Below are 230,686 nucleotides of genomic sequence, written 5' to 3'. Positions count from 1 at the left end.
CGACGAGATCAACCGCGCGCCGGCCAAGGTGCAGTCGGCGTTGCTGGAAGCCATGGGCGAGCGCCAGGTCACCGTCGGCCGGCATACCTATGCGCTGCCGAAGCTGTTCCTGGTGATGGCCACGCAGAACCCGATCGAGCAGGAAGGCACGTTCCCGCTGCCGGAAGCGCAGCTGGACCGGTTCCTGATGCACGTGCGGATCGGCTATCCGGAGGCCGCCGCCGAGGCCGAGATCCTGCGCCTGGCGCGCGAGCGTGCGCGCGAAACCCTGGACCATGGCGAGGCGCCGCCGCCGCGGATGCCGCTGGACGACGTGTTCGCCGCGCGGCGCGCGGTGCTGTCGCTGCACATGGCGCCGCCGCTGGAGCGCTATCTGATCGAACTGGTGCTGGCCTCGCGCGATGCCAGCGGCTACGACCCGGCACTGGCGCGGCGCATCGCCTGGGGCGCGAGCCCGCGCGGCTCGATCGCGCTGGAGCGCTGCGCGCGCGCGCGCGCCTGGTTGGCGGGACGCGATTTCGTCACCCCGGACGACGTACGTGCGGTGGCGCCGGACGTGTTGCGCCATCGCGTGCTGCCCAGCTACGAGGCCACGGCCGAGGGCTGGGATGGCGATCGTCTGGTCGCCGCGCTGCTGGACAAGGTGCCGCCGCCTTGAGCGAGCGGCAGCGCCAATCCGGGCGGCCGCAGCGCCGCAGCACGCCGGTACACCGCGCCGCCGTGCGGCCAGCGCGCGGCAGCGTGGCGCAGGCGAGGTAAGCGACGATGGCGGTGCAGGTGATGCCTCCGCAGACGCCACGCGCCGACGCCGCGACCGGCGCGGACGGCGTGCGGCCGACCCTGGCCGAGCTGGTGGCGCTGCGCGCGACGGTGGCGCGGGTGCCACCGCCGCGGCGCGGCCGCCATGGCCTCAGCGGCAGTGCGCCGGCGGCGCTGCGTGGTCGCGGCATGGAGTACGCCGAGTCGCGCGAATACGTGGCCGGCGACGATGTCCGCCATATCGACTGGCGGCTCACCGCGCGCAGCGGGCGCACCCATACCAAGCTGTTCCAGGCCGAGCGCGAGCGACTCAGCCTGATCGTGGCCGATACCGCGCCGACGCTGTATTTCGGCACCCGCGTGCGCTTCAAGTCGGTGCAGGCGGCGCGTGCGGGGGCGGTGGCGGCGTGGACCGCACAGCGCCAGGGCGACCGCCTGGCCGCCTTGCGCGGCAGCCGCAGCGAGGCGCCGGTACCGCCGGCGGCCGGGCCGCGCGGCGCCTTGCGCGTGCTCGACGCGCTGGCGCGCTGGTACGCGCAGCCGCCGCAGGACGATGCCGGCCTCGGCGTGGCGCTGGAACACGCGGCCAAGCTGCTGCGGCCGGGCTCGCGGCTGGTGGTGCTGGCCGATCCGGCCAGCGCGAATGCGATTCCGGCGGCGCGCTGGGCCGGGCTGGCGCTGCACAACGACGTGGTGCTGCTGCTGTTGGCCGACGCGCTGGAACTGCAGCCGCCGCGGGCGGCGCTGCCGTTCTGGGCCGGCGGCCGCCGGGTGGAAATCGATTTGCAGGCGGCCAGCGCGCAACAGCGCTGGCACGAACAATTCGTCGCGCCGCTGGAAACCCTGGCGGCCGAACTGCCCGGCCGCGGCGTGCAGGTGCGCGTGCTGCGCAGCGACGCGGCCAGCGAATCCTGGCTGCTGCCGGTGCCCGGCGGGAGCGCGCCGCGATGACGCCGCAACAACTGCCGCTGCGCGACGTGCATCTGCCGCCGGCGCCGCCGTGGTGGCCGCCGGCGGCAGGCTGGTTGCTGCTTGGCGCAGCGGTGGTGTTGGCGCTGGGCATCGCGCTCGGCCTGTGGGCCTGGCGGCGCGCGCGGCGGCACCGCTGGCAGCGCCAGTTCGATGCGGCGCTCGCCACCGGCGCCGCGCCGGCGCAAGTGGCCGCCGTGTCGGAGCTGCTGCGCCGCGCGGCGCGGCGGCGCGACCCGGGCGCCGCCGCGTTGCAGGGCGAGCCATGGCTGCGCTTCCTGGACGGCGGCAAGCGCCAGGACTTCTCTGCGGGACCGGGCCGCGTGCTGCTCGATGGCGGCTATCGGCGCGAACTGGATCATGCGCAACTGCAAGCGCTGCTGCCGCTGGCGCGGCGCCGCTTCCTCGAGCTGATGGGCGGGCGTCGCGCGTGATGGCGATGAGCATGCTTTCGCTGCACTGGCAAAACCTCAGCGATCTGCTTGCCGGGTTCGCCTGGCCGTGGATGTGGCTGGCGATGCCGTTGCCGCTGCTGGCGCGCCTGCTGCTGCCGGCACAGCGCGGCAGCGCGCCGGCCTTGCGCGTGCCGTATGGCGCCCAGTTGCAGGCGGTGGCGGCTGCGCCCGCGCGCGGCGGTCTGTGGCGGGTCGGCCTGTGGCTGACATGGCTGGCCTGGTTCTGCCTGTGCGGTGCGGCGGCGCGGCCGCTGCAACTGGGCGAGCCGATCTCGCCGCCGCAGCAGGCGCGGCAACTGATGCTGGCGGTGGACCTGTCCGGCAGCATGAGCGAGCCGGACATGACCCTGGGCGGGCGCGTGGTGGATCGGTTGACCGCGGCCAAGGCGGTGCTGGCCGACTTCCTCGACCGCCGCGACGGCGACCGTATCGGCCTGCTGGTGTTCGGCCAGCAGGCGTATGCGCTGACCCCGCTGACCGCCGATCTGGCGACGGTGCGCGATCAGTTGCGCGACAGCGTGGTCGGCCTGGCCGGACGCGAGACCGCGCTCGGCGACGCGATCGCGCTGTCGGTCAAGCGCCTGCGCGAGCAGCCGCAGGGCGACCGGGTGCTGATCGTGCTGACCGATGGCGTCAACACCGCCGGCGTGCTGGAACCGATCAAGGCGGCGGAGCTGGCCAAGGCCGAACACGTGCGCGTCTACACCATCGCCTTCGGCGGCGCCGGCGGCTATTCGCTGTTCGGCTTGCCGATGCCCGGTGGCGGCGGCGACGACCAGGTCGACGAGGACACCTTGCGCAAGATCGCGCAGGACACCGGCGGCCGTTTCTTCCGCGCCCGCGATACCGACCAGCTGGTGTCGATCTATGCGGAACTGGAGCGCCTGGAACCGGTGCGTTCGGCCGGCCCGGCGGTGCGCCCGCGGATCGAGCGCTATGCGTGGCCGCTGGGCGCGGCGCTGCTGCTGGGACTGATCGCCTTCGTGTGGCCCTGGAGGCGGCAATGAACGCGGTGCTCGGTTTCCTGGAGGCGTTGCATCTGCTGCGTCCGCAGTGGCTGTGGGCGTTGTCGTTGCTGCCGTTGCTGGGTTGGAGCTGGCTGCGCCGGCGCCGGCGCAGCAATGTGTGGCGACACAATGTGGACGCGCATCTGCTGCCGCATCTGCTGGCGAAGGAGGATGGCCGCCAATCGCTGTCCGGGTTGTGGCTGGCCGCGCTCGGCTACGTGCTTGCGGTCGTGGCGCTGTCCGGGCCGAGCTGGCGCCAGGAACAGCAGCCGCTGTGGCAGTCGCGCACGCCGCTGGTGATCGCGCTGGATCTGTCGCCGCGGATCGAGGCCGGCGACCTGCCGCCGTCGCGCCTGCTGCAGGCGCGCGCCAAGCTGGCGACGCTGCTGCGCGAGCGTGCCGGCGGCGAAGTCGCGTTGCTGGCCTACGCCGGCGAACCCTACACCGTCGCGCCGCTGACCGACGACGCGGCCAACGTCGCCCTGTTCCTGGATGCGCTGTCGCCGCAGGTGATGCCGGCGCCTGGGCAGCGCACCGACCTGGCGATCGATTGGGCGGCACAGCTGCTGCGCCAGGCCGGTTTCACCCGCGGCGACATCCTGTTGCTCAGCGACCAGGCCGACGCGCAGGCGCAGCAGGCCGCGTCGCGCGCGGCCGGGCAGGGCTACCGGGTGTCGGCGCTGGGATTGGGAACCACGCAGGGTGCGGCCTATCGCGATGGCCAGGGCGGCGTCGGCCACGCGCAACTGGATCCGGGCTCGCTGCAAGCGCTGGCGAGCGCCGGCAACGGCCGCTACGCCGCGCTGACGCCCACCGATGCCGATCTGCGCGAGCTGGGCGTGCTGCAACCGGCGCAGCAGCAGGACGCGACGGCCGCCGGCGAGCACAGTGGACGGGTCTGGGTGGATCAGGGCTATTGGCTGCTGCCGGCGCTGTTGCTGCTGGCGCTGTTCGCGTTCCGCCGCCGCGGTGGCGCTGCGTTGCTGCTGGTGTTGCTGCTGCCGTTGGCGATGCCGCTGCCGGCGCGTGCGGCGGCGGCCGAGGCGGTCGGCGGCGATTGGTGGCGGCGTGCCGACCAGGTGCGCCAGCAGCGTCTGGACGCGGGCGTGCAGTCCTATCGCAAGGGCGATTTCGCCGCCGCGCAACAGCAGTTCGAGGGCATCGACAGCGACCAGGGCTGGTACAACCTGGGCAATGCCTTGGCCCGCCAGGGCCGCTACGACGAGGCGATCGACGCCTACGACAAGGCGTTGCGGCAGCATCCGCAGATGGCCGATGCGATCGCCAACCGCGCCGCGGTCGATGCCGCGCGCAAGCGCCAGTCCGGGCAGAACGACTCCGGGCAGAACAAGCCGGGACAGCAGGGCAAGGACCAATCGCAGCAGAACCAAAAGGGCCAGCCGCAGCCGGGCGCCGGCGGCGCGCCCAAGGGCCAGGACCCGTCGCAGGCCAAGGCGCCGTCGCCCGCGGATGCGCAAGGCCAGCCGGGACAGAAGAAGGCGCAGTCGCAGGCGGGGTCCAAGGACAAGGATGCGCCGCCGCCGGGGCCGCCAAAGCCGGGCGATGCGCAGGCACAGCAGCAGGCCGACGCGGCGCAGCGCCAGCAGATGCAGCAGGCGATGGCGCAGCAGGGCGCGGCAGGCAAGGAGGCGGCCGCACGCGCCGCCGCGGCCGCCGCGGAAACCCCGCAGCAGCGCGAACAGCGCCAGGCGGTGGAGGCGTGGCTGCGGCGGGTACCGGACGATCCGGGCAACCTGCTGCGCGCCAAATTCAAGCTCGAACACGAACGCAGGCAGCGGGAAGGACCATGATCGAACGCAAGCAACGCCGCTGGCGCCGGGACGCGTCCGCCACGCGGATGCGGTCGGCGATGCTGACCCTGTGGGCGGGGCTGCTGCTGGCCGCGCTGGCGCTGCCGGCCGCGGCCGCCACCCGCGCCTGGCTGGACCGCGACAGCATCGGCGCCGGCGAGAGCGTCACTCTCAACATCGAGACCGACCAGGGCCTGGCGGCGCCGGAGTACGCGCCGCTGCGCGCGCAGTTCGCGCTCAGCGACGAGGTCAACAGCCGGCAGATGCAGATGGTCAACGGCCAGGTCACGGCCAAGTCGCTGTTCGGCGTGGCGCTGACCCCGCGCGACACCGGCACGCTCGACATCCCGTCGTTGCGCGTGGGCAACGAGCGCACCGCGCCGCTGCGGCTGCAGGTCGCCGCGGCCGCGCCGGCGCCGGCCGGCAGCACCCGCGCCGGCGATCCGGCGCAACTCGGCAACGCCGACGTGTTCGTGCAGACCGTGGCCGACGACGCGCAGCCGTATGTGCAGCAGAGCGTGGGCGTGGTGGTGCGGCTGTACCTGGGCGTGCCGCTGACCTCGGGCGAACTGGACCTGGATCCGCCGGCCGGCGCCGCGCTGCAGCGCATCGGCGACGATGTCCAGAGCCGGCGCGAGATCGACGGACGCATGTTCACCATCGTCGAGCGCCGCTACCTGCTGGTGCCCGAGCGCAGCGGGCCGTTGTCGCTGCCCGGCGCGCGCTTCCGCGGCCGCGGCCCCAGCGGCTTCTTCGACGATTATTTCGGCCGCGGCGGCGACCTCAGCGCGCGCAGTGCGGCGCAGACCCTGCAGGTGCGCGCGCAACCGGCCAATGCGCCGCAGCCGTGGCTGCCGCTGCACGACCTGCGCCTGCGCTACACCGCCACGCCGCAACGTGCGGTGGTGGGCGAGGCGGCCGACATCGTGGTCGAGGCCAGCGCGCGCGGCGCCACTCAGGCGCAGTTTCCGGAACTGCCGACGCCGAGCGTCGATGGCGCGCAGGTGTTCGCCGAGCCGCCGCAGTTCGACGAGACGTTCGTCGACGGCAGCCCGCAACTGAAGATCACCCGGCGCTACTCGATCGTGCCGCAAACCGCGGGGCCGTTGCGGGTCAGCGGGCTGCGCGTGCCGTGGTGGGACGTGGCGGCCGGCAGCGCGCGCGAGGCCAGCTTGCCCGATCTGGACCTGCAGGTGCTGCCCGGGCGTGCCGCACCCGTCGCGCCGGCCGCGCCGGCCAGCGCAGCGGTGCCGCGCGTGGACGCGGCGCCGGCCGGCAACGCGGTGACGCCGACCCACGCGGTGTCCGGGTGGGTCGGGTCGTTGCCGCTGTGGATGGCGCTTGCCGCGCTGTTCGCGCTGTTGTGGCTGGCGACGCTGGTCTGGGCCTGGCGCCGCAGCCGCGGTGCGCGTGCACCGGCCGGCGCCCACGCTGCGCCGGCTGCGGCGGGCGCTGCGCCACGCGCCCGCTACGGCCTGCCCGACCTGCGCAAGGCGCTGGATGCCGGCGGCCTGGACGAGGTCGCGGCGATCCTGTGCGCGCAGGCCGGCGTCGCCGATCTCGATGCGCTGCTGACCCGCCTGGACGATCCGGCGCAACGCGAGGCGGTGCTGCGCCTGCAACGCGCGCGTTGGGGCGGTGCCGGCGATGTGCCTGGCGCGCGCGCCGCGCTGCGCCAGGCGTTCTGGGCCGGGCCGCGCTGGCGCGACGCGCCGCGCAAGCACGGCAAGGACGAGCTGCCGCCGCTGTATCCGCGCGACGCGTAAGCAGCGTCGGCGCGGGCCTGGGCGACGCGGCCCGCAGCGCACTCGCCAGGTGGCGCGGGCTTGCGGCCCGCCGGTGCGGGTTTGTTAAGCTCGGGGTTCCCTTCTGCAAGGCGCACACCATGACCGACACCCCCGTGAAGGCCAAGACCGGCATGCCTTTGCATTGGAAAATGGCGATCGGCTTCGCTGTCGGGCTGGTGTTCGGTCTGGCCGTGCACATGAGCGTGGGCGGCGATGCGGCCTGGGTGCAGGCGCTGACCACCTACCTGACCACGCCGTTGTCCAAGCTGTTCCTCAGCCTGATCTTCATGCTGATCGTGCCGTTGCTGTTCTCGGCGCTGGTGATGGGCATTTCCGAGATGGGCGACATCCGCGCGCTGGGCCGGATCGGCTGGAAGACGCTCGGCTATACGGTGGTGCTGTCGGGCATTGCGGTGCTGCTCGGGCTGGTGCTGGTCAACGTGCTCAAGCCGGGCATCGGCGTGGACCACGCACTGGCGCAGCAACTGCTGCAGCAGAACGCGGAGCGCGCCGCGCAGATCGTCGACCAGAGCAAGCAACAGCCGCGCGGCATGGACATGCTGCTGGCGATCGTGCCCGACAACGTGGTCGCCGCCGCCTCCAGCAACGGCGCGATCCTGTCGCTGATGTTCTTCGCGGTGATGTTCGGCGTGGGCATGGTGCTCAGCGACGATGCCAAGGTGGCGACGCTGCGGCGCGGCATCGAGGGCATCTTCGAGATCTCGATGACCCTGATCGGGCTGGTGATCCGCCTGGCGCCGTACGCGGTGGCCTGCTTCATGTTCAACCTGGCGGCGCTGTTCGGCTTCGAACTGCTGATCCGGCTCGGCGCCTACGTCGGCGTGGTGGTGCTGGCGCTGGGCCTGCACATGGTGGTGACCTACGGGCTGGCGGTGAAGTTGGCCGGGCGCTCGCCGCTGGCGTTCTTCCGCGCCACCCGCGAGGCCACGGTGATGGCGTTCTCCACCGCTTCCAGCAACGCCACCTTGCCCACCGCCCTGCGCGTGGCCGACGAGATGGGCCTGCCGAGCAAGGTGTCGCGCTTCGTGCTGACCGTCGGCGCCACCGCCAACCAGAACGGCACCGCGCTGTTCGAGGGCGTCACCGTGATCTTCCTGGCCCAGTTCTTCGGCGTGGAGCTGAGCATCGCGCAGCAGTTCATGGTGATGCTGGTGTGCATCCTCGGCGGCATCGGCACCGCCGGCGTGCCGTCCGGCTCGCTGCCGGTGGTGGCGCTGATCTGCGCGATGGTCGGGGTGGACCCGGTCGGCATCGGCATGATCCTGGGCGTCAACCATTTCCTGGACATGTGCCGCACGGCGCTGAACGTGACCGGCGACCTGGCGCTGACCACCCTGGTGGCGAAGGGCGAGGGGGACGCCGCCGCGCCACGGGCGGCCGCGGTCGGCTGATCGGCCGGTCGCGGCGGCGTTCCAGGCCACCGCCGCCGCGGGTCCAGGTCCGGTGACTGTCCTGCGCCCCGGGCTGTGGGACAATGGTGGACCCGACGCCCCCGCGCCCGCTCCCGGTCCAATAGAACCCACATGACGACGCCTACCCGCCGCCAGCTCGCCAATGCGATCCGCTTCCTCGCCGCCGATGCGGTCGAGGCCGCCAAGTCCGGCCATCCCGGCATGCCGATGGGCATGGCCGACATCGCCGAAGTGCTGTGGAACGACTTCCTCAGCCACAACCCGAACAATCCGAAGTGGTTCAACCGCGACCGCTTCGTGCTCTCCAACGGCCACGGCTCGATGCTGCAGTACGCGCTGCTGCACCTGTCCGGCTACGACCTGCCGCTGGACGAGCTCAAGCGCTTCCGCCAGCTGCACAGCAAGACCGCCGGCCACCCCGAGCGCAGCGAGACCCCCGGAGTGGAGACCACCACCGGTCCGCTCGGCCAGGGCTTCGCCAACGCGGTCGGTTTCGCGCTGGCCGAGAAGCTGCTGGCGCAGCGCTACAACCGCCCCGAGCACCAGATCGTCGACCACCGCACCTGGGTGTTCATGGGCGACGGCTGCATGATGGAAGGCATCTCCCACGAAGCCGCCTCGCTGGCCGGCACCTGGGGCCTGGGCAAGCTGGTCGCGTTCTGGGACAACAACCATATCTCCATCGACGGCAACACCGCCGGCTGGTTCAGCGACGACACCCCGGCGCGGTTCGAGGCCTATGGCTGGCACGTGCTGCGCGATGTCGACGGGCAGGATGCCGACGCGATCAAGGCCGCGATCGAGGCCGCCATCGGCGAGAGCGACAAGCCGACCCTGATCTGCTGCCGCACCACCATCGGCTTCGGTGCGCCGAGCAAGGCCGGCAAGGAATCCTCGCACGGCGCGCCGCTGGGCAAGGACGAGCTGGAAGGCGCGCGCAAGGCGCTGCAGTGGCCGTACGGCCCGTTCGAGATCCCGCAGGAGATCTACGACGGCTGGCGCGCCGGTGGCGCCGGCACGCTGCGCCAGGCCGAGTGGGAGCAGGCGTTCGACAAGTACGCCAAGCAGTTCCCGGCCGAGGCCGCGGAGCTGACCCGCCGCTCGCATGGCGAGCTGCCGGAGGACTTCATCGCCCAGGCCGATGCCTACATCGCCAAGCAGGCGAGCGAGGCGCAGACCATCGCCTCGCGCAAGGCCTCGCAGATGGCGATCGAAGCCTTCGCGCCGCTGCTGCCGGAACTGGTCGGCGGCTCGGCCGACCTGGCGCATTCCAACCTGACCCTGTGGAAGGCCAGCAAGTCGGTCGCCACCGACGACCCGAACGCCAACTACGTGTACTACGGCGTGCGCGAGTTCGGCATGACCGCGATCGCCAATGGGCTTGCGCTGCATGGCGGCTTCATCCCGTTCGACGCCACCTTCCTGGTGTTCAGCGACTACGCGCGCAACGGCGTGCGCATGAGCGCGTTGAACCCGGCGCATGCGATCCACGTGTACACCCACGATTCGATCGGTCTGGGCGAGGACGGCCCGACCCATCAGCCGGTGGAACACCTGGCTTCGTTGCGCTACATCCCCAACAACGACGTGTGGCGCCCGTGCGACACGGTCGAATCGGCGGTGAGCTGGAAGGCCGCGATCACCCGCCAGGACGGCCCGAGCTGCCTGGTGTTCAGTCGCCAGAACCTGCCGTTCCAGGTGCGCAGCGACGCGCAGATCAAGCAGATCGAACGCGGCGGCTACGTGCTGGCCGATGCCGAGGGCGGCGCGCCGGACGTGATCCTGATCGGCACCGGTTCGGAAGTGGGCCTGGCCGTGGACGCGAAGAAGGTGCTGGATGCCGCGGGCCTGAAGACCCGCGTGGTGTCGATGCCGTCGACCGACGTGTTCGACCGCCAGGATGCGGCCTATCGCGAATCGGTGCTGCCGAACGCGGTGCGCAAGCGGGTGGCGGTGGAGGCCGGCGTCACCGGTTTCTGGCGCAAGTACGTGGGCCTGGACGGTGCGGTGGTCGGCATCGACACCTTCGGCGCCTCGGCACCGGCCGACGAGCTGTACAAGTACTTCGAGATCACCGCCGAGCACGTGGTCGCGGCGGCGAAGGCGTTGTAACGCAGCGTCTTCCGCGGCAACGAGAAAGGCCGGCGCAAGCCGGCCTTTTTCTTGCGTGCACTGTTGCGCAATTCAGGCGCGTCTCCTGTAGGAGCGGCTTCAGCCGCGACGGGCTTTACGGATGCAGCCTGTCGCGGCTGGAGCCGCTCCTACAGGGGCGTTATCGGCCTGAATTGGACTGTGCGCCACGCATTGCGGTCAGCGCGTGGGCCGTGTTTCAGCCGCGCTTGCGCGGCTTGCCGCGCGTCGGCTTCTTGCCGACATCCGCGCCGGGTTTCTGCTGCGTCGCGAGCACGTCATCGTCGTGCATCTGCTGCAGCCACGACAACGCGTCGACGTAGGCGAGGAAATGCTGCAGATAGCCCGGCGACAGGGTGCGCATCAGCGCCAGCGCGCGATGCACCAGCACGCCGGAGTTCAACGGGCCGGCATCGGCAGGGGCCTGCTGCAGCGATTGCCGCAGCTGGCTGCGGCTGCGCAGCTCGGTCCACAGTCTGCGCGCATCATCGAGTGCGGGCAGTTGCTGTGCAGGCTGCGGCGGCATGGCGTTTGCCGTGTCGTTCGCGTCATGCGCGGCGCCGCCGGCGAACCGCTGCAGCAGTTCGCCGAGCGGGCTGCGCGCGGTCGCAGTCGCAGTCGCAGTCGCAGTCGCGGTCGCGGGAGGCGCGGTATCGGTATCGGCGATGGCCGCGCCGTCGTCGGTATCGGTTTCGGCATCGGCAGTTGTCGCAGCCGGCATCCTGGCCAGGTCCGCGGCATAGGCGTCGAGCAGCGCGGACAGCTTCTGCTCCAGCAGGCGCCGCGCTTGGCCATGATGCGCATCGACGCGCCGCGCCAGCGCTTCGATGAAGCGGAAGCGCAGCGGATCCAGGCGCTCGGCCTGCCGCTGCCGCCATGCGCCGAGCAATTCGCTCGCGGGTGTCGCGTTATCGCGCATGCGGTTTCGCGGCAGACGTGGACAGCTTCGGCAGCGGCGCCATTTCCACGCGCCGGTTGCTGGCGCGTCCGGCTTCGTCGGTGTTCGGGCTGACCGGTTGCTGCGCGCCGAACGCGGCGGCGAACACCGCATCGGCCGGCACGCCTTCGTCGATCAGCGCACGGGTCACGGTCAGCGCGCGCTGCGCCGACAGTTCCCAGTTGTCGGCGAACTGGCGATTGCTGTCGCGCACCTGGCGGTCGTCGGTGAAACCGCTGACCATCAGGATCTCGTCGCGCGCCTTCAGGTAACCGGCCAGCGGCGCGGCCAGGCTCTTCAGCACTTCGCGTCCTTCGGGCTGCAGTTGATCGGAATTGAGTGCGAACAGCACGCTGCCGCGGATGCCGATGCGGCCATCGACCAGGGTCACCCGGCCTGCCGCCAGCGGCGCGGCCAGCGCCTGTTCCAGGGTCTTGCGTTGCCGCGCCTCGGCCTGCCGCTGCCGGACTTCCTCGTCCAATTTGTGCGACAGCTGCAGCTGCACGCCGATCACGCCGATCAGGATCAGCACGAACGCGCCCAGCAACACCGACATCAGGTCGCCGAACACGGCCCAGATCGGCGCGCCGGCGTCGGCTTCGATCTCGAGCTCGTCGCTCATGCCGCTTCGGCTCCGTCATGCGCCGGCTTGGCCGACAGCTGGCGCAGTTCCTCGATGATCTGCTTCTGCGACAGCATGCTCAGGTCGATGACTTCGCGCGCCTGGGCCACGTAGTAGGCCAGTTGCTCGTCGCTGCGCGCGAGCGACTTGTCCAGCGCCTGTTCGATGCCCTGCAGGCGCTCCAGCAGCGCCGCGTTCGAGTGGCCGAACGCCTCCACCGCGCCGCCGAACGCATCGCCCAGGCTCGCCACTTCGGTGGCGCCGACCGCGACCTGCGCGGCGACCGATTCGAGCTTGCCGGTCTCGGCTTCGATGTGGTCGGTGAAGCGGGTGCCGACCCGTTCGAGCAGATCCGCCGAGGTGGTGACCAGGGCGTCCACCGCGGTGCGTTGCTCGGTGGAGGCGTGGTTCACCGCGTCGAGCAAGGTGTGCAGCGTGTCCAGCAGGCGGCTGCGCTCTTCCAGCATCGCGGTGTCGCGGACCATGCTCTCGGAGAGTTTCTGGCGCAGCTCGGCGACGACATCGGCGGCGGCCTTCGGCGCTTCCGACGCGGTCTGCACCAGGCGCGAGATCTCGGCGATGGTCTCGCTGGCATGCGCCTGGGTCTGCGCCGCGATCGTGCCTGCGGTGCGTTCGAGGGTGGCGCAGATGTCCTGCTGGCGCTGCGCGATGCGCTCGCCGTTGCGTTCCCACTCCGCGTTCAAGGCGGCGACCATCGCGGCGAACGTGTCGGTCCACGTGGCCAGCCGCGCCTGGTCGCGTGCCTGCAGTGCGTCCTGCAACTGCGCATGCGATTGCTGCATGGCGTCGACCAGCGCCGCCGCGCGTTGTTCCAGCGCCGCTGCGGCCGCGTCCAGCGCCTGCGCGTTGCGCTCGGCCAGGGCGGCGTTGACGTCTTCCTGGCGCGACAGCGCATCGCTCCAGGCCTGCTTGGCGCCGTCTGCGGTGGCGTCGAGGCGTGCCGAGATCGCGTCCAGCGCCTGTGCGTTGCGCGCCGCCAGCTGTTCGTTGATCGCTTCCTGGCGCGACAGCGCATCGCTCCAGGCCTGCTTGGCGCCATCGGCGGTGGCGTCGAGGCGTACCGAGATCGCATCCAGCGCCTGTGCGTTGCGCGCCGCCAATTGCGCGTTGATCTCTTGCTGGCGCGACAGCGCATCGTTCCAGGCCTGCTTGGCGCCATCCGCCGTGGCGTCCAGACGCGCCGACACGGCATCCAGCACGCCGTTCGAGCGCGTCGCGAAGCTGTCGCCGAAGCCGTCCAGCGCGCTGCGCAGATCCTGGACCAGCGCCTGGTTGGTGTCGCGCGGGCCGGCCAGCGCGGCATCCCACGCCTGTGCGGCGCGCGCGGCGGCGGTCTCGAAGCCGCTGGCCAGGCTGTCCAGCTGGCGCTGCACGGCTTGGCCGACGTGCTCGTGCAGCGTGGCGGTTTCGCGCGCCAGGCCGTCCAGGGTGGCCTGCACCACCGGCTGCAGCGCCGCGCCGAGCGCGCGCGCATTCCCCGCGACGCCGGCCTGCAGCGACTGCTCCACCGCGCCGGCCAGGCGCGTGTAGGCGGCCTCGGTCCTGGCGTGGAAGGCGTCCTGACTGCCTGCGAGGCGTTCGCCGCTGGCGGCGCCCTGTTGCTCGATACCGGTCGCCATCGCCTGCAGCCGGTCGATCAATGCCGGCATCAGTTCCGTCTGCCGCTGCAACAGCTTGAACGCTTCGCTGCGCTGGAACGCCTGCGAATGGACGTGCAGCGTGGTCGCGGTGGCCAGGTCGAGCCCTTGCACCGCCTGCAGCCGCTCGCGCCGGCACAGCGCGGCGAGCAGGCCGAGCATCGCCGAACTGGCCACGCCGGCGATGGAGGTGCCGAACGCGAAGCCCAGGCCCTTGACCGGTGCGGCCAGCGAGTCGCGGATGGCCTGCAGGTCGGTCGCGCTTTCCAGCGCCAGGCCGGTACCGCGCAGGGTCGCCATCATGCCCAGGAAGGTGCCGAGCATGCCCAGCAGGACCAGCAGGCCAACCAGGTACGGGGTCAGTCCCGGTGCCGGCAAGGCGACGCGCTCGCCCTCGATGCGCAGGCGCACCGCATTGCGCAGGCTCGGATCCAGGCGTTGCAGCCAGCCGCCCAGGTCGGACTGCGCCGCGTCCGCGTCGGCCACGGCGTGGACCAGCGTGGCCGTGGCCTGCCGGTAGCGGTACAGCTCCAGCGCGCCGGCCACGTAGCACGCGCCGATCAGCAGCGCGAAGCCGACGCCCAGCGGATTGGTGCCGAGATAGCCCACGCCGATCCAGCACACGGCGGCGAGGCCGGCCAGGAACACGACGGAATTGAAGAAGTTCTTGAACATGAGGTCTCGGTCAGCGGGGGCGCAGCGCTGCGAGCAGCGCGTCGATGGGGTGGAAGCGGACATCCAGCTCGGCGCGCAGCACGCTGCGCATGTCCTGGCGGAACACGTCCAGCCAGGCGTTGGCGGTCGGTGCCTGAGCGGTGTCCGCCGTGTGCGTGTCGGCCGCCGCGGTGGGCTCGGTCTCGCGCAGGCGTTCGAAATGCTGTTGCAGCAGCGCCGGCACGGCAGCCAGCAGGGTCTGTTCGCGCGGACTCAGGGTCAGCTCCATGACCGCATCCACCTCCGCCAGCCGCGCCATGTCGGCCGACGTCCGCGCCAGCGTGTCGCGCAGCTGGCCGCGCAGGCGGCCGGTCGCGGTCAGCATCGTCCGCTGCAGCGACAGGTAGCGCTGGCGGAACGGCGCGTAGTCGAGCGGCGCGTTCGCGTCTGCGGCATGGCCAGGCCGGGGGCCTTGCTTGCCGGCGTCCGCGGCGGTGTCGCTGGAAATCGCCTCCTCCAGCGCGCGGCGCACGCGTGCGCACTCGTGCGCGTCGACGCCCTCGAATGGCGCGTCGGCGTCGATCGCGGGCAGCCTGCCGTCCAGCGCCCTGGACACGGCCACGGCGCGCGTCCAGTCGATCCATTGGCCGAGCCGGTCGGCCAGCGCGGGGCTGGACGGCGCGATGTCGGCGTCGGTGAGACGTGCGAGGAGGCGAATGAACGCCGGGCCCGGGACAGGCGGCCGTGGAAGAGCTTTCGCCATTGCTTCTGGGTAAAACCGGGAATTTTACACGCGAATGACATGGCGGGCCGGCCGGCAACCCCGGCGGCGGCCCGAAAGCCGCCCCGTCGGTCCGGTGCGGTTCAAGCTGCCGTTGCCGGGTTGCCGCCAGCCCTGGCACGCCTTGGCCTGGCGGGGCGGGGCTGAGGCCCGCGGGTCAAGGCATCGAGCCGTCGGCAGGTCCAGGCACGATGCGGAGGCGCCTGCGATCGCGCAGCCTCCCGAGACGCAGCGTCGGGCCGCGCCTGCGCCTACAGGCGCTGCTCGCCGCGCAGCAGCGGATACGGATTGAGCGATTCGCCCTTCCACCACTGCTTTTCCGGGCCCAGCCGGTGGATCTCGAAATGCAGGTGCGGCGCGCCGGGATCGGCATTGCCGGTGCTGCCGACATAGCCGAGCACCTGGCCGCGGCGGAGCGTCTGTTTTTCCGCCAGTCCATCCGCGTAGCGCTGCAGGTGCGCGTAGTAGTAGGCGTAGCGGCCGCTGGGTTCGAACTGGTACACGGTGAGGCCGCCGCGCTCGCTGTCGAACAGCTTTTCCACGCTGCCGTCGGCCACCGCCAGCACCGGCGTGCCGGCCGGCGCCAGGATGTCGATCGCGTCGTGGCGCCGGCCCTGGCTGCGCGCGTCGGTGAAGGTGTCCTGCAACTGGTCGCGACGCACGCCTTGTACGGGGATCAGCAGGTCGTCGGAAGCGTTCGCCGGCGCGGCCGCGGCAGGCGGCGCCGTCGGCGGGGTGTCCATCGCTATTGGCAAAGGCGCCGGCGCGGTCGCCTCACGCTGTGCCGGTGCCGCTGCTGGCGCTGTGGCAGGGGACATCGCGGGCGTGGCCGCTGCGTCGCCGGCCGCGGCTGCGCTGGGGCGCACCTGTACGCCGGCGCGCAGCACCCAGTAGCCGAGCGCTACCGCCATTACCAGCGCCGCCAGGCTGAGCAGGGTCTTCATCCGCTCACTCCTGCATGGTCACCGGCACCGACGCGTTCACCGCGGCGGCCACGGTCAGCGCGTCCCAGTTGGTCAGGCGCACGCAGCCATGCGATTGCGCCTTGCCGACCCGCGCCGGATCCGGCGTGCCGTGCAGGCCGTAGTGGTCCTTGGACAGGTCAATCCACACCTCGCCGACCGGATTGTTCGGGCCTGCGGCCAGCGTGGCCTTCTTGTCCGACTTGTCGGCGTCCCAGAACAGCTTGGGGTTGTAGTGGAAGGTCGGCTGCCGCACCACGCCCTTGATCTTCCAGTCGCCGATCGGCAGCGGATCGTGCTCGCTGCCGGTGGAGGCGGGGAACTGGGCCAGGATCGCGCCGCCGGCGTCGAGCAGGCGCACGGTGGAATCGGACTTGTCGACCACCAGCTTGGCCGCCTTCGGCAGCGCCGCGGTGCCGAGCACGTTCGGCACCTGCACGCTGGCGCCAGCCTGGCTGAAGTCGATCGACGGGTTGAGCGCGCGCAACAGCGCAGGCGCGGCGTGGAAGCGTTCGCCCAGGCGCTCTTCCACCGATTCGTAGCCCAGCGCCGGCAGCTTGGCTTTCTCCGCGGTGTCCGTTGGGATCTTCGGGAATGGACCTGCGACGTCCTCGGCGGTGAGCGTGTAGGCGACCAGCGCCGGCGCGGCATCCTGCGCCAGCGCCTGCCAGGTGGCGTCGTCGAGCTCGCCGTTCGCGGTCAGTCCGCGCGCCTGCTGGAAGCCGGAGACGGCGCGGCGCTGGTTGGAGCCCGGCTGGCCGTCGATCTCGCCCGGGGAGAAGTGCGCGCGATCCAGCAGCACTTGTGCGCGCAGCGGCGAACGCTCGCCGCTGTCCGGGGCTGCGGTGGAGGCCGCGGCCTTGGCTGGCGGCTGCGCCGATGCAGTGCCGACGGCGCTCGCGAACAGCACGGCGAGGCAGGCGAGTGGAAGCGATAGGCGGGACATCGGCGACTCCGGCATGAATTGCAGCCACCATGCCTAAGCGCCGCGACTAGCCAGCGTGAAATGTCTGGCTGCCGGCTGACCGCAGCGCGACCGGCACTGCCGGGACGCGCATCCGTCTCGCCTTCAAGAACCGAGCCCCGACGCCTCCGGCGCGCTTCGCCGGAGGCAGGCCGCGCTCAGTAGGTGTAGCCCACCGTCAGCATGTACACTCGGCCCGTCTCGACATAGGCGCCGTCGGCACCCGGATCGTAGGCCATGTAGCGCCTGGACTTGCCCTGGGTCTCGTAGAAGGTGGCCGCATTGAGCAGGTTCTTGGCCGACACGCCGACGTCGATGCCGTGCGGCAGGTGGTAGGTGGCATTCAAGTCCAGCGACTTCACCGGCTGCAGGTAGTAGTTGAGCCGGTCGCTGGTCAGGCCGAGTAGTTGCAGGCCGGTGTAGTTGTAGCTCAGGTCCGCACGCAGCTTCGTGTCGTCGTAGAACAGGTCCAGGTTGTAGATGCGTTCCGGCGCGCGCGGCAACCAGGTCGTTTCCGGTTGATCCGGGCGCTTGCTGTCCGCTTCGCTGTGCTGCAGCGTGAGGTTGGCGGTGGCGCCGAAATTGCCCCAGATGCCGGGCAGGTCCTGCAGGCGTTTGCTGGCCGCCAGTTCCACGCCGTAGAGCTTGGCGGTGCCGCCGTTCTGCGGCATGGTCACCGGCACGCCGTTCTCGAACGTGGTGCCGGTAGGCACCAGGCCGCCGAGCGTGTTGTCGTTGCTGGTGGCCGACTGCGAGGTGTAGACGAAGCCGGTGATGCGCTTGTAGTAGGTCGCCGCGCTGAGCACGCCGCCGTGATGGTCGTAGAACTCCGCGGACAGGTCGGCGTTGTCGGCCTTGCTCGGATTGAGGTCGGGATTGGGCTTGGAAATGCCGATGACCGTGTTGTTGGGGTCGATGGTGTAGACCGTTTCGCCAGAAATCAGGCCGAAGGCCGGGCGGCTGAAGCTGCGCCGCAGCGAGGCGCGATAGACGGTGAGATCGTCGGGGCGATAGTTGAGGCTGATCCCCGGCAGCACTTCGCCATAGGTGCGTCCGTTGCCGACGAACCGGCCATTGATGCCGTCGCCGCTGGATTGCCAGGAATCGGCCGAGTAGCGGGTCAGCTCGTAGCGCACGCCAGGCAGCACGGTCACCTCGCCGACGTGCAGCGTGGCCATCGCGTAGCCGGAATAGATCGCCTCGGTGCTGGAGGTGGTGTTGGCGTTGTAGTCGTTGGCGGTATAGACGCCGGCGCCCTTGGGATCGTCGATGTACTTGTAGGGCACGGCCTGCGCCAGCATCCAGTTGCGGTCCAGGATCTTGAACGGGCCGGCATAGTGGCCATCGAAGGCGCCGTAGGTCACCCGCCCCGGGATCGCGCTCAGCGGCGGGCCGCCGGCGGTGGGGAAGGCGTAGTTGGGGCCGCCGAAGTAAGGGCCGTTGGAGACGAAGTTGCCGTCCTTGTGGAAGAACGGATGGTCGTAGGCGCCGCGGTCGGCATGGTCGGCCGACAGCCCGACCTTGACGCTGTCCAGCACGCTGTCGTCCACGCGGTAGGTGATGTCGGTGTGCGCATTGACGCGGTTGTCGTGGCTGCCTGCGTCATGGCCCTGCACCTTCCACAGCAAGGCAGAATCCAGGTTGTAGAAATAGTTCTTCAGCGCGTCGGAGCTGGGACCGATGCTCGGATAGGTCGGGTCGCTGAGGTCGAAGGCGAAGCTGCCGGGGGTGAAACCGTACAGGCTGGCCGAGACGTAGTCCGGCCGGCTGCGGGTGCCGCGGCCGAACGAGCTGCCGTAGTCGAACTGCAGGCGGTCCAGCGTGGTCTTGCCGCCCACTTGCAGCGTCGCCAGCTTCTCGCCGATGTCGTGCGTGTTGAAGTAGCCGCCGCGCACGGCCGTGGGCTGGTTCAGATAGGTTTCCAGGCGCGCGCTGGACTGGTCCTGCTGCCCGGTGACACGGTAGCTGCCGTAGAGGGCGCGGGCGTACAGCGCGCTGTGCTCGCCCTGCCAGTCGAGCGCGAGGTTGCCGCCGTAGCGTTCGATCTGGCTGGTGTAGACGCTGTACTTGTAGCGGGTGCTGACCAGGGGGCCCACATCGTGCAGATCGGTGGCATTGGCCTGCGCCGGATCGGCCGGAACGTATTTGCTGTTGGGCGCGGGCGCCTGCGCCATGTTGTTGTTCTTGCCGTAATAGGCGGACGCGTAGAGGCCGAAGGCCTGGTTGTCGCCGAACTTCCAGGCCAGTTCCTGCTGCAGCGTGCCGCCCTTGTCCTTGCCGCCGAGGTCCGAGGCGAGCGCGTTGAACTGGCCCTGCGTGGTGGTCTTGCCGTAGAAATCGCCGTTGAAGTCGAACGCGCTGGGCGTGCGCATGTCGATCGCACCACCGATCGCATCGCCGGGCATGTCGGGGGTCGGCGCCTTGGACACCTGCACCGACTGGATGCCGAACGGCGCCAGCATGTTCAACGAGATCGCGCGGGTCGAGGAGTCGGTTTCGGGCATGCCGAAGCCGTTGAGGGTGTAGGCGTTGTAGCTGGCGTCCATGCCGCGGATGCTGACGTAGGCGTTCTCGCCGGTGGTGGCCTGGCCCAGGTGCATGTCGCTGTAGGCCGACAATCCCGGCATGTGCGCGAGCACGTCGGCGATGCCGGCCGAGGGAATGGCGTCGATCTGCTCCTTGTCCATCACGCTGTTGACGCTGTTGGACAGGCGTTGTTCGTTGATCGAACCGGGCGCGGGCGCCTGGTCGGCCTGCACGTTGACCGAATCCAGCGTGGTGGGGGTGCGTGGGCTCGCGTCCTCCGCGAATGCGGGTGCGCAGAACGTCAGGGCGATGCTGATGGCGTAGGTCAGGCGGCTGATGGAACGGGTGGACTGCATGTAGAGAACTCGCGGTTGGTGAGCTTGGGTACCCTGGCCCCGGCGATGCGGGCGCAGGCGATTGCATCGCCCATGCGTTCCATTGCGACAGGTGTGTGGAGGTGGTGCGGTACGAAACGGTGCGAGCGCTGCCGATTCAATGCGTCAGATCGACGCCGTCGCAGCGCGCGTTCGGGAATTGCGGATTGCAGCGGGCGGCCGCGTCGCCATCGAAGCGCACCACGTAGCCGGAAGCGGCCGCTTCGTGAGTGGGGAAATCGGTGCTGAGCAGCTGTGCGCCGCTGGCGAGCATGCCGTCGCGGCGCGTGGTGTCGTTGCGCGCCGGTTCTTTCAGGTCCGCATCGGTGCGCGTGCGCACCAGATATCCGGCTTTCACCAGGCGCGCGATCTCTTCCGCGCTGCCGTCGTTGCGTTCGGTGAAGGCGGCGTCGGCTTCGCCCGCAACGGCATTGGTGAAGCACACCCGGCCGCGCAGCGAAGGGTGGCCAGGCAGATAGCTGCTGCCGGCCGAACGTTGGTCGAGCAGGAACACGACCTTGCCGCGCGTCTCGGCCAAGGCTGGCCAGCCACGGGCGAGGATGGCGGCATTGAGCGTGGGCGCATCGCCACGCACCTGGTCCGGGCTCAGATACTCGCCGGGCGCGAACACCGAGCGCAGCTCCGCATCCAGCGCATCCATCGCGGCGCCATCGAACGGTTCGGGCTGCACGGTGGGAAAGCCGAGCTGCAGCGGCGATTGCTTGGTTTCGAGCAGGATGAAGATCGGAAGATGCCCCGGGTGTCGCCTGGACCAGGCGCGTACGTCCTGCAGGCAGGCGACCAGTGGCTGGCAGGTGCTGCGCTGGTCCAGGTCCTGCACATGCATGACCTTGATTCCAGGCTTCTCCATCACGCCAGCGGGAGCGATGGCCGGGGCTGGCGGCAGTCCGGCCTTGGCGATCTGTTCCACGATCGCCGGGTGCGCATAGCGGCCACCCTTGGCATCGGCATAGAGATCCAGTTCGATCTGCCTGACGCCATCGTCGAGCTGTTGCGCCAATGGCGGATGGCGGTAGTCCAGCATCGCGAACGATGCCGGGTCCATCCGTTTCCAGAACGTGGCTTCGCTGGGCGCGAAACCGGCGTGGTAGCTGTTGTGGCTGCCGATGTACTGCAGTTCGTTGAGCTTGGGTGCGGCGTGCAGCGCGAGCGGGACGATCGTCAACAGGCCGAGCAGGACGCCTTCGATACGTTTGCGAGATTGGGAACTCGCGGCTGGCGGTGCGGTGAAACAGACCGATTTCAGCGCCTGCAGTACGGATGAAAAGGGGCGCATGCGGCAAAGCCGGAAAACAAGACCCCGCTATCATCGGCCGCCAGCTTGACGCGCATCTTTCCATCTTGTTGCCACACGGCGTCATGCATTGCGACAGTTCGCCATGCGTAAGGCCGCTGCCGCAGTTGCGATGGCGCCGCTCGATCGGCGCGCGTGCCATCCGTGGCAAGCGATCGCCGCAAGATCCGCCTCGCGCGTGCTGTGTGCTGCGCGACAACGCGAGCGCGTTGCAGCGCCTGCACGCCTCGCTCAGTAGGTGTAGCCCAGCGTCAGCATGTACACCCGCCCGGTCTCGACGTAGGCGCCGTCTGCGCCGGGATCGTAGGCCAGGTAGCGCTTGGACTTGCCCTGGGTTTCGTAGAACGTGGCTTCGTCGAGCAGGTTCTTGACCGACACGCCGACGTCGATGCCGTGCGGCAGGTGGTAGGTGGCGTTCAAGTCCAGCGACTTCACCGGCTGCAGGTAGTAGTTGAGCCGGTCGCTGGTCAGGCCGAGCAGCTGCAGGCCGGTGTAGTTGTAGCTCAGGTCGGCGCGCAGTTGCGCGTCGTCGTAGAACAGGCCCAGGTTGTAGATGCGCTCCGGTGCGCGCGGCAACCAGGTGTTCTCCGGCTGGTCGGCGCGCTTGCTGTCGGCCGAGCTGTGCTGCAGGGTCAGGTTGGCAGTGGCGCCGAAATTGCCCCAGATGCCAGGCAGATCCTGCAGGCGCTTGCTCAACGCCAGTTCCACGCCGTAGAGCTTGGCGGTGCCGCCGTTCTGCGGCATGGTCACCGGCACGCCGTTTTCCAACGTGGTGCCGGTAGGGACCAGGCCGCCGAGGGTGTTGTCGTTGCTGGTGGACGATTGCGAGGTGTAGACGAAGCCGGTGATGCGCTTGTAGTAGGTCGAGGCGCTGAGCACGCCGCCGTGCGCGTCGTAGAACTCCGCGGACAGATCGGCGTTGTCGGCCTTGCTCGGGTTCAGATCCGGATTGGGTTTGGAAATGCCCAGCAGCTTGCCGCTGGTGTCATCGATCGAGTACACCGTCTCGCCGGAAATCAGGCCAAAGGCCGGACGGCTGAAACTGCGCCGCAGCGAGGCGCGATAGACGGTGAGATCGTCCGGGCGATAGTTGAGGCTGATCCCCGGCAGCACTTCGCCATAGGTGCGGCCGGTGCCGACGAAGCGGCCGGTGGCATCGTCGCCGTTGGATTGCCAGGAATCGGCCGAGTAGCGGGTCAGTTCGTAGCGCACGCCAGGCAGCACGGTCACCTCGCCAAGGTGCAGCGTGGCCATCGCATAGCCGGAATAGATCGCTTCGGTACTGGAGGTGGTGTTGGCGTTGTAGTCGTTGGCGGTGTAGACGCCTGCGCCGTTGGGATCGTCGACGTACTTGTAGGGCACGGCCTGCGCCAGCACCCAGTTGCGGTCCACGATCTTGAGCGGACCGGCGAACCTGCCGTCGAAGCCGCCGTTGACGATCTTGCCGGGCAACGCGGACAGGGTGGGGCCGCCGGCCGCATAGAACGGATAGTCGGGGCCGCCGAAGTAGGGGCCGCCGTAGACGAAGTTGTTGTCGTTGTGGAAGAACGCGTGATCGTAGGCGCTGCGCTCGGAATGGTCGGCGGACAGCCCGACTTTGACGCTCTCCAGCACGCTGTCGTCCACGCGGTAGGCGATGTCGACATGCGCGTTGGCGCGGTTGTCGTGGCTGCCGGCGTCGTGGCCCTGCACTTTCCAGAAGTGTGGCGTGTCCAGGTCGTAGAAATAGCGTTTCAGCGCGTCGGAGCTGGGCGCCAGGTTCGGATAGGTGGGGTCGCTGAGGTCGAACGCGTAGTTGCCGGCGGTCAGCGCATACATGCTCGCTTCGACGTAGTCCGGACGGTTGCGGGTGCCGCGGCCGAACGAGGTGCCGTAGTCGAACTGCAGCTTGTCGAGCGTGGTCTTGCCGCCGAGTTGCAGCGTCGCCAGCTTTTCCTCGATGTCGCGCGTGTTGAAGTATTCGCCGCGTACCGCGATCGGCGCGCCGCCGCTGCTCGCCGATGCGGCGCCGGCCTGATCCTGTTGTCCAGTGACGTTGTAGGCGCCATAGATCGCGCGGGCGTACAGTGTGCTGTGCTCGCCCTGCCAATCGAGCGCGAGGTTGCCGCCGTAGCGTTCGATCTGGTTGGTATAGAGGCTGTACTTGTACTGCGTGTTGACCAGCGGGCCGACAGCGCGCAGGTCGGTGGCATCGGCCTGCGCCGGATCGACCGGGGTGTAGGGGGTGTTGGGCGAGGTGGCCTGCGCCAGGGTGTTCGACTTGCCGTAGTAGCCGGAGAGGTAGAGGCCGAACGCCTGGTGGTCGCCAAATTTCCAGGCCAGTTCCTGCTGCAGCGTGCCGCCCTTGTCCTTCGTGCCCAGGTCCGAGGCCAGTGCGCTCAGCTTGCCCTGCGCGGTGGTCTTGGCATAGAAATCGCGGTCGAAGTCGAATGCGCTGGGCGTGCGCATGTCGATCGCGCCGCCGATCGCATCGCCGGGCATGTCGGGGGTCGGCGCCTTGGACACCTGCACCGACTGGATGCCGAACGGTGCCAGCATGTTCAACGAGATCGCGCGCGTCGACGAATCGGTTTCGGGCATGCCGAAGCCGTTGAGGGTGTAGGCGTTGTAGCTGGCGTCCATACCGCGGATGCTGACGTAGGCGTTCTCGCCGGTGGCGGCCTGGCCCAGGTGCATGTCGCTGTAGGCCGACAGTCCCGGCATGTGCGCGAGCACGTCGGCGATGCCGGCCGAGGGAATGGCGTCGATCTGCTCCTTGTCCATCACGCTGTTGACGCTGTTGGACAGGCGCTGTTCGTTGATCGACCCCGGCGCCGGGGTCTGGTCCGCTTCCACATTGACCGACGCCAGGGTCTTGGGATTCTGGTCCGGGGTGTCCGCAAATGCCGGCGCGGACAGCGCCAGTACGATGGAGCAGGCCAAGCGGCTGATCGTGTGGGTGCGCTGCATGTCGGTGGCTCGGGTGGGGGTCTGGGTGGATCGGTCGGACCCGATCGCGCGCACGCGTCCAGCGGCGATCGCCATCGCGATCACGCGTGCGTTGCGCAACGGCCGCCGTGGTTAGTGCGTCAGGTCGTAGCCGGCGCAGTGCGCCGCCGGGAATTGGGGGTTGCAGCGCGCCGCCGCGTCGCCGGCGAAGCGCAGCACATAGCCGGAGGCGGCCGGCTCGTGGTCCGGATAATCGGTACTGAGCAATTGCGCGCCGCTGGCCAGCATGCTGTCGCGGCGTGTGGTGTCGCCGCGCGCCGGCTCCTTCAGGTCCGCATCGGTGCGCGTACGCACCAGATATCCCGCCTTCACCAGGCGCGCGATCTCTTCCGCGCTGCCGTCGTTGCGCTCGGCGAAGGCCGCATCGGCTTCGCCCGGAATGGCGTTGGTGAAGCACACGCGGCCGCGCAGCGAAGGATGGCCGGGCAGGTAATGCCGGCCCACCGAATGCTGGTCGAGCAGGAACACGATCTTGCCGCGCGCTTCGGACAGGGACGGCCAGCCGTGCGCAAGAATCGCGGCGTTGAGCGTGGGCGCCGTGCCGCGCACCTGGTCCGGACTCAGATACTCGTCGGGCCGGAAGACCGAGCGGATTTCCGCATCCAGCGCATCCATCGCGGCGGCGTCGAAGGGTTCGGGCTGCACGGTCGGGAACGCCAACTGCAACGACGACTCCTCGGTTTCCAGCAGCACGAACACCGGCAGATGGCCCGGATGCTGTGTGGACCACGCGCGTACTTCCAGCAGGCAGGCGACCAGCGGCTGGCAGGTGCTGCGCTGGTCCAGGTCCTGCACGTGCATGACCTTGAATCCCGGCGTTTCCATCACCCCGGGCGCGGCGATGGCCGGCGCCGGCGGCAGGCCGGCCTTGGCGATCTGCCCGACGATCGCCGGGTGCGCATAGCGGCCACCCTTGGCATCCGCATAGATGTCCAGTTCGATCTGCCTGACGCCGTCGTCGAATTGCTGCGTCAGCGGCGGATGGCGGTAATCCAGCGTCGCGAACACGGCCGGATCGGTGCGTTTCCAGAGTTCGGCTTCGCTGGGCGCGAAGCCGGCGTGGTAGCTGTTGTGGCTGCCGATGTATTGCAGCTCGTTGAGCCGCGGTGCGGCGTGCAACGCGAGCGGCGCGAGCGCCAACAGACCAAGCAGTGCACGTTTGATACGTTCGATACATTTGGCCCGGGCGCCACGCGCCGCAAAGCGACAGGCCCTATCCGGTGTCGGATCGGCGGATGAACGGAGGTGCATGCGGCAAGACCGAAGAACAAGATGTGATGATCATCCCGATGCAGCTTGACGCAATGCTTTCCGTCTTGTTGCCGCGCCGCGTCACACGTTGCCATGTTCACCCTCTGCATGGCCCGCTGCGCCGCGCTGACGCAACGGGCGGGATGCGTTGTCGGCTAGCGCGAGGCGCCAGGCGGCAGAGGAGCGTTCACGGCGGCATCCTTGCCGAACGCCTGCAGCATCACGTCCGGGCGATTGGTGGTGATGTAGTCCACGCCCAGGTTGTACAGCAGGCGTGCGGTGTCGGCATCGTCCACGGTCCACGCACCGAGTCGCAGATGGTCGTGGCGTGCCTGGGCCAGGTCGGCGGCGGTGATGTCGGCATAGTTGATGTCCCAGATGGTTCCGCCTTCGTCGCGGACCGCCTCGCCGACCGAGCGTCCGCCCAGTCCGTCCAGGCCGCTCATCTGCTGCATCACGCTGTGCGCGTCCTTGTTGGTCAGCGCACGCGCGTCGTCGCGGGCGAGCGCACGCTTGACGTCCTGGCTCAGGAACACCAGCCGGATCGCCGGGTCGAGGCGGTGGATCGCGCGCAGCACGTTCCAGTCGAAGCACAGCACATAGGTGCGCTGCTTGAAGTCGTTCTTGTTCAGCGCCTGGACCACCCCGCGGGCCAGCACCTCGGGGCCGGCGCTCAAGCCGGGAACGATCGGCAAGGATTTTATTTCCAGGAACAACTGGGTCGTGTCGTCGTGGCCGCGGATCAGCGCGATCAGCTGATCGAGCGTGGGCACGCGCTCGCCATCGACCGCCACCAGCGCGGAATGCTCCTTGGCGTAGGCCGAACCTGGGCGTGCGCGGCCGATGTCGTAGCGTTCGATCTGCGCATAGGTCATGGCCGACAGCGGGGTCTTGGGTGCATTCCATTGGCCGTCGCCGTCGCGTGCGACATCCGGATTCAGGAAGAAATCGTGGTTGATGACCCACACGCCGTCCAGGGTCAGGTGCACGTCGGTCTCCAGCGCGTCCGCGCCCAGTTCCAGCGCTTCGCGAAACGACGACAAGGTGTTTTCGGGGCGAATCCCCGCCGCGCCGCGATGGCCGACAATGGCCGGGCGTCCGGGACGGTCGTAGCTGCCGCTGTAGGAATCGGGACCATTGGCTTGCGTGCCGGCGAAGGCGGGTAGGCAGTTGCACGACAACAGGGAAAGCAACACAGCGAGCGATCGGAATCCGCGCATGAACGAGGTGCCTTTGGTCTTTGGGGGGAGATGGGCGAAGTGCTGCCCCCGTCCGGCATCCGGTCGCCATCCGGCACGCCAGCGAACGCGCAACGAAACATCGCGCCGCGCGGCCGGCATGCCGATGGAGCGGCCGTTGTGGTGGACGGGCGTTGGTTGCCGCGTCCTGCGGGCGAGGCCACCTTACGCAGTGGATGTGGCGATGCGGTGACCTCGGCGATGGCCGAGGTGTGCGGCAGTGATGCCGGCTTCGTCGCCTCGCGGCGGCGCGATGTTCAGTGCGGCCTGGTCTGCTGCAAGGCGTAGGCCAGCAGGCGCGCCTCCATGCGCTCGCCGATGCCGCGCGGCGCATCCAGCGCCATGCGTTGCAGGCTGGCCGGATCGCCGGGGTCGCGCGACAGCAGCGCGCGCGCCACGGTGGCCAGCTTCGTGCCGGTGCTGGCGGTGTTGCGCTTGAGCCAGGTGAGCGCGCGCAGCAGGCGCTGTTCGACCTCGGTGAAGTCGCTGCCCAGCGGATAGTCGGGCAGGGTGCCGTCGGCGCGGAACGGGGCCAGCGCGGCGCGCACGCGTTCGGCGCGGTTGCGCTGCCAGTGCGGTCGCGCGAGGACGTCGGCGCACAGCTTGCCGGCCTGTTTGGCCTCGGCCAGCAGCGCAGGCTGGAACGCCGCATCGGCGATGCCGATCATGCCGACGATGCAGTCTTCGTCGGTCAGGCCGCGCAGGTCGGCGATGCCGTACTCGTTGAGATAGATGTCGCGCAGGTGGCGCGGAATCGTGGTGTGGCCATAGTTCCAGCGCACGTTGGAGTGCAGCGCGGGCGCCTCGCCGCGGACGGCGCGGAACATCAGCACGCTGCGCGCGTCGTCCAGCGCGTGCGCCATCGCCACGAAGTTGTATTGGCCGCCGACGCCGGACACCACGCGGCCGTCGTCCAGCGCGTCGGAGACTGCCGCGCCCAGCACGGTGGCCATCATGCACGAGTTGAAGAAGCGCGCCTCGCGCCGCTGCAGGCGGCGCAGGCGCTCGTCGCCGTACAGCTGGTTGATCGCACTGATCCGGTGCATGCCGATGCCGGCGCGCGCCTCCGGCGCCATCTCGCGCAGCCAGGCGTAGAACTCGGGCGAGCCGAGGTAGAACGCACCCTGCAGGTATTCGCCGTCGCGCTGCAGCCGCGCCTGGTCGTCGGCATCGGCGCTGCCGTCGGCCACGCGTTGCATCAGCTCCGCATCGTCCAGCACCTTGCGCCGGATCACGCCGCACTGGACCAACTGGCGGAAGCCTTCGTTGAGCATTTCGCTGCAGCCGAACAGGCCGATCGAGAACGGCGCGAGCCCGCCGCATTCCTGGACCGCGGGGTGCGTTGCCAGTTCCGGATCCAGCGCCGCAAGCACCTGCCGGTAGCGCGCGTTGTCGGTGTGGCGCAATACCAGCGCGTGGCACAGCGCATCGGCCAGGGTGCCGATGCCGATCTGCAGCGTGCCGCCGTCGCGCACCAGCGCGCTCGCATACAGGCCGATGGCATAGTCGGCGTCGGCCACAGGCTGCCGCGGCAGTCCGAACAGGCGCGGATACGGACCCGGCGGGTTCACCACCACGTCGAAGAACGACGGCTCCACCGCCGCGCTGCCGCCGATCCACGGCAGCTGCGGATCCACCTCGGCGACCAGCAGCGGCCGCGGCAGGCCGCGCCGGCGCACTGCGTCCAGCGTGTCCTGGGTGATGTCGTTGTTGCAGGAGAACGACAGGCGGGTGCCGTCGGGGTCGCGCGCCACCTTCTGCACGATCAGGTTGGGCGCGCGCTGCGCCACCGCATCGGCCGCATGGGTGTAGTTGAGGCTGGTGTAGTTGCGCTGCGCCTGCGTCGAGCGCAGCAGCGCGCCGGACTGCATGTAGAACTCTTCCACCTGGATATGCGCCGGCAGCGCATCGCGCTGCAGGGCCTGCACGTACTTGAGCTGCGGGAAGTCGTCGCCGAAATGGCGCTGCACGAACGGGCGCAGGAAGCGGCCTTCCAGTCCGCCGCCGGGCGCCGGCGGGTTCAGCGACAGCGCGGTGTAGAGCTGCATCGGCCGCTGCGGATCGGCGGCGACCCGGTCGTACAGCGCGTTGAGCAGGCGGTGCGGCTTGCCGATGCCCAGCGGCGCGCCGATGCGCAGTGGGCCGGGGATGCGCTGCAGGATCAGCTCGGCAGCGGCGTCGAGGTCTTCGAGGGAGTCGGTCATCGGCATAGCTTAGGCGAGCGCCGCGATCGCGTGCTTCCGCGGTTGGCGAAAGCGCTTGACAATGGATTCGATTACCCATGTAATCGTTAAAAATTACAGGCGTAAACGATATGTCGATCAGCGATGCCGAAGCCGTGGTGATGGAGGTGCTGTGGGACCGCAGCCCGCTCGGTGCGGAGGAGGTGTTCGCGGCCCTGTCCGGGCATGGCGGCTGGGCCGAACCCACGGTCAAGACCTTGCTCAATCGGCTGCTCAACAAGGGCGCGATCCGCGCCGAAAAACAAGGCCGCCGTTATCTGTATTCGCCGCTGCTGCAACGCGAGCAGTGGGTGCAGCAACAGAGCGAAGGCCTGCTCGAACGCCTGTTCGGCGGCCGCGTCGCGCCGCTGGTGGCGCACTTCAGCGAACGCGGCAAGCTCAGCGACGCCGATATCGCCGAACTCAAACGACTGATCCAGGAGCTGGACGATGAGCGTTGATACCTTCGTAGCGGGAATGTGGGCCACGGCGCTGTCGGGCAGCGCGGCGATCCTGTTGGTGTTGGCGCTGCGTGCGCCATTGCGGCGCGCGTTCGGTGCCGGCGTCGCCTACGCGGCATGGGGGATGGTGCCGTTGGCCATGCTCGCCGTGTTGCTGCCTGGCGATGTGCGTCCGGCGCTGCCGACGGCGTTGGCGATGCCGCAGGTCTGGGTGAGTGCGCCGCAGGGAGCGGCGGAAACCGCGGGTGCGCTGCCGATCGCAGGCAACTGGGTCGCGTTGTGGGTGGTTGCGCTGTGGTTGCTGGGCGCAACGACGATGGCGGTCGTTCTGTGGCTGCAGCAGCGGCGTTACCGGCGCAGCCTGGGGCGGCTGTCGCCCGGCGCCGATGGGGTCCTGTACGCGCAGCACGCCCAGCACGGTCCGCTGGTGCTCGGCGCCTGGCGCCCGCGGGTGGTGCTGCCGATGGATTTCGCGCAGCGCTATCCGTCTGCGCAGGCGCAACTGGTGCTGGCCCACGAGCGCATGCATATCGCCCGCGGCGACACCCGCCACAACCTGTTGCTGGCCGCCTTGCGCTGTGCGTACTGGTTCAACCCCTTGCTGCACTGGGCCGCGGCGCGGTTCCGCTTCGACCAGGAGCTGGCCTGCGATGCGGCGGTACTGGTGCGGCACCCGGCCTCGCGGCGCAGCTACGCCGAGGCGATGTTGCAGACCCAGCTGGATGCGATCGCGTTGCCGGTCGGCTGCCACTGGCAGGCGGGGCAGACCTTGCGGCAGCGGATCGGGATGCTGCAGCGGCCGGCCGTGAGCGGCTGGCGGCGGCGGGCGGGCATCGCCGTGGTGGCGATGGCGACGCTGTGCGGCGGCGGCGCGGCATGGGCGTTGCAACCGCTGCCGGCGTCCGCGTTGGCGGGAAGCGGCAGTGCGCCCTCGCTGGCGGATACGCAAGCGCCGGATGCAGGCGCGCGGGCGGGGACCGCTTCCGCGGTAGGCGCGGCGCCGGCCAAAGCTGAAACGCGCCCGCCAATGCTGCTCGCGTCGGCAGCCGAGGCTGCGACCACATCCGCCAAGCATGCGGCCACACCGGCCAAACCGCTGGCCATGCCGCCACCGGCCTATCCGCGCGACGCCCTGGACGAGGGCGCCTCGGGAAAACTGTCGCTGTTGGTGAGCGTGGATGCCGCCGGCACCGTCAGCGATGTGCAGTTGCTTGGTCGTGGCACCGGCAACGCCGCGCTGGACCAGGCGGCGATTGCCGCCGCCAGGCAGTGGCGCTTCGTTCCGGCGCAGAAGCAGGGACGGCCGGTCGCGTCGCGGCTGCAGATACCGGTCAACTTCGAATCCGGAAGGGAGCCTGTGGATGCGCCATCTGGGGTCCCCAATGCATCGGACTACCGCTGGTATCTGGTGGATACGGAAGCGGATGATGCGCCTGAGCAAACCTGCGACGTTGTCTCTGTCGTCGAGCAAAGGCCGACCCGGCGCGTGTATTGCGGCATGTCCATCAAGACGGCCAAGCGATGAGCCTGCACAGGATCTGCCTGGCCAGCGCGTGCCTGTGCCTGGCCAGCTGCGCCAGCCAGCCGCAGCGCGAGCAGACCCAGCGGCTGGATTCCGTGGACCAGCGTCTGCTGGCGCCACGCGGCGATGGTGCCCCGGGTGGGGCCATCACCGCCTACACGATGCAGCCGCAGCAGGTGTTCCGCATGCCGCAACCACTGGACGCGCCGACGCCACAACTGCCGGCCGATTCGCCACGGCGCACGCTGGCGCCGACCACGGTGTGCGTGCGCGTGATCCTGTCCGCGCAAGGCGCGGTGCAGCGCAGCGAGCCCTTGCGCGACCGCGAGGAATGCAGTGCCGGCGCGCTGGCGGACAACGCCGATCTGCTGCAGGCGGTACAGCAGGAGGTCGCGCGCTGGCGCTTCGTGCCCGCGGCGATCTGCACCTATGCCGATCCGGCGCAGCGGCCGGCAGTGGAGGGACGCTGCGACGATGCCGTGTCGGTGGAGGAGGTGCCGGTGACGCTGGCCTACGCGTTCACCTTCGAGGTGCGCGAGGGCAAGGCCAGCGTGCAGGCAGGGCGCGTGGGCGGTCGCGGTGCGCGTTGAGTGCGTGAGCAGATGCCGAACCGTGACAGGAAGGTCTTGCTCGCATGGTTGCGGGTCGCTGAAGTGATTCGGTCGGTGTCTGACCATCGATTGCGATACGCGTTGCCGGTAGAGCCTGTCGCGGCTGAAGCCGCTCCTACAAGGGCAGCGTCTTGAGAGAGATGCCCCATGTGGGCGGCGGCAGGATCGCCGCCGCGCTACAGCATCTCCGGCTTGAACAGGCGCCGCCGCGAGACTTCCGCGCCGGACAGCATGAACTTGCCGTCGCCGCGGTAGTGCAGGGTCCTGGGCAGTTTCGGCGACGTGGCGACATGCGCCTTGACCACTTCCCAGACGAACAGGTTGTGCCTGGCGATCTGGCGGCCGTCGTGCAGGCGGCACTCGAAGCTGGCATAGCACTCGGCGATCGACGGCGCATCGACGTGCGTGCCGGCCACCGCGGTCAGGCCGAAGTGCGCGAACTTGTCGAGCTGCGCGCCGCTGCTGTTGCCGATGCCGACCACGGTGTCGAGCAGGTCCGCGGTCGGCAGGTTGATCGTGCATTGCTTGCTGCGCCGAACCAGTTCGAAGCTATGGTTGGCGCTGGAGATGCAGCAGGCGATCAGCGACGGCGAGAACTCCAGCACCATGTGCCAGCCCATGCTCATGATGTCGCGCTGCCCTTTCCACGCCGAGCCGACCAGCACCACCGGGCCGGGTTCCAGGAACCGGCGCACCTGGTCGAGCGGGAAATCGTGCTTGCGGTAGCGGCGCATGGCGGCGGCCTGGCTTCGTTGCGATGGCGCACAGTCTGGCCATCGGCGGTGAACGCGGCGTCGGCGCGCTACTCCAGCCGATGGATCGCGTCGGCGATGCGTTCCACTTCCTCGGCCTGGTGGCTGACGTACAGCATCGGCAGGCGCACCTCGTCGCGCACGCGCTGCAGGTACGGGATCAGTTCGCCGCGGCGTTGCGCGTCCAGCGCGGACAGCGGTTCGTCGAACAGCAGGATCGCCGGTTGCGACAGCAGCGCGCGGCCGATCGCCACGCGTTGCGCCTCGCCGCCGGACAGATTGCCCGGGCGCCGCGCCAGCAGCGGCGCGATGCCGAGCAGCTCCACCACCGCCTCGAAGCCGAAGCGCTCGGCCTGGCCACGACCGTGGCGGCCGTAGCCGAGGTTGCGGCGCACGTCCATGTGCGGGAACAGCCGCGCGTCCTGGAACACGTAGCCGATGCGACGGCGGTGGGTGGGCACGTCGATGCCGGCGGCGCTGTCGTAGAGCACGCGGTCGTCGATGACGATGCGTCCGCTGCGCGGCCGCAGCACGCCGGCGATGGCGTTGAGCATGCTGGTCTTGCCGGCGCCGGACGGGCCGACCAGCGCGACCACCCGCGCCGTTTCCTCGACCTGCAAGCGGCGCTGGAAGCGGCCGCGCTGCACTTCGATATCGATGCTCAGCATCGGCGCACGCTCGCATCCTGCGGCAAGCGCGGCGCGACGTGGAGACGTGCCGCGGACCGACCGCGTGCAGCGGCGGGGAGCCGACTCACGCGTCCGCCTCCGGCCCGCGCTGGCGCCGCACCAGCCATTCGGACAGCAGCAGCGCGGTCAGCGAGATCGCCAGGGCCACCGCCGCCAGCCGCCAGATGCCCGATTCGCCGCCGGGCACCTGCAGCAGGCCGTAGATCGCCGACGACAGGGTCTGGGTTTCCCCGGGAATGTTCGACACGAAGGTGATGGTGGCGCCGAATTCGCCCAGCGCCTTGGCGAAGGCGAGCGCGGTGCCGGCGACCAGCCCCGGCCAGGCCAGCGGCAGGGTGATGCTGAAGAACACCCGCCATGGCCCGGCGCCGAGCGTGGCCGCGGCGGCCTCGAGGCGGCGGTCGGTGGATTCCAGCGCCAGGCGGATCGCGCGCACCATCAGCGGGAATCCCATGACTGCGCTGGCCAGTGCCGCGCCGGTCCAGCGGAATGCGAACTGCACGCCCAGGTGGTCCAGCAGCCACGCGCCGACCGGTCCCTGCGTGCCGAGCACGATCAGCAGTACATAGCCGGTGACCACCGGCGGCATCACCAGCGGCAGATGCAGCAACGCATCCAGCAGCGCCTTGCCGGGGAAGCGGCGCCGCGCCAGCAGCCAGCCGCAGGCCACGCCGAACGGCAGGCTGCCCAGGGCCGCGACCAGTGCGACCTTGACGCTGAGCGCGATCGCGGTGAGCTCTTGCGGCGTGAATGCGAACAACGGCAATGGCTCAGCGCGCGAGCGAGAAACCGCGGCGCTGGAAGATCGCCTGCGCCGGCGCGGTCCCCAGCCAGCGCACGAAGTCGGCCGCGGCGGGATTCTTGCCAGCGCGCAATGCCGCCACCGGATACACGATCGGCGCATGGCTGTCGGCCGGGAACACCGCCACCACCCGCACCTTCGGTTCGGCCTTGGCGTCGGAGTCGTAGACGATGCCCAGCGGCGCCTCGCCGCGCGCGACCAGCATCAGCGCGCTGCGCACGCTTTCCGATTCGGCCAGGCGCGCCTGCACGCCGTCCCACTGGCCGAGTTTCTGCAGCGCGGCGCGCGCGTATTTGCCGGCCGGCACGCTGCTGGTCTGGCCGACCGCGAGGCGGCCCTGCGCACCGAGCGCGGCGGCGAGCGTGCCGGGTCTGCGCAGATCGACCTTGGCGGCGCTCGCCACCGGCGCGACCAGCACCAGCGTGTTGCCGAGCAGGTTGCGGCGCTGCGCCGGATCCACCAACCGGCGCTGCTGCAGATAGTCCATCCACTCCAGGTCGGCGGAGAAGAACACGTCCGCCGGCGCGCCCTGTTCCACCTGCCGCGCCAGCGCCGAGCTGGCCGCGTACGACACCTGCACCGGCGTACCGCTGGACTGCTGGTAGGCGGCCGCTGCCTCGTCCAGCGATTCCTTCAGGCTGGCGGCGGCGAACACGGTCAGCGGTGCCTGTGCCCAGGCCGGTGGCACGGCCAGGGCGACGACGAGCGAGAGCAGGCACAGCAGGCGGAGTAGCGAACGGGACATGGAGGCGCTCCGGGAATCAGGGGGACGGGCGGCGATCGGCTTGGCCTGGCGCGCACGGCGCGCAGGCCGTCGCCAGCGCAATGCGATCGTGCGGGGCATGCCCGCATCCTACCGCCTTCACTGCGGCGCGGCGTGCAGGTCGTCGGTGCGGCCGGCCTGGATGTTGGCGCGTACCGACGGCTGCATCAGCCGCGGCTGCGCCAAGGTCGCGTCGCGCGCGCGCCGCAACGCGACGAACTCGGCTTCGCCGACGCCGTCGCGCACATGGATGTTGTCGCGGCGCTGCGCGCCGATGCTGGTTTCGCAGGCGACCGCGCGGCCGCCTGCGCCGTAGTCGTGGCAGACGAACACGCGGGTGGCGGCCGGCAGTGCGTAGAGCGCTTGGATCGAGCGGAACAGCGTGGCCGCGTCGCCGCCGGGGAAATCGCAGCGTGCCGTGCCGCTGTCCGGCATGAACAGCGAATCGCCTGGAAACAAGGCGTCGCCGATCAGGTAGGCGATGCTGTCGTCGGTATGTCCGGGCACCGCGATCACCTGCGCCTGCAGCGCACCGATCGCGAAACGCTCGCCGTCGGCGAACAGGTGGTCGAAGCCGCAGCACCCGTCGCCGGCGTCCTCGGCCAGGCCGAACTGCGGCGCGAAACGCGCGCGCACCGCGCGGATGCCGGCGCCGATCGCCAGCGTCGCCTGCGGCCAGCGTCGCTTGAACCACTGCGCCGCGGAGACGTGGTCGGCATGGGCGTGGGTTTCCAGGATCCAGCGCAGTTGCAGGCCGCGCGCGGACAGCAGCTCGGCCAGGCCCTGCACCGGCGCGTCGCGCAGCGTGGCGGTGTCCGCATCGAAGTCCAGCACCGGATCGATCACCGCGGCGTCGTGGCCGTCTTCGACCAGATAGCTCCAGGTGCCGGAACCGGCGTGGTGGAAGGGGTGGACGTGGGGAACCTGGCTCATGGGCCTGCCTTGGCGGGAGAGGAAGGGCCGACGCTGCAATAGATGCCGTGCAAGGTATCGAGGATGCGCTGCGCCGGGCCGGGGACCAGCGAATAATAGATGGTCTGCCCGTCGCGGCGGGTCTGCACCAGGCCGTCCTCGCGCAGCACCGCCAGGTGCTGCGACAGCGCCGATTGGCTCAGGTCCAGGCGCGTGTTGAGTTCGCCCACCGAGTGTTCGTGGTCCACCAGCAGGCACAGCAACAGCAGCCGCTTCTCGTTGCCGAGCGCCTTCAGCAGGCGCGCGGCCTCGCCGGCATGCGCACGCATCGCCGCAGGATCCATCGCGGGTTGCAGACGGCGGGCCATCGGACTCAGAAGGCGACCGGCAGGCCGGCCGCGGTCCAGCCGAGGAAGCCGCCGTTCAACGAGCGCACCGCGCTGTAGCCGAGGTGCTGCAGGCTCAGCGCGGCCAGCGTGGAGCGGCCGCCGCTGGCGCAGTACAGCAGGATCGGCTGGTCGCGCCGGGCCAGCGCCGGGTCGGTGTCGAGACGGAATTCGAGGATGCCGCGCGGAATGTTGATCGCGTTGGGCAGGTGGCCGACGGCGAACTCGCCGGGTTCGCGCACGTCGATGATCCATTCGCCGGGCAGCGGCGTGGCGGCGGCGTCGGTATCGACCTCGTGGATCTGCGGGCGTGCCCTGTCGACCAGGGCTTGTGCGGAGGAATGGGGCATTGGGGGGCTCCGGTGGATGAACGGCGCTCATAATATCAGTTGACTCTAATATAAGAAAATTCTAATTTATCTCGCAGCCAGCGACGGTTCGCTGGCACCGACCGGGTTCCGTCGAACCCTCGTCCTGGAGCCGCCGCGTGAAGCCGTTTGCCCTCTCGATCGCGCTGGCCGCGAGCCTGTCGCTCGCGGCGTGCCGCCACGAATCCGCCTCGGCGGTGCCGCCGCCGCTGCCCGCGCTGCAGACCGACCCGGTGGCGTTCGCCGATCCCGCCGCGCGCGCCTGGGACGGCGTGGTCGCCGCGGTGGAGCATGCCGACCTGTCGGCGCAGACCGACGGGCGGGTGCTCGAAGTGCGCGTGGACGTCAACGATCGCGTCGCCGCCGGCCAGGTGCTGCTGCGGCTCAGCGCGGTGGAGCAGCGCGCCAGCGTGGACAGCGCACAGGCGCAGTTGCGTTCGGCCGCGGCCAGCGCCGACGAGGCCGAGGCCAGCTACCGCCGCTACGCCGCGCTGGCCGGCGCGCAGTACGTGTCGCGTGCGCAACTGGACCAGGCCCGGGCCACCCGCGATGCCGCGGTCGCGGCGCGCCAGTCCGCCGCCGCGCAACTGGCGCAGGCGCGGCAGCCGGCAGACTACACGGTGATCCGCGCGCCGTTCGCCGGCGTGGTCAGCGCACGCCAGGTGCAGCCGGGCGAAGCGGTGGCGACCGGCCAGGCCCTGCTGTCGCTGTACGCGCCTGGCGCGCAGCGCATCGACGTGCAGGTGCCGCAGTCCGACGCCGCGGCGATCCGCGCCGCGCCGCGCGCGCAGGTGCGGCTGGACGATGGCCGCGCGCTGACGGTGCCGCAGGTGGTGGTGTTCCCCACCGCCGATCCGAACAGCCACAGCGTGACGGTGCGCGTGCCGTTGCCCGCGCTGGCGCCGGCACCGGCGCCGGGGACGACCGCCAAGGTCGCGTTCGCCGTCCCCGACGCTGGCGCCGACGCGGCCACGGCCACGCTGTGGATCCCGCGCGCGGCGTTGCTGCAGCGTGGCGAACTCAGCGCGGCCTATGTGCTCGCCGCCGGCACGCTGAGCCTGCGCCAGCTGCGCGTGGGCCGGCAGGATGCGCAGCGGGTCGAGGTACTGGCTGGCTTGCAGGCCGGCGAGCGCGTGGCGCGCGATCCGGTCGCCGCCGGACAGGCGCTGGCCGCGCAGCGGCGCGCGTTGGCGGAGCGCTGAGATGGCGGCGCGACTGGGCGTGTCCGGGCGTCTGGCAGCGGCGTTCCAGGCCAATCCGCTGACCCCGTTGCTGGCGCTGCTGGGCCTGCTGCTGGGCCTGGCCGCGGTGGCGATCACCCCGCGCGAGGAAGAGCCGCAGATCGACGTGACCATGGCCACCGTGTCGGTGGCCTTCGCCGGCGCCGATGCGCGCGAAGTGGAGCAATTGCTGAGCACGCCGCTGGAGCAGAAGCTGGCCGAGATCGAAGGGGTCAAGCACGTGACCTCGGTCAGCCGCCCGGGGCAGGCGCTGCTGACCGTCGAGTTCCAGGTCGGGGTGCCGCGCCAGGCGGCGCTGGTGCGCCTGTACAACCAGGTCTATTCGAACCTGGATGCCTTGCCGCAGGGCATGGGCGTGGGCACGCCGCTGATCAAGCCCAAGGGCATCGACGACGTGCCGGTGATGGCGGTGACGTTGTGGAGCGACGATCCGCAGCGCAGCGCGGTGGACCTGGGCGAGGTCGCGCACACCCTGGAAAGCGAACTCAAGCGCATCCCCGGCACGCGCGACATCTACAGCATCGGCGCGCCGCAGCGGGTATTGACGCTGACCCTGGATCCGGCGCGTCTGGCCGCCTACGGCCTGACCGTGTCCGACCTGAGCCAGTCGCTGCAGGCGGCCAATGCGGTGCGCCAGCTCGGCGAGCGCATCGGTGGCGGTCGCGCGGTCCCGGTCGCCGCCGGCACCTTCCTGGCCGATGCCGACACGGTGGCGGGGCTGGTGATCGGCGTGCACGACGGCCAGCCGCTGCATCTGCGCGACGTGGCGCAGGTGCGCGCCGGCGCCGACCTGCCGAGCAGCTATGTCTGGTACGGCGCGCCGGCGGCCCGCGGCGGTCCGGCGCAGGGCCGCGCGCCGGCGGTGACCCTCGCCATCGCCAAGCAGCCCGGCAGCGATGCCGCCGCGATCACCCGCGCGGTCGCCGCGCGCCTGCGGCAGCTGCGCAGCGAGACGATCCCGCAAGGCGTGCACGCCGAGGTGACCCGCGACTACGGCGCCAGCGCCGACGCCAAGGCCGCCAAGCTGATCCACAAGCTGGTGTTCGCGACCGGCTCGGTGGTGCTGCTGGTGCTGTTCGCGCTGGGCTGGCGCGAGGCCGTCGTGGTCGGCAGCGCGGTGGTGCTGACCCTGGCGCTGACCCTGTTCGCGTCGTGGGCGATGGGCTTTACCCTCAACCGGGTCTCGCTGTTCGCGCTGATCTTCTCGATCGGCATCCTGGTCGACGACGCCATCGTGGTGGTGGAGAACATCCACCGGCACATGCGCGCCGGCGGCAAGACCCTGCGCGAGGCGATCCCGCCGGCGGTGGACGAGGTCGGCGGGCCGACCATCCTCGCCACCTTCACCGTGATCGCGGCGCTGATGCCGATGGCCTTCGTCAGCGGGCTGATGGGGCCGTACATGCGGCCGATCCCGATCAACGCCTCGGTCGGCATGCTGCTGTCGCTGGCGATCGCGCTGATCGTGACCCCGTGGTTGTCGCTGAAGCTGCTGGCGCGGCATGTGCCGGCGCCAGCCGCTGCCGACGGCGCCACGCCATCTGCATCGCCGCGCCTGCAGCGCTTCTTCTCGAAACTGCTGCACCCCTTCCTCGCCCCCGAGCGCGGCGCGCGGCGGCGCGGCTGGCTGCTCGCCGGCATCGCCGCGCTGCTGGTGCTGGCGGTGTCGCTGGTCGGGTTGCAATGGGTGGTGATGAAGATGCTGCCGTTCGACGACAAGTCCGAATTGCAGATCGTGGTCGATCTGCCCGAAGGCAGTACCCTGCAGGACACCGATGCGCTGCTGGTCGAACTGTCCGGCGTGCTCGACCGCACCCCGGACGTGCACGACTACCAGGGCTATGCCGGTACTTCGGCGCCGGTCAATTTCAACGGCCTGGTGCGTCAGTACTACCTGCGCAGCGGCAACAACGTCGGCGACCTGCAGGTGAACCTGGTCGACAAGCAGCTGCGCACGCGGCAAAGCCACGCCATTGCGCGCGCGCTGCGTCCGGCATTGGCGGCGATCGCGCGCCGCCATGGCGCGGCGCTGAAGGTGGTGGAGGTGCCGCCGGGCCCGCCGGTGCTGGCGCCGCTGGTGGCCGAGGTGTACGGCCCGGACTACGCGCGCAGCCGCCAGCTGGCGCTGGCATTGGAGCGGCGCTTCCTGCGCACGCCGAACGTGGTCGATGTGGATACCAGCGTGGAAAGCGCGGCGACGCGCGAGGTGCTCGTGGTCGATCGGGTGCGCGCGGCGCGGCTGGGCGTGACCCAGTCGGCGATCGCCGATGCGCTGGCGGCGTCGGTGCAGGGCGTGGACGCGACCTGGCTGCACGATGGCGCTTCCAAGTACCCACAACCGGTGCGGCTGCGCCTGGCCGCGGCCGCCCAGGCCGGCGTCGCGCGCATGCTGGCGCTGCATGTGCGCGGCGGCGACGGCCAGCTGGTGCCGTTGTCGGAACTGGTCGCGGTGCAGCGGCTGCCGTGGGACGGTGCGATCTGGCACAAGGACCTGCGGCCGGTGGTGTACGTCACCGGCGACGAGGCCGGGCGCCTGGACAGCCCGCTGTACGGCATGTTCGACCTGGTCGGGCAGCTGCGCCGACAGCGCGTCGGCGGGCAGGCAGTGGCGCAGTCCTTCATCGCGCAACCTCTCGATAGCGGCGACTTCGCGGTCAAGTGGGATGGCGAGTGGCAGATCACCTACGAGACCTTCCGCGACATGGGCATCGCCTACGCGGTCGGCCTGCTGCTGATCTATCTGCTGGTGGTGGCGCAGTTCCGCAGCTATCTGGTGCCGCTGGTGATCATGGCGCCGATCCCGCTGACGGTGATCGGGGTGCTGCCGGGGCACGCCTTGCTCGGCGCGCAGTTCACCGCCACCAGCATGATCGGCATGATCGCGCTGGCCGGCATCATCGTGCGCAACTCGATCCTGCTGGTGGACTTCATCCGCCAGGCCTTGGCGCAGGGCCGCAGTGCCGAGCAAGCAGTGGTCGAGGCCTGCGCGGTGCGCGCGCCGCCGATCGTGCTGACCGGGCTGGCGGCGATGCTGGGCGCCTTCTTCATCCTCGACGATCCGATCTTCAACGGCCTGGCGGTGGCGCTGATCTTCGGCATCCTGATCAGTACCGCGCTGACCCTGCTGGTGATCCCGCTGCTGTACTACCCATTGGCGCGCCGCGCTGCCAAGCCGGCGTGAGCGAGATGCGCATGCGCGTCCACGCGGTCTTTCCGGCGCCGGCGTAGAGTCGGCATTCCCCCTGTCTGCGTCACTGGAGACCTGCATGAGGAGTTCTGCATGACCATCGGCGATCCGATCCGCGTCACCCTCGAACAGGAGGCGGATTTCGCGTTCCGCATCCAGTTCGACGAAACCGATCTGGCGCCGTGGCTGGGCGACGAGACCGCGCCGCTGGGCCACGAGCGCGGGCCCAACCCTTCGCGCATCCTGTTGGCCAGCATCGCCAACTGCCTGGCGGCGAGCTTGCTGTTCGCGCTGCGCAAGTTTAAGAACGATCCGGTCGGGGTGGTCGCGCACATCACCGCCACGCCGATGCGCAACGCGGAAGGGTTCTGGCGCATTCCGCAGGCATCGGTGGAACTGCAACTGCCCGATGGCAACCAGGACTACGCGCAGCTGCAGCGCATCCTCGACCAGTTCGAACAGTTCTGCGTGGTCACCCAGAGCGTGCGCCAGGGCATCGACGTGCAGGTCACGGTCAAAGACGCGCACGGCAATGTGTTGCTCGGCGACAAGAGCATCGAGGCCGGCGCGTGAGCGATCCGCTGCAGATCGCCTGCCCGCACTGCCAGGCGCTGAACCGGGTGCCGGGCGAACGCCTGGCGGCGGCACCGCAATGCGGGCGTTGCCATCGTGCGCTGTTCGTCGGCGCGCCGGTGGCGTTGACCGCGGACACCTTCGCCACCCATGCCGAGCGCAGCGACATTCCGCTGCTGGTGGACTTCTGGGCGCCGTGGTGCGGCCCGTGCCGGACCATGGCACCGCAGTTCGAGGCCGCCGCCGTACACCTGGAACCGCGCATGCGCCTGGGCAAGCTGGACACCGAGGCGCAGCCGGCGCTGGCGGGGCGCTTCGGCATCCGCAGCATTCCGACCCTGGCCTTGCTGCGGCATGGCCGCGAGTTGGCGCGGCACAGCGGTGCGATCGGTGTTGCCGAGATCGTGCGCTGGGCGCAAGGGCATGCCGGCTAGGTCCGGCCCCCGCGCGATCCCGCAGCATTCCTGTATTCCTGTAGGAGCGGCTTCAGCCGCGACAGGATCCATCGGGAAGGCCTGTCGCGGCTGAAGCCGCTCCTACAAAAAGCAGGGGCCGCGCGCTACTTCCCCAGCGCAGCGTTCAGCGTCGCCGCCAGATCCGCGCCGGCCTGGCGCAATTGCGCTTCGGCGACCGGGCGCCAGGTGGTCACGTAGTCCGCCGGCAGCTTGGCGCCCGGCGGGTAGAAGCCCGGGCGCAGCATGATCCGGCACGAGGCTTCGGCCCAGGCCGCGGCCGGCGGCGGCAACGCGCTGCCGGCCGGCGAGGGGGCCGGCAGCGGTTGCGCCTGCAACTGCGCCAGGTAGTGCGCCTCGTCCAGGCCGCGGCTGCGCAGCAGGCCGCTGTCCCACAGCGAATGCAGGTTGCTGCCCTTGCCCTCGAACTGGATCTGGAACGTGTTGGCGCCCTTGTCGTGGGCGTAGCCGGCGTGCAGCGGCTGCTGGATGTCGCCGGCGAAATGCACCACGAACTTCAGCGCCTGGGTCCGTGCCGCCTGCGGCTGGCTGCGATCGGCGAGAATCGCGGCCTGGCGGCGCAGCGCCTCGACCGCGCAGTTGCCGTCGGGACAATCGCGGGTTTCCTCGTAGTGGCACTGCTCTTCGCCGAGGTTGACGTAGTGCCAGGGGCCGGTGCGCTTGCCCATGTCCGGGTCGCTTTCGCGCAATTGGTCGGCCCAGTTGGCGACGCCGGCCAGGGTCGGCTCGGGTTCGCCCCGCAGCAACTGCTGCACCTGCGCGCGGGCCTGCGGGGTGAGCTGGGCATCGGCGAGATCGGCGACCAGGCGATGGCCCAGCGGGCCCCAGGCGAAGGCGGCGGACGGCGCGGCGGCCAGTGCCGCGGCGAGCGCGGCGGAAACGAAGAGAGAGGATTTCATGCGCGGATTCTAGCCGGCGCCGATGACGTTGCCATGGCCGCGTCATCGCGCCGTTGCGCAACCGCTAAGCCTCGCTCGTGTGGACGCGGCTGCGGGTCCTGCGGATCAGAAATACAGCAGGTAGGCCAGGCCGTAGGTGATGGGGTCGAGCTTGGCCTTGCCGAGCGTGCCGCTGTCCACTTCCACGTCGCTGCGCATGCTGGTCCAGCGCGCGTCCACGCGCAGCGCGCTGCGCTCGCCGATGGCGAAGTCCACGCCGGCATGGACGGCCGGGCCAACGCTGTCCTTGAACTTGACGTCGTCGCGGGAGAACGCGCCCTTGCCGTCGGCGCCCAGGAAGGTGGTGTAGTTGAGGCCCACGCCGACGAACGGGGAGATGTCGCCGTTGCCGTTGAAGTGGTACTGCAGCGAGAGCGTCGGCGACAGCGCCCAGGCGCTGCCGATATCGCCGCCCTGTTCCAGGCCGATCTTCTGCTGCCCGACCAGGGTCTGGATCTCCACGCCGAGGTTGCCGCGGAAGAAGTATTCGTAGCTGAACGAGAGCGCCGGTGCGGTGTCGGCGCTGAAGCGCTGCTCGCTGCCGCTCAGGGTGCCGTTGGAGGACCCGGGCACCATGCCGTGGATGCCGTAGCTGGTGGTGAAGTGGCCGGCCGACTGCGCCGCGGCGGGCAGGGCGATGGCGGCAAGGGCGGCGACGGCGAGACGGCGGAACAGGCGTGGCTTCATTGGGGACCCCGGTGACGGCGAATGGGCGGATGCGAATCCCAGTGTCGGCCCGGCGGCGACCGATCCACATCCTTGTGGAGCGTAGTCTGCCAGAGAAGCGCGGCGCCCGCGCAGCCTCAGAACTTCATCACATAGGCCAGGCCGTACACCAGCGGATCGATGTTCGCGGTGCCCATGCTGGCGCCGTTGACCTTGACCTTGCTGTCGATGTCGGCCCAGCGCAGGTCCACCCGCAGCGCGGACTTGTCGGTGAGCGCGACGTCCACGCCGACGTGCGCGGCCAGGCCCCAGGAATCCTCCAGCTTGAGCTTGGTGCCGGCCAGTGCGCCGGTGGTGTCCTCGCTGAAGAAGGTGGTGTAGTTGATGCCGGCGCCGACGAACGGGGACACCTTGCCGGCGCTGTTGAAGTGGTACTGCAGCGAGACCACCGGCGGCAGCTGCTTGGTGCTGCCGACCTTGCCGACGCCCTTGACGTCGATATCGTGCTTGAACGGCAGCGCGGCCAGCACCTCGATGCCCAGGTCCTGGTGCACGAAGTACTCGAAGGTGACGGTCGGCTTGATGTCGCTGCCGATGCTCAGCGGCAGGGTACCGCCGGCCAGCTTGCCGTTGTCGGACTTCGGGTTGACCTGGTGGGCGCCGATGCCCACGGTCCAGTCGCCCTGCGACTGCGCCAGCGCCGGCAGGGCGCACAGCGCGAGGGCGGCCGCCAGGCCGGACAGCAGGAGAGGGGAGGTCTTGCGCATGATGGGTGTCTCGTTTGGGTGTGGGCGCAGTGTCCTGCCGGCGTCGCCGCGCCGCCTTGATCCTGATCAAACGCGTCGAAAGCGCGTGCCGGGCGCGATGCGGCCGGCCTGATAGAATGCTCGCCCCCTTCCATCCGCCGCGTCTGGCGCGGCCGCAGGAGCTACTGAAATGGCAATCAAGGTTGGCATCAACGGTTTCGGTCGCATCGGACGCAATGTGCTGCGCTCGGCGGTACAGAATTTCGGCAGCGACATCGAGATCGTCGCCATCAACGACCTGCTCGAGCCCGACTACCTGGCGTACATGCTGCAGTACGATTCGGTGCACGGCCGCTTCGACGGCGAGGTGTCGGTCGACGGCAATCACCTGGTGGTCAACGGCAAGAAGATCCGCCTGACCCAGGAGCGCGATCCGGCGGCGCTGAAGTGGGACGAGGTCGGCGCCGGGGTGGTGATCGAATCCACCGGCCTGTTCCTGACCAAGGACACCGCGCAGAAGCACATCGACGCCGGCGCCAAGAAGGTGATCCTGTCGGCCCCGTCCAAGGACGACACGCCGATGTTCGTGTACGGCGTCAACCACGCCACCTATGCCGGCCAGGCGATCGTCTCCAACGCCAGCTGCACCACCAACTGCCTGGCGCCGCTGGCCAAGGTGATCAACGACAAGTGGGGCATCAAGCGTGGCCTGATGACGACCGTGCACGCCGCCACCGCCACCCAGAAGACCGTGGACGGCCCCAGCAACAAGGACTGGCGCGGCGGCCGCGGCATCCTGGAGAACATCATTCCGTCCAGCACCGGCGCGGCCAAGGCCGTGGGCGTGGTGATCCCGGAGTTGAACAAGAAGCTGACCGGCATGAGCTTCCGCGTGCCGACCTCGGACGTGTCGGTGGTCGACCTGACCGTGGAGCTGGAAAAGCCGGCGACCTACGCCGAGATCTGCGCCGAAGTGAAGGCGCAGAGCGAAGGCGCGCTGAAGGGCATCCTCGGCTACACCGAGGACAAGGTGGTGGCCACCGACTTCCGCGGCGACGCGCGCACCTCGATCTTCGACGCCGACGCCGGCATCGCCCTGGACAGCACCTTCGTCAAGCTGGTGTCCTGGTACGACAACGAGTGGGGCTATTCCAACAAGTGCCTGGAAATGGTCAAGGTGGTGGCGAAGTAAGCTGCGCCGCAACGTCCAGCCGTCATCCGAAACGCACGATTTCGCCGGAAATTTCGGCAATGCAATGCTAGTGGTGGCGTCCGGCGTTGTGCTGTAGCTCTAACGCAAAAAGGAGCGAAAAATGCGCTCCTTTTTGTTTGTCCTATGCTGAAAGAACGTTCGATCAGGACATCGCCTGCCGGTAGCGCCGGAGCGTGGCGACACACTCGTGCGCCACGCGGCGTTCGCCTGGCTACAGTGCGTTTTTGGACTCGTTGCTCTCGCTCTGGTCGTAGTCGGTGACCACGCCTTTGGAGTCGAATTCGATCGACAGCGAGTAGTCCTTGACGTTGCGCGCGCCGACGCCATGTTTCTGCGCTTCATTCACCGCGGCGCCAGTGTAGGCGCCAGGCAGCATCGACCTGAATACTCCGGTCACCGTCTTGCGGGCTTTTTCGCCATGCGATTCACCGGGGTTGTAACGCCACCTGTTTTCGTACCCGCCATTCTTCGCGGAAGTTTTGTAGACATAGGTCGGCTCGCCATAGATGGCACGCACTTCTTCTCTGGTTGTCTTGCCCAGAACCAGATTCTTCTTCACCGCCTCGGTGGTGTAGAGGCTCGGATCGTCTACCTTTTCGGCGAACGCCGGAGCAGCGAAGGAAGTGGCCAGCAGGGCCGAGATGCAAAGCGTGCGAAAGGGTTTCATGGTCATGTCCGTTTACCTTGTGATTGCGCCTGATTTGCAGATTGCATCTGTACCACGCCGACATGTCGCGCAGTCTGTGCGCATCGGCGATTCGTACATGAGCTTAGGCATGCCGAAACGGCACCGTCAACATGATGGCTCGTCTGGTCAGCCTCTTTCACGCTGGCAGGCACCCCCCGTTGGGTGCCAAGTTCATCGGCATGATGCGGTGAAGAGGGGGCAAAAACAGCCGGGATGGGGGCGATCTGTGATGTGTTGCGCTTTCTCGTTGGTTTGTCGAGAGCGCAGCCCGACAGGCGAAGTCCCTCGAATCGACTTCGTCAATCGGCATAGGTCCGCGTGCATGCGCAGCGAACGCACGGCCCTGCCTGGCCGCGTTCGCCGATGCGGACGCTCTGCATCGCCTGCAGGCCTGCGCCTACAGCGCCTGCAGAATCAGCGATTGCAGCCGGTGCGGTAGGTTTCGTATGAAACAGGTGACCGACCTGATTGGCGAACGCACCGACCAGGGTTCTTACGTCATCGGTCCGGTAAGGCCTTCATTCCGTTCTTCTAGGGCGGCGACCGCTACCGCTACGAGCTGACCTACCAGGGCCAGGGCCGCCTGGTGTTCGTTGGCAAGTCGATGGGCGGCGGCGGCGGCCTGATCGGGATCATCCACAACAAGAACGACAGCGGCTACCGCGAATAGGCGGTCGCAGCGGCAGAGCCCGGGCCGCATCGCGCGCCCCGGCTTTTTTTGCTTGCGAAACGGCGGTCGTGCGCGAATGGATGTGGCTGCCGCCGCGCGGCAAGCCTGCGCCGGCGTCGCGTCGCACTACCGCGATCGCGTTCCGCTGCGCTTGCCTGCCGCCGGGGCCGTGTCCAGCGCCGCGAGCAGGTTGGCGCGGCACGCCGCGAGGATCTCGTCCGCCAGCGGCGAATCGTCCGGACAGGCCCGGGACATGACGATCGCGCCGAGCGCGTGCGCCAGCATGTCCAGGCGCGCGGCGCGCGCATCGGCGGGGCTGGCGCCGGTCGCCGCAGCATCTTCGCGCTCCAGGGCCGCCAGCATGGCTTCGACGCCGTCCGCGAATGCGGACCGGACCGTCTCCGGCTCGCGTGCGGCGTCGCCGCCCAGCGCGGCCATGGTGCAGCCCACCGCGCGGGCATCGCGGTGCTCGCGCGAGACGTAGCGGCGGACGAATTCCGGCGGATCGATCCCGTCCACCAGCGCCACGGTCTGCGCGATCCCGCACGCCGTCGCCTCCGCCATCAGGTCCGCCTTGGACGGAAAGTGCTTGTAGAAGCCGCCGTGGGTGAAACCGGCGGCGGCCATCAGATCGGCGACGCCGATGCCTTCGTAGCCGCGCTCGCGAAACAGTGCGGACGCGGTTTCGACGATGTGCGCCCGGTTCGCCTGCGCCTGCGCCTTGCTGACCTTCATCGCGTGTGTCCTCCGGCGGTGCTGTTCCTGGCGCAAGGATACATTGATGTTGTTCATCATCAAAATGTTGACAGGTAAGATTACGACCATCATCATTGAGTGGCTTTCTTCCATTGCCTACTTCCACGGGCGTCCCCCGGCGGTTGAGCAGCCCCTCCACACCACGGGCCACGTCATCGTGGCCGCAGTTCCCTTTCCATCCGAAGAGACCACGCGCATGAGCACCACTTCCACCGTCCTCATCACCGGCGCCTCCAGCGGCATCGGCGCCGTCTACGCGCAGCGCTTCGCCCAGCGCGGCCACGACCTGGTCCTGGTCGCACGCGACAACGCCCGCCTGGACGCGTTGGCCGCACGCCTGCGCGAGGAACACAAGGTCGCGGTCGACGTGCTGCAGGCCGACCTGACCGCACAGGCCGACCTGGCCAAGGTCGAAGCGCGGCTGCGCGACGACGCGCGCATCGGCATCCTGATCAACAACGCCGGCATGGCCCAATCCGGCGGCTTCGCCGAGCAGACGGCGGACGGCGTCGAACGCCTGCTGGCGCTCAACACCACCGCACCGACGCGGCTGGCGCTGGCGATCGCGCCGCGGCTGGCGCAGTCCGGCAGCGGCGCGATCGTCAACATCGGCTCGGTGGTCGGCCTGGCGCCGGAATTCGGCATGACCGTGTACGGCGCGAGCAAGGCCTTCGTGCTGTTCCTGTCGCAGGGCATGAGCCTGGAACTGGCGCCCAAGGGCGTGTACGTGCAGGCGGTGCTTCCGGCGGCCACCCGCACCGAGATCTGGGAGCGTGCGGGCATCGACGTCAACACGCTGGCCGAGGTGATGGACGTGGAAGAGCTGGTCGATGCGGCGCTGATCGGCTTCGATCGCCGCGAGTTGGTGAGCATCCCGCCGCTGCACGACGCCGACCGCTGGGACGCGCTGGACGGCGCCCGGCAAGCGCTGCTGGGCAGCATCCGGCAGGCCAATGCCGCGCAACGCTACCGGCCGGCGGCCTGAAGCCTGCAGTCCCGCACCTGCCGCGATCGAGGCGATCATCATGCAAACGCAACGCGATAGCTGGGTGCTGATCACCGGCGCATCGAGTGGATTCGGCGAGGAGTTCGCCAGGCAGTACGCGGCGCGCGGCCACCGGCTGATCCTGGTCGCGCGGCGCCTGGACCGGCTCGATGCGCTGGCGCAGGCGTTGCGGCAGCGGCACGGTGTCGAGGTCCTCGTCGAGCAGGTCGATCTGTCGCAGATCGCGGCCGTGCGCCGGCTCCACGCCGGCCTGCACGCGCGCGGCATCGAGGTCGAGGTGCTGGTCAACAATGCCGGGCACGGCCTGCAGGGGCCGTTCCTGGATGGCGACCTGGAGCCGGCGCTGTCGATGATCCAGCTGGACATCGCCAGCCTGACCGCGATGACCCATCTGTTCGGCCAGGACATGCGCCGGCGCCGGCGCGGCAAGATCCTGCAGGTGGCCAGCCTGCTGGCCTACCAGGGCGTGGAGAACTTCGCGGTGTATTCGGCCGCGAAGGCCTACGTGCTGCGCCTGGGCGAGGCGCTGCATCGCGAGTTCGCGCGCGATGGCGTCACCGTCACCACGCTGTGCCCGGGGCTGACCGACACCGGATTCGCGCGTGTCGCCCAGCAGCGGATCACGCCCCAGTTGAATGCGTTGATGATGCAGACCCCGCCGGTGGTGCGGGCCGGCATGCGCGCGCTGGATGCCGGCCGCATCAGCGTGGTGCCCGGACTGATCAACAGGTTGAACGCGGTCTTCATGTGGGCGACGCCGCGCTGGATCCACCAGGCCGTGCTGTCCCGCATCCTCAACCGGTGAGCGCCATGCGGCTGGGTTTCCGCTCGCTGTCGGTCCTGGCCTCGCTGCTGTTCCTGGCGATCGCCTGCACCTGGATGTTCTCGCCGGACGCGATGCTGGCGAACTGGGGCATCGGCGCTTCGCCGTCGGCCGAGCTGATGGCGCGACGCGGGGCCGCGCTGTATGCGGGCCTGGGCGTGATGTTGTTCATGGCGCGCGGCGCGGCGCCATCGCCGGCGCGTTCGGCGCTGGTGGCAGGCTTCGTTACCGCCTGTTCGTTGCTGGCGGCGCTGGGCGTCGGAGAACTGGCCAGCGGGCACGCGGGCCGCGGGATCCTGGTCGCGGTCGTGCTCGAAACCGTGTTCGTCCTTGCGTTCGTTTTCGTCGGGGGAAAATCATGAAGGCGTTCTTCATCGAAGGCTATGGCAACAAGCATCCAGGCCGGATCGGCGAGCTGCCCGAACCGGAGGTGCGCGACGACGAGGTGCTGGTCGAGGTGCACGCCGCCGGCGTCAATCTGCTCGACGCGAAGATCCGCAAGGGCGAGTTCAAGCTGATCCTGCCGTACCGCTTTCCGCTGGTGCTGGGCAACGACGTGGCTGGCGTGGTGCTGCGGGTCGGGGCCGGCGTGCGCCGCTTCAAGCCGGGCGACGCGGTGTATGCGCGTCCCGACCAGACGCGCATCGGCAGCTTCGCCGAACGCATCGCGGTCAGGGAAAGCGCGCTGGCATTGAAGCCTGCCAACCTCGGCATGGAGGAGGCCGCCTCGGTTCCGCTGGTCGCGCTGACCGCGTGGCAGGCCCTGGTGGAGATGGCGCGGCTGCAGAAGGGACAGAAGGTGCTGATCCATGCCGGCTCCGGCGGCGTCGGCAGCATCGCCATCCAGCTCGCCAAGCACCTCGGCGCCTTCGTCGCGACCACCACCGGCACCGGCAACGTCGCTTGGGTGAAGGCGCTGGGCGCCGACCTCGTCATCGACTACCGCACGCAGGACTTCGAGACCGTCGTGCACGGCTACGACGTGGTGCTGCACAGCCTGGGCAGCGACGTGCTGGAGAAATCCCTGCGCGTGCTGAAGCCCGGCGGCCAGCTCATTTCCATCTCCGGCCCGCCGGACCCGGACTTCGCCGTGCGACAAGGCCTGGCGTGGCCGTTGCGGCAGGCGATCCGTCTGCTGAGCGGCGGCATCCGCAGCAAGGCCAGGCGGCACGGGGTCGGCTACGCCTTCCTGTTCATGACCGCCAACGGCGACCAGTTGCGCGAGATCGGCGCGTTGATCGAGGCCGGCAGCATCAGGCCGGTGATGGATCGGGTGTTCCCGTTGGAGGCGACCGCGCAGGCCCTGGCCTACGTCGAGAGCGGACGTGCCAAGGGCAAGGTGGTGATCAGGGTCGGACAGCGCTGAGCGTTGGCCGACCCGCGCGCGGCGCGCTACAGCGCCTGCAGAATCAGCGAATGCCAGCCGGTGCGATAGGTTTCGTAGCCGGGCGAGGCTGCGTGCGCGATGCAGTGCGGGCGCCCGTCGAGGTCGCTCAGCACGGCGCCGCGCGGTTGCTTGAACAGCGCGTCGCGGCCCTGGAATTCGATCCGCTCCTGCAGCATGCGCCCGGCCGAATCGGCCAGCACCTGGCCGCGCTGGTCGACGATGCAGACCCGGCTGCGGCCCCATTCCTGTTCCGACAGCGGCGTGCGCTGGACCACCGTCTGCGCCAGCGCGTCCCAGCGGAACACGATGCCGAGCACGCCCAGCACGCGGCCGTCGACGCGACCGCCGTCGCGCACCGTGCACGAGTACACCAGCACGCGTTCGCCATCGGCCAGGGTGCTGGCGTGCACGTCCTGGAAGCCGAATTCCTCGCCGCTGCGGGTACGCGTGGCGTCTTCGAACCAGGCCTGCCCGGACACGTCGCTGCCGGCCGAGGCGTACTGCTGCGGCCGGCCGTTGGCGAGGATGCGGCCGTCGGTGCCGGCCAGCACCAGGTCGAAGTAGACGGTGTACGAATCCAGGATCTGGCCCATGCGCCGCGACGCGTAGGCGAGTGCGTCGTCGCCGCGGCCAGGGCGCGCGGCAGCGACGATGGCCGCATCGGTCGCCCACCAGCGCACGTCGCAGCTGCGTTCGTAGAGGTTGCGGTCGATCAGGTCGATGTTGCTCAGCGCCAGTTCGCTCAGGCGCGTGCGGCGCACGTCGTCTTCCAGCCGCTGCAGGGTGTGGCGCATGTCGGCGCTGGTGCTGGCGGCGACCTTGTCCAGGTCCTGGGTGGCGTCGGCGACGCGCCGCGACAGCACGTCCATTTCCTGCGCGATGACGCTGAAGCCGCGCCCGGCCTGGCCGATCCGTGCCGATTCGATGCGGGCATTCATCGAGATCACGTGGGTGGTGCGGTTGATCTCGTCGATGCGCTGCAACGAACGGCGCAGCTGCCCGAGCAGTTGGTCGGACAGGCCGACCACGGAGCGGATATGGTCGTCGATTCCCGCTTCTGCGGGCTTGGCTGGCAGGTTCATTGGTGCTGTCGGTGGGAGGGGAGGGAACAGCGGACGCAACGTGGGATAAGGGAGGTAGCGGCCGAGAATGCACCGGCTTTAGCGCCGATTCCGTCGGCCTGCATTGCCGGGATGCGTTGCCGCGCCTGGGTTGCGCCGCCGCGGGCGCGGCCGCGGCGAGGCCGAACTCGTCTACCATCTGCCCCAGGACCGGCGCCGCCGGACCATTGGTACGCCGCCCAGCGCCGTGCCGGCTTGGGCATGGAGTCCGGATGGAAGCGTTGATCGTGTTGGTGGTGATGGCGGTATTGGCGGTGCCGATCCTGATGATCGTGATGCTGGTGGCGCTGGCGGGCGTGCGCCGGCGCGTGGCGGCGCTGGAACTGCAGCTGGCGCACCTGCACGGCGCGGCGCCGCAGGCGCACGCCGCAGCCCGATTCGACGCGGCCGACGATGTCGATGACACCGATGCCGACTTCGAGAACGATGGCGAGCGCGATGCGCGGTTCGCCGACGGCGGTGTTGCCGAGGAACGTCCGTCCGCCGTGGCCGCCTTTGTCGCTTCGGTAGCGCCCACGCCGCCGCCGCTTCCGCCGCCGTTCCTCGCGCCGAGCGCCGCGGCGCGCGAGGCCGCGGACACCGCAGCCGCGCCACTGCCGCCGGCACCGCGCGGTCCGGATCCGATCGAGCGGCTGCTGGCCGGCACCAAGCGCTGGTTCACCGAAGGCAACGTGCCGGTCAAGATCGGCATGCTGGTGCTGCTGGCCGGCGTCGCCGCGCTGCTGAAGTACGCCGGCGACCAGGGTTGGCTGCGCATGCCGATCCAGCTGCGCTATGCCGGCATCGCCGCCGCGGCGTTGGCCGGCCTGGGCTTCGGCTGGCGCCAGCGCGAACGCAAGCGCAGCTTCGCGCTGGCGTTGCAGGGCGGCGCGATCGGTGTGTTGCTGCTGACGGTGTTCGCCGCGTTCAAGCTGTCCGGGCTGATTCCGGCCAGCGCCGCGTTCGCGCTGAGCATCGTGCTGGTGGCCAGCATGTGCGTGCTGGCGGTCGTGCAGGAATCGCGCACGCTGGCGGTATTGGCCACGCTGGCCGGGTTCCTGGCGCCGATCTGGCTGTCCACCGGCAGCGGCAACCATGTCGGGCTGTTCTCCTATTACGCGGTGTTGAACGCGGCGGTGTTCGCGATCGCCTGGTATCGGCCGTGGCGGGTGCTCAACCTGCTCGGGTTCGGCTTCACCTTCGGCATCGGCACGCTGTGGGGCGTGCTGCAATACCAGCCGGCGAAGTTCGCCAGCACCGAGCCGTTCCTGCTGCTGTTCTTCGCCTTCTACCTGCTGATCCCGATCCTGTACGCGCGGCGCCAGCCGGCCACGCGCGGCAACCTGATCGACGGCAGCCTGGTGTTCGGCACGCCGCTGGTGGCGTTCTCGCTGCAGGCCGGGCTGCTGCGCGGCGAAGGCCTGCCGCTGGCGCTGTGCGCGCTGGGCCTGGCGGCGGTGTATGCGCTGCTGGCCGCGGCGCTGATCCGGCGCGAACGCTTCGCGGTGCTCGGCCAGGCCTATGCGCTGCTGGCGGTGGGCTTCGCCACGCTGGCGGTGCCGCTGGCGCTGTCCGCGCGCGCCACCGCCAGCATCTTCGCGCTGGAAGGCGCGGCGCTAGTGTGGCTGGGACTGCGCCAGCAGCGCTGGCTGCCGCAGTTCACCGGCGCCGGCCTGCAATTGGCCGCGGCGATCGGCTTCGTGCTGGGGCTGGACATGGCCTGGCACGACGCCCAGGCGGTGGCCAATGCCACCTTCATGAGCGGTGCGCTGCTGGCCCTGGCCGGCCTCGCCAGCGCCTGGAGCTATCGCCGTGCCGGCGCCGACACCCCGGCCTTGGCCTATTACCTGTGGGGCCTGGCGTGGTGGTGCGGCATTGGCATTGCCGAGATCGAACGCTTCGTCGCGGCCGCGGCGCAGGCCGACCTGCTGCTGGCGTTCGTCGCGCTCAGCGGCTGGCTGGCCGCCGAGGCGCAGCGCCGTTGGCCGGCGCGCGCGCTGGCCGCGACCACGCTCGGTGGGCTGCTGCTCGCGTTGCCGCTGGCGGTGCTGCAGGCGGACGCGCACGGCCAGCCGTTCGCCGGGCATGGCGCCTGGGCCTGGACCCTGTTCGCGGTGCTCGGCGTGCGCAGCCTGATCTGCCTGCGTGGCAGCGGCGGCTGGGTGGCGCGGGCGGCGCAATTCGCCTGGTGGCTGGTGTGGCCGTCGGTGCTGTCCTTGCTCGGCCTCTGGCTGGCGCAGCGCTTCGCCCTGGCCGAGGGCTGGCAGTGGGCGTTGCTGCTGGCGCCATGGCTGGCCGCGGCGGCGTTGTCGCTGCTGCGCTGGCCGTGGCTGGCCGCACCGCTGGGGGCGGACTTCGACCGTTGCCGCACGGCGCTGCAGGGCAGCTATTTCGGCCTGCTCGGCCTGGCCTGGCTGTGGACGCTGTGCGTGCCCGGCGCCAGTGCGCCGCTGCCGTGGGTGCCGCTGCTCAATCCGCTGGAACTGAGCCAGTTGCTGGCGGTGGCGATGGCCGCGCGCTGGCTGTGGTCGGCGACCGCGCCGGCCCTGTTGCGGGCGCAGCGTCTGCAACTGCTGGCCGCTGCCGGATTCCTGTGGGTCACCAGCGTGACCCTGCATGCGGTGCACTACTGGGCGCCGGTGCCGTGGGCGTCGCTGTTGTCCGCCGGCGTGGCGCAGACCAGCCTGACCGTGGTGTGGAGCGTGCTCGGCGTGCTCGGCTGGGTGCTCGGCTCGCGCCGCGGCCAGCGCGGCCTGTGGCTGGCCGGCGCGCTGCTGATGGCGGTGGTACTGGGCAAGCTGCTGCTGGTGGATCGCGGCAACCTCGGCAACGTCGCCGGCATCGCCTCGTTCATCGCCTACGGCCTGCTGTGCACCGTGGTCGGCTATTTCGCGCCGGCACCGCCGCGCGCCACCGAACCGGCCGAGGAGGCCCATCCATGAAACGCCTGATCTTTCCGGCTGTGCTGCTGGCGTTGCTGCCGGTGGCGGCCTCCGCTGCCAGCCAGCGCGACGACTACGTGCAGCAATGGCCGCTGACCCTGCAGGATCCGGCCGCCGGCGCCTACCGCGTGCAACTCGACGATGCGGTGTACCGCAGCGCGCACCTCGCCTCGCTGGGCGACGTGGAAGTGTTCAACGCGGCCGGCGACCCGCTGCCGGCGGCCCTGTTCGCGGCCGAACTGGCCGAGACCACGCCGCGCCGGCAGCCGCTGCCCTGGTTCCCGCTGCCGGCCGTGGCCGGTGGCGGCGCGGACAACCTGGAGCTGATCGCCGAGCGCGATACCGACGGCAGCGTGCGCCGCATCCGCACCCGCATTGCCAGCAGCGCCACGGCCAGTGCCGAAGCGGGTTGGTTGATCGATGCCAGCGCGCTGCGCGAGCCGTTGCGCGCGCTGTCGCTGCAGTGGGCCGCCGATGCGCAGCCGCGGCAGGCGCGCTACCGGGTCGAGGCCAGCGACGATCTGCGCGACTGGGAACTGCTGGTGCCGGAGGCGACCCTGGTCGACCTGGCCAACCAGGGCAAGCGCCTGCAGCAATTGCGCATCGCCATCGATCGCCAGGTGCGCTACCTGCGGCTGCTGCCGCTGTCGTCGCCGCCGCTGCCGACACTGACCGGGGTGGAAGCCGAACTGGCGCCGGCGCCCGTCGCCGCCGACTGGCACTGGCAGCAACTGGACGCGCTGCACGCCGATCCGGCGCAGCACAGCTTCGACTTCGTATCGCCCGGCCGCTATCCGGTCGCGCAGCTCGACATCGCGCTGCCCGGCAACAGCGCGATCGAATGGCGCGTGCAGAGCCGCGACAGCGCCGAGGCGCCGTGGCAGGACCGGGCCGGGCCGTGGGTGGCCTACCAGGTCGGCACCGGCGCCAGCCGCTCGCCGCCGCAGGCGCTGACCCAGCCGGTGCGCGACCGCTACTGGCGGCTGCTGGCCACGCAGGATCCGGGCCGGCAGCGGCCGGCGCTGCGCCTGGGCTACCAGCCGGAAACGCTGATCTTCCTGGCCCAGGGCACGCCGCCCTATGCGCTGGCCGCCGGTAGCGCGCGCACCCAGCGCGCTGCCGCGCCGTTGGCGACCACCTTGCAGGCCCTGCGTGCGCAACGCGGCCCGCAATGGACGCCGGCCACCGCCACGCTCGGCGCGGCGGTGCCGCTGGCCGGCGCCGCCGCGCTGCAGGCGCCGGCCACGCCGCGCGACTGGAAGACCTGGCTGCTGTGGGCGCTGCTGGTCGGCGGCGCGCTGATCGTGGTCGGTTTCGCCTTCAGCCTGTTGCGCAAGCCGGCCGCGCCCGGCGCGGGCTGATCGGTTCGGCACCGCCACGCCACGCGCCTGTCGCGGCGTGGCGACCGCCGTGCGCGCGTGGTTTTGCCCGCGCCTCGGCGCCGCGGCCGCATGCCGCGCGATGTCTCGATTTGCCGCTGCGCGGCCGACGCCGGACAATGCCCGCCTCGGCACCGCCCGCGCGCGCTGGCGCCAGCGTGCCTAAAGCGGACGTTCCGATCGCCGCGCCTATGCTGCGCACCGCCTCCTCCTTCCTCAGCAACCCCACGATAGCGAGCAACCGACAATGCCCATCCTGCGAATGACCGATCTCGACCTGTCCGGCAAGCGTGTGCTGATCCGGCAAGACCTCAACGTGCCGATCGACGACAACGGCCAGATCACGTCCGAGCAGCGCATCCTGGCCTCGGTGCCGACGCTGCGCCACGCGCTGGAGCAGGGCGCGGCGGTGATGGTGACCTCGCACCTGGGCCGGCCGAAGGAAGGCGTGTGGACCCAGGCCGATTCGCTGGCGCCGGTCGCCGCGCGGCTGACCGCGCTGCTCGGCACCGAGGTGCCGCTGCTGCGCGACTGGGTCGACGGCGTGGAGGTGCAGCCGGGCCAGATCGTGCTGCTGGAGAATTGCCGCATGAACGTCGGCGAGGGCAAGGACGACGAGGCGCTGGCGAAGAAGTACGCGGCGCTGTGCGACGTGTTCGTGATGGATGCGTTCGGCACCGCGCACCGCGCCCAGGCGTCCACCCACGGCGTGATCAGGTTCGCCCCGGTGGCGGCCGGCGGCCCGCTGCTGATGGCCGAGCTGGACGCGCTGGCCAAGGCGCTGGAGCACCCGGCCAAGCCGCTGCTGGCGATCGTCGCCGGCAGCAAGGTCTCGACCAAGCTGGAGCTGCTGTCGAACCTGGTCAACAAGGTCGAGCAGCTGATCGTCGGCGGCGGCATTGCCAACACCTTCATCGCCGCGGCCGGCTATCCGGTCGGCAAGTCGCTGTGCGAGCCGGACCTGCTCGACACCGCGCGCAAGATCGTCGCCGACGCCAATGCCCGCGGCGCGGCGATCCCGCTGCCCACCGACGTGGTGGTGGCCAAGCAGTTCCTGCCCGACGCCGAGGCGACGGTGAAGGCGCTGGCCGACGTCGCCGACGACGACCTGATCCTGGACATCGGCCCGCAGACCGCCGCGCACTACGCCGACCTGATCGCCAAGGCCGGCACCGTGGTCTGGAACGGCCCGGTCGGGGTGTTCGAGTTCGACGCGTTCGGGCATGGCACCGAAACCCTGGCGCGCGCCATCGCCGCCTCGCCGGCGTTCTCCATCGCCGGCGGCGGCGACACCCTGGCCGCGGTCGACAAGTACGGCATCGCCGAGCAGGTGAGCTACATCTCCACCGGCGGCGGCGCGTTCCTGGAATTCCTGGAAGGCAAGACCCTGCCGGCGGTGGCGGCGCTGCAGGCGCGCGGCGCGTGAGCGCGAATACCCTGTTCTTCGACCTGGACGGCACCCTGGTCGATTCGGAGGCCGGCATCGTCGGCAGCATCCGCCACGCGTTCGCCGAACTCGGGCGCCCGGCGCCCGAGCCGCAGCAACTGCGCGCCTGGATCGGGCCGCCGTTGCGCGACAGCTTCAACGACTACTTCCACGGCGATCCGCCGCTGGTCGAGCAGGCGCTGTCCCTGTACCGCAAGCGCTACGACGCGCACGGCTGGCGCGAGCACACCGTGTTCCCGGCGATCGGCGCGGCGGTCGCGGCGCTGGCCGCGGCCGGCCATCGCTTCGCGGTGGTGACCTCGAAGAACGAGCGCTTCGCCCGGCGCATCGTCGAGACGCTGCCGTTCGCCGCGCACTTCGAGGAGATCGTCGGCGCCAGCGACGACGGCCAGCGCCGCTTCAAGCCGGACCTGATCGCCGAAGCCCTGCGGCGGCTGTCGCTGCAGCCGGCGCAGTGCGTGATGATCGGCGATCGGCGCATGGACATCGAAGGCGCCAACCATCACGGCATGCGCAGTATCGGCGTGCTGTGGGGCTTCGGCGATGCAGCGGAGCTGCGTCAGGCCGGCGCCAGCGCGTTGGCCGAGGTGCCGGCGCAGTTGCCGGGTTTGGCAGCTTGACAGCGGGGATTGGGGAGTTGGGAGTGGGGATTCGTAAAAGCGGTGCCGCTGCGGCACTCGCGCATTTCCTCCAGTCCCGGTTCCAGATGCGATGACCGGCCTGCGTCGCGTGCGCCGGTCGTAGCGCCAGGCCACCGCGTGGCGTGTCTGTCCGGGTGTTGGCGGCTTCGTCCGGCAGGGCCGGGAGCAGCGCAGGAGTGCTGAGTCCGGGCTTGCCCGGCGTGGCCCGCGCCGCCGGCTGGGCACGGGCGAGGCGGCGCCGGCGCGGCCTCGAGTCCGCATACTGTCCCGCACTGTCTGCAAGACATGCATGAATCCGCAGCCGCCTATGCCGATTCGCCATCCTGCGGTAGCGGCGCCTGTGCTAGTTTTGACGGCTTTTCCAGGGAACGACGTCTCATGATCGAACGCCAGCGCCGCACCAAGATTCTCGCCACCCTCGGCCCGGCCACGGATCCGCCCGGCGTGCTCGAGGACCTGTTCCGCGCCGGCGTCAACGTCGTGCGCCTGAATTTCTCCCACGGCGACCCGTCCGGCCAGGCCAAGCGGGCCGCCGAAGTGCGCGCCGCCGCGCAGCGCGTGGGCAGCGAAGTGGGCATCCTCGCCGACCTGCCGGGGCCGAAGATCCGCATCGAGCGCTTCGCCGCCGGCAAGGTGTCGCTGAAGGCCGGCGCGCGCTTCGACCTGGTCGCCGACGCCAACGCGCCGGCCGGCGACGAAAACGAGGTCGGCGTCAGCTACCTGGGCCTGCCCAACGACGTCAAGCCGGGCGACGTGCTGCTGCTCGACGACGGCCTGCTGCAGTTGCAGGTGGTCGAGGTCGACGGTTCGCGCATCGTCAACACCGTGCTCAACGACGGCGTGCTGTCCGACCGCAAGGGCCTGAACAAGCAGGGCGGCGGCCTGTCGCTGGGCGCGCTGACCGAGCGCGACAAGGAGCTGATCGGCATCGTCGCCAAGATCGGCGTGGATTTCATCGCGGTGTCGTTCTGCCGCAACGCGCAGGACATGAACGACGCGCGCCGCATCGCCCGCGAGCACGGCTGCGACGCCGCGCTGGTGTCCAAGATCGAGCGCACCGAGGCGATCGAGAACCTGAGCGAGATCGTCGAAGCCAGCGACGTGGTGATGGTCGCGCGTGGCGACCTGGGCGTGGAGATCGGCGATGCCGAACTGCCGGGCCTGCAGAAGAAGATCATTCGCGAGTCGCTGGCGCAGAACAAGGTGGTGATCACCGCCACGCAGATGCTGCAGTCGATGGTCGAGAACCCGATCCCGACCCGCGCCGAGGTGCTGGACGTGGCCAACGCGGTGATCGACGGCACCGACGCGGTGATGCTGTCGGCCGAGACCGCCGCCGGCGCCTACCCGGTCAAGGCGGTGCAGGCGATGGCGCGGATCTGCCTGGGCGCCGAGCGCCAGTTCGAGATGGACACCGACTTCGAGGCCGCGCAGCGCAACCTCGAGCGCGCCGACCAGGCGATCGCGATGGCGACCATGTTCCTGTCCGAGCACATCGGCCTGAGCGGCGTGGTCACCCTGACCGAATCCGGCGGCACCCCGCGCTTCCTGTCGCGGTTCCGCTCGAAGATGCCGATCTACGCGTTCACCCGCCACGACGGCGCGCGCCGCGGCATGGCGATGATGCGCGGCGTGTTCCCGATCAACTTCGACAGCCGCGGCCTGACCCCGCGCGAAGCGGCGCGTGCGGCGATCCGCCTGCTGGTCGAGGCCGAGCGCATGGGTCCCGGCGACCGCGTGGTGTTCACCAGCGGCGAGCACATGGAAACGCATGGCGCGACCAACACCCTGCGCCTGCTCGAAGTCGGCCCCGACGGCCGCGCCAGCGGCCTGGGCGAGCTGTAGCCGCAGCGCCGCCGCCACGCCGGCCCACCACCGCGCGCTGCGTCTGCAGCGCGCGGTTTTTTTTGCCTGTCCGGCTGGCGCCGCCGGTCGCCTGCCGGTGCACGCGACTGCGCATGCGGTCGCGGATTGCGTCTACCGGATGGAAACGGTTGCAGGCATTCCGTGAAGGAATCGGTAGCGTTTGCCGCGATATACTTCGGGTTTCCCCCCGTGCCATAGGAATTCCATGAGCATCGAACAGCTTGCCGAAACCGCACAGGCGATGGTCGCCCCGGGCAAGGGCATCATCGCGATCGACGAATCCACCAGCACGATCGCCAAGCGCTTCGCCAGCGTCGGCATCGAGAATGTCGAAGAGAACCGCCGCGCGTATCGCGAGCTGCTGCTGACCACGCCGAAGCTGAGCGACCACATCTCCGGCGCGATCCTGTACGACGAGACCATCCGCCAGAAGACCAAGGACGGCGTGCCGTTCCCGAAGTACATGGCCGAACACGGCATCATTCCCGGGATCAAGGTCGACAAGGGCACGCATCCGCTGGCCGGCATGCCGGGCGAGCTGATCACCGAGGGCCTGGACGGCCTGCGCGCGCGCCTGGAGGAGTACTACAAGCTCGGTGCGCGCTTCGCCAAGTGGCGCGCGGTGATCACCATCGGCGAGGACATCCCGTCGGGCGTGTGCATCGAGACCAACGCGCACGCGCTGGCGCGCTACGCCGCGCTGTGCCAGGAGCAGGGCCTGGTGCCGATGGTGGAGCCGGAAGTGCTGATGGACGGCAACCACGACATCGAGACCTGCTACGAGGTCACCGAAGCCACGCTGCGTTCGCTGTTCGGCGCGCTGTACGAGCAGAACGTGGTGCTGGAAGGCACCATCCTGAAGGCCTCGATGGTCATCGCCGGCAAGGATTGCGACGAGCAGGCCAGCGTCGAGGAAGTAGCCGAGTCCACCGTGATGTGCCTGAAGAGCACCGTGCCGGCGATCCTGCCGGGCATCGTGTTCCTGTCCGGCGGGCAGACCGACGAGCAGTCCACCGCGCATCTCAATGCGATGAACCAGATCGGCACCCTGCCATGGCCGCTGAGCTTCTCTTACGGCCGCGCGATGCAGCAGGCCGCGCTGAAGCTGTGGTCGCAGGACATGAAGGGCAACTTCGCCAAGGCGCAGCAGGTGGTCTACGACCGCGCCAAGGAAAACGGCCTGGCCGCGCTGGGCAATTGGCAGGACTGAGGTCCCGCTAGAAAGAGTCCACGAAAAACGCCGGCATCGCCGGCGTTTTTCGTTGCAACTCTCCTTCTCCCATCGGGACCATGACTCTTTTCGGGGGAAGGAGCCCCGAAGGGGCGGAGGAGGGTAAGGAGCGCAGTCCCTGACAAAGCGTGTTGGCGCGACACACCGCACAAGCCGCGAACTCAAGGCTTCAACGCAGCCGGCGCATGAAACCGGTAACCGCTGTTGCGCAGCGTCTTCACCGGCAGCGGCCGCCCGCTGATCTCCTCCACCCGTCGCCGCAGCCGGTACATCTGCGTGTCCAGCCGGCGCCGGTCGTGGTCGAGGAAGTTCACCCCGAGCGCCTCGGCGATTTCGCGGTGGCCCACGCTTTCGCCGGGCCGGCTCATCAGGCACTTGAGCACCAGCAGATCCTGGTGCGAGAGCGGAACCGACGGCGCGTCGGGCACGTTCAGGCGCGCGGCACCTAGCTCCAGCATCCAGCACGCTTTCTGCAGGCCCAGGCGCCGGCCGAGCGCGGCCAGGGTCGCGGCCAGTTCGTCCAGGTCGGCGCCTTTGCCCAAGTAGTGGTCGGCGCCGATGTCGAGGCCGGTGACGCGATCGCGGCTGGTGTTGCGCGCACTGAACACCACGATGCCCAGCCGTTGCGCGCCTTGCCGCAGTTCGCCGATCAAGTCCAGGCCGCTGCCGTCGGGGAGTCCGATGTCGATCACCGCCAGGCCATGGCGCAGCGGATCGAACCGTTGCCGGAATTCCCTGACGCTGGCCGCGCACGTCGCGGCGTAGCCGAGATCGGCGAGGAACTCGCCGAGCTCCTCGCGCAGCACGGGTTCGTCTTCCAGCACGATCACCTCGCCCATCGCGGCAAACTCTTGGTGCATCATTGGCCGCTGTGACTCAAGCGGGTTCGGCGATCGTGCGGTATGGCAAATGATGGCGAAGTGGTTTCGCTGGTTTGTGGGCGCATGGCTGTACTGGGGTGCGGTGGCCTGTGTTGCGGCGCAACCGGGATGGGCGCCGCCTCGAACGTTGCCGCTGACCGCCGCGGCCGAGCATCTGGATGCGAGCGGATACCTGCAGCGCCTGGACGATCCGCAAGGCCGGCTGGATGCCCGCCAGGCCGCGGCGGCATCCGGCTGGACCCGGCTGCCCGCCAGTCTCAATGCCGGGTTCACCGCCAACACCGTGTGGCTGCGCGTTCCGTTGCGCGTGGACAGTGTAGCGTCCGCGGGCTGGATGCTGCGACTGAGCAATGCCGTCATCGACGATGCGCAGGCCTACGCCAGCGTCGACGGCGGCGCTTGGCAAGCCTTGGGCCATAGCGGCGAGAACGTCCGCCGCGACGCTTGGCCAGTGGACTACCGCAGCCCGGTGTTCCAGTTCGCGCCGTCGCATCCCGGCGACTACGTGATCCTGCTGCGGCTGCAGAGCAAGAACGCGCTGGTCACCCGCCTCGACATCTGGCAGCGACTGCCGTTCGACAACCAGTCGCGGCGCGAGGGGCTGCAGTTCGGCCTGTACTTCGGCTTCTACCTGCTGCTGATCTGCTTGCATCTGCTGTTCTGGAGCGTGACGCGTGCGCCCATGAGCGGCCTGTTCGTCGCCTACCTCGGCGGCTGCGTGCTCAACGAGGCCATGTCGATCGGCCTGGTGCAGCAGGTGACGGGACTGCCGGTGGCGTGGAGCGACCGCCTGCTGGGGATCAGCATCGCCTGCAGCCTGCCGGTGGGATTCCAGATCGCGAGCAGGCAGTTGAACCTGCGCGCCCTGTATCCGCAGTTTGCGCGCTGGTCCATCCGCTTCCTGTGCGCCGCCGCGCTGGTCTGCGCCGCGCTCGTCGCGACCGGGCATTACGCACTTGGCATGCAGCCGGTGCAGACCCTGGCCTTGCTCGGCATCGCGGTGCTGACGGCGCTGGCGCTCCGCCTGCTGTGGAAACGCTACCCGCCCGCGGTGTTCTTCGCGCTTGCCTTCTTCCCGTTCTACCTGGGGGTGATGCTCGGATTCCTGCGCAATCTGGGCCTGGTCCCGGTGAACGCGTGGACCCAGTACGCCACCACCGTCGGCACCATGCTGCACATGACCGTGATGAGTTTCCTGGTCGTTGGCCGCTACGAGCGCCGGCGCCGCATCCGCGAGCGGCGCCACGCCAATGCCGCGGCGGAACTGGCGCGCCGGCACGGCATGCAGCTGGAGCGCGAGGTCGCGCTGCGCACGGCCGAACTGCATGGACAGATCCGCAGGCGGCAACGCCTGGAGGACGAACTGCGCGCCTCGTTGCAAACCGAACGCAGGGTGATGCAGGAGCAGCGCGAGTTCGTGGCGATGGTGTCGCACGAGTTCCGCACGCCGCTGGCGGTGATCATGATCTCGGCGCAGCAACTGGCGCGCAAGCTGGAGGGACCGATAGAGCGCAACCGCGCGCGCTGCGGCAACATCCATGGCGCGGCGCAACGGCTGCTGGCGCTGGTGGACGAGTACCTCGGCGCAGACCGCATGGACGCGACCACCGCGGACCTGCGGCTGCAGCCCTGCGCGCTGCGCGATCTGCTGGACGCGGTGTGTCGTGACTTCCCGCCGCAGCGCGTGGTCTGCGACTACCAGAGCGACGACGACAGCCTGGTCACCGACAGCGGACTGTTGCGCGTGGCCTTGCGCAACCTGATCGCCAATGCCGATCGCCATTGTCCGCCGGGCGAGCCGATCCGTATCCGCGTGCGCGGGCACGGCGAAGCGCTGCGGGTGGAGATCGCCAATGCGGGCGAGCGCATCGCCGCCGCCGATCGGCAGCGGTTGTTCCAGAAGTACTACCGGGGCGAGAACGCCAGGAACACGCCAGGCGCCGGGCTCGGCCTGTACCTGGTGCGCAGGATCGCCGAGCGTCTCGGCGGCTGGGTGGGGCTGGCCGGGGACGCTGCGGACGCGCCGGTCTGCTTCGTTCTGCTGCTGCCGCGGCGCCCGCAGGCGCAGGTCGAGCCGCTACCGCCAGCGTTCGACGCCTGATCCTTGGCGTCGCGCTCGCGGATTCGGCGTCGCGGCGGCGCCGACATTCGGGCCGCACACGATGGGGCAAACCCACGCGCCGGCTTGCCGCGCGAGAACGGTGTGCCTGTCGGCCAGGCCTTAACCGTTTGGCGAAGACCGCCGCCATTCGTGTTGCGGGAATGGCGGCGGCCTGGCCTCGCGACGCCTCGACGAGGCGTCCGCGGCCGATGCCGGCTACTGCTGGATGATGCAGGTTTCCGCAGGCGCGACGGAGCTGCCCTGGCTGCAGGCGAGCGCGGGGACGCGAACGCCGCCATCGACGATCAGGATGGAATCGGTCGCGGCCGTGGCGGTGCTGCCGCCCGCGGCCTGGGCGCTCGCCGCCAGCTCCCTGGCGGTCTCGTCGTTGCTGGTGCCGGTAGTGCCGGTTTGCGCCGTCGCCGAGACCGAACGGTTGATCGCCTGCACCGTCGAATTTCCCAACTGAATGCCGGTGCCGGGACCGGTATCGCCGCCGGGCAGCACGCTCAACAGGCCATCAACATAGCTGACGGTGTAGTTGGACAGCCCCGCGCCGGTGGCGCCGGAAGCGCTGATCGCGTAGGTGCCGACTGCGGCGCTGGCGGCCGAACCGCTGCTGCTCAGGCCGACGCCGGAGACCGTGTCGCCATTGAGCAGCCCTGACACGGTGTAGCCGGTCAGATTGGTGCTGCTGCCGAAGGTCTTGCTGGCATCGGTGGCGACGATGCGCAACGTGGCCGGATCGACGCGCAGGTTGCCATCGACATAGCGGATGACGTAGTTGGACAGTCCCGCGCCGGTGGCACCGGAAGCGCCGATCGCGTAGGTGCCGACCGAAGCGGTGGCGGCCGAACCGGCGCTGCTCAGGTCGACGCCGGAAACCGCGTCGCCATTGAGCAGGCCGGACACGGTGTAGCCGCTCAGGCCGAGGCTGCTGCCGTAGGTCTTGCTGGCGTCGGTGGCGACGATGCGCAGCGTCGCCGGATCGACCGTCAGGCTGCCGTCGACATAGCTGATGACATAGTTGGACAGTCCCGTTCCGCTGGCGCCGGAGGCGCCGATGGCATAGCGGCCGACCCCGGCGGTGGCGGCCGAGCCGCCGCTGCTCAGGGTCACGCCGGAGACCGCGTCGCCACCGATCAGGCCGGACACGCTGTAGCCGTTGAGGCTGGCAGTGCTGCCGTAGGTCTTGCCGGCGTCGCTGGCGGTGACCGTCAGGCTCGCTGGGGTGATGGTGATGCTGCCGGTTGCCGTATAGGCGATGTCGTAGCCCTGCTGGGTGGAATACAGCCCGCCGACCGCGATACCGCCATTGCCCGTGGTGTAGGTTCCCGCGTTCTTGCCGGCGGTCGCATAGGTCAACGACGAACCGAGCACCAGGTTGCTGTTGGGGGTGCCGCCCACCGTGTAGCTGGACGTGGTGCCGCTGACGCCAGTGCCGTCGTAGGTCTTGTCCGCGCCGGAGACGGTGGCGGTGACCGTGAGCGACTTCAGGAAGCCACGCAGCAACGGCGACGTATGGCCCTCGTACATGCGCCAGGTCAGGCCGGTCCCGCCCTTGTCGTCGATGTTCCAGCCGGCGTCGGTGAAGGTGGACAACGTGGTCAGCTGGTTCCAGGTCTTGCTGCCGCTGTAGCCGTCGATGCTGCCGCCGGCATTGCCGGCGACGTTCAAGCCGGTGTTGATCGCGTTGCCGTTGGCATCGGTGGTGGCGAAGAAGCTGGCGACGATGCTGCCGTTGGAATTGGAACCGACCAGGCCGCCGACCGCATTGCTGCCGGTCACGCTGCCGGTGGCATAGGAATCGCGCAGCGTGTTGTTGTAGTTGACGCCGACCAGGCCGCCGACATACGCGCTGCCCGAGACATTGCCGCTGGCGTAGGTGTTGGCGATGGTGCCGTTGTAGTTGTAGCCGGCCAGCCCGGCGACATACATGTCGCCGGTCGCGGTGCCGGTGGCGTAGGCGGTCGCGATGCTGCCCTCGTCGTTGTAGCCGACCAGCCCGCCGATGTAATCGTCGCCGGAGACATTGCCCATGGCGTAGACCGTGCCGACGCTCGCCGAATCGTTGTAGCCGACCAGGCCGCCGACATAGCTCCCGCCCGACACGTTGCCGCTGGCGTAGGCCGATTCGATGCTGCCGCCGGACAGGCTGCCGACCAGGCCGCCGGTGTCGTAGGTGGTACCGGTCACGGCGCCGGTCGCATACACGTTGTCGATCGTGGTGCTGGAACTGCGGCCGACCAGGCCGCCGACGCTCTTGGTTCCGGAGACGTGTCCGCTGGCGTAGGCATTGTGGATGCTGCTGGACGCGGCGAGGCCGACCAGGCCGCCTGCGCTGGCGGTGGTCGCGGTGACGTCGCCGCTGGCATGGGCATTCTGGATGCTGCTCTGGGTCGCGCTGCCGATGAGGCCGCCGACGTTGTTGCCGGTGGAGGAACTGGTGCTGGTCACGTTGCCGCTGGCGCGGACATCGTCGTAGGTGCCCTGATAGTCGTTGCCGACCAGGCCGCCGACGGTACTGCCGCCGGACACCGTGCTGGTCGACGACGAGGCGGACACCGATCCGGCGTTGTTGCTGCCGATGAGGCCGCCGACGTAGTTGCCGCTGTACGCGCCGCCGCTGGCGACGACGCTGCCTGCGGTCTGCGCGCCGGAGATCGCGCCGCCGTCGTTGTAGCCGACCAGGCCGCCGACGAAGTTGCCGGTGCCGGCCACGCTGCCCGTGGCGGAGACGTCGCTGAGGGTGCCGGCGTTCTGGCCGACCACGCCGCCGACATAGGCCAGGCCCGAGATGCTGCTGCCGGTCAGCGCGAGATTGCGGATCGCGCTGCCGCTGCCGGTCACGCCGAACAGGCCGACGCTGTTTTCGGCGCCGCGGGCGATGCTCAGGCCGCTCACCGTGTGGCCGTATCCGTTCAAGCTGCCGGTGAAGGCGTGCGTGGCTTCGCCGACCGGATCGAAGCCGGCGCTGCTCCACATGCCGCTGGCGTTGCTGCCGGAGGTCTGGCTGGCATCGATGTCGGTGGACACGGTGTAGCTGGCCGCCAGGTTGTAGGCCATCAACTGCAACTGGTGGGCGTTGCCGATGCGGGTGCTGTACTCGCTGGCCAGGAACGGGCGCGTCTGCCCCTCGATCATGATCCAGGCCGCAGTGCCGTTGCTGTCCGTGGCCACGTAGACGTCGCTGGTGCCGCCGACCAGCGACCAGGTGCCCAGCGCGCCATAGCTGGCGTGGGCATAGCGGCTGCCGCTGCCGATGCTGGCGACGTTGGACGAGGTCGAATTCTCGAAGCTGTAGCCGATCGCATTGGCCTGTCCGGAACTGCTCGCGTCCCAGTAGGCATTGCTGAGGCTCGAGTTGTAGCGGTGGTAGCCGACCAGGCCGCCGACCGACGCCGCCGACGTATTGGTGGCGGTCACGGTGCCGGTCGCGTAGACGTGATCGAGAGTCGCCTCGTAGGTATAGCCGACCAGGCCGCCGACCTCCGACGTCGCGCTGACGTTTCCGGTCGCATAGGCTCCGCTGATCGAGCTGCCGACGATCTGCCCGACCAGGCCGCCGGCGTTGTTGCCGGAGGCGGACACATTGCCGGAGGCGTAGACGTTGGCGAGGGCGCCGGAGCTATAGCCGACCAGACCGCCGACATAGGCCTGGCCCGTTACATTGCCGGTGGCATAGGACGCGCTGACGGTGCCGGTATTGGACCCGACCAAACCGCCTGCGTAGCGGTAGGTGCCGCTCACGTTGCCAGTCGCGTACGCATCGCTGATGGTGCCGCCGTTGTAGGCGACCAGCCCGCCGAAATAGGTTCCGCTCGCGCTGACCGCGCTGCTGGAATGGCTGGCGGTGATGGTGCCGTCGGCGTTGTAGCCGACCAGTCCGCCGACGTAGTTGGCGCCGCCGACGCTGCCCGTGGCGTAGACGTTGCTGAGCGTGGCCCGGCTGGTGCCGGCGAGGGCGCCGACATAGTTGCTACCGGTGACGCTGGCGTTGATCAGGCCCAGGTCGCGGATGGTTGCGGTGCCGACATAGCCGAACAGGCCGACGTAGTTGTTCCCCGAGTTGATGCTCAGGTTGCTGACCGTGTGGCCCAGGCCGGCGAAGGTGCCGGAGAACTCGCCGGAGACCGTGCGGGCGATGATCGGCGACCCGTAGGTGGTGCCGCTGGCGTCCAGGTCCGCGGCCAGTGCGTAGTTGCCGGTATTGCCCACCACGTTCTGCAGATCGTCCAGGGAGCGCAGCAGGGTGTAGGCGTCGCCATTGATGCTCAGCTGGGCGTTGCTGCCGCTGAGTGTGACCGGGGCATTGACGCGGTAGTCGCTGCCGCTGGTGACGGCGCCGTTGGCGGTGTAGCCGCCGTAGTTCAGCACCAGGCCGGCGTTGCTGCCGGTGGCGGTGATCGCGGCATTGAGGTTGATGTCGTTGTAGGCATCCAGGGTCAGCGTAGAGTTGCCGCCCCAGCTGATCGCCGCGTTCACGTTGATGTCGCCGCTGCCGCTGGTCACGGTGCCGGGGCCGCTGGCGGTGGTGCTGGTGGTGATCAGGGTGACGTTGGTGCCGCCGTCCAGCGTGCTGCCGATGGTGCCTGCGGCGGCGCTGTCCACGGTCAGGTCTTCCGGATCCACCAGCCAGGTGCCGGCGCTGCCGTTGCCGGCTGCCTTGGCGCCGACGGCGATGCCGCCGAAGTCCACGTGGTGGCCGCTGGTCTCGATGCTGCCGCCGTCGCCGCTGCCGGCGGCATTGGCGCGCAGGCTGCCATGTACCGCGGTGTCGCCGTTGGACCAGACCACGATCGAGCCGCCATTGCCGTGCGCGGTGGCGCTGGTGTCGAGCACGCTGCCGCTGCCGACCGTGGCCGAGCTGGCCTGCAGCAGGTTCTCGCCGCCCTGGTAGCCGCCGCCGATCCGGATGCTGCCGCCGGCGTCGTTGCCGCGCGCATCGATGCGGCCGCTGACCGTCACGCCGGCATCGGACAGGACCTGCACGCTGCCGCCGCGGCTGCCGGAGACGTCGATGCTGCCGCTGCTGGCCACGTCGCCGCCGTTGGCGACCAGCCGGATGCTGCCGCCGGAGGTGTCGATGGCGGAGGCTTCGAGCGCGCCGGTGTTGTTGACCAGCAGCTCGGACAGGCCGGTGCTGGCCGCCTGCAGCAGGATCTGCCCGCCGCCGGCGGTGAGCGTGCCGCTGTTCTCCACGGCCGCGCCGGTGCCGCTCGCCGCCTGGGTGGAGGCGGCGAGCAACTGCAGGCCGATCGCGCCGGCCGCGTCCATCGTCACCTGCACCTGGTCGGCGGAGAGCAGCCGGATGGCGCCGCCGTTGGCGCTGATCGTGCCGCTGTTGACGACATGGTTGCCGACCAGGTTGACCGAGCCGCCGTCGGCGGCGGTGATCCGTCCATGGTTGATCACGCTGGCGGCCGCGGCATCGCTGCGGCCGAGCAGGTAGCCGTCGCCGTCGTCGTCGGCCAGGCCCAGCGAACTGGCGACCAGGCCGCCGACATTGACCTGGGCATGGCGGCCGAACAGGATGCCGGCCGAGTTGATCAGGAACACGTTGCCGTTGGCGCGCAGGCTGCCGTCGATGGCGCTGGCGCCATGGCTGGCATCGATCAGGTTGAGCGCCACCGCCGAGCTGGAGGGCTGGGCGAACACCACGCTGGCGTCCTTGCCGATGTTGAAGCTGTTCCAGTTGAGCACGGCCTTGGCCGCGTTCTGGTCGATGGTCAGCGTGCTGCCGTGCTGCGACACGCTGGCGCCGGTGGCGCTGGACAGCGAGGGCAGGCCGCTGGCGTGCGCCGGCGCGGCCAGCGCCCAGGCCACGGCGAACGGCAGCAGCGGCGCCAGCAGGCGCGCGGCGCCGGAGGTGCCGCCGCCGGCGTGGCCGGCGGCGACTTCGGAGGCGACCTGGAGCACGCCGAGATTGCGGTTGAAGACGAGGCGGTAGATGCGGTTCATGGCGTTCCCCAGATCAGAAAGTGAGGCCGAAGCGGGCCCAGTAACGTACGTTCTTGCCGTCGGCCGGCTCGGTGCCGCCGGTCGGCTTGGCCGCGGCCAGGTCGAACGACAGGCCCTGCCAGTGGGGAAGGCGGAAGTTCAGGCCGACGCCGGGCCCCTGGAAGGTGGTGACGGCGTCGTACACGGCACGGTTGGCCCCGTTGGGATAGACCCGGCCGTAGTCGTAGAACACGCTGGCGGTCAGCAGTTCGCCCCACGGGCGGCCGCCGAACGGCGAGGCCGCAGCGGCGAAGCCCGGCGCGTCGATCTGGTATTCCAGGCTGGAGTCGAAGCCGCGGTCGCCCAGCGCGCCGCCGAGCGCGAAGGCGCGCACGCTGGTCGGGCCGCCGAGCGAGAACTGCTCCAGCGGCGTGAGCGCATCGTCGCTGTACTGGCCGTTGAGGCGCAGCTGCAGGCGCTGGGTGGCGGTCAGGCCCTGCAGGCGGGTATAGGCCAGGCGCGCGACCAGGAAGTGGCGGTCGTGCTGCGCGTACAGGTAGTCGGTGCGTTGCGAGTCGTCGTCCAGCGCGCTGCGCACGCTGAGCTGCAGGGCGTCGATCGCATGCCGCTGGCGATCGTCATGGCGCAAGGCGGCGCCGAGTTCGACCACGTCGAACTTCTGCTTGGACAGCAGCACGCCCAGGCCCTGGATGCGCGAGCTTTCCTGGATCAGGTGCAGCCAGGCCTGCATGCGCCAGGCGTCGGTGTTGCGGAACTTCCAGTCCAGGCCCAGCGATTTCTGCTGGGTCGGGCCCTGGATGCCCAGCGCGGCGAAGGCGCCGGTGTCCAGGTTGATCAGGCTGCGGGTGTAGGCGGCATTGACGCTCAGGCCGTCGACGTCGGCGATGGGCACCTGGTAGGCGAAACTGCCTTGCCAGTTGTTGGCCGGGTCCAGCGCATAGGCGTAGCTGGCGGAGAGGTGGTCGCCCAGGCCGAGCGGATTGTTCCAGTCCACGCCGAGCTGGGCGCGATAACGGCCGATGCTCTCGGTGCCGTAGTTGCTGGCGCCGACGCTGACCTGCAGCGGGCGGTCCTCGCTGGCCTGGATCACCACGTCGGTCTCGCCCAACTGCGCGCCGGGCTTGAGCACCGAGGTGACGGACACGCCGGGCAGGTCGCGTGCGTAGAGCAGCGCCGACTGCAGGTCCTGCTGGCGCAGGATCTGGCCCTGCAGGGCCAGCGCGGGGCTGGCGATGAGGCGGTCGTCGTAGCGGCGCGTGCCCTTGACGGTGATCTTGCCGACGCGGCCTTCGGCGACGCGGATCTCGACGCTGCGATCGGCGCCGATGGTCTGCACCGGCAGGTAGGCGCGGGCGACCAGGAAGCCGGCCTGGCGATAGGCCTGGGTCAGGGCATCGGCGATCTGCTGCAGCTGGGCGAAGCTGAGCTGGGCCGGCAGCGCCTGGCCGCCGAGTTCGCGCAGGCGCGCATCGGCCAGCGCCTGCAGGCGCTGCGGGGTGATGTCCTGGCGCGGATGTTCGCCGACGCCGGTCACGCGGATGGCCTGGACGGCGATGGGCGCCGCCGCCGCGGCAGGCGTACTGGTTGGGACGGCGCTCGCATCCTGGGCGAAGGCGGCAGGGTAGGCCATGACCAAGGCAAGGCTGGTCGCCCAGGGCAGGACGAACAGGGCTTTCGCCAGCGCATTCGGACGCGGCTGACGGCAAGAGGTCTTGGTCATTGTGAAGTAAAAATAGTGTGAAGTTGGCGCAATGTATCGCCGCCACTGCGCGCCAATCTGAGCAAATCTGAGCGCGCCCCCGTGAAAGCTGTCACACCCTGACAGCGTGAGGGGAAAATCCCTACAGCTGACGTTTCAGGCCGTCGCCTGCGCAGCAGTGTGCGAAGCATGGCGAGGTAGTGGCGATGCCCGCGCGAGCAGCGGGGGATGGCGCCACAACGCTGTGCGCGGGGAGCTTGCAGGCCGTCGCTGGCGTAAGCCAACTGCCGGTGTGCATGCCAGACCTTGGCGGCGGCGTGATCGCAGGCTCGCCGCTTCGGTACCGCATGCCTGCTGTAGGGCGCCGAGTCTTTCGGCAACCGGGATGAGCATGGGCTGGCTGGGTAGGGTGCTCGGCAGGCTACGCCAGGGCCGATCGCGGAAACACGGCAGGATGCAGGCCAGGTTGGATGAGCGCGATGCCTCCCCGCGGATGCAGCAGCGTGGGGGCGGCTCAGGCCACCTGTGTCTGCGTCGCCTGCAGCAACGAGACCTGCATCAGCGCCTGCTGGTAGGCCTTGTAGGCGGCCTCGTTGTAGGCGACCAGGATCACCCGCTTCGGCACCGCATGCGCGCGCTGCCAGGCGGTGGTTTCGGCCACCGCGATGCGCGCGGCCTGGTGCAGCGGATACCCGTAGACGCCGCAGCTGATCGCCGGAAACGCCACCGAGTGCAGGCCCATCTGTTCGGCCAGGCGCAGCGAGCGCCAGTAGCAGTTGGCCAGCAGCGCCTGTTCGTCGTGCGCGCCGTCGCGCCATACCGGACCGACGGTGTGCAGCACATGGCGTGCCTTGAGCCGGTAGCCGGCGGTGGCGCGAACCTCGCCGACCGGGCAGCGCACGCCGGGCTTGAGTTCCGGAAGCCGCAGGCATTCGTCCAACAGCTGCGGACCGGCGGCGCGATGGATCGCCCCGTCCACGCCGCCGCCGCCGAGCAGGGATTCGTTGGCGGAGTTGACGATGGCGTCCACGTCCAGTTCGGTGATGTCGCCTTGCCAGATTTCGATCTTCATGCCGGGATCTTTATGGGATTCCAATGATGGAAACGTGATGAACGTGGAGTTCGCGCCGCGCCGATGCAACGGCGGCTTAACTGGCGAACGGCAAGACTGCAGCGTCTTCATCTCAGCGCCTGCGACATGAACCGGAACCAGCCGTCACCCCCCATCGCCGAGGCCCTGGCGCGTGGCGAGATCGTCAAGGCAATCAAGCTGTTGCGCGCGCAGAGCGGCATGGACCTGCGCAGCGCCAAGCTGCAGGTGGACGCGTGGCTGCAGGCCGGGGCGGCGCAGGCGGTCGCGGAGATGCTCGACCGGCATGCCGGCGCCGCCCAGACCCCAACCGGGGCATCGCTGCGCGCGGACACGGATCGGTTGCCGCCGGCGGCGTTGCTGGCGCTGGGCCAGGGGCAACTGCTGCAGGCGATCAAGCTGACCCGCGAGCAGCATCCGGGCATGGGCCTGCGCGAGGCCAAGGAATTGGTCGAGCGTTACCGCGACCGCAATGCGCCGCGCGCAGGCACGCCGCCGACCGTGGCCGGCGGCGACCGCCCCGGCGCGTGGCTGTGGGGCATGCTGGTGCTGCTGCTGGCTGCCGCGGTGACCTTCTGGTGGTTGCGCGGCTAGCGGGATTGTTCTGCTGACGGTTTGCAGGTTGAGGGAGCGACTTCAGTCGCGACGGGCTTCGCCAGCAAGGCCCGTCGCGACTGAAGTCGCTCCTGCAAGCAAGGTAGTGGGGTCGGAAACTTGCCGAGGCGAGCGCAGTTGCGCTGCAACGCGACGCCATCCGATTCGCCGCGCGGCGCAGCCTACAGCCAGCGCCTCACCTGCGCGCAATAGCGGGCGTAAGCGCTGCCGAAGCGCTCGCGCAGGCGCGCCTCCTCGAACGGGATCACCACGCGTTGTAAGGCAAGTAACGGCAACGGCAGCAGCAGGAGCGCCCACGGCCAGCCGATCTGCACGCACAGGCCGACGTAGCTCAGCACCAGGCTCACGTACATCGGGTTGCGCGTGTAGCGGTACGGGCCGCGCAGCACCAGGCTGGACGGCGCACGCTCGGGCAGGATCGTGGTACGGCGCTGCGCGAACAGCACGAAGCAGGCCAGCGCCAACAGCAGGCCGGCGCCGGCGATGACGCCGCCCGCGATCTGTATCCACGCCAGTGCGCGGCCCTGCGGCAATGGCAGGGAGAGCATGCGTTGCAGCAAGGCGCCAAGCAGCAGCGCGACGAAGAAATGCGCCGGCGAAGTCGAGCGCACCAGCAGCGGCACGTGTGCAGATCGGCAATGGTCCGGCCTCGAAACTCGATTGCTCAACGCTCCCTCCCCAGTTCCAAGGCTCCTAGCGCGGCTACTTTACCGTGTCGTCGCCTGCAGGCGTCAAGGCGGACGTGCCTGGGGAAAGGTGGCGAAAGCTACACTGCTCGACTCGAATAACGAAGCATTGTGTCGAAGGAAGAGGCATGAGCGAATTGGCGGACTTCCATCTTTTCTGGGGCGCTGCGATGGGGGTGGCGGAAAAGCTATCCGCGTCGGTGGAGGAGGGTGCGGACGATTTCGTCAAGGGTCTTTACGGCGAATACGTCGCGCAGGGTTCTCCGAAAAACAAGAAGAAATGGTTGTCGGAGCGCCTGAAAAATGAGTTCCTTTGTTTGAACGAGAAGCCGGTGTGGGTGGGTGAGCCGGCCTGGGCATACCATCAGGGACAGCCCATGGTGTTCCTGCACCAGGTGCTGGTTTCGCCTTCGGCGCAGCACATCAAGGAAAAGCTGTCGCTTGGCGATACCGTCTACGTGTTTGGATCGAGGCATCGTCTCGAGAGGCCGGGCGAGGAGTGGTCTGACGTTTATCGGACGGTGGTCCAGACCTCCGAAGGCAACACCGCATACGAGATCCTGCAATAGGGGCGTTGCAGATCCGGTGCTCGGCTGGCGAGGGGGCATATCGCTGGCAGGGCCGGGGACGCCGGCCGCAGTCGCAGGGTGCGCACGTTGCGCTTGCCGATGCGCCGTTGCCGAGACGGTTGATGGTGCCTTCGGCGCAAACCCCGCTACCCTAGGCGACCCGCTCCGATGCCGGCATTCGCCAAAGCGTCGGCATTGTGGGCGCGCTGCGAAGCGCCTCGCATTCCCTTCTTTGCCGGTCCCGATCCATGTCCACACCGCAAGCTTCCGCCGACACCGCCTCCGTTTCGCGCCGCCGCGTCATCCTCGAAGACGACATCGACGGCTTCACTCCCGCGCAGCTGCTGTTGCTGCAATCGCCCGAGGTCGAGGTGCTCGGCATCTCGGTGGTCAGCGGCAACATCTGGCGCGATGAAGCGCTGGCGCACACGCGCCGCCTGCTGGAAATCGCCGGGCGCGGCGAGGTGCCGGTGCTGCCCGGGCCGGTGCATCCGCTGCTCAACAGCGAGCTGGCCACCGAGCGCTGGGAGGCGCTGTACGGCAAGCTGCTGTGGAAGGGCGCGTGGACCCGGCAATGGATCGAGCACGACACCGTGCAGAGTTCGCCGCGCTACCACGCGCACGACGTGGTGCCGGACCTGGCGCTGGGCAATCCGTCGGTGGTGCACGTCGCGGACGAGCCGGCGGCGCTGTTCATGCTCCGCAAGGTGCGCGAGTTTCCCGGCGAGGTCAGCATCGTCGCCACCGGCCCATTGACCAACCTGGCGCTGGCGCAGCGGCTGGATCCGCAATTCGCGTCGCTGGCCAAGGAACTGGTGTACATGGGCGGCAGCCTCAACCCGCGGCAGCGGCGCGACAGCGTGTCGGCGCGGCAGTTCGCGCGCGAGTTCGTCAATTCGCCGCGGCGCGAATTCAACATCCGCTGGGATCCGGAAGCGGCGAGCATCGTGATGCGCTCGCCGTGGCGCAAGATGGTGATGGTGCCGGTGGATCCGTCCACCGCCACCGAGCTGACCCCGCAGCTGCTGGCGCGGATGAGCGCCGCCGACACGCCGATCGGCCAGGCGCTGCGCCGGCGCGAGCCGGGGTTCCCGCTGTGGGACGAACTGGCCACCGCGCTGTGGCTGCAGCCGGAGCTGGCCACCGTCAGCGAGACGCTGTACATCGACACCAATACCGAATTCGGCCCCGGCTACGGCGACATCCTGTCGTGGGCGCCGGGCTACCAGCCCGGCCTCGGCGAGCAGGCGCAGCAGGTGGTGCGCGAGGTCGATGTGGACGCGATCGAACGTCTGTTGGTGGAACGGCTGACCGCGCCGCAGCCGCCGGCGCTGGGCGTGCCGTTGCCGGGCTGAGGCATTCCAACGCGACTGTAGGCAGAGGGGGAGTCTTGCGCGAACCGCGCGTCGCAGGCGACCCTGCGGATCGACAGCGCGCGTCGGCCCCCACTCATCGAGACAACCGTCATGCAGATTCCACAGACGTGGCAAGCCGGCATCCAGCGCAATACCGAGTTGCTGCGTGGCTACGCGCAACTGCTGCAGGAGTTCTCCGCGCCGCCGCTGCCGCCAACCGCGGATGGCGCCGGCGCCATCGCCACGCTGGTCGCGGCCACGCGCGCCGATGGCGCGGCCGCGCAGCGGCACGCGCAGCAGGCGCTGGCGCAGATCGAACGCGGGAATCCGCGGTTGTGTGCGGTGACGCGGCCGTTGCCGGCGCGTGCCGAGGCCGATGCCGCGCGCGTGCAGGCGGCGCTGGCCGGCGGCGGCGAGGGCGGTGCGCTGGCCGGGGTGCCGTTCGTGGTCAAGGACCTGTTCGATGTGGCCGGCCTGCCGACCACGGCCGGCGCCGCGTTGCGCGCCGCCGTGCCGCCGGCCACGCACGATGCGGCGGTGGTGCGGCGCCTGGCCGATGCCGGCGCGGTGCTGGTCGGCACCGCCAACATGGACGAATTCGCCTACGGCTTCGCGACGGTCAACGCGCACTACGGCACCACTGCCAATCCGCACGATCTGCAGCGCCTGGCCGGCGGTTCTTCCGGTGGCTCGGCCGCAGCGGTGGCGGCGCGCTGGGTGCCGTTCGCGCTGGGCTCGGACACCAACGGCTCGATCCGCGTGCCGGCGGCGCTGTGCGGCATCTACGGGCTGCGCCCGAGTCACGGCAGTCTGGAGATGGACGGCGTGTTCCCGTTCGTCGAGGCCTTCGACGTGGTCGGCCCGTTCGCGACCTCGGTCGCCGACCTGCGCACGGTGTACGCGGCGATGCGCGGGCACAGCCTGGCGCCGGTGGACACCGCTGCGTTGCGCGTGGCGCGCCTGGGCGGCTGGTTCCAGCGCAACCTCGATCCGGAGCTGGAGGCCGGCCTGGCCGCGCTGCATGCCGCGCTCGGCGGCCATGCGCTGCGCGAACTGCCGCAGGCCGAGCGCGCGCGCGCCGCGGCGTTCGTGATGACCGCGGCCGAAGGCGGCTATCGCCATCGCCAGGCGCTGGCCACGCACGGCGCGCGTTTCGATCCGGCCACGCGCGATCGCCTGCTCGCCGGGCTGCAGCTGCCGGCGGCGGCCATCGCCGATGCCCAGCGTTTCGGCGCCTGGTTCGCTGGCGCGATGCAGCGGCTGTGGGACGAGGTCGATGTGCTGCTGGCGCCGGCCACGCCGTGCGCGGCGCCGCGCATCGATCAGGAGACGATCCAGATCGACGGCGTGGCGGTGTCGGCGCGCGCCAACCTCGGCATCTTCACCCAGCCGCTGGGCCTGGCGCGTTGCCCGGTGCTGGCCGCGCCGCTGTACCGTCCCGGGCGCCTGCCGCTGGGCGTGCAACTGATCGCCGCGCCGGGACGCGAGGACCGCCTGTTTGCGCTCGCCGCGCAGCTGGAACGCGATGGCCTGATCGGTTCGACCCCGCCGTCGCTGGAGCCGCGCTGATGCTGCACACCTTGCGTTCCCGGCGCGGCATGGTGGTCGCGCCGCACCATCTCGCCGCGCAGGCCGGGCGCGATGTGCTGCGCGACGGCGGCAACGCGGTGGAAGCCGCCGTGGCGACCGCGGCGTGCCTGGCCGTGGTCTATCCGCACATGACCGGCATCGGCGGCGACGGCTTCTGGCTGATCGCCGAAGCCGACGGCCGCGTGCAGGCGATCGATGCCTGCGGCCGTGCCGCGCAGGCGGCCACGCTGCAGCACTACGCCGGGCAGGCGGCGATTCCCTGGCGCGGTCCGGGCGCGGCCAACACCGTCGCTGGCACCGTGTCCGGCTGGGCGCTGGCATTGCAGCAGAGCGACGCGCAGCTGCCGCTGCAGCGCCTGCTTGAGGACGCCATCCACCACGCCGCGGCCGGCGTGCCGGTCACCCTCGGCGGTGCCGGCGTCGCCGCGGCCAAGAGCGCCGAACTGCGCGTGCAGCCGGGCGCCTATGCGGCGATCTTCGAAGCTGCCGGCCGGCCGTTGCGCGAAGGCGAGCTGCTGCGCCAGCCGCAGCTGGCCGCCACGCTGCAGCGCCTGGCCGCGGCCGGCCTGGACGATTTCTACCGCGGCGCGCTGGCGTCCGACATCGCCGCCGACCTGCAGGCCCTGGGCAGTCCGCTGCGCGCCAGCGACCTGGCCGCGCACCGAGCCGAGGCCAGCGTGCCGCTGTCGGTGGCGATCGCCAGCGCGCGCCTGTACAACCACGCACCGCCGACCCAGGGCCTGGCCTCGCTGCTGATCCTTGCGTTGTTCGATCGTCTGGCCGTCGACCAGGCAGACGGCTACGCGCACCTGCACGGGCTGATCGAAGCGACCAAGCAGGCGTTCCTGGTGCGCGACGCGCACGTCGGCGACCCGGCCTGGATGACGCTGGACGCGCAAGCCTTGCTCGACGATGCCGGCGCGCTCGACGCGATGGCCGCACGCATCGATCCCGCGCGCGCGCTGCCGTGGCCGCAGCCCTCGCAGGCCGGCGACACGGTGTGGTTCGGCGCGATCGACGGCGCCGGCCGCGCGGTCAGCTGCATCCAGTCCACCTATTTCGAATTCGGTTCCGGGCTGGTGCTGCCGCGCAGCGGCATCGTCTGGCAGAACCGCGGCTGCAGCTTCCGTCTCGCCGCCGACGGTTGGAACGCGCTGGCGCCGGGGCGCAAGCCGTTCCACACGCTCAATCCGGCGCTGGCGCGCTTTGACGACGGCCGGCTCATGGCCTACGGCACCATGGGCGGCGAAGGCCAGCCGCAGACCCAGGCGGCGCTGTTCAGCCGCTATGCGCGTTTCGGCATGCCGTTGCAGCAAGCGCTCAGCGCGCCGCGCTGGTTGCTCGGCCGCACCTGGGGCGAGGACAGCACCACGCTCAAACTGGAGGACCGGTTCGATCCCGCCGTGGTGCAGGCATTGCGCGCGGCCGGTCATGTCGTCGAACTGTTGCCGCCGTTCACCTCGGTGATGGGCCACGCCGGCGCGCTGGTACGCGAGACCGACGGCACGCTGTGCGGCGCCAGCGACCCGCGCAGCGATGGCGCGGTCGCGGGCTGGTAGCTAGCGTCTGCGGCTTGCGATGGCAATGTCCCACGACAGCGAAGTCCTCGCCCGCGCCAGAGCGCTGGTGGATGCGGCGATGACCGATCCGCAGCGCTGCTCCGCGCATCTGGCACAGGCCGAGTCGTTGCTCGTCGCCGCAGCGGCGTCGGCACCGGACGATATCGCGCTGCTCACCTGCCTGGGCGCGGTGCGCTGCGATCTGGGGAACTACGGCGATGCGGTCGAGGTGTTGCAGCACGCTGTACGGCTGCGTTCGGACGACCGCAACACCTACTTCAATCTCGGCGTCGCGCTGCTCAACAGCGGCAGGCGCCGCCAGGCCATGGACCGCTTCCGGCAGGCGGCAACGCTGCAGGGATCGGCGGCGACCTGGGAAACCTATTTCGATCCTCATGCGCAATGAAGCGCGACGTGCGCCATGCCGGCGAAGAACAAAGCGAGCACACGCCGCGCCGCCGCCGACGCTTCCATACTATGGCGGTCGCGCGACGACGCAGCCGCTTCCACGCCGAGCGCCAGGCCCCACAGGAACCGAAGCCGCCATGCCGACCTTCTCCCGCTTCACCCGCTATTTCATGGAAGTGGCGCATTGGCGCAGCATCCGCCGCGCCTCCGAGGCGCTGCATGTGTCGGCGTCGGCGATCGACCGGCAGATCCTCAAGGCCGAGCAGGAGCTGGGTGTGCAGTTGTTCGAGCGCCTGCCGAGCGGCTTGCGCCTGACCAGCGCCGGCGAGTTGCTGCTGGTCGATGTGCGGCGCTGGGAGAAGAGCTATCAACGCACGCTGGAGCAGTTCGACGAACTGAAGGGCCTGCGCCGCGGCCACGTCGAGATCGCGATGATCGATGCGTTGAGCGAGGGCATCGTGGTCGATGCGCTGGCGCAGCTGATCGACGAGCACCCGGGCCTGACCTTCGGCCTGCAGACCGAGGACAACCAGAAGGTCGCCGACAAGGTCGTTGCGGCGGAGGTGGACTTCGGCCTGCTGTTGGACCCGGTCAGCGGCATCGATCTGGAGGTGGTCGCCTTCGCCGAGATTCCGCTGGGCATCTGCATGCCGGTCGGGCATCCGCTCAGCGGTAAGGCCAGCCTGCAATTGAACGAGGTCCTGGACGACCATCGCCTGCTGCTGCCGGCCGCGCCGCTGATCGTCAACGAACACGCCAAGGTGGTGTACCAGCGCCAGCACATCGACACGCGCCGCTGCATCCGCTGCAACGACGTGCGCACGCTGCGCGCATTGGTGCGCCAGGGCGTGGGCGTGGGCTTGCTGTCGCAACTGGATGTGCTGGCCGATCTGGCCGACGGGCGGCTGGCCTTCGTACCCCTGCGCGAAGGCCTGGCCAAGCCGATGACGCTGTCGCTGTGCGTGGCCCCGCAGCGGCAACTGTCCAAGGCCGCGCAGACCATGCTCAAGGCGCTGGCGCCGCGCGTGGAAGCGATCCTGGAGCCGCGCTAGCCGGGAGCGCCGTCGAGGTTGAAGCCCCTCCTGCACGTGCACCGCCAGCCCACGACATCCCTGTAGGAGCGGCTTCAGCCGCGACCGATTCCTACCGGCGCCAGCCAAGGTCTGCCGTTTAGAACGCCCACAGCGCAGCACACGTATTCCATCCTCTGCACGCGAATGAGCGCGCGGACCGTCGTCGCGTTGCATTTTTTGCACTGCCTGTGCGCGAAAACGGTGTTTGCCCGGTTTCGGTGCGGTTCGTATAGTGCCTTGAGCCCGGCAAAAGCTGTGTTCCCTGGGAATAAGCTTTTGAATCGAAAGAACTTCCTTCGGCGCGTGGCGCCGGTGAAGGTTCCCGCCGAGCGCCTGTCCCGTCCGCCCGACTTCCAAGCGAACCCCGTCATGCGCGACACCCTTCGACATCCCGGCCACCACGGCGGCCGCACCTGAGCCGGCAGCGGCCATGCTGATGCCGGCGTCCCGCCCAGGCCTGCGTGCGGTCGCGCGCTGCGACGCGCTCGGCGTGGCGCCGTATAGCGACACCGCCGACGGCCTGTTCCGCGGCTGGCTGAGCCCGGCGCATCGCGCCAGCGTGGCGGCCGTGGCCGAGTGGATGGGCGAGGCCGGCCTGCACACCCGCATCGACCCGGCCGGCAACCTGCTCGGCCGCTACGAGGGCGTCGCCGCGCAGGCGCCGGCGCTGCTGATCGGCAGCCACCTGGACAGCGTGCGCGATGCCGGCCGCTACGACGGTCCGCTCGGGGTCATGCTCGGCATCGAATGCGTGGCTGCGCTGCATGCGCAGGACCGCCGGTTGCCGTTCGCGATCGAAGTGATCGCCTTCGGCGACGAGGAAGGCTCGCGGTTCCCGGCGTCGATGCTGAGCAGCCGCGCCGTCGCCGGCACGCTGGATCCGGCGGCGCTGCAGGTAAGCGACGGCAACGGCATCGCGCTGGTCGATGCGCTAGCCGCCTGGGGCCTGGACATTGCGATGGTGCCTAACGCGGCGCGCGCGCCGCACAGCGTGCTGGCCTATCTGGAAGCGCATATCGAGCAGGGGCCGGTGCTGGAGGCCGAGGGCCTGGCGCTGGGCGCGGTCAGCGGCATTGCCGCGCAGCGGCGCTATCGCGCGCTGCTGGTCGGCCGCGCCGGCCATGCCGGCACCACGCGCATGGATCTGCGCGCCGATGCGCTGGCCGCCGCCGCCGAATGCGTGCTGGCGGTGGAGCAGGTGGCGCGCAGCGGCCCTGCGGACCTGGTGGCCACGGTCGGGCGCCTGCAGGTGGCGCCGGGCGCGGTCAACGTGGTGCCGGGGCGGGTCGAATTCTCGATCGACGTGCGTGCTGGCGACGACGCCGTGCGCGATGCGGCGGCCGAGGCGATCACGCAACGCCTGCATGCCATCGCCGCCGCGCGCGGCGTGCAGTTGCAGCTGCACTGCGTACAGGACCTGCCGGCCAGTCCCTGCGCTCCGCGCCTGGTCGCCGCGCTGGAAGCGGCGATCGCCGCGCAGGGCATCGCGCCGCGGCGGCTGGTCTCCGGCGCCGGCCATGACGCGATGGTGATGGCGGCGCTGTGCCCGACCGCGATGCTGTTCCTGCGCTGCGCCGGCGGCGTCAGCCACCACCCGGCCGAACACGTGGATCCCGCCGATGCCGATCTGGCGGTGGCGGCGATGCTGCACTTCATCGAGTCCCTGGGAGACACCCTTGTCCGTTGACCCGCTGCACGCCGACCTGTTCGGCGAAATCGATCCGCCGCAACGCCTGCTGATGGGCCCGGGCCCGGTCAACGCGCATCCGCGCGTGCTGCGCGCGATGTCCGCCGACCTGCTCGGCCAGTTCGATCCGGAAATGACCGGCTACATGAACCAGGTGATGGCGCTGTACCGGCCGCTGTTCGGGACCGAGAACCGCTGGACCTTCCTGGTCGACGGCACCGCGCGCGCCGGCATCGAGGCGGCGCTGGTGTCGCTGGTGGCGCCGGGCGATCGCGTGCTGGTGCTGAACTTCGGCCGCTTCGGCCTGCTGCTGGGCGAGATCCTCGGCCGCATCGGCGCGGTGGTCGAGAACGTGGAGGCGCCGTGGGGCGAGGTGGTGCCGATGGACGCGGTGGCCGATGCGATCGAACGCTTCGCGCCGAAATTGGTCGCCTGCGTGCATGGCGACACCTCGACCACGATGGCGCAGCCGCTGGACGGCCTCGGCGCGCTGTGCCGCGCCGCCGGCGCGCTGTCCTATGTCGATGCCACCGCGACCATCGGCGGCATGCCGATCGCCAGCGACGCCTGGGGCGTGGACGTGGTCACCGGCGGCCTGCAGAAGTGCCTGGGCGGGCCGTCCGGCTCGGCGCCGATCACCGTGTCCGCGCGCGCCGCCGAGGCGATCTTCGCGCGCCGCCACGTCGAGCGCGGCATCGTCCGCGACGACATCGCCAACGGCAGCGGCGTGCGCATCGGTTCGAACTATTTCGACCTGGCGATGGTCATGGACTACTGGTCCGACAAGCGCCTGAACCACCACACCGAGGCCACCAGCATGCTATACGCGGCGCGCGAGTGCGCGCGCGTGGCGCTGCAGGAAGGCCTGCCGGCGCGCTTCGCCCGCCATGCCGCGGCCGGCCGCGCGGTCGCCGCCGGCGCGCGTGCGCTGGGTTTGCAGGTGTTCGGCGACGACCGCTACCGCATGACCAACGTCACCGGTGTGGCGATTCCCGCCGGCATCGACGGCGAGGCGGTGCGGCGGCGCATGCGCGAGGATTTCGAGATCGAGATCGGCACCGCGTTCGGCCCGCTGCAGGGCAAGCTGTGGCGGATCGGCGCGATGGGCTACAACGCGATGAAGCACAAGGTGCTGATCACCCTGGGCGCGCTGGAAGCGGTGCTGCGCGCCGAGGGCCATGCCTGCGCACCGGGTGCCGGCGTGGATGCGGCGCTGGCCGCCTGGCATGCCGACGGAGCGCAGGGATGACGAGCGCGGCGCGCGACCTGGTCGGCTACGGCGCGCAGCCGCCGGACCCGCGGTGGCCGGGCGGGGCGCGGGTGGCGCTGCAGTTCGTCGTCAACTACGAGGAAGGCGCCGAAAACGGCGTGCTCAATGGCGATGCCGGCTCGGAGGCGTTCCTGTCGGAGATGGTCGGCGCGCACAGCCAGCCTGGCGCACGCGCGATGGCGATGGAGAGCCTGTACGAATACGGCAGCCGCGCCGGCTTCTGGCGGCTGCAGCGGCTGTTCGCCGCGCGCGGCGTGCCGGTGACGGTGTTCGGCGTGGCGCAGGCGCTGGCCGCCAATCCCGAAGCGGTGCAGGCGATGCACGACGCCGAGTGGGAGATCGCCAGCCACGGCTTGCGCTGGATCGATTACCAACAGGTGCCGGAGGCGACCGAACGCGCGCATATCGCCGCCGCGATCGCGCTGCACACGCAGGTCACCGGTGCGCGCCCGCTGGGCTGGTACCAGGGCCGCACCAGCCCCAACACCGCGCGGCTGGTGGCCGAGGAGGGCGGCTTCGTCTACGACGCCGACAGCTACGCCGACGACCTGCCGTACTACGACCGCCGCCATGGCCGCGCGCAACTGGTGGTGCCGTACACGCTGGACGCCAACGACATGAAGTTCGTCGCCTACAACGGCTTCGCCGACGGCGAACCGTTCTTCCGCTACCTGCGCGACAGCTTCGAGCAACTGTGCGCCGAAGGCGGGCGGATGATGTCGGTGGGCCTGCACGGACGCATCGCCGGACGTCCGGCACGCGCGCTGGCGCTGGCCCGCTTCGTCGATCATGCGCTGGCCAGCGGCCAGGCCTGGATCGCGCGGCGCATCGACATCGCCCGCCACTGGCAGCAGGTGCATCCGGCATGATCGTCGACGCGCCCGAAGTGCTGGCCGAAGTGCAGGCGGCGTTCGCCGACTACGAGCGTGCGCTGATGGCCGACGACGTCGCCGCATTGGACCGGCTGTTCCACGATGCGCCGACCACGGTGCGCTATGGCGTCGGCGAAGCGCTGTACGGCGCCGAGGCGATCCGCGCATTCCGCCGCGGCCGCGGCGGGTCGCCGCAGCGGCGCCTGTTGCGCGTGCAGATCGTCGCCTACGGGCGCGACTTCGCCACGGCCGATGCCGAATTCCTGCGCGAGGGCGCGACCCGGCCCGGCCGCCAGAGCCAGAGCTGGGTGCGTTTCGCCGACGGCTGGAAGGTGGTATCGGCGCATGTGTCGCTGCAGGGCGACCACGCATGAACGGCGTGGACTGGAATGCGCTGCCCGAGGCCGAGTTCGTCGCGCGCCTGCACGCGCTGTTCGAGCATTCGCCGTGGGTGGTGCAACGGGCCGCGGCACGGCGCCCGTTCGCCGACCTGCATGCGGGCCTGCTGCAGGTGCTGCACGCGGCCAGCGCCGACGAGCGGCTGGCCTTGATCCGCGCGCATCCGGAACTGGCCGGCAAGGCCGCGATCGACGGCAGCCTCACCGCGGCCTCGGCTGCCGAGCAGGCGCAGGCCGGGCTGGATCGGCTCACTGCGGAGGAATTCGCACGTTTCCATGCACTCAATGCGGCCTATCGCGCGCGCTTCGATTTTCCGTTCATCGTCTGCGTGCGGCTGACCGACAAGGCCGGGATTCTCGCTGCGATGCAGGCGCGGCTGGCGAATACGCCTGACACCGAGATCGCCACCGCGCTCGACGAGATCGGCAAGATCGTGCGCTTGCGGCTGGAGGCCCTGCAATGAGCGCCGCGGCAGCCGGCGGTTTGCAAGCGTTGTCGGCGCAGGTCGCGCGCGAGCTGCAGTGGCTCGGCCATGGCGGCTCCGACTGGACCCGGCCGCAGCAGCATGGTGCGGAGCATGTCTACGACGTGGTCGTCGTCGGCGGCGGGCAGAGCGGGCTGGGCGCGGCATTCGGCCTGATCCGCGAGCGCATCGCCAATCTCCTGGTGATCGACGAGAACCCGGCCGGACTGGAAGGGCCGTGGGTCACCTATGCGCGCATGGTCACCCTGCGTACGCCGAAGGAACTGAGTGCGCTGGACTTCGGCATGCCGTCGCTGACCTTTCGTGCCTACTGGGAAGCGCTGCACGGCACGCAGGGCTGGGACGCGCTGGGCAAGATCCCGCGCGCGGACTGGATGGACTATCTGCGCTGGTACCGCGAGGTGCTGGGCCTGCCGGTGCGCAACCAGGCGCGACTGCTGCGCATCGAACCGCTGCCGGCGCAGCGCCTGCAGCGGTTGCACCTGGCCGGCGGCGACAGCCTGCTCGCGCGCAAGGTGATCCTGGCGACCGGCATCCAGGGCGGCGGGCAATGGCATGTGCCGCCGCTGGTGGCGCAGAAACTGCCGCGCTCGCGCTACGCGCACACCTCCGAAGCGATCGACTACGCGGCGCTGGCCGGGCGCCGCATCGGCATCCTCGGCGGCGGCGCGTCGGCGTTCGACAACGCCCAGCACGCGCTGGCCGCAGGCGTCGGCGAAGTGCACGTGTTCCTGCGCCGCTCGGAACTGCCGCGGGTCAACCCGATCCGGCACATGGAACGCAGCGGCATCATCCCGCGCTTCGCCGCGCTGCCCGATGCCGACAAGTACGCGATGATGTCCACGTTCTTCCGCCACAACCAGCCGCCGACCAACGACACCTTCGAACGCGCCGCGGCCTGGCCCAATTTCCGCCTGCATCTGGGCAGCCCCTGGCAGGACGTGGCCGAGGACGCCGACGGCGTGCTGGTGACCACGCCGCACGGGCGCCTGCGGTTCGATTTCGTGGTGCTGTCCACCGGCCTGGTCACCGATCCGGCGCTGCGCCCGGAACTGGCCGCGGTGGCCGACGGCATCGCGCGCTGGTGCGACCGCTACCGTCCGCCGCAGGGGCAGGAGGTGCCGCTGCTCGACGCGCATCCCTACCTGGGGCCGGGCTTCGAACTGTTGGCGCGCGCGCCCGAGCACGCTTCGGCGCTGCACGGCCTGTTCGCGTTCAACTATTCCGCGCTGCTGAGCCTGGGCCTGTCGGCGGCGGCGCTGTCCGGGCTCAAGCACGCGTTGCCGCGGCTGGTGAAGGCGGTCGCCGACCAGTTGTTCCTGGACGACCGCGAGGCGATCGTCGGCGCCTACATGGACTACGCCGAACCCGAATTCGTCGGCCAATGGCCGCTGCCGCAACTGGAGGAACGCGTCGGATGAGCACGCTATCGACCCATGTGCTGGACCTGAGCCGCGGCGTGCCCGCCGTCGGCGTGGCGGTGCGGCTGTTCGCCGGCCAGACGCTGCTGCATGCCGGCGTCACCGATGCCGATGGGCGCTGTCCGGCGCTGCGCGAACTGACGCTGGCGGCTGGCCGCTATCGGCTGGAATTCGCGGTGGCCGACTATTTCCGCGGCCAGGGCGTGGCCTTGCCCGAGCCGCCGTTCGTGGACGTGGTGCCGATCGCGTTCGGTCTGGCCGATGCCGCGCACTACCACGTGCCGCTGCTGGTCTCGCCGTTCGGCTATTCCACCTACCGGGGCAGCTGAGATGGACGCGGTGCGGTTCCTGCTCGATGGGAAAGTCCTGGAACTGGATGCGGGGGATCCGACCGCCAGCGTGCTCGATCTGCTGCGCTACCGGCTCGGCCGCACCGGCAGCAAGGAAGGCTGCGCCGAGGGCGATTGCGGCGCGTGCACGGTGCTGGTCGGCGAGCTGGCCGGTGCCGACGGCGCCGAGCGGGTGCGCTGGCGCGCGCTCAACGCCTGCATCCTGTTCGTGCCGATGCTCGACGGCAAGGCGCTGCTGACCGTGGAGAGCCTGGCCGCCGGGGGGGCGCTGCATCCGCTGCAGGACGAATTGGTGCAACGCCACGGCTCGCAATGCGGCTTCTGCACGCCCGGGTTCGTGATGTCGCTGTACGCGCGCAGCATCGGCGCGCTGGGCACCGAGCAGGCGGCGGTCGCCGACGTGATCGCCGGCAATCTGTGCCGTTGCACCGGCTATGGCCCGATCCTGGAGGCCGGCGCGGCGGTGCCGGTCGCGCCCTGCGACGATGCGGACACGCTCGCCGGCTTGCGCGCGCTGCGCCGCCGCACCGCGCTGGCGCAAACGCATGCCGATCCGGCGGCCGGCCGCGTGCGCCGCAGCGTGGCCCCGCGCAGCGCCGACGAACTGGCGGCGTTGCTGCTGGAACGTCCCGACGCGCGCCTGGTCGCCGGCGCGACCGATGTCGGCCTGTGGGTGACCAAGCAGCAGCGCGTCCTCGACGATGTGGTGTTCATCGGCGACATCCCCGAGTTGCGCGAATTGCACGAAACACCCGACGGTCTGAACATCGGCGCCTGCGTGCGCTACAGCGAAGCGCATGCCGCATTGGCCACGTTGCACCCGGCGCTGGGCGAACTGCTGCGGCGCATCGGCGGGACCCAGGTGCGCAACGCCGGCACCATCGGCGGCAACATCGCCAACGGCTCGCCGATCGGCGACATGCCGCCGGCGCTGATCGCGCTCGGCGCCACGCTGACCCTGCGTCGTGGCGACGCACGGCGCAGCTTGCCGCTGGAGGAGTTCTTCCTGGCTTACGGCCGCCAGGCACGGCTGCCCGGCGAGTTCGTCGAAAGCGTCCACGTGCCGCGCCCGGCGGCCGCCACGCTGTACCGCGTGGACAAGCTCAGCAAACGCTTCGACAGCGATATCTCCGCGGTCTGCGGCGCGTTCGCGCTATGCATCGCCGATGGTGTGGTGACGCAGGCGCGGATCGCTTTCGGCGGCATGGCCGGCATTCCGCAGCGCGCGCGTGGCGCCGAACAGGCGTTGCGCGGCCAGCCCTGGAGCGAGGCAACGCTCGAGGCCGCCGCGGCCACGCTGGCGCAGGACTTCAGCCCGCTCAGCGATGCGCGCGGCTCGGCGGCGTATCGCCTGGCGGTGGCCGCGAACCTGCTGCGGCGGTTGTGGATCGGGCATGCGCATCCGCACGAACCGCTGTCGGTGCTGGCCTTGGAACTGGTCGATGGCTGAGGTCCCGACCACCGCGGATGCGGCCTTGCCGCAGGTGCAGCGTTCGCTGCGCCACGACAGCGCGCAGGGGCATGTCAGCGGGCAGGCGCGCTACATCGACGACCTACCCGAGCCGCCGGGCATGCTGCATCTGGCGTTCGGCCTGAGCGAACACGCGCATGCGCGGCTGCTGCGCATGGACCTGGCGCCGGTACGCGCGGCGCCCGGCGTGGTGGCGGTGTTCGCCGCCGCCGATATTCCCGGCGAGAACAACGTCGCCCCGGTCGCGCACGACGATCCGCTGTTCGCGCGCGACGACGTGCTCTATCACGGCCAGCCGCTGTTCGTCGTCGCTGCCGACAGCCACGCCGCGGCACGGCGCGCCGCGCGGCTGGCGCTGGTCGAGTATGCGCCACTGCCGGCGCTGCTCAGCATCGCCAAGGCGCGCGCCGCCGGTGCGGCGCTGGAGCCGGCGCAGCGCATGGCGCGCGGTGGCGACGTCGATGCCGCCCTGGCCGCGGCGCCGCGGCGCTGCAGCGGCGCGCTGGAGATCGGCGGGCAGGAGCATTTCTATCTGGAAGGGCAGATCGCCGTGGCGTTGCCCGGCGAGCAGGGCCAGCTGCATGTGCTGTCCTCGACCCAGCACCCGAGCGAGGTGCAGCACCTGATCGCGGAACTGCTCGGGCTGCGCAGCGCCGACGTGACCGTGGAGGTGCGGCGCATGGGCGGCGCGTTCGGCGGCAAGGAGACCCAGGCGGCGGCGCCGGCCGCGGCCTGCGCGCTGGTCGCCGCACTGACCGGGCGCCCGGCCAAGCTGCGCTACGACCGCGATGACGACATGCGCATCACCGGCAAGCGCCACGACTTCCTGGTCGACTACAGCGTCGGTTTCGACCACGACGGCCGTATCCTGGCGCTGCGCCTGGAACTGGCCTCACGCTGCGGCGCCACCACCGATCTGTCGCTGGCGATCAACGACCGCGCGATGTTCCATGCCGACAACTGCTACTGGCTGCCGGTGGTGGAGATCATCTCGCACCGGCTGCGCACGCACACCGTGTCCAACACCGCGTTCCGCGGCTTCGGCGGGCCGCAGGGCATGCTGGCGATCGAGCGGGTGCTGGACGCGGTCGCCGCCGCGCTGGGCCGCGATGCGCTGGCGGTGCGCCGTGTCAACCTGTACGCGGCGCCGGACCGCAATGTCACTCCCTACGGCATGACCGTGGAGGACAACGTCGCGCCGGCGCTGATCGAGGAACTGGCTGCGCGCACCGATTACGCCGCACGCCAGGCGGCGGTGGCCGCATTCAACGCGCGCCACCGGGTGCTGAAGAAAGGCCTGGCGCTGACCCCGGTGAAGTTCGGCATCAGCTTCACCACCAGCCACCTCAACCAGGCCGGCGCGCTGGTGCTGGTCTATGCCGACGGCTCGGTGCAGCTCAACCACGGCGGCACCGAGATGGGCCAGGGGCTGATGATCAAGGTCGCGCAGATCGTCGCCGACGTGTTCGGCATCGAGACCGAGCGCGTGCGCATCACCGCCACGCGCACCGACAAGGTGCCCAACACCTCGGCCACCGCGGCGTCCTCGGGTACCGACCTCAACGGCATGGCCGCCTACAACGCGGCCAGCGATATCCGCGCGCGCCTGGCGGCGCTGGCCGCCGAGCGCAGCGGCGTGGCGCCGGAGCAGGTGCGCTTCGCTGCCGGCAAGGTCGTCGCCGGCCACCTGGAACTGGAGTTCGGCGCGCTGTGCCGGCAGGCGCACATGGCGCGCATCTCGCTGGCGGCCAGCGGGTACTACGCCACGCCGAAGATCTACTACGACCGCGCCAGCCACCGCGGCCGCCCGTTCTACTACTTCGCCTACGGCGCGGCGCTGAGCGAAGTGGTGATCGACACGTTGACCGGCGAGCACAGTGTGCTGGCGGTGGACGTGCTGCACGACGTCGGCCGTTCGCTGAATCCGGCGATCGATCTGGGCCAGATCGAGGGCGGCTTCGTCCAGGGCATGGGCTGGCTGACCACCGAGGAACTGGTCTACGACGCGCACGGCCGGCTGCTGACCCATGCGCCGTCCACCTACAAGATTCCCACCGCCAGCGATCGCCCGGCGCGGATGGACATCCGCCTGTGGCAGGCCGGCCGCAACGAAGAGGCGACCATCCATCGTTCCAAGGCGGTCGGCGAACCACCGCTGATGCTGGCGATCTCGGTGTTCTCGGCGCTGACCCAGGCGGTGGCCGCGGCGGTGTCGGGTGCTGGCGTGCCGGCGCTGGACGCGCCTGCCACGCCGGAACGGATCCTGGCCGCGATCGCGGCGGGCAACGCCGATGCGCGCTGACTGGAGCCTGCAGGCCGAAGCGGCATTGGCGCGTGGTGCGACCGCGTTGGTCACGGTGCTGGCCACCGCCGGTTCGACCCCGCGCGAGGCCGGCACGCGCATGCTGGTGAGCGCCGACGGCAGCATCGGCACCATCGGCGGCGGCGTGCTCGAGTGGCGCGCCTGTGCGCTAGCGCGCGAGTTGCTCGCGCAGCCGCCGGGCAGTTGGCTAGTGCAGGACTACACGCTGGGCGCGGTCGCGCCGGCGCGCGCGCTGCACTGCAACGGTGCTTGCGCGGACTGCGCGGGACACGCCCAGGCCGACGACCTGCTCGGCCAGTGCTGCGGCGGCCGCGTGCGCCTGCTGCTGGAGCGGCTGGATCCGGCGCGCAGCGACTGGCTGCAAGAGGCGACGTTGGGACGCACGTTGCTGACCCGGCTGCTGCCTGACCGCCTCGATCACCGCATCGGCGATGCGCCATCGCAAGCGCTATCGCTGCGTGCACCGGCGCCCACGGCCGGCGCGCTGCTGGCGCAGGCGATCGGCCCACGGCGCACGCCGCTGTATCTGTTCGGCGCCGGCCACGTCGGCATCGCCATCGCGCATGCGCTGCACGGCCTGCCGTTCGCGCTGGACTGGTCCGATCCGCGCGCGGAGCTGGCGGCTGCCGCCGGCGCGGCGCATCTGGACGAATCCGCATTGCTCGCGCGCGCCGGCGCCGCATCGGACGACGCGCTGCTGCTGATCCTGACCCACGATCATGCGCTGGACTATCGGCTCACCACCGCGGCGCTGGCCGGACGTGCCGGCTTCGTCGGCCTGATCGGCTCGGCCTCCAAGCGCGCGCGGTTCCTGTCGCGATTGCGCCACGACGGCCTGGGCGACGCCGCGCAGGCGCGGCTGACCTGTCCGATCGGCCTGCCGGGGATCGAGGGCAAGGCCCCGGCGGTGATCGCGGTGGCGGTGGTCGCGCAGTTGTTGCTGCGCACATCGGCGTTGGCGGCGCAGCGTTCGATCGCGGATCAGGCGCAAGGGGACGGGCTGCCGCTGCCCCAAGCTGTGCTCGCCGCACGCTGACATCGCCCTTGTAGGAGCGGCTTCAGCCGCGACGAGCGAAGTGAGAGAGGCTCGACTTCGGACACAGCCTGTCGGGGCTGAAGCCCCTCCTACAGTGCACCCAGCCGGCTGTCCGAAGGCGCATGTAGGAGCGGCTTCAGCCGCGACGAGCGAAGTGGGGAGGTTCGACTTCGGGCACAGCCTGTCGGGGCTGAAGCCCCTCCTACAGTGCACTCAGCCCGCTGTCCGAAGGCGCATGTAGGGGCGGCTTCAGCCGCGACGAACGCAGCGGTGTACTTTCCGATGCCGGAAAGCGTCGGGACTGAAGTCCCTCCCACAGTGGACCCTGCCGAGTTGGAATGGGGTCGGGGCCGAAAGCCCCTCCCTGCGCGACGCGACGCCACGCCGCTGTGATACTGCCAGGCCAGGCCAGGCCAGCGTAGCCGCACGCTGCGGCCGCGCCGTACCACGCGCCGTTACGGCAGCCCGGCCAGCCAGTCGTCGTCGGAGCCTTCGTTGATGTCGGCGAACAGCGGGGTGGAGAAGTAGCGCTCGCCGGTGTCCGGCAGCATCGCCAGGATCACCGAACCGGGCGCCGCGGTCTCGGCCACGCGCAGCGCGGTGGCCACGGTGGCGCCGCCGGAGATGCCGGTGAAGATGCCTTCCTCGGCGGCAAGACGGCGCGAGACGGAGATCGCATCGGTGTCCTCCACGCTCAGCACTTCGTCGTAGACCTCGCGGTTGAGCACCTCGGGCACGAAGTCCGGGGTCCAGCCCTGGATCTTGTGCGGCTTCCACTCCTGGCCCTGCAGCAAGGCCGCGCCGGCCGGCTCGGTGGCGGTGATGCGCACGTCCGGACGCGCCACGCGCAGCACTTCGCCGACGCCGGTGAGGGTGCCGCCGGTGCCCCAGCCGCTGACGAAATGATCCAGCCGGCGGCCGGCGAAATCGCGCAGGATTTCCGCGGCGGTGGTGCTGCGGTGGTAGGCGGGGTTGGCCGGGTTGGCGAACTGGCGTGCGAGGAACCAGCCGTGCTGCTGGGCCAGTTCCTCGGCCTTGCGCACCATGCCGCTGCCGCGCTCGGCGGCCGGGGTCAGGATCACCTTGGCGCCGAACGCGCGCATCAGCTTGCGGCGCTCGATCGAGAAGGTCTCCACCATCGTTGCCACGAACTTGTAGCCGCGCGCGGCGGCGACCATCGCCAGGGCCACGCCGGTGTTGCCGGAGGTGGCTTCGACGATCGTATCGCCGGGCTTGAGCAGGCCCTTGGCCTCGGCGTCGAGCACGATCGCGAGCGCCAGGCGGTCCTTGACCGAGCCGCCGGGATTGAACGCCTCGACCTTGACGTACAGGCTCACCTGCTCGGGCGGCAGGCGGTGCAGCTTGACGATCGGGGTATGGCCGATGGTGTCGAGGATGTTGTCGTAGATGGCCATGCGCAGGGTCTCCGGAAAAGGGATGCGGGTCAGGCGGCGTGGGCCAGGGTAGGCACGGCCGGCTTCGGGAAAGGTGAGGGCGGTGCGGTCAGCGGTGCGGCGCCGAACCAGTGCAGGGGGCTCGCCAGCGCGGCCACCTCGCCGAGGATCAGCAACGCCGGCGAGCGCACCTGGTGCGCGCGGGCGGTGTCGGGCAGGTCGGCCAGGGTGCCGACCACCACCCGTTGCTGCGGGCGCGAGCCGTTTTCCACCAGCGCGAACGGCGTGTCGGCGGCGCGGCCGGCGCGCAGCAGGCGTTCGCGCACCGTGTCCAGTCCGGCCACGCCCATGTACACCGCCAGGGTCTGCCGTTCCTGCGCCAGCGCGGCCCAGTCCAGCGTGTCGAACGATTCCTTGCAGTGCGCGGTGGCCAGGCGCAGCGATTGCGCGTGCTCGCGATGGGTCAGTGGGATGCCGGCGTAGGCCGCGCAGGCCAGTGCCGCGGTGATGCCCGGCACCACCGCGTAGGGCACGCCGTGCGCGCGCAGGTATTCCAGTTCCTCGCCGCCGCGGCCGAACACGAACGGATCGCCGCCCTTCAGCCGCACCACGCGGCGCCCGTGTCGCGCGTGCTCCAGCATCAGCGCGTGGATCTGCTCCTGGCGCACGCTGTGGCCGCTGGCCGACTTGCCGACTTCGATCCGTTCGGCGGTGCCAGGCAGCAGTTCCAGGATCGCGGCGCTGACCAGGCGGTCGTGCAGGACCACGTCGGCGCTGCGCAGCGCGCGCAGCGCGTTGAGCGTCAGCAGGCCGGGATCGCCGGGGCCGGCGCCGACCAGGGTCACCGTGCCGGGACGGAGCGCGTGCGCCTGCGCCTGCGCCGCAGCGGCGGATGCGCCGATGCCGTCGCCGGCGGCGTCCGCCGACGCTGTGGCTGCGGCCGGATCGGCTGTGCCGATCGCGTCCTGCGCCAGCACCCGTTGCGCGGCGGCCGCCTGCAGCGCCTGCCGGTTCAGCACGGGGTCGTCGCTGGCGGCGACCAGGTACCACACCGCGTCCAGCCAGGCGCCATCGAAGCGGCCGTGCAGCCACTGGATGCGCCCGGCATCGGCCCAGGCCTGCAATGCCTGCGTCAGTGCCGGCGCGCCAAGCCGCGGCAGCGCGCCGGCCGCGAGCAGCGCCTGCACCTGCCGCTCGGCGGCTGTGCCGCCGCCGACCACCAGTACGGGCCGCTCGCGCAGGTCCGGATACAACGCAATCGGGGCAGGGCTCACGGCGGTCGCAACGCAGGAAGGAGGTGGGAAGAGTGACCGTAGCGCCGGCTTATAGCCTCCGGAAATGACTTCATGCCTCTACCAGATAGCTTTCGGTTATAAGGTGAGTGGCCCATTTCCACTACAGTCGTGGCTGCTCCCGCCAGGCGGCGCCTCGCCCTCGCTCCGATGACGCTGACCCAACTCCGCTACCTCGTCGCCATCGCCGATGCCGATCTCAACATCACCCTGGCCGCGGCGCGCGTGCACGCCACCCAGCCGGGGCTGTCCAAGCAGCTCAAGCAGCTGGAGGACGAACTCGGTTTCCTGCTGTTCGTGCGCAAGGGCCGCAGCCTGGAGACGGTGACCCCGGCCGGCCGCGAGGTGATCGAGCGCGCCCGTGCGGTGCTGGCCGAGGCCAACAACATCCGCACCTACGCCGCCAACCAGCGCCGCGAGAGCCAGGGCCAGCTGACCCTGACCACCACCCACACCCAGGCGCGCTTCGTGCTGCCGCCGGCGGTGGCGCAGATCAAGCAGGCGTATCCGCAGGTCAGCGTGCACCTGCAGCAGGCCGCCGAGAGTGCGGCGCTGGACCTGCTCAGCCAGGGCGATGCCGACATCGCCATCGTCAGCACCGCCGGCAGCGAGCCGGGCGCCGGCATCGCGGTGCCGCTGTACCGCTGGCGGCGGCTGGTGCTGGTGCCGCGTGGGCATGCGCTGGACGTGCCCAAGCGGGTGCCGGACATGGCCGCGCTGGCGGTGCAGCCGCTGATCAGCTACGAATCCTCGACCCGCTCCGGCTCTTCGTTGCAGCGCGCCTTCGCCCGGCTCGGGCTGGAGCCGAGCATCGCCCTGACCGCGCTCGACGCCGATCTGATCAAGACCTACGTGCGCGCCGGGCTCGGCGTCGGCCTGCTCGCGGAAATGGCGGTGCATGCCGGCGACACCGACCTGCGCGCCTGGCCGGCGCCGCCGGAGATCCCCGAGTGCATCGCCTGGGCGGTGCTGCCGCGCGACCGCGTGCTGCGCGACTACGCGCTGGAACTGGTGCATGTGCTGGCGCCGCAGATCGACACCCGCGACCTGCGCCGGGTCATGGAAGGCAACCAGGAACCGGACTGGCCGACCCCGCCGACCTGGGAAGAGCTGACCCAGACCATCACCAGCTGAGCGGCGCCGCTGCGGCGTCTTCGCCGCGCCTGGCGCTTGCCGCTCCGGTCGGGCGATATCCGCAGCGGCGCTCGCCGGTGGCGCCGCGCACACGGCGCGCTCGTCGCTGCGCGCCGATGCCGCGCCGTTCGGGCATGCCATTGCCATCCTTGCGCGCGGCCGCTACGGTGCGCGCTCTTTTATCCGAAACAAGGATGTCCATGCACCCCGTCCTCCAGCAGAACCTGTTCTTCGTCAAGGAGCAGGTCGGCATGTTCAAGGCCGCCAACAACTACGACGTGTTCGATCCGCAGAGCAACCAGAAGGTGCTCGAATGCCGCGAGCCGAACCTGGGCCTGTTCACCAAGATCTTCCGTTTCAGCGACTACAAGCGCATGACCCCGTTCCATGTGGAGGTGCGCACCCCGAACGGGCAGAAGGTGCTGACGGTCAAGCGCGGTTTCTCGCTGTTCCTGTCCAAGGTCGAGGTGCTGGACGAACACGATCGCCTAGTCGGTTCCTTCAGCCAGAAGTTCTTCTCCATCGGCGGCAAGTTCGACGTGCTCGATGCGCGCGAGAAGCTGGTGTGCACGCTGCGCGGCAAATGGACCAGTTGGGATTTCCGCTTCGTGCAGGGCGAGCGCGAACTGGCGCGGGTGTCCAAGAAGTGGGCCGGGCTGGGCAAGGAGCTGTTCACCTCGGCCGACAACTACATGCTCGCGATCGAGAATGCGGTGCCGAGCGAGGACGACGTGCGCATCCTGATCATGGCCGCGGTGCTGTGCATCGACATGGTGCTGAAGGAATAACCCGCAGTGCCGCGCGCCACGGTGCGCGCGGTGCGGTGGCGCTCAGGCGTTGGTCGCGCTCGCCAGCGGCAGCGTGACCGAGAAGCGGCTGCCCTGGCCCGGGCGGCTGCGCACCTCGACACTGCAGCCCAGCGTCTCGGCGGTGCGGCGCACGATCCACAGTCCCAGGCCGAGTCCTTCGCTGCGCGGATCGGCCTGGCGGAACGCCTGGAACAGGGTGCGCAGGCTGTCGCCGTCCATGCCGATGCCGCTGTCGATGATCTCCACCACCACGTGATCGCGCCGGCGCCGGCAGCCGATCAGCACCGAGCCGTGCTCGGTGTACTTGACCGCGTTGCCGAGCAGGTTGCCGAGCAACGTGGCCAGCAGCGTGGCGTGGCTGCGCACGCGCAGGTTGGTCGGCACGTAGCGCAGCCGCAGTCCCTTGGCCGCGGCCTGCGGCCGCCAGGTGTCCAGGATCGGGCCGAGCAGCTCGCCCAGGGCCACCTCGCCTTGCACCGGCAGGCTGTGCTCACCGCCGGCGACCGCGCTGGTGGCGAGATCGTCCAGGCCGGCGGCGACCTGGTTCAGCGCCTTGCGCGCCTCGTCCAGCGGCACGCTGCCGACCGCATCGAGTTGGCGCTGGACCTTGGCCAACGCATAGGACGCCGTGCGCAGCGGCGTCTTCAGGTCGTGGCCGGCGATGGCCAGCAGGCGGCTGCGGTAATGGTTGGATTCCTGCGCCAGCGCCAGTGCCTTGCGCAGTTCCAGCTGCGCCATCGCCTGCCGCGCCAGCGCGCGCAGCGCTTCGATCTGTTCGTAGGTCAGCTGCCGCGCGCGCCGGTCGAGCACGCAGACGGTGCCCAGCGGCAGGCCGTCGGAGGTCTTCAGCAAGGCGCCGGCGTAGAAATGCAGGCGTTCTGCGCCGGTGACCAGCGGATTGGAGGCGAAGCGCGGATCCTCGCGCGTATCCGGCACCAGCAGCAGGTCGTCCTCGAGCAATGCGTGCGCGCACAGCGAGGTCGCCAGCGGGGTTTCCCGGGTGCCCAGGCCGATCTCGCTCTTGAACCACTGCCGCTCGCTGTCGATCAGGTTGACCACCGCGATCGGGGTCTGGCAGATCATCGCCGCCAGGCGGGTGATGTCGTCGAAGGCCGGCTCGCGCGGCGTGTCCAGGATCGCGTAGCTATGCAACGCGTCCAGGCGCAGCGTTTCGTTGCCGGGCTTGGCGGCGCAATAGACCGGGCCGGCAGCGGGTGCGACGGAAGACATGCGAACGGCTCGGCGACGGTGAGTCGCTCAGTCTATGGTACCGATCACACATTTTGACGACGCGGTCTTCACGTCGACGCAACGACCGCCGGCGGTGCCGCGCCCGATGCCGCGGCCAGGGAATCGGTGCCCGGCCGGCGTTCGCTGTAGCGGTCGACCAGGTACGGCGCCAGGTCGCGGGTGAGCAGGGTGAACTTGAGCAGTTCCTCCATCACGTCCACCAGCCGGTCGTAATAGGGCGAGGGAAGCATCCGTCCGGGGGTGTCGAATTCCTGCCAGGCCTTAGCCACCGACGACTGGTTGGGGATGGTTAGCAGGCGCATCCAGCGGCCGAGCACGCGCATCTGGTTGAGCGCATTGAACGACTGCGAGCCGCCGGACACCTGCAGCAGCGCCAGGGTCTTGCCCTGGGTGGGGCGCAGCGCGCCCTGGCTGAGCGGGATCCAGTCGATCTGCGCCTTGAGCACGCCGCTCATCGCGCCGTGCCGTTCCGGCGAGGACCAGACCATGCCTTCGCTCCACAGGGTCAGCTCGCGCAGTTCCTGCACTTTCGCATCGCTGTCGGGGGCGGCGTCGGGCAGCGGCAGGCCGCGCGGATCGAACAGGCGCGTTTCCGCGCCCATCGCCTGCAGCAGCCGCGCCGCTTCCAGCGCCAGCAGCTTGCTGTAGGAGCGCTCGCGCAACGAGCCGTACAGCAGCAGGATGCGCGGCGGATGCGTGGCGCGGGCGGCGCTCGGCGCCAGCGGATCCGGGCGCACGAACGCGGCCGGGTCCAGGTTCGGCAGCTCGGACAGGTCAACCGACACGGCGGCCGTCCGCGTCGATCAGGGGTTCGCCGTCTTCCTTGGCGAAGGCGCCGCGCTGCGGCGAGGGCAGGATCTCCAGCACCGTTTCCGACGGCCGGCACAGGCGCGTGCCCAGTGCGGTGACCACGATCGGCCGGTTGATCAGGATCGGGTGCTGCAGCATCGCGTCGAGCAATGCGTCGTCGCTCAGCGCCGGGTCGTCCAGGCCCAGTTCGGCGTAGGGCGTGCCCTTCTGCCGGATCGCCTCGCGCAGCGGGATGCCCAGTGCCGCGATCAGCGCCTGCAGGGTGGCGCGGTCCGGCGGGGTCATCAGGTATTCGACCACGGTCGGTTCCACGCCGCTGTTGCGGATCAGTCCGAGGACATTGCGCGAGGTGCCGCAGGCGGGGTTGTGGTAGATCGTGATGGCGCTCATCGGGAGACTCGGTGCGATAGGGAGGAGGGCGCTGCGCTATGGCACGCGCGCGGCGGCGGGCGCTGCAGCGTCGGGGGAACAGCTGCCATTGCCGCAGCAGTTTTCGGTCAGGAAGCCGATCAGCGCGTACATGCGCGCGTAGTCGGCGCGCAGCCGGATCACCCGGCCCTGGCGTTCGTCGGCGATCAGGCCGGCCCCGCGCAGCACATGCAGGTGCGCGGTCAGCGTGGCCGCGGCCAGGCCCAATGCGGCGCGTAATTCGCCCACCGCCATGCCGTCCGGCCCGGCCTGGACCAGCGCACGGTAGGCGGCCAGGCGGTGCCCGTGGGCGAGCGCGCGCAGGGCGGAAACGGTGCTGTCGGTGTCCATCAATTCGATAATTCCAGAAATTACGAAATGAAGCAAGCGCGTGGCCCCGTTCCACAAACGACGACGGGCGCATCGCTGCGCCCGCCGGGTGGAGCCGTTGTGCGGCGCTCAGGTCGGCATGTCCTCGATCTGCAGGTACACCATGGTCTGGTTGAGCAACTGGTAGGCCACTTCGCCGAAGGTCACCGGTCCGATCAGTTCGCCGGTGCGCTTGCCCTCCAGTTCCGAGTACAGGAAGTTGAGGATGCAGTTGCAGCTGAACTCGGGGCTGCTCACGGTCTGTGGCAATTGCCGCGAGAATTCCTCGACGTAGTTGGCCACCGGTGCGGCGATGCGGTACTCCACGCCGCGGAACACCGGCGCGTAGAGCGTGACCTTGCGCGCGTCCTGGTCGATCGACTGGATGCTGGCGTTGATCTTCTCGCCGTTGTAGTCGGCGACCAGCGGCAGCCGCACGTCGATCTGGTTGGCGGTGAGGTATTCGGCGAAGTCGCGCGGCTCGCCGTTGACCAGCGCCTGGCCGACGTCGAAGCCGTCCTGGGCGAAGGTGATCACGTCGCCATCGCCCTGCTCGAAGCAGTTGACGATCCCGACCGAGACCATCTTGTCCTCCGGCAGCGTCGCGTGCAGCGCCACGCAGCCTTCGCTGTAGGATTTGCCGCTGGTGCCGTCGTAGATGCGCGGCGCCAGCTTGCCCAGGTCCGCCAGGTCCACGCCGGACACCCAGCCGACGATGTTCTTCATGAACAGCCCGGGGTAGTCGGGCGAATCCTGCGCATAGCGCACGTGCGCCTGGCTGGTCGCCGGCAGGATGATCACGCTGAAGCCGTGATCGGGCGAGTCGCTGGCGATGGACGGCAGTTCGCCCACGTCGTACCAGCGCACGCTCGAGCCGCTGACGCAAGGACCCTGCTCGCTGACGAAGATCAGTTCGCGGCTGTGGGTGCCGCCTTGCTTGTCCATGAAATAGGGGATGGTGCCGCCAATCCAGTTGCCCTTGGGCAGGCTGTCGAGCAGGGCCTGGTCGCCGGCCAGGTACAGCGTGGCGCCGGATTGGATCTTCTGCGCCGCTTGTTCGCGTGTCATCAGCATGTCGCTTCTCCTCAGAAGTGGGCCTGCAGCTCGGCCTTGTAGAGATTTTCGTATTTGCTGAAGAACGCGTGCGCCTCGTCGATGCAGGCCTGTACGGTCTGCGGCGACGCATCGCTTTTCAACTTGCGCGCGCACTGGCTCAGCATCATGTTCCCGGCGAATACCTTGAACTGCAGCTTGGTATCGCCGCGGAGCAGCGGAACCCACTTGGGATGGCTTTTGCTCGGAATCATCTTCGTCCCTCCACGGATGAAGTCTTCGAATGGCCGACGCACAGGCGTGGCTTCGGTGCAGGTATCGACACGGCCCGACAGGGCTTGAGCACCGCGCCACGCTGTAAGCGATTCCTGTCGCCGAAGTGGGGGCTGGGTCACTGCCGCGGCCGGATCGGCGCGCCGTGTGCGGTCGCCCGGCGGCATGCACACCGCGCGTCCCGCCTTGCCGCACATGCGTCAAGCTGTCGCAGGGCCTTCCGCGAGCCGGGCAACAGGCCCTAGACTGCGGCGGTGATCCGTCGCCGCCAGCCAACGTCGCTTTGGGGAGCGCTCGCCCTGCTGGCGATCGCGCTGATGCTGGCTGCGCCGTTGCTGAGCCGTTGGCAGCAGGCGCGGTCCGGCGACTGGGCCGCTGCCGCGGCGGAGGCGCTGTGCACCAGCCGCGGCCTGCAATCGGTGCTTGCGTTGCCTGCGGCGTCGTCGCCTGCCCACGCCGGCGTCCATGACGACGGCGGCATGGCGCACGAGCAGGCGTGCGATTACTGCCTGCTGGCCGCGCGCCTGCTGCCCTTGCTGGCGTTGCTGTTGCTGGTGTTGCCGTGGTTGCGCCAGCGCGCGCCGCTGGCCGCGCCGCGCGCGCCGGTGGTGGACACGGGCATCTGGCGCGCTCACGCCGCACGCGGGCCTCCGCTGTACTCCTGAAACACGAACGGCTGTTCTTTCGTGCCGTGGCGTCGCCGCGGCGCGTCTTCGTGCTGATGGAGCCATCGATGATCCGTTTCTTTTCCGTGCCGCGTCTGGCGGCGTACGGCTGCGCCTGTTTCGCGGCCAGCGTCTCCCTGCCGACGCATGCCGGCGACGGCGGCGTGCAACCGCCCGTCGGCGATTCCGCCTTGACCCTGGGCAAGGTCCAGGTCCGGGCCGATCCGCTGTCCTTGCCGACCGCGCGCAGCGTTCTCAGTTCCGTGGACATCCTCGGCGGCGACCTGCTGCAGGACCAGCATGTGGACTACAGCTGGGAGCTGCTGATGCGCGCGCCCGGGGTGCAGGTCACTCAGTTCAAGATGGGCACCGACGCCGGCCGTTTCTCGTTCCGCGGCTTCAACGGCGAAGGCCGGGTCAACGCGGTCAAGCTGCTGATCGACGGCGTTCCCAGCAACGACAACGCCGGCGGCATGCCGTACCTGGATGCGGTGTTTCCGCTGGACATCGCCGCGATCGAGATCGTGCGCGGCACCAACGATCCGCGCTACGGCTTGAACGCCATCGCCGGCAGCGTCGATGTGCTGACCCGCAGCGGCGGCAACGACGGCCGCGCCAGCGTCACCGCCGGCAGCTTCGGCACGCGCGAGGTGCAGGCCAGCCAGGGCATCGAACGCGGCGGCTGGAGTCAGAACTATTTCGCTGCCTGGCGCGACAGCGATGGCTACCGCGACCATGCCGACGCGCGCAAGCGTGCCTTCGCCGGCAAGTGGTTCTACACCGCGCCGGACGCGGCCTGGCGGGCCGGGCTCAGTGCGCGCTACTACCGCAACGAAGCGCTGGAAGCAGGCTATCTGGATTACGCCAGCGCACAACGCGCACCGCGCAGTTCGCCCGACTATGCGCGCGACGACCGCAGCGAACGCCAGACCGGGCAGGTGAGCCTGCACCTGGATGCGCAATTGGCCGATGCCGTGCAGGGCAGCGCCACGCTGTACTGGAATCGCTACCAAAACCAGCGCTGGGTGCGCTTCACCGCCGCCGGCGCGCAGCAGGAGCGCGATACCGACGAGACCCAGCGCGGTTTCCTGGCCAAGGCCAGCTGGCGTCCCGAAGTGGACTGGGTGACGTCGTTCGCGCTGGAAGGCGGCGTCGACGGGCAATGGCAGGACAACACCTCGCAACGCTATCGCACGGTGGCGCGGGTGCGCACCGCGCCGCTGCGCGACTGGGATTTCGATCTGGACACGCGCGGGGTCTATGTGCAGGCGGTGATCCGCCCGTTCGCGCGTTTGCAACTGGTGCCGGCCTACCGCGTGGATTGGGTCGACGGCAGCTTCCGCGACCGGCTCGGCGGCGCGCGCTACCCGGCCTACGCCTACGGCGCGATCAAGCAGCCCAAGCTCAGCGCGGTGTTCGCGCTGACCGCGCAGACCAGCGCCTATGCCAACCTGGGCCGCACCTTCCAGATCGGCAGCGGCAACGGCGCCTACCGCAGCCAGCCCGGCAACCTGGCTCCGTCGTACAACGACGGCTGGGAAGCCGGCCTGAAGTTCGCCGACGCCAAGCGGCTGGATGCGCGCATCGCCTATTGGGAGCAGCGCGCGTCCGACGAGGTGGCGACCATCCTCGGCGTCGATGGCACGGTCGGCACCGGCGAGGTCGGCAACGTCGGCAAGACCTTGCGTCGCGGTTGGGATGCGCAGCTGACCCTGCGTCCTGACGAGCGCTGGACGCTGTGGCTGGCGTATTCGCGGCAGCGCGCGCTGATCGTCACGCCCGATCCGAGCGCGCCGGCCACGCGTGGCAAGGAGATCGAGAACGTGCCGCACTACCTGGCCACCGCCGGCATCGACTGGCAGGCCACGCCGCGGCTGAAGCTGTCGGCCTGGGGCAATGCGCAAGGCGACTACTACCTGGAACGCAGCAATACGCTGGGCCGCTACGGCGGCTACGCGCTGGCCAATGTCGGCGCGACGTGGGCATGGCGCGCGCAGCGCGAGCTGTCGCTGCAGCTGAAGAACCTGACCGATCGCCACTACGTCTACGCCTGGTACGACAGCGGCTCGTCCGGCTACTCGCCGGGCGACGGCCGCGCGTTGTACGCCAGCCTCAGTTGGGGATGGTGATGGCGATGCCGAACCCGACGGCAGCGCCGCCGGCGCGCTTCTACCGCGCCGTGTGGCGCTGGCATTTCTACGCCGGCCTGCTGGTGCTGCCATTGCTGGCGTGGCTGGCGCTGACCGGTGCCGCCTTCGTCTACCAGCAGCCGATCGATGGCTACTTCCACCGTGCGCTGAAGACGGTGCAGGTGCCGGCGCAGGCACGGGCCGTCGCGCCGCAGCGCCTGCTCGCAGTGGCGCTGGCGGCGCAGCCTGGGCAGGCATTGCGCTACACCACGCCGCTGCGGCGCGATGCGTCGGCGGAAGTGACCGTGGGGACCGCCGATGGCCGCCGCGTGGTGGTGTACGTGGATCCGTATCGATCGCGCGTGCTGGGCAGCTTGCCCGAGCACGGCACGGTGGCGTGGACGATCCGGCGCCTGCACAGTCTCGCGCTGGTCGGGCCGTGGGCCAGCGCACTGATCGAAGTGGCCGCGGGCTGGGCGATCCTGCTGGTGCTGACTGGCGTCTACCTGTGGTGGCCGCGCGGCCGCCGCGGCGGCGTCACGACGGTGCGCGGACGGCCGCCGCAACGCGTGTTCTGGCGCGATACGCATGCGCTGACCGGCAGCGTGGTCGGCGCGATGCTGCTGTTCCTGGCGCTGACCGGGATGCCGTGGTCATGGTTCTGGGGCGCGCAGGTCAACCGTCTCGCCAATGGCCACCACTATGGCTATCCGGCTGGCCTGCGCGTGGACGTGCCGATGTCCACGCAACGCCTGAGCGACGCAGAGGTGCCGGCCTGGTCGCTGCGCCAGGCGCGGTTGCCGCAGTCGCAGCTGCCGCAGACTGCAGCGATGCCGATGCCGATGCCGATGCCGATGCCCGCGGCGGCGAATGCGGATGCTGCTTCGGCATCGAACGCGGCGGACAACGGCAACGATGCGCATGCGGAGCATGCCGCGCATGGCGGCATGGCGATGAACGCCATGGAGGCGATGGCGCCGGCACCCGGCGCGATCGGCCTGGACGCGGCGGTGGCGCGGTTCCAGGCGCGGGGTATCGCTGCCGGCTACAGCGTGGCGCTGCCGCGCGGCGTGCGCGGTGTCTACACCGCGTCGGTGTATCCGCCGGATCTTGCGCAGCAGCGGGTGATCCACCTCGACCAGTACAGCGGCAAGGTGCTGCTGGACATGCGCTACGCCGATTACGGGCCCATGGCGAAGGCCTTGGAATGGGGCATCAACGTGCACCTGGGGCAGCAATACGGCACGTTCAATCAGCTGCTGCTGATCGTCTCGTGCATCGGCATCCTGCTGTTGTGCGTCAGCGCCGCGCTGATGTGGTGGAAGCGGCGCCCGGCCGGCGGATTGGGCGTGCCGCCGCTGCCGGCGGACCGGCGCACCTTGCGCGGCGTGCTCGTGCTGCTGGCGATCGGCGGCGTGCTGTTCCCGCTGGTCGGGGTGTCGCTGTTGCTGATGCTGGCGCTGGATTGGTGGTGGGTGCTGCGGCGGGAGTGACGCGGTGCTGTTTGGCGCATGGGGTTCGCAGCCAATTCGCTGGGTGTACTGCGTGAGGACGTCGGTCCCGATGGCATCAGCATCAGAATCCGCAAGGTTCCTCGTTCTGCTCGTCGCGACTGAAGTCGCTCCCACAAGGGGCTCGCGGTCGGCTCACCGGGTGCCCTGTGGGAGGGGCTTCAGTCCCGGCTGTATCCGAAGCCGGAAGGTTCACCGCTTCGTTCGTCGCGGCTGAAGCCGCTCCTACAGGAGCTGCGCGAGGTGTCTGCTGGGTGCGCTGTAGGAGGGACTTCCGTCCCGGCTGTATCCGAAGCCGTAAGGTTCACCGCTTCGTTTGTCGCGGCTGAAGCCGCTCCTACAGGGGCTGCGCGAGGTGTCTGCTGGGTGCGCTGTAGGAGGGACTTCAGTCCCGACCGTATCCGAAGCTGGAAGGTTCATCGCTGCGTTCGTCGCGACCGAAGTCGCTTCCACAGAAAAGGCGGGCGCGGGCTCGCAGAGGGCCTGCGACAAGCTCGCCTCAGATGTCCTCGTGGATGCCGCACTCGCGCTTGAGGCCGAAGAAGCGGGTGTCTTCCTCGCGCATGCCCGGTTCCCAGCGGCGGGTGGTGTGGAAGTCGCCGATCGACACGTAGCCTTCTTCCCACAGCGGATGGTACGGCAGGCCGTGCTGCTGCATGTACTGCCACAGGTCGCGGTCGCTCCAGTCGGCGATCGGGTTGATCTTGTAGCGCTCGCCGCGCTTCTGCACGAACGGGGTCTGCGCGCGGCTGTCGGACTGGCTGCGGCGCAGGCCGGTGAACCAGGTGCCGACCTTCAGTTCGTCCAGCGCGCGGCGCATCGGCTCGACCTTGCGCAGGTTGTTGTACTGCTCGATGCCGACCATGCCCTGTTCCCACAGGCGGCCATGGCGCGCTTCCATCCAGGCGCGACTGACCAGCGGCCGGTACACCTTGAGGTTGAGCTTGAGCTTGTCGGTGAGCGCGTCGGCGAAGCGGTAGGTTTCGGCGAACAGGTAGCCGGTATCGATCAGGATCACCGGGATGTCCGGCAACTGCTGGGTCAGCAGGTGCAGCGTCGCCGCCGACTGCGCGCCGAAGCTCGACGACAGCGCGGCCTCGGCCGGGCCGTGTTCGAGCGCCCAGGCCACGCGCTGCACGGCGGTCATCGGCGCCAGCAACGCGTTGACCGCGTCGAGGTCCCATGCCGTGGCCGGCGCGTTGGCGGAATCGTGGTGGGCGGAGGCGGGCAGGGCGCTCATGCGTGCAGTTCCGAAGGAATGAGATGGCGGTGGGTGGGGTAGGCAGGCAGCGCGACCAGGCCGCTGCGGTGCAGGAAATCGCCGAAGCCCTCGTCGGCGTCGCGTTCGTTGGCGTAACGCGCGAACAGCGGATCCAGCGCGTCGAGGATTTCCGGCTCGCCGATGTTTTCGCGGTACAGCGTGTTCAGGCGCTGGCCGCGGTGATCGGCGCCGAGCATCAGGTTGTAGCGGCCGGGGGCCTTGCCGACCAGCGCGATCTCGGCCAGATACGGCCGCGAGCAACCGTTCGGGCAACCGGAGATGCGCAGCAGGATCGGCGCCTCGCGCAGCCCGTGCCGGTCCAGCAACGGCTCCAGCTTGCCGGCGAAGTCGGGCAGGTAGCGCTCGGCCTCGGCCATCGCCAGGCCGCAGGTCGGCAGCGCCACGCAGGCCATCGCCGCGCGCGCGAGCGCGGTACGCGCCTGGTTGCCGGCGTCCAGCGCGTGCGCGCGCACCAGGGTGTCGATCGCCTCGCGCTGCGCGGCCGGAATGCCGGCGATGACCAGGTTCTGGTTGGAGGTCATGCGGAAATGCGCGCCATCGCCGTCGCGCTGCAGCAGTTCGGCGATCTCGCGCAGGCCGCTGAGATGGCGCGCGCCGCCGTCATGGTCGGCGATGCGCCCGGCCGGCAGCGACAGGGTCAGGTGCGCACGGCCATCCTCGCCTTCGCTCCAGCCGTAGCGGTCGCCGTTGTGCTCGAACGCGAACGCGCGGGTCGGCTGCAGCGCGATGCCGGCGCGGCGCTGGATCTCGGCGACGACCACATCCAGGCCGTGGTCGTCGATGGTGTACTTGAAGCGCGCGCGCTTGCGCACGGTGCGGTTGCCGAGATCGCGCTGGGTGGTGACCACGGCGGTGGCGACATCGAGCAGCTGGTCGCGCGCGATGAAGCCGATCACGTTGGCCACGCGCGGATAGGTCTCGGCGTCGCCATGGGTGGCGCCCATGCCGCCGCCGATGCTGACGTTGTAGCCGGCCAGTTCGCCGTCCGCGCCGAGCACGCCGATGAAGCCCAGGTCGTTGGCGAACACGTCCACGTCGTTGATCGGCGGCAGCGCGAAGCCGATCTTGAACTTGCGCGGCAGGTAGGTGTCGCCGTAGATCGGCTCCTGTTCCTGGCCGCTGCCGACGATCTGCTCTTCGTCCAGCCAGATCTCGTAGTAGGCGCGGGTATTGGGCAGCAGGTGTTCGGACACGCGCGCCGCATCGGCGTACAGCGTGGCGTGCGCGCGCGAGGCCAGCGGGTTGGCGGCGACCTGCACGTTGCGGTTGACGTCGCCGCAGGCGGCCAGGGTATCGATCAGCGCGGCGTTGATCGCCTGCATCGTCGCCTTCAGCTCGCGCTTGATCACCCCATGGAACTGGAACGCCTGGCGCGTGGTGACGCGCAGCGAGTGGTTGCCGTAGGTGGTGGCGATGGCGTCGAGCTTGCGCCACTGCTCCGGGGTGATCACCCCGCCCGGCGTGCGCGTGCGGATCATGAACTGGTAGGCCGGTTCGAGCTTCTGCCGGCGCCGCTCGTCGCGCAGGTCGCGATCGTCCTGCTGGTAGCTGCCGTGGTACTTGATCAGCGTCTGATCGTCCTCGCGCAGCGCCCCGGTGACCGGATCGGCCAGGCTCTGCAGCAGCGACCCGCGCAGGCGGCGGCTTTCGGCTTTGATGTCTTCGACGGAGTGGCTCATGGCAGCAGGGATTCGTGATTTGGGATTCGGAATTGGCAAAGCGGACCGACGGGTGAACACAGCAAAAGATCGCAACACTCCAGAAATGCGCTCTTGCGAATCCCCAATCCCGACTCCCCAATCCCAGCCTCAATACACATCGCGCGCATACCGCCCCTCCCGCTGCAGCGCCGTGAGATAGGCTGCTGCATCCTCGGCGCTACGCGCGCCGTGCTCGATCACGATCTGCTGCAGCGTGGCGTGGACGTCCTTGCCCATGCCGATCGCGCCGCACACGTACAGGTGCGCGCCGTTCTGCAGCCAGTCGTAGACGTCGCGGCCGTGTTCGCGCAGGCGCTGCTGCACGTACACCTTGTCCGGCACGTTGCCGTCGCGCAGCGGCTGCACGTCGCGCGAGAACGCCAGGTCCAGGCGCTGCAGTTCGCCGCTGCGCAGCGCCTGCTGCCACTCGGCCTGGTACAGGAAGTCCTGGTTGAAGTGGCGGGCGCCGAAGAACAGCCAGTTGCGGCCGCCGGCGCCGCTCTCGGCGCGTTCCTGCACGAAGCCGCGGAACGGCGCCACGCCGGTGCCGGGACCGATCATCAGGATGTCGCGGCTGGCGTCGGCCGGCACCCGGAAACGTTCGTTGGGTTCGATGTAGACCGGGGCGCTGTCGCCTTCGGCCAGGGCGGCCAGAAAGCCGCTGGCCGCGCCGCCATGGGCGTGGCCGTGCGCCTGGTAGGCCAGCACGTCGACGGCAAGGTGGACTTCATCGCCGACCCGCTTGCGGCTGGAGGCGATCGAATACAGGCGCGGGGCCAGGGGCCGCAGCGCCTCAAGCAGTGCGCTGTGGTCCCAATCCGCCGGCCAGCGTCGCAGCACGTCGATCACCTGGTGATCGGCCAGCAACGCCGCCAGACCGGCGGTCTGGGTAGGGTCGAGCAACTGCTCCAGCGCCGGGGCGGCTGAGCGGCGGGCGACCGCGGCCAGGAACGGCCGCGAGGCCCGGGTCAGTTCGCGATGCGCGGCGAGCCACTCGTGCAGGGGAAGAGTCTGCGCATCGACGGTGACGTCGGCATGACCGTCGAGTCGCGTCGCCGTCAAAATGGCCTCGACCAGCGCCGGCGGATTGCGGTGGCGGATGCCCAGCGCGTCGCCGGGTTCGTAGTGCAGGCCGCTGCCGGCCAGCGACAGTTCCAGGTGGCGCACGTCCTTGTCGGCCTGGCCATGCGCGGCATAGCGCGGACCCTTGAAATCGCGGCCGCTGATGCGCTGGTTGGCCAGCACCTCGGCGGCGAACGGGCGCTCGTGGTTCCACGCCGCCGCGGCGCTGCTGCGCAGCGGGGTCACCGTCGCCGACGGCGCGGCCGCGCTCTTCAGCAGCTCGCGCGCCTGCGTCAGCGCCTGCGCGCGCCACGGGGTCGCCACGGTGTCGATGTCCAGGTCGGCCTCGCCCAGTGGCAGCAGCCGCTGCGCGCCGAGTTCGGCCAGGCGCGCATCGATGCGCTTGCCGATGCCGCAGAAGTCGGCGTAGCTGGAATCGCCCAGGCCGAGCACCGCGTACTTCAGTTCCGGCAGCTTGGGCGCGCGGCGGCCCTGCAGGAATTCGACCAGGCCGATCGCGTCGTCCGGCGGATCGCCTTCGCCCTGGGTGCTGATGACCACGTACAGCAGGCGCTCGCTGGCCAGTTCGCGGGTCGGGTAGGCGTCGGCGCGCAGCAGGCGGACCGTCAGCCCGGCGGCCTCGGCGTCGGCCGCCAGTTGCTCGGCGGCGCGGCGGGCGTTGCCGGTCTGGCTGCCGTAGACAATGCTCAGCCGCTGCGCGGCCTGGCTGGTCGCGGCGCCGCCCGGCAACACCGCCAGCGAGGGCGGCGCATGGCCCTGGCCCTGGGCCAGGCCGGCGGCATAGCCGGACAGCCACCACAGGCTGGCCGCATCCAGCCCCTCCACCGTCCGCGCCAGCAGCGCCTTGCGCTCGTCGGGCAAGGGGCTGGGCGGCAACGCGGGCGAGGCGGCGGTCATGACCGGTCCGGGTGGGAAGAAGGGATGACCGATGTTAGGGATTCGTTGCGCGGGGCAGAAAGGAGCAGGGGTTATCGGCTTATGCCCCCCGCTTATTTCAGTGCCTGCCAGACCCATCACACACTGCCGGCCCCGGTCGCCCCAGGCGCCGCGGCCGCTGCTACCCTCTGTACGTACCCCTTCCCAACGAGCCTTGCGTTGTCCCCGATGCGTTCTTCCGCCCTGTCCCACCTCGACCGGCTCGAGGCCGAAAGCATCCACATCTTGCGCGAGGTGGCCGCCGAGTTCCGCAATCCGGTGCTGCTGTATTCGGTCGGCAAGGACAGCTCGGTGCTGCTGCACCTGCTGCTGAAGGCGTTCGCGCCGGCGCCGCCGCCGATCCCGTTGCTGCACGTGGACACGCGCTGGAAGTTCCGCGAGATGATCGCGTTCCGCGACCGCCGCGCCGCCGAAACCGGGGTGGACCTGCGCGTGCACATCAATCCCGACGGCATCGCCCAAGACATCGGCCCGTTCACGCACGGCGCGACCGTGCATACCGACGTGATGAAGACCCAGGGCCTGAAGCAGGCGCTGGACCAGGGCCGGTTCGACGCGGCGATCGGCGGCGCGCGCCGCGACGAGGAGAAGGCGCGGGCCAAGGAGCGGGTGTTCTCGTTTCGCAACGACAAGCATCGCTGGGACCCGAAGAACCAGCGCCCGGAGCTGTGGAATCTGTACAACGCCCGCGTCCATGCCGGCGAGAGCGTGCGCGTGTTCCCGCTGTCCAACTGGACCGAGCTGGATATCTGGCTGTACATCTACCGCGAAGCGATTCCGGTGGTGCCGCTGTATTTCGCCGCCGAACGCCCGGTGGTGGAGCGCGACGGCGCGCTGATCCTGGTGGACGACGCGCGGCTGCCGCTGCGCGACGGCGAAGTGCCGCAGCGGCGACAGGTGCGGTTCCGCACCCTGGGCTGCTACCCGCTGACCGGCGCGGTCGAGTCGCAGGCCGACACGCTGGAAAAGATCATCGCCGAGATGCTGCTGACCACCACCTCGGAGCGGCAGGGGCGGGTGATCGATCAGGATCCGGGCGCGTCGATGGAGAAGAAGAAGTTGGAAGGGTATTTCTGATGAGCCGGGATTCGGGATTCGGGATTGGGGATTCGGAAAGGCAGTCTTCCGCCGTGGACGCAGGAAGGGGTGGGGACGCTGTTGCGAATCCCGAATCCCGAATCCCGAATCCCGGCGGCGACGCGGTCGCCGCCTACCTGCAGCAGCACGAACACAAGCCGCTGCTGCGCTTCATCACCTGCGGCAGCGTCGACGACGGCAAGAGCACGCTGATCGGGCGCCTGCTGTACGACAGCAAGCGCCTGTTCGACGACCAGCTCGCCGCGCTCAGCGCCGACAGCAAGCGCCACGGCACCCGCGGCGGCGAGATCGACTACGCGCTGCTGCTCGACGGCCTGGCCGCCGAGCGCGAGCAGGGCATCACCATCGATGTGGCCTACCGCTACTTCGATACCGACAAGCGCAAGTTCATCGTCGCCGATTGCCCCGGCCACGAGCAGTACACCCGCAACATGGCCACCGGCGCCTCCACCGCCGACGTGGCGGTGGTGCTGGTCGATGCGCGCAAGGGCCTGCTGACCCAGACCCGCCGCCACAGCTACATCGTCTCGCTGCTCGGCATCCGCCACGTGGTGCTGGCGGTCAACAAGATGGACCTGGTCGATTTCGACCAGGCCACCTTCGATGCGATCGTCGCCAGTTACCGCGCGCTGGCCGCGCAACTGGGCATCGCGCAGGTGCACTGCATCCCGCTGTCGGCGCTCGACGGCGACAACCTGTCGCAGCGGTCCGCGCGCACGCCCTGGTATGGCGGCCCGGCCTTGCTCGAATACCTGGAAGGCCTGGACCTGGCCGCGCGCGACGCCGACAGCGGCCTGCGCCTGCCGGTGCAATGGGTCAACCGTCCGAACCAGCAGTTCCGCGGTTTCGCCGGCACGCTCGCGGCCGGCCAGGTGCGGCCGGGCGACGCGGTGGTGGTGCTGCCGTCGGCGCGCCGCTCCACCGTCGCACGGGTGCTCGACGGCGCTGGCGACGTGGACCGGGCCGTGGCCGGGCAGGCGGTGACGCTGACCCTGGCCGACGAGATCGACATCAGCCGCGGCGACGTGATCGCCGCCGCCGACGACCCGCCGGAGGTGGCCGACCAGTTCGCCGCGCACGTGCTGTGGATGGACGATGCCGCACTGCTGCCGGGGCGCCCGTACTGGCTGAAGATCGGCACACGCACGGTGTCGGCCAGCGTCAGCGAGATCAAGCACCGCATCGACGTGAACACCCAGGAGCGGCTGGCGGCCAAGCGCCTGGAATTGAACGAGGTCGGCTACTGCAACCTGTCGCTGGACGAGTCGATCGTCTTCGAGCCGTACGCGCGCAACCGCGCGCTCGGCGGCTTCATCCTGATCGACCGGCAGAGCAATGCCACCGTCGCCGCCGGGACGCTGGATTTCGCGCTGCGCCGCGCCGGCAACGTGCACTGGCAGCACCTGGACGTGGACCGCGCCGCACGCGCGCGGATCAAGGGCCAGTCGCCGAAGGTGCTGTGGTTCACCGGCCTGTCCGGCGCCGGCAAGTCCACCGTCGCCAACCTGGTCGACAAGCGCCTGCATGCGCTCGGCTATCACACCTTCATCCTCGACGGCGACAACGTGCGGCACGGGCTGAACCGCGACCTGGGCTTCACCGACGAGGACCGGGTGGAGAACATCCGCCGCGTCGCCGAGGTGGCGCGCCTGATGGCCGACGCCGGGCTGATCGTGCTGGTCAGCTTCATCTCGCCGTTCCGTGCCGAGCGGCGCATGGCGCGCGAGCGCTTCGCCGCGGGCGAATTCGTCGAGGTCTTCGTCGACGTGCCGCTGCACGTGGCCGAGGCGCGCGACGTGAAGGGGCTGTACGCCAAGGCCCGCGCCGGGCAGATCCCCAACTTCACCGGCATCGATTCGCCGTACGAGGCGCCGGAGCAGCCGGAGCTGCACCTGCGCGCGGACGGCGACAACGCCGAGGCGCTGGCGGCGCAGGTGCTGGGGTGGCTGGACGCGCACGACTGAGCGCGGACGCCGCCGCCGGCGGCGCGCGGGAGTTGCCGGCGGCCGCGCCGGTGCGCATCCTATGCATGCAGGGAGGCGGTGTGGATCCAGGGACACCCCGGGGCCGGATCCTTGCTGCAACGTTCAGGGGGAACGCGTGGATCCGAAGATGCAGGCCTTGCTGGCCAGGACCAATGTCACCGAGCTGGTCGCGCCGGCGGCGGTGGAACAGGTGACTCACCAGCCGGTGCGGCCCGAGCCGCCGCCAGCGCAGCGGCCCCTGTATTCCACGGCCGATCCGTTCCAATACCACCTGGCCACGACCGAAATCGTCGGCAAGCTGCAGGAGCGCACGACGAGGCCGGCAGTGCGGGCGTTCGGCTGGCTGGTGTTCGGGGTGCCGATGGCGCTGTTCGGGCTGATGCTGTTGCAGCTGGTCTGGTACGACGCCGCGCTGCATGCATGGAAGATCCCGCACACCGTCGGCGGCGCGCTGCGCACGCTGTTCGGGACCGCTTCTGCGCTGGCATTCGTCGCGGCGTACCCGTATTTCACCCGCCGCCGCGGTGCCGCCGCCGGCTGAGGCATGCGGCGCGCATGCGCCGGCGCGTCGCTGTCGCTGCGGCTAGCAAGGCGGGGTGCGCCGGCTGGCGTGCGGCCCGGTGCGGTGGCGTCGCTGGTCGCCGCCGGCTGGCGTCAGTGCGCGCCGGGTTGCGCCTGGGTCAGCCGCTGCGGCGCGCGTCGCGGCGCTTGCAGCACCTGCACGAACTGCGCGGCGATCACCGCGCCGGCGAAGTGGCGCTGCACGAACTGGCGGCCGGCCTGGCCCATGCGCTGGCGGCGCTGCGCATCGCACATGCGCAGGATCGCGTCGCGCCAGGCGTTCACGTCGCCCGGCGGCAACAGCTCGCCGCTGACGTCGGCATCCAGCGTCTCGGCCACGCCGCCGACGCGGCTGGCGAGCACCGGCACTTCGCTGGCCTGCGCTTCCACCGAGACCCGGCCGAAGGTTTCCGGCGCCAGCGACGGAAACGCCAGCATCGACATCGCGTTGTAGTAGGGCGTGGCGTCGTTGACCCAGCCGACGAAGCGGTGCCGGGCGGACGTGGCCTGGCCGCCGGCATGCGCGTGCAGGCGCGCCGCATCGGGGCCGTCGCCCAGCCACAGGCAGTGCAGCGCCGGTTCGATCGCCATCGCCGCAGACGCCGCCTCCAGCAGCGGAAAGATGCCCTTGCCATGCTGCAGGCGGCCGCTGTAGCCGATCACGATCGCGTCCTCGGGCAGCCCGAGCAGGGCGCGCATCTCGCGGCCGCGCCGCGGATCCGGGCGCAGGTTGTCCATGTTCACCGGGTTGTACAGCACCTGCACCAGCGCCTCCGGCACGCCGCGGTCCAGGTAGGCCTGTCGCGCATAGCGCGACACCGCGAAGAAGCGCGAGGCCAGGCGCGGGATCGCGTAGCCGGAGAAGGCGCGCATCGCCGGCGCGCGGTGCCGGAACAGCGCCACGCGGATGCCGAGCGCGCGGCCGACCAGCAGCAACGGCCAGTATTCCTTGCCGAAATTGCCGACAAGCCAGTCCGGTTGCAGGCCCCGCGCCAGACGCAGCAGCGGCGCGTAGCCGGCCGGATCCAGCGCGTTGCGGAAGTGGCCGAAATGCACGCTCACCCCGCTGCGTTGCAACTCCTCGGCGATCAGCCCGCCTGCGCAGGCGATCACCTCGACGCGATGGCCGGCACCGGCCAGCGCCTGCGCCAGCGCCACGAAGTGCGTGGCCGCGCCGGTGTTCTCGGGATTGGTGCCGACGAACAGGAATTTCATGCGCGCCGATCCTCGTAACCGGTCAGCGCGCGCAGCGCGAACTGCGGCAGAACGTGGTGCCGCGCCACCTGGATGCGCGGATAGCGCCAGGGATCGGACCCGGGCACGGCCCGGCCGCGCCGGGTGGTGGTCGCGGCGACATAGCCGGCCTCGCGCACCGTCGCGGCGACGCGCGCGTCCACGTCGCCGTACGGATAGCAGAACTGGGTCACCGGCTCGCCGAGCAGATCCTCCAGCGCGCGCTTGCAGCCGCCGATTTCCTCGCGCAGCTCGGCATCGCTGCACGCGGTCAGATGCGGATGCGAACGGGTGTGCGCGCCGATCTCCATGCCGCCGGCGCGCCACTGGCGCAGCTCGGCCAGGCTCATCAGCGGCTTTTCGATGCCGAGTTTCTGTGCGTCCCAGGTGTTGTGGCGGCCGATGCTGCCGCTGACCGCGTACACCGTGGCGCTGAAGCCCAGGCGTTGCAGTACCGGCAGCGCCGCATGCAGGTTGTCGAGGTAGCCGTCGTCCAGGGTCACCACCGCGACCCGGCCGTGGCGTTCGCCACGCAGGTAGGGCATGGCGTCGGACATGGACACGCCGCGGTAGCCCAGCCGCTGCAGCAGGCGCATCTGCCGCGCGAAACGCGCCGGCGCGACGTACAGGCTGCGGTACACCTGCAGCTGCCGCGGCGCCTGCGCGATGTTGTGGTACATGAAGATCGGAATACGTGCCGCAGCGGGGGAGGTCGCGGAATGCATCGGGACGGCTCGGTAACGATCGCGGAGGAGGGGGGGCGCTGCATTAGCGCGCGCAAACCTTTCGCCGGCCTGTCGTGCGTGCCGGCACCGCGCCGGCGCGCGGCAAGACGCACCGCGGCGGCACGTCGTTGCGCCCGCTTGTCGTTGCGCTGCACTGCGCGGCGCGCGCATGCCGTGCAGCGACCGGCGATGCGGCAACTGCGCGCAATCGCCGGTTATGCTCGGCTGCCGACCTGCAGGAGCGCCGCCGATGCCCGATGACCCCAGCGCCACGGCGTGGCGCGACCTGCGCCTTGGCATCGACGGGATGCAACTGCGCCGTTGGCGCGGCGACGACCTCGACGCGCTGCTGCGCCATGCCGACGATGCGCAGGTGGTGCGCGGCCTCAGCGAGCGTTTTCCGCATCCCTACACCCGTGCCGACGGCGAGGCGTTCCTGAGCGGGCGCGTGGTGGATCTGGCGCACCCGGTGCTGGCGATCGAGATCGACGGCGAGGCCTGCGGCAGCATCGGCTTGCGTCCTGGCCGCGGCGAGCGCGCGCATGTCGCCGAACTGGGCTATTGGCTGGGGCGCCGCTACTGGGGCCAGGGACGGATGACGCGGATCGTCGCCACCTATCTGGACTGGGCGATTCCCGCGCTCGGGCTGCTGCGCATCGAGACCAGCGTGCTGGACAGCAACCCAGCCTCGGCGCGGGTGCTGGAGAAGAACGGCTTCGTCCGCGAAGGCATCCGCCTCGGCGCGCTGCGCAAGCACGGACGCCTGCACGATCTGCATCTGTTCGGCCGCTTGTACGGGCCAGAGTGAGACCTGCGTTTCGCAGTCAGCGCCGATTCATGCACAATCGAGGCAGTCCCGTTCGCGGGGCGTCCTTCTTGCGCTTCGGGGAACTGCGTGGAATCGATCATCACTGCATTGAATGGCTTGATCTGGAGCAAGGCGCTGATCTTCATGTGCCTGGCGGCCGGCCTGTACTTCACCATCCGTACCCGCTTCATGCAGGTGCGCGGCTTCGTCGAGATGCTGCGGCTGACCATCGGCGGGCAGAAATCCGATGCCGGCGTGTCCTCGTTCCAGGCGCTGGCGATGTCGATGGCCGGGCGCATCGGCATCGGCAACATCGCCGGCGTGGCCACCGCCATCGCCTTCGGCGGGCCGGGCGCGATCTTCTGGATGTGGGTGATGGGCTTCTTCGGCGCCTCCACCTCGTACATCGAATCGACCCTGGCGCAGATCTACAAGGTCAAGGACGCCGACGGGCGCTACCGCGGCGGCCCGGCGTACTACATCGAAAAGGCGATGGGGCTGAAGTGGTACGCGCTGCTGTTCGCGTTCGCCACCATCGTCGCCACCGGTTTCCTGATGCCCGGCGTGCAGGCCAATGCGATCGCCGACAGCGTGGTCAACGCCTGCCGCGGCGGCCCGCTGTGCGGCCCGCTCGACGGACTGTGGATGGGGTTGCCGGCGGTGCAGGCGCTGAAGCTGGGGATCGGCGCGACCGTGGCGCTGTTGCTGGCGGTGATCATCTTCGGCGGGGTCAAGCGCATCGCCAACTTCGCCGAGATCGTGGTGCCGTTCATGGCGCTGGGCTACATCCTGATGGCGGTGGTGGTGATGGTGCTCAACGCCGAGCGGGTGCCGGAGATGTTCTCGATCATCTTCCGCAGCGCGTTCGGCGCGCATGCCGCGTTCGGCGCACTGCTGGGCCTGGCGGTGGAGTGGGGGGTCAAGCGCGGCATCTACGCCAACGAGGCCGGGCAGGGCACCGGCCCGCACGCCGCGGCCGCCGCCGAGGTCTCGCATCCGGCCAAGCAGGGCTACGTGCAGGCCTTCGCGATCTATTTCGACACGATGATGGTGTGCACCGCGACCGCGTTCCTGATCCTGGCCACCGGCAAGTACAACGTGTATGCGCCGGACGGCGGCGAGCACCTGTTCGCCGGCCTGCGCGGGGTGCAGGAAGGCCCGGGCTACGCGCAGGCCGCGGTGGACGCGATCCTGCCCGGCTGGGGCGCCGGCTTCGTGGCGCTGGCGCTGTTCTTCTTCGCCTTCACCACGATCATGGCCTATTACTACATGGCCGAGACCAACCTCAGCTACATCAACGGCAACCGCCGCCGTCCGCTCAGCGTGCTGGTGCTGCGGCTGGGTATCCTCGGCATGGTGGTGTTCGGCGCGTTCCACGACGCCAAGCTGGCGTGGTCGCTGGGCGACATCGGCGTGGGCCTGATGGCCTGGCTCAACATCATCGCCATCCTGATCCTGCAGAAGCCGGCGCTGCTGGCGCTGCGCGACTACGAGCGGCAGAAGAAGGCCGGCCTGGACCCGGTGTTCGATCCGCTGCCGCTGGGTATCAAGAACGCCGATCTGTGGCGCGAGCGCCTGTTGCCGCCGGCGCCGCGCGGCGAATGATCGCCGCGCGGTGGTGCATGCCGCGATGACACGCTGCCGGCCTGTGGCCGGCAGCGGTGTCGTGCCATTGGGGGGCGTGGCACGATCAGTAGGAGATCGTCGCCGAGGTGGAGGTGGTCTGCACATCGTAGTTGCACTGCACGTCCAGGCCGGAACTGTCGCTGTACGAAACCCATGCCGGCGACTGCACGCGTCCTAGTTTGTAGTCGTATACGCCGATCGCGTTGAAGGTGATGCGGCCGTCGGGCGGATACTGGTCGCAACTGTCCACCGAATACACCTCCAGCGCGCCACCGATCACCAGGTGCGTATTCGAATTGATGTCGTAGGTGGTGCTGAGCCGTACGCTCTTGCCGGTGGTGACGTTGCGTGTATCGACGTTCCAGTTCGCGCAGGGCCTGCCGTTGTTGCAGGTGGCGTAGGTGTCGCCCACGATCTGGTCGCCGGCTTTGGCCGGAATGAAATCGCTGGACCACACCATGCCATTCTGGCAGCAGTTCCAACTGCTCAGATCCCAGGTGTTGCTGTCGCCGCGGTAGCCCAGCACCGGTTGCAGGATCGTCGGATCGTCGCTCTGCATGCCCGGGAAGAAGTACACCGTCTGGTGCGCCACGTCGGTCGGATTCTGCGGTACTTTCCAGCTCGCGACGATGCGGCCCATCTTGGCGCCCGTCACGTCGATGGCCGACTGGACCCAATCGTGCGCAATCGGTGGCGGCACCGCGCTGCGTGCTCTGGACGCTGTCAGCGCGGCGCTGCTGCGGACCTGCTGGCCATCAATGCCGCGACCGTCGGGCCGCACCCGTGCGCCGCTGGGAGTGAAGTTGTCCTGGGTACAGGCCTGCGCCTGTTCGCGCACGCCATCGACGTGTTGCAGGCTGCCATCCTCGAGGATGCGCTCGCCGCTGTGGACTTGCCGGACGCACGCCGGCGCGAAATAGCCGAACGGGGTCGCGACGTAGTCGTCCGGGATGCCGGCCGGCTTGTGCGCTGCACTCATGGCGCCGACCCGGGCGAGCCGGGCATCCGGCGCGCCATCCTGGGGCGCCGCCGACGCGGCGCCGGCCATGCCGAGCAGGGAGAGCAGCATCAATGCGGTGCTGGAACAACGACGCAGTGTCGATCGTGCGCTGCGGACAGAGGGTTTCATTGGGATCGCCTTGTGATGATGAGGCAGGAAGGAGTGCCGTGGGACCTGCTCGGCTCGCTGCCGCATCCGCCGTCGCTGAGCGGTCGGGTCGGTATCGAGGCGATGGTGTCCCGCAATGCGAAGCCGGGTGCCGCGGTCGTGGGTGTGGTCGATAGCGCCGTCCTTTGCCGTGCCGGGTTGCGGCGACGATGTGCCTTGCCGCAGCGGGGCGATTGTGAGAATTCGTCGCCTGGCGCCGCGAATGCGGCATGGTGGCGAGCGACGGCGAACGGCTTCACGGTCGCAATCGGGCCGCTGTTCCTCTTTCTCGGCGCACTGGGTAGACAATCGATGCGCCGTCGCCAGAGATCTCCGCCGTGGAGGGCGGAAATGCCGGCGCAGGCCCCCGCCGACCGGGCGCAGGTGCGCAGGCGCCGTCGCGTGAACGACGCCGGCCGCACCTGCGGGCGGGGATGAGCGAAAATCGCCGGGTCGCGCCGGTACGGTGCGTTGCCATTGCGGTCCAGGAGACCTTGCCCATGTGTCATGACCTTTCTTTCCCGCGCGTTGCCGCCGCATGCGTTGCGCTGCCGAGCGTGCGGCGATGAACAATCCCTGGGGCAAGAGCCCGCGCGGCCCGCGTCCGCCGGCGCCGCCCGAACGCGCCGCGCCCGCGCCGCGCGCCGCCGACGCCAACCGCGGCGAGCTGCGCCTGTACGGACTCAACGCGGTGCGCGCGGTGTACGCGCGCCGGCCCGAGGCGATCCGCAAGCTGTATCTGGCCGAGGCGCGGATTCCGGCGCTGCAGCCGCTGCTCAAGTGGTGTGCGGCCAACCGCGTCGGCTACCGGGTGGTGGACGAGGCCGATCTGAACAAGCTCGCGGCCAGCGCGCACCACGAGGGCGTGGTCGCCGACGTGCTGCGCGCCGAACCGCTGCCGCTGGCGGCGTGGCTGCAGGGACTGGCGCCGGGCCCGGCGCTGGCGTTGTGGCTGGACGGCGTCGGCAACCCACACAACTTCGGCGCGATCCTGCGCTCGGCCGCGCATTTCGGCGCCGCCGCGATCCTGTTGCCGGATACCGCGACACTGGCCCTGTCCGGCGCCGCCGCGCGCGTGGCCGAAGGCGGCGCCGAGGCGCTGCCGCTGGTGCGGCTGCCGCCGACGGAACAGGCGCTGGCGCAATTGCGTGCGGCCGGCTTCGCGCTGGCGGCGACGCTGGTGGACGGCGGCGACGACGTGTTCGCCGCCGCGTTGCCGCCGCGCCTGGTCTACGTGATGGGGGCCGAGAGCGAGGGCATGGACCGCGACTTCGCGCAGGCCTGCGAACTGCGCCTGTCGATCCCCGGCAGCGGCGCGGTGGAAAGCCTCAATGTCGCCGCGGCCACCGCGGTGCTGCTCGGCGCCTGGCGCAGCCGCGTCGCGGCGTCGGGAGCGGCGCGGTGAAGCCAGTGCTGCCTGCGCTGTTGTGCTTATTGCTGGGCGTCGCGCCGCTGGCGAACGCGCGTGCGGCGCCCGCTGCCGTGCCTGCTACGCAGGTGACGCTGGCCGCGGGCAGCGTGCGCGGGCAGGTCCAGGCCGACGGCAGCGTGCTGTTCCGCGCGATCCCGTTCGCCGCGCCGCCGACCGGCGCGAACCGCTGGCGTCCGCCGCAGCCGCCGGCGCGTTGGCGCGGCGTGCGCGACGCCAGCCAGCCGGCGCCGACCTGCGCGCAGCCGGCGATCGGCTGGAACGCTGCGCTGGCGCAGCGCTCCAGCGAAGACTGCCTGTACGTGGAAGTGCAGACGCCGCGCCTGGATCCGGCGGCGAAACAGCCGGTGATGGTGTGGATCCACGGTGGCGCCAATGTCGCCGGCGGCGCCGACGTGTTGCCGTCGTCGCTGGCGCAGCAGGGCGTGGTGCTGGTCACCGTGCAATACCGGCTGGGCGTGTTCGGCTTCCTGTCGCTGCCCGAGCTGAGCGCCGAATCCGCGCGCCATGCCTCCGGCAACTACGCCTTGCTCGACCAGATCGCGGCGCTGCGCTGGGTCCGCGACAACATCGCCCGCTTCGGCGGCGACCCGGCGCAGGTGACCATCTTCGGCCAATCGGCCGGCGCACAGGACGTGGGCCTGCTGCAGCTGTCGCCGCTGTCGAAAGGGCTGTTCCGCGCGGCGATCGAACAGAGCGGCACTGCTGGCTTCGGCTTGCCGCCGCGCAGCCTGGGCGAGAACGAGGCGCTCGGCGCGGCGATCGCGCAGCGTGCCGGGATCGGCGCGACGCAGCGCCTGCCGGCATTGCGGCGGCTGCCGGTCGCGCAGCTGTTGAAGGCGGCGCAGGGCGTCGACGTGCCGGCACTGGACGACGATGGCTACATCTGGCTGCAGGCGATCGTCGATGGCCAGGTGCTGCCGCGCGCACCGGCGGCGCTGCTGGCCGCCGGCGAGCAGCAACGGGTGCCGCTGCTGCTCGGCAGCGTGGCGCAGGAGCTGACCTACGGTGGTGCCGGCGGTGCCGAAGCACGCCTGCGTCGCGACTATCCGGACCAGGCCGCGCAGGTGCTGGCGCCGTATCGCGATGCGACGGCCGCGCCCGACCCGCGCTATGGCGATGCGGCGATGCAGCTGGCCACCGATCTGACCTTCCGCTGTCCGGCGCTGGCGGTGGCGCGGGCGCAGGCACGGCAGGGCGGGCCGGTATGGCATTACGAGTTCGATCTGGCCGCGCCCGCCGGCAAGGTGACCCACAGCGCCGAACTGCCGTTCGTGTTCAAGGGCCTGCCGATCGGCCAGCCGCCGCTGAACCTGCAGCGCTACTGGGCGGCGTTCGCGCGCAGCGGCGATCCCAATGGCGCCGGCATGCCGCGCTGGCCGGCGTTCGCGCCGACCCAGGCATCGCTGCGTTTCGACCAGGACGGCGCGCAGGCGGTGACCGGTTTGCGCAGCGAGGTGTGTGCGCTGCTCGATCTGCCGTAGGCGAGGTTGCCGCTGCTGCTGCTCGCAGCGGTGTGCCGTCGTGGCGGTCCGCCGCAGCCCTGCCTTGCGGGTTGCCGTGCCGTGGCCCGATCGCGATGCGTGCCGATCGGGTGCAGGCGGATCGCGGCACAACTGGAGCCGATGGCGCCGTGAGCATTTTCGACTCGGATACTCGCAGTCGACCAAATCCTGTGGGAGCGACTTCAGTCGCGACGGGCGTTACCAGGAGAGCTCATCGTGACCGATGGCAGAAGCCACCTGCCGTCGCGCCTACGACTTCCGTCGCCTTCAACCACAGCAAAGAAAAGCGCTAGCCCGCCGCCTGCGGCAATGCCGGATCCGCCGGCGGCGCGGTCGAGCCGCGGGTCACCAGCGTGTACTTCATCACTTGGTGGATGCCGCGGCTGGGCAGGCCGTCGCGGCGCTGGCGGATCTCGCCGAGCAGCAGCGCCACCGCCGCACGGCCCATCGCGGTGACCGGCTGGTGGATGGTGGTCAGCTCGGGCCAGATCGTGGTCGCCACCGGGGTGTCGTCGAAGCCGGCGATCGACAGGTCCTCGGGCACGCGCAGGCGCAGGCCGTAGGCGATGGCGACCGCGGCGGCGGCCATGTCGTCGTTGCTGCACAGCAGCGCGGTCGGGCGCGGCGCGGCGTGCAGCAGCGCGGTCGCGGCGACCAGCCCGGAGCGGTAGGTGAACAGGCCTTCGGCCACGCGCGTGGCGGCGACCGGCAGCCCGGCCGCGGCCATGGTGTCGAAGAACGCGCGGCTGCGCAGCGCGCTCGGGGTGTGCTTGGGATCGCCGCTGATGAAGCCGATGTCGCGATGGCCGAGGTCGATCAGGTGCCGGGTGATCGCGCAGGCCGCGTGGTAGTCGTCGATGCGCACCGAGCTGACGCCCTGCATCGGCGTGCCGGTGGCCACGGCGACGACCGGGATGCCGCGCGCGTCCAGTTCCTCGATGGTCTGCCGCGAATCGCACAGCGGCGGCGGCAGGATCACCCCGTCCACGCCGGCGTCGAGCAGGCGCTCGGTGGCGGCGCGCTGGCTGCCCATGTCGTCGCTCTTTTCCACCAGCACCTGGCTGCCGTCCAGGCTGCTCTGCTCGAGGATGCCGAGCATGAACTGGTTGAGATAGGCCGCGCTGGGATTGCTGTACAGCACCCCGATCCGCGCCAGGCTGGCGGTGCGCAACGAGCGCCCGGCCAGGTTGGGACGGTAGCCGAGCGTCTTGATCGAGGCTTCGACGCGCTCGCGCATCGCCGCGCCCACCCGTGGGTGGCGGTTGATCACGCGTGAGGCGGTCATCGGCGAGACGCCCGCGTGCCGCGCCACATCCAGCAGCGTCACCGCCGAGCCTGCACGACCTTGCCGTTTGCCCATCGTGGGTCCTGACGATGCTGCGAAAGGGGGGAAAGCCTGCGCGCATCCCCGCGGCAGGCGTGCCAGCTTACTCCTTGGGCGGTTCCACTGTCTTGGCCTGGCTGCCGAAGCCGCCGTCTGCTTCCGCGGCCAGGTAGGCGAACACCGCATAGGCGGCGACGTTCTGCGCCAGCGCCTTGGGGTCGATCTTGTCCAGGGTGTCGTCGGCGGTGTGGTGCAGGTCGAAGTAATCGCTGCCGTCCTGCGCCAGCCATGCCCAGGCGCCGCCCTTGGCCGCGAGCGGGCCGACGTCGGGGCCGGGGCCGCCCTTGTCCGCTGCGTATTCGATGCCCAGCGGCGCCAGCGCCTCGGCGATCTGCCGGGTCGCCTCGCGCGAGGCGGCGGCATTGCCGGAGCCGGTGTTGAACGCATAGATGCGGCCGGCGCCGAAATCGCTCTCGGCGGCGATCTGGTGCAGCGCCACGTCCTTGGCGTGCGCCTGCGCGTAGGCCTTGCCGCCGTAGAGACCCTGCTCCTCGTTGGCGAAGGCGACCACGCGAATCGTGCGCTTGGGCGCGCGCTTGAGCTGGCCGATCAGGTGGCCGGCGGCCATGCTGATGCCGACGCCGGCCCCATCGTCGATCGCGCCGGTGCCCAGGTCCCACGAATCCAGGTGGCCGCCGATCACCACCACTTCCCTGGGCTTGCTGCGCCCGGTGATCTCGCCGATCACGTTGTACGAGGTGGCCTGGCCGTCCCAGCCGCAGTCCAGCGCCAGGCGCAGGCGCACCGGGCCGCGCGCGACCAGCCGCGCCAGCTGGTTGGCGTCGGGCACCGCCAGCGCCGCCGCCGGCACCGGCGTCAGGCCTTGGTCGAACCGGGTGATGCCGGTATGCGGCACGCGGTGCGAATCGGTGCCGGCCGAGCGCATCACGAAGCCGATCGCGCCCTTGCGGATCGCCTCCGACGGCCCCTTGCTGCGCACCGCGCCGCCGTTGCCGTAGTCCTTGCCGTCGCGTGCCTTGACCATCTGGTAATCGACGAACGCGATCTTGCCGCGCAGCGAACCGGCGGGTGCGGCCTGCAGCGCGGCGAGGTCGGCGAAGCGCACCACCTCGGCCTCGACCGTGCCGGCCGGGCTGCCGCCCAGCGCGGTGACGCTCAGCGGCTGCGCATTGGCGCCGAGCACTTGCGCGTGCTCGCTGCGCCGCTCCCATTTCGGGAACGTCACCGGCTCGGTCCAGACCTTGTCGAAGCCCAGCGCCTTGAACTTGGCCTTGGCCCACGCGACCGCGCGCGCGTCGGCCTCGCTGCCGGCCATGCGCGGGCCGACTTCGGTGGTCAGCGATTCGACCACCTTCCAGCCGGTGTCGTCGGCCAGCGCCTGCTCGCGCAGCGTGGCGGCGGTGGACAGCGCCGCATCCGGGATGCGGGTGGTCTCGGCCGCGGCGGCGGACGCGATGGCGAGCATGACGGCGGTGACGACGGCAAGACGGCGCATGGGGGACTCCGCGAACAGGGAAGCCCCGAGCTTAGCAGCGCGTGGCGCGCCTGCGCACTGCACTTACTGCGGTGCGGCGTCGTTCTTCAACGCATCGCGGATCTCGCGCAGCAGCAGCACTTCCTCGCTCGGCGCCTTGGGCGCGGGCGGTTCCTTGCGCGCGATGCGATTGATCGCCTTGACCACCATGAAGATGGCGAAGGCCACGATCACGAACTGGATGATGGTGTTGAGGAAATCGCCGATGCCGATCACCACCGGCGGCACTTCCTTGCCGGCCGCGTCCACCGTCGCCGCCTTCAGCGTCCATGCCCAGCGCGAAAAATCCACGCCGCCGGCGAGCATGCCGATCGGCGGCATGATGATCTTCTCCACCAGCGCGGTGACGATCTTGCCGAACGCGGCGCCGAGCACCACGCCGACCGCCAGGTCCAGCACGTTGCCGCGCATGGCGAATTCCTTGAACTCGCGGATCATGCCCATGGAAGCTTCCTCGAACGTTGCGCGGGCCTGTCGCCGCCGTGCAAGCCTAGCGCAGTCGTTGTCGTTCCAGGATCAAGCTGCGCGTCGACCACCTGCGCGCGATGCGCCGCGCACTCAGGCGACGATCACGCCATGGCGCTCGGCCACGTTCTCCAGCCGCGCGCTGAAGCGATCGCCCGGCTGCAGCGCGGCCACGCCGGCCGGCGTGCCCATGAACACCAGGTCGCCGGCGCGCAGCGCGAACAGCTTGGACAGTTCGTGCAGGACCTCCGGCACGTTCCAGATCATCTGGTCGAGCAGCGATTGCTGGCGCACCTGGCCATTGACCTCCAGCGACAGGTTCAAGGCCTCCAGCGCGCCGACTTCGCCGGCCGGGATCAGCTCGCTGATCGGCGCGGAATGGTCGAAGCCCTTGGCGATGTCCCACGGCAGGCCCTTGGCCTTGGCCGCGGCCTGCAGATCGCGCCGGGTCAGGTCCAGGCCGACGCCGTAGGCGAGCACCAGGGCGGACGCATCCTCGACGCCGAGCACGCCGGCCGGCGCATCCTGGCCGAGCGCCACCACCAGCTCCACTTCGTGGTGCAGGTCCTGGGTCGCGGACGGGTAGGGGATGGAGTCGCTGCCGATCACCAACGCATCGGCCGGCTTCATGAAGAACGTCGGTTGGCCGCGGTCGGCCTTCGAGGCCGGAGCGCTGGCGCCCATCTCGCGCGCATGGTCGGCGAAATTGCGGCCCACGCAGTAGATGCGATGCACCGGAAACAGCCCCAACCCACGCACAGGCACGCGCGGCGCTTCGGCAGCAGCAAACAGGTCTTTCATCGGGCACGCATCCAGAGAAGAACGGGATGCAGCAGTTTAGCGCGTCAGGTTCGACCCGACTCCGGCAGGCGAGAGGGCATCGCTTTCACGAATCCCCAATCCCGATTCCCCAATCCCAGCCTTACAGCGGCAACGCCGGCTTGCGCAACACGCGGTACTCGCCATCGACCACATGCTGGCGTGCCGAGGCCGGACGCTTGTTGCCGCGTTGGCTCAGCAGCTTCATCGCGACGCCGCCGAGGATCATCGCCGCGCCGACGAACACGCTGACGAACACCAGCCCGGCGAGGATCGCCAGGCCCAGCAAGCCGACGGCCAGTTTCACCAGCGGATGGCGCGGCTTGCGCGGCGCGAAGACATGCCGGAACTGATCGAAATTGAAGGCGCGTACACGCATGGCAGAAGTCTGTGTCAGTTGGAACCGAGGGCGCAGTATCGACGCTGTCTTATGTGACGGAGTGAAAAGTTCGTTAAGCGAAAAATTAACACTTGCCCGTTCAATGTCTTGCATGTCGTCGCCAGGTGAAGCGCGACGCGGGTGCCAACCGAGGACATGCAAGAATGGCGGCCCTTTCCGCGCTGCCGCCGTCTTCCATGACCGAGTCATCTTCCGCCGTGCTGGCGCAACTGGAGCAGATCGAGCCCGGCAACCTGGTCGAAGCCGAGGCCGCGATCGGCGGCGAGATCGAATCGCTGCTGCTGTACCGCGACGGCGACGGCGTGCGCGCCTGGTTGAACGTGTGCCCGCATGCCGGGCGCCGGCTCGACTGGGCGCCGGGACAGTTCCTGAAGAGCCGCGAAGGACACGTGGTCTGCGCGGCGCACGGCGCTGCGTTCGAATTGCAGCACGGCAGTTGCGTGTCCGGGCCGTGCCGCGGCCAGAGCCTGCTCGCGGTGCCGGTGACGGTGCGCGAGGGCCAGGTGTTCCTGGCGTGACTGGCGCCTAGAACGCGCCCCACCAGGCCATCGACATCAGGTTGACCATCAGCACCACCACCGCGGTATAGATCAGCGACAGCGGCGCGCCGACGCGCCACAGTTCGCGCGGCTGATAGTTGGCCGGGCCGGTGATCATCGAGATCACCGGGTTGGACGCGGTCATCAGGTTGTTGGACGCCGACAGCGCCACGATCAACGCGAACGCGGTGGGATTGCCGCCGGCGGCCAGCGCCAGGTTGACCGCGATCGGCACCATCACGATGGTCGCACCGACGTGGCTGATCACCAGCGAGAACGCGGTGGTCAGCAGCGCCAGCGCGATCTCCAGCGCCCACACCGGCACGCCCTCGGGCAGCCGCGCGATGGTGTGGCCGGCGACCCAGGCCGCCGCGCCGCTGCTGTCCATCGCCCAGCCCAGCGGGATCAGCCCGGCCATCATGAAGATGGTCTTCCAGTTGATCGAGGCGTAGGCCTCGTCCATGCGCAGCACGCCGGTCAGCAGCATGCCGGCCACGCCGGTCATCAGGGTCAGCGCCACCGGCAGCTTGCTGGTCAGCGCGATCAGGATGGTCAGCGCGAAGATCGTCATCGCGATCTTGAACTTGTGCGGGCGGTGCTCGCCCTTCGGATAGTCGGTGACCACGACGAAGTCGCGGCTCTCCGAGGCCTGCGCCAGGTCCTGCCAGATGCTGTGGAACACCAGCATGTCGCCGGCGCGCAGATGCACCTTGCGCACGTCCTCGCGGATCACCTGCTTGTCGCGGTTGATCGCCAGCAGGCTGATCCCGGCCTGCTTGCGCAGGCGCAGCTCTGCCGCGCTCTTGCCGATGAAGCGCGAGGTCGGCGGGATCACCGCCTCGGAGATGCCGGCGCGGCTGGGATTGAATAGGTCGCCCAGGTTGCGCAGCCGCGAGGACAGGCGCAGGAACTGGTTCTGCGCGAAATCGGCCACCTGCTGGCGCGCGCCCATCACCCCGAGCACGCTGCCGACCCAGATGCGCATGTCCGCCGGCGGCGCCAGGCGGGTGTCGTTGCCGGTCTTCAGGGCCAGCAGCAGCGGCGCGTCGTGCACGGTCTCGGCCTCGCCCAGGGTCATGCCGACCAGCGGACTGTCGGCGCTGACGATCAGTTCGAACACGTCGCCTTCGATGCCGTAGGTGCGCGCGAAGTAGCTCTCGGTGCGCGCCGGGGTGACCCCGTTGTTGATCAGCTGTTCTTCTTCCATCAGCGTGCGGTCGCCGCGCACGCGGAAGTAGATCAGCGAGGCCAGCAGCAGCGCCACGCCGATCGGCAGCGGCGCGAACATCCGCAGCGGCTCGATCGTGGCCATGCCCGAGGGCAGGTTGTTGTTGGCCGACTGCAACAGGTCGTTGAGCAGGATCAGCGGCGAGTTGCCGACCATGGTCAGCGCGCCGCCCATCACGATCGCCGCGGCGATCGGCAGCAGCAGGCGCTGCAGGGTCAGCCCGGTGCGCGCGGCCAGGCGCGAGGCCACCGGCAGGTACAGCGCCATCACCGAGGGGTTCTGCATGAACGAGGAATTGAGCCCGGCGATGCCGGTGGTCAGCAGCATCAGCCGCTCTTCCACGCCGTGCGCGCGGCGCAGCAGCCACGACGCCAGCCGGTTCAGCGCGCCGGTGCGCTCCAGCCCGGCGCCGAGGATGGTGGTGGCGATGATGCTCATCACCGCGTTGCCGGAGAAGCCGCTGAACAGCTCTTCCGGCGCGATCAGCCCGGTCACCCCGAGCACCACCAGCACCACCAGCGCAACCACGTCGGCGCGGATGCGCTCGAACACGAACATCGCCATCGTGAAGCCGACCAGCCCGAGCACGAGCTTCATATCGGTGGTCAGCGTCAGCGCGGTGTCCATTGGGGGCCGGGATTGGGGATTGGGGATTCGGGATTAGCTAACGGCGGGAATCGGGGCTGGCCGCGGCAGTGGCGTGCCGTGGATGCATCCCGTCCGGATGGTGGCGGATTCGCTCTTCATCCCTAATCCCGAATCTCCAATCCCGGCTTGTCGTAAAGCAAATCCCACACGCCATGGCCCAGCTTCTGGCCGCGGGTCTCGAAATGGGTCTGCGGGCGCCAGTCCGGGCGCGGCACGTGGCCGCGCGGGCCGGCGCGGTTGACCAGGCCTGCGGTGGCATCGAGCACGTCCCACATCTGCTCGGCGTAGTCGGCCCAGTCGGTGGCCGCGTGCAGGCGGCCGCCGGCGCGCAGCTTGCGCACCAGCAGCGCGGCGAACGCCGGCTGCAGCAGGCGGCGCTTGTTGTGGCGCTTCTTGTGCCACGGGTCGGGGAAATAGATGCGCACTTCGTCGAGCGCGCCGTCGGCGATCTCGTGCTCCAGCACTTCCACCGCGTCGTGGTGGTACAGGCGCACGTGCTCGCTGCCGTCGGCGGCCAGCGCGTTCAACACGCGGCCCACGCCGGGCGCGTGCACTTCGATGCCGATGTAGTCGCGGGCCGGGTCGTGGCGTGCGGCGAAGCGCAGCGCTTCGCCGTTGCCGAAGCCGATCTCCAGCACCTTGCGCGCGGTGCGGCCGAAGGTGGCGTCGAGATCGCGCGGCTGGCCGCTGTAGTCCAGGCCGAAACGCGGCCACAGCTCGTCGAACGCGCGCTGCTGGGCGGGCGTGAAGCGGCCCTGGCGCAGCACGAAACTGCGTACCTGGCGGCGGCCTTCCTCGATGGTGAAGGGCTTGGGCGGGGTCTTGGCGCCGGCGCTGGAGAACGGATCGGTCATGCGCGCGGCCTCAGCCGATCAGCCCGTCGACCGGCGACGACGCGCTGGCGTAGCGCTTGCGCGGAATGCGCCCGGCCAGGAACGCCTCGCGCCCAGCCTCGACCGCCTTGCGCATCGCGCTGGCCATCAGCACCGGGTTGCGCGCGCCGGCGATGGCGGTGTTCATCAGCACGCCGTCGCAGCCCAGCTCCATCGCGATCGCCGCGTCCGAGGCGGTGCCGACGCCGGCGTCGACGATGATCGGCACCTTGGCGTTGTCGATGATCTCCAGCAGGTTGTAGCGGTTCTGGATGCCCAGCCCGGAGCCGATCGGCGCGGCCAGCGGCATCACCGCCACGCAGCCGATCTCTTCCAGGCGCTTGGCCAGGATCGGGTCGTCGCTGGTATAGACCATCACCTCGAACCCGTCGGCGACCAGGATCTCGGCGGCCTTCAGGGTCTGTACCACGTCCGGGAACAGGGTGCGCTGGTCGCCCAGCACTTCCAGCTTGGTCAGGTTGTGGCCGTCGAGCAGCTCGCGCGCCAGGCGGCAGGTGCGCACCGCGTCCTCGGCGCTGTAGCAGCCGGCGGTGTTGGGCAGGATGGTGTAGCGCTCCGGCGGCAGCACGTCGAGCAGGTTGGGCTCGCCCGGGTTCTGGCCGATGTTGGAGCGGCGGATCGCCACGGTGACGATTTCGGCGCCGGCGGCCTCGGTGGCCTGCCGGGTCTGTTCCAGGTCGGCGAACTTGCCGGTGCCGGTGAGCAGGCGGGAACGGTAGGGCTTGCCGGCGATCACCAGCGCGTCGTGGGGGGCGTGAGCGTTCATCGCCGGATTATCGCCCATCGCACCCGGCGCTGCCGAGTCGGACGCCGCGCGGAATTCAGCCGCCGCCCAGCGCGTGCACGATCTCGACCCGGTCGCCGTCGCGCAGCAAGTGCTCGGCATGCGCGCCGCGCGGCACGATCGCGCCGTTGACTTCGACCGCGACGCGGCGCTGCGCCAGCCCTTCCTCGAGCAGCAGGGCGGCGACGGTGGTGTGGGGTTGCAGGGAGCGGACCTGGCCGTTCAATTCGATGTTCATGTCATCATTGTGCAATGCGTGCCGCCGAGTGCGCGATTTATTGCGGCAGTGCAACGTGAGCGTGAGGGGCAGAGGTGAAATCATGCCTGCCATGCGGCTGCGTATGTTCTGGCCGTGCCCCGAGTCACCTTCATTATCGCCCGGGAGGGCATCCATGACTTCGTCCATCCGTCCACTCCGCTCGCTGCTGGCCGCCGCGATCGTGCTCGCCGCCGCGCCCGCGTTCGCACAGCAAACCTATAGCCGCACCGTGTTCTTCGGCGACAGCCTGACCGATGCCGGCTACTACCGGCCGCTGCTGCCGGCCTCGGCGCAGGCGGTGACCGGCCAGTTCACGACCAATCCGGACTGGGTCTGGGCGCAGTACATCGCCGACTACTACCACGTCGACGGCCACGCCAACGGCAACGGCCAGATCGGCGACAACTACGCCGCCGGCAACGCCCGCGTCGGCGTGGCCAACCCCAGCGCGCTGGGCGTGGCGCCGTCGCTGGCGACGCAGGCCAGCAACTACCTGGCCGCCAACGGCGGCAAGGCCGACCCGAATGCGCTGTACAGCGTGTGGGGCGGTGCCAACGACCTGCTCGCGGTGGCCGGCGGCGCACCGGCGCAGACCACCATCGGCAACGCGGTGGCGGCCGAGGTCGGCATCGTCGCCAGCCTGCAGAACGCCGGCGCGCGCTACGTCATGGTCACCACCATCCCCGATGTCGGCCTCACCCCGCGCTTCCGCGCCGGCGGCGCCACGGCGATGGCGCAGGGCACCGCGCTGGCCAGCAGCTACAACAGCGCGCTGTTCGCCGGGCTCAAGAGCGCCGGCCTGCAGGTGATCCCGGTGGATACCTTCCACCTGCTGCAGGAAGTGATCGCCAGCCCGTCCACCTACGGTTTCAGCAACTACACCGGCACCGCCTGCCAGCCGCAGATCACCTCGCAGTCGCTGACCTGCAACCCGACCAGCTACGTCAGCGCCGACGCCGCCGACAGCTACGTGTTCGCCGACGGCATCCATCCCACCGGCCGCACCCACGAGATCCTGGCGCAGTACGCGCTGTCGATCCTGGAAGGCCCGCGCCTGCAGCAGGTGCTGAGCCACTCGGCCGAAGTCACCGGCCGCTCGCGCGCCGACCAGGTCGCCTGGCACGTCGACGGCCGCCCGGACGCGGACGGCATGCGCTGGTGGGGCAACCTGCGCGGCGACATGCAGCGCTATGCGCACGGCGATCTGTACGACGGCCTGGCCCCGGCCGGCCTGTTCGGCGTGGACTGGTCGCGCGGCGAGTGGGTGTTCGGCGGCTTCGGCGGCTTCGGTCGCGTGGATGCCGACTTCGGCAACCGCGGCGGCGACTACACCCAGGACGACAGCACCCTGGGCGGCTTCGCCGGCTGGTATGGCGAGCACGCCTGGGTCAACGCCCAGGTCAGCTACAGCTGGCTGAGCTACGACGTCAAGCGCAAGGTCAACCTCGGCCCGGCCACCATCGAGCACAACGGCTCGCCGGACGGCAGCAACCTGACCGCGGCGCTGCAGGGCGGCTACGAGTTCGGCGAGGGCACGTTCAAGCACGGCCCGGTGGCCGCGGCGATCTGGCAGAAGGTCAAGCTCGACGGCTACACCGAGAGCAACCCGAACTCCAGCGCGCTGGGCTACTACGACCAGGACGTCGAGTCGCTGGTCGGCCGCGTCGGCTGGAAGGCCGGCCTGGATCTGGGCGCGGTGAAGCCGTACCTGCAGGCGACCTACGACCACGAGTTCAAGAAGGGCGAGCAGGCCACCGCGTGGCTGCAGACCATGCCCGACCTGGGCGCCTATGCGGTGCCGGGCCTGACCATCGACCGCAACTACGCCTCGGTGGTGCTGGGCGCGCGGACCAAGGTGTGGGGCCTGGAGAGCAATTTGGGCATCGCCGCCACCACCGGCCAGAGCCGCGCGCACGACACCTCGCTGTTCGTGAACTTCGGCGGCAGCTTCTAAGCGCGGCGCCGTCGTTGTCCCTCGTGCCCGGCCATGCGCCGGGCACGAGGGAGCGTCGGCAACGGGCGCCGCCGGAACGGCTCCCTGTGGGAGGAGCTTCAGCCCCGACGCCCTAGCGATAGGGCGTCGGGGCTGAAGCCCCTCCCGTAAAAAATCCCATCTGCAAGTACCGGCATCGCGTGGGCGCCGGCGCGCCATCGCCGCCGCTTGGTCGCACCGATTTCTTGCGCAACCGCCGGCCCACCGCATAGACTGCACCGGCGACGCGGGCGTAGCTCAATGGTAGAGCTGTAGCTTCCCAAGCTACTGACGAGGGTTCGATTCCCTTCGCCCGCTCCAGATGATCGCCAGCGCCCGTAAGTGACTTGGTCAGTCTTCGTCCGGTGCAGCTCTGCGCTCCAAGCGAATTTCACGGCTGAGAGTTGGAGTGATCGCGCTAAGCCGTATTCAGATCCTGACGCTCAGCGCTGTCAACGTTTCGGTCGTCATGGTGCCCGTGGCGGATAATCCATGATCCCGCTGAAAGGCGCGTATGGCTGTCTGGGTCTGCGGATTCATCACGCCATCAATAGCGCCAGGATCATAGCTGCGCGCAAAAAGTGCTGCCTGTACTCGCATGATGAGCAGCTTGAGCTCGCTTTCGCTCCGGCGTGGCACTTGGGTTTGCGTGGACGACAGTGGCCGCACCGAGGTCGAGGGCGGATGGTAGGGCTCGGCTGTATTGCCCGACGGTGCAGTTAGTGTCTCCGTTGATTGAAGCGACTGCGTTGTGGGCGCGTCGTAAGTTGACGGTGCCGTGTAAGTGGGTGAGGGCGAGTAAGACCGATAGGAGCTTCCTGACCCCGAGGAATGGGAACTATGGGAGCTGTGAGAGCTATGCGAACTGTGCGAGCGGTGTCCCGCGTAGAGGTTGTGGCGCCCCTCGTTCAAGGGCGAACTCAATACCGTTGCATACTTCCCGTCCATCTCCACCAAATCATGAAGCCCAGCCGGCGTCTGCGGCGGCTCGGTGCTGAAGGCGCCAAGCGTTGAGCTCGCGAGGATCAGTGCGTTAGACATGCAGTCTCCTTTTTGATGGGGCTGACGGCGCGACTGGTCCATTGGGGTGTCACCCAAGAGAAAAAGCCGCCACATTGGGTCTTGGCCGCACAGCCGGAGCAGGCATCCAGGTAGTCGTTCTTCCAATTCGAGATGCTTTGCCTGGCGTAAGGCCAGAGCGCTTGCGGGATGGTGCAAAGGGGCAAGTTGTAAAGCGATACCGCTACTCCTGCGCGACGAAAGGCGCCGGTCGAGGCTGTGAGCTGTTCGGCATAGTCGGCCGGGTCCGCCCACAATGACTCGTAATGCGCTTTTGCGAATCCGACCGGCTCGATGCCCATCAAGGCAACATGTTCGGCAAACGGTAGGTTGCGCAAGATGAAGCGCGTAATTTCCTGGAGGCGTTCGAACGCAGGGCGCACCAGGACGACCCGAATCTCAATCCGTTGCTGCGCGGCTTCGAGCGCATAAAGCCCCCGGATCGTCTGTGCGAACGCGCCCTCGCTTTGGACAACATAGTCGTGCAGAGCGTAGTGGTCGCCATATAGCGGGATGCCCCAGCTGAGCTTGGGTGTCAGACCTTTGAACAAGTTGGCAAGCGCCTGGTCACTGAGCAAGCGGCCATTGGACAGCACATGAAGCTGGGTATCGGGTAAGACCTCTGCGCATTTGGCGATCACGCGGCGAAGGCCGTCGCCAAGCAGTGTCGGCTCGCCGCCACTGATCGCTAGTGATGGTTCAGATCGATCGATGAGCTCCGCCAGCTCGCACAATTGCTCGATCCGCCAGTCATCTTGGATTTGCCGTGGCGGCTGCGAGCACATCAGGCAGAAGCTATTGCAGCGTTCGGTCGCAAAGAGCACGTTGCCCTTGTCGCCACGGCGATACCGAATCGCGATCTTCTGCCGGATGTGGTCAAGCACGATGACGTCGCCTGCGCGCACGATGCTGGGATCTCCGCTCAGACCGATGGAGGGACGGCCCGGTACTAAAACCTGGGATTCTCCGCTCAAGAAGGCAGCCCACGGCAAATCCACAAGATCAGCGGAAAGCGCGCTGGCAGGCACTGCCCGGAGGTCCAAGGCCATTCGCTCGAAAGGGTGAGTGCCGGCTGCAATTTCTGCCAAGCCTGCGATCTTGAGCAAGCTGGTCTGGGGGTGGCCCGAGATCGCCGCCTTACTTTCAAGCGGCAACATTGAGCGTGCCCTCGACTTGTTCGGCAGCAGGCGATCTCAAGGCCCAACTTTCGAGAATTTCGCGTTCTTGGGTGCTCGCCGCATCATAGCGCTGCAGCAGCAGATCGAAGAGACCCATCTGGCGCCGGCAGAAGTCGCTCGTAGGGCGATGTCCGACGACATCGCCTTGCCGCGCAAAGTGGTCTATGGGGTCTGCGCCGCAGAGCGGGACATAGGCGCAATCGCTGCATGTCGGCAGCGCCTCGGCTACCGCAGCCCGCATTAGGTGATTCATCGCTGGTGACGCCAGCCATTGTTCGACTGGTTGATCGACCCGTCCAAGTGCGAAGCGCGCGTCACCCATCGCCGCCAGCATGCGTGCTTCGTCCGACGGATAGACCTGGCCGTCGTAGTCATAGATGACCGCACCGAATCCGGCGCCGGTGGGTGAGCGCAAATCCACATAGCCATGGGCAAACGGTCCCAGCAACTGCGACAGCAGCAAGCTGGCGTAAGTCTCTTCCATTCGGAAGCCGCTTCGGTTGACTTCGATGAGGTGATTCAAGGCCCTTGCATAAAAATCCAGGAAAGCGTCTGTCGTATAGCCGTTGCGATCGTGTGTCTTGGCGGCAAAGCCGTAAGGGCTCAGCGGGCGCAACGAAATCGAATGGAAACCGAGCTTCCGGTACTCGTCGATGATGGCGTCAGGGACTTCCAGGCTTCGCTTAGTCAAGGTCGTGAGCGCCGATACCGCATCGCCGCCAAGGGCCTTGCGGCCGCGCTCGATGCCTTCAAGGGTTCTGCGATAGCTGTCGCGCTCCGGGCGCGGCCGGTTGGCGTTGTGCAGCCACTCGGGGCCGTCCAGAGAGGTGGAGAGTTTGAATCGATGCTCCTTGAAGAAGCTGAGCTGGCTGTCGGTCAGGTCGTGGAGCGTGGAAGCCACAACAAATCGCAGAGACCGTTTCTCCGTGACATTGCGTGCCAGGATCCGCTCCGTGATGGCTCTGATCTGGTCGAAGTGAAGCAGTGGCTCGCCGCCTTGGAACTCGATGGTGAGTTCAGGCGTCGGCCACTCAAAGAGACGATCCACGGCCAAGGCTGACGCATCGGTGGTCATGTCGAAGTCGGTCGCGGAAGATTGCTGTCGAGAGACCTGGCAGTAACTGCAGGTATGGTGACAGCGAAGCGATACGACGAAGATGTGGAGTGCGGGACCGTCCAGCAGATAAGACTTGCGCGTGCGGTATTGGCTCATCAGCGGCGCGAGCGAACTCCTGCTCTGGTCGAGGGTCAGCAAGTGGCGCGCTTGCAGGTCGGCAAGCAACGGGTCGTCGGCAGCAAGGTCGTGTCCAACAAAGCGCTCGAAAGCCGAGCGCTGCATCATCAGCCAGTCGCCTGCCAACGATGAGACGAAAACCCGATCCTGATCCCAGGGCAGCCGTCGGAAGCGAAGAGGCAGGAGATGATAGGTTTCGGCCTTGCCTATGAATGCTTGGGGAGGTCGGAACTTCATGCGGTCGGTGCCGCTCTACGAGGCGATGCTTCTCGGAGCGCGGCCTGGATGAGTTCCCGATGGATGTCGGCAGTCTCGACGCGCACTGATTCGCGAAGTCGTTCGTCGAGCGCATCGTTGAGGAAGCGAGATTTCAGGTCGGCAGGTATCTGCACGCCGTCATGCGGTGTCAGCACGACGCCGATTTCGATGTCGCTGCTCAGCAACTCGATGCCGAAAAAATGCGTGTAGCGATGTGCAGCCCGCGCAACGACTTCGTCGCTGAACACGCGCCGTTCAAGCATGATCTTGAAGCAGTGCATCGCTCTGCGTCCCCTCGCAGCCCCCTGCGATAGTGAGACTTTGCGCCAAAGTTGGATGGCTTGCATCCCTTAAATTAGAAAAAATTCTACGTTTGTAGACGAATTTCTATTCTTGTAGTCTGCAGCAGGGCCAGGGGCCTATGTGCGGGTTGTCGTCGCTCAGGACTGCGTGGCGATCGCGAACTCGTCGAGCTGGCGCTGCGACATGCTGCTGTTGTTGAGGATCACCACCGTTTCGTGCGTGTCCAGGCGGTGCGCGAGCAGCGAGCGATAGCCGGCGGTGTTGCCGGTTTCCCAGGCGTAGGTGCGGCGCTGGCCGCGCAGCGTCAGTGTCTTCACGCGGCCGCCGAGCGCATATTCTTCCGGCATTTCCACCGTGTTGAGCTGGCGCAGCGACGCTGGCGACAGAAAACCCTTGTCGTAGACGCGGTGCGCGGCCTGCATCAGGTCCTGTGCATTGCTGAAATACCCGCCGGCCGCGGCGATGAAGCCTGGCCGGTCGTAGGTGCGGCGCTCGGGCGGCGACAGCGTCCGATAGGAGGGAACCGTGGTCGGCGCGGTGGCGATCGCCGGGCCGGTGCCGGTATGGCGCAGCTCCAGGGGGTCCAGCACCAGGCTGCGGATCGCGTCCACGAAGGGCATGCCGGCGACCGCTTCGACGATCGCGTAGACGACGATCCAGTTGGCGAAGATGTAGTCGAACTTCGCGCCCGGTTCGAACGCGAGGTCGGCGCTGGCGAACCGGCGCACGGCCTCGGCGGCCGGCAGCTCGAGCGTCATCAGCGATGGGTCGGCCTTGGTGGCGGGGCCGTACTGCTCGGTCAGGCCGCTGCTGTTGGACAGCAGGCGCCACAGGTTGATGCGCGCGCCGGTGTCGGCACGATAGTCCGGCAGCCAGGCGGTGATCGGCCGGTCGAGGTCGAGCTTGCGCTGTTCGACCAGGCGCAGGATCGCCAGGGTGGTGAACCATTTGGAGATCGAGGCGATCCCGTAGACGTCGTCGATCTTCGCCGGCCGCTGCGCTTCCACGTCCACGATGCCGAAGGGCTGCGCGTAGGCGACCTTGCCATCGCGGGCGAGCAGGACGACGCCCTGGAAGGCGTTCGCCTTCGCCCACGCGTCGATGATGGCTGGCGCGCTCTTCGCGGCCGCCGATGCGGGGCGAGGTAGTGCGGTCAGCAGCAGCGCCGCGCCGGAAGCGGCCAGGAACGATCGCCGCGACATCGGCGCAGTGATGGGGGCATCGATCATGGCATCGTCTCCGGATGATCCGCGCCGGCGAAGCGCGATGCGCCGGACGCGACCGTTGCTGGCGTCCATGGCGCCAATCGCGCGGATGCGCGCGGCACTGTCAGCCAGGCGATAGCGCCAGACATGCGGGCAGTGCGGGCACGCACTTCCATTCGGTTCCCCTCGTATGGTCTCGGTCCAGCACAGGAGGCTGGCGATGCGCCGATGGCCAAGAGCATAACCGGACCATCGTGTCATTGACCTGCGCGCCCGCCGCGGCACGGCCTGTCAAACCCGCTTCATCTGCGGCACCTACGCTGGCCGGTCAGTGAGCGCATGCTCGTCGCCGGTTTCTGCCCATGGTCGAACACAGTCGTCGCCGTTTCCTCGCCAGTGCTTCCCTGGCCCTCGGCGCCGGGGCGGTCATGCCGCTGTTGCCCGGGGCCATCCGCAGCGCGCTGGCAGTGCCGCCGGCGCGGGTCACCGGCACCGTGCAGGACGTGCAGCACGTAGTGATCCTGATGCAGGAGAACCGCTCGTTCGACCACTACTTCGGTTGCCTGCGCGGCGTGCGCGGCTTCGGCGATCCTAGACCGCTGCAGCTACCCAGTGGGCGTCCGGTCTGGTTCCAGCCCGAGGCCGGCGCCGGCGATCGTTACGTGCTGCCGTTCCGCCTCAACGGCCAGACCAGCAGCGCGCAGTGGATGCAGGGCCTCAACCACGACTGGAAGGGCTCGCACGAGACCTGGAAGCACCACGACGCCTGGATCGCGCAGAAGACGGCGATGACCATGGGCCACTTCCAGCGCGAGGACGTGCCGTTCTACTACGCGCTGGCCGACGCCTTCACCATCTGCGACGGCTACCACGCCTCGCTGTTCGGCCCGACCAATCCCAACCGCATGTACATGTTCACCGGCACCAGCGGCCTGAGCGTCGGCAACGACGGCGAGCAGGCGGTGAACAACCGCGACGACGGCAACTGGACCGCCGACATGGCGCGCGACAATCCGGCGTTTCCTGGCTACACGTGGACCACCTATTCCGAACGCCTGCAGCAGGCCGGAGTGAGTTGGCAGGTCTACCAGGAATTCGACAACTACGGCGACAACAGCCATCCGTACTTCGCCAATTTCCGCAATCTCGACCGCAGTTCCCCGTTGTACCGGCGCGGCCGCGCGATCGTGCCGGGGTCCACCGCCGACAACGCCAAGGCCTCGCGCGGCGAGCACCTGATCGCGGCGTTCGAACGCGACGTGCGCGGCGGCACCTTGCCGCAGGTGTCGTGGATCGTGGCGCCGTATCTGCTCAGCGAGCACCCCGAGGCCACCCCGGCCTATGGCGAATCGCTCAGCGCGCGCCTGCTGGAGGTGCTGGCGGCATCGCCGGAGGTCTGGTCCAAAACGGTGTTCCTGATCAACTACGACGAGAACGACGGCTTCTTCGACCACGTGCCGCCGGCGCTGCCGGCGACCGATCCGGGCATGGGCGCCAGCAATGTCGATGTGCGCGGCGAGGATTACCACGGCGTCCCGCTCGGCCTCGGTCCGCGCGTGCCGATGCTGGTGGTGTCGCCATGGAGCCGCGGCGGCTGGGTCGATTCGCAGGTGTTCGACCACACCTCGGTGATCCGGTTCCTGGAGCGCCGCTTCGGCGTCGCCGAACCCAACATCGGTCCGTGGCGCCGCGCGATCGCCGGCGACCTGACTTCGGCGCTGGATTTCGCCGGGCACGACGACGCCCGCGTCGCCTTGCCGGACACCCGCGACTTCATCGCCCGGGTCGACGCGACCGTGGCCTTGCCGGCGCCGCAGCGACCCGCGCAGCAGGCCTTGCCGGCGCAAGAGCCGGGCCAGCGCCCGGCGCGCGCGCTGCCTTACGATTTCGATGTGCGCTTGCAGGCGGGAGCGCAGCAGTCGACGTTGCGCATGCTCAACCGCAGTACCGTCGGCGTCGCGCTGAACGCCTATGCCGACGGCGGCAGCGCCGGCCCGTGGTTCTACACGATCGCGGCGGGCAGCGAATTGCACGATGCGCGCGACTGGCGCGGCGCGGCGACCGATCCCGGCTACGCGTTGCGCGTGCATGGCCCCAATGGGTTCCTGCGCGAGTTTCACGGCGACGGCGTGACCGATGCGGGGCTGCAGGCCGATGCCGACTACGACGCGGCCAGCCAATGCCTGCTGCTGGAACTGCGCAATGCCGGTGCGCAGCCATGTCGGCTGCGGATCCGCGATGGCTACCGCGGTGGGGCGGAGCAGGCGTTCGAACTGGGGGGCGGCGCGCGCCAGACGCTGCGCTTTCCGTTGGCGGCGCAGCACCATTGGTACGATCTGGAGATCGCGAGCACGTCCATGCCGCAGTGGCGGCGGCGCCTGGCCGGGCACATCGAGACCGGCCGTCCGAGCATGAGCGATCCGGCGATCGGCCGCGCTGTCGCCGGGTAGCTGTCGGCCTATTCAATAGGGTGGCGTCCCCACGCCGTGTGTCGCGGCTGAAGCCGCTCCTACAAAAGCGCGCGGTGTCTGGGCTCTTGTAGGAGCGGCTTCAGCCGCGACCGATGTCGCCGTCAGTGCGACCTCCCACAGCACCACGCACAATCGAAAGAGCCGCCAGATGGCGGCTTCATGCGTGCGGTTTTGCACCGGGAAAACGCAAGCGCCGCCGCTGCTCCCGCAACGGCGGCGCGATCGCCTTCCCTGGCGAGGCGTCAACTCAGAACTTGCCGCTGAAGGTGACGAAGAACTGCCGCGGCGCGCCGGCCATCAGCGTCTGGTTGTAGCCGTTCGGATCGGAGACCACGTAGCCGTTGGTGCCGACGGTGGCGAAGTAGCGCTTGTCGAACAGGTTGGTGACGTTGGCGCTCAGGCCCAGGTTCTGGAACATGCCGACCTCGCCGAAGTCGTAGCCCGCGCTCAGGTCGAAGCGCCAGTAGCTCGGCACCGACGAGTCGTTGAGGTAGCTGATGTAGCGGCGGCCGGTGTACTTGCCGTCCAGCGCCGCGTGCCAGCCGGCGTTCTCGTAGGCCAGGCTGCTGGAGAACATCCACTCCGGGATGCCGACCACGCGCTTGCCCGAGGTGGCCACCACACCGCCGTTGAGATAGTCGTCCTGGTAGGTGGAGTCGTCGTAGGACAGCGAGTTGAGCCAGCGCAGCTGCGCGATCGGGCGCCACATCACCGCCAGGTCGGCGCCCTGGCTGCGCACCGAGCCGACGTTGTTGAGCGTGGCCGAGCAGGTCTGGATCGCGCTGCACGGCGAGGTCACCAGCAGGCGGTCGTCGAAGGTGGTGTGGTACAGCGCCAGCGATGCCTCGATGCCATCGCCGCGCACGCGATAGCCCAGTTCGTAGGTCTGCGCGGTTTCCGGCTCCAGCGATTTCTTGATCGCGTCGAACGCCGCCTGCGATTCCTGGAACGGGGTGAAGCCGAAGCCGGCCATGTTCTTGTTGTAGGACGCGTAGAGTTCCTGGTGCTCGTCGAGCTTGTAGTTCACGCCGACCTGCGGCAACAGATCCGAATCGGCCTTGATCTCGCCGGCCGCGTAGGAGGTGGTCGGCACCAGCGACTGCGCGGTGGTATCCACCTGCAGCTTCTTGGCGCCGAAGTTCAGGGTCAGGCGGTCGTCGAGCAGGCGCAGCGTGTCCTGCGCATAGAACATGCGCGTGTCGGTCTCGTAGTGCTGGGCGAAGCCGCGTGCGAACAGGGTGCCGGACTTGTTGAAGTAGTACAGATCGGTGAACGGGCCATCGAGCAGGAAGTAGTTGCGCTCCTGCACGGTCTTGGCGTTCTGGTACCAGCCGCCGATCTCGATCTCGTTGCCGGCGACGGTGAAATTCAGCGACGCGGTGACGCCATGCCGGTTGAGGCGATAGTCGGTGGTGCGCATCGACAGCGGTACCGTGGCCGAGGACGCCACGTACGGCGTGGTCCATTGGCCTTCGCCGTTGTTGTCGTGGTAGTAGCCGGCCAGGTTCAGCGTGGCGTTGCCGCCCAGGTTGAACGCGCCGCTGAGCGCGGCCAGGTTGTCGTCGCGCAGGCCGGCGCCGGAGTAGTAGGTGGCGTCGGCCTTGCCGTAGTCGGCGGGCAGGGCGTTCAAGGACGCCGGGTAGCTGCCGTTGCCGTTGAGCGCGTTGGCGATCTGCACCGCGCTGTTCCAGTCCGGCATCAGGTAGTCCCAGTCCCAACCCAGCGCTTTCTGCGAGGTCAGCGACAGGTCCATGATGTCGTATTCCTTGCGCTTGGAGCTGTCCAGGAACAGGCTGACGCGGTTGCCGTCGCCCCACTGGTACAGCGCCTTGAGGTTGGCCTGGTTGTACTCGTTGTTGCCGTAGCCTTTCCACTTGTCCACCTCGCCGTGCACGATCGAGGTGTACATCGAGAAGCCGTTGATGTCGCCGATGTCGCCGCGCAGGTAGGTGCGGCGGGTGGAATCGGAACCGAAGGTCTGGCTGAAGCGGATGCCCGGCGTGGCATCCGGATCGTCGGAGTAGTAGCGCACGGTGCCGCCGAGGTTGCTGCTCGAGGCGGTGCCCAGGGCGCCGGCGCCCTGCGACAGTTCCACCGAGCCGACGTTCTCGGAGATGATCGCGCGGGTCACCTGCAGGCCATCGCTGACGCCGTAGCTCATGGTGCCCAGCGGCACGCCGTCCAGGGTGAAGCCGAGGCGGCTCTGGTCGAAACCGTGCAGGCTGATCGCCGTCGACCACTCGTAGGACCCCCACGCATCGGCCGACTGGAACTGCACGCCCGGCAACTTGTCCAGCACCTTCAGCGCGCTGGTGCCGGGCGCGGCGATGCCGATGTCCTCGCGGGTGATGCGCTGCACCTGGCGGGTGGTGCCGGTGGACACCACGGTGATCGCATCGAGCATGGTCGCGTCGCTGCCGCCGGCGGTGGCCGTGGCCTCGGCGTCGGCCGGTGCGGTCTCGGCCAGCGCGGCGAAGGCCGGCAGCGCGGACGCGACGGCGAGCACCAGCGCATGCAGGCGCAAGGATCGGGAGGTGGGGGTCATCGAAATTCACCAATAAAAGGGGGGAGGCGTTGGGGGCCTGGCGTGCGATGCGTGACAGCCAACACACGGCCTGTGCGGCCCGCTCGCCACCATGCAACGGTTTTGTGAACGTTTCGGGGCGGTTCCGTGTCGTCTGTGGGACAGCGTGTCTGCAGATGCCGGCCGCCGAGCGGGCATGCCAAGGCCGGTCATGCGCCGCCGCCACGTTCGCGCGCGAACCATCGGGCATGGTGCCGATCCCGCAGCGCCGACGGCGCAACGTATGATGCCGGGCCAGCCACCGCCGTCGCGCCTCGATGAAGCTCGCCATCCTGTCCCGCAACACCAAGCTGTATTCGACGCGGCGCCTGGTCGAGGCCGGCCGCGAGCGCGGGCACACGGTGCGCGTGCTCGACCCGCTGCGTTGTTACATGCGCATCGCGGCCGGTGCCTTCACCATGCATTACAAGGGCAAGCCGATCACCGGCTACGACGCGGTGATCCCGCGCATCGGCAATTCCGTCACCCGCTACGGCACCGCGGTGCTGCGTCAGCTGGAAATGATGGGGGTGCGCACGCCCAACCCGTCCGATGCGATCCTGCGCGCCCGCGACAAGCTGCGCGCGCACCAGTTGCTGGCGGCCAAGGGCATCGACATGCCGATGACCGTGTTCGGCGACAACCCCGACGACACCGGCGATCTGCTGTCGATGCTGGGCCCGCCCCCGCATGTGGTGAAGTTGAACGAAGGCACCCAGGGCACCGGCGTGATCCTCACCGAGAAGACCAGCGCCTCGCGCGGTGTGGTCGAGGCGCTGCGCGGCCTGTACGCCAATTTCCTGGTGCAGGAGTTCATCGGCGAGGCCGAGGGGGCCGACCTGCGCTGCTTCGTGGTCGGCAACCAGGTGGTCGCGGCGATGCGCCGGCAGGCGCCGGAAGGGGACTTCCGCTCCAACCTGCATGTCGGCGGCAGCGCGCAGTTGGCGGTGGCCAGCCGCGGCGAGCAGGAGGTGGCGGTGCGCTCGGCCAAAGCCCTCGGCCTGGGCGTGGCCGGGGTCGACCTGATCCGCTCGCGGCGCGGCCCGCTGGTGCTGGAAGTCAACTCCACCCCGGGCCTGGAAGGGATCGAGGCGGTCTGCGGCCTGGATATCGCCGGCAAGGTCATCGAGCACCTCGAAGCCAGTCTGATTCGAAAGAAATCAGTAACTTAGGGCGATGTTCGGCCCTCCGTTCTGGCTTAACACGGGTTTAATTCCCGCCTGCGTATGCTTGGTCGGACCGCAGCTCTGCCCTCCTCAGCAGGAACGGTAATCGGGATATATCTTTCGGCCCAAGCGGCCTTGCCGCTTGGGTCTTTTTCTTTGTGCGGGGCGCTGCCGTCGGTGCAGCGCTCGGCCTGGGTCGTGCGCAGCTTGCAGCCCCGTTCGCGGGACGGCTACATTGTGATTCACACCACCAATCGCGTAGGGGACAGGGATGAAGAAGGTGATCGGTTTGATGCTGGGGATGGCGCTCGCGTGCAGCGCGGCGGCGGCACCGAAAGGTGAGGCGCCCATGAACGTGAAGAAATCGTTCGCACAGCAACTCAGTACAATTCGCCAGCAGTTGGACGATGGCAAGACCTACTCCGAACTCAGTGCAGAAAATCGCAGCAAGGTGGAAGCCGCGCTGTCGCGCATGGCGACGGTGCTGAATGCACACCCTGACGTCGATACGCTGCGCGAGGAAGACAAGGTCGTGCTGTTCAACGATCAGGAAACGGTCAACACGCTGCTGTCCAAGGCGTCGTCGGACAGCCGGCTGATCTGCAGGCGCGAAGCGGTCATCGGATCGCTGCGCACCACGACGCAATGCAAGACCGTGGCGGAACGCCGCCGCGACAACGAGGATGCGCAGGAATTGATGCGGCGCAATCCAACTGGCAAGTACGACTGACGGGGTAAATGTTGGTGCGAATTCTAGTGATCGAAGACAACAGCGATATCGCTGCCAACCTGGGCGACTACCTCGAAGACCGCGGGCACACGGTGGATTTCGCCGCCGATGGCGTCACCGGCCTGCATCTGGCGGTGGTGCACGAATTCGATGCCATCGTGCTCGACCTCAACCTACCGGGCATGGACGGCATCGAAGTGTGCCGCAAGCTGCGCAACGAAGCGCGCAAGCAGACCCCGGTGCTGATGCTCACCGCCCGCGATTCGCTGGACAACAAGCTGGCGGGCTTCGATTCCGGCGCCGACGACTACCTGATCAAGCCGTTCGCGCTGCAGGAAGTGGAAGTGCGGCTCAACGCGCTGTCGCGCCGCGGCAAGGGCGTGCACACGCGCGTGCTGGAGACCGGCGACCTGGAATACAACCTGGATACGCTGGAAGTGCGGCGCCAGGGCAAGCTGCTGCAGCTCAACCCGACCGCGCTGAAGATCCTGCAGGCGCTGATGGAGGCCTCGCCCGCGGTGGTGACCCGGCAGGAACTGGAGACCCGCGTGTGGGGCGAGGAACTGCCGGATTCGGACTCGTTGCGCGTGCACATCCACGGCCTGCGCGCGGTGGTCGACAAGCCGTTCGAGGTGCCGATGATCCAGACCCGCCATGGCATTGGCTACCGCATCGCCGCGCCCGATGCCTGAAGCTGGAGAGTTGCCGCGGGCGGTGCGGCGGCGCGGACGCTACCGCCGCCGCCTGCGCAGCCGCATCATCCTGTCCTTCGTGCTGTTGGGCTTCGGCCTGACCGCACTGTTCGCGTTCGCCACCAATTGGGCGCGCGCGCGGGTGGAGAACCAGCTCGTCGAAGACGTGATGAATCGCAACATCGACGCGTTCGCCAAGCGGTTCTATTCCGATCCTTCCAAGAATCCGGACCTGCCGGTGCAGCAGATGTTCGGCCGGGTGGTCAAGAGCGATCGCTTCGAGACGCTCCGGCGCGAGCAGCCCGAGTGGTACAAGCTGTCCGATGGCATCCACAACATTTCCGGGCTCGACGAAAGCGGCAAGCCTTTCTCGTACAAGCTTGCGGTACGCAAGACGCCCAGCGAGTGGTTCTTCCTCGCCTACGACATGACCCAGACCATCCAGGGCGAGGTGCAGCTCAATCGCACCCTGATCCTGTCGGTGCTGGTGTTCAGTGCGCTGTCGCTGGTGATCGGCTGGTGGTCGGCATCGCGAGTGATGCGCCCGGTGTCCGATCTGGCCGCGCGGCTGCGCGCCTACCGCGGCAGCAGCGATCCCAAGCCGCTGGCGCCGCATTTCCCCGACGACGAAGTCGGCCAGCTGGCCGAAGCGCTGGACGACTATTCGGCCCGGCTCACCGAAGTGGTGCAGCGCGACCGCGAGTTCAACGCCGACGTCAGCCACGAGCTGCGCACGCCGCTGGCGGTGATCCGCGGCGCCACCGAACTGCTGCTGACCCGTCCCAATCTCGACGAGAAGGTGTTGCAGCGCTTGCAGCGCATCCAGCGCGCCGAACAGCAATGCAGCGACCTGATCGGTTCGCTGCTGCTGCTGTCGCGCAACGAGCGCGGGCAGGGCAACAGCAACGTGGCCAAGGTCGCCGAGCAACTGATCGAATCGCACCGCGCGCAGCTGGGCGGCAAGCCGCTGCAACTGTTGCTGGAGGGCGAGCGCAACCTGACCATCGACGCGCCGGAGTCGGCGCTGTCGGTGGCGCTGGGCAACCTGATCGGCAACGCGGTCAAGTACACCCAGGAAGGCCAGGTGGTGGTGCGGGTGCTGAGCGATGCGGTGCAGGTGATCGACTCCGGCCCCGGCCTCAGTGCGGAGGACGCCGCCAAGCTGTTCCAGCGCGGCTACCGCGGCACCCATGCCGGCCACTCGCAGGGCGGCGGCATCGGCCTGTCGATCGTCAGCCGCCTGTGCGATCTGTACGGCTGGCAGGTCAACGTGCGCCCGGGCACGTCCAAGGGCGTGGTGGCGACGCTGTGGTTCAGGCCGGCGGCGGTTTGAGTTAGTGCCCGGCGAGATTGCCGAACGCCTTCGCATATCGCAGCTGTAGGAGCGGCTCCAGCCGCGACAGAGATTCCAGGGAGCGCGTGTCGCGGCTGAAGCCGCTCCTACAAAAGCGCGCGACACACCTAGCCGATCTTCGCCGCCGCCAACGCGCGATAGCGCCGATCCAGCGCATCCACCGCGTCCTGCAGCCGCTCGGCGTCGCCATCGTTCACCACCACATCGTCGGCGATCGCCAGCCGCGCCGCGCGCGTGGCCTGCGCCGCGATCATCCGCTGCGCCAGCTCGGCGGTGATGCCGTCGCGCTGCATCAGGCGCGCATGCTGCGTTGCCTCGGGTGCGTCGACGACCAGGATCCGGTCCAGCCAGGGATATGCGGTGCGCGCGCCGACTTCGGTCAACAACGGAATCGCCGCCACGGCGTAGGGGCTGGCGGCCTCGCGGCATGCCTGCTGCATCAGCGTACGAATCGCCGGGTGCGTGATCGCTTCCAGATCGCGGCGCGCCACTGGATCTTCGAAAATGCGCTGGCGCAGTGCAGCCCGATCCAGGCTGCCATCTTCGCGCAGGATCTGCGGACCGAAGCGGGCCACGATCTGCGCCAGCGCCGGATGCTCGGGCGCGACCACTGCGCGGGCGGCCACGTCGGCATCGGCCACGACGATGCCCTTGGCCTCGAAGCGGCGGCTCAGCTCGCTCTTGCCGGAGGCCACGCCGCCGGTGAGGCCGACGATGAAATCGCTCACCGCGCAGCTCCGCTCAGCGCAGCCCGGACCAGCGCATGTAGGTATCGATGATTTCCGTGCCCCAGAAGAACACGATCCAGCCGGCGATGGCCAGATAGGGGCCGAACGGAATGGGCGTGGCCCGGTCGCGGCCCTTGGCCGCCAGCCAGATCGAGCCGAGTACCGCGCCGACCAGCGAGGAGATCAGGATCGTCGGCAGGATGCCCTTCAGCCCGCACCAGGCGCCGATCGCCGCCAGCAGCTTGAAGTCGCCATGGCCCATGCCTTCCTTGCCGGTGATCTGCTTGAACAGCCACCACACCGACCACAGCGACACATAGCCGACCGCCGCGCCGAGCAGCGCCGGCTTGGCCGGCATATACAGATTGTCCATGCTGCCGACCAGACCCAGCCACATCAGCGGCAAGGTCAGCTGGTCCGGCAGCAAGCGGGTGCGCAGGTCGATCCCCGACATCGCGACCAGGAAACAACTGAACACGATCGCGCCGAACCCCTGCCAACCGAAGCCGAAGCGCCAGACGCTGGCGACCACCAGCAGGCTGGTCAGCATCTCGACCAGCGGGTACTGGATCGAGATCGGCGCATGGCAATGCCGGCACTTGCCGCGCAGGGCCAGCCAGCTGAACAGGGGAATGTTCTCGTACCAGGACAGCTTGTGCTTGCAGTGCGGGCAGTGCGAGGGCTCGACCACGATCCCGGGCGGCGGCGGATCGTAGATGTCCGGCAGCTCTAGGATCTCGCGCGAATCGCGCTTCCACTGCCACTCCATGCGCTTGGGCAGGCGCAGGATCACCACGTTGAGGAAACTGCCTACCAGCAAGCCCAGCCCGGCCGCGGCCGGAAAGCCGAGGCCGGGATGTTGATCGAGAAATGCCATGCGCTATTAGACCACGGACGCCAACTTGAAGATGGGCAGGTACATGCCGATGACCATGCCGCCGACGATGGTGCCGATGAACACCATAATCAACGGCTCCATCAGGCTGCTCAACGCATCTACTGCGTTGTTCACTTCCTGCTCGAAGTACTCCGCCACCTTGAACAGCATCGCATCCAGCGCACCGGCCTCTTCGCCGATGGCGGTCATCTGGATGACCATGTGTGGAAACAGGTCGGCCTGCTTCATCGCCACATTGACCGGATAGCCCACCGACACATCGTCGCGCATGCGAAGCACGGCTTTCTCGTACACGCTGTTGCCGGTGGCACCGGCGACGATGTCCAGCGCCTCCACCAGCGGCACGCCGGCGCGAAAAGTCACCGCAAGTGTCCGCGAGAAGCGCGCCACGGAGCTGTTGTGCATGATCTGTCCGATGATCGGCACCTTCAGGATCAGGCGGTCCATGCCATGCTGCATCGCTGGAGAGCGCTTGTAGGCAAACATAAAGCCAAAGATGCTGGCTATCAGAAAAAGCAGCATGCCCCACCAATAGGAGACCATGAAGCGTGAGGCTGTCACGATCATCTGCGTGAACGCCGGCAATTCGGCGCCGAATCCTTTGAACACATCCTCGAACTGGGGCACCACCCAGACCAGCAAAATCGAACTAACCAGCAAGGCTACTGCCATCACCATGGCGGGGTAGAACAATGCCTTCTTGATCTTGCCTTTCAGCGCTTCAATGTTCTCTTTGTAGGTGGCGACCGTCTCCAGTACGGTTTCAAGCACACCTGCGCCTTCGCCGGCCTTGACCAGGTTGCGATAGAGCTCATCGAACTGAACAGGATGCTTGCTGATGGCTTCGTAAAGCGATGAGCCGCCCTCGATGTCGAGACGGACTTGGTCGACCATCTTCTTCATGCGAGGGTTCTTGTGCCCGCTGGCAATGATTTCCAGAGAACCGACGATAGGGACACCCGATTTCATCATCGTCGCCATCTGCCGGCTGAAGAAGGCGATGTCCTTGGGCGTGATCTTGCTGCCGGCAGAGCCGAACAAGGGCTTGGGCTTGGGCTTGACCACCGACGGCGTGATGCCTTGGCGGCGCAGTTCTGCACGCAACAGATTGGCGTTCTTGGCCGTCTGTTCGCCCTTCATCTTGACGCCGCGCTTGTCGGTCCCCTCCCAGACAAACGGCACCTGCTGATTGGTGTTGCGAACGGCCGGTTCTTTTTTGACTGCGCTTCGCGTTGCGGACATCAGTTGAACTCCCCGTCCAGACCATCCCCAGGCGGACATGAGCCGCATAGTATCGGTTTCTGTGCCGTCTGGCATCCGGGGTTGGCCCTCGCGCGTGGGCGTGACGAACCGCAAATACGGCTGAAGTGACGCTCTGTGTCACTTTGTGACCTATCCTTGCAGAGGGGAAATCCCGTCGCAAATCCGTTCTTTTGGCTTGGTCTGCTCGGTCTAGGTGAGGCATCATGCGTTCGGGGTAGGCATAGGGCGCGTGCAACGGAGTTGGCACGCTGTCTGCTTGTATCACCCGCACGTGGCACTCTGCCGCGCGGCGCTCGGGGAGTACAAGGCTCCGCGGGCCGAGTGTCTACATCAATCACACATCCAATCTCTAGGGGATTCACTATGAAGAAGCAGCAGGGCTTTACGCTGATCGAACTGATGATCGTGGTTGCGATCATCGCTATCCTGGCCGCCATCGCCATTCCGCAGTACCAGAACTATGTCTCGCGTACGCGTGCGGCAGCTGCGGCAGCCGAGCTGGCTGGCTTCAAGACTTCCGTCGGCTCTTGCATTTCCGAACTTCAGACAGCAACGGGTTGCAATGCTGGCACCAATGGTATCCCGACTACCGCCAGCTTCACCGCGACCAAGAACGTGACCGCGCTCACCAGCGTCACCAATGGCGTTATCACTGCAACGACCGGAGCGACCGCTTCGAGCGGCGGCGCAAATCTGACCTACATTCTGACCCCCACCATGACCGATGCGGCAATTACCTTTGCCAACAGCGGAACCAGCTGTAACGCCACGCGTGGCTTCAAGCCGGGCCAGGGCGGTTGCCCGTAAGTTTTACGGTTGTTTCAATTAGAAAAAAGAAAGCCCGCCGTTAGGCGGGCTTTCTTTTTAGGGCGCTTGTGTTGAGATGCGCCTATCTGTAGATAAGCGTTGAGAGTATCAGGGCCTTCTTGTGCTTGGTTCGATGGATAAGGTAGCGTAAAGCTGAGCTGTGCAGCATGCTGCTTTTGCATGGTTTTGTTGGATTTTTGATAAAAAGAGGTCGTCTAGTGAACGCTGTGACTACTGCCAATCTAGTCGGCATTACAGGTATTGCACGCCGATTGGTTCAGGATGGTGTGCTGGACGAAAGTCTCGCTCGCTCGGCAATGGCGCATGCCGCCGAGGCCAAGATTCCGCTGCCGCAGTGGTTCTCGGAGAAAAAGCTGGTCACCGCAGCGCAGCTGGCCGCCGCCAATGCGGTCGAGTTCGGCATGCCGCTGCTGGATGTGTCGGTGTTCGACGCCAGCCAGAGCGCGATCAAACTGGTCAGCGAGGAGCTGCTGCAGAAGCACCAGGTGTTGCCGCTGTTCAAGCGTGGCAACCGGCTGTTCGTGGGGGTCAGCAATCCGACCCAGACCAGGGCGCTGGACGACATCAAGTTCCATACCAATTTGACCGTGGAACCGATCCTGGTCGACGAGGACCAGATCCGGCGCACGCTGGAGCAGTGGCAGGCGAGCAACGATACGATCGGCAACTCGCTGGGCGGCGACGATGAGGGGATGGACAACCTCGAGGTCGGCGCCGGCGACGAGGACATGGGCAGCGGCGGCGATACCGGCGTCGACGCCAAGGGCGACGATACGCCCGTGGTCAAGTTCGTGAACAAGGTGTTGGTGGATGCGATCCGCCGCGGCGCATCCGACATCCATTTCGAGCCGTACGAGGACGATTACCGGGTGCGGTTGCGCATCGACGGCCTGCTCAAGAGCGTGGCCAAGGCGCCGGTCAAGCTCAACCAGCGCATTGCGGCGCGCTTGAAGGTGATGTCGCAGCTGGACATCGCCGAGAAGCGCGTGCCGCAGGATGGGCGCATCAAGCTCAATCTGTCCAAGAGCAAGCAGATCGACTTCCGCGTCAGCACGCTGCCGACGCTGTTCGGCGAGAAGATCGTGCTGCGTATCCTCGATGGCAGCGCGGCCAAGCTGGGCATCGACAAGCTCGGCTACGAGCCGGAGCAGCAGAAGCTGTTCCTGGACGCGATCCACAAGCCCTACGGCATGGTACTGGTGACCGGCCCGACCGGTTCGGGCAAGACGGTGTCGCTGTACACCGCGCTGGGTATCCTCAACGACGATACCCGCAACATCTCCACCGCCGAAGATCCGGTGGAAATCCGCCTGCCCGGGGTCAACCAGGTGCAGCAGAACAACAAGCGCGGCATGACCTTCGCCGCGGCGCTGCGCTCGTTCCTGCGCCAGGATCCGGACATCATCATGGTCGGCGAAATCCGCGACCTGGAAACCGCCGAGATCGCGATCAAGGCGGCGCAGACCGGCCACATGGTGCTGTCCACGCTGCACACCAACGATGCGCCGCAGACCATCGCGCGCCTGATGAACATGGGCATCGCGCCTTACAACATCACCAGCTCGGTGACGCTGGTGATCGCACAGCGCCTGGCGCGGCGGCTGTGCAACAACTGCAAGCGGCTGGCCCCGGCCATGCCGGAGAACGCGCTGTTGAAGGAAGGCTTCACCGAGGCCGAAATCGCCGCCGGCATCCAGCTGTACGAGGCGGTTGGCTGCGACGAATGCACGGAGGGCTACAAGGGCCGCACCGGCATCTACCAGGTGATGCCGATGAATGACGAGATCGGGGCGATCGTGCTGCAGGGCGGCAATGCGATGGACATCGCCGAGGCGGCGCAGAAGATCGGCGTCAAGGACCTGCGCCAGTCGGCACTGCTCAAGGCGCGCAACGGCATCACCAGCCTGGCGGAGATCAATCGCGTGACCAAGGATTGATGGGGCCGGGATTCGGGATTCGGGAGTCGGGATTCGGGATTCGCAAGAGCGGAGCCGCGTCTCCTCCCGATCCCTGATCCGCCTTTTCTACCTAGGCCGAATTAGGAGAGGAATGGGACACCGTTGCTTTTACGAATCCCCAATCCCGACTCCCCAATCCCGGCTCTTCTACTCCATCCCCAACTTCTTGAGCTTGTAGCGCAGCGCGCGGAAGGTGATGCCGAGCTGGGCCGCGGTGCGGGTCTTGTTCCAGCGGTTCTCCTCCAGCGCCTTCTGGATCGCGGCGCGCTCGAGCTGCTCGATGTAGGAGGGCAGGGCGGAGGAGGTCGGGTCGATGTCGACCACGCCGGGCGGCAGCGCGGGGGCGGCTTCGGCCGCGGCGCGGGCGCTGTTGCCGGGTTGCGGCAGGCGCAGGTCGGCGGCGCTGATCTGGTCGTCTTCGGCCATCGCCAGGGCGCGCTCAAGGATGTTCTCCAGTTCGCGCACGTTGCCGGGGAAGGCGTAGCGGTTCAGCGCGTCCAGCGCCGACGGCGACAGCAGCGGGGTGACCCGGCCGTGGCTCTTGGCCAGCCGCGCCAGGATCGCCGCGGCCAGTTGCGGCAGGTCGCCGCCGCGGTCGCGCAGCGGCGGCACGCGCAGTTCGATCACGTTGATGCGGTAGTACAGGTCGTGGCGGAAGCGGCCGTCGGCGACCAGGTCGGCCAGGTCCTTGTGCGTGGCCGACAAGATGCGCACGTCGGTCGGCACTTCGGTCGAGGCGCCGACCGGGCGCACCGACTTCTCCTGGATCGCGCGCAGCAGCTTGACCTGCATCGGCAGCGGCAGCTCGGCGACTTCGTCCAGGAACAGGGTGCCGCCGTGCGCGGCCTGGAACAGGCCGGCCTGGTCGGCATGGGCGCCGGTGAAGCTGCCTTTCTTGTGGCCGAAGAACTCGCTTTCCATCAGTTCGGCCGGGATCGCGCCGCAGTTGACCGGCACGAACGGCCCGGCCGCGCGCGCGCCCTGCTCGTGGATGGTGCGCGCGACCAGTTCCTTGCCGACGCCGGACTCGCCGAGGATGTAGACCGGCGCCTGGCTGCGCGCGACCTTGGCGATGGTGGCGCGCAGCACGTCCATCGCCGTCGAGGCGCCGAGCAGGCGGCTGGCCTGCTCCGGCGGCGGCGCCGGCGGCGCGGCGCGTTCACTGTTGTTGAGTTCCAGCGCGTGCTTGACCAGGCCGCGCAGCACGTGGATGTCCACCGGCTTGCTGACGAAGTCGAAGGCGCCGGCCTTCAGCGCTTCTACCGCCAGGTCCATGCTGCCGAAGGCGGTGATCATCGCCACCGGCGTGCGTGGGTAGTGGCGGGCGATCTCGCTGACCAGTTCGATGCCGTTGCCGTCCGGCAGGCGCATGTCGGTGATGCACAGGTCGTAGGGATTGCTCGCCAGCAGTTCGCGGGCTTCGGCGAGGTTGGCGGCGGTGCTGATGCGCAGCCCCATCCTGCCCAGGGTCAGCACCAGCAGTTCGCGGATGTCGCGTTCGTCGTCGACGACCAGGGCGCTTCGGGTTTCGTTCATGTGCGGAAAAGATAGCCCAGGTACGGGGGGAGCGCCAAATTATCGACGCGGTGGGGGATTCGGTGACGTGCGTCTCAACCCGAGAGCATGGTGTGCGGGCCAGGCAGGACCACGCGGAAGCAGGCGCCGCCGGCCGGTACCGGGACGTATTCCAGGCGTGCCTGGTTGGCCCGGCACAGTTCGCGGGCGATATACAGGCCCAGCCCGGTGCCGTGCTCGGAGGTGGTGAAGAACGGGCGGAACAGCTGCGCGGCGACCGCTTCGGGAATGCCGGGACCGCGGTCCATGACATCGACGATGGCATTGCGTTCCTGCATCGCCACGCGCAACCGCACCCGTGCCGGTTCCTCCATTACCCGGCCGTACTTGAGCGCGTTGTGCACCAGGGCGCTGAGGATCTGGTGCAGGTGCTTGGGATCGACCAGCGCGTGCACCGGCTGCGGCGCGAGGATGGCTTCCAGGCTGTCCGTCTCGATCGACAGGGTCTGCCGGTATTCCAGCACGAAGCGGCGCACGAACACGCCCAGGTCCAGGTTCTCCGGATTGGAGCGCTCGCGCCGGGCCAGGCCCAGCACGCTCTCGACGATGCCGTTGGTGCGCTGGCACTGCATGTGGATGATCTGCAGCAGGCGGCGGTCGGCGTCGCCGATCGCCGGCGATTCCTCGAGCAGCTGCGAGGCGTAGCTGATCGCGGCCAGCGGGTTGCGGATCTCGTGCGCCAGGCTGGCCGAGAAGCGGCCCAGCGCCGACAGGGTCAGCGATTCGGCGCGCCGGGACACCACCGTCGCATCGTCCAGGAACACCAGGGTCAGGTCGCCTTCCATCAGCAGCCGGGCGAAGCGTGGCTGCACCTCCGGCTGGTCCGGCGACAGCTGTAGCGGGGTCTCTTCCTGATTCCAGCCGTTGCGCCAGCGTTGCAGCCGCTTGCCCAGCTCCGGCGCGGCGCTGAGCAGGTCCAGGCGGCCGCTGGCGCTGTTGCCGTCGGCATCGCCGAGCAGTGCCGAGGCGGCCTCGTTGGCCAGGGTGACGCGGTTCTGCGCGTCCACCACCAGCACCCCGGTGCGCATGCGGCGGATGATCAACTCGTTGATTTCGTAGAGATTGGCCACCTCGGCGCCGCGCCGATCGGCCAGCGTCTGGCTGCTGCGCGCGCGCTGCCCGATCTGGTAGCAGATGTAGGACACCGCCAGGTAGCTGGTCGCGAACATGGCCAGTTCGGCCAGGCTGCGGGTGCTTTCGCCGCCGTCCAGCGAGGTCCACACGTATTCCAGCAGGGTCGCCGCGGCGGCGGTCAGGGCGACGCCGAAGCCGTAGCGCAGCGGCAGCAGCATCGCCGCGGCGGCGACATTGAACAGCAGCATCATCGCGATGCCGGCGCTGGCCGCCGGCAGCGCGTGCGCGGCCAGGGTGGCCGCGGCGATGTCCGCGGTCGCGCTGCAGAACACGATCGGGATCAGGTGGCGTTCGTTGCGGCCCCACAGCAGGAGCAGCAGCGCCACCAGCAGGTAGGCGCCGGCCAGCCCGACCGCCAGTTGCGGAAAGCGCGGCGCGCCGACCAGCACGCTCAACGGGCTGAACACCAGCGCGGCGATCAGTCCGGCCACCAGGACCCGGTACAGCGCGAAGAAGTACAGCTCGCGGCGCGGGATGGACTCGATGCGGTCGATGAGCGAGGCGCTTGTGGGCAAGCCGGACTCCAGCCAGGCGACGGACGGCGCGAGTATAGGCGTCGCGCCGGGGAATGCGATGGCAGGGCCGCACCGGTGGCAGCCTCGGCATGGCCGAGGACGGGGCTGCGCGGGACCGCCCGGGCCGGGCCTGCAGGGCCACCCGCGGCGGTGCCGGAAACCAGCGCTTTTGCGCCGCCGCCCAGGGTCGGCCACAATATGCGGCCCGTCCGTACCCTTCCGGCCGCCATTCCAGGCCCGGATCGCTGCGGGACGGTCGTTCCTCTTCCCACGGTGACGCATGAATTTCCACGAATACCAGGCGAAACAACTGTTTGCCGACTACGGCATCCCGGTCCCGGCCGGACGCGTCGCGTCCACGCCCGAAGAAGCTGTCGAAGCGGCCAATGCCTTGGGCAATGGCCCCTGGATGGTCAAGGCCCAGATCCACGCGGGCGGCCGCGGCAAGGCCGGCGGCGTGAAGTTCTGCAAGACCACCGACGACGTCAAGGCCGCTGCGGCCAAGATGCTCGGCACCTCGATGGAAACCTACCAGTCCGCTGGCGTGGCCCTGCCGATCAGCCTGGTGCTGGTCACCGAGGCCGGCGAGATCGCCAAGGAACTGTACCTGTCGGTGCTGGTGGACCGCGGCACCCAGTCGATCACCTACATCGCCTCGTCGGAAGGCGGCGTGGACATCGAGCAGGTCGCAGCCGAGACCCCCGAGAAGATCCAGACCCTCAACGTGAACTTCGTCGAAGGCCTGCAGCCTTACCAGGCGCGCGAGATCGGCTTCAAGCTCGGCCTCACCGCCAAGCAGGCCAACCAGCTGGCCAAGATCATGGGCGGCCTGTACACCCTGTTCAACGAAAAGGACCTGGCGCTGGTCGAACTGAACCCGCTGGCGATCCTGGACAGCGGCGACCTTTACGCGCTCGACGGCAAGGTCAACTCCGACGACAACGCCACCTTCCGCCACAAGGATCTGGCCGCCATGCGCGACAAGACCCAGGAAGACGAGGCCGAAGTGCGCGCCAGCGAGTACGACCTGAACTACGTGACCATGGACGGCAACATCGGCTGCATGGTCAACGGCGCCGGCCTGGCCATGGCCACCATGGACGTGATCGCGCTCAACGGCGGTTCGCCGGCCAACTTCCTGGATGTCGGCGGCGGCGCCACCAAGGAGCGCGTGACCGAGGCGTTCAAGCTGATCCTGTCCTCGGACAAGGTCAAGGCCATCTTCGTCAACATCTTCGGCGGCATCGTCCGCTGCGACATGATCGCCGAGGGCATCATCGCCGCGGTCAAGGAAGTGGACGTCAAGGTGCCGGTGGTGGTGCGTCTGGAAGGCACCAACGTCGAGGCAGGCAAGAAGCTGCTGGCCGAATCCGGCCTGGCCATCACCCCGGCCGACGACATCAACGATGGCGCCAAGAAGGTCGTCGCAGCCGTCGCTGCCTGAACCCACGAGACTAGGAAGAATTCATGTCTGTTTTGATCAACAAGAATACGAAGGTCATCGTGCAGGGCTTTACCGGCCAGCAGGGGACTTTCCACGCGACCCAGATGGTCGAGTACGGCACCCAGGTGGTCGGCGGCGTGACCCCGGGCAAGGGCGGCACCACCCACATCAACCTGCCGGTGTTCAACACCGTGCGTGAAGCGGTCGACGCCACCGGCGCCGATGCGTCGGTGATCTACGTGCCGCCGCCGTTCGCGGCCGATGCGATCCTGGAAGCGGCCTCGGCCGGCATCAAGGTCATCGTCTGCATCACCGAAGGCATCCCGGTGCTGGACATGCTGCGGGTCAAGAACGTGCTGAAGTCGCACCCGGACGTGACCCTGATCGGGCCGAACTGCCCCGGCGTGATCACCCCGGGCGAGTGCAAGATCGGCATCATGCCGGGCCACATCCACATGCCGGGCAAGATCGGCATCGTGTCGCGCTCGGGCACGCTGACCTATGAAGCCGTGAAGCAGACCACCGCTGCCGGCCTGGGCCAGTCCACCGTCATCGGCATCGGCGGCGATCCGATCAACGGCCTGAACTTCGTCGACTGCCTCAAGCTGTTCAACGAAGACCCGCAGACCCAGGGCATCATCATGGTCGGCGAGATCGGCGGCGACGCCGAGGAAGCCGGTGCCGAGTACATCAAGGCCCACGTCAAGAAGCCGGTCGTCGGTTTCATCGCCGGCGCCTCGGCTCCTCCGGGCAAGCGCATGGGCCACGCCGGTGCGATCGCCTCGGGCGGTTCGGGCACCGCGGCCGGCAAGTTCGCGGCGATGGAAGCCGCTGGCGTCAAGACCGTCCGTTCGCCGGGCGACCTGGGCGCGGCGATCGCTTCGCTGGTGAAGTAAGCGACACGGCGGTTGCGGCATGCGGCGCTCAGGTGCCGCATGTCGCGATTGTTCGATGGCGGCAATGCCGGTCAGCGTCGAACGGGGCCTCGCGAAAGCGGGGCCCTTTTTTTGTGTCGGCGTTTTTTCGAAGGTGTAGCGCCGTGCTGTCTCAGGTGACGAGTGCTTCGCCTGTACCTTCACCCCAAACTCCTCTCTCCGACCGGGCTTGTCGCTCTGCCGTTGCGTGCCGCGCGCCGCTGCTGCACCCGGCAACGTCTGTCAGCTCGGCATGTTCGACGCGGGATTTGCGTTCAACAGTGCGTTCGGCGTGACCTTCGCCGCAACATGCGTTACCGGAAGGCCCGTCGCGCCCAACGGCCGGCGCTTCCAGAGCCGTTGCCACAGGATTTGCGCCGTGGCTGCGATTCGAGAATGTCCCGACGTGCGGTTGCCGGCCATCATTGGCCCGCTTGGCGCCCGCCCCATTCGTCCCTGTGCGGCCGCCATTGGTCACTGTCGTGGCCGCCGCCGTCCCTTGGCCGTGGCGGGCGGACGGGCGCTGCACATACTTGCCGCCACTTCACGCAACGACGGGAGCGGCACCAGTGGGCAGCAGATGGCGGGCAGCGATATGTGGTGCGGGACTGGCGCTCGGCGTTGGCGGGATCTGCGCGGCGGCGCCGGGCGACTGGTCCAGCTATGCCGGCGCGCCCGGCGGCGGCCAGCATTCGCCGCTGACCCAGATCACTCCGGACAACGTGGGACGGCTGCGCATCGCCTGGTCGTTCCGGACCGGCGAACTCGGCGCGGGCCTGCCGGATCCGGAGCGGCGTCGCTTCGAGACCAATCCGCTGGTGCTGGACGGGCGCATGTACCTGGTCACCGGCACCGGCATCGCCTTTGCGTTGGATGCGGCCAGCGGCCGCGAACTGTGGTCGTTCGACGCCCAGGTCGCGCGCGGCAAGCACTACAGCGATCCGGCCTCGCGCGGGGTGAGCTTCTGGCGCGACGCGCAGGCCGCGGACGGCGCGTGCCGCGAGCGCATCGTGTTCGGCACCCTGGACGCGCGGCTGATCGCGCTGGACGCCGCCGACGGTCGGCCCTGCGCCGGGTTCGGCACTGCCGGCAGCATCGACCTGCGGGCCGGGATCGACGTGCAGGACAGGCCCAGCGACGCCTGGGCCAACTATGCGGTGACCTCGCCGCCGGTGGTGGCCGGCGACGTGCTGGTGGTGGGCAGCTCGATCGGCGACAACCGCGGGCATGCGCTGGAGCAGGGCGTGGTGCGCGGCTACGATGCGCGCAGCGGGCGCGAATTGTGGCGCTGGGATCCGGTGCCGCGCGCTCCGGCGGCGGCGGCCGCGGCCGGCTGGCAGCCGGAGCAGGCCGCCACGGTCGGCGGCGGCAACGCCTGGGCGCCGCTGGCGGTGGATCCGGCACTGGGGCTGGTGTACGTGCCGACCGGCTCGGCCAGTCCCGACTACTACGGCGGCGAGCGGCTCGGCGACAACCGCGATGCGAATTCGCTGGTGGCGCTGGACCTGCACAGCGGGCGCCGGGTGTGGGCGCAGCAACTGGTGCATCACGACCTGTGGGACTACGACCTGGCCTCGCAGCCGGTGCTGACGACGGTGCAGACCGCGCAAGGGCCACGCGAGGCGGTGCTGCAGGCGACCAAGACCGGCTTCCTGTTCGCCTTCGACCGGCGCGACGGCAGCCCGGTGTTCCCGATCAGCGAAGTGCCGGTGCCGGCGACCGACGTACCCGGCGAGCGCATCTCGCCGACCCAGCCGATGCCCGAGCCGGCGCTGCGCCTGGCGCGGCATACGCCGCTGACCGCCGCCGACGCCTGGGGCGCGACGCCGGGCGCGCGCCGCGAGTGCGCCGCGCTGATCGCCGGGCTGCGTTCGGAAGGCCTGTTCACTCCGCCCAGCGTGCGCGGCACGATCGCGCTGCCGGGCTGGGCCGGCGGGGTGAACTGGGGCGGCATCGCGGTGGACCCGCAGCGCCAGCTGGCGATCCTGCCGGTGTCGGACCTGCCGATGCAGGTGACGCTGATCCCGCGCGACCACTTCAGCGAGGCCGATTACGCGCGCCATCCCGACCAGCAATTCAACGACATGCAGGGCACGCCGTACTACATGCGCCGCGGCATGCTGGGCTCGTCCCGCGGCGTTCCCTGCGTCAAGCCGCCGTGGGGGCGGCTGGTGGCGGTCGATCTGCGCACGCGCAAGATCGCCTGGGAACGCCCGCTCGGCACGCTGGAAGAGCGGCTGCCGTGGTTGCCGCTGGACGTGGGCACGCCGCTGCTCGGTGGCGCGGTGACCACCGCCAGCGGGCTGACCTTCATCGCCGCGGCCGCCGATGCGCGCCTGCGCGCGCTCGACAGCGCCAGCGGCAAGACCCTGTGGGACGCCAAGCTGCCGGCGGGCGGCCAGGCCACGCCGTCGATCTATGCGGTGGGCGGCAAGCAGTACGTGGTGATCGCCGCCGGCGGCCGCGAGGGCATGGGGGCGCTGGGCGATTACGTGGTCGCCTATACGCTCGATGGCCAGGGCCGGGAGGTTGTGTTCCAGCACGGCGTGGCCGCGCGCATGGCGACCCTGGGCCTCGTCGCGCTGGCGCTGCTCGCGGCCGTGGTGACGCTGTGGCGGCGCTGGCGTCGGCGTCGTGCGCGGGCAGGGAGCCGCGGCAACGGATGAGGCGATGCGCGGCGTGCCGCTCCGTGTGGGAGCGACTTCAGTCGCGACGCGCGGTCTGTCAGCGACCGGCTTCGGAGCCAGTCGGGACTGAAGTCCCTCCTAAAGTGCACCCAGCGGTCGCTCGGCGTGCCACGCCTTGTGGGAGCGACTTCAGTCGCGACGCGAGGTCTGTCAGCGACCGGCTTCGGCGCCAGTCGGGACTGAAGTCCCTCACAGTGCACCCATCCGGTGACGGGCGCAGCGTGGGGTAGGCGAGCCGGATCGTCTGCCGCGGTGCGGCGCTACACTGCGCATTGCCGTCGTGCGCATGTCGGCTCCGCCGCTGCTGGCGCTGCGCCGTCGGCGGCTGGCATCGGCGCGGCCGCCGCGCTTTTCCCCTCCCGCTTCTGCAAGGTTGTCCATGTCTTCTTCCCTTCGCATCGCCATGGCCCAGTTCGATTTTCCGGTCGGCGCCGTGGCCCAGAACACCGATCGCATCATCGCGATGATCGACGAGGCGCGCGACGAGTACGGCGCCGACATCGTGCTGTTCCCGGAGCTGGCGGTCAGCGGCTATCCGCCGGAGGACCTGCTGCTGCGGCCCGGCTTCCTCGCCGATTGCGAACTGGCGGTGCAGCGCATCGCGGTGCGCGTGCACGGCATCGTCGCGGTGGTCGGCTGGCCGCAGAGCGCCGGCAGCGTGGTCTACAACGCGGCCAGCGTGCTGCGCGGCGGGCAGATCGAAACCACCTACCGCAAGCGCGAACTGCCCAACTACGCGGTGTTCGACGAGCGCCGCTATTTCGATGTCGATCCGGACGGCGGCAGCTGCGTGTTCGAGGTCAAGGGAACCCAGGTCGGCCTGGTGATCTGCGAGGACCTGTGGTTCCCCGAGCCGCTGGCCGATACCGCGCGCCACGGCGCCGAACTGGTGCTGGTGCCCAACGCCTCGCCGTACGAGCGCGGCAAGCACGCGCAGCGCGATGCGCTGCTGGCCGAGCGCACCCGCGAGACCGGCGTGGCGCTGGCCTATCTCAACGTCGTCGGCGGCCAGGATGCGTTGGTGTTCGACGGCGCCTCGGTGGTCGCCGACGGCGACGGCAGCGTGCATCCGGCCGCGGCGGCGTTCACCGACCAATGGCTGGTGGTGGACTACGCGACGCAGACGCGCGCGTTCACCCCGTTGCGCTGGATCGACGACGGCGACGAAAGCATGGACGCGCTGGCCTGGCGCGCAGTGGTGCGCGGGCTGCGCGACTACTGCGGCAAGAACCGGTTTTCCAAGGTGTGGCTGGGCCTGTCCGGCGGCATCGATTCGGCGCTGGTGCTGGCGATGGCGGTGGACGCGCTGGGCGCGGACAACGTCACCGCGGTGCGGCTGCCGTCGCGCTACACGGCCGACATGTCCAACGACCTGGCCGACGAGCAGTGCCGCGCGCTGGGGGTGAAGCTGGAGACGGTGGCGATCGAACCGGCGTTCGAGGGCCTGCTGCAGGCGCTGGGTCCGTTGTTCGCAGGCACCCAGCCCGACGTCACCGAAGAGAACCTGCAGTCGCGCAGCCGCGGCGTGATCCTGATGGCGCTGGCCAACAAGTTCGGCGGTCTATTGCTGACCACCGGCAACAAGAGCGAGTACGCGGTCGGCTACGCCACCATCTATGGCGACATGTGCGGCGGCTATGCGCCGCTGAAGGACCTGTACAAGACCGAGGTGTTCGGCCTGGCGAAATGGCGCAACACGGTCGGCGGCGCGCCGGTGATCCCGCCGGCGGTGATCGCGCGGCCGCCGTCGGCGGAACTGCGCGCCAACCAGACCGACCAGGATTCGCTGCCGCCGTACGACGTGCTCGACGGCATTTTGTATCGCTACGTCGACCAGGAGGAATCGCGCGACGAGATCGTCGCCGCCGGTTACGCCGCCGAGGTGGTCGATCACGTGGTGCGGCTGGTGCGGATCACCGAATGGAAGCGGCACCAGGCCGCGCCGGGGCCGAAGGTGTCGCGCCGCGCGTTCGGCCGCGAGCGGCGTTATCCGATCACCAATGGGTATCAGGGCTAGCCAGGGCGGCGCCGCGGCCACGCGGCGTCTCGTGGTGGGGGGCGGATCGGCTGCGGTGGGGGTCGGTCGCGGCTGAAGCCGCTCCTACAAGGGGGCGGCAGGGAGGCGGCCAGTCAACGTGTCTGCCTCGGTAATCCGTGCCGGGAGGCGCCCTACCGGTTCGCGCGAATGCGCTTCCAATCCCGGCTCCCGATTCCCCAATCCGGGCTCTTCACACCGCCTGCAGCAACCGCAACCCGAACGCATCGTCCTGCGCGTTCCAGCCGTGGCTGACGCGCAGGCCGGCGGCCGCGGCCATTTCGCCGAAGCTCTGGTCGCTGTACTTGTGGCTGTATTCGACCTGCATCGCTTCGCCGGCGGCGAAGTCGAAGCGGTGTCCGGCCACGTGCACCTGTTGCGCGCGCTGGCTGACCAGGAAGGTTTCGATGCGCTGGCGCTCGCGCGCATACACCGCGCGGTGGCGGAACTGCGCCAAGTCGAAGTCGCTGCCGATCTCGCGGTTGAGGCGGCGCAGCAGGTTCAAGGTGAATTCGGCGGTGACCCCGGCGGCGTCGTTGTAGGCCGCTTCCAGCACCGCAGGATCCTTGTCCAGGTCGATGCCGATCAGCGCGCAGCCGTCGTGGCGCATGGTCTCGCGCATCGAGCGCAGCAGTTGGATGCCGTCTTCGCGGGTGAAGTTGCCCAGCGTGGAGCCGGGGAAGAACACCAGGGTGCGGCGCGCGCTGCGCTGCGGCGCCGGCAGGTCCACCGGCGCGGTGAAGTCGGCGCAGACCGGCAGCATCTGGATACGCGGGAAGCGCTCGGCCAGGCGCGCGGTGCTGGACATCAGCATGTCGCGCGAGATCTCGATCGGGGTGTAGGCCACCGGTTCGCGCAGGCCTTCCAGCAGCAATTCGGTCTTGCGCCCGCTGCCGCTGCCCAGCTCCACCACGTGCGCGCCGAGGCCCACCGCCTGCGCGATCGACGGCATCCGCGCTTCCAGCAGGGCCAGTTCGGTACGCGTCAGGTAGTACTCGGGCTGGCGGGTGATCGCTTCGAACAGGCGCGAGCCTTCGGCGTCGTAGAAATATTTGGACGGCAGTTGCTTGGGGCTGCGCGACAGCCCGGCGATCGCGTCGGCGGCGATGTCGTCGGGCTGCGGATGCAGGTCGGTGAGCGCGGCTTCGGTCAGGGCGCGGGCGGTCGCAGCGTTCATGCGGGATCCTTGGCCAGGCGTACGCCGGCGAATTGCCAGCGCGCATCGGAGGGAAAGAAGTTGCGGTAGCTGGCGCGGATGTGGTCGTGCGGCGTGGCGCAGCTGCCGCCGCGCAACACCCACTGCGCGTTCATGAATTTGCCGTTGTATTCGCCCAGCGCGCCCGACCACGGGCGGAAGCCGGGGTAGGCCAGGTAGGCGCTGCCGGTCCATTCCCAGACATCGCCGAACAACTGCTGCAGGCCGGCCTCGCCCTGCGCGGCGGACTGCGGGTGCAGCGCATCGGTATCGACGAAATTGCCTTCGATGGCCACGCCGGTGGCGGCCTGTTCCCATTCGGCTTCGGTCGGCAGCCGGGCGCCGGCCCAGCGCGCGTAGGCGTCGGCTTCGAACAGGCTGATGTGGCAGACCGGCGCATGCGGATCGCGCTCGCGCCAGCCGCCCAGGGTGAATTCGCGCACGCCGTCGGCGTGCCAGTACAGCGGCCGCTGCCAATCCTCGGCGTTGCGCCGTGCCCAGCCATCGCTGAGCCACAGGGCGACGTTGCGGTAGCCGCCGTCGGCGATGAATTGCGCGTACTCGGCGTTGCTCACCGGACGGCTGGCCAGCGTATGCGCCGGCACCAGCACGCGGTGCCGCGGCGACTCGTTGTCGTAGGCGAAGGCCGCGTGCGCCGGCCAGCCGGGCGCGCCGATCTCGCACAGCTGTTCGTCGCGCTGGATCCAGCGCAGGGTTCGGGCCGGGGCCTGCGCCACGGCCAGATCGTCGCGATAGGCCGGGGCCAGCGGATTGCTCCAGAACGCGTGCTTGATGTCGGTCAGCAGCAGTTCCTGGTGCTGCTGCTCGTGGTGCAGGCCCAGTTCCAGCACCTGCAGCGTCTGCGCCGACAGGTCGCCGGCCTGCAGCCGCGCCAGCACCCGCGCCTCGACCTCGGCGCGGTAGTCGCGCACCTGCGCCATGGACGGGCGCGACAGCACGCCGCGGCGCGGCCGCGCATGCATCGGGCCCACGCTCTGGTAGTAGCTGTTGAACAGGTAATCCCACTGCGGATCGATCGCGCGGTAGCCCGCGTCGGCGGCCAGCACGAAGCGTTCGAAGAACCAGGTGATGTGCGCGAGATGCCATTTCGCCGGACTGGCGTCGTCCATGCTCTGCACCATCGCGTCTTCCTCGCTCAGCGGCGCGGCGAGCAGGTGGGTGCGCTGGCGCACGCTGCGGAAACGCGCCGCCAGCGGGACGCTGGACGCTGCGGGCGAGGGGGGTGCCGCCGGGGAGGTCGCTTGCATCGGGCAAGCTTAGGGGAAGACCGTGAATATGCCGTCATGCGTGGTGGAACGTCGCGTTACGCTAGAGCCTGTTCATGCGATGGGGCCTCCCCTCTCCCGATCGCGCCAACAGGCCCGACCGCACATGTCTACGCCAGACCCTTCCCACGCATTCATGTCCGCATCCGCGGCCGGCGCCGCCGTGCCGCCCGGCTTGCTCGACCTCGCCGAGGCGGCGCACGCCTTCGTCCTCCCCGAGGGAGTGCGCTATCTGGATACCGCCAGCAAGGGCCCACGGCTGGCCGGCGTGCTTGCCGCCGGGCAGGCGGCGCTGGCCGATTCGATCGCACCGTGGACGCTGTCCTTCGACGCGTGGCGCGCGCAGATCGAGACTCTGCGCGGCCTGGCCGCCGCCACGCTGTTCGAAGGCGACGTCGACGGCGTGGCGATGCTGCCCTCGGCCGCCTACGGCCTGGCCACCGCGGCGCGGCAATTGCCGCTGGCGGCCGGCGAGGCGGTGCTGCTGCTCGATGGCCAGTTCCCGTCCAATCTGTTGCTGTGGCAGCAGCGCTGCGCCGAGACCGGGGCGCACCTGGCGGTGGTGCGGCGCGGGCCCCAGCAGGACTGGACCGAAGCGGTGCTGGCGGCACTGGACGCGGAGCCGCGGGTGCGGATCGCGACCCTGCCCAATGCCTACTGGCGCGATGGCGCGCTGCTGGACCTGGACCGCATCGCCGCGCGCGTGCATGCGGCGGGCGCGGCGCTGGTGCTGGACCTGAGCCAGAGCCTGGGCGTGCTGCCGGCGCGGCTGGCGGCATGGCGGCCGGACTTCGTGGTCGCGGTCGGGCACAAGTGGCTGCTCGGGCCGATGGGATTGGCCTGGTTGTGGGCGGCGCCGCACTGGCGCGCGCACGGCGTGCCGATCGAACACCATTGGCAGGCCCGCGATCCTGGCGCCGACTGGAATTTCCCGGTCGAGGCGCCGCCGCCGTTCCGCGCCGGCGCGCGCCGCTTCGATGCCGGCGGCGTGACCGAACCGCTGCGGCTGGCGATGGCCACCGCGGCGTTGCAGCAGGTACAGCATTGGCAGCCGGCGCGGATCGCGGCGCGGCTGGGCGCACTCGGCGCGGCGTTCGAGGATGAGCTGCAGGCGCAGGGGGCCGGCGATTGGACCGTGCCCGGGCATGCGCCGCACCTTGGCGCGCTGCGTCCGCCTGCGGCGGCGATGCAGGCTTTGCTGCCGTGGCTGCAGCGCGCGCAGGTGATCTGCACGCATCGGCACGGTGCGTTGCGCATCGCGCCGTACCTGCAGCTGACGCCGGAGGCGATGCGTGGGCTGGCGCGGGAGATGGTCGCCGCGGCGCGCGGCTGAGCGGTGGTTTGATCGTTTCTGGGGAACTTGCTGCCCACTGTAGGAGGGGCTTCAGCCCCGACAGCTAGCGGACTCTAGACGTCTTCCGCTTCGTTCGTCGCGACTGAAGTCGCTCCCACAGGTGGGGCTTGCAGTGAGCTTGCCGGGATACAAGTAGAGGAGTGTCAGCCCTGACTTTTACCGAGGCTGGAAAGGTTTTCGCTTCGTCTGTCGCGGCTGAAGCCGCTCCTACACGGGGCTTGCGGCGAGCTTGCTGGGTGCATGTAGAGGAGCTTCAGACCCGACTGTTACCGGAGCCCGAAGGCTCCCCGCTTCGTTCGTCGCGGCTGAAGCCGCTCCTACAGAAACCTGCGGCTGCACTGTGGGAGGGACGTCAGTCCCGACGGGTACCGAAGCCGATCGCTGGCCGGTGCCACGCTGCGATCGATGGGCCGAGCGCACGATCGCGCGCCCTGTCGCGCCGATGAGCGGCGCCTGGACGCGCAGGCCTCAGCGCCGCGCCGCCAGGCGCAGGCCGCGCGGTGTCAGCCAGCGCTCCAGGCCCTCGAACACCCCCTGCACCAGCAGCGCCAGCACCGCCGCCGGCACCGCGCCTTCCAGGATCAGGCCGATATCGTCGAGCCGGATGCCGGTGAGGATCGGCTGGCCGTAGCCGCCGGCGCCGATCAGCGCGCCCAGCGTGGCGGTGCCGACGTTGATCACCGCCGCGGTCTTGATTCCGGCCAGGATGGTGCGCAAGGCCAGCGGCAGTTCGATCCGCCACAGCCGCGTGCCCGGCGGCAGGCCGATCGCCGCGGCGGTCTCGCGCAGTTCGCGGGCGATGCCGGTCAGGCCGGCATGGGTGTTGCGCACGATCGGCAGCAGGCTGTACAGGAACAGCGCGGCGATCGCCGGCTTGGCGCCGATGCCGAACAGCGGAATCATGAACACGAACACCGCCAGCGACGGCAGCGTCTGCAGCACCCCGGTCAACGACAGCACGACCTGGCCGAGCCGCGGCCGATAGGCGGCGAGAATGCCCAGCGGCAGCGCCGCCAGCAGGGCCAGGCCCAGCGACAGGCCGACCAGCGCCAGGTGTTCGCGCGTGCGTTGCAGCAGGCGCGTCAGCCTGGTGTCCTGTGCCGGCGCGGCGATGCCCAGCCAGTGCGCGGCGATCGCGCTTTCGGCGCGCTTGTCCAGCTTCGCCTCGGCATTGAGCCGCTGCATCGTCGCCGCGTCGATGCGTCCGCCCAGGCCCTGCAGCGCCTGCACGAACCGCGGCGCGCGCTGCGCCAGGTCGCTGCGATACAGGAACACCGCGGCGTAGCGCGGAAAGTAGCGGCGGTCGTCCTGCAGCACCAGCAGGTCGTGCGCCGGGATCTCGGCGTCGGTGCTGTACAGGTCGGTGATGTCGATCGCGCCGCTGTCTAGCGCGCGGTAGGCCAGGTCGTGGTCCAGCCCGGTCGGGGTCTGCGGCAGCCGGTAGGCCGCGCGCACTCCGGGCCAGCCGTCGGCGCGCGACACGAACTCGTTGCTGAGCCCGAGTTTCAGCGACGGATGCGCGGCCAGGTCGGAGATACGGGCGATGCCCAACGCTTGCGCGCGCTGCCGGCGCATGCCGAATGCGTAGGTGTTGTCGAAGCCCAGCGGCGCGCTCATCGCCAGGCCGCGCTGGGCCAGGGCCCGGCGCAACGCGGCATCGTCGGCATCGGGCAACTGCAGCAGTTCCGTGGCCAGGGTACCGGTGTATTCGGCATAGGCGTCGATCGAGCCCTGCTCCAGCGCGCGCCACAGGATGCGGGTGCCGCCGAGCTGGCGCCGGTGTTCGACCTCCACCCCGGCCTGGCGTCCGGCGCCGGCGGCGATCTCGCCGAGCACCACCGCCTCGGTGAAGTTCTTCGAGCCGACCACCACTTTCTCCGGCGCTGCCGCAGCGCTGCCGGCGAGCAGGACGAGCGCCGCCGCGAGCAGGAGCAGCGGCAGCGCGCAGCGCCGCACCGACGCCCTCACCGCGCATCCTCCAGCGTGCGCTGCGCGTGCAGGAACTGGCCGACGAACGGCTCCGCGGGCGTATCCAGCAGGTCGCGCACGCTGCCTTCCTGCACGATGCGGCCATTGCGCATCAGCACCAGGGTGTCGCCCAGGTAGGCGGCCTCGGCGACGTCATGGGTCACCAGGACCACGGTCTTGCCGAGCAGCGCGAACAGCTCGCGCATCTGCGTCTGCAGCTCGTGGCGCACGATCGGGTCGAGCGCGCCCAGCGGTTCGTCCAGCAGCAGCACCGGCGGGTCCAGCAGCAGTGCGCGGATCAGGCCCACGCGCTGGCGCTGGCCGCCGGACAGTTCGGCCGGATAGCGCGCCAGCAAGGCCTCGGGCAGGCGGCACAGCGCGGCCAGCTCGTGCAGCCGCGCGTCGATCCGCGGCCGCGCCCAGCCCAGGGTCTGCGCCAGCAAGGCGGCGTTGTCGCGCGCGCTCAGGTGCGGGAACAGCCCGCCTTCCTGGATCACGTAGCCGATGCGGCGGCGCTGCGCCAACAAGGTGTCCCGGCGCAGCGGCTCGCCCTGGAAGCGCACCTCGCCGCTGTCGGGCCATTCCAGCCCGAGCAGCATGCGCAGCACGCTGGACTTGCCGGCGCCGCTGGGGCCGATCAGCGCGGTGGTGCCGCCGGGGGCGACGCGCAGATCGACCCGGTCCAGCGCGAGAGCGTCGCCGTAGCGGCGGGTGACCCGATGCAGTTCGAACATGCGCCCAAGCATAGCCGGGCCGCGGCGCTGTACCACAGATCGCGACACTGGTGCCGGCCTGCGCCATCGGCCAGGGCCACATGTCCAGGGCGCTGCCGCTGGCGGCTGCCCGGACAGCCGCGGTCCTGCATGGATGCAGGCGGCGCAGCCGGGCGGCGACCGGTGCGCACGGCTGCGTCGGCAATGCCTCGGTCGCCAAACGCAGAAAGGGGCCTTGCGGCCCCTTTGCATTGCATCCGGCAGCGTGGCTCAGCGGGCCATCTGCGAGTTGGACTGTCCGGTGGAAGCGGACTTCTCGCCGGCGAACGGGTTCAGCTTGCGGATCATCCACGGATACTTCGGCCAGTGGCCGGTCAGCCACGGATGCTGGGGATCGTTGAGTTCCAGCACCCGGCGCGCATCGTCGGCCAGCGGCTTGTTGCCCAGGTGGGTGTAGGCGTCGGCCAGCACCGCCACTGCGTCGTACTGGTAGGCGCTCTGCGGGTAGGTTTCCAGCAGGTAGGTGGCGCGGCCGGCGGCCGACACCCAGGCGTTGCGGCGCAGGTAGTACAGCGCGTTGTCCAGTTCGTGCTGGGCGAACACGTTGCGCAGCGCGATCATGCGCTGGCGCGCGTCGGCGGCGTAGCGGCTGTTCGGATAGCGCTCGGCGACGATGTTGAAGTCGGCGTAGGCCTGCTGCGGCGTGGACAGGTCGCGGCGGCTCGGGTCCAGCGACCACACCCGGCGCAGGAACACCGTGTCGCGGTTGGAGTTGGACAACCCGCGCAGGTAGTACATGTAGGAGATGTTGCGGTGGGTCGGGTAGGTGCGGATGAAGCGGTCGATGCTGGACACCGCGTCGTCGTGCTTGCCGGCCTTGTACTGGGCGTAGGCGGACTCGATCATCGCCTGCTCGGTGTACTGGCCGTAGGGGTACTGCGCGACCAGGCGCTTGAAGCTGCCCTCGGCGCCGGCCCAGTTGCCGCTCTGCATCTGCGTGTGCGCCTTCTGGTACAGCTGTTCCACCGGCATCCCTTCTTCGGGATTCTTGTTCTTCTGGCGGTGGCAACCCGTTGCCACGACGACCATGACCAGCATCAGGGCGATGAAACGGACGTGCGCGGAGAGCGGGACGGAGCGTCGGATCATGGGTTCGGGCAGGACACGTCAGGAATACGAAGGGGCGATGATAGCCTAGTGGCCTGTCCGGCGACTGACTATGGCCGCCGCGACCCTCCCTTTCCGACGTAGCCGTGCCCTTTTCATGCCCAATACCCTCCCGGACACCCCTGAGGACGCCGTCTCCGACGGCCCGCGCCAGGCGCGCGTGCCCGATCACGCCGCCGGCCGCCGCTTCGACGCGGTCCTGGCCGAGCTGTTTCCCGAATTCTCGCGTTCGCGCCTGGCCGAATGGATCAAGTCCGGCGACGCGCTGCTGGACGGCGCCCCGGCGCGGCCGCGCGACGCCCTGCGCGGCGGCGAGATCGCCAGCCTGCATGCGGTGCTGGAGACCCAGACCCATGCGCTGCCGGAGGACATCCCGCTGGAGGTGCTGTACGAGGACGACCAGGTCATCGTGCTGAACAAGCCGGCCGGGCTGGTCGTGCATCCGGGCGCCGGCAACCCCAGCGGCACCCTGGTCAACGCCCTGCTGTACTTCGATCCGTCGCTGGCCTCGCTGCCGCGCGCGGGCATCGTGCACCGCCTGGACAAGGACACCAGCGGTGCCATGGTGGTGGCGCGGACCCTGCCGGCGCACACCTCGCTGGTGGCGCAGCTGTCGGCGCGCGACGTGCACCGCCAGTACCTGGCGGTGGTGGCCGGGCCGCTGGTCTCCGGCGGCACCGCCAATGCGCCGATCGACCGCCACCCGCGCGACCGCCTGCGCATGGCGGTGCGCGAGGACGGCCGCGACGCGGTCACCCATTACCGGCTGCGCGAGCGCTTCCGCGCGCATACCGCGCTGGAATGCCGCCTGGAAACCGGGCGCACCCACCAGATCCGCGTGCACATGGCGCACCTGAAGCACCCGATCATCGGCGATCCGCTGTACGGCGGCCCGCTGAAGCTGCCCAAGGGCGCCACCGAGGAGCTGATCGCCGAATTGCGCGGTTTCAAGCGCCAGGCGCTGCATGCCGAGACGCTGGAGTTCAAGCACCCCACCCATGGCGAGCCGGTGCGCGCCACCGCCGCGGTGCCGGCCGACCTGCTGCGCCTGCTGGCCGCGCTGCGCGTCGATTCGCGGCTGGCCGCCGAGCAGGCGCGGCGCTGAGCATGGCGCCGGTGGGCGAGGGCAGGCCTGGCGCCTTGCATCCATTTCCGGGCGGAGCTGCCCGGGAATGGGCGACACGGCTCGGCGTGCCGGTGCAGGCGGCGCGGACGCGCGGCCGGTGTGCTGGTTTCCGATACGCCCGCGCGGCGGTCGTCGCCGGGAGCGCGACGCTGTGCCCGGTCGCGCCGTTCGCCGGCGCTGCCCTGTCCAGGGCCGCACGCGCATGACCGACTTCGCCCTTGCCGCCGACTGGCCGGCGTCGCCGCGGGTGCGCGCGCTGACCACGCTGCGCACCGGCGCCGGGGCGTCGTCGCCGCCGTTCGACCGGTTCAACCTGGGCAACCGCAGCGCGGCCGACGGCGACGATCCGGCCACGGTGCAACGCAACCGCGACGAACTCGCCGCGCGCCTGGCGCTGCCGTCGCCGCCGCACTGGCTGCGGCAGGTGCACGGGGTGCAAGTACTGCGCTTCGAGCGGCCGCCTGCCGCGGCCGGCATCGACGCCGAGCCGACCGCCGATGCCGCGGTCACCGCGGTGCCCGGCGTGGTGCTGGCGATCCTGACTGCCGATTGCCTGCCGGTGACCTTCGCCGCCCGCGATGGCAGCGAGGTCGGGGCCGCGCATGCCGGCTGGCAGGGCCTGGCCGCCGGCGTGCTGGAGGCCACCGTCGCCGCCCTGCGCACGCCGCCGGCGCACCTGCAGGCCTGGCTGGGCCCGGCCGCCGGTCCGCAGGTGTACGAGATCGGCGAGAACGTGCGCGATGCCTTCCTCGGCCACGATCCGGCCGCGGCCAGCGCCTTCGTCGCCACCCGCCCCGGACACTGGCGGGTGGACCTGTATGCGCTGGCGCGGCAGCGCCTGGCCGCCGCGGGGATCGACCCGGCGCAGGTGCACGGCGGCGGCCTGTGCACCATCTCCGACGCGCAGCGCTTCTTTTCCTATCGCCGCGACCGTCGCAGCGGGCGCATGGCGACGCTGGCATGGATCGCGGACTGAGCGCGCCGCTGTTCGCGCAAGTGCTGGGGCCCGCATTCGCGCAGCTGCCGCCGGCGCTGCGCACGCTGCATTCGGTGCCGCAGCGGCAGCGCTACGTCGGCCAGGCCGAGGTACGCCGCGGCCGGCATCCGTTGCTGCCGCTGTGCGCATGGCTGGCGCGCCTGCCGCCGGCCAGCGCCACGCTGGCGATCGAGGTGACCTTCCTCACCGACGCGCAGGGCGAGCGCTGGCAGCGCCGTTTCGGCACGCACGCGATGCCGTCGCGGCTGTGGCTGCAGGACGGTCGGCTGCGCGAGCGCCTGGGCGCGGTCGAATTCGAATTCGCGCTGCGCGTGGACGCCGCCGCGATCGTCTGGAGCGCCGCCCGCGCCTGGGCGTTCGGCGTGTTGCCGCTGCCGCGACGCTGGCTGGCCGGCGTGCATTGCCGCGAATCCGAGCGCGACGGCCGCTATGCGTTTCTGGTCGAGGTGGCGCTGCCGTGGATCGGCCCGTTCATCCGTTACGAGGGCTGGCTTGAGCCGGCCTGAACCCGCGCGCGACGCAGTGTCCGCGGCGGGCGCCGACAGCGCGATCGTGGTGTTCGACGGGGTATGCCTGCTGTGCAGCCGCTGGGTGCGTTTTCTGCTGCGCTTCGATCGCCGCGGCCGCTACCGGTTCGCGTCGATCCAATCGGCGAGCGGCCGCGCCTTGCTGGTCCGTCATGGGCTGGATCCGGACGACCCGCTGTCGTTCCTGCTGCTGACGCCGCAACGCGCGTGGACCGATTCGGACGCGGCGATCGGCGTGATCGCCGGCCTCGGCGGCGCATGGCGCGTCGTGGCGGTGTTGCGGCTGTTGCCGCGGCGCTGGCGCGATGCCGCGTATCGGGTGCTGGCGCGCAACCGTTACCGCTGGTTCGGCACTTCGACGCAGTGCTTCCTGCCCGATCCGCAGCAGCGGTCGCGCTTTCTGGAGTGAGCCCGGCGCGCGGTGGCCGCGCGCTGCAGTCGCCCGGCGCGCCGCGAACAAGTCGCCGAACGGCGCGCTGACCGCTTGCCTTCGCTTCCAGGGCACGTGGTGCCATGGCTGCGCCGATTCACAGGCCTGCGTTTGCCGCGTTCTTGTGGGAGCGGCGCGCATGCAGTGCGCGGAACCATCACCTCATGGATCTTCTTTTCCTGTTGTTGTTGCTCACGCAGCGGCGCAGGCCGCCTGCGGTGGCCAGCGCCATGGAGACGCCGCCCGGCCCACCACCACTGCAGAGGAGCGCTCCCATGCCCACCGCCACGCCCGTGCCGCTGATCAAGCCGGTCAACCGGCTGTTCGCCAGCCTCGATATCGACACCACGCACTACGTGTTTTCGGCGACGCAATTGCCCAGCACCTACTACATGACCGGAAAAGGGCCATTCATCCGCCTGCGGCCGCTACACAGGTCGGGATTCGGCATTTTCGAATACCCCGAGCGGATCGTCGCCCTCTATACCGGCGACTGGGACCGGAACCTGACCTTCACCCAGAACTTGAACAGCAACCAGCGCATCCTGCATTGCAGGCTGGGTGACTCTGCGGACGACATCGCCAAAACTCTCGGGGTGTTGCAAAAAAACGCCACACGCACCACCCAACAGATCCAGATCCAGAACACCGCGCAGAATCCTCCCCCGATCACCGATCAGGTGGTCTTTGTCAACGAGGGCGTGCTAGCCGGCACGATCTGGGGCGAAAGGGCTGGCAACCGCTACGAGCCGATGAAGATCGTCGATGCGCGGCAGGGCAACGCGAAGGCGCATACCGGCCACCCGTTCGCCACGCGCGAGGCGGCGGAGCGCTTCTACGCGGACCAGTATCCGGGCGTGCTCGACCAGCTGATGCTGCTGGGGCAGGCGCAACAGTCGTTCGCCATCGATCTGGCGCCGAAGGGGCGGCAAAAGCAGATCCTGGTGCAGACCGAGCTGCAGTATTTCGCCGAGGACATGTTCGAAAGCCGCGAGCAACAACTCGGCTTCCTGCGCGATCTGTACATGAGTTTCGTCTGAGCCGGACGGTGCGCTGGCGCGCGCCGCGGCATCGTCTGCGAACGGCGTTCGGCGCGGGCCGGTGACGCGCCGTGCGTCCGTGCAACCGGCGCCGACCGCGCAGCGTGCCGGTTCAGCCGGCGCTGCGCAGTTGCGTGACCTTGCCGCCGCCCGGCTGCGCGCGATTGGTTTCGATCCGGAACACCGCCACCGCGGTGGCCAGGCCGCCGGCCTGTTCTTCCATGCTGCGCGCCGCGGCGGTGGCTTCTTCCACCAGCGCGGCGTTGCGTTGGGTCACTTCGTCCAGTTGCATCACCGTGCGGTTGACCTGCTCGATGCCGCTGGATTGTTCGGCGCTGGCGGCGCTGATCTCGCCGATCAGCCCGGTCACGCGCTGCACCGAGCCGACGATCTCGTGCATGGTGGCGCCGGCGCGGTTCACCAGCCCGGAGCCCAGCGTCACCTTCTGCGTGGAGTCTTCGATCAGCTGCTTGATCTCCTTGGCCGCGTCCGCCGAGCGCTGCGCCAGCGAGCGCACTTCCGAGGCGACCACGGCGAAACCGCGGCCCTGCTCGCCGGCGCGCGCGGCTTCGACCGCGGCGTTGAGCGCGAGGATGTTGGTCTGGAACGCGATCCCGTCGATGACGCTGATGATCTCGCCGATGCGCCGCGACGAGGTGCTGATCGCGCTCATCGTGGCGACCACCTCGTCCATCACCTTGCCGCCGGACTGGGCGATCTCGCCGGTGCCGTGTACCAGGCCGTTGGCCTGCTGCGCGTTGTCGGCGTTCTGCTTCACCGCCGAGGTCAGTTCCTCCATCGAGCTGGCGGCTTCCTCCAGGCTGGCCGCCTGCTGCTCGGTGCGGTCGGACAGGTCGGTGTTGCCGGCGGCGATTTCCATCGCCGCGCGGCGGATCGCCTCGACCGCGCCCTGGATGCCGACGATGATCTCGGTCAGCTTGGCCACGGTGCGGTTGGTGTCCTCGCGCAGCCGCGCGAACACGCCCTGCGCGTCGCCGTCGACGCGATGGGTGAGATCGCCTTCGGCCAGCGCGGCCAGCGCGCTGGCCAGCGCCGCCAGGTTGCTCTCCACCGAATCGGAAATGCGGTTGACGCCCTCGGCCAATGACTTGAGCACGCCGTCCATCGACGCCGTATCGAGGCGGCGGCTGAAATCGCCATGTGCGGCGGCGTCGATCACCGCGGTCAGCGCCTGCTCGGCGTTGACCTGCGCGGTCACCTCCTCCCACTGCGCGATGGTGCCCAGGCGCACGCCGTCGGCGCCGGTGATCGGGCTGTAGACGAAGTCGATCTGGCGGCCGAAGAACGGCGCGCGCACGCGCTTGGAACCGGTCAGCGCGCGCATGCGGTCGATCGCCGCCTGGCTGTCCGGATAGATGTCGCCGATGCTGCCGCCGACGAACTGCTCGGCGCTGAATTCGGGGCGGAAGCTCTGCACGTCGGGCTCGATCGCGCGCAGCATCTGCAGCAGCTTGCGGTTGGCGAAGTGCACGCGGCCGTCGTCGTCGGCGATGCGGATCATGGTATCCAGGTCGTCCAGCGCCTGGATCACGAAGCGGCCATGGCGCAGTTCGGCCTCGGTCTCGGCCTGGCGTGCGGCCAGTCGCGCCTGCGCCGTCTGTACCGCGCGCAGCAGCGCGGCGTCGGCGGCGTCGCCGGCGCCATCGAGGCGTTGCTCGAAGCGGCCTTCGCCCAGCGCCTGCACCGCCTGCAGCGCGCGTTGCGACGGCGCCGCGCGCCGCGTGCCGGCCCAGTACAGCGCCGCCACCAGCAGTGCCGCGGCGGCCAGTGCCGGCGCGAGGCGCGCCAGCGCCGGCCCGTTCGGCCCAAGCTGGCGGCCGAGGTGCAACGCGTACAGCGCCATCGCCAACAGGCCCAGCGCATAGGCCAGTGCGAACAGCAAGGGGCGCGGGGGCAGGCGGGAGCCGCCAATCGGGCGAGGGGATGCGGCGTCTGGCAAGGTCATGGCGGCTACCGGCTGGGAAGATCGGCGCAATCCGCGCGTCGACAAATCGTTGAATGTGCCTCTCAGTATCGGCCGGCAGGTTGGTGGGCTTGACCGCGGCACAGACCGCTCGTCGGAAATATCGCGCCTGAATAGGCGAGATAGGTCGCTGAAAACGCTGTATTTTTTGCTGCAGCGCAATAGGCCGCCCGGCGATGGCTCGGCCCGCAACGGGGACATGCGCGAATGCGCCGCCGTTGGCCGGCAGCGTTCCGGGCACAAAAAAACCGGCCGTCTTGCGACGGCCGGTCGGGTCCGGCGGAAGCGGGCCGGCGTTACTTCGCCGGCGCGGCGTCCGGCAGGGTCCAGGCGATCACGCTGTCGCCGGGCTTGGTTTCCATGCGGTCGTGGCCACCGATCGCGGCGACGATGTACTGCTTGCCGTTCACCGTATAGCTCAGCGGCGCGGCCTGCGGGCCGGCCGGCACCCGCACTTCCCACAGCAGCTTGCCGGTCTGGGTGTCGTAGCCGCGCAGGAAGTTGTCCAGCGCCGCGCCGATGAAGGTGACGCCGCCGGCGGTGGCCAGCGAGCCGCTGTTGTTCGGCGTGCCCAGTTCGAACTTCATCTTCGACGGGATGCCCATCGGGCCCTGGTCGTAGCCGGTGCCCAGCGGACGCCGCCAGATCACCTGCTGGGTGCGCAGGTCCACGCCGGAGACGTAGCCCCACGGCGGGGCGATGCACGGCGTGTTCAGCGGCGACATCCACGGTTCCTTGCGCGCGCCGTAGGCCAGGCCTTCCTGCGCCATGTAGCCCGGCGTCTTGCTCTTGCCGTTGAATACCGACACCACGCCGAGCTCGTGCATCTTCTCCCGGGTGTAGACGTTCTCGGTGTACGGCAGGCGATTGCTGTTCATCACCATGATGCCGCGCTGCAGGTCCACCGATACGCCGCCCCAGTTGATGCCGCCGTGGTTGCCGGTGAACGACAGCGAGCCGCCCAGGCTGGGCGGAGTGAACATGCCCTGGTAGCGCAGCTGCTTGAACTGGATGCGGCAGGCCAGCTGGTCGAACGGGGTGATGCCCCAGGCGTCGGATTCGACGATGGTCTCGTAACCCTTGCTCGGCGCGCCGACGGTGTTGGGCATGCCCGGCGACACCGGCTGGGTCTTGGCGGTCCAGTCGCCGTGGTCGGTGCCCTGCGGCACCGGCAGTTGCTGCACCGGCATGATCGGCTTGCCGGTCTCGCGATCGAGCACGAACACCTGGCCGGACTTGGTGGCCTGGATCACCGCCGGACGGGTGCCGCCGCCGGGGACCGGGAAATCGACCAGGTTCGGCTGCGGGCCGATGTCGTAGTCCCACAGGTCGTGGTTGACGGTGCGGAAGTGCCAGCGCTCCTTGCCGGTGGCCGCATCCACCGCGACCAGCGAGGCGGTGTATTCCTCTTCCTGCGGGGTGCGGCCCTTGCCGAAGAAGTCGCCGGAGGCGTTGCCGGTTGGCAGGTAGACCAGGCCCAGTTCGTCGTCGGCGGCCATCAGCGACCACACGTTCGGGGTCGAACGGGTATAGGTCTGGCCGGCCGGCGGCGCGGCGTCGATCGCCGGGTTGCCCAGATCCCAGGCCCAGCGCAGCTGGCCGCTGATCGCATCGAAGGCGCGCACCACGCCGGACGGCGCATCGCGTTCCTGGCCGTCGCGGACCTGGCCTGTGGGCTGGATCACCACGCCGCGCATCACCACCGGCGGCGAGGTCGGGCCGACGAAGCCGGGCTTGGTGTTGCCGGTGTCCTTGTTCAGGTCCACGTAGCCGTGGTCGCCGAAGCTCTCGCACAGCTTGCCGGTGGCGGCGTCGAGCGCGCCCAGGCGGCCATCGACCATCGGCCAGAAGATGCGCTTGGCGCATTCGGCGACCGGGGTGGTGGCCTCGAAGTAGGACACGCCGCGGCAGGTGGTGGCGGCGACGCCGGCCATCGCCTTGGGGTTGGTCTTGGGATCGAAGCGCCAGCGTTCCTTGCCGGTGGTGGCCTCGACCGCGATCACCTTCTGCGTGGGCGTGCAGATGTAGACCAGGTCGCCGACCTTCAGCGGTGTGTTCTGGAACGCATAACCGAGCTTGGAGCCGGCGGGCTTGAGGTCGCCGGTATGGAATTCCCAGGCGATCTTCAGGTCCTTGACGTTGTCAGGCGTGATCTGCGCGCCGGGACTGTAGTGGTTGGACAGGTTGGAGCCGGCGTAGGCGGTCCAGTTGCTGACGTCGTGGTTGGCGGCGACGTTGCCGTCGGGGCTGTTCACCGTGGCGCGGCTGAACGCGCTCTGCGGGCGCTGCGCGGCCAGCGCCGGATCGGCCAGCTCGACGCTGCGCGGGAAGAACAGCGGCACGAACACCAGCAGCGCGCCGAGGACCGGCAGCACGCCGGTGACCAGCGCGTAACCCAGCCCGGACACCGGCGCCAGGCGCCAGCGCGCCACCTTCCAGAACGGCAACAGCAGCAGGCCGAGCACCGAGATCATCGCCAGGCGCGGGATCAGCGCCCAGCCGTCCAGGCCGACTTCGGCCAGCGCCCAGGCGATGGTCGCGGCCAGGGTCAGGCCGAACAGCCACAGTCCGGCGCGGCGCCCGAGCGCCAGCAGCACGCCGGACACGGCCAGGGCCAGGCCGGCCAGCAGGTAGTACCAGGAGCCGCCGGCGGCGACGAGTTGGCCGCCCATCGCGGCCAGGGCGGCGCCGATCAGGGCGATGACCACGGCATAGGCGACGAACAGCCAGCTGCCGGGTCCGTGTTGCGGAGAGTGAGGGGTCATGGAGAGGGTCTGCAGAAGATCCGGCGGCGCCGTGCTGGCGCAGGAAGATCGTGGAGGGGATCGAGCGCTGGTTCGGCTGCATCGGCGGCGACCTGGCGCTCAACGAGCACGTCGCGCGCCCCTCCCAGGGTTTCGATACGCGGCGTATGGGCGGCGATTTTAAAGGAATCCGCGTGCGCGGTCCGTGACCGTGCAGAAACCTGCGTTCTGCGTGCGGTGGCGTGCCTGCCGCGCGCGGCGATGGCGCCGCCGCGGCAGGTGCGGATCAGCGCCGCTCCAGCGCCTGCAGGTAGCGCTGCCGCCACACGCCGATGTCGTTCTTGCGCAGGTGCTCCATCATGGTCTGCCAGCGTTCGATGCGCTTGGCCTTGGGCAGCGAGGCGGCGGTGGCGATCGCATCGGCGACGCCGTCCAGGTCGTGCGGATTGACCAGCAGCGCTTCCTTCAGTTCGTCGGCGGCGCCGGCCAGCAGCGACAGCACCAGCACGCCCGGATTCTCCGGATCCTGCGCGGCCACGTATTCCTTGGCCACCAGGTTCATGCCGTCGCGCAGCGGCGTCACCAGGCCGACCTGCGCGGCGCGGTAGAAGCCGGTCAACGTGGCGTGGGTGAAGTTGCGGTTGACGTAGCGCAATGGCGTCCAGTCCGGCTCGGCGTGGCCGCCGTTGATGTGCCCGGCGATCTGTTCGAGCTGGTTGCGCAGTTGTTTGTACTCGGTGACGTCGCCGCGCGAGACCGGCGCGATCTGCAGATAGGTGAGGCTGCCGCGCTGGTCCGGATGCCGCTCCAGGTAGCGCTCGAAACCGAGGAAGCGTTCGGGCAGGCCCTTGGAGTAGTCCAGCCGGTCCACGCCGATCGCCAGCTGACGGTCGCGCAGGCTGCTGCGCAGGTCGCGTACCGCCGGCTTGGTCACCGCCGCGCGCGCCTGCTGCGCGATCAGTTCGGTGTCGATGCCGATCGGGAATTTCTCGGCGCGGAAGCGGCGCCCGCCGGGCGCTTCCAGCACGCCGTCCTTGATCACCTTGCCGCCGCCGAACAGGCGCACGTAGGCCTGGAAGCGGTCCACGTCGCGCTGGGTCTGGAAGCCGACCAGGTCGTAGGCGTAGAAGCCGGAGAACAGCCGCGCATGATCGGGCAGGGCCTGGATCAGGTCGGCGGAGGGGAACGGCACGTGCAGGAAGAAGCCGATGCGGCAGCCGATGCCGCGCTCGCGCAGCAGCGAGGCCAGCGGGATCAGGTGGTAGTCGTGGATCCACACCGTGTCGTCTTCGCGCAGCAGCGGCGCCAGCTTCTCGGCGAACATCGCGTTGACCCGGCGGTAGCCCTCGCGGGTGGCGCGGTCGTAGTCGACCAGGTCCAGGCGGAAGTGCAGCAGCGGCCACAGCGTGCGGTTGGCGAAGCCGTTGTAGTACGCGTCCAGGTCGGCGCGGTTGAGGTCCATGGTGACGAAGCGGATGTCGCCCTGGGTCTGCTCGTGCATCGCGCCGCTGTCGCCGCGCACGGTCTTGCCGCTCCAGCCGAACCACACCCCGCCGCGTTCCTTCAACGCGGCGAGCAAGCCCACCGCCAGGCCGCCGGCGCGGTTCTCGCCGGGCAAGGCCACGCGGTTGGATACCACTACGAGTCTGCTCATGAAGCCTCCTGCCAGCTGCGCGACAAGCGCATCGCGGCGATGATCAACCCGACATGCGAATAGGTCTGCGGGAAATTGCCCCAGGCCTCGCCGTTGTCGAAGGCTAGGTCCTCCGACAGCAAGCCCAGGTGATTGCGGCGCGCGAGGATGCGCTCGAACAGTTCGCGCGCTTCGTCCTTGCGCCCGATCGCGGCGAGCGCGTCGATGTACCAGAACGTACAGATGGTGAAGCTGGTTTCCGGCGCGCCGAAATCGTCCGGCGCCACGTAGCGGTACAGCGCATCGCCGTGCTTGAGGTCGCGGCCGATCGCCTCGACCGTGGCGACGAAGCGCGCATCGTCCGGGGCGATGAAGCCGATGTCGGCCAGCAACAGCAGCGAGGCGTCCAGGCGATGGCCGTTGAAGGTGTCGGTGAAGTGGCCGCGCTCGGCGCTCCAGGCGTCGGCCAGCACCCGCGCGTGGATGGTGTCGGCGCGTTCGCGCCAGTACGCCACGCGTGCGTCCAGGCCCAGCCGCGCGGCGATCTTGGCCAGGCGGTCGCAGGCGGCCCAGCACATCGCGCTGGTGTAGGTGTGGACCTCGGCGCGGCCGCGGAATTCCCACAGCCCGGCGTCGGGCACGTCGTGCAACGCGAACGCGTGCTCGCCCAGCGGCTCCAGGCGCAGGAAGGTGTCCTTGTCGCCGGGATCCTTCAGGCGCAGGTCGAAGAACAATTGCGTGGACGCCAGCACCACGCTGCCGTACACGTCGTGCTGTTTCTGGATCCAGGCCAGGTTGCCGCGCCGCACCGGCCCCATGCCGCGGTAGCCGGCCAGCGACGGCACTTCGTGTTCTTCCAGCGCCGCCTCGAAGCCGATGCCGTACAGCGGCTGCAGGCTGCCGTCGGTGGTGGCGATGTTGAAGATGTAGCCGAGGAACTGCTCCATGGTGCGGGTGGCGCCGAGCCGGTTCAGCGCGCGCACCACGAAGGCGGCGTCGCGCAGCCAGCAATAGCGGTAGTCCCAGTTGCGCGGGGTGTCCGGCGCCTCGGGAATCGAGGTGGTCATCGCCGCGATGATCGCGCCGCTGTCCTCGTACTGGCACAGCTTCAGGGTGATCGCGCTGCGGATCACCGCATCCTGCCAGTCCAGCGGCACCGACAGGTAGCGCACCCACTCGCGCCAGTATTCCTCTGTGCGCTCCTGCGCTTCCTGGATGTAGCCGGTCAGCGAGCGGGTCAGCGATTCGTCCACCCCGAGCATCAGGTTGACCGGATGGCTGAGCACGAACGGCAGCTCGTCGCGGATGAAGCGCACCGGCACGTCGGTGGTCAGGCGCAGGGTGAACTCCGGCAGCAGCCAGCGCACGTGGTTGCTGCCCCAGGTGCTTTCCGGCTTGCGCGCGCCCCAGTCGGCCAGCGGCCGCGCGAGGACGCGGATGCGCGGATTGCCGGACAGCGGCCGCACCTGGCGGATGATGCTGACCGGCCGGTAGAAGCGGCCGTGGTTGCGCCAGCGCGGCGCGAAGTCGATCACTTCCACCGCGCCGCCGTGCGCGTCGCGCAGCACGGTGCGCAGGATCGCGGTGTTGGCCAGGTAGTGCTGCTCGCTGTCGGCGAAATCCTCCAGCTCGATGCTGAAATCGCCGCCGTCGTGGTCGCGCGGCGACAGCAGCGCGCAGAACGCCGGGTCGCCGTCGAAGGCCGGCAGGCAGCTCCACACCACGCGTGCCTGTTTGTCGACCAGCGCGCCGAAACTGCCGTTGCCGATCACGCCGAGGTCGAGAGTGGGGGAGCTCATGGAGGAAGCGGATCCTTGTGCGCGGTCGGGGAGGAGGCGAGGCGGGGCGCTGCCGCTGGGCACGGTACTCATGCGGCGTTGTCGCGCAACCAGGCGTGTACGCCGCGCGGATCGGGCAAGGCGAACGTCGCCGCGCTGTGTTCGCGCGCGCCGACCAGCACGCTCCAGCCGCCGGCGGCATTGGCTGCGGCGAAGCCGAACTCGTCGGTGAGGTCGTCGCCGACGAACACCGGGCGGCGGCCCTGGAACGGCGGCTGCTGCAGCAGCGCGGTCAGCGCCAGGCCCTTGTCGCTGCCCTCGGGCACGAACTCGACCACGTGGTCGCCGGGCTGCAGGCGGTAGCCGGGCAGCGCATCGATCTGCGCCTGGGCGAAGGCCAGGACCTGCGGACCGGCCTCCGGCGCTGCGCGCCAGTGCAGCGCCAGGCTGGCGCCCTTGTCTTCGACCAGCACGCCGGGATGCGCCTGGCGCAGGTGCGCGGCGCGTTGGTGCAAGCCGTGCAGCCACTGCGAAGTATCGGCCGGCATCGCGGCGCGGGCATTGATGTCGCTGCGCAGTTCGTGGCCGTGCAGGCCGGCGGCCGGCAGGCGCAGCGGCGCGAACAGCGCGTCCAGCTGCGCCAGCGGGCGGCCGCTGACCAGCGCCAGCGCACCGTGCAGGCGGTCGCTGATGCGGCCGATCGCCTCGCGCACCTCGGGCAGCAGGTGCACGCCGTCGGGGCGATCGGCGAATTCGATGAGGGTGCCGTCCACGTCTAGGAACAATGCGCAGGCATCGTCCAGGCGCGGCGGCGGCGGTCGGAGGGGGAGCGCGTCTGCCATGCGTTCATGATGAACGAGACAGCGTTAGGGCCAAGTGGAGTGGCCGGGATTGGGGAGTGGGGATTCGGGATTGGCAAAAGCCATGCAGGGCCCCGCTGTTGCGAATCCCCAATCCCGAATCCCCAATCCCAACTTCGTCGATTGGGGAGTGGGGATTCGGGATTGGCAAAAGCCGTGCAGGGTCCCGCTGTTGCGAATCCCCAATCCCAAATCCCCAATCCCACACCTTCGTCAGAAGGTGTACCGCACGCGCCCGTAGTAATAAGCGCCATTGCTGCCGATCGGCGACAGCACGTCGTAGGGCAGGTTGCCGAAGTAGTAGATGTCGGTGTTGGAGCGGTCGGAGTAGTTGTCGGTGAGGTTCTGCCCGCCCAGCGCCACGCTCCACTGCGTGGTGATGCGGTACTCGACCTCGGCGTCGAGCTGCCACTCGGCGCCGTAGGTCTGCCGCGGCACGTAGCCGTCGCCGAAGTCGAACACGCGGGTGGCGCTGCCGTAGCGGCTGACCCGGGTCTGCAGCGCCCAGCGGTCGTTGCTCCAGTTCGCCGCGAACTGGGCGCGGGTGCGCGGCGCGGCGTCGGTCAGGGTGTTGCTCTCCTCCACGCCGAACAGCACGTAGTCCGGGTTCAGCGCCAGCAGCTGCGGCGGCGTGGCGACCAGGTTCTTCAGTTCGGTCTTGGCGTAGCTCCAGGTGCCGGTCAACTGCAGCTGGCCGTCGCCCAGCGCCTGTCGCCAGTTGCTGACCAGTTCCGCGCCGCGGGTGCGGGTGTCGGCGGCGTTGACGAAGAAGCTGGCGCTCTGCAGGCCGGTGACGCCGAAGTTCTGCGCCACGAACGCGGTCAATGCATCGCCGCTGATGTCTTCGGACAGCGCGATGCGGTCGTCGATGTCGATCTGGAACAGGTCCAGCGACAAGTCGAAGTGCGAACCGATGCGGCTGGTGAAACCGAGGCTGTAGTTGACCGATTTCTCCGGCTTCAGCTCCTTCGCGCCCAGCGCCTGCGCGATCGGGTTGTTGACCGACAGCAGCCGGCCCTGCAGCAGCTGCCCGGCCGCATCGTAGCCGCTGGAGGTGGCTTCGTAGCCGATCTGGCTCAGCGACGGTGCGTGGAAGTTGTTGGAGATCGCGCCGCGCAGCGCGAACGCCGGCACGAACTCGTAGCGCGCGGCCAGCTTGCCGGTCAGTTCGCCGCCGAAATCCTGGTAGTGCTCGTAGCGCGCGGCCAGGTCGGTGGAGAACTTGTCGCCGAATTGGCTGGACACGCTGGCGTAGGCGCTGGCGACGTTGCGCGACAGGTCGGCCGCGTCCTGCGGGGTCAGCCCGCCGCCGGCCTGGGCGCCGGTGGGGCGGTCGGTGTAAGCGCCGGCAGCGTAGCTGGCCGGGTCGCCGGGACGGGTACGGTAATGCTCGCGGCGGAATTCCACGCCGCTGCCGACGGTGTGGGTGGCGCCGGCGGCGTCGAAGCTGCGGCTCAGGTCGAGGTTGGCCACGCTCTGCTCGAAGGCGTAGTCGCCGGTCTTGAAGCGGGTCGGACTGCCCGGGCCGAGCGAGGCGTTGAGCGAGTTCTTCAGCCGGTAGGTGAAGTCGTTGCGGCCGTAGTCGACACTGGCGTCGTAGGCCCACTCGCCCCATTGCCCGCGCGCGCCGGCCACGCTCTGGATGTCGCGGTTCTCGCCCAGCGACACCGGGCGGTAGCCGTTCGGGTAGACCTCGGTCCAGTTGGCGTCGCTGTCGGGATAGCGGAAATAGTTGGCGCCCTGCGTGTCGCGCTGGTTGTAGGTGCCGAAGAAATAGAACTCGCTGGTCTGGCCGAACGGCAGCTTGCCGTTGATCCAGGCGTTGAGGTCCTTGCTGGCGCCGTCGCCGAGCACGTAGTTGCGCTTGCCGGCCAGGGCCAGGTTGGCCGGGGTCTGCGCCTCGAACGGCGGGATCTGGTCGTAGCCGGCGCGGTTGGTGCCCTCGCGGTTCTTCAGTTCCAGGCCGACCTTGAAGAAGCCGCCGTCGTCGCCCAGGCGGGTGCCGACCTTGGCGCTGGCGTAGCTGGTCTGGCCGTCGGTGACGGTGCGGTCGATCGGCTTCACGTCGGTGTGGTTGGCGCCGAAGCTGGCTTCCAGCGCGCCGCTGTCCGGATCGTCGTCGAGGATCACATTGATCACCCCGGCCACCGCGTCCGAGCCGTACTGCGCGCCGGCGCCGTCGCGCAGCACTTCGATGCGCTTGATCGCGCTGATCGGGATCGAGTTGAAGTCCACCGGGGTGGTGCCCTTGCCGATCTTGCTGTCGGTGTTGACCAGCGCCGAGGTGTGGCGGCGCTTGCCGTTGACCAGCACCAGCACCTGGTCGGGCGAGAGCCCGCGCAGCTGCGCGGCGCGGATGTGGTCGGCGCCGCCGGAATTGGACTGGCGCGGGAAGTTGAACGAGGGCAGCAGCGCCTGCAGCGCGCTGCCGAGTTCGCCGTTGACCACGCCGGCCTTGCGGATGTCCTCAGCGCTGAGCACGTCCACCGGCGCGGTGGACTCGAGCACGGTGCGGCCGCTGGCGCGGGTACCGGTGACGATCACCGTGTCCAGGTTGGTCGCGGTGCCGGGATCGGCCTGCTGGGCCAGGGCGGGGGCCGACAAAGCCAGGGCGATGGCCAGGCTCAGCGGGCGGGCGAACGGATACGACATGGGGGCTCTCTCCTGCGGTGACGCAAAGACCGCTGCGGCGGTGGTCCGTGCCGCGCAGGCGGAATACAATTCGGGTACATCCATCCGGATGAAGCGATATATTATCTTATCGTTAACGCGGCGGCGAGCCGTCCGTTCCACCGCGTTCGGCATGAGCTGATGCCCGGCGGTTATCGGGCGCGCGCCGCCACGGTCGCCTACCATCGCGTCCTTCCGTTCCGCTTCCGAGACCTGCCGATGCTGTTGCGTGCCCCCTTGCTTGCCGTGTTCCTGGCCCTGACCGCCTGCGCCAGCGTCGCGCCGTCCGCTTCCACCGCGCCGGCCAAGGTCGGCGCCGCCATGCAGGGCGATGCCGCGCGGCCGGCGCAGGCCAGCGGCTGGGTGCGCAGCGAGCTGTACTTCGGGGTCGGCGAAGAAAGCGGCCCGGCCGATCGCCCGCAGGCCGAGCCGATCAGCGAGGCGCAATGGCGCGCGTTCCTGGACAAGCAGGTCACGCCGCGCTTCCCCGACGGCCTGACCGTGTTCGATGCCTACGGGCAGTGGCTGTTCCGCGGCGCCAAGGAGCCGAACCGGCTCAACACCAAGGTGCTGGTGATCCTGCACGAGGACACCCCGCAGCGCCGCGCCGACATCGAGGCGATCCGGCTGGCATGGAAGCAGGCGACCGGGCACCAGTCGGTGCTGTGGTCGCGGCAGCCGGTGGAGGTGTCGTTTTGAAGCCGGGATTCGGGAGTGGGGAGTGGGGATTCGGAAGGGCGGGGCGGTGACGTTTTCGATCCGCCAGGACGATCTGTCCGGTGAGGCGGTGCGTGCGTTGCTCGCGTACCACCTGCAGCAGATGCATGCGCAGTCGCCGCCGGGCAGCGTGTATGCGCTGGACCTGTCAGGACTGCAGCGCGCCGACGTGACCGTGTGGAGTGTCTGGCGCGGCGACGCGCTGGCCGCGGTCGGTGCGCTGCGCGTGCTCGACGATGGTGGCGGCGAACTGAAGTCGATGCGTACCCATCCGGACTTCCTGCGCCAGGGCGCGGCCGCGGCGCTGCTCGAGCACATCGTCGCCGCCGCACGCGCCGCCGGCCTGCAGCGGCTGAGCCTGGAGACCGGCAGCGGCGCGGCCTTCGACGCGGCGCTGGGCCTGTACCGGCGACGCGGTTTCCGCAATGGACCGGCGTTCGCCGATTACGTGCCGAGCGCGTTCAACCAGTTCCTGCATCTGGATCTGTAGCCGCGGCGCAGAGGCGCAAGCCGGGATGCTGCATCCCTGTTCGCGCGCCAATCCGCAGGCGCCGCTTCCATTACCATCCATCGACCCCCAACGCAGCCACCGCCCGCATGCCCAGCACCGCTCCTGTTTCGTCGCGCCCGCGCTGGTTCGTCGCCGGCGATCTCAACGGTTTCTTCGGCCTGGTGGTCGACAACCTGTCGATCCTCGGCTTCATCACCCTGGCCCTGGTCGGCCTGTTCCAGTTCCCGGCCGAGGTGATCTATACGCGGATGATTCCCGGCACCGCGTTCGGCGTGCTGATCGGCAACCTGCTGTACACCTGGATGGCGCGCCGGCTGGCCGCGCGCAGCGGGCGCAGCGACGTCACCGCGATGCCGCTGGGCCTGGACGCGCCGACCAGCATCGGCATGGCGCTGCTGGTGCTCGGCCCCGCGTTCGTGCGCTACAAGCAGCAGGGCCTGGACCCGCAGGCCGCGGCGCTCGCCACCTGGCACCTGGGCATGGCCGCGCTGGTGGTGATGGGCCTGCTGAAGACCGTGCTGTCGTTCTTCGGCGATGCGGTCACCCGCGCGTTGCCGCGGGCCGCGCTGCTCGGCTCGATCGCCGGCATCGCGCTGGTGCTGATGGGCTTCCTGCCGCTGCTGGAAACGCTGCGCGCGCCGCTGGTCGGGCTGGTGGTGCTGGGCCTGCTGCTGTACGTGCTGATCGCCAAGGGCCGGCTGCCGTACGGCCTGCCGGGCGTGCCGCTGGCGCTGGTGCTGGGCACCGGCCTGTACTATTGGTCGAACGCGGCCGGTTTCGGCATTCCCGGCTACGAGGCGCCGCAGTGGGTGGCGCCGCAGCTGGTGTTGCCGTGGCCGAGCCTGGGCTTCGTCGCCGGCCTGGCCGACACCGTGCCGCTGCTGCCGCTGCTGCTGCCGTTCGGCCTGCTGATGGTGGTCGGCGGCATCAACGTCAGCGAGAGCGCACGCGCCGCCGGCGACGACTACCGCACCCGCGACATCCTGCTGGTCGAGGCCTGCTCGACCCTGGTCGCCGGCGTCTGCGGCGGCGTCGCCCAGACCACGCCCTACATCGGCCAGCCGGCCTACAAGCACATGGGCGCGCGCAGCGGCTACACGCTGTTGACCGGGCTGTTCATCGGCCTGGGCGGCATGCTCGGGCTGGTCGCCGGGCTGGTGCAGTGGCTGCCGCTGGCGGTGCTGGCGCCGATCATCGTGTACGTGGCCATCGACATCACCACCCAGGCGTTCCAGGCCACGCCCAAGCGCCACGCCGGGGCGATGGTACTGGGCTTCCTGCCGTCGGTGGCCTACCTGCTGGCGATCAAGGCGCCGGGTTGGATCCCGGCGGACAAGCTGGCCGCGCTGACCACCACGCTGGACGGCCACGGGTTGCCGGAGCTGGCGGTGATCTTCACCCTGGGCAACGGCTTCATCATCACCGCGATGCTGTGGACCGCGGCGGTGGCGGCGATGGTCGATGGGCGCCTGCGTCGCGCCGCCGTGTTCCTGCTGGTGGCGGCCGCGCTGACCCTGTTCGGGCTGATCCATTCGGTGGATCCGCGCGGCGGCATCTACCTGCCATGGACGCTGAGCGGCCTGCCCAAGCTGATCGCCTGGCAGTTCGCCGGCGGCTACGTGGCGCTGGCCGCGCTGCTCGGCCTGCTGTCGCTGCAGAAGCCGCGTGCGGTGCTGGTGGACTGAGCGCCTGCGCCGGCCGCTCGCTGGAGAATGCGATGACGATGACAGGCGCCGCCGTGCGCGCGGGTTTGCTGCTGTCGTGCCTGGCCTGGATGCCGAGCGCTGCGGCGGTGTCGTTCGACTGCGCCAAGGCGTCCAGCGCGGTCGAGCGCCTGTTGTGCACGGACAAGCGATTGGATGCCGCCGACGAATCGCTGGCCCGGCGCTATGCGGCGCTCGTGGCGGTGGTGCCGGCCGCGCAGCGGCAAGGCGTGCGCAGTGCGCAGCAGGCTTGGTTGGCGCAGCGCAATGGCTGTCTGGCCCAGTCGGATCCGGGCGCCTGCCTGAAGCAGCGGATCGAGGCGCGGATACGCACCTTGGACAGCCAGTTCGCGCCGCAGGCGGCGCGCTTCGATCGCATCGTCGCCGGGATTCCCGCTGCGCCGGCCGCGGCAGCCGTGCAATTGCGCGCCTACGACGGCGGGCTGGCCTCGGCCTGGCTGGTGTATCTGCACCGCTTCGTGCCGGCGGCGGGGGTTGGTGCGGCGGAAGCGCGGGCGCGATTCGCCGCTGCCAGCGCCGCCTTGCGCCAGCAGGATCCGGTGGCGGCCGGGATGCTCGACGCTGCCGAGCCGGCCGACCGCCAGGCCGCGCAAGCGCGCGATCTGACCCTGCTGCGGCTGTGGATCGAACGCAGCGGCTACAGCGTGGACGCCACCACGGGTCCCGACCCGCGCCCCTACGTGCACTGTTTCGTGTTCGCGCAGCAGGGCAAGGCCGCCTATGAGGCGATGGGTCCGTTGTACGGGTCCAGCCGCGATCTCGACGCACCGATCTGCGCGCCGCAGCCGGGCCTGTTCGACCAGCCGGCGTGGAAACAGCTGTACAAGGCGTTTGCCAGTTTGATCGACAAGGCCTCCGACGATGCCGGCACGATGCGCTACGCGGATTTCGCAGGATGGCGCGTGCTCTCGCTGCAGGCCACGCAGTCGCCACTGCTGCTTCTGCAGCGGCCGCAAGACGCAGCACCCAGGCGCGATCCGGCAGCGGCGATCGCCGGCTGGCGCGATGCGGCGCTGTGGCCTGAAGCGGATCGCAAGGCAGCGTTGAACGCCTTGCCGCCGGCGCGCGCGGCGACGGCGCGCTGGCTGATCGAACATAAGGCGATGCCGGCGGCGCAGGCCGAGCAGGTTGCCGCCGCCATCGTCGCCTACTGGGTCGGTGCGCGCATCGCCTTCGGCGAAGGGGCCACTGGCTAGCGTCGCGCGTCCAGCGTGCGGCGGCGCCGCGCGCCGAGGCTGAACGCTGGCCGTCCCGCGGTGGAACCGGCGGCGAGCGCAGTGGTCACACCTGCCACTGTTCAACGGAGAACCGGACACCATGCAGCCACGTCATTCGCCCTGGCCCTGGATCCTGGTCGCTGTGCTGGTGGCCGCTGCCGCGGCGTGGCTGTTCCGCGACAACCTGAGCGCGCTGTTGCGTGGCGCAACGCCTGCGCCTGCTGCGGTGGCGCCGCCCGCTGCGCCGAGCGCGGCGCCGTCCGTGCCCGTGGCCACACCGCCAGCGCCGCCGCCGATCCAGCATCCGATCGATCCCGCCACCGCCGCCGATGCGGCGATCCCGGCGCTGGCCGACAGCGACGCGGCGGCGTGGGCCGAACTGGTGACGCTGGCCGGCAGCGACGCGCCGCTGGCGCTGTTGATCCGCGACCATCTGATCCAGCGCGCGGTGACGATGATCGACAACCTGCCGCAGCGCCGCGTCGCCGCGCGCACCCTGGTCTTGAAGCCGGTGCCTGGGCAACTGCAGGTCGCCACCGATGCGGCCGGCGCCAGCGTGATCGACGCGGCCAACGCGCAACGCTATGCCCCGTACGTGCAGGCCTTCACCCAGGCCGATGCCGGCGCGATGGTGGCCGCGTACCGGCGCTTCTATCCCTTGTTCCAGCAGGCGTATGTGGAACTGGGCTATCCCAAGGGCTATTTCAACGACCGTCTGGTGCAGGTGATCGACCATCTGCTGCAGGCGCCGGTGCCGGCAGCGCCGCCGGCGGTGACCGCCGATGCGCGCACCGGCAAGTACCGCTTCGTCGATCCGGCGCTGGAGTCGCTGTCGGTCGGGCAGAAGGCGCTGCTGCGCCTGGGACCGACGCAGGCCGAGGCGGTGCGCAAGCAACTGCGGGCGATCCGTGCGGCGTTGGTGCGGACCTGAGGGCTGTTGGCTTGATAGGAGTACGCCTTGCCGGTGGCAACATTGAACCGCAGCGACGACGCGGCTGACATGCGCGCACCAGCTGGCACCCCAGGCCCCATGTAGGAGCGGCTTCAGCCGCGACGAACGAAGACACGGACCGCATGCCTTCGACCAAGTGTCGGTGCCGAAGGCCTGCAGGCATCACGCATCAGCCATCCAGCTCCGGATAGCGCCGGAAAATCCCGTTGTCGTTGAACGGCAGGCGCCGCTCCGACGCCAGATACGCGGCGATGGCGGGACGATCGGACACCCGCTGCTGCAGGGCGCGCAGTTGCGGCAGCTTCGGCGAAAGCTTCTTCATCGCGCCGGGGAACGCGTAGTCCAGTCCGCTCATCAGCTGGAACAGCGACAGGTCCACGTAGGAGTGCTCGCGCAATGCGTGGCGACCGCCGCCCTGGCTCATGACCTGCTCGAAATAGCCGAGGAACTTGGGCAGCCGCTGCGTGCGCAGGTCCTCGGCGCGGCGCCGCGCCTCCGGCTTCTGGTCTTCGTAGTACAGCGCGCTGCCGATGGGGTGGTGGCTGTCGTGGATCTCGGTCACCAGGTCGGCGATGGTCAGCTGCATTTGCAGCGCCTGCATGCGCCGCGACTCGCTGTCCGGCACCAGTCCCAGCGAAGGGCCCAGGTAGTGCAGGATGTTGGCGACCTGCGCGATCACCAGCCGCCCGGCCTTCAGGAACGGCGGCGCGAACGGCCGCGCGCCCGGCTGCTCGCCGTCGAGAAAGGGCTGCAGGACCGCGTCGCCTTCCTCGCGGGCGACGTCGCGGTAGGCCGCGCCGGCATCCTCCAGCGCCAGTCGCACGAACTCGCCGCGGCCCTGGATGCCGGTCCAGTAGTAGAGGTCGTAGTGCATTGCGGCTCCTGTGCGGGAAGGTTCGGAAGCGCGAGGGTAGGGGCTGTAGCGGTAGCGGCGTGTGACCGTGCGGCGACCGGCGCAGGGAACCGTGCGCTGGCGAAGGCGCCATGCCGGGCCGCGGCCCGGCAGGGCGCACGCGCGCATCGCGGCCGTCACGGCAGCCCCTCGCCAGACGCTCCGCCAGGCGGCGCGGACGTATACAGACCGCGCCGCGGCCTTGAAACAAGCCGCGCCAACCGCATTTGACTAGCATGCCGGCGCGGCCGGCCCCCCTTTCAGAGGAACTTCCCGATGCGGATGGACAAGCTCACGTCGCGTTTCCAGCAGGCGCTGGCCGACGCCCAGTCGCTGGCCGTGGGCCGCGACCACACCATCGTCGAGCCGGTGCACGTGTTCACCGCGCTGCTCGACCAGTCCGGCGGCAGCACCCGGCCGCTGCTGGCGCAGGCCGGGGTCAACGTGCCGGTGCTGCGCGAGCGGCTGGGCGAGGCGCTGGACAAGCTGCCCAAGGTCAGCGGCCAGCCCGGCAACCTGTCGATCGGCAACGACCTGAGCCGGCTGCTCAACCAGACCGACAAGCTGGCGCAGCAGCACAACGACCAGTTCATCGCCAGCGAGTGGTTCGTGCTGGCCGCGGCCGACGATGCCGGCGCGCTGGGCCTGGCGCTGCGCGCCGCCGGCGCCGACAAGAAGAAGCTCGAAGCGGCCATCGACAAGCTGCGCGGCGGCGAGACGGTGCAGTCGGAAAGCGCCGAGGACCAGCGCCAGGCGCTGGAGAAGTACACCATCGACCTCACCGCGCGCGCCGAGAGCGGCAAGCTGGATCCGGTGATCGGCCGCGACGAGGAAATCCGCCGCACCATCCAGGTGTTGCAGCGGCGCACCAAGAACAACCCGGTGCTGATCGGCGAACCCGGCGTCGGCAAGACCGCCATCGTCGAGGGCCTGGCCCAGCGCATCGTCAACGGCGAAGTGCCGGAAGGCCTGCGCGGCCGCCGCGTGCTGTCGCTGGACATGGGCGCGCTGATCGCCGGCGCCAAGTTCCGCGGCGAGTTCGAGGAGCGGCTGAAGGGCGTGCTCAACGACCTGTCCAAGACCGAAGGCCAGGTCATCCTGTTCATCGACGAACTGCACACCATGGTCGGCGCCGGCAAGGCCGACGGCGCGATGGATGCGGGCAACATGCTCAAGCCGGCGCTGGCGCGCGGCGAGCTGCACTGCATCGGCGCCACCACCCTGGACGAGTACCGCAAGTACATCGAGAAGGACGCGGCGCTGGAGCGTCGCTTCCAGAAGGTGTTCGTCGGCGAGCCGACGGTGGAGGACACCATCGCGATCCTGCGCGGGCTGAAGGAGCGCTACGCGGTGCACCACGGCGTGGAGATCACCGACCCGGCGATCGTCGCTGCGGCCACGCTGTCCAACCGCTACATTGCCGACCGCCAGCTGCCGGACAAGGCGATCGACCTGATGGACGAGGCCGCCAGCCGCATCCGCATGGAGATCGACTCCAAGCCCGAGGAACTGGACCGCCTGGAGCGGCGGCTGATCCAGCTCAAGATCCAGCGCGAAATGCTGAAGAAGGAAAAGGACGAGGCCTCGCGGCAGCGCCTGGCCGACCTGGAAAGCGACATCGACAAGCTCGAGCGCGAGTTCTCCGACCTCGACGAGGTGTGGCGTTCGGAGAAGGCCACCTTGCAGGGCGCGACCCGGATCAAGGAGCAGATCGAGCAGGCGCGGGTCGAGCTGGAGGCGGCGCAGCGCCGGCAGGACTACGCCAAGATGAGCGAGATCCAGTACGGCCTGCTGCCGAACCTGGAGAAGCAGCTGGCCGCGGCCGGCGATGCCGAGCACCACGATTTCAAGCTGGTGCAGGACCGGGTCACTGCCGAGGAGATCGCCGAGGTGGTGTCGCGCTGGACCGGTATTCCGGTCAACCGCATGCTCGAAGGCGAGCGCGACAAGCTGCTGCGCATGGAGGACGAACTGCACCGGCGCGTGGTCGGCCAGGAAGAGGCGATCAAGGTGGTGTCCGACGCGGTGCGGCGTTCGCGCGCCGGCCTGTCCGACCCGAACCGGCCCAGCGGCTCGTTCCTGTTCCTGGGTCCGACCGGCGTCGGCAAGACCGAGCTGTGCAAGGCGCTGGCCGAGTTCCTGTTCGACAGCAGCGAGGCGATGATCCGCATCGACATGAGCGAGTTCATGGAGAAGCATTCGGTGGCGCGGCTGATCGGCGCGCCTCCGGGCTACGTCGGCTACGAGGAAGGCGGCTACCTGACCGAGGCGGTGCGGCGCCGGCCGTATTCGCTGATCCTGCTCGACGAGGTGGAGAAGGCGCACAGCGACGTGTTCAACATCCTGCTGCAGGTGCTCGACGACGGCCGCCTCACCGACGGCCAGGGCCGCACCGTGGACTTCCGCAACACCGTCATCGTGATGACCTCGAACCTGGGCTCGCACCAGATCCAGGAACTGAGCGGCGACGGCTCGGCCGAGGCCTACACGCAGATGAAGGCGGCGGTGATGGGCGTGGTGCAGGCGCATTTCCGCCCGGAATTCATCAACCGCCTGGACGACATCGTGGTGTTCCATCCGCTGGACAAGGCGCAGATCAAGTCGATCGCGCGCATCCAGCTGAGCGGCCTGGAGAAGCGCCTGGCCGAGCGCGGACTGAAGATCGAACTCAGCGACCGCGCGCTGGAACTGCTCGGCAACGTCGGCTTCGATCCGGTGTACGGCGCGCGGCCGCTGAAGCGCGCGATCCAGTCGCAACTGGAAAACCCGCTGGCGCAGCAGATCCTGTCCGGGCAGTTCCTGAGCGGCGACACCATCAACGTCGGCGCCGAAGGCGGGCACCTCACGTTCCAGAAGGCCTGAGGCGCGGCGAAGCGCCGCTCGCGTTCATTGCCCGATCGGTAGACGGCGCCGTTGCAACGGCGCCGGCTTTTTTCCGCCATGCAGTGGCGCGTGGCGCCTATTTCGCCAGGGAAAGAGAGATTTCCGCCACGCATGCCGCCTCGGGGTGGGCGCGTTGTTCCACGAACAGGCCCTGCAACGTGGCGCCGACGGCAAGTTTGTCGCGCCGGAAGCTGGCGCTGACGCCATCGTCGGATTCCGCGAACTCCCGGCTGGGCGGCTCCAGGGAGTAGTACTGCCTGGAGAACCCGGCGGCAGCGAGCCTGTCCGCCAGTTGCCCGAGCCGCAGCGGGCACGCCGCGCCCATGTCGCGATAGCGGTAGCCGAGCCCGCTACCCGCAGCCACGGGCGGATCCTCCCGCGAACTGATGGCGAGCGAGAGCGACGCCTCGTCCGGCGTGTACGTCGCTTCGATCCGTTGCTGGAATGCCGTGCCCGGTGCATCGACGTAGGCGACGAAGACGCTGCCGACCGGCTGCGGCGGCGAGGGATTCCACGGCTCGGCGTATGGTGGCGGCAGCATGCTTTCGAAGAGGTCGACGTCGAACCGATCGCACAGCTGGGCGAACTTCAAGGCCGCCGCGTCGCCGGCGATCACCTCGTCGAGCACGCCGAGATAGCGTTGCATCAGGGCCTGCGCGGATACGCTGTCGGCGGATGCGGGGTCCGCAAGATAGCGCCGGTGCTGCGTCTCGCAAATACCCGGTTGGGTCCATTGTTCCATCGCATAGGACGGCGGTGGCGGCGCAGCCCGCGCGAACGCCGGCAGCACCAGAAGCAGCGAGAGCGGGCAGATGACGGCGGGTTTCATCGGGAAGCATCCTGCAAACGATCAGCCCAGCATACGAGATGCCTGCGCACGGCCGCATCGGTGCGACTGCCCAGCCGCGCGGGCGTTCGGGTGCGAATGCGCTGACAACCCCGCGGCATGGCCTCATAACCGCAGGTTTGCATCCGCCGCCACGCATGGCGCTATCGTCTCGGCTCCTCTTGCCGAGACCCGCCCATGTCCGACCCGAACTGGAAGCTGGAAACCATCGCCGTGCATGGCGGCTACCGCCCCGATCCGACCACGCGCGCGGTGGCGGTGCCGATCTACCAGACCGTGGCCTATGCCTTCGACGACACCCAGCACGGCGCCGACCTGTTCGACCTGAAGGTGCAGGGCAACATCTACAGCCGCATCATGAATCCCACCACCGATGTGCTCGAGCAGCGCATCGCCGCGCTGGAAGGCGGCATCGGCGCGCTGGCGGTGGCCTCCGGGCAGGCCGCGGTGACCTACGCGATCCAGACCATCGCCGAGGCCGGCGACAACATCGTCTCCTCCAGTGCGCTGTACGGCGGCACCTACAACCTGTTCGCGCACACGCTGCCGCTGTCGGGCATCGAAACCCGCTTCGCCGACTACCGCGATCCGAACGCGTTCGCCGGGCTGATCGACGACCGCACCAAGGCGATCTTCGTCGAGTCGATCGGCAATCCGCGCGGCAACGTCACCGACCTGGAAGCGGTCGCCGCGATCGCGCATGCGCACGGCGTGCCGCTGATCGTCGACAACACGGTGCCCACGCCGTACCTGCTGCGGCCGATCGACTTCGGCGCCGACATCGTGGTGCATTCGCTGACCAAGTACCTGGGCGGGCACGGCACCAGCCTGGGCGGAGCGATCGTGGACTCGGGCAAGTTCCCCTGGGCGGCGCACGCGCAGCGTTTCCGCCGCCTCAACGAACCGGACGTGAGCTACCACGGCGTGGTCTACACCGAGGCGCTGGGCGAGGCCGCCTACATCGGCCGCGCGCGGGTGGTGCCGTTGCGCAACACCGGCGCGGCGCTGTCGCCGTTCAACGCCTTCCAGCTCCTGCAGGGCATCGAGACGCTGCCGCTGCGCATGGACCGGATCAACCAGAACACGCTGGCCGTGGCCAGGCACCTGCAGACCGAGGCCAAGGTGGAGTGGGTCAACTACGCCGGCCTGCCCGGGCATCCGGAGCATGCGCTGGCGCAGAAGTACCTGCGCGGGCACGGCTCGGGCGTGCTCACCTTCGGCCTGCGCGGCGGCCGCGCCGCCGGCGCGCGCTTCCTCGACGCGCTGCAGCTGTTCACCCGGCTGGTGAACATCGGCGACGCGAAATCGCTGGCCACCCATCCGGCCTCGACCACGCATCGCCAGCTGTCGGCGCAGGAACTGGAGCGCAGCGGGGTCAGCGAGGACACGGTGCGCCTGTCGGTCGGCATCGAACACATCGACGACCTGCTCGCCGACCTGCGGCAGGCGCTGGCGCAGGCCTGACTCGCGCCCCGGCCCGAGCCACGTGCGGCCGCGGCGGCCTGGGCGCCGCGGCCACGACGATCGCCCCCGGCGACAGGCACGCGCGAACGACAGCCAGGCGAAAGGATCGGCCGCCACGCTAAGGCGTGTCGTCCATCCTCGCGCAGGTCGCGCCGGGGTTGGCGTGCTGTCGGCGGGCGGTGCGTGGCGTAGCGCCAGACTGGGCGGTCGGGTCGCGCCGCGCGCCGCCCGCTGGCGGCCTGGCAATTCCACTCCGCAGCCTTGCTGCCGGCGCGTTCTGCGCGGGGATGGACGACACGCCCATCTGCCCGGCGGCCGCGCCGGCGTCGTCGTGTCCGCAGGCCAGGAGCCGTCCTCATGTTGTCCATCGCGCATGCCTGGTCTGTCGTCGTCGCCGCGGTGGCCGAGCATGCGGTGGCGCCGCTGCTGGCCGCCTTGCACCTGACCGGACTCAGCGACGACCCGCGCGAGATCGCCGCTTCGTTGCTGATCGCGGCGCTGCAGCTGTGCATCATCGGCGTGCTGTTCCGCCCGCTGGAAAGCCTGTGGCCGGCCGAGCGCTGGGAGCACCGGCGCCTGGCCAGGATCGATTTCCACTACACCTGGCTGATGCTGGTCGGGGTGTTCCCGCTGTTCTCGTTCCTGATCCTGACCCCGCTGGCCAATGCGCTGGGCGGCGCCGACGCGAGCGCTGCGGCGGCGCCGGCATCCGGCCTGCGTCACGCATGGCCATGGCTGGACCGGCATCCGCTGGCGCTGTTCGCGCTGTACTACCTGGCCTACGACTTCACCTACTACTGGATGCACCGGATCCAGCACTGGCTGCCGTGGTGGTGGGCGATGCACAGCATGCACCACAGCCAGCGCCAGCTCAGTTGCTGGGCCAACGATCGCAGCAACTACCTGGACGGTGCGCTGCAATCGTTCGTGCTGGCCGCGGTGGGCGTGGCGTTCGGCATCGCCGCCGACGAGTTCGCCTGGCTGATGCTGCTCGGCGAACTGGTGCAGAACCTGTCGCACGCCAACGTGCGCTTCGGCTTCGGGCCGGTGCTGGACAAACTCCTGGTCGATCCGCGCTTCCACCGCCTGCACCACATGCGCGTGGACCCGCAGCGGCCGAACCTGCACAACTGCAATTTCGGCCAGGTGTTCGCGTTCTGGGACGTGCTGTTCGGCACCGCGTTGTACGGTGAGCCAGTGCGTCCCACCGGGGTCGGCGATCCGATGGTGGATCGCGACAACGACTTGGGCCTGGTCGCGCTGCAACTGGAGGGATTGAAGCGGTTCTGGGGCGCGGTACGTCGGCGTGCCGGATGGCGGCCGGGCGAGGTCGCTTTCAGCGAGGACTACGTGCCGATCCCAGTCGAGCATGGCGCGGTCGATCATGCCGCGGCGCCGAGCGGTCGCATGCCGTCAACGAACCGCGCCGCCGATCCTGCGGCCTAGCCTTTCCCTGCGCTGGACGCGGCCTGCCTGCGGCACGCGTCCATGCCATGTTCGCGGCCCAGGCGGCCGGACCGGTCACTGCTTCTTCAGACAGCCGCTCATGAAGGTCTTGCGCGCATCGCCCTGCAGTTTCTGCGTGGCCGCCTTGGCGTTGCAGTCCTTCATCCGTTGCTGCGAGGCGTTGCCCGATGCCGGCGCCGCACTGCTGCCGCTGAGGCAGGCCTTCTGCGCGGCCTTGTAGTCGTCGCCTTTCTTGCCCTTGTTCTGGGCCGAACACTGGGCCATCAGCGACTGCTGCGCGGTCTGCGGCCTGGCCGCGGCGTCGGCCAGCGGCGGCATGGCGCTCAGGCCCAGCAGCAGGCACACGGCGAGGGAGAGGGAACGGGTCATGGCGGTGCTCCGGTCGGTGGTGCGCGCATCCTGCGCCTGCGGGTCTGACCGGACCGTGACACGGTTCACGGGATAGCGGGAGAGAATCGATTCGGCGGCTGGCCGAACTGGCGCTCGAACCGTCCTAGCCGAGTGCGACCCCCCACGCCGATGAGGCGGTCACCCGTTCCGGCCTGCGGCAGATGCGCTGCGGTCATTGGCCGCAGCGCATCGACAGCGCAGATCAATCAAACCTGCGCGAACCCGCCATCCACGAACATTTCGCTGCCGGTGATGAAGCTGCTCTCGTCCGACGCCAGGAACAACGCCGCCGCCGCGACTTCGTCCGCCCGGCCAATGCGCTCCAACGGGATCTGCGCGGTCATGCCGTCGATGATCGCCTCCTGCTGGCCGGTGCTGGACAGCGCCAGATCCAGGCCCGGCGTCGAGATCGGCCCCGGCGAAAGCACGTTGACGCGAATGCCGGTGCCTTTCAGGTCCAGCGCCCAGCTCCTGGCGAAATTGCGCAGCGCGGCCTTGGTGGCGCTGTACACGCTGAATGCCGGTGTGCCCATGGTGCCGGTGGTCGAGCCGGTCAGGATCACCGAACCGCCGGCGCGCATCAGCGGCAACGCCTTCTGCACGGTGAACAGCGTGCCTTTGACGTTGATGCCGAAGGTGCGATCGAAGGAGTCTTCGGTGATCGATCCCAGCGGCTGGAAGTCGCCCAGCCCCGCATTGGCGAACAGCACGTCGATGCGGCCCTTGGCGGCTTCGACCTGGGCGAAGACGCGGTCCAGATCGTCCAGCCTCGAAATGTCGCCCTGAATGGCGATGGCGTCGGCACCGATCAGGCGCAGTGCCTTGTCCAGTTCTTCCTGCCGGCGTCCCACGATGACGACCTGGGCGCCTTCGGCCGCAAAGCGCACCGCGCTTGCCAGACCGATGCCGCTGTTGCCGCCGGTAACCACTGCAATCTTGCCGTTGAGCCTGCTCATGATGCGCTCCAGAGAATGTCGAGGCGCAACTGTAGATCTGTGCTTTTATTTTGAATAGTATGCACCATCAGGTAAGTACCTTCGGAGCGATCGGATCATGGCCAACACCACTTTCAGTTGCGGTCTCGAGGCCGCCCTGTCCGTGCTCGGCGGCAAGTGGAAGCCGCTGATTCTCTACAATCTGGCGAAGAACGTGCATCGCTATGGCGAATTGCGGCGTGCCATCGGCGGCGTGACCGACAAGGTGCTGATCCAGCAACTCAAGGAGCTGGAGCGCGATCAGGTCGTCGCGCGCATCGACTTCCAGGAGATCCCGCCCAAGGTCGAGTATTCGCTGACCCCTTTCGGGCAATCCCTGGCGACCGCACTGGGAGGGCTGTGCGAGTGGGGCACGGAACACATGCAGACGGTCGAACGCATCAGCGAACGCCGCGCGTCCGCCGCTTCCAGATCCGAATCCGCTGCCTGATCGTGCGCCCCCAGCCTGCAGGCGGCGGTGGCGGCCGCACGGCAGCGGATGCGGCGCCGCTGCGCTGCCGCCGCCGCGCGCTCGGCGCCGCTAACGGAAGAACTGGCTCGGCGGCTGGCCGAACTGGCGCTTGAACATCGCGGTGAACGCGCTGGGGCTGTCGTAGCCCAGTTCCAGCGCCACGTCGATGATGCGGTCGCCGGCGGCCAGCCGCTCCAGCCCGCGCAGCAGGCGCAGCTGCTGCCGCCATTGGCCGAAGCTCATCTGCAGTTCGCGCCGGCACAGGCGCTGGATGGTCTTGACGTCCACGCCCAGCCGCGCCGCCCAGTCGTGCAGGGTGGTGCCGTCGGCGGGATCGGCATCGAGCGCGGCACCGATGCGCAGCAGGCGCGGATCGTGCGCCTGCGGCAGGTGCAGCGGCAGCGCCGGCAGGGCGTGCAGCTCGTCCAGGATCAGCCGCATCAGGCGTCCGTCGCGCGAGTCGGCGGCGTGGTCCCAGGGCACGCTGGCGGCGCTGCGGATCAGCGCTTCCAGCAGCGGCTCCACCGCCATCACCGTGGGCTGCGCCGGCATGCCGGCGATCGCGCCGGGGCGGATGTACAGGCTGCGCATCCCCAGCGTGCCGACGCAGCGCACGCTGTGCACGGTGCCGGCCGGCATCCATAGCGCGCGGGTGCTCGGCACCACCCAGTGGCCCTGGCCGGAGCGCACCACCATCAGCCCGTGCAGCGCGTAGACCAGTTGGTGGCGCGCATGCCGGTGCGGAGCGATGGCGGTCTCGCTGGGATAGTCGGCGGGCTTGCACACCACGTCGGCGGGCGCGTCGTCGATGCTCCACGCGGCCGGCGCGGCGCTGGCGGTATTCCTGTCCTTTTCTCGACGAGTGGTGGGCATGTTGCGCAGGAAGGTCGAAGCGGGTCAGCCTACCATGCGCGCCGAGCCCCCACTGACCGGTCCGCCATGTCGAGCCTGCGCCCTGCCGCCGCCACCGTTCCTGCCGCCGCCACACCCCGCCCGGTAGTGGCCGGGGTCCTCGCCGCGATCACTTCCTCGCACCTGATCAACGACATGATGCAGTCGCTGATCCTGGCGCTGTACCCGGTGCTGAAGGGCCAGTTCCAGCTCAGCTTCGCCCAGGTCGGGATGATCACGCTGACCTACCAGCTGACCGCCTCGCTGTTCCAGCCGCTGATCGGCTTGCGCACCGATCGCCGCCCGGCGCCGTACTCGCTGCCGCTGGGCATGACCTCGACCCTGTGCGGCCTGCTGCTGCTGGCGTATGCGCCGAGCTTCGCGATGGTGCTGCTGGCCGCGGCGCTGGTCGGGATCGGCTCGGCGATCTTCCATCCCGAATCCTCGCGCATCGCGCGGCTGGCCTCGGGCGGGCGGCATGGGTTGGCGCAGTCGGTGTTCCAGGTCGGCGGCAACACCGGCACCGCGCTGGGGCCGCTGATCGCCGCGGCGGTGATCGTGCCCAACGGCCGCCACGCCGTGGCCTGGTTCGGCGCCGCGGCGCTGCTCGGCATCGCCCTGCTGTCCTACGTCGGCCGCTGGTACGCGCTGCACCTGCAGGCGGTACGCGCCGCGCCGCGGCCGCTCGCCACGGCGCCGGCATTGCCGCGCAAGACCGTGCTGCGGATCGTGGCGATCCTGCTGCTGCTGATCTTCTCCAAGTATTTCTACATCGCCGGGCTGAGCAGCTACTACACGTTCTATCTGATCCAGCGCTTCGGGGTGTCGGTGCAGAGCGCGCAGTTGCATCTGTTCGCGTTCCTGCTGGCCTCGGCGCTGGGTACGCTGATCGGCGGCCCGGTCGGCGACCGGATCGGGCGCAAGCCGGTGATCTGGGTGTCGATCCTGGGCGTGGCGCCGTTCGCGCTGGCGCTGCCGTACGTGGGGCTGCATGCGGCGACCGCATTGACCGTGCTGATCGGCTTCGTGCTGTCCTCGGCGTTCTCGGCGATCCTGGTGTACGCGCAGGAAATGATGCCCGGCCGCATCGGCACCATCTCCGGGCTGTTCTTCGGCTTCGCCTTCGGCATGGGCGGGTTGGGCGCGGCGGTGCTCGGCCTGCTCGCCGACCGCGAGGGCATCGTGTTCGTGTACCAGGCGATGTCCTATCTGCCGCTGCTGGGCATCGTGGCGGCGCTGCTGCCGAGCCGGCGTCCGCTGCCGGCGCAGGCGCACTAGCGCAGCCCCGGGGCGCGGCGAGCGGGCTGGGCGATCGGCGCAAGATCGGGAACGCGTGGCGCCGCGCGGCGCGGCACACTGGCTCGACCTTGCGGAGATCGGCCATGCGACAGACGCGGATGTCTTCCCAGCAGCGCGGCATCGAACGCGCGCTCGCACACCTGCAGCAGCGCGTGCAGGCGCGCGCGGCCTTGCCCGGCCTGGCCGAGCTGGCCGCGGTGGCGCACCAGTCGCCGTTCCACTTCCATCGCGTCTACCGCGCCATGACCGGCGAAACCGTCGGCCGCACCGTGACTCGGCTGCGCCTGCTGCATGCGTTGCAATTGCTTGCCGGCACCGGCTCGATCACCGAGATCGCGCTGGCCGTGGGCTACGAGACGCCGCAGGCGCTGGCGCGCAGTTTCCGCAATGCGCTCGACGCCAGCCCCAGCCAGCTGCGTGCCGATCCGGCGGCGCTGGCCGCACGAACGCAGGCGCTGGCGCAGCCGCCGCGGCAGGCCGTGGATGCGGCACCGGCACCGTTGCGGATCGCGGTGCGGACCTTGGCGCCGTTCGAGGTGGTGGTGCTGCGCCGGCGTGGCGCCTTCGATGCGCTGGATGCCGGCTTCGGCCGCCTGTTCGCCTGGGCGCAGCGTGCCGGCGTGGCCGAGCGGCTGCAGGCGCTGGTCGGCATTCCGCTCAGCGACCATCGCGACCTGCCAGCGCGCGCGCACGTGTTCGAGTGCGCGATGGGTTTCGATGCCGCGGTGTCGCCGCCGGCGCCGTTCGCGCTGCGCACGCTTGGCGGCGGCGACTACGCGCTGCTGCGCCAGGTCGGCAGCTACGCGCAGCTGGAGGACGCGCTGGATCGGGTGTTGGCCGACTGGCTGCCGGGCAGCGGCCATGCGCTGCGCGATGCGCCGTTGCACTACCTGTATCTGGACGATCCGGAAACGGTGGCCGAAGCCGAACTGCGCGCCGACATCTGCGTGCCGGTGCAGCGCGACGCCGGCTAGCCCGTCTCGTCCACGAACAGCATCTGCGGCGGCGGATGCATCAGGAACCGCTGGTGCGAGATGTTCCAGGCATAGGCGCCAGCAAGCGGGAACGCCAGGCAGTCGCCCGGCGCCAGCGCCGCGACCGGTTGCGCGCGCGCCAGCACGTCCTTGGGCGTGCACAGCTGGCCGACCAGGGTCACCCGCGTGTCGCGCAGCAGCGGTGGCTGCGTGCCGCGCAGCACCAGGAACGGATGGTCGTGGGCCTGCGCGGCCGGGGTGCGGAAGTGATGGGTGCCGCCGCGGCCGATGGCGAAATACTCGCCATGGCTGCGCTTGATGTCGAGCACCTCCATCAGATACCAGCCGCAGCTCGCGCTGACGTAGCGGCCCGGCTCCAGGCGCAGGCGCAGGCCGTCGCCATGCGCGCGCAGCAGCGCCGGCAGGCCGGCGCAGAATCCGGACCAGTCGAACGAGGCCGTCGCATCGGCGTAGTTCACGCCGAAGCCGCCGCCGGCGTTGACCGTCAGCGGACCCAGCGCGTAGGCCTGGCGCCAGCCCTGCACGGTCTGCAGATAGCCGGCGACCAGGCGCAGCTGCGCCTGCGCGTCGCACTGGTGCGACATCAGGTGGAAGTGGAAGCCGGCCAGCTGCAGCGCAGGCGCGTCGCGCAGCAGCTGCATGGCCGCCTCCAGGTCGAGCGCGTCCAGCCCGAACGGCGAGGGCCGCCCGCCCATCACCAGGCGCGTGTCCTGCATGCCGGGCACGGCGATGTTCATGCGCAGGAACAGCGGCACGCGGCGCCCGGCGTGCGCGGCGATGCGCGCCAGCCGCTGCAGTTCGCCCAGGCTCTCCACGTGCAGCGTGCACTGCGGGAGCGACGTGGCCAGGCGCAGTTCGGCGTCGAGCTTGCCGGGACCGCCGAACAGCAACGGCCGCCCCGGCTGGTGGTCGCCCAGCCATTGCAGCTCGCCTCCGGAAGCCGCCTCGAAACCGTCCACCCACGGCGCCAGCGTGCGCAGCAGTGGCGGCTCGGCATTGGCCTTGGCCGCGTAGTACAGCTCGCACTCGGCGGGTAGCTGCGTGCGCATCGCTTCGGCATGGTGGCGCAGCGCCGCCAGGTCGTAGACGTAGGCGCACACTGGTCCGTCGCCGCGCTCGCGCAACTGCGCCAGCGCGGCCGCCAGCGGCGCCGGATCGATGTGCAGGCTCATGCCGCGGCCTGCCGTTGCGCCGGCATGACGATCGGATTGGGCAGCAGGGTGTAGTCGGCATGGCGGTCGGCGCGTTGCAGCAGGCGCAGGCGCAGGTTGTTCTTGGCCGGCAGCGGCGCGCCGTCGAGCAGGGCCTGCAGCGCCGGTTGCGGGCCGTGGCGCTGCTGCCAGGCTTGCGCGATCTCGCCGACGATCCGCCACAGCCGCCGCTCGCGGTGGTCGTGGCCGTCGGCCAGATGGAAGATCGCCTCGGCCAGATTGTTGACCAGCGCGCAGTAGGCGATCCGGTTCCAGCCCTGTTCGGCGCTGTAGTACAGCGACTGCCGCGCGGTTTCGGACATGCCGTGCAGGCGCGCGGCCGGCCAGCGCGCCGGCAGCAGCTTGGTGCCTTCCAGATCGCGGATCCAGACCCGCGCCGGCAGGCCGTCCGCGCAGCCGATCACGGTGTTCTGCAGGTGCGGCTCGAGCACGATGCCGTAGTCGAACCAGGCGCTCCAGACCCCGTCCAGCAGCAGTCGCGCATAGGCCCGGAACCAGGCCGTGGTGGCCGCATCCAGGCTGCCGTGGCGCCGTGCCAGCGCCTGCAGCGGCGCGGCGCAGGCGGCATCGCCGCGCGCGTCGCGGGTGAACAGCGCGCCGGCGACCTGCGGTTGGAAGCGCAGCCGTTGCGGCGCGGGGATGGCCTGCCGGTAGAGCACGCCGAAACTTTCGCCGAGCGCGCGGCAGGCCTGCGCATCGCCGCCCAGCGCCGAGAAATCCAGGTCGGTGGCGGCCGGTTCCAGCAGCACCTGGAAGCCCGGCACGCGCTGCGCCAGTTCGCGCCAGGCCGGCGCCAGCAGGCGGGTCAGCGCGACCGCGCTTTCCAGTTCGTACCAGGCGTTCTTGCGCACGCAGTTGGTCAGGCGCACATGCACCGACAGCTTGAGGAAGTAGTCCAGGTCGGCGTGGTAGAGCGTGCGCACCGACGAGGTCGGGCGCAACGCGAGGCCGCGTTCGCCCAGCGGTTCGATCCAGCCGCGCGCCTGCGCCTGGCGCAGCAGCGGGTGCGCGAGCACGCGCTCGGCTTCCCATGGATGGCACGGATACAGATCCGCTGCGCCGCCAGCCTGCGCCAGCGTGGCGCGCACGTCCTGGCCCTGCGCGCGGTACAGGCGCGGATCGATGCGGAACCAGAACAGCGGGAACCGGCTGCGTGCCTCCGGCGCGCAGGCCAGCACCTGCGCCAGCGGCACGCCTTCGCGGCTCTTCGGCGTCGGATGCAGCGCGTGTCCCCACAGCATCGATTGCTCGGCATCGATCATCGCCTCGCCGCTGGGCGCGGCGGCGTCGGCGCAGCGCAGCAGCTGCGCGGTCACCGCGATGCTGTTGTCGCTCTGCGCGAGCAGTTCGGCGTTGAATGCCTCGCCGTCGGCCAGTTCCTGCAGCAACAGGCGCACCAGCGCCGTCGCGTCCAGGCAATGCCACGGCTGTCCGTTGGCTTTCAGGTACGGCGCCGAGTCGAAACGGCAGCGGCCGAGCGTGTCGGCCTGGGCCAGGCGGAGGCACAACGCGGCGCCGGAAGGCAGCTGCAGGCGCAGCCAGCGCTCGCCGGCGCTGGCGATGCCGGGACGGTCCAGGCCGCGGTAGTCGAAGTCGGCCTGGCCGCGGCCGATCGCCACTTCGCGCAGGTAGCAGTTGAGCCAGCAGGTGATCGCCTGCGCTTGCGCCAGGCTGTCGTACCACGGGTCGTGCAGCGGGTCATGCGTCGCGAGCGGGGACATGCGCGGTTCTCCGTACGGAAGTGAGCGAGAGGGCCGGCGCCAGCGCCAGCAGGGCCGCGGCGGCCGCGGCGAGGAACGGCACGGCCAGGCCGTGGCCTTGCACCAGGGCGCCGGCGAGCGCGCCGCCGGCCACGCCGGCGTACTTGCCGAACGCATCGAAGCGGCCGAACAACTGCCCGGCGGCGTGCGCGCTGGCGATGCCGGCCAGGCTGCGGTTGAGTCCGCGCAGCGCCATCCACATGCCCACTCCGAACAGCAGGCGCGCGGCGATCAGCGACGCTGGCGCATGCAGCACCGCCTGCAGCAGGCAGGCCAGCGCGAACAGCGCCAACCCGGCCGGCAGCGGCGAGGCGCGGCGCTCGCTGCCGCGCCAGCACGGCAGCAGCACCAGGTAGACCAAGTGCGGCAGGCTGTACAGCAGGCCCGCGGCGGCGGCGTTGCCGATGCCCTGCGCCTGCGCGTAGGGCAGGAAGTATGGGAAGGTCACCACCATCGCGAAGCAGAACAGGAACTGCGTGCTCCACAGTGCCCAGCGCTGCCGGCGCCGGCCGGCGTCGTCGTGCGCGTCGGCATTCGCCGCAGCGGCGGCGTGGCGTGGCCGCGGCGGGTCGGCGGGCAGTCGCCAACTCAGCGCGAAGGCGAGCAGCGGCAGCAGCGCCAGATAGCGGTACAGCGATTGCGCCGGGCCCAGCGCGCTGGCCAGGCCGAGCAACGCAGGCGCGGTGACCATCGCCAGCCGCGCCGAGAACTGGGTCCAGTCCAGCGCGCGCGCCAGCGGCCCGGTCCGTGCCTGCGTGGTCAGATAGGCATTGGTCGCGGCCAGCGAACCGCCGCAGGCGCCTTGCACCACCAGCCCGGCCACCAGCCAGCCCAGGTCGGGGGCGAAGCCGGCCATCGCGAACCCCAGCGCCAGGCCCAGTTGCGCGCGCAGCAGCGAGCGCTTGCGTCCGTAGCGGTCGGCCAGCCGGCCCCAGGCGCCGGCGGTGAGCGCGGTGCACAGGGTCGGCAGCACGTACAGCACGCCGCTCCAGCCGATCGCCGCGCCCGGCGCCAGCTGTTGCAGTACCTGCGGCAGGAACAGCGGCATGCCCAGCGCGGTGAACGCGGCCAGGTAGTGCGCGGCCAGTACCGGGCCGAGAACGCGCTTCATCGCGCCACTCCGTGCGCGGATGCCGCCGGCACCGCGACAGCGGGCGCTGCCGCGGCCTCGATCTCCTCGCGCAGCAGATTGGGCGCGCTGTCGCCGTAGAACTTGTTGATGTCGGCAGCGCCGGTGATCTGCTTGCCGAGCAGGCTGCCGGCGCTGAGCAGGTACTTCACCGGCAGCCGCGGCGCCGCCAGCAGCGCCTGCGCCGGCGCGGTATCGATGCCTTCGCCATGCAGCTCCCGCAGCGTGCCGTGCAGGCGCGCGCGCAGGTGCGCGTACAGCGGCGCGCGCAACGCAGGCTGTGCTTCGGCCAGGCCTTCCAGCACCGCCTGCAGGTCCAGTTGCAGGATGATGGTGCAGAACATGCGCGCCAGCGCGGCCTCGTCTTCCACCGCAATGCGCACGTCGCGCGGCGTTCCCAACTGCGCCAGATCCGGCCGCTGCGCATACAGCCGCGACAGTTTCACCCGCGCCGCGTCGTTGTCCTTCAGCAGCAGGCGCGGTGCGCGGCCGGGGGCGTAGATCAGCACGCTGTTCTGCTGGTTGGCTTCCAGCGCGATGCCGTAGCGCAGCCACAGCCGCAGGTGCACCTGGCACATCAACCCGAGGTAGGCGTCCCACCATGCGTGCAGGTCGCCGCCGTGGAAGCGCTCGGCCAGGTGCAGCGCCAGCGGGCGGCCGTCCGCCATCGCGGCGCACAGGCCGGCCACCGGCACCAGCGTCGCCTCCGGCAACGGCGGATAGCGGCGCAGCAGATAGGCCAGGTGGCGCGCCTCGCCGACCTGGCCGGCGTGGGATTCGTCCACGTGCAGGTAGCGCGAGCCCAAGGCCGGATCGTCCGCGGCAATGGCGCGCAGCACGCGTTCGAACCAGTGCCCGTCGTGCAGCGTGGACGGCTTGATCAGGCGCAGGTTGAGCGCGCCCAGGCTGCGCATCGGCAACGGCAGCTTGAGGTGGTGGTCCGGGTGGTCCAGCGGGACGACGGTGCGTACCGACAGCGACGGGCGCACCTGCAGCCATGGCTGCGGCGCGGCGATGGCGCCGTCTGGCAGCGCGAAGTCCGTTTCGCCCAGGCGCGCGAAGGTCAGCGGGTGCAGCGGCCAGGCGATGTGGCTGGCGTCCAGCGCCGGCGCCAGGCCGAGCGTGCTCGGACGCGGCCAGAACGCCGGCGGCGGCGTGGTCTGCGCCACCGCGGCCGCCGGCAGCGCCAGCCAGCGCAGCGCGAAGCACGGTGCGAACTCGGGCGCATAGTGCGGCAGCTGCGCGTCGTCCAGTCCGACCTTGGCGCGCGCAGTCGGATAGAACGGATGGTCGCGATGGCTGGCCAGCTGTTCGCAGCGGTAGGCGCGTTCGTGCGCATCGGCTGCGTCCAGGGCGGCGGCCAGCAACGGGCGCTGTTGCGCGTAGGCCTGCCGCGCCAGCGCGCGCTGGCGTACCGCGCACTCCGCTTCGTCGGCATAGGCGCGGTGCAGGCGCTGGGTGTCCGCATCCAGCCCGGCGCTGATCCGTGCCAGCCAGGTGGCGGCGCCGGATTCGAAGGCGACGCGGTCGCCGTCGCGCAGCAGCCAGCCGTCGCTGCAGGCGCTGAGGTCCTGCAGATAGCCGCGGCGTTGCAGCGGCAGCCACAGTTCGCCGTCGGGCAGATGCGCGATACGCCACCATAGCGCGTTCGGCAGTGGTGCCGGCCAGGCCGCGAGCAGGGCCGGCGATGGCGTGGCGGCGGCGCCGCGGCTGACGATGCCGCGCAGGTCTTCGCGCAGGCAGGCGTCGATGATGCGCAGGTCGATGTAGCGGCGGTCGTCCAGGTTCATGGCTGCGCTCCCGTGCCGGCCTCGATCCGCCACTGCAGCGGCGCCTCGGCCGCGGCCAGCGCGAGCGGCAGGTCGGCCGCGGCGTCGGCGAGCACGTCCAGCGCGCCCAGGTAGTCCTTGTTGGAGTGGCTCAGGCGGATGCTGTCGCCGGGTTGCCGCAGGCGCCGGTAGCGCGCTTCCCAGCGCGTGTCGTTGCAGGCCTGGTCGTCGCTGGCCATGGCCAGGGTGCCTTCGGCGTCGGCGACGTAGTAGCGCACCAGCGCGTGTTCGCGCTGCGCGCGCAGGATCGGCAGCGGCTGTCCCAGGTGCAGGCCGAGCACGCTGTCGAACCAGTGTCCGCCGAACATGCGGTCGAGCAGGAATTCGCGGCCGTCGCCGATGCTGCGGTAGTTGATCTCGACCAGTACCGGCCCGTCGGCGGTCAGGATGAATTCGCTGTGGCAGGCGCCGAAGCCGATGCCGAACGCCTGCAGCTGCGCCACTGCCTGGCGCAGCGCCGGCGTGTCGGCATCGCCGCGCCAGCTGGCCTCGCATTCGACGAAGTGCGGCGGCGCCGACAGGCGCACCTCGAAGCCGCCCAGCACCTGCAGGCGCTGTCCGTCGCCGAGCGTTTCCACGGTGAACAACGGCCCTTGCAGCACGCTCTCCAGCAACACGCTGCGCTGCGGATGGCGCTGCCAGAAGTCGTCCAGATAGGCCTGCAGCGCGGCGGCGTCGGCGCAATGGCGCACGTCCAGGCTGGCCACGCCTTCCCGCGGCTTGGCGATCAGCGGCCATGGCGCCTGCGCCGGCAGCGGCGCGCCTGGCGCCAGGCTGCAGAACCACGGCACCGGCAGGCCGCGCGCGCGCAGCCGCTGGCGCATCGCGGCCTTGTTCTTGGCCGCATAGCAGATCTGCCAGTCCTTGCCCGGCAGTGCCAGCGCGGCGGCGACCAGCGCGGCGCTGGTCTGCAGATGATCGCTGTTGCTGAACACCGCGCGCGGCTGCAATTGCAGGGTGCTGAGCAGGTCGAGCACGCCGAGCGGATTGAACACGTCGCACTCCAGGATCTGCAACGGCACCGTGGGCGGATGCCGGCGGAAGTGCGCCAGGTGTTCGTGGCGGCGGTCGGTCAGCAGCAGCACCGGAACGCCCAGGCGTTGTGCCGCGGGAATGAAACCATCGGTCACTGCCGGATGGCAGACGTGGCTCAGGATCAGCAGGGGAGCGTCATGCGGGGTCATGATCGGTTCTCGTTCGGAAGACAGGGGCGGACGCGCGCGCCATCGCGCGCGGCCGCGATCTGCGGACACGGGGAGCAGGAGGCCGCGGCTGCGGCGCTTGGGGACTGCCTGGCGCACGCATCGGGCGCGCGCTGGGTGCGTTGCGAACGCGGCCGCGTTCGCTGTAAAGGCTCGCGTCTCCCGCGAGCGGCGGCGCGCCGGGGGGCGCGCGGTACTGCAAGGCTACCGTCGTCGTTCGACGGCAGCGGCGATCAGAAGCGGTATTCCAGGCCGAGGGTGACGCTGCGGCCCGGCGCCGGTTGCCGGCCCCACGGACTGGTGTCGATGCCGCGGTACCAGTACGTGCGGTCGAACAGGTTGTTCACTGCCAGCGAGGCGCTGAGCTTGCCGCTGTCGCGCTCGCTGAGCACCTGGCTCAGCTGCGCGTTCCAGACCCAGTACGCCGGCAATTCGCCGACCGAACCGATCGCGTTTTCCTGCACGCTGTTGGCGGCATCGCTGAAGGCGCGGCTGAAGTAATAGCCGGACACTGCGACGGTGGTGTGACCGGGCTGGTAGGACGCGCCGAGGCTGAGCTGGTTGCGCGAGGTGTAGGGCACCAGCTTGCCGTCGTAGGCACCCGATTCCTGGCGCGCGTCCAGGTAGGCGTAGCCGGCGTTGAGGGTCAACGCGCGCAGCTGCGCCGGACTCCATTGCAGTTCCACCTCGCCGCCCTGGTGGCGGGTCTTGCCCAGGTTGCGATAGGTGCGGGTGGTGTTGTCGAGCTGGATCTGCTGATCGAAATCGATCAGATAGCCGCCGAACTGCACGCGGGTGCGGTCGTTGGGATGGTAACGCGCGCCGGCCTCGTAGTTCCAGGCCAGTTCGGCGTCGAGATTGTCGCCGTAGATGATCTGGGTGACCTGCGGCGCACGCAGCGAACGTTGCCCGTCGGCGTACAGGTACCACTGCGCGCTGGCCTGGAAACCCAGGGTCAGGCCGGGCAACACGTCGCTGGTCTTGTTGCGCGTGCTGGCGCCGCTGGCGAGGTTGTAATAGCGCGAATCCACCCGCTCGTAGCGCAGCCCCGGGGTGATGGTGACGCGGTCGTCGGCCAGCCCGATCGCATCGCTGACGTAGGCAGCGGCGCCGCGGTCCTTGAAGCGCCAGTCGCGCACCAGGGTGTACAGCCCGTCGCTCAGCCGCGTATTGCCGACCAGGAAGTCGATGTCCTCGCTGATCGCGCGCGCGCCCACGGTCCACTGCTGGCTCACCGCACCGGAGTCCATCTTCCAGCTCAGCCGCGGCTCGCTGCCGTAGACCTTGAAATCGCGCGGCGCGCTCTGCCGCAATTGCGGCGGCAGATCCGCACGCCAGGTCTCGCTGGACGCCGAGCGCATGCCGACGATGAAGTTGCGGCTGCTGCGCGCGCTGAAGTTGCTCCAGTCCAGGCGCAGATCGTGGAACGGCCCCAGATCGCCGAAGTCCTGCTGGTAGACCAGCGAGGCGCGCGTGGTGCGGCCGGTGAATGCGTCCAGCGGCCGCGTCGACTGGCGCGTATCGCGCAGATAGTCGGCGGTGGACAAGGCGCCGGCCATGTCCATGTCGGCCACGTAGCGCTGCACGCTGGCCTTGAGCAGCTTGTCCGGGGCCAGCCACCATTCGGCGCGCAGGCGCAGGTTCTTGATGTCGGTGTCGCTGTGCTCGCGCCAGTACTCGCCCTTGGTCCAGTTCGCGTCCAGCTGCAGGCCGAACGTATCGCTGGCGTAGCCGCCGGTGCTGATCGCGGTGTCGCTCAGATAGTGCCCGGCGCCGCCGGCGGTCACCTTCTGCCCGAGCGTGGTGGTCCAGGTCGTGGGGATGTCCGGACTGATCAGGTTGATCACGCCGCCGACGTTGTTGGGGCCGTACTGCACCGCCGCGCCGCCGCGCACGATGTCGATGCGGTCGACCTGGTTGAGGCCGACCGGGAACAGCGACAGGCTGGTCTGCCCGTACGGCGCCAGGGCCAGCGGAATGCCGTCCTCGAGCACCTGCACGCGGCCGCTGCGGCTCTCGTACAGGCCGCGCAGCATGATCTGCGGCAGCGCGCCGGTGCCGGTCTCGTCGAACACCTTGATCCCCGGCACGCGCTGCAGCGCGTCGTCCAGCGAGCGGTTGGCGCCGTTGCGCAGCTGCGCGTTGTCGATCACCTGGCGGCTGCCGGCGTAATGCTGCACGTCCTGCACGGTGGAGCGGCCGAGCAGGCTGCCCTGCACCTGCACGGTATCCAGCTGGCGGATCCGTGCCGCCGCGTCCTGCGGGTCCTGCGCCTGCTGGGCGCTGGCCAGGGGCGGGGCGAGCAGGGCGGCGCCGACGGCCAGGGCCAGCAACGAGGGGGAAAGCGAAACGATCAAGGCGACGACTCCGGAGAACGAAGGATCAATGCGCGCGCAGCTCGGCGGCGTGCTGGCGCAGCGCGGATTGCAGCAGCGCGCGGTCTTCGCCGGCGAACAGCCACTGCAGGTCCGCCTGCGCCAGCCAGTGCCGGCGTTGCGCCGCGTCGCGCGGATTGGGACAGAACGGGATACCGGCGTCGCCGCAGGCCGCGGCGATCGCCAGCAGCTGCGCCCACACCTGCGGATGGGTCGGCTGCGGGCCGACGCCCAGGTCCAGCGCCAGGTCGAGCGCGCCTTCCATCACCAGCGACACCCCCGGCACCTGCAGGATCTGCGGCAGGGCGCGCACGCCGGCGGCGCTTTCGATCATCGGCACCACGCGCAGGGTGTGCCGGGTGCGTTCGATGTAGTCGGCCAGCGCGACGCTGCCGAAGCCGGTGACGCGGCCGCCGCTGATGCCGCGCCGGCCGCGCGGCGGGAAGTGCGCGGCGGCGACCGCGCGCTCGGCCTGCTCGGCGCTGTCCAGCCCGGCCAGCACCACGCCGCGCGCGCCGGCGTCGAGCACCCGGCCGATCAGCTTGGCGTCGACCTCGGGCACCCGCACCCAGGCTTCGCAGCCGCCCAGTTCGCAGGCGCGGATCGCATGTTCCAGCTCGGCCGGCGAGCGCAGCACGTGCTCCAGGTCGAGCACTGCGAAGTCGTAGCCAAGGTGGCCGAACATCTCGCACAGCAACGGGCTGGGCACCGAATTGAGCAACCCGATCTTGCAAGCCATGGGGGAGGGCGAGCGGGGCTGGGGAAGGGGCTGCAATCCTGGCCTAAACGATAATGGTTATCAAGTAGGTTTCGGTGGCCGCCGCTGCATTCGTGTAGACGCTTTTTGTGCGCGCCGGCACCTATGCAGGGATGCAGCGCGCTTGCGCCGGTGACGGGGCTTCTACGAACGGACGCCGCGCAAGCCTCAGCCCGGCACGGCGCGCATGGCGCGGTACGGCGGCGTCGCCATCACCATCTCGGCCAGCGAATAGGCCAGCTCGCGCTCGGCCATTACCGTGCCGTCGGCGCCGTGCTCGAGCAGGTGCTTGACCTCGGCATCGCTGTGCGCGCGGGCCAGCAGGGTCAGTCCGGGATTCAGCGCGCGCAGCTTGGCCAGCGCCTCGCCGGCTTCCAGCGGCTGCGGGATCGCCAGGATCGCGATCTTGGCTTTTTCCGGATGCGCCTCGGCCAGCACCCGGTCGGCAGCGGCGCTGCCGCGGATGCCGGGGATGCCGTCGGCATGCGCGCGTTCCACGTGTTCGCGGTTGTCGTCGATCACCAGCACCGGCACCCCGCGCTCGCGCAGGACCGCCGCCAGCGTGCTGCCGACCCGGCCGTAGCCGATCACGATGGCGTGGTCGACCAGGTCCAGCGACGGCCCCGGCGGCAGTTCCGCTTCCACCGTCACCGGCGCGTCCACCGCCTGCCTGGCCTGCCAGCGGTCCAGCCAGGTGAACAGCAGCGGGTTGGCGATGATCGACAGCAGTGCGCCGGCCAGGATCAGGTCGCGCCCGGTCTCGGGCAGGATCGCCAGGCTGACGCCGAGCCCGGCCAGGATGAAGGAGAACTCGCCGATCTGCGCCAGGCTGGTGGAGATGGTCAGGGCGATGCCGGTGGGATGGCCGAACGCGCGCACGATCACGAACGCGGCCAGCGACTTGCCGACGGTGATGGTCAGGAACGTGGCCAGCACCTGCCACGGATGCTCGAGCAGGATGTGCGGGTCGAACAGCATGCCGACCGAGACGAAGAACAGCACCGCGAACGCATCGCGCAGCGGCAGCGAATCGTTGGCCGCCTTGTGGCTGAGCTCCGATTCCTTCAGCAGCATGCCGGCGAAGAACGCGCCGAGCGCGAACGACACCCCGAACAGGGTCGCCGAGCCGAACGCCACGCCCAGCGCGATCGCCAGCACCGACAGCGTGAACAGCTCGCGCGAGCCGGTCGCGGCGACCTTCTCCAGCACCCACGGGATCGCGCGGCGGCCGACCACCAGCATCACCACCACGAACGCGGCCATCTTCAGCAGGGTGATGCCCAGCGCACCGAGGATCGCGCCGGTGCCGGCGCCCTTGCCGCCGAGCGCGTCGGCCAATGCCGGCAGCAGCACCAGCGCCAGCACCATCACCAGATCCTCGACGATCAGCCAGCCCACCGCGATGCGCCCGCGCAGGGTTTCCAGCAGGCGCCGTTCCTCCATCGCGCGCAGCAGCACCACGGTGCTGGCCACCGACAGCGCCAGGCCGAACACCAGCCCGTGCAGGGTCGGCCAGCCCATGCTCCAGGCCAGGCCCCAGCCGAGCAGGGTGGCGACCGCGATCTGCGCCAGCGCGCCGGGGATCGCGATCCATTTCACTTCCATCAGGTCTTCGAGCGAGAAATGCAGGCCGACGCCGAACATCAGCAGCATCACCCCCAGTTCCGACAGCTGGTTGGCCAGCGCCTGGTCGGCGACGAAGCCGGGAGTGAACGGACCGACGCAGATGCCGGCCACCAGATAGCCGACCAGCGGCGAGAGCTTGATGCGGTGGGCGAGGGCGCCGAGGACGAAGGCGAGGGCGAGCCCGACCGCGATGATGTCGATGAGACTGGTGTCGTGATGCATGCAGATTCGCGGAACAAGATTGCAAGGAGTGTGGCCGATGCGGCTTTTATCGGCAAATCAGCGTGTCGGCCTCATGCGCGGCGATGCTTGTCGGGCGCGTCGTGGCCGGGGGGCCGGATCCGCGGCGTGCAACGCCTGCTTGCGCACCACCGGGCCGCTTCGGATTGTCGAGCGACGCTGTCGCCGCCCGGCCGTGCCGGAGGCCGGTAGCCGACACGCTCCGCGCTGCACGAGAGCGATGCGGAGCGTGCCAGGGCAGGGGCGGGTCGGGCGCTTCGGCAAGACATGCGTCGCGTTCCCATTTCCCCGCGTTCCGCCGCCGCTGCCGAGTGCCGGCCGCTCCGTCCGATTCTAGTCAAGCCGCGCCGCTCCGACAAAATGCCGACAATCGCCGCCGCCGCGCCGATGCAGCGCTCGCCGCATACGTCGCAGCCCAATGGCGGCGGCACTCTCACGGACGCGTGATACGCGAAACCGGCAAAATTGCCCCGGTCTGGGACCATGCCGAATGAGATGCCGGTCCCAGCCTCTCCGAAATCCCCGCAAACCCCCGCCGCGCAAGGCGTTGCCGCCGTATTGCGCTGCGCAAACTGTCTACTGTGCGCGCTTGCGCCGTGCTGTATGTTTGCGCCAATTGGGCATCCTGCCAAGGATCAAGGTGGCATGGCTACACTGAAAAAATTCGCTGGCGGCATCCTCCTGAGCGCGGTGTATTGCGCGCTCTACATGTTCGTGTGGCGCTGGTCGGTGGACCAATGGTTCCTGCCGGCCGGCTTGCGCGCGGCGGCGTTGCTGTTCCTGCCTTACCGGCTGTGGCCCTACGTGTTCCTGGGCGATGCCGCCGCCTTGCTGACGATGCGCTTGCCGATGGCCAACCACGACGGGGTCAGTGAGCTGTGGGCGTATCTGAGTCCGTTCCTGGCGGCGCCGCTGTTCGCGTTGCTGCCGTGGGCTTTCCGCAGCCGCTTTCCCGGCGCCTCGGCGGTGCAGCGCTGGTTGCCTTTGCTCACGGTTGGCCTGGCGCTGTGGGGCCTGCTGGTCAACAAGGCGGTCAACGCGATGTTGGACGGGCCGGCCGCCTTCATCACCCTGGAAACCAGCGTCAGGTACTGGATCGGTAGCTACCTCGGCATTCTGATGTTCTTCCTGCCGGCCTTGCTCTGGCTGCGTCGCAAGACCGATAAATTCATGCCCAGCAAGCTGTTGCGCGACTCCGCGATCGCGGTCCTGGCGGTGGCGGGCATCTTCGTGCTGGCCATGCAGACCTCGGGCCTGATGCACCAGGTCGTGCTGCTGGCGCTGTTGGTGCCGGGCGCCTGGCTCACTCTGTCCTACGGCTGGCGCGGCTCGGCGGTCGGCGTGGTGCTGGCCAACCTGGCCGTTGCCATGTCGCTGCCGCGGGTGAATTACCCGGGCGCCTACGATCAGCAGGGCTTCGACGTGCAGATGCTGATCGCGGTCGCGGCGACCCTGCTGTTCGTGCTCGGCTCGAAGATTTCCAGCGCGTTCCGCCAGGCGCGGCACTTCGGCTATGCCGAGCAGCAGGCGCTGCAGGTGGCGCAGGCCAGCTACATGTCGGCCGAGCGCACGCTGCGCAACCGGGTGATCGAGTACACCGATATCCATACCCACCTCAACAAGCTGCGCCGCGACATCGCCTCTTCGCTGAAGGAGCGCGGCCACTACGCTGCGGCCATGGAGATGAACCGTACCGGGGTGATCCAGGCGCAGTTGATGGACGACTACGTCGCCGCGCTGTATCCGCTGGACATCGAGACCCATGGACTCTACGGCGCATTGAGTTCCATCGCCTTCGCCAATGCCTGCGACACCGAGGTGGAGACGCGGCTGCGCGGCGAATCGCGGCAGTTGTCGATCGGCCTGCAACTGGCGGCGTACCGCTGCGTGCTCAATGCGATGGAGGTGCTGCCCAGCGGCAGCCGCCATCGGATCACGGCGCGGGTGTGGAAAGCGCGTGGCCGGCGTGGCCTGGTGGTGACGATCGCCGCCGATCCGGAGCTGCTGGTCGCCAGGAAAACAGCGGACAAGCGCGTGGACGAGATCGAGTGGGAACTGGCGAGCCGGCTGAAAGCCCATGACGGCACCTGCCGGCGCCGCCATGAGCTGAAGATGAGCTTCCTTGTCTCCGAACCGTCGGAGCGGCGCCCCGTCACTTCTTGATGGTGACGGTCCACGCGTCGCCGCTGGTGGTGCTGGCTCGCTGCACGGTGAAGTAGCGCGCATCGTAGACCACGGTGCCGCGGCTGTAGTCCAGCGCATCGACGATGCTGACCCGATCCACGTCCTTGCCCATCGGCGTCACCCAGGCGGTGTTTTCGATGCGTCCGATCGCGCCACGCACCTGCCCATTCGCGTCGTTGATCTGCAGGTAGGTCACCCCGTTGCGCTCGAACTGGTAGATGCTCACGGTCGCGTTGGCCGACAGATCGGTTGCGGCCGGTGCGCTTTCGCCAAAGCCCTGCCGGGCGATCTGGCTACCGCCGCCGGTGGGGCAGCAGGTCTGCGCATGAGCGGCCGTGGCAAACGCCGAGCACAGCAACACGCCCGACGCCAGCGCCGCGATTTTCGAAATATTCCATTCCATAGCTTTTCCTTCCCCTGCTAAGGGTCTATCGCCTGCCGTTCAGGCGATTCCACCTTACGCGAGTCGCAGAGGCCAGCTGTTGACAAATATGCGGTAGATACACGGCGTGCGGCGATATGCCGTTGATAGTTTGGGGATTGTCTGATTGTCTACAGAAGTAACTTCCTGCAGTTCTTGATTCGTGCTATCCGGTAACGTTAATCGGTAGACGTCGCGCCCCGATTAACCAGCGATCGCCGGCCTGCGCGTAGCTCACCCTAGAAAAGCCCCGGCGAACCGGGGCTTTTCCCGTCTGGCGGCGAGTGCCGCATCGGTCACCGCCGCGCGCGCATCACCATTTGTAGTTGACGTTGGCGTAGGCGAGTGCGCCATTGAAACCGAACGGCGAGGACGTGCTGTAAGGCAGGTAAGTGCGGGTGCCCGCGCCGGCACGCGACTGGTCGGGATATTCGTTGAGCACGTTGTCGCCGCCGATGGTGAAGTCCCAGTTGCCCAGCTTGTAGCTGGCGGCCAGGTCCAGCGTCCACTTCGCCGCATAGGTCTGGTCGGCCGCGGCGGTGGTGCCGAAGTCGGTGAACTCGCCCCAGCGCGTGGCGGTAGCGGTGAACGCCCAGTTGCCCGGCGCCCAGACGCTGCTCAGGAAGAACTTGTCGCGCGGCGCGCCCTTGGTGATGCGGCCGATCTCGGCGCGGCCGATGCGCACCGCGGTCGGGTCGATCGCCTCCAGCACCGCCGGGTTTTCGGCGATCTTCTCGATCTCGGTCTTGTTGTAGTTGTAGCCGGCGGTCAGGTCCAGATTGCTGTTGCTCAATGCGATCTTGTAGGTGCCGACCGCGTCGATGCCCTGGGTCTTGGTGTCGATCGCGTTGGTGAAGTAGCGGCCGCCGCCGATGCCGGCATAGCCGTTGGCCTGCAGGTAGTCGCGCACCGCGGTGGAGGTCAGGTTCTCCGACAGCACGATGCGGTCGTCGATGTCGATCCGGTAGGCGTCGACGGTGACGTACAGCGCATCGCCCGGCTGCAGCACCAGGCCCAGGCCGTAGTTCTTCGACTTCTCCGCCTTCAGCGGTTCGGCGCCGAGCGCGACCGCGGCCGGATTGTCGGTGCGGAAGGTGCCGATCTCGAACGGCGTGGCGGTGATGCTGCCGTCGGGCTGGGTGACGTTGATGAAGTTGGTGGCGATGGACTGGAAATACTGCTGCTGCAGCGACGGCGCGCGAAACCCGGTGGAGGCGGTGGCGCGCAGCGCGATCTTGTCGGTGAACGCGTAGCGCAGCGACAGCTTGCCGGTGCTGGTGTCGCCGAAATCGCTGTAGTTCTCGTAGCGCCCGGCCAGGCCGGCGGAGAACTTATCGGTGATGTCGCCTTCCAGGTCCACGTAGGCCGAGTAGCTGTTGCGGTCGTAGTGGCCGGAATCGCTGGGCTTGAAGCCGGCGAACACCTGCGCGCCCGGCAGCAGGCTGCCGTTGGCCGAAGGCACGCCGCCGTTGACGTAGGAGGCGGCATCGCCCGGCGATTCGTTGAACTTCTCGCCGCGCCACTCGCCGCCGAAGGCCAGCGTGACCGGATAGGCCAGGCCGACCTCCAGCGACTTGGTGAAGTCGGCGTTGAGCAGGTTCTGGGTGACTTCCAGGGTGCCGGCATAGAAATCGGTCGGACTGCTCGTGCCCAGGCTGTTGTTCAGGCTGTTCTTGACCTCGAAGCTGAGGTTGTTGCGGCCGTAGTTGTAGCTGATGTCGATGCCCAGCCCGCCTTCGGTGCTGGCCTTGAAGCCGCCGACCCAGGACACGTCCTTGCTGACGTTGTAGATCTGCGGCAGGAAGCCGTCCGGATAGATCTCCGGGCGGTTGCGGTTGTCGCCGGACCAGCGGAAGTAGCCGTTGGACAGCACCTCGCGGCGGCTGAGCATGCCGTAGGAATAGAAGGTCAGGTACTCGGCCGGGCTGTACTGGCCGTTGTAGGAGAACGCGCCCTGGTCGACGTCCGGGTCGCCGTAGCGCTGCTGCACTTCGCCCTGGTACGGCTTGGCGCGGTCGGTCTGGTCCTGGTGGCCGGCCTGCGCGGCGAAATGCACGCTGCCGTTCTCGCCGAACTTGACCCCGGCGTCGCCGGACAGCTGGTATTGCTCGCCGTCGCCGGCGCTGTACTTGCCGTAGCGCGCGGCGATGCTGCCGCCTTCGCCGCTGCCCTTGAGCACGATGTTGATGACGCCGGCGATGGCGTCGGAGCCGTATTGCGCCGAGGCGCCGTCGCGCAGCACTTCGATGCGCTCGACCGCGGCGATCGGAATGGTGTTGAGGTCGGCCGGCGACGAACCGCGGCCCTGCGCGCCGTTGAGGTTGACCAGCGCGGTGGTGTGGTAGCGCTTGCCGTTGACCAGCACCAGCACCTGGTCCGGCGAGAGCCCGCGCAGCTGCGCCGGGCGCACCGCGTCGGAGCCGTCGGTGATCGCCGGGCGCGGGAAGTTCAGCGACGGCACCGCGCGCGACAGCGCGGTGGCCAGTTCGGTGGTGCCGGTGGACTGCAGCATTTCCGGCGAGATGATGTCGATCGGCGAGGCCGATTCGGCGACGGTGCGGTCGGCCACGCGAGTGCCGGTGACGATCACGGTATCCAGCGTCTGTGCGCTGGAAGAAGAGCTTTGTGCGAGCGCAGGCGCGGCGGATGTGGCCAGGGCGAGGGCGACGGCAGTGGCGAGAGGACTGAACGTGCGGGTCATTGGCGGGGCGGCTCCAGGATGGGGGAAGAGTCGGCGCCGCCGCATTCGCCATCACCCCCTCCCGGGTGTTGCGCCTATGGCGAATGTTGCGGCTGCGGCCATGGGTTACCGGCATATGTCGGGTGTGTCAATGTTCTGTTAAACCCGCGCGCGTGGTTGCATTTGCAACGACCGCTGCGGCACTTGCGGCAGAATCGATGCCGCCGTTTGCCGAGGTCGTAGACAAAAACGAAAGGCCCCGCATTGCGGGGCCTTTCGGGTGTGGTCCAGTTCACGGATCGCGCCGCACGCGGCGACGCGACCGTGGCGATCACCAGCGGTAGTTGATCCGCCCATACACGTAGGCGCCGTTGAATCCGTACGGCGAGTAGTTGCTGTAGGGCAGCATGCCGTAGGTGGAGTTGACCAGGTTGGTGGTCTTGTCCGGGTACTGGTCGAGCAGGTTGTCGGCGCCCAGGGTCAGCGTCCAGTTGTCGCCGGGTTTGAAGCTGGCCGAGGCGTCCACCACCCAGCTCGCGTCGTAGGTCTGGTCGCGCGCGGCGCTGGCGGAGTTGCGCACGGTGAAATCGCCGTAGCGGGTGGCGGCCAGGTTGAAGTCCCAGCGCTGCAGCTTCCAGGTGCCGCTGAGGATGATCTTGTCCTTCGGGAAGCTGTCCTCCAGGCGCCCGATCTCGTCGCGGCCCAGGATGGTCTGGGTCGAGCCGATGTCCAGCAGCGCCTGCGGCTGTTCGATCGCATGGGTGATCTCGGTCTTGCTGTAGCCGTAGCTGGCGGTGAGGTCGAGCGAGCTGGCCGCGAACGGGATCGTGTAGGTGCCGACCAGGTCGACGCCGCGGGTGCGGGTGTCGGCCGCGTTGGCGAAGTAGCGCACGCTGGTGACGTTGGAATAGCCCAGGCTCTGCAACTGCGCGAGCACGGCGGCGTCGTTGAGGTTGGAGGACAGCAGGATGCGGTCGTCGATCTTGATCTGGTACGCGTCCAGGGTCACGTACAGGCGCTCGACCGGCTGCAGCACCAGGCCCAGGCTGTAGGACAGCGATGTCTCCGCCTTCAGCGGCGCGGCGCCCAGCGCCTGGGCCACGGCGCTGTCCACCGGGAAGGTGCCCGATTCGAAGAAGCTGCCGTTGATGTAGCTGCTGGTCACCGCCTGGTATTGCTGCTGCGCCAGCGACGGGGCGCGGAAGCCGCTGGCCACGGTGCCGCGCAGCGCCACCTTGTCGGTGAACGCGTAGCGCGCCGACAGCTTGCCCGAGCTCTTGCTGCCGAAATCCGAGTAGTCCTCGTAGCGGCCGGTGAGGCCGGCGGAGAACTTGTCGGTGAAGTCGGCTTCCAGCCCGGCGTAGACGGCGTAGTTGTGGCGGTCCGAATGCACCGCGTTGGCCGGCGAGAAGCCGGCGAAGCCCTGCGCGCCGCCGGTGGTGCCGGTGTAGGAGGCCAGTTCGCCCGGCGACTGGTTCCACTTCTCCTGGCGGTACTCGGCGCCGAAGGACAGCGTCACCGGATAGGCCAGGCCCCATTCCAGCGGCTGGGTGAAGTCGGCATTGACGATGTTCTGGGTGTACTCCAGCGCGCCGTCGTAGAAGCTGCTCGGGCTGTCGATGCCGAGGCTGTAGTTGATGCTGTTGCGGGTGTTGAAGTCGATCTTGTTGTAGCCGTAGTTGTAGCTCACGTCCCAGCCGAAGCCGCCTTCGGTGCTTCCCTTGAGTCCGGCCACCAGCGAGCGGTCCTTGGAGTACTGCTCGATCTCCGGCACGTAGCCGTCGGGATAGGTCTGCGCCAGCAGCGCGCTCTGCCCGTTATGGTTGCGCGAGCGGTAGAACGCGAACGAGGTGATGTCGCGGTTGCTGGCGATGGCGGTGGCGTAGCCGGTGACGCGGTCGCTGAAACGGAACTCGCCGTTGGCCGAGACCGCGGTCGCATCGACCTGCGGGTCGCCGTAGACGAAGGTGGTCTCGCCGATGCCCGGATAGTTGCCGGTGTTCGGCGCGGTGCCCCGGTAGGGGCCGGCGCGGTTGGTTTCGTCCTGCTGGCTGATCTGCCCGGCCACATGCAGGCTGCCGCGGCCGTCGCCGAAGCTGACCCCGGTATCGCCGGAGAGCTGCGACTTGGCGCCGTCGCCGGCCGAGTACTGGCCGTGGTCGATCGCCAGGCTGCCGCCGCTGCCCGAGCCCTTCAGCACGATGTTGATGACCCCGGCGATGGCGTCGGAGCCGTACTGCGCCGAGGCGCCGTCGCGCAGCACTTCCACGCGCTCGATCGCCGCGATCGGGATCGCGTTGATGTCCACCGCCGAGGCGCCGCGGCCGATGCTGCCGTTGACGTTGATCTGTGCGGAGGTGTGGCGGCGCTTGCCGTTGACCAGCACCAGCACCTGGTCCGGCGACAGCCCGCGCAGCTGCGCCGGGCGGATGCCGCTGGTGCCGTCGGTCAGCGCCGGGCGCGGGAAGTTCAGCGAGGGCAGCACGCGCGACAGCGCGGTGGCCAGCTCGGAGGTGCCGGTGGACTGCAGCGCTTCGGTGCTGATGATGTCGATCGGCGACTGCGACTCGGCCACGGTGCGGTCGCTGACCCGGGTGCCGGTGACGATGACGGTGTCGAGCGTGCTCGGGGTGTCGGTGGTGGTGGTCTGCGCCAGCACCGAAGGGGCGGCGAGGGCGGCGAGCACGGCGCTCGCCAACAGGGACAACGGACGGTTCATGGAAACTCCAGCGGATGCCGAAACGGCAAAGGGGGCGGTCGCTGTGCGACGCCGGCCATGCGGGCCTGCCCCAGGGGTCGTTATTATTATTTAACAATCGCGCGGCAGTGCAGCATGCCGCAGCATGTTCTTATGCCTTTCGGTTCTAAGTGAAATGGTGGCTCGCCCCAATGGCACAGGCCGCCCGCGCCCTGCGGCGGAGCGGCCTGTGCGGGGTGTGGCAGTAAGGCTGGCCTGGAGGTTGCCCTAGAAGCGGTAGCTCACCCGGCCGAACCAGTAGCGGCCGTTGAAGCCGAACGGAGACAGCGACGAGTACTGCAGGCCGCTGGGGCGGTCCTCGTAGATGTTGTTCGGTGCCGACCGGGTCGGGTACTGGTTGGTGAGGTTGTCCGCGCCCACGCTGAAGGTGAGGTCGCGCCACGTGTAGCTGGTGGACACGTTCAACAGCCAGCGTGCGGCGAAGGTCTGATCCTGGCTGCCGTCGGCATTGTCGCCGCGGCGGGTGACCGCGCCGTAGCGGGTGGCGTCGCCACGCACGCTCCAGCCGGCGCGGGTCCAGTCGGCGCTGAGCACGTACTTGGTGCGCGGGGTGGCGTCGGTCAGCAGGCCCTGGCTGGCGCGCCGGAAGTTGGGATCGGAGACCTCCAGGATCTCGGTCTTGTTGTAGTTGGCGCTGAGGCTCAGGTTGAGCCTGCCGGCCTGGTCCAGATCGAGCAGATAGTTGTTCACCCAGTCGACGCCGCGGGTACGCGTGGTCGCGCCGTTGACGAAGAACTGCACCGCGGTGACCTGCCCGATCGGCACATCCAGCGACAGCTGGTCCGAATACAGGATCTGGTCCCAGATGCGGATCTGGTACAGGTCCAGGGTGGAGCTGAAGTCGGTGCCGGCCTGCCACACCGCGCCGACGCTGTAGTTGCTGGATTTTTCCGGGGTCAGCGGTTTGGCGCCGAGCGCGATGGCCACCGGGTCGGAGGTGCGGTAGGTGCCGATCTGGGTCAGTTGCCCGTTCTGCAGCAGGGTCACCACCGAGGCGTAGTTCTGCTGCGCCAGCGAGGGCGCGCGAAAGCCATTGGAGACGGTGCCGCGCAGGGCGAAGGCGTCGCTGAGCTGGTAGCGCGCCGACAGCTTGCCGGAGCGGGTGGAGCCGGCATCGCTGTAGTCCTCGTAGCGCGCGGCCAGGCCACCGGAGAGTTTCTCGGTCAGGTCGGCCTCCAGGTCGGCATAGACCGCCTTGCTGTGCCGCTCGAAGTCGCCGGCCACCGCCGGCGACAGGCCCGGGAACACCTGCGAGCCGCCCGGATAGGCGCTGCCGGTGTCGGGGTTGATCGTGGTCGGATCGAAGAAGTACGAATCCGGCGAGCCGGCGTTGACCGCGTACTTGTCCTGCCGGTATTCGGCGCCGAAGGCGAGGTTGACCGGATAGGCCAGGCCCCAGTCGAAGGACTTGCTGAAGTCCGCATTGAGCACGCCCTGCCGGTTGCGGAAGCCGCCGGCATTGAAACGGGTGGGCGAAGCGCCGGTGGTCCAGTACAGATTGGTGTTGATGGTGTTGAGCAGGTTGAAGGTCACGTCGTTCTCGCCGTAGTCGGCGGAGACGTCCCAGGTCCAGTCGCTGTCGGTGCTGCCCTTGAGGCCCAGCACCGCGGCGCGGTCGTTGGACGGGTTGTAGATCTGCGGCAGGAAGCCGTTGGGGTAGATCGCCTGCACGTTGCGGTCGCTGTTGTCCCAGGCGCGGTAGTAGCCGTTGGACACCACCTCGCGGCGGCTGAAGTTGGCGTAGCCGTACAGGTCGATGCGCGGGGTCAGCGCATAGCCGAAGCTGAGCAGGCCCTGGTAGGTCTTGACCGCGGGGTCGCCGTAGCGCTGGTACGGAATGCCGCTGGGATTGTCGGCGCCAGCCAGGGTGGTGGCCTTGTCGGCGTTCTCGGCGCGGTTGGTGTTCATCGCGTTCTGGTAGTTCCAGGACAGCCGCACCCAGCCGGGCGCTTCGCCGTCGTTCGCGCCGCCGAAGGCCAATCCGTACGAGCCGTCCACGCCGTTCTGCGCGCCGTCGCCCTTGTCCATGATGCCGCCGTTGACCGAGACGCTGTTGCTGCCGGGTTTGGCGCCGTGCTTGAGCACGATGTTGATCACCCCGGCGATCGCATCGGAGCCGTACTGCGCGGAGGCGCCGTCGCGCAGCACCTCGATGCGCGCGATCGCCGACATCGGGATCGAATTGAGATCGGCCGGCGCCGAGCCGCGGCCGACCGACGGGTTGTAGTTGACCAGCGAGGTGGTGTGGTAGCGCTTGCCGTCCACCAGCACCAGCACCGCGTCCGGGGACAGGCCGCGCAGGGTCGCCGGGCGCAGCGCGTCGTTGCCGTCGTTGATCGCCGGGCGCGGGAAGTTCAGCGACGGCAGCAGCTTGCCCAGGGCGCTGCCCAGGTCGCTGGCGCCGGTCGCCTGCAGCGATTCGGGGCCGATGATGTCGATCGGCGACTGCGACTCGGCCACCGTGCGGTCGGCGATGCGGGTGCCGGTGACGATGATGTTGTCCAGGGTCTTGGGAGCCTGGTCTTGCTGGGCGAAACTGGTGCCGGAGGCGAGGGCGAGCAGGATGGCGCTGGCCAGGGGGAGCGGGCGGTGCTTCATCGTACGGAGACTCCAGTGGCTGGGGGAATGGCGTGGGTCTGAGTGCCCTGAGGGCAGGCGCGGCATGCTGCAGTGCAGCGATGAATCGCCCCGATTGAAATATTTTTTTCATCTGGCCGCGTATACAAAAACGGTATTGGATCCAGTTGCCGGGTGGCGGACGGGTCCGGTCCGAGGCCCGCGCGGCGGGGGCCGATGGCCGGCCGCGGCCCGGATCCGGGGTGGGCCATCCGGGACGAAGCGGATACACTGCCGCCTCGAACGTCGAGTGCCCCCCTTCCCGTGATTTCCCTTAGAAACTTCGCCATGCGCCGCGGCGAGCGGCTGCTGTTGTCCAACGTCGATCTGACCCTGCATGCCGGCTACCGCGTCGGTGTGGTCGGGCGCAACGGCACCGGCAAGTCCAGCCTGTTCGCGGCGATCCGCGGCGAGCTGGAGGCGGACAAGGGCGATGTGGAACTGCCCGGCAAGCTGCGCACCGCCAGCGTCGCCCAGGAAACCCCGTCGCTGCCGGATCCGGCGCTGGACTTCGTGCTCGGCGGCGACACCGAGGTGGCGGCGGCGCTGCAGGCCGAGGCCGCCGCGCTGGCCGCGGAGGACTGGGAGGCGGTCGCCGCCGCGCACGTGCGCCTGGAAGAGGTCGGCGGCTACGACGGCACCGCGCGCGCCGGCAAGCTGCTGCACGGCCTGGGCTTCCCGGCGGCGACGCATTCGCGCCCGGTCAAGGATTTCTCCGGCGGCTGGCGGGTGCGGCTGAACCTGGCGCGGGCGCTGATGATGCCCTCGGACCTGCTGCTGCTCGACGAGCCGACCAACCATCTGGACATGGACGCGGTGCTGTGGCTGGAACAGTGGCTGCTGAAGTACCCGGGCACGCTGCTGCTGATCAGCCACGACCGCGAATTCCTCGACAACGTCGCCACCCACACCCTGCATCTGCACGGCGGCGGCGCCAAGCTGTATGTCGGCGGCTACACCGATTTCGAGCGCCAGCGTACCGAGCAGCTGCGCCAGCAGCAGATCGCGCACGAGAAGGAACAGGCCGAGCGCGCCCACCTGCAGAGCTTCATCGACCGCTTCAAGGCGCAGGCCAGCAAGGCCAGCCAGGCGCAGAGCCGGATGAAGCGGCTGGCGAAGATGGCCGGCACCGAGGCGGTGCGCGCCGAGCGCGAGTTCCGCATCGAGTTCGCCCAGCCCAACCGCCTGCCGCATTCGCTGATCCGGCTCAACCATGCCGACTGCGGCTACGGCAGCGAGGTGATCCTGCGCCAGGCCGGGTTCGGCCTGGAGGCGGGCGACCGCATCGGCCTGCTCGGCCCCAACGGCGCCGGCAAGTCGACCCTGGTCAAGAGCCTGGTCGGCGAGATCCCGCTGCTCAGCGGCGAACGCAGCGCGCATCCGGACCTGCGCATCGGCTACTTCGCCCAGCACACGGTGGAGTCGCTGCACGAAGGGCAGTCGCCGATCGACCATTTCCGCGAGATCTCGCCGGACGCGTCGATCCAGGCGTTCCGCGACTTCCTCGGCAAGTGGAATTTCCCGGGCGATCGCGCGTTCGAAGTGGTGGACGGCTTCTCCGGCGGCGAGCGCGCGCGCCTGGCGCTGGCGCTGATCGCCTGGCAGCAGCCGAACGTGCTGCTGCTCGACGAGCCGACCAACCACCTGGACCTGGAGATGCGCGAGGCGCTGGCCGAGGCATTGAGCGATTTCGAGGGCGCGATCGTGATGGTCTCGCACGACCGCCATCTGATCGGCCTGGTCTGCGACACGTTCTGGCGCGTGGCCGACGGCGTGGTCGAGCCGTTCGCCGGCGACCTGGACGAATACGCGGCGTGGCTGCGCAGCCGTCCGGCCGCGCAGGGCACCAAGCAGAAGATGGCCGAGGTCGCGCCGACCCCGCCGCCGCCGGTCAAGCCGCTGCCGGCGAAGAAGCCGCCGAACCCGCACAAGCTGGCCGCCGCCGAAAAGCGCGTCGGCGAGCTGGAAGCGGCGCTGGCCGAGCTCGACCGCCAGCTCGCCGATCCAAAGCACTACGCCGACGTGGAGAAGATGGCGGTGCTGGGCCGCGACCGTGAGGCCACCGCGCAACTGCTGGCGCAGGCCGAGCAGGCGTGGATGGAATTGATCGAAGGCGCATAGCCCGTTGCGCTTGCGGCGCGATCGCTGGCGCAGTCCGTTGTGGTGCCGCGTGCGCATGCCCGTTCATGCGCACGCCGATACGCTTGTGCAAACGACACAAGCGAACGAGGCCAGCCGAGCATGATCAGCGGCGTCATCAGCCTGGATGACTATCTTGCCGCGCAACGCCTGCACCAACGGCGCCCGCTACGGCGTGCGCTGGTGCTGTCGGCGACGCTGTTGTTGGTTGGAGTGCCGCTCGTGATGGTCGGCACCAGCGATGCTGTCTGCATCGTAGGCGGCCTGCTGGGCGGCATCGGTGGCGGTGGCCTGATCGGCCTGGCCTTGCTGTACGGGTGGAAACTGCCGCGCAAGCTGCGGCGCCTGCATGCGCAACAGGCGGCGCTGCGGCATGCCATCACCTACGCCTGGGACGAGAACGGTCTTGAGGTTACCTGGTCGGGCGGGCACGCGCGCCGTCCCTGGGCCGATTTCATCCGCTATCGCGAGAATCCGCAGGTGCTGCTGCTGTATCACAACGACATGTTGTTCGACCTGGTGCCCACCTCCTGGTTCGTCGATGCCGCCCAGCGCGAGGCGTTTCGGAAGCTGGCATCGCGGGTGGGAACCGGCGATGCGCGCGCGGGATAGCGAACGCGAGGCGTGCGCCTGCGGCGGACGCGAACGGCGATGCCGCATGGCGGCAGATACATGACGACCGCCGGCGGCATGGTCAGAGCGTCTGGCCAAAACGCCAAGCGCCCGCTGCGCGCTTGCCGGCACCATGCCGGCGTGCTGCGGACGCGCTCAGGCGGCGGCGCTGGCCACGACCAGCAGGCCGCCGGCGATGGCGGCCCAGTCCAGCGGCGTACGCGAGCGCAGGCCGCGCAGCGACGGGCGTGCCGTCGGCGTCGGCCGCAAGCCGGCCTTGATCCCCATCAAGGCCAGCCCGGCCGCACTCAGCGCCCAGTGCCATTCGCTCGCGCCGCTGCGCAGGAAATAGGCCAGGTGCAATACGCACAGGCAGGCCAGCGCGGCGGCCAGGACGATGTCGCGAGAAACCAGAGCCGGACGAGCGGCCATGACGAAACGGTTCATTGCGTGTTCCCCCCAGGAACGTGATCGCCTTCCCCTGGCGCACATTGCAACTGCGACCATGATCATAGTTCGGCGTTCGGGCAGCCGCCAAGCGGCAGTGCACAAATTCTTCACCTGGCCTGTGGTGCCCGGTCGCGCTGCTGTCGGAGTGCGCTGGTGGGGGCTGTGGCGTGTCCGGCTCGATCATGCAGGCCGGCGTCGACAGCGACTAGCCGATGCGCCGCGCGCCGTCTGTCATCGCTCGGCCAGCAGCCATT

185 protein-coding genes, 1 tRNA gene and 1 pseudogene (2 of these 187 only partly in view) are annotated in these 230,686 nt (G+C 69.4%); 92 read left to right on the top strand and 95 right to left on the bottom strand.

The genetic code is table 11. The features are described 5' to 3' along the window. From H9658_RS04265 to tkt, 8 genes are all read left to right on the top strand, one after another. Positions 1-658, top strand: partial view of an AAA family ATPase gene (locus H9658_RS04265; protein ID WP_179566902.1) — the 3' portion only. The gene continues 362 nt to the left of window position 1, outside the view; 658 of the gene's 1,020 nt are visible here — the last part of the coding sequence; its start codon lies beyond the left edge, outside the window; its stop codon occupies positions 656-658. A 122-nt stretch (positions 659-780) separates the two neighbouring features. After that, complete coding sequence (locus H9658_RS04260; protein WP_191824473.1) at positions 781-1,710, top strand: DUF58 domain-containing protein; 930 nt, start codon at positions 781-783, stop codon at positions 1,708-1,710. After that, positions 1,707-2,162, top strand: a complete 456-nt coding sequence (locus H9658_RS04255; protein ID WP_191824472.1) for a DUF4381 family protein — start codon at positions 1,707-1,709, stop codon at positions 2,160-2,162. Before H9658_RS04260 ends, H9658_RS04255 begins: the two co-directional genes overlap by 4 nt. Before the next feature lie 11 nt (positions 2,163-2,173). Next, on the top strand, positions 2,174-3,190 hold the full coding sequence (locus H9658_RS04250; RefSeq protein ID WP_191824584.1) for a vWA domain-containing protein: 1,017 nt from the start codon (positions 2,174-2,176) through the stop codon (positions 3,188-3,190). Beyond that, positions 3,187-5,001, top strand: coding sequence for a vWA domain-containing protein (locus tag H9658_RS04245; protein WP_191824471.1), 1,815 nt, complete (start codon positions 3,187-3,189; stop codon positions 4,999-5,001). The genes H9658_RS04250 and H9658_RS04245 overlap by 4 nt, the downstream gene beginning before the upstream one ends. A 47-nt stretch (positions 5,002-5,048) precedes the next feature. Next, positions 5,049-6,767: a BatD family protein gene (locus tag H9658_RS04240; protein ID WP_225209762.1), complete on the top strand. Its 1,719-nt coding sequence runs from the start codon at positions 5,049-5,051 to the stop codon at positions 6,765-6,767. A gap of 119 nt (positions 6,768-6,886) precedes the next feature. Next, positions 6,887-8,200, top strand: a complete 1,314-nt coding sequence (locus tag H9658_RS04235; protein ID WP_191824470.1) for a dicarboxylate/amino acid:cation symporter — start codon at positions 6,887-6,889, stop codon at positions 8,198-8,200. 132 nt (positions 8,201-8,332) lie between these two features. Then, a complete protein-coding gene (gene tkt, locus H9658_RS04230; RefSeq protein WP_191824469.1) occupies positions 8,333-10,333 on the top strand; it encodes a transketolase in 2,001 nt (666 codons plus the stop codon). Between the two features lie 217 nt (positions 10,334-10,550). On the opposite strand, the gene H9658_RS04225 is transcribed toward tkt, so the two are convergent. The 12 genes from H9658_RS04225 to H9658_RS04170 all read right to left on the bottom strand — a co-directional run bounded on the left by H9658_RS04225 (position 10,551) and on the right by H9658_RS04170 (position 28,825). Beyond that, positions 10,551-11,270: a DUF2894 domain-containing protein gene (locus H9658_RS04225; RefSeq protein WP_191824468.1), complete on the bottom strand. Its 720-nt coding sequence runs from the start codon at positions 11,268-11,270 to the stop codon at positions 10,551-10,553. Continuing rightward, entirely contained in the window at positions 11,260-11,910 is a 651-nt protein-coding gene (locus H9658_RS04220; RefSeq protein ID WP_191824467.1) for an OmpA family protein, read from the bottom strand. The genes H9658_RS04225 and H9658_RS04220 overlap by 11 nt, the downstream gene beginning before the upstream one ends. After that, on the bottom strand, positions 11,907-14,243 hold the full coding sequence (locus H9658_RS04215; RefSeq protein ID WP_191824466.1) for a DUF802 domain-containing protein: 2,337 nt from the start codon (positions 14,241-14,243) through the stop codon (positions 11,907-11,909). Before H9658_RS04215 ends, H9658_RS04220 begins: the two co-directional genes overlap by 4 nt. Before the next feature lie 10 nt (positions 14,244-14,253). Continuing rightward, entirely contained in the window at positions 14,254-14,985 is a 732-nt protein-coding gene (locus tag H9658_RS04210; RefSeq protein ID WP_191824465.1) for a DUF3348 domain-containing protein, read from the bottom strand. Between the two features lie 269 nt (positions 14,986-15,254). After that, a complete protein-coding gene (locus H9658_RS04205; RefSeq protein WP_191824464.1) occupies positions 15,255-15,947 on the bottom strand; it encodes a M23 family metallopeptidase in 693 nt (230 codons plus the stop codon). Between the two features lie 4 nt (positions 15,948-15,951). Next, entirely contained in the window at positions 15,952-16,911 is a 960-nt protein-coding gene (locus tag H9658_RS04200) for a L,D-transpeptidase family protein (protein ID WP_191824463.1), read from the bottom strand. Between the two features lie 176 nt (positions 16,912-17,087). Continuing rightward, entirely contained in the window at positions 17,088-19,811 is a 2,724-nt protein-coding gene (locus H9658_RS04195) for a TonB-dependent receptor (protein ID WP_191824462.1), read from the bottom strand. Between the two features lie 136 nt (positions 19,812-19,947). Next, complete coding sequence (locus tag H9658_RS04190) at positions 19,948-21,126, bottom strand: phosphatidylinositol-specific phospholipase C1-like protein (RefSeq protein WP_191824461.1); 1,179 nt, start codon at positions 21,124-21,126, stop codon at positions 19,948-19,950. A 249-nt stretch (positions 21,127-21,375) separates the two neighbouring features. Further along, positions 21,376-24,093, bottom strand: coding sequence for a TonB-dependent receptor (locus H9658_RS04185; RefSeq protein WP_191824460.1), 2,718 nt, complete (start codon positions 24,091-24,093; stop codon positions 21,376-21,378). A 111-nt stretch (positions 24,094-24,204) separates the two neighbouring features. Then, complete coding sequence (locus H9658_RS04180) at positions 24,205-25,275, bottom strand: phosphatidylinositol-specific phospholipase C1-like protein (RefSeq protein WP_406848101.1); 1,071 nt, start codon at positions 25,273-25,275, stop codon at positions 24,205-24,207. A 263-nt stretch (positions 25,276-25,538) separates the two neighbouring features. Continuing rightward, the gene (locus tag H9658_RS04175; protein ID WP_225209730.1) at positions 25,539-26,603 is read right to left on the bottom strand and encodes a glycerophosphodiester phosphodiesterase family protein; all 1,065 of its coding nucleotides are present in this window, start codon (positions 26,601-26,603) and stop codon (positions 25,539-25,541) included. A gap of 275 nt (positions 26,604-26,878) precedes the next feature. Beyond that, positions 26,879-28,825: an acetyl-CoA hydrolase/transferase C-terminal domain-containing protein gene (locus tag H9658_RS04170; protein WP_191824457.1), complete on the bottom strand. Its 1,947-nt coding sequence runs from the start codon at positions 28,823-28,825 to the stop codon at positions 26,879-26,881. A 110-nt stretch (positions 28,826-28,935) separates the two neighbouring features. On the opposite strand from H9658_RS04170, the gene H9658_RS04165 reads away from it, so the two are divergent. Genes H9658_RS04165 through H9658_RS04155 form a run of 3 tightly spaced genes read left to right on the top strand, consistent with a single transcriptional unit; the run spans position 28,936 to position 31,416 of the window. After that, positions 28,936-29,304 carry a BlaI/MecI/CopY family transcriptional regulator gene (locus H9658_RS04165; protein ID WP_179566868.1) on the top strand — a complete coding sequence of 123 codons (369 nt, stop codon included), beginning with the start codon at positions 28,936-28,938 and terminating at the stop codon, positions 29,302-29,304. 58 nt (positions 29,305-29,362) lie between these two features. Beyond that, a complete protein-coding gene (locus H9658_RS04160) occupies positions 29,363-30,829 on the top strand; it encodes a TonB family protein (RefSeq protein WP_406848100.1) in 1,467 nt (488 codons plus the stop codon). A 2-nt stretch (positions 30,830-30,831) separates the two neighbouring features. Continuing rightward, on the top strand, positions 30,832-31,416 hold the full coding sequence (locus H9658_RS04155) for a hypothetical protein (protein ID WP_191824582.1): 585 nt from the start codon (positions 30,832-30,834) through the stop codon (positions 31,414-31,416). Positions 31,417-31,613: 197 nt separating this feature from the next. On the opposite strand, the gene H9658_RS04150 is transcribed toward H9658_RS04155, so the two are convergent. From H9658_RS04150 to H9658_RS04120, 7 genes are all read right to left on the bottom strand, one after another. Next, the gene (locus H9658_RS04150) at positions 31,614-32,171 is read right to left on the bottom strand and encodes a flavin reductase family protein (protein ID WP_191824455.1); all 558 of its coding nucleotides are present in this window, start codon (positions 32,169-32,171) and stop codon (positions 31,614-31,616) included. A 68-nt stretch (positions 32,172-32,239) separates the two neighbouring features. Continuing rightward, complete coding sequence (locus tag H9658_RS04145; protein WP_191824454.1) at positions 32,240-32,857, bottom strand: molybdenum ABC transporter ATP-binding protein; 618 nt, start codon at positions 32,855-32,857, stop codon at positions 32,240-32,242. Positions 32,858-32,942: 85 nt separating this feature from the next. After that, the gene (gene modB / locus H9658_RS04140; protein ID WP_191824453.1) at positions 32,943-33,638 is read right to left on the bottom strand and encodes a molybdate ABC transporter permease subunit; all 696 of its coding nucleotides are present in this window, start codon (positions 33,636-33,638) and stop codon (positions 32,943-32,945) included. A gap of 10 nt (positions 33,639-33,648) precedes the next feature. Further along, complete coding sequence (modA, locus tag H9658_RS04135; protein WP_191824452.1) at positions 33,649-34,425, bottom strand: molybdate ABC transporter substrate-binding protein; 777 nt, start codon at positions 34,423-34,425, stop codon at positions 33,649-33,651. A 117-nt stretch (positions 34,426-34,542) separates the two neighbouring features. Next, a complete protein-coding gene (locus H9658_RS04130) occupies positions 34,543-35,376 on the bottom strand; it encodes an MBL fold metallo-hydrolase (protein WP_191824451.1) in 834 nt (277 codons plus the stop codon). After that, complete coding sequence (locus H9658_RS04125; RefSeq protein WP_191824450.1) at positions 35,373-35,723, bottom strand: ArsR/SmtB family transcription factor; 351 nt, start codon at positions 35,721-35,723, stop codon at positions 35,373-35,375. Before H9658_RS04125 ends, H9658_RS04130 begins: the two co-directional genes overlap by 4 nt. 5 nt (positions 35,724-35,728) lie before the next feature. Continuing rightward, the gene (locus H9658_RS04120) at positions 35,729-36,091 is read right to left on the bottom strand and encodes a rhodanese-like domain-containing protein (protein WP_191824449.1); all 363 of its coding nucleotides are present in this window, start codon (positions 36,089-36,091) and stop codon (positions 35,729-35,731) included. A 137-nt stretch (positions 36,092-36,228) separates the two neighbouring features. On the opposite strand from H9658_RS04120, the gene H9658_RS04115 reads away from it, so the two are divergent. The 4 genes from H9658_RS04115 to trxC all read left to right on the top strand — a co-directional run bounded on the left by H9658_RS04115 (position 36,229) and on the right by trxC (position 41,544). Then, positions 36,229-37,311, top strand: a complete 1,083-nt coding sequence (locus H9658_RS04115) for an efflux RND transporter periplasmic adaptor subunit (protein ID WP_191824448.1) — start codon at positions 36,229-36,231, stop codon at positions 37,309-37,311. 1 nt (position 37,312) lies between these two features. After that, the gene (locus H9658_RS04110; protein WP_225209729.1) at positions 37,313-40,531 is read left to right on the top strand and encodes an efflux RND transporter permease subunit; all 3,219 of its coding nucleotides are present in this window, start codon (positions 37,313-37,315) and stop codon (positions 40,529-40,531) included. A 99-nt stretch (positions 40,532-40,630) separates the two neighbouring features. After that, positions 40,631-41,110, top strand: coding sequence for an OsmC family protein (locus H9658_RS04105; RefSeq protein WP_191824446.1), 480 nt, complete (start codon positions 40,631-40,633; stop codon positions 41,108-41,110). Further along, positions 41,107-41,544 (top strand): thioredoxin TrxC, encoded by a 438-nt coding sequence (gene trxC, locus H9658_RS04100; RefSeq protein WP_191824445.1) that lies wholly within the window; start codon positions 41,107-41,109, stop codon positions 41,542-41,544. The genes H9658_RS04105 and trxC overlap by 4 nt, the downstream gene beginning before the upstream one ends. A 125-nt stretch (positions 41,545-41,669) precedes the next feature. Here the strand turns inward: trxC and H9658_RS04095 are convergent, their stop codons facing one another. From H9658_RS04095 to H9658_RS04085, 3 genes are all read right to left on the bottom strand, one after another. Continuing rightward, positions 41,670-42,482: a S1/P1 nuclease gene (locus H9658_RS04095; RefSeq protein ID WP_191824444.1), complete on the bottom strand. Its 813-nt coding sequence runs from the start codon at positions 42,480-42,482 to the stop codon at positions 41,670-41,672. A 105-nt stretch (positions 42,483-42,587) separates the two neighbouring features. Then, positions 42,588-43,208, bottom strand: coding sequence for an OmpW/AlkL family protein (locus H9658_RS04090; RefSeq protein ID WP_179566835.1), 621 nt, complete (start codon positions 43,206-43,208; stop codon positions 42,588-42,590). A 116-nt stretch (positions 43,209-43,324) separates the two neighbouring features. After that, positions 43,325-43,954 (bottom strand): OmpW/AlkL family protein, encoded by a 630-nt coding sequence (locus H9658_RS04085; protein WP_179566833.1) that lies wholly within the window; start codon positions 43,952-43,954, stop codon positions 43,325-43,327. Positions 43,955-44,123: 169 nt separating this feature from the next. Here H9658_RS04085 and gap point away from each other — a divergent pair, with 169 nt between their 5' ends. Next, positions 44,124-45,125, top strand: coding sequence for a type I glyceraldehyde-3-phosphate dehydrogenase (gene gap, locus H9658_RS04080; RefSeq protein WP_191824443.1), 1,002 nt, complete (start codon positions 44,124-44,126; stop codon positions 45,123-45,125). A 232-nt stretch (positions 45,126-45,357) separates the two neighbouring features. Here gap and H9658_RS04075 read toward each other — a convergent pair whose 3' ends face one another. Next, positions 45,358-45,819, bottom strand: a complete 462-nt coding sequence (locus H9658_RS04075) for a hypothetical protein (RefSeq protein WP_191824442.1) — start codon at positions 45,817-45,819, stop codon at positions 45,358-45,360. A gap of 461 nt (positions 45,820-46,280) precedes the next feature. On the opposite strand from H9658_RS04075, the pseudogene H9658_RS04070 reads away from it, so the two are divergent. Then, positions 46,281-46,504: pseudogene (locus H9658_RS04070) on the top strand (hypothetical protein); the annotation flags it as partial. 126 nt (positions 46,505-46,630) lie between these two features. On the opposite strand, the gene H9658_RS04065 reads toward H9658_RS04070, so the two are convergent. Next, the gene (locus H9658_RS04065) at positions 46,631-47,239 is read right to left on the bottom strand and encodes a TetR/AcrR family transcriptional regulator (RefSeq protein ID WP_191824581.1); all 609 of its coding nucleotides are present in this window, start codon (positions 47,237-47,239) and stop codon (positions 46,631-46,633) included. A 217-nt stretch (positions 47,240-47,456) separates the two neighbouring features. Between H9658_RS04065 and H9658_RS04060 the strand changes: the two genes are divergently transcribed. From H9658_RS04060 to H9658_RS04045, 4 genes are read left to right on the top strand one after another with little or no spacing between them, the layout of a single operon-like run. Continuing rightward, positions 47,457-48,245 carry an SDR family NAD(P)-dependent oxidoreductase gene (locus H9658_RS04060; protein ID WP_191824441.1) on the top strand — a complete coding sequence of 263 codons (789 nt, stop codon included), beginning with the start codon at positions 47,457-47,459 and terminating at the stop codon, positions 48,243-48,245. A 40-nt stretch (positions 48,246-48,285) separates the two neighbouring features. Then, positions 48,286-49,071 (top strand): SDR family NAD(P)-dependent oxidoreductase, encoded by a 786-nt coding sequence (locus H9658_RS04055; RefSeq protein ID WP_179566821.1) that lies wholly within the window; start codon positions 48,286-48,288, stop codon positions 49,069-49,071. A gap of 5 nt (positions 49,072-49,076) precedes the next feature. Then, complete coding sequence (locus tag H9658_RS04050) at positions 49,077-49,451, top strand: hypothetical protein (RefSeq protein ID WP_191824440.1); 375 nt, start codon at positions 49,077-49,079, stop codon at positions 49,449-49,451. Further along, positions 49,448-50,455, top strand: coding sequence for an NADP-dependent oxidoreductase (locus tag H9658_RS04045; protein WP_191824439.1), 1,008 nt, complete (start codon positions 49,448-49,450; stop codon positions 50,453-50,455). Before H9658_RS04050 ends, H9658_RS04045 begins: the two co-directional genes overlap by 4 nt. A 26-nt stretch (positions 50,456-50,481) precedes the next feature. Here H9658_RS04045 and H9658_RS04040 read toward each other — a convergent pair whose 3' ends face one another. Further along, positions 50,482-51,558, bottom strand: a complete 1,077-nt coding sequence (locus H9658_RS04040; RefSeq protein WP_179566817.1) for a methyl-accepting chemotaxis protein — start codon at positions 51,556-51,558, stop codon at positions 50,482-50,484. A gap of 251 nt (positions 51,559-51,809) precedes the next feature. Between H9658_RS04040 and H9658_RS04035 the strand changes: the two genes are divergently transcribed. The 6 genes from H9658_RS04035 to H9658_RS04010 all read left to right on the top strand — a co-directional run bounded on the left by H9658_RS04035 (position 51,810) and on the right by H9658_RS04010 (position 61,061). Continuing rightward, positions 51,810-54,518 carry a DUF2339 domain-containing protein gene (locus H9658_RS04035; RefSeq protein WP_191824438.1) on the top strand — a complete coding sequence of 903 codons (2,709 nt, stop codon included), beginning with the start codon at positions 51,810-51,812 and terminating at the stop codon, positions 54,516-54,518. Next, positions 54,515-55,879 (top strand): DUF3999 domain-containing protein, encoded by a 1,365-nt coding sequence (locus tag H9658_RS04030; protein WP_191824437.1) that lies wholly within the window; start codon positions 54,515-54,517, stop codon positions 55,877-55,879. The genes H9658_RS04035 and H9658_RS04030 overlap by 4 nt, the downstream gene beginning before the upstream one ends. Positions 55,880-56,144: 265 nt before the next feature. Continuing rightward, positions 56,145-57,323, top strand: coding sequence for a phosphoglycerate kinase (locus tag H9658_RS04025; RefSeq protein WP_191824436.1), 1,179 nt, complete (start codon positions 56,145-56,147; stop codon positions 57,321-57,323). Further along, positions 57,320-57,964, top strand: a complete 645-nt coding sequence (locus H9658_RS04020; RefSeq protein WP_191824435.1) for an HAD-IA family hydrolase — start codon at positions 57,320-57,322, stop codon at positions 57,962-57,964. The genes H9658_RS04025 and H9658_RS04020 overlap by 4 nt, the downstream gene beginning before the upstream one ends. A 399-nt stretch (positions 57,965-58,363) precedes the next feature. Next, positions 58,364-59,830 carry a pyruvate kinase gene (pyk, locus tag H9658_RS04015; protein ID WP_145702518.1) on the top strand — a complete coding sequence of 489 codons (1,467 nt, stop codon included), beginning with the start codon at positions 58,364-58,366 and terminating at the stop codon, positions 59,828-59,830. Positions 59,831-60,056: 226 nt separating this feature from the next. Further along, positions 60,057-61,061 (top strand): class I fructose-bisphosphate aldolase, encoded by a 1,005-nt coding sequence (locus H9658_RS04010; RefSeq protein WP_191824434.1) that lies wholly within the window; start codon positions 60,057-60,059, stop codon positions 61,059-61,061. 182 nt (positions 61,062-61,243) lie between these two features. Here H9658_RS04010 and H9658_RS04005 read toward each other — a convergent pair whose 3' ends face one another. Then, entirely contained in the window at positions 61,244-61,921 is a 678-nt protein-coding gene (locus tag H9658_RS04005) for a response regulator transcription factor (protein ID WP_191824433.1), read from the bottom strand. A gap of 73 nt (positions 61,922-61,994) precedes the next feature. Between H9658_RS04005 and H9658_RS04000 the strand changes: the two genes are divergently transcribed. Further along, a complete protein-coding gene (locus tag H9658_RS04000; protein ID WP_225209728.1) occupies positions 61,995-64,064 on the top strand; it encodes a sensor histidine kinase in 2,070 nt (689 codons plus the stop codon). Positions 64,065-64,280: 216 nt separating this feature from the next. On the opposite strand, the gene H9658_RS03995 is transcribed toward H9658_RS04000, so the two are convergent. From H9658_RS03995 to H9658_RS03985, 3 genes are all read right to left on the bottom strand, one after another. Beyond that, positions 64,281-70,025 carry a GLUG motif-containing protein gene (locus H9658_RS03995; protein ID WP_191824431.1) on the bottom strand — a complete coding sequence of 1,915 codons (5,745 nt, stop codon included), beginning with the start codon at positions 70,023-70,025 and terminating at the stop codon, positions 64,281-64,283. 13 nt (positions 70,026-70,038) lie between these two features. Next, positions 70,039-71,694 (bottom strand): ShlB/FhaC/HecB family hemolysin secretion/activation protein, encoded by a 1,656-nt coding sequence (locus H9658_RS03990; protein ID WP_406848099.1) that lies wholly within the window; start codon positions 71,692-71,694, stop codon positions 70,039-70,041. A 544-nt stretch (positions 71,695-72,238) separates the two neighbouring features. Further along, on the bottom strand, positions 72,239-72,796 hold the full coding sequence (locus H9658_RS03985; RefSeq protein WP_191824429.1) for an O-acetyl-ADP-ribose deacetylase: 558 nt from the start codon (positions 72,794-72,796) through the stop codon (positions 72,239-72,241). A gap of 126 nt (positions 72,797-72,922) precedes the next feature. Here H9658_RS03985 and H9658_RS03980 point away from each other — a divergent pair, with 126 nt between their 5' ends. Further along, on the top strand, positions 72,923-73,408 hold the full coding sequence (locus H9658_RS03980; RefSeq protein ID WP_191824428.1) for a hypothetical protein: 486 nt from the start codon (positions 72,923-72,925) through the stop codon (positions 73,406-73,408). 182 nt (positions 73,409-73,590) lie between these two features. Here H9658_RS03980 and H9658_RS03975 read toward each other — a convergent pair whose 3' ends face one another. After that, positions 73,591-74,097, bottom strand: coding sequence for a methyltransferase family protein (locus H9658_RS03975; protein ID WP_179566793.1), 507 nt, complete (start codon positions 74,095-74,097; stop codon positions 73,591-73,593). Between the two features lie 146 nt (positions 74,098-74,243). Between H9658_RS03975 and H9658_RS03970 the strand changes: the two genes are divergently transcribed. The 16 genes from H9658_RS03970 (at position 74,244) to xdhC (ending at position 91,982) form a co-directional block, all read left to right on the top strand. Further along, positions 74,244-74,684 (top strand): hypothetical protein, encoded by a 441-nt coding sequence (locus H9658_RS03970; RefSeq protein ID WP_191824427.1) that lies wholly within the window; start codon positions 74,244-74,246, stop codon positions 74,682-74,684. Between the two features lie 248 nt (positions 74,685-74,932). After that, positions 74,933-76,039, top strand: a complete 1,107-nt coding sequence (locus H9658_RS03965) for a nucleoside hydrolase (protein ID WP_191824426.1) — start codon at positions 74,933-74,935, stop codon at positions 76,037-76,039. 111 nt (positions 76,040-76,150) lie between these two features. Continuing rightward, positions 76,151-77,608 carry an AtzE family amidohydrolase gene (locus tag H9658_RS03960; RefSeq protein WP_191824425.1) on the top strand — a complete coding sequence of 486 codons (1,458 nt, stop codon included), beginning with the start codon at positions 76,151-76,153 and terminating at the stop codon, positions 77,606-77,608. Further along, on the top strand, positions 77,608-79,188 hold the full coding sequence (locus H9658_RS03955) for a gamma-glutamyltransferase family protein (RefSeq protein ID WP_191824424.1): 1,581 nt from the start codon (positions 77,608-77,610) through the stop codon (positions 79,186-79,188). Before H9658_RS03960 ends, H9658_RS03955 begins: the two co-directional genes overlap by 1 nt. 79 nt (positions 79,189-79,267) lie before the next feature. Continuing rightward, complete coding sequence (locus tag H9658_RS03950) at positions 79,268-79,594, top strand: tetratricopeptide repeat protein (protein ID WP_225209726.1); 327 nt, start codon at positions 79,268-79,270, stop codon at positions 79,592-79,594. Between the two features lie 139 nt (positions 79,595-79,733). Continuing rightward, positions 79,734-80,648: a LysR family transcriptional regulator gene (locus tag H9658_RS03945; protein WP_179566781.1), complete on the top strand. Its 915-nt coding sequence runs from the start codon at positions 79,734-79,736 to the stop codon at positions 80,646-80,648. A gap of 451 nt (positions 80,649-81,099) precedes the next feature. Next, positions 81,100-82,356 (top strand): allantoate amidohydrolase, encoded by a 1,257-nt coding sequence (locus H9658_RS03940; RefSeq protein ID WP_191824422.1) that lies wholly within the window; start codon positions 81,100-81,102, stop codon positions 82,354-82,356. A 52-nt stretch (positions 82,357-82,408) separates the two neighbouring features. Further along, the gene (locus H9658_RS03935) at positions 82,409-83,605 is read left to right on the top strand and encodes a pyridoxal-phosphate-dependent aminotransferase family protein (protein ID WP_225209756.1); all 1,197 of its coding nucleotides are present in this window, start codon (positions 82,409-82,411) and stop codon (positions 83,603-83,605) included. After that, the gene (gene puuE / locus H9658_RS03930) at positions 83,602-84,495 is read left to right on the top strand and encodes an allantoinase PuuE (protein WP_191824421.1); all 894 of its coding nucleotides are present in this window, start codon (positions 83,602-83,604) and stop codon (positions 84,493-84,495) included. The genes H9658_RS03935 and puuE overlap by 4 nt, the downstream gene beginning before the upstream one ends. Beyond that, positions 84,492-84,872: an oxalurate catabolism protein HpxZ gene (gene hpxZ / locus H9658_RS03925; protein WP_179566773.1), complete on the top strand. Its 381-nt coding sequence runs from the start codon at positions 84,492-84,494 to the stop codon at positions 84,870-84,872. The genes puuE and hpxZ overlap by 4 nt, the downstream gene beginning before the upstream one ends. Then, on the top strand, positions 84,869-85,360 hold the full coding sequence (uraD, locus tag H9658_RS03920) for a 2-oxo-4-hydroxy-4-carboxy-5-ureidoimidazoline decarboxylase (RefSeq protein ID WP_191824420.1): 492 nt from the start codon (positions 84,869-84,871) through the stop codon (positions 85,358-85,360). Before hpxZ ends, uraD begins: the two co-directional genes overlap by 4 nt. Further along, positions 85,357-86,802, top strand: a complete 1,446-nt coding sequence (locus tag H9658_RS03915) for an FAD/NAD(P)-binding protein (protein ID WP_191824419.1) — start codon at positions 85,357-85,359, stop codon at positions 86,800-86,802. Before uraD ends, H9658_RS03915 begins: the two co-directional genes overlap by 4 nt. After that, positions 86,766-87,131 (top strand): hydroxyisourate hydrolase, encoded by a 366-nt coding sequence (uraH, locus tag H9658_RS03910; RefSeq protein ID WP_191824418.1) that lies wholly within the window; start codon positions 86,766-86,768, stop codon positions 87,129-87,131. Before H9658_RS03915 ends, uraH begins: the two co-directional genes overlap by 37 nt. Position 87,132: 1 nt before the next feature. Further along, positions 87,133-88,602, top strand: a complete 1,470-nt coding sequence (gene xdhA / locus H9658_RS03905) for a xanthine dehydrogenase small subunit (RefSeq protein WP_191824417.1) — start codon at positions 87,133-87,135, stop codon at positions 88,600-88,602. Beyond that, entirely contained in the window at positions 88,595-90,925 is a 2,331-nt protein-coding gene (gene xdhB / locus H9658_RS03900; protein WP_191824416.1) for a xanthine dehydrogenase molybdopterin binding subunit, read from the top strand. The genes xdhA and xdhB overlap by 8 nt, the downstream gene beginning before the upstream one ends. Then, entirely contained in the window at positions 90,915-91,982 is a 1,068-nt protein-coding gene (gene xdhC, locus H9658_RS03895; protein ID WP_191824415.1) for a xanthine dehydrogenase accessory protein XdhC, read from the top strand. Before xdhB ends, xdhC begins: the two co-directional genes overlap by 11 nt. 455 nt (positions 91,983-92,437) lie before the next feature. Here the strand turns inward: xdhC and cysK are convergent, their stop codons facing one another. Further along, the gene (gene cysK / locus H9658_RS03890; RefSeq protein WP_191824414.1) at positions 92,438-93,397 is read right to left on the bottom strand and encodes a cysteine synthase A; all 960 of its coding nucleotides are present in this window, start codon (positions 93,395-93,397) and stop codon (positions 92,438-92,440) included. A gap of 29 nt (positions 93,398-93,426) precedes the next feature. Further along, positions 93,427-94,650 carry a uroporphyrinogen-III C-methyltransferase gene (gene cobA / locus H9658_RS03885; protein ID WP_191824413.1) on the bottom strand — a complete coding sequence of 408 codons (1,224 nt, stop codon included), beginning with the start codon at positions 94,648-94,650 and terminating at the stop codon, positions 93,427-93,429. 168 nt (positions 94,651-94,818) lie between these two features. Here cobA and H9658_RS03880 point away from each other — a divergent pair, with 168 nt between their 5' ends. After that, a complete protein-coding gene (locus tag H9658_RS03880) occupies positions 94,819-95,802 on the top strand; it encodes a LysR family transcriptional regulator (protein ID WP_179566748.1) in 984 nt (327 codons plus the stop codon). On the opposite strand, the gene H9658_RS03875 is transcribed toward H9658_RS03880, so the two are convergent. After that, on the bottom strand, positions 95,792-96,004 hold the full coding sequence (locus tag H9658_RS03875; protein WP_191824412.1) for a hypothetical protein: 213 nt from the start codon (positions 96,002-96,004) through the stop codon (positions 95,792-95,794). The two genes, H9658_RS03880 and H9658_RS03875, sit on opposite strands and share 11 nt — an antisense overlap. On the opposite strand from H9658_RS03875, the gene H9658_RS03870 reads away from it, so the two are divergent. Then, the gene (locus H9658_RS03870) at positions 96,003-96,590 is read left to right on the top strand and encodes a phospholipid scramblase-related protein (RefSeq protein WP_179566746.1); all 588 of its coding nucleotides are present in this window, start codon (positions 96,003-96,005) and stop codon (positions 96,588-96,590) included. The two genes, H9658_RS03875 and H9658_RS03870, sit on opposite strands and share 2 nt — an antisense overlap. A gap of 42 nt (positions 96,591-96,632) precedes the next feature. Here H9658_RS03870 and H9658_RS03865 read toward each other — a convergent pair whose 3' ends face one another. The 6 genes from H9658_RS03865 to H9658_RS22855 all read right to left on the bottom strand — a co-directional run bounded on the left by H9658_RS03865 (position 96,633) and on the right by H9658_RS22855 (position 100,942). Continuing rightward, a complete protein-coding gene (locus H9658_RS03865) occupies positions 96,633-97,841 on the bottom strand; it encodes a sensor histidine kinase (RefSeq protein WP_191824411.1) in 1,209 nt (402 codons plus the stop codon). 68 nt (positions 97,842-97,909) lie between these two features. Continuing rightward, complete coding sequence (gene arsH / locus H9658_RS03860; protein ID WP_318241172.1) at positions 97,910-98,647, bottom strand: arsenical resistance protein ArsH; 738 nt, start codon at positions 98,645-98,647, stop codon at positions 97,910-97,912. Next, on the bottom strand, positions 98,637-99,062 hold the full coding sequence (gene arsC / locus H9658_RS03855; RefSeq protein ID WP_191824410.1) for an arsenate reductase (glutaredoxin): 426 nt from the start codon (positions 99,060-99,062) through the stop codon (positions 98,637-98,639). The genes arsH and arsC overlap by 11 nt, the downstream gene beginning before the upstream one ends. Before the next feature lie 36 nt (positions 99,063-99,098). Further along, positions 99,099-99,431 (bottom strand): ArsR/SmtB family transcription factor, encoded by a 333-nt coding sequence (locus tag H9658_RS03850; protein WP_191824409.1) that lies wholly within the window; start codon positions 99,429-99,431, stop codon positions 99,099-99,101. A gap of 108 nt (positions 99,432-99,539) precedes the next feature. Beyond that, positions 99,540-100,523, bottom strand: a complete 984-nt coding sequence (locus H9658_RS03845; protein ID WP_191824408.1) for a DUF6976 family protein — start codon at positions 100,521-100,523, stop codon at positions 99,540-99,542. An 11-nt stretch (positions 100,524-100,534) separates the two neighbouring features. After that, positions 100,535-100,942 (bottom strand): hypothetical protein, encoded by a 408-nt coding sequence (locus tag H9658_RS22855; protein ID WP_225209725.1) that lies wholly within the window; start codon positions 100,940-100,942, stop codon positions 100,535-100,537. Between the two features lie 87 nt (positions 100,943-101,029). Here H9658_RS22855 and H9658_RS03835 point away from each other — a divergent pair, with 87 nt between their 5' ends. The 3 genes from H9658_RS03835 (at position 101,030) to H9658_RS03825 (ending at position 105,062) form a co-directional block, all read left to right on the top strand. Then, positions 101,030-101,440 carry a DUF2946 family protein gene (locus tag H9658_RS03835; protein ID WP_318241171.1) on the top strand — a complete coding sequence of 137 codons (411 nt, stop codon included), beginning with the start codon at positions 101,030-101,032 and terminating at the stop codon, positions 101,438-101,440. 68 nt (positions 101,441-101,508) lie between these two features. Then, the gene (locus H9658_RS03830; protein ID WP_225209724.1) at positions 101,509-103,569 is read left to right on the top strand and encodes a TonB-dependent receptor; all 2,061 of its coding nucleotides are present in this window, start codon (positions 101,509-101,511) and stop codon (positions 103,567-103,569) included. After that, positions 103,569-105,062 carry a PepSY-associated TM helix domain-containing protein gene (locus H9658_RS03825; protein ID WP_191824407.1) on the top strand — a complete coding sequence of 498 codons (1,494 nt, stop codon included), beginning with the start codon at positions 103,569-103,571 and terminating at the stop codon, positions 105,060-105,062. The genes H9658_RS03830 and H9658_RS03825 overlap by 1 nt, the downstream gene beginning before the upstream one ends. 517 nt (positions 105,063-105,579) lie before the next feature. Here H9658_RS03825 and H9658_RS03820 read toward each other — a convergent pair. The 3 genes from H9658_RS03820 to H9658_RS03810 form a co-directional block, all read right to left on the bottom strand. After that, positions 105,580-106,320 carry a phosphoadenylyl-sulfate reductase gene (locus tag H9658_RS03820; protein WP_184414758.1) on the bottom strand — a complete coding sequence of 247 codons (741 nt, stop codon included), beginning with the start codon at positions 106,318-106,320 and terminating at the stop codon, positions 105,580-105,582. Next, positions 106,317-108,041, bottom strand: a complete 1,725-nt coding sequence (gene cysI / locus H9658_RS03815) for an assimilatory sulfite reductase (NADPH) hemoprotein subunit (protein WP_191824406.1) — start codon at positions 108,039-108,041, stop codon at positions 106,317-106,319. Before cysI ends, H9658_RS03820 begins: the two co-directional genes overlap by 4 nt. Positions 108,042-108,170: 129 nt before the next feature. Beyond that, positions 108,171-110,042 carry an assimilatory sulfite reductase (NADPH) flavoprotein subunit gene (locus H9658_RS03810; protein WP_191824405.1) on the bottom strand — a complete coding sequence of 624 codons (1,872 nt, stop codon included), beginning with the start codon at positions 110,040-110,042 and terminating at the stop codon, positions 108,171-108,173. An 81-nt stretch (positions 110,043-110,123) separates the two neighbouring features. On the opposite strand from H9658_RS03810, the gene cysD reads away from it, so the two are divergent. From cysD to H9658_RS03795, 3 genes are all read left to right on the top strand, one after another. Continuing rightward, positions 110,124-111,158: a sulfate adenylyltransferase subunit CysD gene (gene cysD, locus H9658_RS03805; RefSeq protein ID WP_369915822.1), complete on the top strand. Its 1,035-nt coding sequence runs from the start codon at positions 110,124-110,126 to the stop codon at positions 111,156-111,158. Then, on the top strand, positions 111,158-113,143 hold the full coding sequence (gene cysN, locus H9658_RS03800; RefSeq protein ID WP_191824404.1) for a sulfate adenylyltransferase subunit CysN: 1,986 nt from the start codon (positions 111,158-111,160) through the stop codon (positions 113,141-113,143). The genes cysD and cysN overlap by 1 nt, the downstream gene beginning before the upstream one ends. Positions 113,144-113,279: 136 nt before the next feature. Then, positions 113,280-113,705 (top strand): hypothetical protein, encoded by a 426-nt coding sequence (locus tag H9658_RS03795; RefSeq protein WP_318241170.1) that lies wholly within the window; start codon positions 113,280-113,282, stop codon positions 113,703-113,705. A 113-nt stretch (positions 113,706-113,818) separates the two neighbouring features. Here H9658_RS03795 and H9658_RS03790 read toward each other — a convergent pair whose 3' ends face one another. Next, positions 113,819-114,940 (bottom strand): glycosyltransferase family 4 protein, encoded by a 1,122-nt coding sequence (locus H9658_RS03790; protein ID WP_191824403.1) that lies wholly within the window; start codon positions 114,938-114,940, stop codon positions 113,819-113,821. Continuing rightward, the gene (locus tag H9658_RS03785) at positions 114,937-115,683 is read right to left on the bottom strand and encodes a polysaccharide deacetylase family protein (protein WP_191824402.1); all 747 of its coding nucleotides are present in this window, start codon (positions 115,681-115,683) and stop codon (positions 114,937-114,939) included. The genes H9658_RS03790 and H9658_RS03785 overlap by 4 nt, the downstream gene beginning before the upstream one ends. A 250-nt stretch (positions 115,684-115,933) precedes the next feature. Here H9658_RS03785 and H9658_RS03780 point away from each other — a divergent pair, with 250 nt between their 5' ends. Then, a complete protein-coding gene (locus tag H9658_RS03780; RefSeq protein ID WP_191824401.1) occupies positions 115,934-116,491 on the top strand; it encodes a GNAT family N-acetyltransferase in 558 nt (185 codons plus the stop codon). Positions 116,492-116,578: 87 nt separating this feature from the next. After that, complete coding sequence (locus H9658_RS03775) at positions 116,579-118,096, top strand: alanine/glycine:cation symporter family protein (RefSeq protein WP_179566709.1); 1,518 nt, start codon at positions 116,579-116,581, stop codon at positions 118,094-118,096. 85 nt (positions 118,097-118,181) lie between these two features. Here H9658_RS03775 and H9658_RS03770 read toward each other — a convergent pair whose 3' ends face one another. Next, positions 118,182-119,165 carry a hypothetical protein gene (locus H9658_RS03770; RefSeq protein ID WP_406848098.1) on the bottom strand — a complete coding sequence of 328 codons (984 nt, stop codon included), beginning with the start codon at positions 119,163-119,165 and terminating at the stop codon, positions 118,182-118,184. 664 nt (positions 119,166-119,829) lie between these two features. Between H9658_RS03770 and H9658_RS03765 the strand changes: the two genes are divergently transcribed. Continuing rightward, positions 119,830-120,669 carry a TrmH family RNA methyltransferase gene (locus tag H9658_RS03765; protein ID WP_225209722.1) on the top strand — a complete coding sequence of 280 codons (840 nt, stop codon included), beginning with the start codon at positions 119,830-119,832 and terminating at the stop codon, positions 120,667-120,669. A 5-nt stretch (positions 120,670-120,674) separates the two neighbouring features. Continuing rightward, complete coding sequence (locus tag H9658_RS03760; RefSeq protein ID WP_406848097.1) at positions 120,675-122,177, top strand: carboxylesterase/lipase family protein; 1,503 nt, start codon at positions 120,675-120,677, stop codon at positions 122,175-122,177. A 310-nt stretch (positions 122,178-122,487) separates the two neighbouring features. On the opposite strand, the gene H9658_RS03755 is transcribed toward H9658_RS03760, so the two are convergent. The 5 genes from H9658_RS03755 to H9658_RS03735 form a co-directional block, all read right to left on the bottom strand. After that, entirely contained in the window at positions 122,488-123,558 is a 1,071-nt protein-coding gene (locus H9658_RS03755; protein ID WP_191824399.1) for a LacI family DNA-binding transcriptional regulator, read from the bottom strand. A gap of 67 nt (positions 123,559-123,625) precedes the next feature. Further along, on the bottom strand, positions 123,626-125,038 hold the full coding sequence (locus tag H9658_RS03750) for a M28 family peptidase (protein WP_191824398.1): 1,413 nt from the start codon (positions 125,036-125,038) through the stop codon (positions 123,626-123,628). 63 nt (positions 125,039-125,101) lie between these two features. Then, a complete protein-coding gene (gene mscL, locus H9658_RS03745) occupies positions 125,102-125,521 on the bottom strand; it encodes a large-conductance mechanosensitive channel protein MscL (RefSeq protein ID WP_179566703.1) in 420 nt (139 codons plus the stop codon). 114 nt (positions 125,522-125,635) lie between these two features. Then, positions 125,636-126,343, bottom strand: coding sequence for a fumarylacetoacetate hydrolase family protein (locus H9658_RS03740; protein ID WP_191824397.1), 708 nt, complete (start codon positions 126,341-126,343; stop codon positions 125,636-125,638). 121 nt (positions 126,344-126,464) lie between these two features. Continuing rightward, a complete protein-coding gene (locus H9658_RS03735) occupies positions 126,465-126,740 on the bottom strand; it encodes a hypothetical protein (protein WP_191824396.1) in 276 nt (91 codons plus the stop codon). 197 nt (positions 126,741-126,937) lie between these two features. Here H9658_RS03735 and H9658_RS03730 point away from each other — a divergent pair, with 197 nt between their 5' ends. Then, entirely contained in the window at positions 126,938-127,279 is a 342-nt protein-coding gene (locus tag H9658_RS03730; protein ID WP_179566697.1) for a Rieske (2Fe-2S) protein, read from the top strand. A gap of 7 nt (positions 127,280-127,286) precedes the next feature. Here H9658_RS03730 and H9658_RS03725 read toward each other — a convergent pair whose 3' ends face one another. The 4 genes from H9658_RS03725 to thiS all read right to left on the bottom strand — a co-directional run bounded on the left by H9658_RS03725 (position 127,287) and on the right by thiS (position 131,091). Continuing rightward, positions 127,287-129,155 carry an SLC13 family permease gene (locus H9658_RS03725; RefSeq protein ID WP_179566695.1) on the bottom strand — a complete coding sequence of 623 codons (1,869 nt, stop codon included), beginning with the start codon at positions 129,153-129,155 and terminating at the stop codon, positions 127,287-127,289. A gap of 122 nt (positions 129,156-129,277) precedes the next feature. Beyond that, the gene (gene trmB / locus H9658_RS03720; protein WP_179566693.1) at positions 129,278-130,030 is read right to left on the bottom strand and encodes a tRNA (guanosine(46)-N7)-methyltransferase TrmB; all 753 of its coding nucleotides are present in this window, start codon (positions 130,028-130,030) and stop codon (positions 129,278-129,280) included. Between the two features lie 10 nt (positions 130,031-130,040). After that, on the bottom strand, positions 130,041-130,835 hold the full coding sequence (locus H9658_RS03715) for a thiazole synthase (RefSeq protein WP_206229404.1): 795 nt from the start codon (positions 130,833-130,835) through the stop codon (positions 130,041-130,043). A gap of 55 nt (positions 130,836-130,890) precedes the next feature. Beyond that, positions 130,891-131,091: a sulfur carrier protein ThiS gene (gene thiS, locus H9658_RS03710; protein ID WP_179567975.1), complete on the bottom strand. Its 201-nt coding sequence runs from the start codon at positions 131,089-131,091 to the stop codon at positions 130,891-130,893. A 154-nt stretch (positions 131,092-131,245) separates the two neighbouring features. Here thiS and H9658_RS03705 point away from each other — a divergent pair, with 154 nt between their 5' ends. Both H9658_RS03705 and H9658_RS03700 read left to right on the top strand, forming a co-directional pair. Beyond that, the gene (locus tag H9658_RS03705; protein ID WP_191824395.1) at positions 131,246-133,066 is read left to right on the top strand and encodes an autotransporter outer membrane beta-barrel domain-containing protein; all 1,821 of its coding nucleotides are present in this window, start codon (positions 131,246-131,248) and stop codon (positions 133,064-133,066) included. A 265-nt stretch (positions 133,067-133,331) separates the two neighbouring features. Beyond that, a tRNA-Gly gene (locus H9658_RS03700) sits at positions 133,332-133,405 on the top strand. Positions 133,406-133,513: 108 nt separating this feature from the next. On the opposite strand, the gene hxsA is transcribed toward H9658_RS03700, so the two are convergent. The 5 genes from hxsA to H9658_RS03675 all read right to left on the bottom strand — a co-directional run bounded on the left by hxsA (position 133,514) and on the right by H9658_RS03675 (position 138,606). Then, positions 133,514-134,125, bottom strand: coding sequence for a His-Xaa-Ser repeat protein HxsA (gene hxsA, locus H9658_RS23275; RefSeq protein ID WP_191824394.1), 612 nt, complete (start codon positions 134,123-134,125; stop codon positions 133,514-133,516). Continuing rightward, positions 134,110-135,249, bottom strand: a complete 1,140-nt coding sequence (gene hxsC, locus H9658_RS03690; protein ID WP_225209721.1) for a His-Xaa-Ser system radical SAM maturase HxsC — start codon at positions 135,247-135,249, stop codon at positions 134,110-134,112. Before hxsC ends, hxsA begins: the two co-directional genes overlap by 16 nt. A 37-nt stretch (positions 135,250-135,286) precedes the next feature. Further along, positions 135,287-136,792, bottom strand: a complete 1,506-nt coding sequence (gene hxsB, locus H9658_RS03685; protein ID WP_191824392.1) for a His-Xaa-Ser system radical SAM maturase HxsB — start codon at positions 136,790-136,792, stop codon at positions 135,287-135,289. Further along, complete coding sequence (locus H9658_RS03680) at positions 136,789-137,094, bottom strand: hypothetical protein (RefSeq protein WP_191824391.1); 306 nt, start codon at positions 137,092-137,094, stop codon at positions 136,789-136,791. Before H9658_RS03680 ends, hxsB begins: the two co-directional genes overlap by 4 nt. A 159-nt stretch (positions 137,095-137,253) precedes the next feature. Further along, positions 137,254-138,606, bottom strand: coding sequence for a serine hydrolase domain-containing protein (locus tag H9658_RS03675; protein WP_318241169.1), 1,353 nt, complete (start codon positions 138,604-138,606; stop codon positions 137,254-137,256). A 77-nt stretch (positions 138,607-138,683) separates the two neighbouring features. On the opposite strand from H9658_RS03675, the gene H9658_RS03670 reads away from it, so the two are divergent. Further along, entirely contained in the window at positions 138,684-140,771 is a 2,088-nt protein-coding gene (locus H9658_RS03670) for a phosphocholine-specific phospholipase C (RefSeq protein WP_191824390.1), read from the top strand. Positions 140,772-141,039: 268 nt separating this feature from the next. Here H9658_RS03670 and H9658_RS03665 read toward each other — a convergent pair whose 3' ends face one another. Further along, the gene (locus H9658_RS03665; RefSeq protein ID WP_179566667.1) at positions 141,040-143,337 is read right to left on the bottom strand and encodes a TonB-dependent receptor family protein; all 2,298 of its coding nucleotides are present in this window, start codon (positions 143,335-143,337) and stop codon (positions 141,040-141,042) included. Positions 143,338-143,633: 296 nt separating this feature from the next. Here H9658_RS03665 and rimK point away from each other — a divergent pair, with 296 nt between their 5' ends. The 4 genes from rimK (at position 143,634) to H9658_RS03645 (ending at position 147,276) form a co-directional block, all read left to right on the top strand. Next, positions 143,634-144,527 (top strand): 30S ribosomal protein S6--L-glutamate ligase, encoded by an 894-nt coding sequence (rimK, locus tag H9658_RS03660; RefSeq protein WP_046978031.1) that lies wholly within the window; start codon positions 143,634-143,636, stop codon positions 144,525-144,527. 265 nt (positions 144,528-144,792) lie between these two features. Continuing rightward, positions 144,793-145,251 (top strand): hypothetical protein, encoded by a 459-nt coding sequence (locus H9658_RS22850; RefSeq protein WP_225209720.1) that lies wholly within the window; start codon positions 144,793-144,795, stop codon positions 145,249-145,251. A gap of 14 nt (positions 145,252-145,265) precedes the next feature. Then, positions 145,266-145,943 (top strand): response regulator transcription factor, encoded by a 678-nt coding sequence (locus H9658_RS03650; protein WP_046978044.1) that lies wholly within the window; start codon positions 145,266-145,268, stop codon positions 145,941-145,943. Further along, positions 145,936-147,276: a sensor histidine kinase gene (locus tag H9658_RS03645; protein ID WP_179566664.1), complete on the top strand. Its 1,341-nt coding sequence runs from the start codon at positions 145,936-145,938 to the stop codon at positions 147,274-147,276. Before H9658_RS03650 ends, H9658_RS03645 begins: the two co-directional genes overlap by 8 nt. 128 nt (positions 147,277-147,404) lie before the next feature. On the opposite strand, the gene coaE is transcribed toward H9658_RS03645, so the two are convergent. From coaE to H9658_RS03630, 3 genes are read right to left on the bottom strand one after another with little or no spacing between them, the layout of a single operon-like run. After that, on the bottom strand, positions 147,405-148,025 hold the full coding sequence (coaE, locus tag H9658_RS03640; protein ID WP_191824389.1) for a dephospho-CoA kinase: 621 nt from the start codon (positions 148,023-148,025) through the stop codon (positions 147,405-147,407). 13 nt (positions 148,026-148,038) lie between these two features. Further along, on the bottom strand, positions 148,039-148,902 hold the full coding sequence (locus H9658_RS03635) for a prepilin peptidase (protein ID WP_046978035.1): 864 nt from the start codon (positions 148,900-148,902) through the stop codon (positions 148,039-148,041). A 6-nt stretch (positions 148,903-148,908) separates the two neighbouring features. Further along, entirely contained in the window at positions 148,909-150,165 is a 1,257-nt protein-coding gene (locus tag H9658_RS03630; RefSeq protein WP_191824388.1) for a type II secretion system F family protein, read from the bottom strand. 384 nt (positions 150,166-150,549) lie between these two features. Between H9658_RS03630 and H9658_RS03625 the strand changes: the two genes are divergently transcribed. Together H9658_RS03625 and pilB are read left to right on the top strand one after the other, a co-directional pair. After that, the gene (locus tag H9658_RS03625) at positions 150,550-150,993 is read left to right on the top strand and encodes a pilin (protein WP_191824387.1); all 444 of its coding nucleotides are present in this window, start codon (positions 150,550-150,552) and stop codon (positions 150,991-150,993) included. A 218-nt stretch (positions 150,994-151,211) separates the two neighbouring features. Then, positions 151,212-152,951, top strand: a complete 1,740-nt coding sequence (gene pilB / locus H9658_RS03620; protein WP_191824386.1) for a type IV-A pilus assembly ATPase PilB — start codon at positions 151,212-151,214, stop codon at positions 152,949-152,951. 168 nt (positions 152,952-153,119) lie between these two features. Here the strand turns inward: pilB and H9658_RS03615 are convergent, their stop codons facing one another. Further along, the gene (locus tag H9658_RS03615; RefSeq protein WP_179566650.1) at positions 153,120-154,508 is read right to left on the bottom strand and encodes a sigma-54-dependent transcriptional regulator; all 1,389 of its coding nucleotides are present in this window, start codon (positions 154,506-154,508) and stop codon (positions 153,120-153,122) included. Positions 154,509-154,582: 74 nt separating this feature from the next. Further along, positions 154,583-156,196 (bottom strand): sensor histidine kinase, encoded by a 1,614-nt coding sequence (locus H9658_RS03610; RefSeq protein ID WP_191824385.1) that lies wholly within the window; start codon positions 156,194-156,196, stop codon positions 154,583-154,585. 280 nt (positions 156,197-156,476) lie between these two features. On the opposite strand from H9658_RS03610, the gene sucC reads away from it, so the two are divergent. The 4 genes from sucC to H9658_RS03590 all read left to right on the top strand — a co-directional run bounded on the left by sucC (position 156,477) and on the right by H9658_RS03590 (position 163,258). Then, positions 156,477-157,640 carry an ADP-forming succinate--CoA ligase subunit beta gene (gene sucC, locus H9658_RS03605; protein WP_191824384.1) on the top strand — a complete coding sequence of 388 codons (1,164 nt, stop codon included), beginning with the start codon at positions 156,477-156,479 and terminating at the stop codon, positions 157,638-157,640. Between the two features lie 23 nt (positions 157,641-157,663). Continuing rightward, positions 157,664-158,536, top strand: coding sequence for a succinate--CoA ligase subunit alpha (sucD, locus tag H9658_RS03600; protein WP_179566644.1), 873 nt, complete (start codon positions 157,664-157,666; stop codon positions 158,534-158,536). 587 nt (positions 158,537-159,123) lie between these two features. Next, positions 159,124-161,220, top strand: a complete 2,097-nt coding sequence (locus H9658_RS03595) for a pyrroloquinoline quinone-dependent dehydrogenase (protein ID WP_191824383.1) — start codon at positions 159,124-159,126, stop codon at positions 161,218-161,220. 400 nt (positions 161,221-161,620) lie between these two features. Continuing rightward, on the top strand, positions 161,621-163,258 hold the full coding sequence (locus H9658_RS03590; protein ID WP_191824382.1) for an NAD+ synthase: 1,638 nt from the start codon (positions 161,621-161,623) through the stop codon (positions 163,256-163,258). A gap of 211 nt (positions 163,259-163,469) precedes the next feature. Here H9658_RS03590 and egtD read toward each other — a convergent pair whose 3' ends face one another. Together egtD and egtB are read right to left on the bottom strand one after the other, a co-directional pair. Next, on the bottom strand, positions 163,470-164,453 hold the full coding sequence (gene egtD / locus H9658_RS03585) for an L-histidine N(alpha)-methyltransferase (protein WP_179566639.1): 984 nt from the start codon (positions 164,451-164,453) through the stop codon (positions 163,470-163,472). Beyond that, the gene (gene egtB, locus H9658_RS03580; RefSeq protein ID WP_191824381.1) at positions 164,450-165,739 is read right to left on the bottom strand and encodes an ergothioneine biosynthesis protein EgtB; all 1,290 of its coding nucleotides are present in this window, start codon (positions 165,737-165,739) and stop codon (positions 164,450-164,452) included. Before egtB ends, egtD begins: the two co-directional genes overlap by 4 nt. 154 nt (positions 165,740-165,893) lie before the next feature. On the opposite strand from egtB, the gene H9658_RS03575 reads away from it, so the two are divergent. Further along, the gene (locus H9658_RS03575) at positions 165,894-167,090 is read left to right on the top strand and encodes an aminotransferase class V-fold PLP-dependent enzyme (protein ID WP_191824380.1); all 1,197 of its coding nucleotides are present in this window, start codon (positions 165,894-165,896) and stop codon (positions 167,088-167,090) included. Between the two features lie 489 nt (positions 167,091-167,579). On the opposite strand, the gene H9658_RS03570 is transcribed toward H9658_RS03575, so the two are convergent. From H9658_RS03570 to H9658_RS03560, 3 genes are all read right to left on the bottom strand, one after another. Then, positions 167,580-169,052 carry an ABC transporter permease/substrate-binding protein gene (locus H9658_RS03570; protein ID WP_191824573.1) on the bottom strand — a complete coding sequence of 491 codons (1,473 nt, stop codon included), beginning with the start codon at positions 169,050-169,052 and terminating at the stop codon, positions 167,580-167,582. 23 nt (positions 169,053-169,075) lie between these two features. Beyond that, the gene (locus H9658_RS03565; protein WP_191824379.1) at positions 169,076-169,813 is read right to left on the bottom strand and encodes an ATP-binding cassette domain-containing protein; all 738 of its coding nucleotides are present in this window, start codon (positions 169,811-169,813) and stop codon (positions 169,076-169,078) included. A gap of 249 nt (positions 169,814-170,062) precedes the next feature. Then, positions 170,063-170,941: an outer membrane protein assembly factor BamD gene (locus H9658_RS03560; RefSeq protein WP_179566635.1), complete on the bottom strand. Its 879-nt coding sequence runs from the start codon at positions 170,939-170,941 to the stop codon at positions 170,063-170,065. 115 nt (positions 170,942-171,056) lie between these two features. Between H9658_RS03560 and rluD the strand changes: the two genes are divergently transcribed. The 5 genes from rluD (at position 171,057) to H9658_RS03535 (ending at position 175,079) form a co-directional block, all read left to right on the top strand. Continuing rightward, positions 171,057-172,064, top strand: a complete 1,008-nt coding sequence (gene rluD, locus H9658_RS03555) for a 23S rRNA pseudouridine(1911/1915/1917) synthase RluD (protein ID WP_191824378.1) — start codon at positions 171,057-171,059, stop codon at positions 172,062-172,064. 223 nt (positions 172,065-172,287) lie between these two features. Then, on the top strand, positions 172,288-173,061 hold the full coding sequence (pgeF, locus tag H9658_RS03550) for a peptidoglycan editing factor PgeF (protein ID WP_191824377.1): 774 nt from the start codon (positions 172,288-172,290) through the stop codon (positions 173,059-173,061). Then, on the top strand, positions 173,046-173,588 hold the full coding sequence (locus H9658_RS03545) for a DUF4166 domain-containing protein (RefSeq protein WP_191824376.1): 543 nt from the start codon (positions 173,046-173,048) through the stop codon (positions 173,586-173,588). The genes pgeF and H9658_RS03545 overlap by 16 nt, the downstream gene beginning before the upstream one ends. Continuing rightward, positions 173,512-174,018: a thiol-disulfide oxidoreductase DCC family protein gene (locus H9658_RS03540; protein ID WP_191824375.1), complete on the top strand. Its 507-nt coding sequence runs from the start codon at positions 173,512-173,514 to the stop codon at positions 174,016-174,018. Before H9658_RS03545 ends, H9658_RS03540 begins: the two co-directional genes overlap by 77 nt. Before the next feature lie 296 nt (positions 174,019-174,314). After that, on the top strand, positions 174,315-175,079 hold the full coding sequence (locus H9658_RS03535; RefSeq protein WP_191824572.1) for a hypothetical protein: 765 nt from the start codon (positions 174,315-174,317) through the stop codon (positions 175,077-175,079). Between the two features lie 112 nt (positions 175,080-175,191). Here H9658_RS03535 and H9658_RS03530 read toward each other — a convergent pair whose 3' ends face one another. Both H9658_RS03530 and H9658_RS03525 read right to left on the bottom strand, forming a co-directional pair. Next, positions 175,192-177,045 carry a methyl-accepting chemotaxis protein gene (locus tag H9658_RS03530; RefSeq protein ID WP_191824374.1) on the bottom strand — a complete coding sequence of 618 codons (1,854 nt, stop codon included), beginning with the start codon at positions 177,043-177,045 and terminating at the stop codon, positions 175,192-175,194. Positions 177,046-177,359: 314 nt separating this feature from the next. Continuing rightward, positions 177,360-179,789, bottom strand: a complete 2,430-nt coding sequence (locus H9658_RS03525) for a membrane-bound PQQ-dependent dehydrogenase, glucose/quinate/shikimate family (protein WP_191824571.1) — start codon at positions 179,787-179,789, stop codon at positions 177,360-177,362. A gap of 89 nt (positions 179,790-179,878) precedes the next feature. Here H9658_RS03525 and H9658_RS03520 point away from each other — a divergent pair, with 89 nt between their 5' ends. After that, complete coding sequence (locus H9658_RS03520; protein ID WP_179566627.1) at positions 179,879-180,016, top strand: hypothetical protein; 138 nt, start codon at positions 179,879-179,881, stop codon at positions 180,014-180,016. A 77-nt stretch (positions 180,017-180,093) separates the two neighbouring features. Here H9658_RS03520 and otsA read toward each other — a convergent pair whose 3' ends face one another. The 4 genes from otsA to H9658_RS03500 form a co-directional block, all read right to left on the bottom strand. Next, on the bottom strand, positions 180,094-181,461 hold the full coding sequence (gene otsA / locus H9658_RS03515; RefSeq protein WP_179566625.1) for an alpha,alpha-trehalose-phosphate synthase (UDP-forming): 1,368 nt from the start codon (positions 181,459-181,461) through the stop codon (positions 180,094-180,096). Beyond that, positions 181,458-183,239, bottom strand: a complete 1,782-nt coding sequence (locus H9658_RS03510) for a glycoside hydrolase family 15 protein (RefSeq protein ID WP_191824373.1) — start codon at positions 183,237-183,239, stop codon at positions 181,458-181,460. The genes otsA and H9658_RS03510 overlap by 4 nt, the downstream gene beginning before the upstream one ends. A 68-nt stretch (positions 183,240-183,307) precedes the next feature. Next, a complete protein-coding gene (otsB, locus tag H9658_RS03505) occupies positions 183,308-184,060 on the bottom strand; it encodes a trehalose-phosphatase (RefSeq protein ID WP_191824372.1) in 753 nt (250 codons plus the stop codon). A 231-nt stretch (positions 184,061-184,291) separates the two neighbouring features. After that, complete coding sequence (locus tag H9658_RS03500) at positions 184,292-186,730, bottom strand: TonB-dependent receptor plug domain-containing protein (protein ID WP_191824371.1); 2,439 nt, start codon at positions 186,728-186,730, stop codon at positions 184,292-184,294. Between the two features lie 237 nt (positions 186,731-186,967). Here H9658_RS03500 and H9658_RS03495 point away from each other — a divergent pair, with 237 nt between their 5' ends. From H9658_RS03495 to H9658_RS03475, 5 genes are all read left to right on the top strand, one after another. Then, positions 186,968-187,447, top strand: a complete 480-nt coding sequence (locus H9658_RS03495) for a DUF3574 domain-containing protein (protein ID WP_179566617.1) — start codon at positions 186,968-186,970, stop codon at positions 187,445-187,447. A 46-nt stretch (positions 187,448-187,493) separates the two neighbouring features. Further along, positions 187,494-187,955, top strand: coding sequence for a GNAT family N-acetyltransferase (locus tag H9658_RS03490; protein ID WP_318241168.1), 462 nt, complete (start codon positions 187,494-187,496; stop codon positions 187,953-187,955). Positions 187,956-188,062: 107 nt separating this feature from the next. After that, positions 188,063-189,661, top strand: coding sequence for a hypothetical protein (locus H9658_RS03485; RefSeq protein ID WP_191824370.1), 1,599 nt, complete (start codon positions 188,063-188,065; stop codon positions 189,659-189,661). A 32-nt stretch (positions 189,662-189,693) separates the two neighbouring features. Then, positions 189,694-190,896, top strand: a complete 1,203-nt coding sequence (locus tag H9658_RS03480) for a lysozyme inhibitor LprI family protein (protein ID WP_225209717.1) — start codon at positions 189,694-189,696, stop codon at positions 190,894-190,896. Between the two features lie 121 nt (positions 190,897-191,017). Then, entirely contained in the window at positions 191,018-191,848 is an 831-nt protein-coding gene (locus H9658_RS03475; protein WP_191824369.1) for a DUF3014 domain-containing protein, read from the top strand. 190 nt (positions 191,849-192,038) lie between these two features. On the opposite strand, the gene H9658_RS03470 is transcribed toward H9658_RS03475, so the two are convergent. Continuing rightward, on the bottom strand, positions 192,039-192,743 hold the full coding sequence (locus H9658_RS03470; protein ID WP_191824368.1) for a glutathione S-transferase: 705 nt from the start codon (positions 192,741-192,743) through the stop codon (positions 192,039-192,041). Between the two features lie 294 nt (positions 192,744-193,037). On the opposite strand from H9658_RS03470, the gene clpB reads away from it, so the two are divergent. Next, positions 193,038-195,623, top strand: coding sequence for an ATP-dependent chaperone ClpB (clpB, locus tag H9658_RS03465; RefSeq protein WP_179566610.1), 2,586 nt, complete (start codon positions 193,038-193,040; stop codon positions 195,621-195,623). A 97-nt stretch (positions 195,624-195,720) separates the two neighbouring features. On the opposite strand, the gene H9658_RS03460 is transcribed toward clpB, so the two are convergent. Further along, positions 195,721-196,473 (bottom strand): hypothetical protein, encoded by a 753-nt coding sequence (locus tag H9658_RS03460; protein WP_191824367.1) that lies wholly within the window; start codon positions 196,471-196,473, stop codon positions 195,721-195,723. Positions 196,474-196,668: 195 nt separating this feature from the next. Between H9658_RS03460 and H9658_RS03455 the strand changes: the two genes are divergently transcribed. Continuing rightward, positions 196,669-197,955 carry an O-acetylhomoserine aminocarboxypropyltransferase/cysteine synthase family protein gene (locus H9658_RS03455; protein WP_191824366.1) on the top strand — a complete coding sequence of 429 codons (1,287 nt, stop codon included), beginning with the start codon at positions 196,669-196,671 and terminating at the stop codon, positions 197,953-197,955. 357 nt (positions 197,956-198,312) lie between these two features. After that, positions 198,313-199,401, top strand: coding sequence for a sterol desaturase family protein (locus H9658_RS03450; RefSeq protein WP_191824365.1), 1,089 nt, complete (start codon positions 198,313-198,315; stop codon positions 199,399-199,401). A gap of 75 nt (positions 199,402-199,476) precedes the next feature. On the opposite strand, the gene H9658_RS03445 is transcribed toward H9658_RS03450, so the two are convergent. Then, complete coding sequence (locus H9658_RS03445; protein WP_191824364.1) at positions 199,477-199,791, bottom strand: PsiF family protein; 315 nt, start codon at positions 199,789-199,791, stop codon at positions 199,477-199,479. A 227-nt stretch (positions 199,792-200,018) separates the two neighbouring features. Beyond that, positions 200,019-200,768, bottom strand: coding sequence for an SDR family NAD(P)-dependent oxidoreductase (locus H9658_RS03440; protein ID WP_191824363.1), 750 nt, complete (start codon positions 200,766-200,768; stop codon positions 200,019-200,021). A gap of 97 nt (positions 200,769-200,865) precedes the next feature. Here H9658_RS03440 and H9658_RS03435 point away from each other — a divergent pair, with 97 nt between their 5' ends. Continuing rightward, positions 200,866-201,237 (top strand): winged helix-turn-helix transcriptional regulator, encoded by a 372-nt coding sequence (locus H9658_RS03435; protein WP_191824362.1) that lies wholly within the window; start codon positions 200,866-200,868, stop codon positions 201,235-201,237. Positions 201,238-201,327: 90 nt separating this feature from the next. Here the strand turns inward: H9658_RS03435 and H9658_RS03430 are convergent, their stop codons facing one another. Beyond that, positions 201,328-202,131 carry an AraC family transcriptional regulator gene (locus H9658_RS03430; RefSeq protein WP_191824361.1) on the bottom strand — a complete coding sequence of 268 codons (804 nt, stop codon included), beginning with the start codon at positions 202,129-202,131 and terminating at the stop codon, positions 201,328-201,330. 66 nt (positions 202,132-202,197) lie between these two features. On the opposite strand from H9658_RS03430, the gene H9658_RS03425 reads away from it, so the two are divergent. Together H9658_RS03425 and H9658_RS03420 are read left to right on the top strand one after the other, a co-directional pair. Next, positions 202,198-203,427: an MFS transporter gene (locus H9658_RS03425; protein WP_191824360.1), complete on the top strand. Its 1,230-nt coding sequence runs from the start codon at positions 202,198-202,200 to the stop codon at positions 203,425-203,427. Positions 203,428-203,531: 104 nt separating this feature from the next. Next, entirely contained in the window at positions 203,532-204,422 is an 891-nt protein-coding gene (locus tag H9658_RS03420; RefSeq protein ID WP_191824359.1) for an AraC family transcriptional regulator, read from the top strand. On the opposite strand, the gene H9658_RS03415 is transcribed toward H9658_RS03420, so the two are convergent. From H9658_RS03415 to ybaL, 8 genes are all read right to left on the bottom strand, one after another. After that, the gene (locus H9658_RS03415) at positions 204,419-205,615 is read right to left on the bottom strand and encodes a type III PLP-dependent enzyme (RefSeq protein ID WP_191824358.1); all 1,197 of its coding nucleotides are present in this window, start codon (positions 205,613-205,615) and stop codon (positions 204,419-204,421) included. The genes H9658_RS03420 and H9658_RS03415 overlap by 4 nt on opposite strands. Next, positions 205,612-207,375, bottom strand: coding sequence for an IucA/IucC family protein (locus H9658_RS03410; RefSeq protein WP_191824357.1), 1,764 nt, complete (start codon positions 207,373-207,375; stop codon positions 205,612-205,614). Before H9658_RS03410 ends, H9658_RS03415 begins: the two co-directional genes overlap by 4 nt. After that, positions 207,353-208,525 carry an MFS transporter gene (locus H9658_RS03405; RefSeq protein ID WP_191824356.1) on the bottom strand — a complete coding sequence of 391 codons (1,173 nt, stop codon included), beginning with the start codon at positions 208,523-208,525 and terminating at the stop codon, positions 207,353-207,355. Before H9658_RS03405 ends, H9658_RS03410 begins: the two co-directional genes overlap by 23 nt. Next, positions 208,522-210,333, bottom strand: coding sequence for an IucA/IucC family siderophore biosynthesis protein (locus tag H9658_RS03400; protein WP_191824355.1), 1,812 nt, complete (start codon positions 210,331-210,333; stop codon positions 208,522-208,524). Before H9658_RS03400 ends, H9658_RS03405 begins: the two co-directional genes overlap by 4 nt. Continuing rightward, on the bottom strand, positions 210,330-211,556 hold the full coding sequence (locus tag H9658_RS03395) for an ATP-grasp domain-containing protein (RefSeq protein ID WP_191824354.1): 1,227 nt from the start codon (positions 211,554-211,556) through the stop codon (positions 210,330-210,332). The genes H9658_RS03400 and H9658_RS03395 overlap by 4 nt, the downstream gene beginning before the upstream one ends. 251 nt (positions 211,557-211,807) lie before the next feature. Next, on the bottom strand, positions 211,808-213,931 hold the full coding sequence (locus H9658_RS03390; protein WP_191824353.1) for a TonB-dependent siderophore receptor: 2,124 nt from the start codon (positions 213,929-213,931) through the stop codon (positions 211,808-211,810). 25 nt (positions 213,932-213,956) lie between these two features. Further along, positions 213,957-214,688 (bottom strand): HpcH/HpaI aldolase family protein, encoded by a 732-nt coding sequence (locus H9658_RS03385; RefSeq protein WP_191824352.1) that lies wholly within the window; start codon positions 214,686-214,688, stop codon positions 213,957-213,959. 186 nt (positions 214,689-214,874) lie between these two features. After that, positions 214,875-216,554 (bottom strand): YbaL family putative K(+) efflux transporter, encoded by a 1,680-nt coding sequence (ybaL, locus tag H9658_RS03380; RefSeq protein WP_179566578.1) that lies wholly within the window; start codon positions 216,552-216,554, stop codon positions 214,875-214,877. A 663-nt stretch (positions 216,555-217,217) separates the two neighbouring features. Here ybaL and H9658_RS03375 point away from each other — a divergent pair. Then, on the top strand, positions 217,218-218,735 hold the full coding sequence (locus H9658_RS03375; protein ID WP_179566576.1) for an MASE1 domain-containing protein: 1,518 nt from the start codon (positions 217,218-217,220) through the stop codon (positions 218,733-218,735). Here H9658_RS03375 and H9658_RS03370 read toward each other — a convergent pair. From H9658_RS03370 to H9658_RS03355, 4 genes are all read right to left on the bottom strand, one after another. Beyond that, positions 218,725-219,159, bottom strand: a complete 435-nt coding sequence (locus H9658_RS03370) for a hypothetical protein (protein ID WP_179566574.1) — start codon at positions 219,157-219,159, stop codon at positions 218,725-218,727. The genes H9658_RS03375 and H9658_RS03370 overlap by 11 nt on opposite strands. 331 nt (positions 219,160-219,490) lie before the next feature. After that, entirely contained in the window at positions 219,491-221,878 is a 2,388-nt protein-coding gene (locus H9658_RS03365; RefSeq protein ID WP_191824351.1) for a TonB-dependent receptor plug domain-containing protein, read from the bottom strand. Between the two features lie 310 nt (positions 221,879-222,188). After that, positions 222,189-224,576 (bottom strand): TonB-dependent receptor plug domain-containing protein, encoded by a 2,388-nt coding sequence (locus tag H9658_RS03360; RefSeq protein WP_191824350.1) that lies wholly within the window; start codon positions 224,574-224,576, stop codon positions 222,189-222,191. A 246-nt stretch (positions 224,577-224,822) separates the two neighbouring features. Further along, positions 224,823-227,213: a TonB-dependent receptor plug domain-containing protein gene (locus H9658_RS03355; protein ID WP_191824349.1), complete on the bottom strand. Its 2,391-nt coding sequence runs from the start codon at positions 227,211-227,213 to the stop codon at positions 224,823-224,825. Between the two features lie 282 nt (positions 227,214-227,495). Here H9658_RS03355 and H9658_RS03350 point away from each other — a divergent pair, with 282 nt between their 5' ends. Further along, complete coding sequence (locus H9658_RS03350) at positions 227,496-229,352, top strand: ABC-F family ATP-binding cassette domain-containing protein (RefSeq protein ID WP_191824348.1); 1,857 nt, start codon at positions 227,496-227,498, stop codon at positions 229,350-229,352. 120 nt (positions 229,353-229,472) lie between these two features. Continuing rightward, positions 229,473-229,982, top strand: coding sequence for a YcxB family protein (locus H9658_RS03345; RefSeq protein ID WP_191824347.1), 510 nt, complete (start codon positions 229,473-229,475; stop codon positions 229,980-229,982). A gap of 156 nt (positions 229,983-230,138) precedes the next feature. On the opposite strand, the gene H9658_RS03340 is transcribed toward H9658_RS03345, so the two are convergent. After that, positions 230,139-230,429 carry a hypothetical protein gene (locus H9658_RS03340; RefSeq protein WP_179566562.1) on the bottom strand — a complete coding sequence of 97 codons (291 nt, stop codon included), beginning with the start codon at positions 230,427-230,429 and terminating at the stop codon, positions 230,139-230,141. 234 nt (positions 230,430-230,663) lie between these two features. After that, positions 230,664-230,686: the final stretch of a LysR family transcriptional regulator AmpR gene (ampR, locus tag H9658_RS03335; RefSeq protein ID WP_191824346.1), read on the bottom strand. 841 nt of this gene lie beyond the right edge of the window; the window shows 23 of its 864 coding nt (coding positions 842-864); its start codon lies off the right edge, out of view — the gene reads right to left on this strand; the stop codon is at positions 230,664-230,666.

The organism is Xanthomonas bonasiae (assembly GCF_014836395.1).
GTDB lineage: Bacteria > Pseudomonadota > Gammaproteobacteria > Xanthomonadales > Xanthomonadaceae > Xanthomonas_A > Xanthomonas_A bonasiae.
Note: the sequence above shows the minus strand (reverse complement) of the source record. Positions and strands in the feature narration are given on the sequence as shown.

Coding starts and splice junctions, on each gene's coding strand:
- H9658_RS03980 (WP_191824428.1), top strand. CDS start 72,923: ATGAACCGGAACCAGCCGTCACCCCCCATCGCCGAGGCCCTGGCGCGT.
- H9658_RS04190 (WP_191824461.1), bottom strand. CDS start 21,126: ATGCGCCCCTTTTCATCCGTACTGCAGGCGCTGAAATCGGTCTGTTTC.
- H9658_RS03985 (WP_191824429.1), bottom strand. CDS start 72,796: ATGAAGATCGAAATCTGGCAAGGCGACATCACCGAACTGGACGTGGAC.
- H9658_RS03415 (WP_191824358.1), bottom strand. CDS start 205,615: ATGAGCCTGCACATCGATCCGGCGCCGCTGGCGGCCGCGCTGGCGCAG.
- H9658_RS04200 (WP_191824463.1), bottom strand. CDS start 16,911: ATGTCCCGCCTATCGCTTCCACTCGCCTGCCTCGCCGTGCTGTTCGCG.
- thiS (WP_179567975.1), bottom strand. CDS start 131,091: ATGAACATCGAATTGAACGGCCAGGTCCGCTCCCTGCAACCCCACACC.
- H9658_RS03360 (WP_191824350.1), bottom strand. CDS start 224,576: ATGAACCGTCCGTTGTCCCTGTTGGCGAGCGCCGTGCTCGCCGCCCTC.
- H9658_RS04105 (WP_191824446.1), top strand. CDS start 40,631: ATGACCATCGGCGATCCGATCCGCGTCACCCTCGAACAGGAGGCGGAT.
- H9658_RS03940 (WP_191824422.1), top strand. CDS start 81,100: ATGCTGATGCCGGCGTCCCGCCCAGGCCTGCGTGCGGTCGCGCGCTGC.
- H9658_RS04005 (WP_191824433.1), bottom strand. CDS start 61,921: ATGGGCGAGGTGATCGTGCTGGAAGACGAACCCGTGCTGCGCGAGGAG.
- H9658_RS04090 (WP_179566835.1), bottom strand. CDS start 43,208: ATGAAGCCACGCCTGTTCCGCCGTCTCGCCGTCGCCGCCCTTGCCGCC.
- arsC (WP_191824410.1), bottom strand. CDS start 99,062: ATGAGCGCCATCACGATCTACCACAACCCCGCCTGCGGCACCTCGCGC.
- H9658_RS03540 (WP_191824375.1), top strand. CDS start 173,512: ATGCGTTTCTGGTCGAGGTGGCGCTGCCGTGGATCGGCCCGTTCATCC.
- H9658_RS03485 (WP_191824370.1), top strand. CDS start 188,063: ATGCCCAGCACCGCTCCTGTTTCGTCGCGCCCGCGCTGGTTCGTCGCC.
- H9658_RS04035 (WP_191824438.1), top strand. CDS start 51,810: ATGGAAGCGTTGATCGTGTTGGTGGTGATGGCGGTATTGGCGGTGCCG.
- puuE (WP_191824421.1), top strand. CDS start 83,602: ATGACGAGCGCGGCGCGCGACCTGGTCGGCTACGGCGCGCAGCCGCCG.
- cysN (WP_191824404.1), top strand. CDS start 111,158: ATGAGCCGGGATTCGGGATTCGGGATTGGGGATTCGGAAAGGCAGTCT.
- H9658_RS03430 (WP_191824361.1), bottom strand. CDS start 202,131: ATGCCCACCACTCGTCGAGAAAAGGACAGGAATACCGCCAGCGCCGCG.
- H9658_RS03945 (WP_179566781.1), top strand. CDS start 79,734: ATGCCGACCTTCTCCCGCTTCACCCGCTATTTCATGGAAGTGGCGCAT.
- H9658_RS04050 (WP_191824440.1), top strand. CDS start 49,077: ATGCGGCTGGGTTTCCGCTCGCTGTCGGTCCTGGCCTCGCTGCTGTTC.
- H9658_RS03735 (WP_191824396.1), bottom strand. CDS start 126,740: ATGCGTGTACGCGCCTTCAATTTCGATCAGTTCCGGCATGTCTTCGCG.
- H9658_RS03820 (WP_184414758.1), bottom strand. CDS start 106,320: ATGAGCGCCCTGCCCGCCTCCGCCCACCACGATTCCGCCAACGCGCCG.
- H9658_RS04010 (WP_191824434.1), top strand. CDS start 60,057: ATGAGCATCGAACAGCTTGCCGAAACCGCACAGGCGATGGTCGCCCCG.
- H9658_RS03915 (WP_191824419.1), top strand. CDS start 85,357: ATGAGCGCCGCGGCAGCCGGCGGTTTGCAAGCGTTGTCGGCGCAGGTC.
- xdhC (WP_191824415.1), top strand. CDS start 90,915: ATGCGCGCTGACTGGAGCCTGCAGGCCGAAGCGGCATTGGCGCGTGGT.
- H9658_RS04210 (WP_191824465.1), bottom strand. CDS start 14,985: ATGGCGAAAGCTCTTCCACGGCCGCCTGTCCCGGGCCCGGCGTTCATT.
- otsA (WP_179566625.1), bottom strand. CDS start 181,461: ATGAGCAGACTCGTAGTGGTATCCAACCGCGTGGCCTTGCCCGGCGAG.
- cysK (WP_191824414.1), bottom strand. CDS start 93,397: ATGGCCATCTACGACAACATCCTCGACACCATCGGCCATACCCCGATC.
- H9658_RS04165 (WP_179566868.1), top strand. CDS start 28,936: ATGTCGATCAGCGATGCCGAAGCCGTGGTGATGGAGGTGCTGTGGGAC.
- H9658_RS03870 (WP_179566746.1), top strand. CDS start 96,003: ATGCACCCCGTCCTCCAGCAGAACCTGTTCTTCGTCAAGGAGCAGGTC.
- xdhB (WP_191824416.1), top strand. CDS start 88,595: ATGGCTGAGGTCCCGACCACCGCGGATGCGGCCTTGCCGCAGGTGCAG.
- H9658_RS03375 (WP_179566576.1), top strand. CDS start 217,218: ATGGCTACACTGAAAAAATTCGCTGGCGGCATCCTCCTGAGCGCGGTG.
- H9658_RS03715 (WP_206229404.1), bottom strand. CDS start 130,835: ATGAACGCTCACGCCCCCCACGACGCGCTGGTGATCGCCGGCAAGCCC.
- otsB (WP_191824372.1), bottom strand. CDS start 184,060: ATGGCAGACGCGCTCCCCCTCCGACCGCCGCCGCCGCGCCTGGACGAT.
- H9658_RS04150 (WP_191824455.1), bottom strand. CDS start 32,171: ATGCGCCGCTACCGCAAGCACGATTTCCCGCTCGACCAGGTGCGCCGG.
- H9658_RS04175 (WP_225209730.1), bottom strand. CDS start 26,603: ATGCGCGGATTCCGATCGCTCGCTGTGTTGCTTTCCCTGTTGTCGTGC.
- H9658_RS03750 (WP_191824398.1), bottom strand. CDS start 125,038: ATGCGCCGTCTTGCCGTCGTCACCGCCGTCATGCTCGCCATCGCGTCC.
- uraD (WP_191824420.1), top strand. CDS start 84,869: ATGAACGGCGTGGACTGGAATGCGCTGCCCGAGGCCGAGTTCGTCGCG.
- H9658_RS03880 (WP_179566748.1), top strand. CDS start 94,819: ATGACGCTGACCCAACTCCGCTACCTCGTCGCCATCGCCGATGCCGAT.
- H9658_RS03845 (WP_191824408.1), bottom strand. CDS start 100,523: ATGCTGATGACACGCGAACAAGCGGCGCAGAAGATCCAATCCGGCGCC.
- H9658_RS03830 (WP_225209724.1), top strand. CDS start 101,509: ATGATCCGTTTCTTTTCCGTGCCGCGTCTGGCGGCGTACGGCTGCGCC.
- H9658_RS03365 (WP_191824351.1), bottom strand. CDS start 221,878: ATGACCCGCACGTTCAGTCCTCTCGCCACTGCCGTCGCCCTCGCCCTG.
- H9658_RS03345 (WP_191824347.1), top strand. CDS start 229,473: ATGATCAGCGGCGTCATCAGCCTGGATGACTATCTTGCCGCGCAACGC.
- H9658_RS03425 (WP_191824360.1), top strand. CDS start 202,198: ATGTCGAGCCTGCGCCCTGCCGCCGCCACCGTTCCTGCCGCCGCCACA.
- H9658_RS03420 (WP_191824359.1), top strand. CDS start 203,532: ATGCGACAGACGCGGATGTCTTCCCAGCAGCGCGGCATCGAACGCGCG.
- H9658_RS03740 (WP_191824397.1), bottom strand. CDS start 126,343: ATGAAAGACCTGTTTGCTGCTGCCGAAGCGCCGCGCGTGCCTGTGCGT.
- H9658_RS03670 (WP_191824390.1), top strand. CDS start 138,684: ATGGTCGAACACAGTCGTCGCCGTTTCCTCGCCAGTGCTTCCCTGGCC.
- H9658_RS03635 (WP_046978035.1), bottom strand. CDS start 148,902: ATGGCATTTCTCGATCAACATCCCGGCCTCGGCTTTCCGGCCGCGGCC.
- egtD (WP_179566639.1), bottom strand. CDS start 164,453: ATGAACGCTGCGACCGCCCGCGCCCTGACCGAAGCCGCGCTCACCGAC.
- H9658_RS03765 (WP_225209722.1), top strand. CDS start 119,830: ATGAACAATCCCTGGGGCAAGAGCCCGCGCGGCCCGCGTCCGCCGGCG.
- H9658_RS04240 (WP_225209762.1), top strand. CDS start 5,049: ATGCGGTCGGCGATGCTGACCCTGTGGGCGGGGCTGCTGCTGGCCGCG.
- H9658_RS03865 (WP_191824411.1), bottom strand. CDS start 97,841: ATGTCTTCCGTCGCACCCGCTGCCGGCCCGGTCTATTGCGCCGCCAAG.
- H9658_RS04120 (WP_191824449.1), bottom strand. CDS start 36,091: ATGCCCCATTCCTCCGCACAAGCCCTGGTCGACAGGGCACGCCCGCAG.
- H9658_RS03705 (WP_191824395.1), top strand. CDS start 131,246: ATGACTTCGTCCATCCGTCCACTCCGCTCGCTGCTGGCCGCCGCGATC.
- H9658_RS04130 (WP_191824451.1), bottom strand. CDS start 35,376: ATGAGCCAGGTTCCCCACGTCCACCCCTTCCACCACGCCGGTTCCGGC.
- mscL (WP_179566703.1), bottom strand. CDS start 125,521: ATGGGCATGATCCGCGAGTTCAAGGAATTCGCCATGCGCGGCAACGTG.
- H9658_RS03960 (WP_191824425.1), top strand. CDS start 76,151: ATGCAGATTCCACAGACGTGGCAAGCCGGCATCCAGCGCAATACCGAG.
- H9658_RS03630 (WP_191824388.1), bottom strand. CDS start 150,165: ATGTCCGCAACGCGAAGCGCAGTCAAAAAAGAACCGGCCGTTCGCAAC.
- H9658_RS04220 (WP_191824467.1), bottom strand. CDS start 11,910: ATGAGCGACGAGCTCGAGATCGAAGCCGACGCCGGCGCGCCGATCTGG.
- H9658_RS03810 (WP_191824405.1), bottom strand. CDS start 110,042: ATGACCGCCGCCTCGCCCGCGTTGCCGCCCAGCCCCTTGCCCGACGAG.
- H9658_RS04045 (WP_191824439.1), top strand. CDS start 49,448: ATGAAGGCGTTCTTCATCGAAGGCTATGGCAACAAGCATCCAGGCCGG.
- H9658_RS03875 (WP_191824412.1), bottom strand. CDS start 96,004: ATGGACATCCTTGTTTCGGATAAAAGAGCGCGCACCGTAGCGGCCGCG.
- H9658_RS03545 (WP_191824376.1), top strand. CDS start 173,046: ATGGATCGCGGACTGAGCGCGCCGCTGTTCGCGCAAGTGCTGGGGCCC.
- H9658_RS03440 (WP_191824363.1), bottom strand. CDS start 200,768: ATGAGCAGGCTCAACGGCAAGATTGCAGTGGTTACCGGCGGCAACAGC.
- H9658_RS03480 (WP_225209717.1), top strand. CDS start 189,694: ATGACGATGACAGGCGCCGCCGTGCGCGCGGGTTTGCTGCTGTCGTGC.
- H9658_RS03680 (WP_191824391.1), bottom strand. CDS start 137,094: ATGCACTGCTTCAAGATCATGCTTGAACGGCGCGTGTTCAGCGACGAA.
- H9658_RS04215 (WP_191824466.1), bottom strand. CDS start 14,243: ATGTTCAAGAACTTCTTCAATTCCGTCGTGTTCCTGGCCGGCCTCGCC.
- H9658_RS04195 (WP_191824462.1), bottom strand. CDS start 19,811: ATGCAGTCCACCCGTTCCATCAGCCGCCTGACCTACGCCATCAGCATC.
- H9658_RS04170 (WP_191824457.1), bottom strand. CDS start 28,825: ATGACCGACTCCCTCGAAGACCTCGACGCCGCTGCCGAGCTGATCCTG.
- H9658_RS03395 (WP_191824354.1), bottom strand. CDS start 211,556: ATGACCCCGCATGACGCTCCCCTGCTGATCCTGAGCCACGTCTGCCAT.
- H9658_RS03590 (WP_191824382.1), top strand. CDS start 161,621: ATGTCTTCTTCCCTTCGCATCGCCATGGCCCAGTTCGATTTTCCGGTC.
- H9658_RS03560 (WP_179566635.1), bottom strand. CDS start 170,941: ATGATCCGACGCTCCGTCCCGCTCTCCGCGCACGTCCGTTTCATCGCC.
- H9658_RS03575 (WP_191824380.1), top strand. CDS start 165,894: ATGTCCGCATCCGCGGCCGGCGCCGCCGTGCCGCCCGGCTTGCTCGAC.
- hxsA (WP_191824394.1), bottom strand. CDS start 134,125: ATGTCTAACGCACTGATCCTCGCGAGCTCAACGCTTGGCGCCTTCAGC.
- H9658_RS04260 (WP_191824473.1), top strand. CDS start 781: ATGCCTCCGCAGACGCCACGCGCCGACGCCGCGACCGGCGCGGACGGC.
- H9658_RS03470 (WP_191824368.1), bottom strand. CDS start 192,743: ATGCACTACGACCTCTACTACTGGACCGGCATCCAGGGCCGCGGCGAG.
- H9658_RS03445 (WP_191824364.1), bottom strand. CDS start 199,791: ATGACCCGTTCCCTCTCCCTCGCCGTGTGCCTGCTGCTGGGCCTGAGC.
- clpB (WP_179566610.1), top strand. CDS start 193,038: ATGCGGATGGACAAGCTCACGTCGCGTTTCCAGCAGGCGCTGGCCGAC.
- H9658_RS03780 (WP_191824401.1), top strand. CDS start 115,934: ATGCCCGATGACCCCAGCGCCACGGCGTGGCGCGACCTGCGCCTTGGC.
- H9658_RS03625 (WP_191824387.1), top strand. CDS start 150,550: ATGAAGAAGCAGCAGGGCTTTACGCTGATCGAACTGATGATCGTGGTT.
- H9658_RS03755 (WP_191824399.1), bottom strand. CDS start 123,558: ATGGGCAAACGGCAAGGTCGTGCAGGCTCGGCGGTGACGCTGCTGGAT.
- H9658_RS03790 (WP_191824403.1), bottom strand. CDS start 114,940: ATGAAATTCCTGTTCGTCGGCACCAATCCCGAGAACACCGGCGCGGCC.
- H9658_RS03475 (WP_191824369.1), top strand. CDS start 191,018: ATGCAGCCACGTCATTCGCCCTGGCCCTGGATCCTGGTCGCTGTGCTG.
- rimK (WP_046978031.1), top strand. CDS start 143,634: ATGAAGCTCGCCATCCTGTCCCGCAACACCAAGCTGTATTCGACGCGG.
- H9658_RS03825 (WP_191824407.1), top strand. CDS start 103,569: ATGGCGATGCCGAACCCGACGGCAGCGCCGCCGGCGCGCTTCTACCGC.
- H9658_RS04225 (WP_191824468.1), bottom strand. CDS start 11,270: ATGCGCGATAACGCGACACCCGCGAGCGAATTGCTCGGCGCATGGCGG.
- H9658_RS03405 (WP_191824356.1), bottom strand. CDS start 208,525: ATGAAGCGCGTTCTCGGCCCGGTACTGGCCGCGCACTACCTGGCCGCG.
- H9658_RS22850 (WP_225209720.1), top strand. CDS start 144,793: ATGAAGAAGGTGATCGGTTTGATGCTGGGGATGGCGCTCGCGTGCAGC.
- H9658_RS03665 (WP_179566667.1), bottom strand. CDS start 143,337: ATGACCCCCACCTCCCGATCCTTGCGCCTGCATGCGCTGGTGCTCGCC.
- H9658_RS03340 (WP_179566562.1), bottom strand. CDS start 230,429: ATGAACCGTTTCGTCATGGCCGCTCGTCCGGCTCTGGTTTCTCGCGAC.
- H9658_RS04075 (WP_191824442.1), bottom strand. CDS start 45,819: ATGACCATGAAACCCTTTCGCACGCTTTGCATCTCGGCCCTGCTGGCC.
- sucD (WP_179566644.1), top strand. CDS start 157,664: ATGTCTGTTTTGATCAACAAGAATACGAAGGTCATCGTGCAGGGCTTT.
- H9658_RS04245 (WP_191824471.1), top strand. CDS start 3,187: ATGAACGCGGTGCTCGGTTTCCTGGAGGCGTTGCATCTGCTGCGTCCG.
- H9658_RS04250 (WP_191824584.1), top strand. CDS start 2,174: ATGCTTTCGCTGCACTGGCAAAACCTCAGCGATCTGCTTGCCGGGTTC.
- hxsB (WP_191824392.1), bottom strand. CDS start 136,792: ATGAAGTTCCGACCTCCCCAAGCATTCATAGGCAAGGCCGAAACCTAT.
- H9658_RS04235 (WP_191824470.1), top strand. CDS start 6,887: ATGACCGACACCCCCGTGAAGGCCAAGACCGGCATGCCTTTGCATTGG.
- H9658_RS04025 (WP_191824436.1), top strand. CDS start 56,145: ATGCCCATCCTGCGAATGACCGATCTCGACCTGTCCGGCAAGCGTGTG.
- H9658_RS04055 (WP_179566821.1), top strand. CDS start 48,286: ATGCAAACGCAACGCGATAGCTGGGTGCTGATCACCGGCGCATCGAGT.
- H9658_RS03460 (WP_191824367.1), bottom strand. CDS start 196,473: ATGAAACCCGCCGTCATCTGCCCGCTCTCGCTGCTTCTGGTGCTGCCG.
- pgeF (WP_191824377.1), top strand. CDS start 172,288: ATGACCGACTTCGCCCTTGCCGCCGACTGGCCGGCGTCGCCGCGGGTG.
- H9658_RS03530 (WP_191824374.1), bottom strand. CDS start 177,045: ATGACCTTGCCAGACGCCGCATCCCCTCGCCCGATTGGCGGCTCCCGC.
- H9658_RS03935 (WP_225209756.1), top strand. CDS start 82,409: ATGGGCCCGGGCCCGGTCAACGCGCATCCGCGCGTGCTGCGCGCGATG.
- gap (WP_191824443.1), top strand. CDS start 44,124: ATGGCAATCAAGGTTGGCATCAACGGTTTCGGTCGCATCGGACGCAAT.
- uraH (WP_191824418.1), top strand. CDS start 86,766: ATGGCCGCTGCCGCAACTGGAGGAACGCGTCGGATGAGCACGCTATCG.
- H9658_RS03995 (WP_191824431.1), bottom strand. CDS start 70,025: ATGAACCGCATCTACCGCCTCGTCTTCAACCGCAATCTCGGCGTGCTC.
- xdhA (WP_191824417.1), top strand. CDS start 87,133: ATGGACGCGGTGCGGTTCCTGCTCGATGGGAAAGTCCTGGAACTGGAT.
- H9658_RS03510 (WP_191824373.1), bottom strand. CDS start 183,239: ATGAGCTCCCCCACTCTCGACCTCGGCGTGATCGGCAACGGCAGTTTC.
- H9658_RS04030 (WP_191824437.1), top strand. CDS start 54,515: ATGAAACGCCTGATCTTTCCGGCTGTGCTGCTGGCGTTGCTGCCGGTG.
- H9658_RS03615 (WP_179566650.1), bottom strand. CDS start 154,508: ATGAACGAAACCCGAAGCGCCCTGGTCGTCGACGACGAACGCGACATC.
- H9658_RS04205 (WP_191824464.1), bottom strand. CDS start 15,947: ATGAAGACCCTGCTCAGCCTGGCGGCGCTGGTAATGGCGGTAGCGCTC.
- H9658_RS04060 (WP_191824441.1), top strand. CDS start 47,457: ATGAGCACCACTTCCACCGTCCTCATCACCGGCGCCTCCAGCGGCATC.
- H9658_RS03450 (WP_191824365.1), top strand. CDS start 198,313: ATGTTGTCCATCGCGCATGCCTGGTCTGTCGTCGTCGCCGCGGTGGCC.
- H9658_RS03565 (WP_191824379.1), bottom strand. CDS start 169,813: ATGTTCGAACTGCATCGGGTCACCCGCCGCTACGGCGACGCTCTCGCG.
- hpxZ (WP_179566773.1), top strand. CDS start 84,492: ATGATCGTCGACGCGCCCGAAGTGCTGGCCGAAGTGCAGGCGGCGTTC.
- H9658_RS04255 (WP_191824472.1), top strand. CDS start 1,707: ATGACGCCGCAACAACTGCCGCTGCGCGACGTGCATCTGCCGCCGGCG.
- pyk (WP_145702518.1), top strand. CDS start 58,364: ATGATCGAACGCCAGCGCCGCACCAAGATTCTCGCCACCCTCGGCCCG.
- H9658_RS03965 (WP_191824426.1), top strand. CDS start 74,933: ATGTCCACACCGCAAGCTTCCGCCGACACCGCCTCCGTTTCGCGCCGC.
- trmB (WP_179566693.1), bottom strand. CDS start 130,030: ATGACCGATCCGTTCTCCAGCGCCGGCGCCAAGACCCCGCCCAAGCCC.
- H9658_RS03355 (WP_191824349.1), bottom strand. CDS start 227,213: ATGAAGCACCGCCCGCTCCCCCTGGCCAGCGCCATCCTGCTCGCCCTC.
- H9658_RS04125 (WP_191824450.1), bottom strand. CDS start 35,723: ATGGCCCGCCGTCTGCAACCCGCGATGGATCCTGCGGCGATGCGTGCG.
- H9658_RS03455 (WP_191824366.1), top strand. CDS start 196,669: ATGTCCGACCCGAACTGGAAGCTGGAAACCATCGCCGTGCATGGCGGC.
- H9658_RS04145 (WP_191824454.1), bottom strand. CDS start 32,857: ATGCTGAGCATCGATATCGAAGTGCAGCGCGGCCGCTTCCAGCGCCGC.
- H9658_RS03850 (WP_191824409.1), bottom strand. CDS start 99,431: ATGGACACCGACAGCACCGTTTCCGCCCTGCGCGCGCTCGCCCACGGG.
- H9658_RS04110 (WP_225209729.1), top strand. CDS start 37,313: ATGGCGGCGCGACTGGGCGTGTCCGGGCGTCTGGCAGCGGCGTTCCAG.
- H9658_RS03400 (WP_191824355.1), bottom strand. CDS start 210,333: ATGAACCTGGACGACCGCCGCTACATCGACCTGCGCATCATCGACGCC.
- H9658_RS04085 (WP_179566833.1), bottom strand. CDS start 43,954: ATGCGCAAGACCTCCCCTCTCCTGCTGTCCGGCCTGGCGGCCGCCCTC.
- H9658_RS04065 (WP_191824581.1), bottom strand. CDS start 47,239: ATGAAGGTCAGCAAGGCGCAGGCGCAGGCGAACCGGGCGCACATCGTC.
- H9658_RS03435 (WP_191824362.1), top strand. CDS start 200,866: ATGGCCAACACCACTTTCAGTTGCGGTCTCGAGGCCGCCCTGTCCGTG.
- H9658_RS03500 (WP_191824371.1), bottom strand. CDS start 186,730: ATGTCGTATCCGTTCGCCCGCCCGCTGAGCCTGGCCATCGCCCTGGCT.
- cysI (WP_191824406.1), bottom strand. CDS start 108,041: ATGAGCCACTCCGTCGAAGACATCAAAGCCGAAAGCCGCCGCCTGCGC.
- H9658_RS04185 (WP_191824460.1), bottom strand. CDS start 24,093: ATGCAGCGCACCCACACGATCAGCCGCTTGGCCTGCTCCATCGTACTG.
- H9658_RS03410 (WP_191824357.1), bottom strand. CDS start 207,375: ATGTCCCCGCTCGCGACGCATGACCCGCTGCACGACCCGTGGTACGAC.
- H9658_RS03495 (WP_179566617.1), top strand. CDS start 186,968: ATGCTGTTGCGTGCCCCCTTGCTTGCCGTGTTCCTGGCCCTGACCGCC.
- H9658_RS03535 (WP_191824572.1), top strand. CDS start 174,315: ATGCCCACCGCCACGCCCGTGCCGCTGATCAAGCCGGTCAACCGGCTG.
- tkt (WP_191824469.1), top strand. CDS start 8,333: ATGACGACGCCTACCCGCCGCCAGCTCGCCAATGCGATCCGCTTCCTC.
- H9658_RS04040 (WP_179566817.1), bottom strand. CDS start 51,558: ATGAACCTGCCAGCCAAGCCCGCAGAAGCGGGAATCGACGACCATATC.
- H9658_RS03385 (WP_191824352.1), bottom strand. CDS start 214,688: ATGGCTTGCAAGATCGGGTTGCTCAATTCGGTGCCCAGCCCGTTGCTG.
- H9658_RS03785 (WP_191824402.1), bottom strand. CDS start 115,683: ATGCATTCCGCGACCTCCCCCGCTGCGGCACGTATTCCGATCTTCATG.
- cysD (WP_369915822.1), top strand. CDS start 110,124: ATGCCCCCCGCTTATTTCAGTGCCTGCCAGACCCATCACACACTGCCG.
- H9658_RS03370 (WP_179566574.1), bottom strand. CDS start 219,159: ATGGAATGGAATATTTCGAAAATCGCGGCGCTGGCGTCGGGCGTGTTG.
- H9658_RS03970 (WP_191824427.1), top strand. CDS start 74,244: ATGAGCGAATTGGCGGACTTCCATCTTTTCTGGGGCGCTGCGATGGGG.
- modA (WP_191824452.1), bottom strand. CDS start 34,425: ATGTCCCGTTCGCTACTCCGCCTGCTGTGCCTGCTCTCGCTCGTCGTC.
- egtB (WP_191824381.1), bottom strand. CDS start 165,739: ATGCAAGCGACCTCCCCGGCGGCACCCCCCTCGCCCGCAGCGTCCAGC.
- rluD (WP_191824378.1), top strand. CDS start 171,057: ATGCCCAATACCCTCCCGGACACCCCTGAGGACGCCGTCTCCGACGGC.
- H9658_RS03645 (WP_179566664.1), top strand. CDS start 145,936: ATGCCTGAAGCTGGAGAGTTGCCGCGGGCGGTGCGGCGGCGCGGACGC.
- ybaL (WP_179566578.1), bottom strand. CDS start 216,554: ATGCATCACGACACCAGTCTCATCGACATCATCGCGGTCGGGCTCGCC.
- H9658_RS03950 (WP_225209726.1), top strand. CDS start 79,268: ATGACCGATCCGCAGCGCTGCTCCGCGCATCTGGCACAGGCCGAGTCG.
- H9658_RS04000 (WP_225209728.1), top strand. CDS start 61,995: ATGGCGAAGTGGTTTCGCTGGTTTGTGGGCGCATGGCTGTACTGGGGT.
- H9658_RS04095 (WP_191824444.1), bottom strand. CDS start 42,482: ATGAAATCCTCTCTCTTCGTTTCCGCCGCGCTCGCCGCGGCACTGGCC.
- H9658_RS22855 (WP_225209725.1), bottom strand. CDS start 100,942: ATGCCGCCGGGCGACCGCACACGGCGCGCCGATCCGGCCGCGGCAGTG.
- H9658_RS03730 (WP_179566697.1), top strand. CDS start 126,938: ATGACCGAGTCATCTTCCGCCGTGCTGGCGCAACTGGAGCAGATCGAG.
- H9658_RS03770 (WP_406848098.1), bottom strand. CDS start 119,165: ATGGCCGGCGCCGCGTCGGCGGCGCCCCAGGATGGCGCGCCGGATGCC.
- H9658_RS03725 (WP_179566695.1), bottom strand. CDS start 129,155: ATGGACACCGCGCTGACGCTGACCACCGATATGAAGCTCGTGCTCGGG.
- H9658_RS03955 (WP_191824424.1), top strand. CDS start 77,608: ATGCTGCACACCTTGCGTTCCCGGCGCGGCATGGTGGTCGCGCCGCAC.
- sucC (WP_191824384.1), top strand. CDS start 156,477: ATGAATTTCCACGAATACCAGGCGAAACAACTGTTTGCCGACTACGGC.